The sequence below is a fragment of the Ensifer sp. ENS03 genome, assembly GCF_014852035.1.
Classification (GTDB): Bacteria; Pseudomonadota; Alphaproteobacteria; order Rhizobiales; family Rhizobiaceae; genus Ensifer; species Ensifer adhaerens.
Genome location: NZ_JACVAV010000001.1, coordinates 1,068,594 through 1,297,938, shown reverse-complemented (window position 1 = coordinate 1,297,938; position 229,345 = coordinate 1,068,594). Strand labels below are relative to the sequence as shown.

Below are 229,345 nucleotides of genomic sequence, written 5' to 3'. Positions count from 1 at the left end.
GGCATGATCGCCGCCAAGCTGAAGCAGGGCTATCTGCGCGATCCAGACGTCACGATCGAGGTCGATCGCTACCGTTCCGTCTTCATCATGGGCGAAGTCGGCCAGGCTGGCCAATATGCCTATGTGCCCGGCATGACCGTGCAGAACGCGATCGCGGTCGCCGGCGGCTTCTCTCCGCGCGCCAATCAGTCGAACGCCGACATCACGCGCAAGATCAATGGCCGCATCATCACCGGCCGGGTTCCGATCACCGACGCGGTTCTTGCCGGCGACACGATCTATGTTCGCGAACGCCTGTTCTGATCTCGATGCAACAAGAGCGGCCTTTGCGCATCATCCACTGCTTCAGGTCGCCTGTCGGCGGGATATTCCGCCACGTGCGCGACCTGGCCGAGGCGCATGCCAAGGCCGGCCATGAGGTCGGGATCCTCTGCGACAGCACGACAGGCGGCAGTCACGAGGATCGGTTGTTCGACGAAATCCGCCCCTATCTGGCGCTCGGCCTGATACGGATGCCGATCCATCGCTCGGTCGGGCCGTCGGATTTTGCCGCGTTGTGGCGCGGCTATAAGGAAATCAGAAGTTTGCGACCGGATGTGTTGCATGGGCACGGCGCCAAAGGCGGCGTCATTGCCCGGCTCATCGGTTCAGCCTTGCGGGTCAACAGGTATCGCGTAGCCCGCCTCTATTCGCCGCATGGCGGCAGCCTGCACTACCGTCCAGGCTCTATGACAGGCCGGCTGGTCTTCCCGGCGGAGCGGATCCAGCAGCGGATTACCGACGCCCTCGTCTTCGTCTGCGATTTCGAGCGGCAGACCTATTTCGCAAAGGTCGGCGCGCCGCGTGAGCGCAACGAACTGATCTACAACGGCATAGACGACCGGGAGTTCGAGACCGTCCCGCCTGGGCCGGATGCGGTCGACTTTCTCTATATCGGCATGATGCGGGACCTGAAGGGTCCCGATCTGTTTGTGGAAGCTTTCGCCCAGACCGAAAGGCTTGTCGGCAGGCCGCTGTCGGCGCTGATGATCGGCGACGGCCCGCAGCAGCAGGAATACAGCGATCTGGTGCTGCAGCAGGGCCTCGCCCGCCGCATCCGCATGCAGCCGGCGATGAAGACGCGCGAGGCCTTCGCGCTGACGCGCAACATCGTCGTTCCCTCGCGCGCCGAGTCCATGCCCTATATCGTGCTCGAGGCGCTTGCCGCGCGGAAGCCGGTCATCGCCAGCCGTGTCGGCGGCATCCCGGAAATTCTCGGACGCGACAGCACCGCACTTGCCGAACCCGCCAATGCCCGGTCGCTCGCCGACATCATGGCCCGCGCAATCACCGAGAAGGACTGGGCGGCACGTGTGATGCCCGATCCGAGCACGTTCAAGTCGCAATTTGCAGCTTCGGTAATGTCGGCGGATATGCTAAGCCTCTATCGGGAATTGTGCCGTTACCAGCCGCCCGCCGATAGCGTGTTGCCCACAACGTAAGCGTTTCTTAGTGGCTTTCTGCTATCCCGGCTGAGGGACTTCAGCGCCGGAAGACAGCCATGAACAAGTTTGACCGCCCGGGTTCGTTCGATCCCGAAGCGCTTCGCAAGAAGATTTCGGAAATCCGCGCCCGCGCGCCCGGCGAAATGCCGGGCGAAACAACGACCACGGATCTCAATCCGCTGGCGCGGCAGATCGCCGAGCAGTTCAGCGCCGATACCTATTCGCCTGCGATGATCATGGGGCTGATGCGCCTGTTCGAATTCAGCGCGCTCTTTACGATCGGCTATGCCATCAACGCGCTCTATGTCCAGCCGGGCTTCGAACAACTGCCGCTGTACCTGGCAATTCTCGTCGGTGGTTCCGCATTGGCGGTCGCCGCCATGCAGATCGCCGACACCTATCAGATCCCGGCGCTGCGCGCCTGGCTGCGGGTGATGCCGCGCATCCTCGCCTCCTGGGCCATCGCGTTTGGCGGCATTGCCATCGCGCTGTTCTTTCTGAAATCCGGTCACCAGTATTCGCGCGTCTGGTTCGGCGGCTGGTTCATCGGCGGCGCAATCTTTCTAATCGCGGAGCGCGCCTTCATCGCCTATTCCATCCGCCATTGGGCCCGAAACGGCACGATGGAACGCCGCGCGGTCGTCGTCGGCGGCGGCCAGCCGGCCAAGGACCTGATCCGCACGCTCGAGGACCAGCCCGACAACGACATCCGCATCTGCGGCATTTTCGACGACCGCGACGAGCGCCGCTCGCCCAATGTGATCGCCGGCTACCCGAAGCTTGGAACGGTCGACGAACTGGTGGAATTCGCCCGCCTGGCGCGCATCGACATGCTGATCATCTCGTTGCCGCTGACGGCGGAGAAGCGCATTCTCCAGCTTCTGAAGAAGCTCTGGATCCTGCCGGTCGACATCCGGCTCGCCGCCCACGCCAACAACCTGCGGTTCCGCCCGCGCAGCTACTCCCATGTCGGCGATGTCCCCATGCTCGACATCTTCGACAAGCCGATCGCCGATTGGGACTCGGTCGCCAAGCGCGGCTTCGACATCTTCTTCAGCCTGGTCGCCCTCGTGCTTCTGTGGCCGATCATGCTCGGCGCGGCGATCGCCGTCAAAGCGACGTCCCCGGGCCCGATCATCTTCAAGCAGAAGCGGCACGGCTTCAACAACGAGACCATCGAGGTCTACAAGTTCCGCTCGATGTATACGCATATGAGCGACCCGACGGCCCGCAACGCCGTGACCAAGCGCGACCCGCGCGTCACCCCCGTCGGCCGTTTCATCCGCAAGTCCTCGATCGACGAGCTGCCGCAGATCTTCAACGTGCTGAAGGGCGAGCTGTCGCTCGTTGGGCCGCGGCCGCACGCCGTGCTCGCCCAGACCCAGAACCGAACCTATTCCGACGTCGTCGAAGGCTATTTCGCCCGCCACCGCGTCAAGCCCGGCGTCACCGGCTGGGCGCAGATCAACGGCTGGCGCGGCGAGATCGACAATGACGACAAGATCCGCCTGCGCACCGCCTTCGACCTGCACTACATCGAAAACTGGTCGTTGCTCTTCGATCTCAAGATCCTGTTCCTGACGCCGTTCCGGCTTCTCAATACCGAGAACGCCTATTGAGCACCGTCGATTCAGGTCGGCTCCCGATCGCTCGCCCCCAGCTCGCGGCGCTCTCGCTGCTCGGCTCCGGGCTCGTCGCCTTTGCCGTGTTTCTCTCCGGCTTCGTCATTTTCGAGCCGGCGCCCTATGAGCTGTTCCTGGTCGCGCTCATCGGCCTTTGGGCGCTCGTGGGCCTCAAGATCTCGCGCAGCGTCGCACCGCTGCTGACGCTTCTGACCCTGTTCATGGTCGGCGGCATCCTGTCCCTGACGGTCATGACAGACCTGACGAAGGGGCCGATGTACATGGCGGTCTCCGGCTTCCTCGCGCTCTCCTCGGTCTTCTTCGCAGCCATCATCGAGGACCGCCACGAACGCCTGCGGCTGATCTTCAATGCCTGGACGGCGGCGGCCATCATCACCGCCCTGCTCGGCATCCTCGGCTATTTCGGCGCCGTGCCGGGCGCGGAAAGCTTCACGCTCTATGGCCGCGCCAAGGGCGCGTTCCAGGATCCGAACGTCTTTGGCCCGTTCCTCTCGGTGCCGGCCATGTACCTCATCCACGGCATCCTCACGCAGCCCATCCAGAAGGCCCCCCCGAAGATCGCCGCGCTGATGGTGCTGGCGCTTGGCGTCTTTCTTTCGTTCTCCCGCGCGGCCTGGGCCCTCAACCTCTTCTGTGTCGTCGCCTTCGTCTTCGTCATGCTGCTCAAGGAGCGAAACGGCCTCTTCCGCCTGCGGATTCTGGTGTTGGCTCTCGTCGGCGGGATCATGATCGTCGGCGCCCTCCTCGTCGCGCTGCAGTCCGAGCAGGTCGCAACACTCTTTTCCAGCCGCTCGCAGCTGGTGCAGGATTATGACGGCGGCCACCTCGGCCGCTTCGATCGCCATCGCCTCGGCTTCCTGATGTCGATGGAAAAGCCGCTCGGCATCGGCCCGATGGTCTTCAGCACGATCTTCCCGGAGGATGAGCACAACGTCTGGCTGAAGTCGCTGACGTCCTACGGCTGGCTCGGCTTTGTCAGTTACGTGACGCTGATCGTCTGGACGCTCTCGCTCGGCTTTCGCTTTCTGCTGCTCAACCGCCCATGGCAGACCTATCTGATGATCGCCTGGGTCGCCGTCCTCGGCCATGTCGGGGTCGGCAATGTCATCGACACGGACCATTGGCGCCACTTCTATCTGCTCATCGGAATCATCTGGGGATGCGCCGCCCTTGAATATCGCCATCGCCGGCAGGCGCGCGCCGGCCGGAGCTCCTGACCATGGAACATCTGGTTCCGCGCCGGTCGCCGGCCCCTCCCCTGAAGCTCCTGCAGGTGCTGGAGCCGAGCGGCGGCGGCTCGGGCCGGCACTTCCTCGATCTGTGCCGCGGCATGCACAAGCGCGGGCATCACGTCGAGGCCGTCTATTCGCCGGTGCGCGCCGAGGAAGGTTTCGTTCGTGAACTGAAGGCAATCGGCCTGCCTGCCGTACACGCCGTCAACATGAAGCGCGCACCCGGACCGTCTGACGTCGGCTGCTTTCTCGAACTCCGCCGCATCATGCGGGCCAACAGTTTCGACATCATCCATGGCCACAGTTCCAAGGCCGGTGCGCTGACACGCCTGCGGCTGCCTGGCTCTCATGTTCCGCGGATCTACACGCCCCACGCCTTTCGCACACTGGACCCGACGCTCGGCCGTGGTGGACGGTTGATCTACGGCACGATCGAATGGGCACTGGCCCGTTTCTTTACCGATCACCTGATCTGCGTTTCCGACGACGAGTTCCACCATGCGCTCTCGCTGCATATGCCCGAGAAGCGCATGTCGGTGATCGTCAACGGCGTGGCACCGCCCTCATGCGAAATGGCGCAGACGCTGCGCGCGAGCTTCGGGATCGCGCCGGACGCTTTCGTCTTCGGCTTCGTTGGACGACTTTCCGCACAGAAGGCGCCGGAACGGCTGATCGCAGCGTTCAAGAGTGTCGCAGCTTCCGTCAGAAACAGCCACCTGGTCATGGTCGGCAGCGGCGAGCTCGAAGGTGACCTTCGCAAGGCGATCGCCGAAAGCGGACTGCAGAACCGCATGCATTTGACCTCCGCCTTCACCGGCCCGCAAGCCGTTCCCGCCTTCGACCTCCTGGTGATGCCAAGCCGCTACGAGGCCATGTCCTATGTGATGCTCGAAGGGGCCGCCGCCGGCAAGGCGATCATCGCAACCGACATCGGTGGCGCGCGCACGGTGATCGAGGACGGGCGGAACGGTTATATCCTGCCCAATAGCGACGACACGTCCGCGCTCGCCAAGACCATGATCCAGGCGGCGGAGCCCGAAACCTTCAAGGCCCTGTCGGCTAGCGCCGAAAACCTGAAAGACCGCTTTACGCTCGCCGTCATGCTCGATCACACAGAGGCCCTCTACCAGAAGGCGGCCTCAAAGCGGCAGACGGTCGACCTGCTCCAGTCAACCAGGTAGCGCAGAAAGAACGACGTGATTGCCGCGCTGTATTATCGGGAAACAGAAAAAGAGGCCCTGCTGAAGGACCTCTTTTGCTGCGGTTGCAGGATCGCCTAAGGCGTCGACCCTTCTGCGCCCGAACCGCCACCGGTATCGGGATTTGAACTCGGCGCCCCGGTATCACCGTTGGCGTTTGCGGTGCCGGTATCAGGGTTCGAGCTCGGAGCACCGGTGTCCGGGTTGGAACTCGCTGTACCCGTATCGCCCGGCGAGCCGGTGGGCTGGCCCGGAACGAGGATGACGGCGTCGTCTGCACGGGCAGTGCCGGACGCCGAGATGAGCGGCATTGCCGTCAGGGCCGAAAGCCCGAGCAACGACGCGGCAAAAATCTTCGAAAACGTCTTCATTGCATTTCCTCCTTTGGCAGACAGACGCCCGCCATGAGGCCATTCCATCACTTTCGCGAGGACGGCGATCGACCCCAGCCGCGTGGACCATCGCACCGGAACGAGGCATTTTAGCGATTTCCGATGGGCGATAAATTTTGTCAGGCGCAAGCGACAAAACCGCATCCGATCTCGGAGCAGACACGGTGGACCAAAGCGAAACAAATCAGCAGGCGTTTGAGATTTTTGCCCGGGCAATAGGTTCCCGAATGCGCGATTTTACGCGTGGAATTGCTGGCTACCGCCAGCCGCCAATTGCGGTAGCGCTGCTGTATGACTGAAATCAAAGAGGAAAATGGTCGGAGCGGCGGGATTCGAACCCACGACCCCTTGACCCCCAGTCAAGTGCGCTACCGGGCTGCGCTACGCTCCGAACCGAGGAAATCCCTATATAACCAACGCTTAGAGCGCAAGCGGGAAAATGCGGCCTGGATCGAAAAAGGAACAAACGGCGTGGAAAAGTATGTTTGGGAACCGAAGGTCCAACGGGACTTTCCGGAAACTCACAGCATGGCGTCGCACCTGTGATGCGACCGTGGAGCGCCACTGGGTGTCTGCAAGTTCCGATGCTGCTTGACGAGAAACTCACCGCCCGGCCGTCCGTCTACCGAACCTTCACCAAAACGAGATCCCGTCGCTCGAAACTTGCTGCCTAACGCAACGTGAGCTTGCCATCATGGATGAATTGAGGGACAGTTTGATACTGGCCCTTGAGGCCTGGAGCGTCTCCCCTTCTAGGAGAAAACCATGCCTCTTAAGTCCCTTATGGCCCTCACCGCGCTTGCGCTTCTCACGCTCTCCGGCTGTGCGACCTCCGGTTCGACCAACACGACCTATGCGCAGTGGACCGGCCCCTACCCGGAGCCCGACGTCTCCGCGGCGAGCCCCGGCGGCTTCCGGATCTCCTACTGACGCTTTCAATCCTTGCTGGGATAATCGCGCGGGCGCCCTGCGGACGGATGCGTATATGCCCCTCTTCGGCGGGAAGCCCGCAGACGGCACCATCTTGGCAATCGTGTAAAAGGTGTCTGTGAGGCAACCGTATTCGGCAGACGTTCGGCCGTGCGGAACCGGTCTTGATAATCGCCTGAAATGGCTTTCTCAGCGCACCTGGTCGAGAAGCCGCTTGCATTCCAGGAGGTCGTAGAGCGCCTCCTGAAGCAGGGCGCGATCTTCCTTGCCCACGGACGAGGATTTTCCGAGCGAGATCTCCGGCACGTCGTCGCTGTTGCCGCCGAAGGAGAAGAAACGGCGGCTCGCCGGCGCCTTGGCGCGGCCGACGATCTGATCCTCCTCGGAAAGACCAGCCTTCGGCGGTGCCGGCTCCTCGTTGCTGGAGGCTGCCAGCGCCTCGACGGTCGCGAGATCCCCGCTTGCAATCGCCGCGACGAACTTGTTCCCGTTGGTCTTCAGGAGCTTCTGCACGCCCTTGATCGTATACCCGTGATCATAGAGCAGATGCCGGATACCCTTCAGAAGGTCGACATCCTCCGGCCGGTAGTACCGCCGGCCGCCGCCGCGCTTCATCGGCTTGATTTGCTGGAAGCGGGTTTCCCAGAAACGCAGGACATGCTGCGGCAGATCGAGATCGTCAGCGACCTCGCTGATGGTGCGAAAAGCGTCCGGGCTCTTTTCCATATCGTTCCCAATCCATGCCGTGCGACTCAGGCTCGAAAGCCGTAGTGAAGCCGATACCGCGCCAATGATGGCACGAATCGGCTCCATTTCAACGGCTTATGGATGGGTTTTCAACCACATTTGTGGCTGTCGTCAGGCGTTCACGAAACGGGAGATACCGGTTTCTGCTTGGCCCTGCGGCCCAGATGCGCCTTCAGGACGCGCTGCTTCAAGACATTCGACGCCTTGAAGGTCATCACGCGCCGGGGCGAAATCGGCACTTCCTCGCCGGTTTTCGGGTTTCGCCCGATGCGTTCGTTCTTGTCGCGGACCTGGAAGGTCGCGAAAGAGGACAGCTTCACACTCTCGCCACGCACGATTGCGTTGCATATTTCGTCAATGACGGTTTCCACCAATTCGGCAGACTCTGTCCTCGACAGACCCACCTTGCGAAAAACCGACTCAGCCAAGTCCGCCCGTGTTACTGTTTTTCCGCTCATCTTCCCCCACCAACGTCTGGTACGCCGATCAGCGTCCGAAGACTATTGCCCTTGCCTTTTGCGGTCAAGCGTCTGTTGCTTAAGCAATTTCTTTACCAGCGGAGAAGCACGGAGCCCCAGGTGAAGCCGCCGCCCATGGCCTCGAGCAGGACGAGGTCGCCCTTCTTGATCCGGCCGTCGCCCGCCGCCGCATTCAACGCCAGCGGAATGGAGGCTGCGGAGGTGTTGCCATGGAGATCGACCGTGACCACAACCTTATCGAGAGGGATGCCGAGCTTCTTGGCGGAGCCGTCGATGATGCGCCGGTTGGCCTGGTGCGGCACCAGCCAATCCAGATCTTCGGCCGTCGTCCCGGTCGCCTCGAAGGCAGCCTCGATCACATCGGTGATCATGCCGACCGCGTGCTTGAAGACTTCGCGGCCTTCCATCTTCAGATGGCCGACCGTCCCAGTGGTCGAAGGGCCGCCATCCACATAGAGCTTGTCGCGATGTGCGCCGTCGGAGCGAAGCTTCGCCGTCAGCACGCCCCGGTCGGCAATGGTGCCCTCGCCTTCCTGGGCTTCCAGGATGATGGCGCCGGCGCCGTCACCGAAGAGCACGCAGGTCGTGCGGTCGTTCCAGTCGAGGATACGCGAGAAGGTCTCCGAGCCGATCACCAGCACGCGCTTGGCAAGCCCACCGCGGATATAGGCATCCGCCGTGGTAACCGCGTAGACGAAGCCCGAGCAGACCGCCTGCATGTCGAAGGCCGCGCCATGGCGCATACCGAGGCGGTCCTGGATGTTGACAGCTGTTGCCGGAAACGTGTTGTCGGGAGTGGAGGTCGCCAGGATGATCAGGTCGATATCATCAGGGGTAAGCCCAGCATTGGCGAGCGCAGCACGCGCGGCACCTTCGCCGAGCGACGCTGTGGTTTCGCCCTCGCCGGCGATGTAGCGCTGCCGGATGCCGGTGCGCTGCACGATCCACTCATCGGACGTATCGACCTTGGATTCCAGCTCCTGATTGGTGACCACGCGCTTCGGCAAAGCTGCGCCGAAACCGCGAACGACGGAACGGATCATCTATTCAAACCTCATCATTCATGCCGGCGGAAAGGGCCTTGGGCGGTTCGCCGCCATGGTACTTCGCCAGATCGAGCTCGATCTTCGACTTCAGGCCATTCTTCACCATGTCGTAGCCGACATCGATCGCGGCTGCAAAACCCTCGGCATCTGCACCACCATGGCTCTTGATCACGACGCCATTGAGGCCGAGGAACACGCCGCCATTGACCTTCCTCGGGTCCATCTTCTCCCGCAGGCGGTCGAATGCGCCCTTGGCCAGGATGTAGCCTATCTTGGCAAGAAGCGTGCGCGACATCGCCGCGCGCAGATATTCGGCGATCTGGCGCGCGGTGCCTTCGGCGGCCTTGAGTGCGATGTTGCCGGAAAAACCTTCCGTGACGACAACGTCGACGGTCCCGCGACCGATGTCGTCGCCCTCGACGAAGCCGTAATAGTCGAAGCCGTCGATGTTGGCCTCACGGATCAGGCGGCCGGCTTCCTTGACCTCTTCCTGTCCCTTGATTTCCTCGACGCCGACATTCAGCAGCCCGACCATCGGCCGCTCGATCTCGAACAGCGCCCGTGCCATGGCGCCGCCCATCAGCGCGAAATCCATCAATTGCTGCGCGTCCGCGCCGATCGTCGCGCCGACATCGAGCACGATGCTCTCGCCTTTCAGCGTCGGCCAGATGGCGGCGATCGCCGGCCGTTGAATTCCCTGCATGGTGCGCAGACAGAAGACCGACATGGCCATCAGCGCGCCGGTATTGCCGGCGGAAACGACGACATCTGCCTCGCCGGCATTGATCGCGTCGATCGCTTTCCACATGCTTGACTTGCCGCGGCCGCGGCGAAGCGCCTGGCTCGGCTTCTCGTCCATGGCGACTGCAATCTCGCAGTCGTAAAAGGTGCTGTTGGCCTTCAGCTTCGGATGTTTTTCAAGGAGGCCCGCGCACTGCGCTTCGATGCCGAACAAAACGAACTTGATGTCCGGATGACGTTCAAGCGCCCTTGCGGCGCCGGGGATGACGACTTCAGGACCATAGTCGCCCCCCATCACGTCAAGTGAAATTCTGACCACGCGTGTCTTATCCTTCATTTCTGCCACACAACACGTGCCGCCGCGGCGTACTCAACGGAAACGCATTGACGAAACATATTGCTTCTGACGCTTGAGCCAAGCACGCGGCAGATCGCTTTAGCGGCTCTTCTGGCCGGTTTGGGGCCAAAATACTGCTTTTCCTTTGCGTGACAACCGAATTGTAGATGACGCTTTCGCGACCTCAGTCCTTTTTCCAGTCCTTCAGGACCGCAAAGGGGTTCGGCTTCTTGTCATCGGCAGATGTGCTCTCGATGCGCTCGCCGAACGTCACGCCGGGCTTACGGGGATAAGGCTCGATCGCGAGTGCAACCTGCTCGCTCACGACGACGCCGGCGTCGATGGTGTCGCCGATAAAGGTATCGGGAATATCGGGGCCGTCAGGGTCGAGAATCATCTCGCCACCGTCATTGCTCGCCTGGCGGGCAAGCCGCGAGCCCTCGGGCACGAAGATCGCTTCGACCGGTTCGTCGATATCGGCTTCGACCGGCTCAAGAGTGACGACACAGCTCTGCACGACGCGGGCCCTGACGTCGCCCTTGATCTTCACGCCATCCTTCTTCCAGCGCGCGATCTGCAGGTCGGCTTCGAGCGACAGAACCTCGTTGATGTTCCAAAGCGCGGCAAGCGCCTTGCGCTCGCGCTCGTTGGCGGAGAGATGCACGCTGACCGCGTTCGCCGAAATGTGCCCTACTTTCACCGGATAAGAAAAGGCCGCCTGACTTTCGTCTTTCATGATTGGATCCTTCCTCGCGCGGGCTACCTGGTACCCATCGCGAACGCAGCCGCCAACCGGCTGCCGGTGGCGACGCTCTTGTTTTCTATTACGCCCCAGCCGGCGGAATGTGCAACTGGCCGATTTCGACGGCGTCTTCCGCGACATCGACGAGCTGGGCCTCAACCGCCAGCAGATAGCCAGCAAGCGCAACCATCGAAGGCGCCGCGTCGCCGCCATCAGGATGGAAGTTGCGCCTGAGCGCTGCCGCCAGGGCCTCGACGTCCCTTGCTTCCAGCGCCGCCGCATAGGATTCGAGTCGACCGTAATACATGCCGGCCAACTTCTTCATCTTCTTCGGCACGCCGGCATCGCCGACGCCGAGCTCGCGGATCGAGTGATCCACATCCTCGAAGAAGGCATCGATGATCTCCTGGGCGATTTCCTGGCCAGGCCTTGCCGACGCACGTGTGCGGCGGAAATAGAGGATCAGCGTCGCCGACAGCATCTCGAACCGGCCCATGACCGTGTCCGGAACATCGAGGTCGGTGTAAAGGTAGGGCTGGCGTGCCGCCGCCGTCAGCAATGCATATTGCCGCTCGACAATCGCGGTGTTGCCACTTTTTCTTTTAAACAGTCCAAAAATCATCACAAAGCTCGGGCTTGGCTTTCTCGAAATGCGCGCAAGCGCCCATGACGTTGTTGCATGACAGCCGAAGCTGGTTTACCGAAGCAGGCACGAATTGCAATGGCGGATCTGCCATCGTTTCTCCAAGGGGAGCTGTCGTTGACGAAGCGGTATTTGAGAAAAAAATTTAAGACCCTCGGCCGCGTGGCGGTCGTAGCCACCATCGCCGGTTTTACCCTTTCCGCCTGCCAGTCCGCCAATGTCGGTGAAGTTCTCCATCAGGGCTATGTGGTTGATCAGGAAACGCTAAACCTCGTTCCGGTCGGTTCCAGCCGCGAGCAGGTGCTGCTCTCGCTCGGCACGCCGTCGACGACCGCGACCTTCGACAACGAAGTGTTCTACTACATCTCGCAGACGCGCAAGCGCCCTGTCGCCTTCATGAAGCCCAAGCTGATCGACCAATCGATCCTGGCCGTCTATTTCGACAAGGAAGGCACCGTCAGCCAGCTGGCTCACTATACGCTGAAGGACGGCAAGGTCTTCGACATGCTGACACGCACGACGCCGACAGGTGGCAAGGAAACGAGCTTCCTCGGCCAGCTGCTGACGGGCCCCGGCGCCGGTCAGGCCGCGGCGCGCAGCCTGTTCAAGGACTTCGGCAACTAAGCCTCCCCATTCCAAACAAAGGCCCGCGGAACGATGTTCCGCGGGCCTTTGTTTGCGCATCGATGCGATCAGGCGAGGACGGCCAGAAGCAAGAGCGCCACGATGTTGGTGATCTTGATCGCCGGGTTCACAGCCGGCCCGGCCGTGTCCTTATAGGGGTCGCCGACGGTGTCGCCGGTTACCGACGCCTTGTGGGCGTCGGAGCCCTTCAGATGGCGTTCGCCATTCTTGTCGACAAACCCGTCCTCGAAGCTCTTCTTGGCGTTGTCCCAGGCACCGCCGCCCGAGGTCATCGAGATCGCCACGAAGAGGCCGTTGACGATGACACCGAGCAGAGAGGCACCGAGAGCCGCGAAAGCCGAAGCCTTCGAGCCCGAGAGCAGCAGCACGCCGAAATATACGACAATCGGCGCCAACACCGGGAGCAGCGAAGGAATGACCATTTCGCGGATCGCCGCTTTTGTCAGAAGGTCGACGGCGCGGCCATAATCCGGCCGTTCGGTCCCCTGCATGATGCCGGGCTTCTCGCGGAACTGGCGGCGAACCTCTTCGACGATCGACCCGGCCGCACGGCCGACCGCAGTCATCGCGATACCGCCGAAGAGGTAGGGAATGAGGCCGCCGAAGATCAAACCCGCGACTACATAGGGGTTGGAGAGATCGAAGGAGATCTGCCCGACATCGGCGAAGTACGGATACTTGTCGCCGTTGGCGGCAAAGTAGCTGAGGTCGTTCGAGTAGGCGGCGAAGAGCACCAGCGCGCCGAGACCGGCCGAGCCGATCGCGTAGCCCTTGGTGACGGCCTTGGTGGTGTTGCCGACGGCGTCGAGCGCGTCGGTGGATTTACGCACTTCCGGCGGCAGATGCGACATTTCCGCGATGCCGCCGGCATTGTCGGTGACCGGACCGAAGGCGTCGAGCGCCACGATCATGCCGGCAAGGCCAAGCATGGCGGTGACGGCGATGCCAGTGCCGAAGAGGCCGGCAAGCTGGTAGGTCGCGATGATGCCGCCGACGATGACTATCGCCGGCAAAGCCGTCGATTCCAGCGAGACGGCCAGGCCCTGGATCACGTTGGTGCCGTGACCGGTCACCGACGCCTGGGCTATCGAGTTGACCGGCCGCTTGTTGGTGCCGGTATAGTATTCCGTGATCACCACGATCAGGGCCGTTACGATCAGGCCGAGAATACCGCAGAGGAACAGATTCCAGCCGGTGATCTCCTTGCCGGCGACGGTGCCGATCGTGCCCCAGCCGATGGTGAAGGACGTGGCGGCGCCGAGACCGAGGATCGACAGGACACCGGTCACGATCAGGCCCCTGTAGAGCGCACCCATGATCGAGTTGTTGGACCCGAGCTTCACGAAGAAGGTGCCGACGATCGAGGTGATGATGCAAGCCGCGCAGATGGCGAGCGGATAGACCATGACGGTTGCAAGCACAGGCGTGCCGGCAAAGAAGATCGCCGCCAGAACCATGGTCGCCACGACCGAGACCGCATAGGTCTCGAAGAGGTCGGCTGCCATGCCGGCGCAGTCGCCGACATTGTCGCCGACGTTGTCGGCGATGGTTGCCGGGTTCCGCGGATCATCCTCGGGAATGCCTGCTTCGACCTTGCCGACGAGGTCGCCGCCGACGTCGGCACCCTTGGTAAAGATGCCACCGCCGAGACGGGCGAAGATCGAAATCAGCGATGCGCCGAAGCCGAGCGACACCAGTGCGTCGATGACTTCGCGCGAGGCGGGCTCATGACCCAGGCCGGCCGTGAGGACGACGTAGTAGACCGAGACGCCAAGGAGCGCGAGGCCGGCCACAAGAAGGCCGGTGATCGCGCCGGATTTGAATGCGATATCGAGGCCGGAGGCGAGGCTCACGGACGCCGCCTGGGCAGTGCGGACGTTTGCCCGGACCGAAACATGCATGCCGATGAAACCCGCGGCACCCGAAAGGATCGCACCGATCAGAAAGCCGAAAGCGGCGGCGGGAGAAAGAAGAACCCAAGCGGCGATGAATACGACGACGCCGACAATGGCAATGGTCTTGTATTGACGCGTGAGATAGGCCTGCGCCCCTTCACGAATGTAGCCTGCGATTTCTTGCATGCGGGCGTTCCCCTGGTCGGCGGCAAGCACCGACTGTGTTGCCCAGATGGCATAAGCCACCGCGAGCAACCCGCATGCGATAACGCCCAATAAAATGGTCATTTCGCATTACCCTCCGTTACAACCCGCGGACTCACTCCCGGCCGCAGGCCCCTCAAAACCGCGAATCACGCACCACCTCCTCAAGCAGCACCCCTCACGGCGCGGCCAGAGTGCGGTTGCAACAGGAGATCGTCAAGCCCCGAGAAACGCCACTGGCGGCGCCTCGTTCGCTTTAGATTTCAGGGGAATGGAGCGTTAGGCGGCGGCCTTGCGCGGCGCCCGCTTCAGGAGCAGCAGGAGGATAAGGCAGACGATCGTTACCGGCCACACGACCGCGTTCAGCATGTCCCAGCCATAGGCGGTGAGCACCTTGCCCGAGGCAAACGACGACAGCGCCACCGTGGTGAACAGGATGATGTCGTGGAAGGCCTGAACCTTGTCGGCCTCCTGTGGGCGATAGCTGCTGGCAACGATCGCCGTCGAGCCGATGAAGCCGAAATTCCAGCCAAGGCCGAGCAATACGAGCGCGCTCCAGAAGTTCCAGAGCTCGATACCCATATGCGCAACCGCCGCGCACGCCATCAGCAGAAGGAGGCCGCAGCCGACGATGCGCTCGGCGCCAAAGCGGCTGATGAGCATGCCGGTGACGAAGCTTGGCGCGAACATCGCCAGCACGTGCCACTGGATGCCGAGCGTGGCGAGTTCGGTCGAGAAGCCGCAGCCGATCACCATGGCGACCGGCGCCCCGGTCATCATGAAGGTCATCAGCGCGTAGCTGGAAATGCCGCAGATCATGCCGGTGGCGAAGCGTTGGCTGCGGACAATCTCGCCGAGGGGACGCACAGACTGATCGTGGTGGGCACTCACCATTGCGCCCGGCTCGGGCAGCCGCAGCGGCGCGAAAAACAGGGCTGCAACCAGGCAAATCGGCATCAGGACGACGAAAGCCCCGGCAAAGGAAACCGGCGCGAACAGGTCGCCAGCAAAAATGACGATCTGCGGACCGAGAACGGCCGAAACGATGCCGCCGCCAAGGATCAGCGAGATTGCCTTGGGCTTGTAGAACGACGGCGAGGCGTCGGCGGCAGCGAACCGCAGCTTCTGCGTAAAGCCGTTCGACGAGCCGAGCATCGCAAGGGCGAAGGCGAAAAGCCAGAAATTCTCGCGGAAGAGCGCGACGGCGGCGAGTGCTGCCCCGGCGGCCGCGATTGCGGTCCCGCTCATGAAGGCGAAGCGGCGGCCGATCACGCGCGACAACACCGCAACCAGCACGACGCCGAGCGCCATGCCGACGTTAAAGGCGGTGAGCGGCGCGGTGGCCAGCGACTTGTCCTCCGCCAGCATCTGGTAGCCGGCGACACCGCCGACCGAAAAGCAGATGGGGCCGACGACGCCAAGAACGGCCTGTGCGGCTGTCAGGAGGTAAACGTTGCGGCGTGTTTCGCGAAGGGTGTTCCCCATGTCCTCAGCAGCAGCCGCAACCATCGACCTTACTTCCTCGGTTCGCCGCGGACCTGCTTGGCAATTCGGTCGAGAACGGCATTGACCAGCTTGGGCTCATCATCCGAGAAGAAAGCCTTGGCGATCTCGACATACTCCGTGACGATCACCGGAACCGGCACGTCCTTGCGCTCGAGCATCTCGAATGTGCCCGCGCGCAAGATGGCACGCACGGTGGAATCGAGGCGCGACAGAGCCCAGTCGTCCTGGAGGGCCGAGCCGATCAGCGGATCAAGCTTGCGCTGGTCGCGCACGACACCGGCGACAATCGACCGGAACCAGGAGGCGTCAGCCTTCAGGTAGGTGTCGCCGTCGACATCCTGTCCGAGGCGATGCGCTTCGTATTCAGCAACCACTTCCAGGACACCGGTGCCGCCGATGTCCATCTGATAGAGCGCCTGCACCGCAGCGAGGCGTGCTGCACCGCGCTGGTTGACCTGCTTCAGCGGTTGATCCGAGGGGGTTTTCGTCACTTTTCCGTGCCCAATTTCTTCTTAAGTTCAATCATGGTCAGTGCCGCACGCGCAGCAAAGCCACCCTTGTCGCCTTCCGACCGGCGGGCGCGCGCCCAGGCCTGGTCGTCGTTCTCCACCGTCAGGATACCATTGCCGATCGCAAGGCTCTCGCTGACGGCGAGGTCCATGATCGCGCGCGAAGACTCGTTCGCGACGATGTCAAAATGGTAGGTTTCGCCGCGAATGACCATGCCAAGGGCCACGAAACCATCATATTCGGTGCCGCCCTCGTCGGCGCCGTCGAGTGCCATGGCAATCGCCGGCGGGATTTCGAGCGCACCCGGAACCGTCACGATATCATAGGTGGCCCCGGCTGCGTCCAGCGCATGCTTGGCGCCGTCGAGCAATGCATCGGCCATATCGTCATAGAAACGCGCTTCCACAATCAGGATGTGGGCTGCCGTGGTCTCTGCCATGGATCACCTGTCTTTGAGAGTTCCGCGCCGGATGCGACCGGCTGAGGCGGCGGTAAAACCACGCCCGGCGCCGAATGGCAAGCAAATTCCGCCGCAGACGGCCTTTTGCCGCGTTTACAGGGCCGTAACATGCGGCCGTTGCCGCTGCAAAATGCCAGTGCCGTGCGTCTTGTGCGGCCGCGTTGCTGGTTCCAAGTTCGAAGCCGTCGATATCAAGCTGGATTTTTCGTATGCCCGAAATCGGTTCGACCAACATCGTCCTGCCCATGAAACCTCTTGGCGTCGTCTTCGACATGGACGGATTGCTCTTCGACACCGAAGCGCTCTACCGCGACGCGATGATCCAGACAGCGGCAGCGCTCGGTCACAACATGCCTGTCTCCCTTTATCTCGATACGATCGGGCTTTCGGCCGAGGCGACGCGCATGTTGCTTCGCGGTCGCTTCGGCGATGCCTTCGACCTCGCTCAGTTCTGGGAGCGTGCCTCGGCGCAATTTGCGACAATGGCGACGACCGAGCTGCGGCTGAAGCCTGGCGTCGTCGATCTCCTCGACCTGCTTGACGGCATGGGCCTGCCGTTTGCGATTGCCACCTCGTCACAACATCACGACGTCCAGCGCAATCTCGACCGGCACGGATTGCGCGACCGCTTCCCGACGGTCGTTGCCTATGGCGACTACGATCATGGCAAGCCGCACCCGGCCCCCTTCCTGACGGCTGCAAGTCGGCTCGGTATCGCGCCGCAGTATTGCCTCGCTCTCGAAGACAGCCACAACGGCGTGCGTTCGGCTTCGTCTGCCGGCATGATGACGGTCATGGTGCCCGATCTCCTGCCACCGACCGAAGAAATGAAAACCCTTTGCGTTGGGATCGCCAGGTGTCTTCACGAGGTCGCCACGGCGCTGATCGGCAGACGAACGTGACCGCGCAGCTCGGCGTTAAACCAACGCGCGATAGCGCCCATATGCTTTCGCCAATGGATTGCAACACTAGGATGTATTCCTGTAACCATCGTCGCTAATTTTAGCGATCGCAGGTTGACGACGGGACGAACGCGCGACACGGATAGAACGTATTAGCGTTGCCGCGACAACGGTACGCGAGGGAGGAACATGTGACCGATACGAAAAAGCCGATCGTTAATCCCAAAAACCTAGAACTCGACCACTGGACGCAAGGCACCTTTTTCGAATCCCGCGACGCCGCCTTCGGCGCGCTACTCGGCCTCAAGGATCTGGGCATCGGCTACGGTGAAGTACCGCCGGGCAAGTCCGGCTGCCCGTTCCACAATCATCACGTCGAAGAAGAACTTTTCATCATCATCGAAGGCGAAGGCACGTATCGCTTCGGCAGCGAGCGATATCCGGTCGGCCCCGGCGACATTCTGGGCGCCCCTGCGGGTGGACCGGAAACGGCCCACCACCTGATCAACACCGGCTCGGTGCCGCTCAAGTACCTTTCCATCTCGACCAAGGCGGCCACGGAAATCTGCGAGTATCCGGACTCCGGCAAATTCCTTGCCAGGACGCGTGGTTCCGATGGCCAAAGACGCTTCCTTTTCACCGGCCGTCCGGAAAGCGATGTCGACTACTGGGACGGCGAGCCCGGCGCCTGATTTCATCACAGCTTAGGATCGAATATGCATAGCGTTCCCATTATCGAGACCGACCGCCTCATCCTGCGCCCCTACCGCCGTGACGATTTCCCCGCCTATTCCGCGCTGTTCGGCGATGCCCAGGTGATCCGCTATGTCGGCGGGGTGCCGTTTACGCGCGAACAGTCCTGGACGCGATTCCTGCGCCAGGTCGGCATGTGGCACTATTTCGGCTTCGGCTTCTTTGCCATCCAGGACCGGGAGACCGGGGGCTTTCTCGGCGAGGCCGGCTTCCACGACGTGCACCGCGCCATCACGCCTTCGCTCGAAGGCACGATGGAAACCGGATGGGCGTTGTCACCGAAAGCGCACGGCAAGGGGCTGGCGACGGAAGCCGTCAGTGCGGCGCTCAAGTGGGCCGACCACCAGTTTCCGAAGCTACGCAAGACCTGCATCATCGACGTCGGAAACCGCGCTTCGATCCGGGTCGCGGAGAAGCACGGCTTCAAGGAATTCTGGCGAACGACCTATCACGGCAACCACGTGATCATGTTCGAGCGCCACCAGAAGGCAGCAGCCGCGACAGGCGACCGAAGGGCTCGCGCGCACGCCGAAACATGAACAATTTTTAATTGTTTTCCCGACGCAAGCGCCATGGAAAGGGCCACATTCCGGCCCAGTTTCCTAGTCGTTGGCACGACGCGCCCTCCCCAAGAAGGGAGCAAACGCCGACCAATCAGTCGAAACAGTCCAGCGCCTTGCTTGCGGGTGACAACGCCCGCAAACGAACCTTGCTGGCCGCCGCAATGGGCGATCCTCACCGGCCCGGAAACCCGCAAGGTTCCGCGTTCCCGTAACGGGTCGGCTTGCGCCTTGTTGCCGGTAAACAAAGGAGCATGACCATGAACCGCATAGCCAAGCTTTCCGTCATCGCTGCTCTCTCCGCCCTTTCCTTCGGCGGCGTCTCCTATGCTGCGAGCGCAGCCATGAACTGGCCGGCCGAAATCGACCACACCGTTCGCGATTTCAAGGGCGATCATTTCAACGTCGTCGACGTGGATACGTTGAAGGAATCGAGCCAGACGCGCATGTGGATCAACGAAGCGACGCCGCAACAGATTTCGTCCCTGCACGCGGCCGTCGAAGGCAACAAGCCGCTTGCAGCCAAGCTCAAGGCGCAGAATGTCGAGATGAACAACATTGCCGGCGCCGAACAGGCAGCCGATGGCAGCCTGACCCTCTACGTGCGTTGAGTGTCAACACCTCCCGAAACCAGAACCGCCCCCGATTGGGGGCGGTTTGCATTCGGCAAAAGAGGAAGTCGGCTTACTCCGGCTTTGGTGCCGGGAATTCGGCGAGGCGCGCCGCATAACGCGCCATGGTGTCCACCTCGAAGTTGACGAAATCGCCGGCCTTGCGCTCACCCCAGGTCGTGACCTCCAGCGAATGGCGGATCAGGAGCACGTCGAACTCGGCGCCGGCGACCTTGTTGACCGTCAGCGACGTGCCGTCGAGCGCGACCGATCCCTTCGGCGCGACGAATTTCGCCAGATGCTCAGGCGCCCGCAGACGAAAGCGCACAGCGTCGCCTTCCGCTTCCACCGACAGAATTTCCGCCTTGTCGTCGACATGGCCGGAAACCAGGTGGCCGCCGAGCTCGTCGCCGATCTTCAGCGAGCGCTCGAGATTGATGCGCGTTCCCTTGGTCCAGCCGGCGATCGTCGTCAGGCGGAGCGCCTCTTCCCAGGCCTCGACCTCGAACCAGCGCTCGTTGCTGCCGGCTTCAGGCAAAGCCGTCACCGTCAGGCAGACGCCGGAATGGGCGATCGAGGCACCCATGTCGATGGTCTTCGGGTCGTAGCTCGTGGCGACACGCAGCTTGATGCCTTCTTTCAGCGGGGTGACGGCGTCGACGGTGCCGATATCGGTAACAATGCCTGTGAACATCAGTTTTCTCTTTCGTATTCCTCGAACAGATCGCCGCCATACCGTGCCTCGGCGACGCGCCGGAAGCCTGCCGGCACGGACTTACGGTCAAATGGGGATGCAATGCCGTTTTCGCCAATGGTCCCCGGTCCGGTGTAGAGCTGGATACGGTCGACCAGATCAGCATCGAGAAAGGCGCGTGCAGCCACAGCACCGCCTTCGACCATCAGCGAGGAGATACCGCGGGAAGCGAGTGCCGCAAGAAGGTCGGCGATCGAGCCGGCTTCGAGCACCTCGACACCGGCGGCCTCCAGGGCCGCCTTGCGTGCTGCTCGGCCGTCATCAACGTCCGCATCCGCATCGCCGGATCCGTCGCTGGAGACCACGATGACGGGGACCTCCCGCGCCGTTAACACCAGTTTGGAGGAAAGCGGCAGGTCGAGCCGGCGGTCGAGAACGATGCGCAACGGCGAGCGATGTTCGAGCCCCGGCAAGCGCACAGTCAGTTCCGGATCGTCAGCCGCAGCCGTGCCGATCCCGACCAGGATCGCGTCGGTCTCCGCGCGCAGCATCTGTACCTGCCCGCGCGAAATCGGACCGGTGATGCGCACTTGCCCCTCGCCCTTGCGGCCGATCATGCCATCGGCCGAAACCGCAAGCTTGAGAGTCACATAAGGTCTCTTGCTGACCTGGCGCATGAGGTAGGCTTCAAGCGCGTGATGCCCTTCCTCGGGGAGCACACCGATATCGACGGTGATGCCAGCATCGCGCAGGCGCACGACGCCACGCCCGGCAACCCGCACGTCCGGATCGAGGATCGAAATCACCACGCGGGATATGCCGGAGGCGACAAGCGCATCGGCGCAAGGCGGCGTCTTGCCGTGATGGGAGCAAGGCTCCAGCGTCACATAGGCCGTAGCACCCCTCGCCTTCGCACCGGCCTCCGTCAGTGCCTGGGTTTCGGCATGCGGGCGGCCGCTCCGCGCGGTTACGGCCCGGCCGACGATAACGCCGTCCTTGACGATCAGGCAGGCGACGGAGGGATTGGTGGATGTCTGTCCGAGATGGTGGCGAGCCAGCCTCAGCGCCGCGGCCATGAACCTCTCGTCTTCACGGTTGGGCGCTGTCATGGCTCTATCCAGCGTAATCTACTCGCCGGGATCGCGCGCGATCTTGGCGCTGATCTCGGTGATGACCTTCTCGAAATCCTCCGCATGGGAGAAATCGCGATAGACCGAAGCGTAGCGCACGAAGGCCACGTCATCGAGGCTCTTCAGCGCTTCGAGCACCTGCAGGCCGATTTCTTCCGAAGGGATCTCGGTCTCGCCGGAGCTTTCAAGGCGACGGACGATACCGGAAACCGCCCGCTCGATGCGGTCGCGATCGACCGGACGCTTGCGCAGCGCAATCTCGAAGGACCGCAGAAGCTTGTCCCGGTCGAAAGGAACCTTCCGACCGGTTTTCTTGATGATCATCAGTTCACGCAACTGCACCCGTTCGAAGGTCGTGAAACGACCTCCGCAATCCGGACAAATCCGGCGGCGGCGAATGGCATTCCCGTCCTCTGCCGGACGGGAATCCTTCACCTGACTGTCTTCAGAACCGCAATAGGGGCAGCGCATGGGCGACCGATCACATGTAGCCGTACATCGGGAAGCGGTCGGTCAGCTTGATGACCTTGTCGCGAACGCCGGCTTCGACGGCGGCATTGCCCTCGTCGGAGTTGGCGACCTTCAGGCCGTCAAGAACCTCGACGATCCGCTCGCCGATTTCCTTGAACTCGGCTTCCTTGAAGCCACGGGTCGTGCCGGCCGGCGTGCCGAGACGGACACCCGAGGTGACGAAGGGCTTTTCAGGATCGAAAGGAATGCCGTTCTTGTTGCAGGTGATGAAGGCACGGCCAAGGGCGGCTTCCGCGCGCTTGCCGGTTGCGTTCTTCTTGCGCAGGTCGACGAGCATCAGGTGGTTGTCCGTGCCGCCCGATACGATGTCGAGGCCATTGGCCTTTAGCGTTTCGGCGAGCGTGCGGGCGTTCTTGACGACCTGAGCCGCATAGTCCTTGAACGACGGCTGCAGCGCTTCGCCGAGTGCCACGGCCTTGGCGGCGATGACGTGCATCAGCGGACCGCCCTGGAGACCCGGGAAGACGGCCGAGTTGATCTTCTTGGCGATATCTTCGTCGTTGGTCAGAATCATGCCGCCGCGCGGGCCGCGGAGCGACTTGTGCGTCGTCGTCGTTGCAACGTGGCAATGCGGGAACGGCGACGGATGCTGGCCACCGGCAACGAGACCGGCGATGTGCGCCATGTCGACCATCAGCCAGGCGCCGACTTCGTCTGCGATCTCGCGGAAGCGCTTCCAGTCCCAGATGCGCGAGTAAGCGGTGCCGCCGGCGATGATCAGCTTCGGCTTGTGCTTGCGCGCCTGCTCGGCGACGTTGTCCATGTCGAGCAGGTGATCGTCTTCACGCACGCCGTAAGAGACGACGTTGAACCACTTGCCGGACATGTTGACCGGCGAACCGTGCGTCAGGTGGCCGCCCGAGTTGAGGTCGAGGCCCATGAAGGTGTCACCCGGCTGCAGGAGCGCCAGGAACACGGCCTGGTTCATCTGCGAACCGGAGTTCGGCTGAACGTTGGCGAAGTTGACGCCGAAGAGCTTCTTGGCGCGCTCGATCGCCAACTCCTCGGCGATGTCGACGAACTGGCAGCCGCCGTAGTAGCGCTTGCCCGGGTAGCCCTCGGCATATTTGTTGGTCATGATCGAGCCCTGGGCTTCGAGCACGGCGCGGGAAACGATGTTCTCGGAGGCGATCAGCTCGATCTCGTGGCGCTGGCGACCCAGCTCCTTTTCGATCGCACCGAAGATGTCCGGATCGCTGTCGGCCAGAGAGCGGGTGAAGAAGGCGTCATTCGTCTGTGCAGTCATCGGCGCGAGGCTCCTCTCAAGGGTGGCAGTTCTTTAGCTTCCTCGCACGGCGAGAGCAATATCCGCTGTGCGGTTTGCGTCATTTCCCCCATCTGCCGCGCCGAAATATCGCGGCGCTCAACCCATGAAAAAGCCGCGCTCCCAAGGGAAGCGCGGCTCGAAGAATTCCGTGTCGCAAATTCGCTTATTGCGGCAAGGCGTCCTGGTCGACCGAGCCGGGCGACTGCTCGACGCCATAGGGGGTCTGCAGCGCCAGTTCGGTGGCACCGTCGCGCTGATAGATATCGTCGCGGAACTGCACGACGCCGTCCTTGGCAGACCAGGCGGTGATGTAGGTGAAGAAAACAGGGACTTCCTCGGCGAGCGTGATCGGCGTGTTGACGCCGGTCTTGATGGTCGCCTCGATCTGCTGGCGCGACCAGCCGGGCGTTTCCTTCAGAAGCCAGGTCGAAAGGTCGCGCACGTTCTGTACGCGCACGCAGCCCGACGATTCGAAGCGCATCAGCTTGTTGAACAGGCCCTGCTGCGGCGTGTCGTGCATGTAGACCTGATGCTCGTTGTGGAAGTTGATCTTCGTCGACGACATCGCGTTGATCTTGCCCGGGTCCTGGCGGAACATCAGGTTCGGTGCCTTCTCGGCGTTCCAGTCGACGGTTTCCGGCGACACTTCGCCGCCGCTGCCATCAAACAGGCGGATCGAGTTGCGCGCCAGATAGGTCGGATCCTTACGCATCAGCGGCATGATATCCTTCTGGATGATCGAGCGCGGCGCGGTCCAGTAGGGGTTGAGGATGACCTCGTAAATCTTCGAGTTCAGGATCGGCGACTGGCGGTCGATCTTGCCGACGATCGCCGTGTGGCGCAGCGCCACGCGGCCGTTCTCGACCGCTTCGATGTAGGCCGCAGGGATGTTGACCATCACGTAGCGGCGGCCGAGGTCGCCCGACATCGACTGCAGGCGCACGAGGTTGGTCTGGAGCTGGCCGAGGCGGGTGTTGGCGTCGACATTGATCGCCTTCAGCGTGTATTCGCCGATGACGCCGTCCGCCGGCAGGCCGTGGCGGGCCTGGAAGCGCTTGACCGCGCCTTCGACGTAGCTGTCGAAGGACGAGGAGATGCCGGCCGAACGCGGCAGGTCGCCGGAAACCATCAGGCGCTGGCGGAGCTGCTGCACGGACGGATCGGTGACGCCGAGTTCAAGCTTGACGCTGGTCTGGACCGACGGCCAGCCGCCCTGGGACACGATGTTCTGATAGTCGAAGATCGCTTGCTGCACATGGGCGATCGTTTCCGGGCCGAAAACCGGCGTGTTCGAAACGACCGTCGTCGCGGTTCGCGATGCCCCTTTCGCGTCGAACTGGTCGTCCCAGGAGCCGCGGCGAGGCGAATTGATGATCTCGTTCAGGGCGTCCTGTGCGCTTGCCGCGCCGGCGACTGCCACGGCGCCGAAGGTCGCTGCCGAGCGCAAGAAGGCGCGGCGCGAGAATGCATCAATTCCATTCTTTTTCGACATAATCCTACCATCCCAATGCGTCGGCACGCGCCCTATGCGCTGACACGCACGTTGCCGGAGCCCTAACACGATCGTGGTTAACAAAGGTCAACCAACGAGCCACCCTGCCCTCACATGTCTTCACGATGCCGCGAGTGAGGACCCTCATCCGGCAGGCGAAACGCGAAACGAATCCACACGCAAGAAAACACGTGGGCGCACCTACCGCATGCCGTCGTCGCTGTCATAGCAATATGGCCAATTCGTGTCTCGGCGCGAGCGAACGGCGACATGGCATGCCTTTTGCTTTTCGCTGGACGCGACTGGGTTGCAGCCGAACCGGAAACGGCAACATTCTGATTTACTAATGTTTTTGGTTTGAAAAATCACGCGAACGCGAGGAAAGCGTGCCGCAGCGGTGCAGCTTTTCGGCAACAGAACGGGGTGCCGCAAATGGCAAAGGTCGGACACGCAGGGATTGCGCCCGACCCTTGAACTGGAGGTTTTGGCCTGATTACAGGCGATACATGATCGAGTCGTTCCAGAAGCGATCGAGGCGCTGCAAGAGCTTGTTCATCTGGGTGAACTCGTCCGAGCCGATGCCGCCGACCTTCTGGATCGAGCCGACGTGGCGCTCGTAGAGTTTGGCAACGGTTTCGGCGATTTCCTGGCCGTCTTCCGTCAGGCTGATGCGGACCGAGCGGCGGTCGACGCGGGAGCGCTGGTGGTTGATCAGGCCGAGATCGACGAGCTTCTTGACGTTGTAGGAGACGTTCGAGCCGAGGTAGTAGCCGCGGGAGCGAAGTTCGCCGGCGGTCAGTTCCGAGTTGCCGATGTTGAAGAGCAACAGGGCCTGAACGGCGTTGACGTCGCTGCGACCTTCGCGGTCGAACTCGTCCTTGATGACGTCGAGCAGGCGGCGGTGCAGACGCTCGACGAGGTGAAGGGATTCCATATAGAGACCGCGGATGGTTTCTTCCTGGGGGTCTCGGGGCTGAACTGCCTGCGGCTTCATCTTGGTGTTCATTTGACTGCCTCACTGTTTTGTTTGGCGGTGTCTGTTTGTCTTCCCGCCTTGAGTGAGACCCTATCGAATACGTCTAAAATTCTACTTAAACCGCAGCCTTAACAAGAGCTTGCCATTTGGCGACCCTGTCTCAGGGTGAATCAACCCTTACCTGCCTGGCGAGCCGCCAGCGCTGGTAGAAGATCGCCGCGCGGAAAAGAACAAAGGTAACGGCAACCGCCGCATGCAGCATGACCAGCAGCGGACGGCCGCCGAAACCGGCCGGATAGAACTCGTACATCACGATCTCGATGGCTGCCGCAACCACCCAGACGACCGGCCCCCAGGAGACCAGCAGCCACAGGCCGAGGGCGGCGACCGGATAGATGACTGCAAGTGCGGTTGCGGCCGCCCGCCACTCCGGCGTCAGGAGATCGAAGCGTCCGGCGCCGCCATGGGAAAACCCGATCAGCATGGCCCAGTAGTTCAGCGCGAACCAGATGCATGAAGCGGAGACCAGACGCAGAAACAGACCGAAGAGGATCTCGGTCAGCGACGGTTTCGGCACATGGGCAGAATCATGAAGCATGGCCGGCAAGATAGGGCGGGTCTTTGCCATCCGCCAGCGGCATCGCGCCGTCCCCTCCCCCATGGCTCCTCTTAAAGAGAAGAAATGCCGCAGCCCGTTCGCCGGCCGCGCGGTTCCCAATGGCGGCCAGCCCATGATAAAGCGCTTGGCTATCGACGATTTTCACGGGAAAGGCGCGGCGCGATGAACGACAGGACAAATCTTGTGGACAGGGTCACCGGCCATCGCCGCATGCGCCGCAACCGCAAGGCCGACTGGACGCGCCGGCTGGTGCAGGAGAACCGCCTGACCGTCGACGACCTGATCTGGCCGATCTTCATCGTGCCGGGCGAGAACATCATCCAGCCGATCGACGCGATGCCGGGCGTCAACCGCATGAGCATCGACAAGGCGGTCGAAGCGGTGAAGGAAGCGGCCGATCTCGGCATCCCGGCGATCGCCACCTTCCCCAACATCGACCTGTCGCTGCGCGACGATACCGGCTCCAACAGTCTTGCCGCCGACAACCTGATCAACCAGGCGACGCGCGCCTTCAAGAAAGCCGTGCCTGAGATCGGCATCATCACCGACGTCGCGCTCGACCCCTTCACCAGCCACGGCCATGACGGCATCCTGCGCAATGGCGAGATCGTCAACGACGAGACGGTCGAGACGATCGCAAGGGCGGCCGTCGCCCAGGCGGACGCCGGCTCCGATATCATCGCCCCCTCCGACATGATGGACGGACGCATCGGCGCCATCCGCCAGGCGCTCGACGCTCACGGCCACCAGAATGTCGGCATCATGTCCTACGCGACGAAGTTCGCCTCCGGCTTCTACGGTCCCTATCGCGAGGCGATCGGCACCGGCGGCCTTTTGAAGGGCGACAAGAAGACCTATTACATCGACCCGGCCAACGGCACCGAAGCGATCCGCGACGCAGCCCTCGACGTCGAGGAAGGCGCCGACATGCTGATGGTGAAGCCAGGCCTTCCCTATCTCGACATCTGCTGGCGGATGAAGGAAGCCTTCGGCCTGCCGGTCTTTGCCTACCAGGTGTCCGGCGAGTATTCGCAGGTGAAGGCGGCGGCTGCCAACGGCTGGATCGATGGCGAGAAGGTGATGCTCGAAACGCTGCTCGCCTTCAAGCGCGCCGGCTGCGACGGCATCCTCAGCTACTTCGCGGTCGAAGTGGCCCGCATTCTCGCCAAGGGCCGCTGAAACGCACCGCTTGATCCCGGCTCCGATCCTTGTTTTGCAGGGAATGCCATCCCATATCCTTGCTGTAACCAAACGAGGCTTTTGACCGATGACCATGCACAACGAAGAACTGAGGCTGCCGAGCAATGACTGGCGCGCCTATCAGGGCGTGCTGTCGCGACGCGTCTTTGCCTTTCTGCTCGATTACGCGATCATCGCGCTCCTCTGGATCCCCGCGGCGGTCGTCGTCTTCTTCCTCGGCATCTTGACGCTCGGCCTCGGCTTCATGCTTTATCCGGCGCTCTTTGCAATCGTCGCCATGCTCTATTTCGGCCTGACGGTCGGTGGCCGCGAACAGGCCTCTCCCGGTATGCGCTTGATGGGCCTGGCGATCGCTCGAACTGATGGACGCCCGATGGACTTCCTGACGGCGATCGTCCACCTCGTCATCTTCTGGATCGCCAACGCGCTGCTGACGCCGCTGATCCTGCTGATCGGCCTTTTCACCGACCGCAGCCGCCTGCTGCACGACCTGCTGATCGGTACCGTCACGGTGCGCCGCGACATGTATTGAAACCGGCGCAGGCATAGAGCTGAAAGCGTAAGGCGGTGTTTTCCGCCTCACCGCCGCCACCTATTGTGGTCACCACTAAAATATCGGCCGGCGCAGGCGGAAGCGGCAAACGAGTGAGTTGACGTTTTCCATTCTTGCGCCATGCTACTGTCATGAACCACAGCGCGAAGAGTGACCTCCGCACTCGATGAACACACAGACCGCACCGTCTCCGCAATTTTATCTGACTGCGCCGGCAGCCTGCCCTTATCTGCCGAACGAGATGGAGCGGAAGGTTTTCACCCACATGGTGGGCGAGCGCGCGCCCGAGCTCAATGATCTCCTGACGCAAGGCGGCTTCCGACGCTCGCAGAACATCGCCTATCGCCCGGCTTGCGAGACCTGCCGCGCCTGTATTTCGGTGCGCATCCTCGCCAACGAGTTCAAGCCCACCCGTTCCATGCGCCGGGTGCTTGCCGCCAATCACGACGTGATCTCGGCGGAATATCCGGCCGAGCCGTCGAGCGAACAGTACAACCTCTTCCGCCGATACCTCGACCGACGCCACCAGAAGGGCGGCATGTCGGACATGTCGGTGCTCGACTATGCGATGATGGTCGAGGACACCCATGTGCACACCAAGATCATCGAGTATCGCCTGAGGGTGGAAGGCGACGGCGTCAGCGAGAAGGCACGCGGGCCGCTGATCGCTGCGGCGCTCACCGACCGCATGGGCGACGGACTGTCGATGGTCTACTCCTTCTTCGACCCGACGCAGGAAGAGCGGTCGCTCGGCACCTTCATGATTCTCGATCACATTCGCCGCGCCCGGGAGCGCGGCCTTCCCCACGTCTATCTCGGCTACTGGGTGAAAGGCTCGCGCAAGATGGGGTATAAAACAAAGTTTTTGCCGCAAGAGCACCTCATGGCCCGTGGCTGGGAGCGCTATGAAGGCGGAGACACCACCCTGGAAGCCGCTCCTACGAAAACGGGTTAGAAATTGAGTTCATCTTCCGATGCCGCGATGCACCGGCGCGGCCTTGCCATCACCGGCCTCGGCGGCCTTGCCCTCTCCTTCGACATTCCGCTCATCCGATCCGCCGGCGGCGACGTCTGGTCGCTGCTCGCCGTGCGCAGCCTGTCGACTTTCGTGATCGCGCTCGGCGCCTGGTTCGTACTCAACCGGGTGCTCGGCCGGAAGATTTCGCTGCTGCCGGGCAAGACCGGCCTTTTGGTCGGCGTCTTCTACGGAATCAATTCCTGCACGTTCCTGCTCGCCGTCTTCAACACCTCGACGGCGAATGTGGTCTTCATCCTCGCCTTCACCTCGATGTTTGCCGCCATCCTCTCCTGGATCTTTCTGAAGGAGAGACCATCGAACGCGACGCTCGTGACCATGCTGGTCATGGTGCTCGGCGTCGGGCTGATCGTCCAGGACGGACTGGAAAGCGGTCACCTCTTCGGCGACGCCATGGCGGCATCCTCCGCCTTTCTGCTGGCAAGCGCGATTACGATCAGCCGTGCGAGCAAGCGCGACATGGCGCTGGTGCCACTGGTGACGGCGATCTTCCCGGCGGCCGTCGCTCTCCTGATGCTGCCGGCCGGCGGCTTCACGATCGCCGCCCCCGGCTACATCCTCTTCAACGGCCTGGTGATGATCCCGCTCGCCTTCTTCTGCCTTGCGACCGGGCCGCGTTATCTCTCAGCCCCGGAAGTGGGCATGTTCTATCTGCTAGAGACTATTCTCGCGCCGATCTGGGTCTGGATGGTCTTCGCTGAAACGCCGACAACGCAGACGCTGATCGGTGGCTCGATTCTCGTCTTCGCGCTGATCGGCCATTCGCTTTGGCAGTTGCGCAGCCGGTCGCTGAGAGCGGCCGTTGCCTGCGCCGAGTAACGCTGTTCAAGACTTGTCGTCGCGCTGACCGCTGGGCCGCGGACGACGCTGCTTGTGGTCGACGCCCCGATCGCGCACCGGCAGCGGCTCCTGCGGCTGTCCCAGCGAAGCCGGGCGGACGCCGGGCATCTCTACGCGCATGACCCACAGTTCGCGGTTGGTGTTGATCCAGGTGGCCGCGACGCTCAACGGCGCCGGATTGCCGATCAAGGCGTCGCCGTCGCGCCGTTTGAGGCGGGTGACGAGGCCTGCAGCCTCCAGGAGCGCGATGTGCGTCTCCAGCTCTTCGCGGGTTGCCGCGACGGCTACGGCAATATCGGCGACGCGCGCCTCACCGGCAAAAAGGATCTCGAACACCCGGCGGCGGACCGGGTGGGCAAGGGCCAGCAGGACGTCGTCAAGGGCTGTGGCATTCGGCATCGCTGTCATCCCTGTTGGACGCGCAGTGATCCATTATAGCCTTCCGGCTTACAAGCGCCAGTTGCGCCTGCGTTTCATTTGGATTTCCAATGATTTAAGAGATCGCGCCAAACTGCGCCAAAACGAAACAGGAGCCACGCGACCTCTCGACCGCATGGCTCTCCTTATCCCGGTCAGCCGCTGAACTTGCCGCTGCGCGGGAAGCCCTTCGGAACGACGCGGCCGGCAGAAGCGCGGTCGCCCTGCCATTCGATCAGTTCGTCCTTGGTCTTGGTAAAGACCCGGCCGGCGCTGTCTTCCCAGACGAGACCGTCGGCGATCGTGAAGCAGCGAATGTCGGAGATGCCGCCATCCTTGTAACGCTGCAGCCGCACGCCCTTGCCGCGCGCCATCTCGGGGATCTGGACGAGCGGGAAGACGACCAGCTTGCGGTTTTCGCCTACGACGGCCACGTGATCGCCCTTGACCGGAACGACCAGCTTCGCTTCGTCGCTGGCCGAGACGTTCATCACCTGCTTGCCCTTGCGGGTATTGGCGACGATATCGCTTTCGGTGACGACGAAGCCGTTGCCGGCAACCGAGGCGACGATGAGCTTGCGCGCCGGGTCATGAACGAAGGCCGTCAGGACGTCCTGGTCGGTCTCCATGTCGACGATGATGCGCAGCGGCTCGCCATGGCCGCGACCGCCGGGCAGCTTGTCGCCGCCGAGCGTGTAGACCTTGCCGCCTGTCGTGAAGACGAGGATCTTGTCGGTCGTCTGCGCCGGGAACGCCACCTTCAGCGCGTCACCCTCCTTGAACTGGAGCGACGACGTGTCGGAGATGTGGCCCTTCAGCGCGCGGATCCAGCCCTTCTCCGAGATGACGACGGTGATCGGTTCCTTCTCGATCATCGCCTGCTGGATCGCTTCTACGTCGGCGTCCGGCGCATCGGCAAAGGTGCTGCGGCGCTTGCCGATCTCGGTCGCCTTGGCAAACTTCTTTTTGACTTCGCCGATTTCCCAGGCGACGGTCTGCCATTGCTTTTCGTCGGAGGCGAGCAACGCCTCGATCTCGGCCTTCTCCTTCGAGAGCGCATCGAACTCGGTGCGGATCTCGAATTCCTCGAGCTTGCGCAAGGAGCGCAGGCGCATGTTGAGGATCGACTCGGCCTGGAGATCGGTGAGCGAGAACCGCTCCATCATCACCGTCTTCGGCTCATCCTCTTCGCGGATGATGCGAATGACTTCGTCGATGTTCAGATAGGCGACGAGGTAGCCGCCGAGGATTTCGAGCCGGCGGTCGATCGCGGCCAGCCGGTGGCGCGATCGGCGCTGCAGCACTTCGCGGCGATGCGCCAGCCATTCCGACAGCACTTCGTTCAGCGCCATGACGCGCGGCACGCGTCCGAGCGACAGCACGTTCATGTTGAGTGGGATGCGGCTTTCGAGCTCGGTCAGCTTGAACAGCGATTCCATCAGGATGCCGGCATCAACCGAACGGGTCTTCGGCACGAGGACGATGCGGATGTCTTCGGCCGATTCGTCGCGGATGTCTTCGAGCAGCGGCAGTTTGCGGGCGACCAGGAGCTCGGCAATCTTTTCGATCAGGCGGGACTTCTGCACCTGATAGGGGATTTCGGTGACGACGATCTGGTAGCCGCCGCGCCCAAGGTCTTCCTGCGCCCAGCGGGCACGAACACGGAAACCGCCACGGCCGGTGCGGTAGGATTCGGCCATGCTTTCCCGGCCCTCGACGATCACGCCGCCGGTCGGGAAGTCGGGCCCTTCGATGCCGCCCTTTTGCGGGTTGGCCGGATCGTAAAGCAGATCCTCGACGGTCGCGTCGGGATGGCGGATGAGATGCAGCGCCGCGTCGCAGAGTTCATGCGCGTTGTGCGGCGGGATCGAGGTGGCCATGCCGACGGCGATGCCGGTCGCGCCGTTTGCGAGCAGGTTCGGGAAAGCGCCGGGGAGCACGGTCGGCTCCTGGTCTTCCTCGTTGTAGGTCGGGCGGAAATCCACCGCGTCCTGGTCGATGCCTTCCAGGAGCAGCGAGCAGACGTCCGTCATCTTCGCTTCGGTGTAACGCATCGCCGCGGCGTTATCGCCGTCGATGTTGCCGAAGTTGCCCTGGCCGTCGACCAGCGGATAGCGGATCGCGAATTCCTGCGACAGGCGCACCAGCGCGTCATAGATCGACGCGTCGCCGTGCGGATGGAACTTACCCATCACGTCGCCGACGATACGCGCGCATTTCTTGAACGACGAGTTGGGCCTCAGCCCCATCTCGCTCATCGCATGCACGATACGACGATGCACGGGCTTCAACCCGTCGCGAACGTCCGGAAGCGCGCGGTGCATGATGGTCGACAAGGCATAGGCGAGGTAACGCTCTTCCAGCGCCGCCTTGAGGTCAACCGGCTGAATGTGATCGTCCCCGCCTGACGGGGGATTGAGGCTTTGTCCCATAGGTTCTTGCTAGCGCAACAAACCCGGAACGGCAAGGTTTTCAGGGCTTGCGCTTGTGGAGAACCACCTCGCCCCAAATAACCGGCTCTCGCACCGATCCGCTTGCCCCGGCGCAATGTTCGTGCAACGGTCGCGCCGCTATGCGTCGGAGGCTGCCGCCAGGTAACGTCCCGGAAAGCATGCCCGAGCAGGAACATGTGCGGTTCGCCCAAGCGAATATAATTTCGCCCTGTTTCGTAATAGCTTCGGCTGGAGTTGATTTGGACGATTTGCAAGGGGGATCGCAGGACGCGCATTGGCAGACGGAACTGGCGGCAGCGCGCCGCCGACAAAGACGAATGCTGCCATGTGCCTACAGTTGACGCCCTCGCCAAGGGAACCAGATCAGCGACGCCTTATCTTCTTAAACAGCTACACAATCAAACATTTTCACGAAGGAACTCGAAATGATGCACACGCGCAAGATCCGCCTGATGATGGCGAGCGCCGCGCTTCTCACGCTGACCGGCCCGGCCTTCGCGCTCGATGGCGCCGATTTGATGAAGAAGCTCGACGCAGCGACGAACGCGAACGGCACCTCGATCACCTATGACAAGGCCGAAGTCGACGGCGACAAGGTGACGGTGACCGGCGTGAAGCTGAAGGTCGCGAGCCAGCCGGGCGACGCTGTGGACCTGAATATCGGGGACCTGACCTTTGAGGGCGTCGAGGAGACCGAAGGCGGCGGCTATTACGCCGAAACCGTTTCGTTCCCCGACGTCAATGTCAGCCAGGACGAAGGCGCCATTTCCGTCAAGGACATCCTGCTCTCCGGCCTGACGATCCCGGCCAATGCGACCGGCGGAACGATCAACGACATCATTCTCTATGAAAGCGCCAGCACCGGCCCGATCGCCGTCAGCTCCAAGGGCAAGGAAGTCTTCTCGCTCGAAAGCACCGAAGCCAACCTCGCGCGCCAGGAAAATGACGCCGGCTTCGACTTCGACGCGACCGCTTCCGGCATCAAGGCCGACCTGTCGTCGGTCGAGGACGCCAAGACCAAGGAGGCGATCGAAAAGCTCGGCCTCACCACCATCGACGGCGCCCTGACCATGAAGGGCAGCTGGGAAGTCGAAAGCGGCAATGTCGCGCTCGAAGAATATGCGCTCGACTTCAAGAATGTCGGCCGGCTGAACTTCGCTCTCGACATCTCCGGCTACACGCTTGCCTTCGTCAAATCGATGCAGGAAGCGATGAAGGCTGCCGAAGCCAATCCGAACAAGGAAGAGGCCAACCAGGCCATGGGTCTCGCCATGATGGGCCTCATGCAGCAGCTGACCTTCAACAGCGCCGAAATCCGCTTCGACGACGCCTCGATCACCAAGAAGGCGCTCGACTATGCCGGCTCGCAGCAGGGCGTGACCGGTGAGCAGATGGCACAGTCGCTGAAGGGCCTGGTGCCGATCATGATGGCGCAGCTCAACGTGCCGGAACTGCAGAACCAGGTGTCGGCTGCCGTCAACGCCTATCTCGATGGCCCGAAGAGCCTGACGATCAGCGCGGCACCGGAAAAGCCGGTTCCGTTCCCGATGATCATGGGTGCCGCCATGGGCGCGCCGAACACCATCCCGTCGGTGCTCGGCGTCAAGGTAACGGCGAACGACTAATCGTTCAGGTCTCTCCCGGCCTCAGCCGAGCCCGGGAGAAGCCGACATGACGACCAGCCTTGCGCGCCGAGACAGGCGCGCAAGGTTTGATGGCGCCGCACCGGCCTCCCATGTGGCCCACGGCATTCACTCGACGGACTTCGCCGGCCGAAAACTGCGCCGCCGCCCTCCCGTGAAAGAACAAGCATCGCCCTTACTTGCGAACCGCATAGTCGGATCACGTTGCAAGCCCTTGTGGAGCACGCATCGGCTGCGGGGCTCTTTTCTTCCCGGTGAGCTATTGCTTGCACCAAGAAATTTTCACCGTAAGGCGATAGCGTTTTTCATCGAAATCGTGCATGCCACCCTCAGGCAATTCAGAATCCGACTTCCAACGAACTTGAGAGCATTTAAGCCTCGAAGAGGACGTCTCGGACTTTGTGCAAATATACAAATACATGCCCGAATATCGTCTCCACGTTACGGCAGATCGGACGTAAATGCTCGCCTGGCTCCAGCAGTCTGTAAATTTCACTGAAGAATTGTTGGAGGGGAAATTCGCCCCTGTCCGAGCTGACTACTATACGGGCCCGCCCGGTAAGCCGTTGCGGCTGCTGCTCCAGGCGCGAACGGATTTCCTGTCGATCTGGCGGGCGAGCGACTATACTGAAACGATCTCGCAGACCCGGATCCTTGGGCGGCAGATCATCGTCGTCAACTCGCCCGACCTGATCCGGCAGGTCGTCGTCAAGCGTCATGAAAACTTCGAGCGCAAGAGCCCGCAGATGCGCCGGGCACTCGAATTCCTGCTGGGCGACGGGCTGTTTATTTCGGACGGGGACACCTGGAAGCAACGCCGGCCGCTGGTGGCGGACATCGTCCACGCCAAGCGGGTCCCCTCTTTCGGGCCCGTCATGGAAAATACGACCAGCGAACTGGTCGAGCGCTGGAACCGCATGCCCGATGGCGCCGAGGTCAACGCGTTGCACGAAATGGCGGGGCTGACCGCCGAAATCATCGCGCGCAGCGTCTTCGGCAACCAGCTCGGCGACGGTAGCGCGGCGGCGGTGACCGAGGGCTTCACCAGCTACCAGTCGCTGGTCGATTCCATCAACATCGGTTACTTCCTCGGCTTTGACGACGGCCTGCCGGTGCTGCGCACGCCGAGCCTGCGTCGTTCGGTCAAGCGCATCCACGCAACTATCGACAAGGTTGTTGAGGATCACCTTGCCGGACGCGGCGACCACAATTCGATGGTCGAGCTGCTGATCCGCCGCCAGCAACGAAACCCGGAACTGAAACTCGACCTCGTCGCCTTGCGCAACGAGGCCGCGACCATCTTCATGGCCGGGCACGAGACGACGGCGGCGACGCTGACCTGGACCTGGTATCTGCTTTCGAAGGCAGGCTGGGTCGAGAAGGCCGTTCACGACGAAATCGCCAGGGTCTGCGGCGACCGGACACCGACGATCGACGACGTGCCTCAGCTCGAATGGTGCCGGGCAGTTATCGAGGAGACGCTTCGCCTCTATCCACCGGTTCCGATCCTGGCGCGGCAGACCCGCGAGGCGGATATGATCGGCGACGTTGCCGCAGAGCCGGGCTCGCTTGTGCTGATCGTGCCGTGGCTCCTTCACCGGACTGAAAGCCTCTTCCAGGATCCACACCACTTCCATCCGGAACGGTTTACCGAAGGCCGGCGCCCGACGCCCTACAGCTTCATCCCCTTTGCCAGCGGACCGCGCGTCTGCCCCGGCCTGCATTTCGGACTGACCGAAGCGATCCTGTGCCTGGCGATCATCGCGCAGCGCTACCGGGTTCGTGTGAGCCAGCGCCACGCGGTCGAACCGATCTGCCGCCTGACCCTCAGGCCGAAGAATGGCCTGCCGGTCACCTTGCACAAGCGAGAGGCCCCGTCGCATGGCGCCGGATGATCCGCACGCGGCGCAGCCGATCGGCAAGCGCAGGGCCTGGATCTTCGCCGAGGAAAGCGCCCCGCGGCTCGCCGATGCACTGGCGGGTGGCGACAGGGCGCGGGCCTTCCGGCGCTATTGGATCACCGACAACATTTGGAACGTCGCCAACATCGCCGCCCATTTCGGCATGAAGCTTCTGCCGATGGACGCCTGCTCCAGGCTCGGGGCGGCGCTCGGTCTCTTCATGGTTTCGCGCTTCCACAAGGTGGCAACCCGCCGCGCCCGTGAAACCATCGAACAGTTGCGGCCGGACCTTGACGCCCCGCAACGCGAGGCACTGTTTCTCGAAAACTGTCGCGCTCAGGGACGGTTGATGACGGAGTTCTCCGTCGTCAACCGATTGCAGCAGCGGCCGGAGCGGCTGAAGACCGAGGGCCTTGCACCCATCCGTGAGGCGGCAAACCGCGGCCCAGTCATTCTCGTCGGCCTGCATCTCGGCAACTGGGAAGTGGGCACGATCGCATTCCGCAAGCTCGGCCTCCAGCCGCATGCCTTCTATGTGCCGCCCAAGGGCCGGGCCAAGGCGTGGATCGCCGGTCGGGTGCGCAGCAAGGCTGGCTTGCAGTTTCTGCCTCCGGGAATGGACGGGATCCGGCCGGCACTGAAGGTTCTGAAAGGCGGCGGCGTTGTCAGCATCTTCTGCGACGAGGGGTTCGGCGGCATGATCCGCGGGCCGTTCTTCGGCCGCCGGCCGCATCAGGAAGGCAACATCGCCATCGCCATACGGCTGGCGCGCATGACGGGCGCTACGATCTGCCCCTGGTACGGCCTTCGCACCGACGACTTCCGCTTCGAATGCACGGCCTTGCCGCCGATACGTTTGCCGGCGGAAGAGCGCCCCAATGCCCGGCTGCTGGATGACATGCAGTTGCTGAACGACACGATCGAGCCGGTCGTCCGCGCCCATCTCGACCAATGGTATTTCCTCGATAACGCGCTACGGCCGCAGTGAGCTTACTCGCGCCTTTTTTAACGCCTGCACGTCGCGGCTTTGCGATCGGCGCTTGATGCCGGCCGGGTCTGGCCTATTTATTCCGCCAAGGACCGAAATCCCTGTTCCTGACCGATAAAACGGAAGGAGAAACCCATGGGACTGAAGCAGGCGGACATTACAGCCATCCTTGGCCCGGTTGACGAGACGCTGATGGCCGAACTGCTTGCGACCGGCGCGACGGCCGGCGAGCTTGCGGAGGCGATCGCCTGGGTCAACAACGATGAAGCGCTGATCGGGGAAGGCCGCCATCTGCCGGCCGGCCGCGTTGCGGCGCTGATCGATATCTTGACCCCGGACAACGAAGAAGAGCGGAATTTGGGACTGTAGTCGCGAAAGCCGGTTGCCGGTACGTCCGATTGCAAGCCGCCTTCCGGGCGGCTGGGTGCGTGAGGCCATATGTTCGTGTTGAGGGAGGTCCACAATGGCTGCCAAGGAAGTCAGGTTCAGTAGCGATGCCCGCGATCGGATGTTGCGCGGCGTCGACATTCTCGCCGATGCGGTCAAGGTCACGCTCGGCCCGAAGGGACGCAACGTCGTCATCGAACGCGCCTTCGGCGCGCCGCGCATCACCAAGGACGGCGTGTCGGTCGCCAAGGAAATCGAGCTCGACGACAAGTTCGAGAACATGGGCGCGCAGATGCTGCGGGAGGTCGCGTCGCGCACCAGCGACGTGGCCGGCGACGGCACAACGACGGCCACCGTGCTCGCACAGGCCATCGTCAAGGAGGGCGTCAAGGCGATCGCGTCCGGCATGAACCCGATGGATCTGAAACGCGGCATCGATCTCGCCGTCGATGCGATCGTCGCGAAACTGAAGACCCACGCGCGCAAGATTTCCAACAATGAGGAGATCGCGCAGGTCGGCACGATCTCGGCCAACGGCGACGCCGAAATCGGAAGCTATCTGGCAAAGGCCATGGAGCGTGTCGGCAACGAAGGCGTGATTACGGTCGAGGAGGCGAAGACGGCCGAAATCGAGCTGGAGATCGTCGAAGGCATGCAATTCGACCGCGGCTATCTCTCCCCCTATTTCGTCACCGACCAGGAGAAGATGCGGGTTGAATTCGAAGACCCCTACATCCTCATTCACGAAAAGAAGCTTTCCAACCTGCAGGCGATGATCCCGATTCTCGAAGCAGTGATCCAGGCAAGCCGGCCGCTGTTGATCATCGCCGAGGATGTGGAAGGCGAAGCGCTGGCGACGCTGGTCGTCAACAAGCTGCGCGGCGGGCTGAAGATCGCCGCCGTCAAGGCGCCGGGCTTCGGCGACCGGCGCAAGGCGATGCTCGAGGACATCGCCATCCTGACGGGCGGGACCGTCATCTCCGAAGATCTCGGCATCAAGCTTGAAACCGTGACGCTCGCCAATCTCGGGCGGGCCAAGCGGGTGATGGTCGAGAAGGAAGACACCACCATCGTCGATGGCGCCGGCACCAAGGCGGACATCGACGGGCGTGTCGGCCAGATCAAGGCGCAGATCGAGGAAACGACCTCCGACTACGATCGCGAGAAGCTGCAGGAACGGCTGGCCAAGCTTGCCGGCGGCGTCGCGGTGATCCGGGTGGGCGGCTCGACGGAAGTGGAAGTGAAGGAAAAGAAGGACCGGGTCGACGATGCGCTGCATGCGACGCGGGCCGCGGTGGAGGAAGGCATTCTGCCTGGCGGCGGCGTCGCGCTGCTCCGCGTCGTCCACGCGCTCGATGGGCTCAAGCCCGAAAATGACGACCAACGCGTCGGCGTCGAGATCGTCCGGCGGGCGCTGGAGGCGCCGGTGCGCCAGATCGCCGAAAACGCCGGCGCCGAAGGCTCGGTCATCGTCGGCAAACTTCGGGAGATGAGCGACTTCGCCCAGGGTTGGAACGCGCAGACCGGTGAATATGGCGATCTCTACCGCATGGGCGTCATCGATCCGGCGAAAGTCGTGCGGGCGGCGCTGCAGGATGCGGCGTCGGTCGCCGGCCTGCTTGTGACCACCGAAGCGATGGTCGCCGAAAAACCGAAGAAGAACGTACCCACGCCACCGCCCGGCCCGGGCATGGATTTCTGACCCGCGCCAGGCGGTCGGTCGCCTAGCCGGACGGCTGCCGGTGGCGCCCGACCTCGGCGATCGCAAGTTCAGCGATCGGCAAGAGGTCCGCTTCGCCGGCACCGTCCTGCGCCTGGACGGTCATGCCCTGGAGAATGGCGCCGACGAAGCGCGCGAGGCCGCCGGCCTCGGTATCCGCACGTAGTTCTCCGTCCGCTATGCCCTGCCGGAAGCGCGCCTCCAGCAAGGCCAGCGCTCAGTGCGCAGGGCCGAGACGTGATTTGCGATTGCCTGATTTTCGACGGCGCAGGTCAGCACCGCGGTTGAGATCATGCAGCCCCTCGGTCGGCCGGGGCGGGTAAATTCATGGGCCGAGGCGCGCAGCAATTTGCCGATCACCTCAACCACGTGCCCTCCGCCAGCAAGATTGCGGCCGGCCGCCGCCCCCTCCTCGCGTCGATATTGTTCGAGCGCCTCGCGATAGAGGTCCGCCTTCGAAGTGAAGGCGGCACAGAGGCTTTGCGGTGTGATCCCCATGGCGGCGGTGAGATCGGCGATCGACGCGCCCTCGTAGCCGAGCCGCCAGAAGGTTTCGCCGGCGGCACCAATCGGCGAAGGCAAGCTGACGTTCTCGCCGGACCGCATCCTCGACGCCCAGCAATTCCCCTCAGGTGGGGCCGGCATGGCCGGGACGGCCAAGGATATGCTGACCTTCCTCGAAGCCATCCGCAAGGGCGGCAGCCCCATCCTGTCAGTAGAGACGGTGAAAACGATGATGCAGGACCAGACCGGGCCCGAAGCTCAGACGCAGGGTCCGGGCTGGGGCTTCGGCTATGGCTGGGCCGTGCTCGTCGATCCCAAGGCTGGCGCCACGCCGCAATCGAAGGGCACGATCCAATGGGGCGGCGCCTACGGTCACAACTGGTTCGTAGATCCCGTCGAGAAGATCACCGTCGTCGCCATGACGAACACGACCTTCGAGGGCATGTGGGGTCCGTTCACCCGCGAGGTTCGCGACGCCGTCTACGGCAGGCACTGAACAGACATGGCGCAGACAAAGAAAAAGCCCGACGAGACGATCGCCGGGCTTTCCTTTTGGGGTCAGGCCCGTTCGACCTCAGTCCTTCTTCTGCGGAATCGGGCGGATCGCCAGTTCGCGCAACTGGGCCGGCGTCGCTTCGGACGGTGCGCCCATCAGGAGGTCGACGGCCTGCTGGTTCATCGGGAAGATCGAAATCTCGCGCAGGTTCTTGGCGCCGACGAGCAGCATGACGATACGGTCGATGCCGAATGCCATGCCGCCATGCGGCGGTGCACCGTACTGGAAGGCGCGGTAGAGGCCGCCGAACTGATCTTCGACTTCCTGCTGCGACTTGCCGGTCAGCTCGAACGCCTTGACCATGACTTCCGGAAGCTGGTTACGGATCGAGCCCGAGGCGATTTCGAAGCCGTTGCAGACCATGTCGTACTGGTAGGCCTTGATCGACAGCGGATCTTCGCCGTTCAGCGCTTCCAGACCACCCTGCGGCATCGAGAAGGGGTTGTGGGCGAAGTCGATCTTCTTTTCGTCTTCCAGCCATTCGTAGAACGGGAAGTCGACGATCCAGCAGAATTCGTAGCGGTCGCGGTCGACGAGGTTCAGTTCCTCGCCGGCGCGGGTGCGGGCTTCGCCAGCAAACTTGTAGAACTTGGCGGGGTCACCGGCGACGAAGAAGCAGGCGTCGCCGTCGTCGAGGCCGAGCTGGGTGCGGATCGCATCCGTGCGCTCTTCGCCGATGTTCTTGGCGAGCGGGCCGGCGCCTTCGAGCTTTTCGCCCTCCTTGCGCCAGAAGATGTAGCCGAGGCCGGGCTGACCCTGGCTCTGCGCCCAGGCGTTCATGCGGTCGCAGAAGGCGCGCGAGCCACCGGTCTTGGCCGGGATCGCCCAGACTTCGACCTTCGGGTTAGACGCGATCATGTTCGCGAAGACCTTGAAGCCGGAACCGGCGAAGTGTTCGGTAACCGCCTGCATCTCGATCGGGTTGCGCAGGTCCGGCTTGTCGGAGCCGTATTTGCGGATCGCCGTGTCGTAAGGAATGCGCGGGAACTTTTCCGTCACCGGCTTGCCGTCGGCAAACTCCACGAAGATGTCGCGGATCACCGGTTCCATCGTCGACCAGACGTCTTCCTGCTCGACGAAGCTCATTTCCAGGTCGAGCTGGTAGAACTCGCCCGGCAGGCGGTCGGCGCGCGGGTCTTCGTCGCGGAAGCACGGGGCGATCTGGAAGTAGCGGTCGAAGCCGGCGACCATCAGCAACTGCTTGTACTGCTGCGGCGCCTGCGGCAGGGCATAGAAGCTGCCGGGATGAATGCGCGAAGGCACGAGGAAGTCGCGCGCGCCTTCCGGCGACGAGGCCGTCAGGATCGGGGTCGTGTATTCGGTGAAACCGACGTCGCCCATGTGGCGGCGCATCGACGAGATGATCTGGGTGCGCTTGACGATGTTCTTGTGCAGCGTGTCGCGACGCAGGTCGAGGAAGCGGTACTTCAGGCGCACGTCTTCCGGATAGTCCGGCTCGCCGAAGACCGGCAACGGCAGTTCCTTGGCGGCCGAGAGAACCTCGATCTCCTGCGCATAGAGTTCGATTTCGCCGGTTGGCATGCCCTTGTTGACGGTGTCGTCCATGCGCGCCTTGACGAGGCCGTCAATGCGCACGACCCATTCGCCGCGAACGGTCTCGGCCGCCTTGAAGGCGGGGCTGTCGGGATCGGCAACGACCTGGGTGATGCCGTAGTGGTCGCGCAGGTCGATGAAGAGCAGGCCGCCATGGTCGCGGACGCGGTGGACCCAGCCCGAAAGGCGAACGGTGGAACCGACGTCCGACTTGCGGAGGGCGGCACAGGTGTGGCTGCGGTAACGGTGCATCGTCTTATCCCGGAATTGCAAAGAGCCGCGCAAGCTCGTGGGACACAGCGCGCGGCAACATGGTCAAAATCGGGCGGAAAAGCGCATGATGCGCAGCCTTTGTCAAGCTGCAGCGCCCGCTGCCGCCCCCGATGGAGGTGCGTTGTAAACGAAGGCAAGAGCCAGTCCAAGACCGCTTGTGACAGAAGGCGGCCGAAATGCCGCGAAAAGAACGGCAATCGTCACAATTCGGGACTGTCCGGCGGCAGAATGCGGGGCTACACATGAGCAAGGCCCGATAGTGATCCCACCCGAGTCGTGGCCGCCTGCCCGGATGTCGCCTGCCCCATGTCCCAGATTCGCCCGCTTATCCCCCTCCTCGTCACCGCAGGCATCCTCATCGGCGGCAACGGCCTGCAGGGCACTTTCATCTCGCTGCGTGCACTCGAAGAAGGTTTCTCGACATCGCTGATCGGCGTTATCGGCGCCGGCTACAATATCGGCTTCGCGCTTGGCTGCGTCTACGTCACCCGCATCCTGCGCTCGATCGGTCACATCCGCACCTTCTCGGCGATGGCGGCGATCGCTTCGGCCGCAGCCATCTCGATGGTGCTCGTCATCAATCCGCTGATGTGGTTCCTGATGCGGCTTCTTGCCGGCATCTGTTTCGCCTGCCTGTTTGCGACAGTCGAGAGCTGGCTCAATGCCAGCGTCACCAATAAAAACCGGGCCCGCACGCTTTCGGTCTATCGCCTCGTCGACCTCGGCTCGGTCACGGCCGCACAATATGTCATTCCTGGCATCGGGCTTGGCGGCTTCGAGCTTTTTGCCATCATCTCCATGGCGCTGACGCTGTCGCTGGTGCCGATCTCCTTTGCCGACCGCTCGAGCCCTGTGGCCCCGGAGGCGATCCGCTTCGACGTCAAAGCGCTCTGGAACATCTCGCCGCTTGCGACCGTCGGCTGCATCGTCGTCGGTCTGACCAACGCCGCCTTCCGCTCGCTCGGGCCGATCTATGCGCAGGGCATCGGCCTGTCGGTGACGGCAATCGCCACCTTCATGAGCGCCGGCATCATCGGCGGCGTCGTGCTGCAGTATCCGCTCGGCCACTATTCCGATCGGTTCGACCGCCGCCTGATCATCCTGATCGCCACCTTCGGCTCGCTGCTCGCAGGCTTGTTTCTCGCCTTCGGCGCCGGCAACGACGAATGGCTGAACTTTGCCGGTATCTTCCTGTTCGGCGCCTTTGCCATGCCGCTCTATTCGCTCTGTTCGGCCCATGCGAACGACCACGCGGCCGAGGGGCAGCATGCGCTCGTCTCCGCCGGCATGCTGTTCTTCTGGTCGCTGGGCGCGATCATCGGGCCGCTGTTTGCCTCCTTCCTGCTCGAGATCTTCGGGCCGCAGGCGCTGTTCATCTACACGGCAGCGATCCTCTTCCTGTTCATGCTCTACACCCTGCAGCGCATGACGGCGCGCGGGCCGGTGCCCGCCGGGGAGCGCGCCTTGCCGTTCCGCAATCTCCTGCGCACCTCGTCCTTTTTCAACAAGCTCGCCGCCGGCAACAACCACAAGCGCAAGGATCGCTGACCTGCGGCAAGATGCGCGCGATCCGGATAATTGCTGAACACAATAATCAGGTTTAGAACCGGGGCACCTCAAACAGCAGCCGAGATTGCCGAAATGCCCGTCATCAGCCGCCGCACCTTCCTCCAAGGCTCCGCTGCTCTCGGAGGCGCCTTCGCGCTCGGCGCCGGCATGGCGGCGCGCGCCGGCGCCGCACCCGATCCGCAGATCCTGATGGCACAGCTTGCCGAAACCCAGATCGCCAAGGATGGGCTTACGCCCAAGGTCATGACCTACGGCTTGGGTGAGGCTCCAAGCAGCGGCATGCCGCCCGTCCTGCGCATGCGCAAGGGCGAGCCCTATGCGGCCCGCCTCTTCAACCGGCTGGACGAGCCGACGACGGTACATTGGCACGGACTGCGCATTGCCAACGCCATGGATGGCGTGCCGGAACTGACGCAGCCCTATGTCTATCCGGGCGACCGTTTCGACTATGTGTTCACCCCGCCGGATGCCGGCACCTTCTGGTATCATCCACATTGCAACACGCTGACCCAGATGGGTGCCGGCCTGACCGGCATGATCGTCGTCGAAAACCCGGACGATCCGACGTTCGATGCCGAGATCGTGCTCAACCTGCGCGATTGGCGGCTCGGCACCGGCGGCGCGTTCATCGACGCATTCAAGCCGCGGGATGCGGCCCGCGGCGGCACTTACGGCACGGTGCGCACCGCCAACTGGCAGCAGGAGCCAACTTACGACGCACCGGCCGGCGGCCTGGTGCGCGTGCGCATCGCCGCAACCGACGTCACCCGCATCTATACGATCGGCCTTGAGGGCGCTGAGGCGAAGGTCATCGCGCTCGACGGCAATCCGGTCGACAAGCCCTTTGCACTTGATCGCTACGATTTTGGGCCCGGCCAGCGCGTCGATCTTGTCGTGCGCATGCCCGACGGCGAGGGTCAGACGGTTGCGCTCGGCAACCTGCGTGGATCGCATCCCTGGACGATCGCGCGCTTCCGGTCAGCCGGAGCGTCGCTCAAGCGCGACCTTCGGGGTGTCGGCCCCCTGCCTGCCAACCCGATCGCGGAAGCCGACCTCTCCACCGCCACCCGCGTGCCGCTCGAACTGACGGCGACGGCCGAGCACAAGGCGACGCCTTCGATCTGCGGTTCGCTTGGCTACACCTTCTGGGCGATCAACAAGGTTCCGTGGCCGGGCGACACGCCCGATCCGATCGCGCCGATCGAGGAGATGAAGCTCGGCAAGAGCTATGTGCTGGAGGTCGCCAACCGGACGCCGCATGCGCACCCTATCCATCTGCACGGCCTGAGCTTCCGCATTCTCAATTCCAACAAGCGGACGTTCCTGCCGCCGCCGACCGATACGATCCTGCTTTTGCCCGATGAACAGGCGGAAGTGGCGCTTGTGGCGGACAATCCGGGCGATTGGGTCGTGCATTGCCATATCATCGAGCACCAGAAGACCGGCATGACGGGTTATTTCAAAGTCGTCTGAGATTTCGATTGTGACAGATGCCGCGAAGAGTTACACGAAATTCCAAGCCGCATTTTCGCCACAGTGATTTAAATCTGATGATTGAAACAACAGCAGACCTTGAGGCCGCCTGCCAGCAGCTGGCCCTATCAAATTATATTACGATTGATACCGAATTTCTTCGCGAGACGACTTTCTGGCCGGAGCTTTGCCTGATCCAGATGGCGAGCCCGGACCTTGCCGTCATCGTCGACCCGATGGCGAAGGGCATCGATCTTGCGCCCTTCTTCGCGCTGATGGCAAACCCTGAGGTCATCAAGGTGTTCCATGCCGCGCGTCAGGACATCGAGATCATCTTCCATCTCGGAAACCTTATTCCGCATCCGATCTTCGATACGCAGGTCGCAGCGATGGTTTGCGGCTTTGGCGACAGCGTTTCCTATGACCAGCTGGTCAACCGCGTCACCGGCACGCAGATCGACAAGTCCTCGCGCTTTACCGACTGGAGCCGCCGTCCGCTGACCGAAAAGCAGCTCGACTATGCGCTGGCCGACGTGACGCATCTGCGCGACATCTACAAATACCTGGCGGCAGAACTCGAGCGCGAAGGCCGTTCGCTCTGGCTGACCGAAGAGATGGCCATTCTCGAAGCCCGCGACACCTACGACCTGCACCCTGACGACGCCTGGCAGCGGCTGAAGATGCGGGTAAAGAAGCCGATCGAACTCGCCGCGCTGAAGACGGTCGCCGCCTGGCGCGAGCGCGAGGCACGCGCCCGCAACGTGCCGCGCGGCCGCATCCTCAAGGATGACGCCATTTACGAGATCGCCCAGCAGCAGCCGAAGGATGCGGAAGCACTGGCACGGCTCCGGACCATTCCCAAGGGCTGGGAACGCTCCACCGCCGGAACGGCGGTCGTCGAGGCCGTCAACGAGGCGCTGGCGATCCCGAAGGCCGATCTGCCGAAGCTTCCGCGCCAAAGCCATGCGCCGGAAGGTGCTGCGGCCGCTGGCGAGATGCTGAAGGTGCTTTTGAAGCTGATCGCCGAGAAGCAGGGTGTCGCCGCGAAGATCATCGCCAACAGCGAAGATCTCGACAAAATAGCTGCCGAGGGCGAGAAGGCGGATGTCGCCGCGCTCAAGGGCTGGCGGCGCGAACTCTTCGGCGAAACGGCACTGAAGCTGATCAACGGCGACGTTGCCCTGCGCTTCGTCGACAAGAAGATCGAAGCAGTGGAAATCAGCGCCGAGATCACGTCCGCGTCAGCTTGAAAAAGGGATTGGGCGGAGACAAGTTTCCGCCTGAATCCAGCTCTAGCGAAGGGCCGGGCGGAACAGAATCACCATCGTATCAAACGATGTGACGTGAGCCGGCGCCTTGGGCAACGCCGACCGACACGGATGCCGCCTCTTCCGGTACCGGAGCTTTCTGCATGCGTTGGCGCTTTTCGACTTTCGAAGGACTTCTCTTGCTGCTGGTCGTTGCAGGCGCCGGCGCGGTCTACGCATGGGTTTTCTACGGCAAGGGCGCCCTGATCGGCGCGACCTATGCGCTCTTCATGTGCCTGCCGATCATCGCCTTCGAGCGACGCATCATTTTCCGGCGCCTGCATCGACGGATCCACGCCTTTTCCACGCCGGTCTTTTTCGTCGCGTCGCTGGTGATCTACTTCGTGCTTCTCGACATCGGATATGCCGCCGCTGGCCTGCTCATGCAGTCGGGCGGCGTCATGGAGGACCATTGGATGGACGCGATGATGCCGTCCAAGACGGTCCTAATCTTCGCGCTCGGCGTATCAGGTTCGCTCGTCTTCATCCTCAGGGTTCGCGAACTCCTCGGGCGCGACGTCTTTTTGAGCCTGCTCACCGGCCGCTATCGCAGACCGGTCGAGGAAGAACGCGTCTTCCTCTTCATCGACCTGGCCGGCTCGACCGCCTATGCCGAGAAACACGGCGACCTGCGGATGCAGGAGTATCTCGGCAGGCTGTTTGCGACGATCGCCGACCCGGTCATGCGCTACCGCGGCTCGATCGACGACTATATCGGTGACGCCGCCGTCATTACCTGGCCTTTCGATCGCGCAACCAACAATGCGGCCTGCATTCATTGCGTCTTCGACATTCTGGAAATGATCGATGCGGATGCGCGCCGTTGGCAAAAGGAGTTCGGCGAGGTTCCGCGGCTGCGCGCGGCGCTTCATGGCGGCACCATCGTTGCGGCGGAAATCGGGCTCGACCGGCACAAGATCACCTATTTCGGCGATACGGTGAACACCACCGCCCGGCTCGAAGGTTTCTGCAAGACGCTCGGCCACCAGGTACTGATCTCCACCGATCTCGCCCGCAAGATGCGTCTGCCGCATTATGTGCGGGTCGAGGATCTCGGCGAGCACGCCGTCAGAGGACGCGGGCAGAAGCTTGGCGTTCTGTCGTTGCGCGCAGGCAGCGCGGCTCCTCAGCTGGCATCGACCGCGGCCGAGTGATCCCGGCCGGCGCGCAGGGCATCGATCGGCCGGATCGCGATCGCCGTCAGCCGTGCAGCTTGGCACCCTTGGTGATCTTGTCGACCAGCTTCCTGTCCGCATGAATGGCAATGCCGGCGACTGCCGCGTCGTCCGGCCTGGTCTCGGCGAAAACCGCACGGTTGGCGTGGTCGTGACCGGTGGCAAACATGCCGTCGACATAGATCGAAGCTTTGACCTCTCTTTCGATCGCGCGCCGTTGAATGTTGCCGAGCGTCTTCCCATCTGCGGCAAGGACGATGATCGGCTGGATGCTCAAGGCGTTGTAGACGTTGCCGGCGCCATCGCGATAATCTTCGCCGATGATCCCGGGCTTCTGTCCGGCGATCCCGGTGGCGAGGAAGGCGGTGACGTTGAGCTTCTGCCAGGTTGCCAGGTCCTCGCGCAAGACGATTGCAAATTTGGTATCGAACATGACGGCCATCTCCATTTCAGCCCGACAGGGCGTGCCGGAAGACGCATTATCGGACGGCGCTGCGATCGATCTTGAACGATTGTGCGGCGCGCCTGGCGACGGCATTCGGGTTGCGCCTGCCGTCGATGGCATCGAGCGCATCGAGGCGCGCCTGCATGGAAAATTTTTCGAGCCGCACCGCCACGACACCTATGCCATCGGCGTAACGCTCGGCGGCGTCCAGACGTTTCAGTATCGCGGCGAAAGCCGCTTCAGCAATCCTGGAAGCATCATCATCCTCCACCCGGACGAGATCCATGATGGCGGCGCGGGAACGGAGATCGGGCTGCGCTACCGGATGATGTATCTGCAGCCGGAACGGCTACTCGCAGCCCTTGATGAAACCGACCGCTCCCTGCCCTTCGTCGCAGCCCCTGTCGTGGGCGACGAGGCGCTGCGGCAGGCGGTCGGCGAAGCCGTGATGGATCTCGACAATGGCATCGACGAACTGGCGCTCGACGACATTCTCGTGCGGATCGCCGAGGGGCTCTACCGTCACGCCGGCACCAAGGACGCCAAGCCCGCAAAGGCCGACAAGCGTGCCGTTCTACAGGCGAGCGAATTCCTTCGCGCCAATCTCGAACGGCCCGTCGGCTCGCAGGAACTTGAGGCGGTGAGCGGGCTCGATCGCTTCACGCTCGCCCGGCAATTCCGCCGGGTTCTCGGCACCAGCCCCCATCGCTACCTGCTGATGCGCCGGCTGGAGCGGGCACGGCAGATGATCGCCCGGGGCGAAAGCCTTGCCGGTGCTGCGCTCGAAACCGGCTTTGCCGACCAGGCGCATTTCACCCGTCATTTCAAGCGCGCCTACGGCCTGACGCCCGGCCGCTGGGCAAGCCTCGCCGTCGCCGGCTAATCCTGTCACCAAAGCTTCATCGGGTTGTAAAGCAAGCATCACCCAACCGTCATCATAGCCGCCTATCGGGTTGCGGACTGCAGCGCCGCGCGTCCTGGGACGCGCAAGGGTCGCTGCAGCACGTCGAATTTGCTGCACGTCTGCCTCCTTGGATCTAGGGCGATCCAAGGAGACATGCAGAAGGCTCCAACCCAAGGTGAACCTCATGACGAAAACGCTTCTCGCCACCGCGGCTCTTTCTCTTTTGATGACGATGGCCGCCTCGGCCGAGGAAAAGTCCTTTACCGCGACGCTGAAGGGCCACGCGATCCTGCCGGCCAACACGATCATCGCCGCCCCCTCGGACGCACCGGAATACCTCAAGACCTCCGGCAAGTTCACCACCGCGGACCGCAAGCGTGCCGAAGCGCTCGGCACCGTTCCGGGCAAGGACGGCGTTCGCCTGACCGGCCTGTCGCTGCCCTTCGACGGCCAGCCGATGCAGGGCTTTTCCGGCATCAAGGCGATGGAAGACGGCACCTTCTGGAGCCTCTCCGACAACGGTTTCGGCAGCAAGATGAACTCCAGCGACGCCATGCTGATGCTGCACCACGTGAAGATGGACTGGGACGCCGGCAAGGTCGAAGCACTGAAGACGTTGTTCCTGACCGACCCGGACAAGAAGGCCCCCTTCCCGATCGTCATGGAAGGCTCGGACAAGCGTTATCTCACCGGCGCCGACTTCGACGTCGAATCGATCCAGCCGGTTGCGGACGGCTTCTGGGTCGGTGAAGAGTTCGGCCCCTACATCCTCAAGTTCGATCTCGACGGCAAGCTGACCGACGTGATCGCGACCACGGTCGACGGCAAGCCGGTGCTTTCGCCCGACAATCCGACGCTGACGCTGCAGGGCGATCCCTCGAAGAAGACGCCCGCCTTCAACCTGAAGCGCTCCGGCGGCTATGAAGGCATGGCGCTTTCCAAGGACGGCAGCAAGCTTTACGGCCTGCTCGAAGGCCCGCTCTGGACCGACAGCGAAACGGTTGAGCAGGCCGATGGCCGCCCGGCGCTGCGCATCATCGAACTCGATGTTGCGAGCAAAGCCTGGACCGGCCGCAGCTGGCTCTATCCGCTGGCTGAAGGCGGCGAGGCGATCGGCGACTTCAACATGCTCGACGACAAGACCGCGCTGGTGATCGAGCGCGACAATGGCGCCGGCACGGTGGACAAGGCCTGCGCCGATCCGAAGGACCCGAAGCCGGACTGCTTCGCAACGGGCTCCAAGGTCAAGCGCATCTACAAGATCGCCTTTGACGACAGCAATGCCGGCAAGGCCGTGCGCAAGATCGGCTACATCGACCTCTTGAAGATCGCCGATCCGGACAACAAGAAGCGTCAGGGCGGCGGCGAAGGCTTCTACGATATGCCCTTCGTCACCATCGAGAACGTCGACCGCGTCGATGAGACCCACATCATCGTCGGCAACGACAACAACCTGCCGTTCTCGGCCGGCCGCGCACTCGACAAGGCCGACGACAACGAGTTCGTGCTGCTCGAAGTCGGCGACTTCCTCAAGGCCGAATAATCAAAAGGGCGCGCGAACATCGGTTCGCGCGCCCTTCCCGTTTGACCGGTGACTTTTCGGCGTCAGCTTTCGAAGTGGAAAGCGAGACGCTTGCCAGTGAGCTTTCCAAGCTGCTGCAGGCGTCCATCCAGGCGCTCGCCCTGGAATTCCGAATAGTCCGCAGGCACGACGATTTCGAGGTCCACGTCCGGCAGAGACGACTTGCGGAACGTCAGGTTCCGGGCAATCCCCGGCATCGATGCGGAGAAAAGATAGGCGACACGCAAGAGGCCGCCGAGCAGCTTTGCCAGTTCCAGCAGGCGCGGCGTGGTGATGCCGGCAAGTGCGTTCGTGGCGCCGTCGTCGTTGAGCCCCTCGAAGCGGTAATAATTGGAAAGCGCAATATAGGCGCGGCCGGCATGGGTAATGCCGGAGAAGGTCGAGTGGGCGATGATGTTCAGCGCCTGGAGACCGCGATAGTCGGGGTGCGCCCGCCAGCTGATATCCGCGAGCAGGCAGGCCGCCTGGCGATACCGGCCTTCCTCTTCCGTCTCCTCGATCCCGAAGAACGGCACCATGCGACCGGTCCAGTCAGCCAGTTCGCGGGCGTGCTCGGGCGAGCGGGCACGCAGGATGGCGATCTCGTTGGCCGCCGTCAGCAGCGGATCCTGAGCACGTTCCTCGTCCCTCAAGAGCGAGAAAAGATAACCTTCGCGAACGCCGAGCGCCGAGAAGGAAATCCGCTCCGGCTTCATGATCTCCAGCGCTTCCTGCATGGCGATCGCGCCGAAGGGCAGAAGGCTGCGGCGGCTCTTCGAGATCGTCGAATAGGCGGACGGCTTGATGTTCTTCGGCTCGATCACTTCCGGCAAAAGCGCCATCGCCTCGTCAAAGGAAATCTCGTAGCCCTGCATCATGTGCAGCGGATAGTCGCGGATCTCCATGTGCAGCTTGGCGATCGAACGCCAAGTGCCGCCGACCGCATAGAACGTCCGTCCCGTGCCGGTCTTCAGCACCGCCGAGTTCTTCATGAACTTGCGCACCCAGGTGCGCGCCTTGGTGAGTGAGCCGTTGCTGTGCTCGAACAAACGGATACCGCCGAGCGGGAGGGTGATGCCCTTGCCGATTTTCGTGCCGGAGACCTCGACGAGTTCCAGCGAGCCACCGCCAAGGTCGCCGACGACACCGTCGGGATCATGATAGCCGCTGACGATGCCCATCGCGGAATAATAGGCCTCTTCCTCGCCGGTAAGGATGCGGACCTTGTGACCGAGGATCGCCTCTGCCTTCTCGATGAAGGCGGGCCCATTGCTCGCCTCGCGTGCGGCGGCCGTCGCCAGCACATACATCGAGGTCGCACGCGCCTGCTTGGAGAGCGCGTGAAAGCGATGCAGCGCTTTCAGCGCGCGCTCGACGCTGTCTTCATCCATGCGTCCGGTCGCATCGATGCCCTTGCCGAGACCGCACATCACCTTTTCGTTGAACAGCATGGCCGGCGAGCGGCTCAGGCCTTCATAGACGACAAGGCGGATGGAGTTCGAACCGATATCGATAACGGAAACCGGGCGGATGCCGGGCAGACGCCCCTGCGCTTCAGATTCGACCATGCAATTCCAGTTTATTTGTGCCAGCCGCTCTTCCAGCCGGCTATGAGCTTCGGTGCGCTGGACTTCAGGGCCTCGCCCCGGCCGGAGAGGCTGGGATTGGTCATGAAATAGTGCTGTGCGTTGAAAGGCTCGGCATCCTTGCCGACTTCCATCCGGCGAGAGGTGCCATCGGGAAGAATTTCGTAGCTCTGCTGGTTGTCGATGAGATTACCCAGCATGATCTGCGACAGAACCTGTTCGTGCACAGTCCGGTTGATGAGAGGCACGAGCGTCTCGACCCGCCGATCCAGATTGCGCGGCATCATATCCGCCGAGCCGATATAGACAAGGGCATTCTCCGATGGAAGCCCGTGACCGTTGCCGAAGCAGAATATGCGGGAATGTTCGAGGAATCGACCTACGATAGACTTGACACGGATATTGTCAGATAGCCCCGGGACCTGCGGGCGCAGGCAGCAGATGCCGCGCACCACCAGGTCGATTTCGACGCCGGCACGGCTCGCCTTATAAAGCGCGTCGATGATCTCCGGATCGACAAGCGAGTTCATCTTCATCCAGATCGCCGCCGGGCGCCCGGCCTTGGCATGCTCGATTTCTTCGTCGACGTGCCTGAGAATGCGCGGGCGCAGCGTGTGCGGCGAGACGGCCAGCTTCATGCCCGCCTCCGGCTCGCCGTAGCCGGTGATGAAGTTGAAGATGTTCGCCATGTCGTGGGCGATGACCGGGTTGCAGGTGAAGAACGACAGGTCGGTGTAGATCTTCGCGGTGACCGGGTGATAGTTGCCGGTGCCGAGATGGCAGTAGGTCCGAAGCTTGCCCTCTTCGCGCCGCACCACCATCGACATTTTGGCATGGGTCTTCAGTTCGATGAAGCCGAAGACGACCTGGACGCCGGCGCGTTCGAGGTCGCGCGCCCAGCGGATATTGGCTTCCTCGTCGAAGCGGGCCTTGAGCTCGACCAGCGCCGTCACGGACTTGCCGGCCTCGGCGGCGTCGATCAGGGCGCGCACGATCGGGCTGTCGTTCGACGTGCGGTAAAGCGTCTGCTTGATGGCGACGACTTCAGGATCGCGCGCCGCCTGCAACAGGAACTGCACGACCACGTCAAAGGACTCGTAGGGGTGATGCACCACCATGTCCTTCTCGCGGATCGCCGCCAGGCAGTCGCCGGCATGCTCGCGCACGCGCTCGGGGAAACGCGGATTGTACGGCTCGAAGCGCAGATCGTCGCGTGGAGCCTTGGTGATTTCGGACAAAGTGTTGAGTGCCAGCAGTCCCGGCAGGACGGCGATCCGGTTTTCCGGGACGCCCAGTTCCTGCACGACGAACTGGCGCAGCGACGCCGGCATCTCCGAATCGGTCTCGATGCGGATCACCGAACCGCGGCGACGGCGCTTCAGCGCGGTCTCGAAAAAGCGAACGAGGTCTTCCGCCTCTTCTTCCACCTCGATATCGCTGTCGCGAATGATGCGGAAGGTACCGGAGCCTTTGACCTCATAGCCCGGAAACAGCCGGTCGATGAACTGGCTGACCATGTCTTCGAGGGTGATGTAGCGGATGACGTTCTTGACGTCGGGCAGCCGGATGAAGCGGTCGAGTGCCACCGGCAGACGCAGTAGCGCCGTCATTGGCTCGCGGCCGGTCTTGCTGACGAGCTGCAGGCCCATCGAAAAGCCGAGGTTCGGAATGAAGGGGAACGGATGCGCCGGGTCGATGGAGAGCGGTGTCAGCACTGGGAAGATCGACTGATCGAACTCGTTGGCAAGCCAGCTCCTGTCCTGCACCGAAAGCGAGGCCGGGCGAACGATCAGGATGTCTTCCTTGGCGAGATACTGCTGAAGCACGGCGAGCGAGGCCTGCTGCTCCATCTGCAGATTGTCGATTTCCTTCAGGATGTCTTCGAGCTGCTCGACCGGGGTCTTGCCGTCGGGCGAACGCATCGAGAGGCCCTGGCGCACCTGGCCTTCGAGGCCGGCGACGCGCACCATGAAGAACTCGTCGAGGTTGGCGGCAGAGATCGACAGAAAGCGAACACGCTCCAGCAGAGGATGCGCCGTGTTCAGCGTTTCCTCGAGCACGCGGCGATTGAACTGCAGCCAGGAAAATTCGCGGTTGATGAAGCGCTGCGGGCTCGTCAGCAGGTCGACGTCCTCCGCCGATGCCTGGTTTTCGTTCACCGCAGATAGCGCGTTATCCATGCTTTTCAGATCCCATTGCTCCGGCTGCACCGGCTATCTCAGTTTGACGACGGTTCTGTGACAGTCAATCGGACCGACGCTGATTTCCCAGTTCTTCGAGAACTTCAGAAGCGAGCGCGCGTGAAAGCTTCGTGCCGCGGGCCAGCGCCAGATGGTCGATGCGCTCGACGATCGTCTGCGCCGCCTCCAACGAGCGCTCCATGCGCTGGACGATGTAGCCCACCAGCCGCTCGTCGACGAAAAGCTGGCGATCGGCAAAGAGCTTGATCAGCACCTGCGTCAGCAATTCGTCGTCCGGCTCACCGATCTCGACCACGGTCGCCGCCTTCAGGCGCGAGCGCAGGTCCGGCAGCGTCACTGGCCAGGACATCGGCCAGAGCCGCGTCGTCATCAGCAGGCTGGTGCCGTGCTGGCGCACGTTGTTGATGACGTGGAACAGCGTCGTGTCGTCGAAGCCGCTGCGGTCGGCATCCTCGAAGAGAACAGGTCGTTCGGCCGCGATCAACGCGGCATCGGAGCCGGCGAGCGGGTGGATCACTTCCGCTCCTGCCCGCTCCTTCCAGATGCTGGCGAGATGCGATTTTCCCGAGCCGACCGGGCCGGCGATGATGACCACGGGCGCCGGCCAGTCCGGCCAGTGGTCGACGATGGCGATGGCCGCGCTCAGCCTGTCGGAGACGAGCAGGTCCTCACGACCCGTCGCCGGGTCGTGGCCGAAAGCCAGGGGGATTTGTTCGAATGGGCGTTTTGTCATGCTGTACTCGGGACAATCGTCGGAAATCAGGCGGCCTTGTCGCTCTTCGCCTTCTTTTCCACGGCCTTGCCGTGCCCGTGATAGAGGTCGCTATCAAGGTAGCGCTGGATGCCGAAGCGGACAAGCACGCCGATGGCGGCTGCTGCGGGCACCGCGACCAGAAGACCGACGAAGCCGAACAGTGCACCGAAGGCAAGCAGCGCAAACATCAGCCAGACCGGATGCAGGCCGACGCTTTTGCCCACCAGCTTCGGCTGGAGGATATTGCCCTCCATGAACTGACCGCTGAAAAAGACGGCAAGCACGAGGCCGATCCACAGATAGTCCGGCCAGAACTGGACCAGTGCGACGCCAACGGCGAGCACCAGGCCGACCATGGATCCGACATAGGGAATGAAACTGATCATGCCAGCGAATAGACCGATCAGCAGACCGAAATTGAGACCGACCAGCGACAGGCCGATCCCGTAATAAAGACCAAGGATGAGGCAGAGCGAGCCCTGCCCGCGCACAAAGCCGGCGATCGTCGCGTTCATGTCGCGGGCGATCTGGCGCACATCCGAGACGTAGTCGCGCGGAACCCAGCTATCGACCTTCTCGACCATCCGGTCCCAATCGAGCAGGATATAGAAGGCGACGACAGGGGTGACGACCAGCAGCGAGATGACGTCGAGCAACGCCACGCCGGAGTTCCAGATCTGCTGGAAGAGCGTGCCGACGAAGGCCGCACCCTGTTCGAGCAGTTTGCCGGAGCTTTGCTTCAGCGACGGCATCTGGCTCGCGAGCCAATCGGGAATCAGCCGCGTCTGCGCTTCGTTGACGAGCACCTGCAGCTTGGCGGCATAGCCGGGGATGTTCGCAATGAAATCGACCGCCTGGCTAACGACGACAGGAATGATGACCATGAGGGCCAGCACGAAGACGACGACGAAGCCGATCAGGATCACGACCGTCGCCATCAACCGGCTCAAGCCGAACCGCTCCAGGCGGTCTGCGACCGGGTCGAGGAAATAGGCAAGCGCCATGCCGGCCAGGAATGGCAGCAGGATCGAGCTGAAAACCATGAGGAAGGCAATGAAGGCGGCAAGCACCAGTAGCCAGAAAATGACCTGGCGCTGCAATCCGGAACCGCTGACCTTGATATCCATGACACTCCTCGTGAGGCGCTGCTCGCCACTGTTGCGTATCACAACCCTGTCAAGGAGATAGGGGGCGGTGCGCGTAACGGTCAAGTCCGACCGGTGCAGTCATCCAGTTTATAGCCAAGCTGACTGGCTTGCGCCGTGGGATATGGGCAAAATGGTGAAAAAACGCCGCCAAGGCCTGCTCTCGGCTTGCACTCCCTTGCCTGCCGTGCCAATCGCATCCGCAAAATACCTGTCGCACGACGAGCCTTGGAGAACGAGCATGAGCCAGTCGGGAAAGAACGGTCTCACCTATAGCGACGCGGGCGTTGATATCGACGCCGGGAACCTGATGGTCGAGAAGATCAAGCCGCATGTGCGCTCGACCCGGCGGCCCGGCGCCGACGGCGAAATCGGCGGCTTCGGCGGTCTCTTCGATCTCAAGGCCGCGGGCTTCACCGACCCGGTTCTGGTGGCCGCCAATGACGGCGTCGGCACCAAGCTGAAGATCGCCATCGACGCCAACAAGCACGACACCGTCGGCATCGACCTCGTCGCCATGTGCGTCAACGACCTCGTCGTCCAGGGCGCCGAACCGCTCTTCTTCCTCGACTATTTCGCGACCGGCAAGCTTGACCCGGACCAGGGTGCCGCGATCGTCGCCGGCATCGCTGCGGGCTGCCGCGAATCCGGTTGCGCGCTGATCGGCGGCGAGACCGCCGAAATGCCCGGCATGTATTCGGGCGGCGACTACGATCTCGCGGGCTTTGCCGTCGGCGCTGCCGAACGCGGTCAGTTGCTGCCGGCCGGTGACATCTCCGAGGGCGACGTCATCCTCGGCCTCGCCTCCTCCGGCGTGCATTCCAACGGCTATTCGCTGGTGCGCAAGATCGTCACGCTCTCGGGCCTTGCCTGGGATGCTCCTGCTCCGTTCGGCGAAGGTACGCTTGCCGATCTCCTGATGACGCCGACGCGCATCTATGTGAAGCCGCTCCTGAAGGCGATCCGCGAGACCGGTTCGATCAAGGCGCTCGCCCACATCACCGGCGGCGGTTTCCCTGAGAACATTCCGCGCGTGCTGCCAAAGCACCTCGCTGCCGAGATCGACCTCGACGCGATCAAGGCGCCGAAGGTGTTCTCCTGGCTTGCCCAGACCGGCGGCGTTGCCGCCAATGAAATGTTGCGCACCTTCAACTGCGGCGTCGGCATGATCGCCGTCGTTCCGGCCGACAAGGCCGCAGAGGTTTCCGCCGTGCTCACCGGCGAAGGCGAAACCGTCTTTACGCTGGGCCGCATGGTCGCCCGCGACGAAGGTGCAGCCGGCACGATCTACAAGGGCAACCTGGCCCTATGACGACGGAAGTCTCGACGGGCAAGAAGCGGGTCGTCGTCTTCATCTCTGGTGGCGGCTCCAACATGCTGGCGCTCGCAAAGGCAACGGCCGAGCCGGATTTCCCGGCCGAGATCGTCGCCGTCATCGCCGACAAGGCGGATGCCGGCGGCCTCGCCAAAGCCGAGGCGCTTGGCATCCCCACGCGCGCTTTCCTGCGCAAGGACTACGACAGCAAGGACGCCCACGAGGCGGCAATTCTTGCCGAGCTCGACCGGCTGTCGCCGGACATCATCTGCCTCGCCGGCTATATGCGTCTGCTGTCGGCGACGTTCATCCAGCGCCACGAGGGACGCATCCTCAACATCCATCCGTCCTTGCTGCCGCTTTTCCCCGGCCTGCACACCCATCAGCGGGCTATCGACGCCGGCATGAAGGTCGCCGGTTGCACCGTGCACTTCGTCACCGAAGGCATGGACGAAGGCCCGATCCTGGCGCAGGCGGTGGTTCCGGTCGTGCCCGGAGACACGTCCGACAGCCTTGCTGCCCGAGTGCTGACCGTCGAGCACCGCACCTATCCGATGGCGCTTCGGCTGATGGCCGAGGGCAAGATACGCATGGAAGGCGGTCGCGCTGTGAGCAAGAGCCTTGGCGAGGCGACGGGTACGCTGATTTCGCCGGCTGCGTAATCACGCCGGGTTGCTTTGTCCCGACTACGGCGCATCACACGCGGTTAACGCCCCTCTGTCATGCCGGGCATCTCCCCCGCAAGGGGGGATATCAGCAGATGGCGACCGCTCGGCGGTCATTACCGGTTCGCCGGTGGCAACTCTATCTGGGGCAGAAGGATACCCCCATCGTCAACATCGAGCCAGCGGGCAATCTCGTTCAGTTGTAGCCGGTGGGCGCGTCTAGCCGATCTCCCCTTTGTGGGGGGAGATCCCCGGCGGGGCAGAGGGGGGTAAGCCTCACGCCCCCACACACCGACCGTTCACTTCGCCGAAGCCAGCCGGCGATCGAGGGCATCAAGCACGCGCCGTGTCAGCGCCGGATAATCCTCGTCGAAGTGGTGGCCGCCGTCGATGCCGATGACGTCGACGCCGGTGCCCTTCAGCTCGGGGCAGGCATCGTCCTCTTCGTCGGTGCCGTAGATGCATTGCACCAGCGCCGGATCGATGCGCTTGATATCGTCGAGCGGATCACCACCCTTGCCGTCGCCCGAAGCCCCTAGCCAACCCAGCACAGAGACCTTGTAATCGACCATGTGCGAGAGGGCCATCAAGGTCACCTGACGAACATGGGCCTTTTCGCCGGCCGGCAGCAGGTTGAAGGTTCGCGGCAGCACGTCGGCACCGAAGGAATAGCCGATGAGGAGCACGTTTCGCACGTTCCAGTGCTTGCGGTAGTAGCTCATCACCTTGGCAAGGTCGTCCGCCGTCACCTGCGGATCGCGCTCGGACCAGAAGTAGTGCAGGGAATCGAAGCCGACGACCGGTACGCCCTGCTGCTGCAGCACGTCGCCGACTTCCTTGTCGATGTCGCGCCAGCCACCGTCGCCCGAATAGATCACCGCCATCGTGTCACGGGTCGGCTTTGCGTCAAGGATGGTCAGGGGCAAGCCGAACGGATTGCCGGCGTCGCGCTCGCTGTCGATGATATCGGTGAGGTGATCGGACAGCGTCGTATAGGCGTCGTCGTCACTGTCCTCTTGCTCGACGTCCGGATGCTTGGCGATCAATGCCGCCACATGGGAGCGCCCGTCGGCCGATGCCGCGGGTGAAAAGACGACGGAAACCGGATCCGGCAATGCCCCGTCGGTCAGGCCATAGACCATGCGGTCGCCCTTCTTCACCTTTTCGGCCGGGGTGCAGAGTTGCTTTTCAAGCGCGATCCCCTCTTCCGGATCAATCGCAAGTGTTTGGCCGATGGTGGCAGGCGGTGTCTGGGCAGCGATGGCGAGTGCCAGCGCACCACCGGCACCGACGCCTGCGACGACGGGCAATTGGTAAGCGTCGGTGCCGACGGCACGCTGCACCTGCTGGCTCAGCGATTCGATGTCGGAGACCATGTAGATGCAGTCGCCATCATCCTTGGCGAGCGAAGCGAGATAGGCCTTGAGGTCGATGCCGACAACGACTGTCTTGTCATCGGTGAGCGTGTCGGCGATCGCCTGCTCCTTGTCCGTCCAGCCGGCGGCGTCCGACAGCAGCACGACAAGTGCGGCCGCCTTTTCCTTCGGCAGCATGATGCGCGGCGACGGGATCATCCCGGTATCGTAGCTCTTCGGCGTGTCTTCTGCGAGAGCGGGGAACATCGATGCGGAGAGCAGCAGCGCCGCCGAAGTCAGGCATTTCCAGGCGTTCGCGACAGGGATCATTTCTTCACCACTCCCTTGAGACCGCCGCCGATCAGGAATGTCGCATCCATCAGGGCGAGGATCGGATTGATGCCGCCACTGGCGACAAGATAGCGCGGTTGCCACTGCGGATGAAACTTCGACTTGAAGGCGCGCAAGCCCTTGAAGTTGTAGAAACGTTCGCCGTGTTCGAAGAAGGTGCGCCCGGCCCGGTCCCAGACCGGCGCGATCTGGCGCGTGGACATGCCCGACAGGGGCGCCATGCCAAGGTTGAAGGCACGGTATCCCTCGGCCTTCAGATACTCCATCACCTGGGCGAAGAGAAAATCCATCGCGCCCTTCGGCGCATCCGGCGAAAAGCGCATGAGGTCAACGGTCCCCTCCTCCTTGGTCGCCGTCACCAGAATATTGGCAAATGCGACCGTACGCCCACCACAGGTGAGGATCGCCACCGGCTGCTCGCGAAGATACTCGGGATCGAAGGCACCGAGCGAGAAGCCTTTCTCCTTGGCATTGTGATGCGCGAGCCAGGCATCGGAGACCGCGGTCAGGTCAGGCATGACGTCCGGAACATTTTCGGGCGCTACGACACGGAACTCGAGCCCGTCGCGCTGGGCGCGGCTCACCTGCTGGCGCAGGTTCGCCCATTTGCCCCCCTTCAGCTCGAAGCGGGCGAGGTCGACGCGCGCGAGTTCGCCGAGCCGGAAGGCGCGCAGCCCGGCATCGGCATAGTATGCAAGCCCCAGGGGCGAGACCTGGTAGAAAACCGCCCGGCAGCCGGCCGCGCGCGCCTTTTCGATGAAGTGCCAGATCAGCTCCGGCCAGGCATCGATCGGGCCGACGGGATCGAAAAGCGCGATCCAGGAACGAGCACGCTGGCCATACATGATGAATGCTCGGCCGTCGGCGGAAAACAACAGGCTCTTGTCGCCCATGCGCACCAGATTGGCATCGGACATGTCCTGCGCCTCGACGATCGAAAGCGCCCGCTCCATCGCGTCGTCGGAGGCAGGCTCGGCGGCTCCGGTTGCCGGGCGCATCAGGCTCCAGATCGCAAGCATGCTCGCGCCGATCGTCACGCCGAGAAGCGCGCGCAGGCCGCGGGGGGCTTCGGCGGAGAATTCGAACTGCCACCAGAGCTCATGGCTGTATTCGACATCGCGATAGACGAAGAGGAGCACGACCAGCGCGCCCAGGCAGATGACGCCGAGCGCCGTCAGCCATGGCACCGTCAGCGCCTGCCCGAACAGCGAGGCCGGCCGCACGAACAGGCGGCGGCTGACGATGAGCCCCACCAGGAAGAAGGCCAGCATGCCCGCTTCCACCACGGCGATCGCCTTGATCAGCGACAGCAGCAGCGCGGCGATCGCGATCACGATCGAGGCCCACCAGGCGCCGTCAAGCCTCAGCGCCAGTCCGCGCGAGACGACCACGAGGGCAAGGCCGAGCAGGCTGGCGAGGAAGTGTGCTCCCTCGACGATCGGCAAGGGCAGCAGTCCTTCGAGGAATGCCAGGTTCTCGTCGGGCGTCGGGGTCACGCTGGAAAGAACCAGCATGATCGCCAGCACGATGCCGAGCGTTGCCAGAAGCAGCGGCGTCATGCGGCCGCCGATGCGCCGCACGCTGGAGGCAACCGGATGACCGGACAACTGGCGGAGTTCGATGCCGATGACGACGGCGATCGCGATCACCAGCGGCAGCACGTGATAGATCACGCGGTAGAGCACCAGCGCGCCGAGAATGGTGTCGACATCGGCATTGTGGCCGAGCGTCGCGATGATGATCGTCTCGAAGACGCCAAGACCGGCCGGCACATGGCTCAAGACGCCGACGCCGACGGCCAGCGAATAGACCGCAAGGAAGGCCGGCCAGCCGATCGTGCCGGCGGGTAGAAGAACATAGAGAACGGTCGCCGAGGCGGCGAGATCGAGCGCCGTCACCAGGAACTGGCGCGAAACGGTGCGCGAATCCGGGAGCCGAAGCGTCAGACGCCCGATGCTGACCTCGCGCCCGTCACGGGCAAGAAAGAACACTGTGAACAGACCGCCGAGGATCACGGCCGCGATTACGCGCAATACCAGAGGATCCATCCCGGTCATCGGCGCCACATACTCGCCGACGGCAAGCAGGCTGAGGCAAGTCACCGCCAGCAGCCCGAGCCCGAAGGCGAGCGTCACGAAGGCGATGATGCGGGCGATGTTCTCAGGCTCGATGCCGAGGCGCGAATAGGAGCGGTAGCGGATGGCGCCGCCACTGAGCGCCCCGAACCCCGCAGTATTGCCGACCGCGTAGGCCGAGGCCGCCGTCAGCGCCACGTCGGCATAGGGCAGCTTTCGCTTGACGTAATCAAGCGCGCTGACGTCATAGAAGGTGAGCGCGAGGAAACTCAATGCGGTGAAGAACACCGCCGCCGCGACGGAGATCCAACTGGTATCCGCCAATGCCTGGACGACCTCGTCGTACTGGACTTCGGACGTCAGGTGAAAGATCGCAAAGCCGAAAAGTGCGATTACGAAGAGCGTACCGGCAGCCGATAGATAACGGCGATTGCGACGCAGGAAGGAGAACCAGTCTCCCTCCGCCTGCTGCTCGTCGTCGGTTGCACGTTCCGGTAGGGAGGATGTCATGAAGCGCCCATGTCGATAATGAGGACATCAGCGCTTTAGCTTACCCGATACGGATCAAAAAGTGAAATATCGGTAATAAATTATACTCTTATAAAACAATCCCTTAGGCAAACAGCTGCTGTCGGTTGAGCTGCGCCCACTGCAGGAGCATGATCGTCTTGGCATCGCAGATCTCTCCGGTCGGGATCATTGCGACGGCTTCGTCGAATGGGATTTCCAGCACTTCTATGTCCTCGCCCTCATGCGCAAGCCCGCCGCCGTCGCCGCGTTTCTCGGTGGCATCGATGTGGCCGGCAAAGAAGCTCGTGCGCTCGGTCAGCGCCCCCGGGCTCATATAGACATCGAAGAGGTGGATGACGTCCTGGACGTGGTAGCCGGTCTCCTCCAGCGCCTCGCGGCAGATCGCCTCTTCCGGAGTGTCGCCGTCGAGGAGCCCGGCGGCCGCCTCGATCAGATAGGCCGGGTCGCCCTGGAGCAGAACGGGAACGCGAAGCTGCCGCACCAGGATGACGCTCTGGCGCCTGGCATCGACGAGCAGGATGGTCGCCGCATTGCCATGGTCGTGGATCTCCCGCTTCAGCGTCACGGTCGCGCCATCGGACATCTGCTGTTCGAACGTCACCTCTTCCAGGTGCGCAAAGCCCTTCCACAGCGTGCGGCGGCCGACGATCCTGACGCGTGGGTCATGCTGGGTGCTCATGCAACTTCCTTCTCCGGCGAGTGCAATCCCGCCCTTTCAGCCATCAGTGGATATGTTCCGCTGCCGCGCGATCTTCCCGCTCCATCTGCAGCGTCGTGTGGTGCAGGTCGAACGTCGCGCGCAACTGCTCCTCGATTGCGCGGCGCACGGTCTCGGCATCGGCACCGTCGGCAAGTACGGCATGGGCGGTCAGCGACGGCTGGCTCTGGGTGATTGCCCAGAGATGCAGGTCATGCACGGAGGCAACACCGGGAACGGCGGCAATCGTCGCGTGGACATCGGCGAGGCGCATGCCCGGCGGCACGCCTTCGAGCAGGATGTTGACGCACTCCTTCAGCAGCACCCAGGTGCGCGGAAAGACCATGAAGCCGATGCCGACAGCGAGCAGCGAATCCACCCACTGCCAGCTGGTCAGCCAGATGACCACCGCGCCGACGATGACGGCGAGCGAGCCCAGCATGTCCGACCAGACTTCGAGATAGGCGCCCTTGACGTTGAGGCTTTCGTCCTTGTGGCTGGTGAGCAGCCGCATCGAGGCGAGATTGACGAGAAGGCCGACGACGGCAATCACCAGCATGCCGCCGGACTGGATCTCCTGCGGCTCGGACAGCCGCTTCCAGGCCTCATAGAGGATGTAGAAGGCAACACCGAGCAGGAGCAGCGCGTTGAAGGCGGCAGCCAGGATCTCGAAGCGGGCGTAGCCATAGGTGCGCAAGAGGTCTGACGGGCGACGGCCGACATGGATCGCGACGAGCGCGATCGCAAGGGCCGCCGTGTCGGTCAGCATGTGCATGGCGTCGGATATCAGCGCCAGGCTGCCGGTCAGGATGCCGCCGACGACTTCGGCCAGCATGAAGCCGCCGGTCAGGCCAAGCGAGGCCCAGAGCCTTGAAACCGGCGTGCTCGTGACATCTGCGTGGTGGTGGTCGCCGCTCATGGGAGGTTCCGTCTGCCGTTCTAACCTGACTTAGCGCGCCAACCTTACCCAGACCCTGTTGTCGTGAAAGGCGGCACCACCATAGGGCGCCACCGCATCGGCGCCGGTGAGCACGTTGATGCCCTCCCCGTCGAGATGCGCGCCATTCGGCCACAGGCCCTCGGCGATGACCACGCCGCGACGGGCGCCGCCACCGATCTTCGCATGCAGACGCACCTCGCCGCGGACGTTGCCGAGTTGGACGACATCGCCATCGGCAATGCCGAGTTCTGCAGCATCTTCCGCATGAACCATCACTTCCGGGCGCACTTCCTTCTGGATCGAGGACGGTGTCTCGGCAAAGGTCGAATTCAGGAAGGATCGAGCCGGAGAGGTCGCCAGCCGGAACGGGTGCTCGGCGTCGGCAAGCTCGATGAGGTCGACATGATCAGGAAACTCCGGCAGCGCCTGGTGCGGCCCCTGAATGCCCATCGACTTCGGCGGCCGGTTCGGCGCCGGCGTCCCCGTCCAATCCGCCTTGAAGCGGAACTTGCCGTCCGGGTGGCCAAAGCCGTTGAGATAGTGCGCCTCCTCGAAGGCGGGCTGACAGTCGAGCCACTTCTCCCGTTTCATCTCTTCGTAGCCGATGCCGTAGTTGGCGAACAGCCGATCAATGTGCTCACGCTCGGTCAGGCCGAAGCCGGCATGATCGGCAACGCCAAGGCGCTTGGCCAGTTCCTCGATGACGAACAGATTGGTGCGCACGGTCGAGGGTGGTTCTACCACCTTAGGACCGATCAGGATGTGCTGATGGCCGCCGCCGCGATAGAGATCGTCATGCTCCAGGAACATGGTGGCCGGAAGCACGATATCGGCAACAGCAGCCGTATCGGTCATGAACTGCTCGTGCACGGCAACAAAGAGGTCGTCGCGCAGGAAGCCGCGCTTCACCAGCCGCTGCTCCGGCGCGACGTTCACGGGATTGGTGTTCTGGATCAGCATCGCCGTCACCGGCCCGCGGTGGCGCAGCGCCTCGGCGTCGCCGGTCAGCACCCGGCCGATCTGCGACTGGTCGAGCATGCGCACATCCGGATCGTGAAAGGCCGAGCCGATCAACTCGCGCTTGTCGAGCTTGAAGATATCGTTGTTGGAATGGAAGGCACCGCCGCCTTCGTGTTTCCAGGAACCGAGCACGGTCGCCACGGATGCCGCCGCGTGGATGGCGACGGCACCGTTGCGCTGGCGCGTGAAACCGTAGCCGAGCCGGAAATAGGTCCGCGGCGTCGTGCCGACCAATTTTGCAAAGGCCTCGATTTCCTCGACCGAAAGGCCGGTGATCGCCGACGCCCATTCCGGCCCGCGCGACTTCAGATGCGCTTCAAGGCCGGCCGGATCGTCGGCGAATTTCGCCATGTAGGACCGGTCGGCGTAGCCGTCGCGAAACGCGATGTGCATCACGGCGCAGGCAAGTGCTGCGTCGGTGCCCGGCTTCAGCACCAGGCCCATGTCCGCTTGCTTGACCGTCGGATTGTCGTAGATGTCGATGACGACGATCTTCGCGCCGCGATCCTTGCGGGCTTTCACCGCATGGGTCATCACGTTGACCTGGGTCGCAACCGCATTCGTGCCCCAGATCACCACGCAATCGGCCCTGGCCATTTCGCGCGGGTCGGGGCCGCGCAAGGCGCCGGTCGCCATGCTCAAACCGGTCCAGGCCATGTTGGTGCAGATCGAGCCGAAGAAGCCGGAATAGCGCTTGGCGTGACGCAGCCGGTCGATCGAGTCGCGCTGCACCTGGCCCATGGTGCCCGCGTAGAAGTATGGCCACACGGTCTCGGCGCCATATTTCTGCTCGGCGCGAATGAACTGATCGGCGATCTCGTCGAGCGCGGCCTCCCAGCTCACTTCCTGCCAACCCCCCTCGCCCTTGGCGCCCTTGCGGCGCTTCGGCACCATCAGACGGTCGGGATGATAGATGCGCTCGGGATACCGCGCCACCTTGGCGCAGATCACGCCGGCGGTGTAGGTATTGGCGGCTGCACCGCGCACACGGCCGATCCGCCCTTCGGCGGTCAGGTCGACTTCCAGGGCACAGGCCGAGGGACAGTCGTGCGGACAGACCGAGTGGCCGATGGTTTTTTCTGCTTTGATGGGGGTCGCAACGTTCATGGCTTTTCTATATGGCATCGGCATTTCGGCTCAAAGAGCCAATCGCCCACCCATCGCAACTATTGATCACAGCCATCGGCGGCGCTCATGAACTATCGGCACATCTATCACGCAGGCAATTTTGCCGACGTCCTGAAGCACGCAGTGCTGGCACGGCTCGTCACCTATCTCCAGCAGAAGGAGAAAGCGTTCCGTGTTCTCGATACCCATGCGGGCACCGGGCTCTACGACCTCTCCAGCGAGGAAGCGCAGAAGACCGGCGAATGGCGCGACGGCGTCGGCCGTCTGCTCGAGGGCGAACTGCCACCGGAGATCGCGGTGATCCTCGCCCCCTACCTGTCCTCCATCCGCGCGCTGAACCCCGGCTCCGAGCTGACGCTCTACCCCGGCTCGCCGAAGCTCGCCCGCATGCTCTTCCGACCCCAGGACCGGCTTTCGGCGATGGAGCTGCATCCGGACGACTACGAAACGCTGCACCGGCTGTTCGACGCCGATTTCCAGAGCCGCGTCACCGAGCTCGACGGCTGGCTGGCGCTGGGCGCGCACCTGCCGCCGAAGGAAAAGCGCGGATTGATTCTCGTCGACCCACCCTTCGAAAAGGAGGGCGAATACGAACGGCTGGTGGATGGCCTTGCGCGCGGCTACCGCCGCTTTACCGGCGGCGTCTATTGCCTGTGGTATCCCCTGAAGCAGGGGGCGCCGATCAAAGCGTTTCATGAGGCGCTGAAGGCGCTGGACATCCCGAAGATGCTCTGCGCCGAACTGTCCGTCAGAAGCGACCGGGAAACCACAGGGCTTTCCGGTTCCGGCCTCATCATCGTAAACCCGCCCTTCACGCTGAAGAGCGAGCTCGACCTGCTGCTGCCGTTCCTGAAAACCCGGTTGGGGCAGGATCGTTTCGCGTCCAGTCGCTGCTTCTGGCTGCGCGGGGAAGAACAGACAACCCGAGGGGCTTGACGGACGGGCGCGACGCACCGCAATCTCATGCGACGACATAGGGAGACGCCCATGACTCGCACGCTCGCCGCCACGCTTCTCATTTCGCTTTCCCTCGCCGGCGCTACGGCGCCGGGCGCCATTGCCGCCGACTATATCGGCAGCAGCCAGGCGCAATCCTACAACGCCGGGGTCTGCAGCGAATCCTCGGTTCTCGGCTTCATCACATCCCGTTTCGAGTATCGGGATGCAAACTACCTGCACACCAATCTCTCGATCGCCGAGATCCGCGACATGGGGCAGAATCGGCAGGAGTTCCGCGACGAGACGCATCTCGTCGAGCGTGAATATTGCTACGGAACCGCTGTGATGACCAACGGCGAACAGCGTGCGCTCTATTACCTCATCGAACGCCCGTGGGGCTTTGCCGGCGTCGGCAGAAGCATCGAGTTCTGCGTCGGCGGCCTCGATCCCTGGTATGTCTACGGCGCCTTTTGCGCCTCGCTCCGTTAATCATGAGATCATTCCGGAAAACGCGCCGGCTTCTGCCGGCGCTTTTCGTTGCAGCAGCCCTCGTTGGCTGCAGCGATCAGAACACTGAAAAGGCACCGACGGCGACGGGAACGCAAGCCACGAAGGCGGCCGTTACGGTGCCGGTCGGCAACGGCTTCGATTTCTATGTGCTCTCGCTTTCCTGGTCGCCGACCTGGTGCGGCGACAATGACCCCAAGGGAAAATCCAGCCAGTGCGAAGTCGGCGGCAATCGCGGCCTGATCGTGCATGGCCTGTGGCCGCAGAACGAACGGGGCTATCCGGACTTCTGCCCGACACGACAGTCCGATCGCGTGCCGTCGTCGCTCGGCAAGCAATATCTCGACCTCATTCCATCGATGGGCCTGATCGGCCACCAATGGCGCAAGCACGGGACCTGCTCCGGCCTCAGTCAGGAGGAATACTTCGCCGTCACGCGCGCGGCCTGGGACCGGCTGACGCTGCCATCGGAGCTCGCACCTCCCCCGCAAGAAAAGGGCCTGCGCGTCGCCGCCATCGAAGATGCGCTCGTTGCCAAGAATCCCGGCATGACGAAGGACACGGTCGCCGTGACCTGCGAGGGCGGTCGGCTCGAGGAAATCCGGATCTGCTTCGACAAGTCGCTCAATTTCCGCGCCTGCCCGGCGGTCGATCGCCAGGCCTGCCGAAAGGAAAGCGTGTCGCTGCCCCCGGCGCTTTGACCAGCCGCAGAAGGCGCCTGTCAGAAACCCATCTCGCAATCCCTGGAAGGAAAGACGCCCGATGAAGATCTTGTACTCGCCCGCCTCGCCCTATTCGAACAAGGTGCGCATGGCGGCGCATTATGCGGGCTATGCGGCCGAAAGTGTCTTGACCGACACCAATGCCAACCCGCCGGAGCTGATCGACAACAATCCGCTCGGCAAGATCCCGACGCTGATTCTCGACGACGGACGGGCGCTCTACGACAGCCGCACCATCATGCATTTCATCGACCGGGAGACCAAGGGCAAGCTCTATCCCAGGAACGCCGAAAAGCGCACCGACGTCGAGTTGCTGGAAGCGCTATGCGACGGCGTCTGTGACAGCCTGCTGTCGATCGTCTACGAGAAACGCTCCCATCCGCCGGAAAAGGTGCACCAGCCCTGGATCGACCGGCAATGGGAAAAGGTCGAGCGCAGCCTCGACCATCTGAATGCCAACCTGCCGAAGACCGGGGCCAAGCTCAATGCAGGCCATTTCGCACTCGCGGCGATGCTGCGCTACATCGAGCTGCGGTTTGCCGGCGAATGGCAGAAGGGGCGCGCCAAGCTGAAGAACTGGCCGGCGAAGTTCGAAAAGCACTTCCCGGATTACCCCAAGTTCAAGGCCTAACGTGCAGACACAAAAAAGGCCGGGTCTCCCCGGCCTTTTCTATGATCCGGCAGAAGCCGATCAGAACTTCACGCCCATACCGACTTTAACAGCGTGCTCGTCGTAGCCGGACGAGACCTTGGTGCTGCCCATACGGAAGTCCTTCGAACCGTAGTCCGTGTAACGGTACTCGACGCGTGCGGTGATGTTGTCCGTGACGAAGGTTTCAGCACCGACGCCTGCGGTCCAGCCGACCATGGTGTTCTTGTCGGAAGCGCCGCCGACGGTGCCCTTGGTCTGGCCGACGGCAAGACCTGCGGTACCGTAGACGAGGACCGGGTTCAGATCGACACCGACGCGGCCGCGGAGCGAGCCGTTGACGCCCTGCTTCATGCGCAGGTTGCCCTTGGTCGAATCCTGGCCGGAGTAACCGATATCGGCTTCGCCGCCGTATACCATCTGGCCATCCTGAACGTTGTAGCCACCATAGAGGCCGCCGCCGAAGCCGGCTGCGGTGTTGCTGCCGGTCGCATCGTGCTGGCCATGCTTCCAATCGGCGGTACCGCCGACATAGGCGCCCGACCAGTTCTTGACTGCCGGCTCGCTGTATTCGGCCTGCGGAGCTGCCGGAACTTCGTCGATCGCGTCTGCAGCCTGGGCGGCCTGGAAGGCGATGAGGGACACAGCCGAAGCCATGAGGGTGGTGGTGAGCGTACGCATAAACATTCTCCTTTTCGTCCCGATGCGCCGAGGGCTTGGGGTCCCACAGTGAAACATCAGGCAACTCTTAATTTAACCCGCCCGGTTGAGCTGAAATTGGCCAGCAAATGCGGATTCACAAGAGCCAAAATGTGAAATTTTGGTGGCACAAACGCGCCCGAAGTTTGATGTTGCTTTGGCGCCACAGGAGATTTGTTAACCATAAATCAAGATTAACGAAAGCTATACTATGAATACGCAAAATAATACAATTTACGCCAATTCCATTAATTTTTGGGCAAGGAATCGTCAGGGAGTGTTTCAGCCCCGCGTTTCTTCCCTATATCTTCGTCCGCTGACGCGAAGATTCGAAAAAGCGGGATGAAACGTTGAAGAAAGCACTGAAGGCGGCTCTCGTAACCGGGGGCGCCAAGAGGATCGGTAAAGCTATAGTGGAGGACCTGGCCGCCCACGGCTTTGCGGTCGCCATTCATGCCGATGCCTCGTTTGACGAAGCGCGGGCCCTGGCCGAAACCCTGAAGAAGACCGGAACGAATGCCGTCGCGATTCGAGCCGACCTTACGGATACGGGCGCGACATCGACACTGATCGAGCGCGCGACAGCAGCACTCGGGCCGATCGATCTGCTCGTCAACAATGCGTCGCTGTTCAAGAAGGATAGCCTCGATGCCTTCGACGAAGGGGTCTGGGACCAGCATTTCGCGCTGCATGTGAAAGCCCCTTCCCTGTTGGCGCGCGATTTCGCCGCGCAACTACCGGCCAACGCCAGCGGGCTTATCATCAATGTCATCGACCAGCGCGTCTGGGCTCCCAATCCGCGCTTTTATTCCTATATGTTGTCCAAGTCGGCGCTTTGGACGGCCACCCGGACGATGGCGCAGGCACTCGCCCCGCGCATCCGCGTCAACGGCATCGGCCCCGGACCGACGCTGCCGAACGAACGGCAGGACCCGAAGGATTTTGAGGCGCAGGTCGATGCGCTGATCTTGAAGCGCGGGCCGACGCTCGACGAATTCGGACGGACGATCCGCTTCCTGTTCGACACGCCGTCGATTACCGGACAGATGATCGCACTGGATGGGGGCCAACACCTCGCCTGGGAAACGCCCGACATCAGGGAGATAGTGGAATGAATGGACGCGTGCCGGCCGACGGCGGCATCCTTTATGATGGCAGCGAAGCGGAAGACGACGACGACCTGATCGAAGTGTCTGACGTAAGCGGCGTTGCGCCCGTCGTCGAGTGGCACGAGAACCATTCGGAGACCGAAGGGCTGAAGGGCGCGGAGCTGATCCAGGCTTTCGTCAAGCTGCTGCCGAACGGCCCCGGCGTCTATCGCATGTTCAACGAGGCCGGCGACGTTCTCTATGTCGGCAAGGCGCGCAGCCTGAAGAAGCGCGTCAGCAATTATGCCCAGGGGCGCGGTCATTCCAACCGCATCGCCCGCATGGTGCGCGAGACCGCGAACATGGAGTTCGTGACGACGCGCACCGAGATCGAGGCGCTGCTGCTCGAAGCGAACCTGATCAAGCGCCTGAGGCCCCGCTTCAACGTGCTTTTGCGCGACGACAAGTCGTTTCCCTATATTCTGGTGACCGGCGACAGCCGTGCGCCGGCACTCTACAAGCATCGCGGCGCACGCAGCCGCAAGGGCGACTTTTTCGGTCCCTTCGCGTCCGCCGGCGCGGTCGGCCGCACGATCAATTCGTTGCAGCGCGCCTTTTTGCTTCGGACCTGCACCGACAGCGTCTTCGAAACGCGCACGCGCCCCTGCCTGCTCTACCAGATCAAGCGCTGTTCGGCGCCCTGCACCGGCGAAATCAGCGATCAAGGCTATGCGGAACTCGTTCAGGAGGCCAAGGACTTCCTCTCGGGCAAGAGCCAAGCGGTGAAGGCGACGATCGCTGCCGCCATGGGCGAGGCAGCCGAGAACCTCGACTTCGAAAGGGCAGCGCTTTACCGCGACCGCCTCGCCGCACTCAGCCACGTCCAGAGCCACCAGGGCATCAACCCCTCTGGCGTCGAGGAAGCCGACGTCTTTGCGATCCACCACGAGGGTGGCATCTCCTGCATCCAGGTGTTCTTCTTCCGCACCGGGCAGAACTGGGGCAACCGCGCCTATTTCCCGAAGGCCGACCCGTCGCTGCCGACGGCCGAGGTGCTCTCGCAATTCCTCGCACAGTTCTACGACGACAAGCCCTGTCCGCGGCAGATCCTGCTTTGCGAAGCGGTGGAAGAGCAGGAACTGCTCGGCCAGGCGCTCAGCGAAAAATCCGGATACAAGGTCGCGATCCAGGTGCCGCAGCGCGGCGAAAAGAAGGATCTCGTCGATCACGCGCTCGCCAATGCGCGCGAGGCGCACGGCCGCAAGTTGGCAGAAACGGCCTCGCAGTCACGCCTGCTCGAAGGCTTCTCGGAAACCTTCAAGCTGGAGCGCACGCCGCGCCGCATCGAGATCTACGACAACTCGCACATCATGGGCACCAATGCCGTCGGCGGCATGGTGGTGGCGGGGCCGGAAGGCTTCGTCAAAGGCCAGTACCGCAAGTTCAACATCAAATCGACCGACATCACCCCGGGCGACGACTTCGGTATGATGCGCGAAGTGATGACTCGGCGGTTCTCGCGGCTGCTGAAGGAAGAGGGCAAACCGGACCGGAGCGTGGAGGTCGGTGACGATGCCGCTTTCCCCGCCTGGCCCGACGTCATTCTCATCGACGGCGGTCAGGGACAGATGACCGCGGTGCGCGCCATCCTCAAGGAGCTCGATGTCGAGGACTGCGTGACGGCGATCGGCGTCGCCAAGGGCGTCGATCGCGACGCCGGCCGCGAACGCTTCTTCGCGTTCGGTCGCGACAGCTTCACGCTGCCGCCGCGCGATCCGGTGCTCTATTTCATCCAGCGGCTGCGCGACGAGGCGCACCGTTTCGCGATCGGCTCGCATCGGGCTCGCCGCAAAAAGGAGATGGTCAAGAACCCGCTCGACGAGATCGCCGGCATCGGGCCGACGCGCAAGCGCGCGCTGCTCACGCATTTCGGCACCGCCAAAGCCGTCTCGCGCGCCGGCATCAACGACCTGATGGCCGTCGCCGGGATTTCCGAAACGGTGGCGCGGCTGGTCTACGAACATTTCCACGACGATGCCGGGAAATGAAAACCTGATGTCACAATTCACCCGGCGTTCACATGCGATAGGGCAAATATGACAGTTGACGACGATGACCTGTTGACCTCCGGCCAGCAAAGTCATTTCTGTACCTGACGAACCAGAGAACACGAATCCATGCCCACGCCCGTCGCCTACAGCATCCCGAACCTGCTCACCTATTTCCGCATCCTGATCGTGCCGCTGATCGTCCTTTGCTTCTTCGTCGAAGGACGGCTGCACAGTTCGGACTTCGCGCGCTGGACGGCAGTGGCGCTTTTTGCCGTTGCCTCAATCACCGATTTCTTCGACGGCTATCTCGCACGCATCTGGAAGCAGACATCGAACATCGGCAAGATGCTCGATCCGATCGCCGACAAGCTGCTGGTCGCCTCCATCCTGCTGCTGGTCGCCGCCGACGGCACGATCGCCGGCTGGTCGATCTGGGCTGCGATCATCATTCTGTGCCGTGAAATCCTGGTCTCCGGCCTGCGCGAATATCTGGCGGCGCTGAAGGTCAGCGTTCCCGTTACCCGCATCGCCAAGTGGAAGACGACGATCCAGATGGTCGCCATCGCCTTCCTGCTTGCCGGCCCGGCCGGCGACAAGATTTTGCCCTATACGACGGAAGCCGGTATCGTGCTCCTGTGGATTGCCGCCGCGATCACGCTCTATTCGGGCTACGATTACTTCCGCGCCGGCCTCAAGCACGTGGTCAACGAATGAGCACCGTCAACCTGGTCTATTTCTCATGGGTGCGCGAGCGTATCGGCAAGGGCGAGGAAACCCTCGACCTTCCCGCCGGTGTCGTCACCATTGCCGATCTGCTTCAGCACCTGAAGACGCTCGGCGAGGAATACGAGGCGGCGCTCGAACATGAAAACGTCATCCGCGCGGCCATCAACCAGGAACATGTCGACCACAAGGAGCCGATCGCCGGCGCCCGGGAGATCGCCCTGTTTCCGCCGATGACGGGTGGCTGAGGCCATGCGCGCGCCGGTGACCGTGCGCGTCCAGCGCGAGGATTTCGACCTCAATAGCGAGGTCGCCAAGCTTTCGGCCGGGCGTGCCGACATCGGCGCCATCACCACCTTTTCCGGGCTTTGCCGCGACGAGGCAGGCACGCTTGCCGCCCTCGAACTGGAACACTACCCCGGCATGGCCGAGGCGGAGATCGAACGCATCTGCCAGGAGGCGGTCGAGCGCTTCTCGCTCCAGGCGGCCACTGCCATCCACCGCTACGGCAAGATCCTTCCCGGCGAGAACATCGTGCTTGTCGTTGCCGCCTCGCGGCACCGGCAGGCCGCCTTCGACGGCGCCAACTTCATCATGGATTTCCTGAAGACATCGGCTCCCTTCTGGAAGAAGGAACATTTGGGCGACGGCACGACCGGCGGCTGGGTCAGCGCCAAGGATGCCGACGACACCGCACGGGACCGCTGGTCGAAGTAGCCGCCGTTCCTTGAGGTCAGGGAATGAGCTTCTCCTTGCGCGTCACCGCCAGCACGATCACCAGAAATCCGAAGATCGCAAAGTCGCGCCAGAGGATCGGCCCATAGGCGCTCCATAGTGTTTCGAGCAGGCCGACCGCGGCAGCGCCGAGGGCTGCATAGAGCGGCGAGGCCTGGCCGCCGATGGCGGCGATGAACAGTACCTTGACGCCGAAAGTAAGCCCTGTGCCGAAATCCATGTTGCCGTAGTAGGACGCGGCGAGGATGCCGCAAAAGGCGGCAATCAGGGACGCCGCGCCATAGGCGGCGATGTAGACAGTGGCCGCGTCGACCCCGCAAAGCGCTGCAGCCCCCCGGTCTTCGGAGACGGCCCGCCAGAACCGCCCTGCCCGCGAATGGGTCAGGAACCAGTGCCCGGCCGCCACCAACGCCGCCATCAGCGCGGTATTGCCGAGTTGGATGACGGTCAACGTGACCGGGAAACGCGGATCATCCCAGAAGACGATGTTGGCATTGAGGAACGGCGGCAGCCACAGGCTGCGGGTCTCCGAGGCAAGCCGTGCCGTCTCCATCAGCACCAGCAGGCAGCCGAGCGAGGCGACGACGACGGTGTTGGCCGACGAGAAGGCCAACGGCCGCATGACATACCGCCCGGCGACGAGCCCGGCACCAACACTGAAAGTCAGGGCAGCCGCCGTACCGAGACCAAGGGCGGCCGGAAGCACCAGCCACAGCCGGTCCCAGCCGAAAGCAGCAAACAGCACAAAGATCTGGCCCGAGAAGGCAAAGAGCGCACCATAGGTGAGATCGGCCCGGCGGGTCACGGCAAAGGCGATCGCGTAGCCAAAGGCCAGCGCCGCGTAGAGCGCTGCGACGGGAACGGCATTGGCGAGCTGCTGCAGAAAATAGAGCATGGCGCATCCGGAGCGTGACAAGATCAATATAACTGGTAAAATCGATTTTGCCAGTTAGGATTTTTGCATGACCTTCACCTGGACAGCCCATCGATTTGCCGGCGGCGCCCTGGCACTGGATGTCGCCAATTCCATCGTCCTGCGTTTCGATCCCGAACGCCGGATCGACCGCTTCGCCGATGTCGTCGCACTCCATTCCTTTGCAGAAGCCGCCAACCGCTACAGCGCGGAGAGTGTACGCTTCGGCGCGCTTGCGCCTGTCGCCGCGGAGAACCGTGACCGGCTCTTGCAGTTGCGCGAAGCGAGCGACCGGCATTTTCGCGCAGAGATCTCGGACACGGGCCGGCCGGAACTTTTGGCGGATCTGCTGGAAGCCATCGCCGGCGTCTTGCGCGGCTCGACGCACCAGGGCGGCCTGCTTTCGCTCGACACTGCAACGGCGCAATCGGCGCTCACGCTTGCCGCCAACCCCGAGCCCGATCGGCTGAAGATCTGCCCGAATTGCGGCTGGCTGTTTCTCGACCGCAGCCGCAACCGCAGCCGCACTTGGTGCGACATGGCCGTCTGCGGCAACCGCACCAAAGCCAAGCGCCACTATCACCGCAACAGGGAAGAAGCAGGCCCATGACAAGGACATTCGGGATCTTGGCCACACTTGCCATCGCACTTGCCGCTGCGGCATGTCAGCGCGAGAGCGGCCCGGATCCGCTGAAGCTGACGGGCAAGATGTTCGTCTTCAACTACCGCCTCGCCTATGCGACCTACATGGTCACGCTGACCAAGGCCGAGGCGGTGCCCGACGGCAGCATCGTGGTGGCGCGCTTCGAAAATCCGGCCGGCGGCGACGCGCTGACACTGGAGCGCAAGCTCTTTCCGAAGTTGGAGAAGGTGGTGCTGGAAAGCCCCGATGTCACCTGCGTGAAGAAGGATCGCCCCTATACGGTGTCGATCGAGGTCAAAGGCCCCGAAGGCCAGTCACTGCAGAAGCTTGAGACCACCGTCGTCTCCGATGTCGATCAGGACATCATGCCGGCCAAACCGCTGGTCGAGGGCCCGGCCTACGACAAGAACCCGGCGGTCTTCAGCGGCGGCAAGGCACCAGCCCATTTCGAGACCGCGAAGTGCCCCGTCTGAGAGACCGGGCAACAAAAAACCGGAGCGTTTCCGCTCCGGCTCAAATCCTGAGTCAATTCAAGCCGCTATGGCTCGAACCGAAGATTTTGAATCAGCCAACGATCTCGGTGCCCGAGAACCAGTAGGCGATTTCTTCAGCAGCGGTTTCCGGAGCATCCGAACCGTGAACCGAGTTTTCGCCGATCGAGAGAGCGTGAACCTTGCGGATCGTGCCTTCGTCAGCGTTTGCCGGGTTGGTGGCGCCCATGACTTCGCGGTTCTTGGCGATTGCGTTTTCGCCTTCGAGAACCTGAACGATGGTCGGGCCGGAGGACATGAACTCGACCAGTTCGCCGAAGAACGGACGCTCCTTGTGAACGGCGTAGAAGCCTTCGGCTTCGCGACGGCTCATCCAGACGCGCTTGGAAGCGACGACGCGCAGGCCGGCATCTTCGAGCATCTTGGTGATGGCGCCGGTCAGATTGCGCTTGGTCGCGTCCGGCTTGATCATCGAGAAGGTACGTTCAATAGCCATTGGCTCAAATCCCTTGTTTCTTGAGAAGTGGCGGTTCATTAGCCGCCAATTCCGCGCAAAACAAGGGGGTTCACCGATGATTCGGCTTAGGCCAGGCGGGTTTCACGCAGCCGTCACACTGCGCCCGAGCCCGCCATGCAGATCGAGGCAGCGCTCAAACCAAGCGGTGACGGGATCACCCGGCTGAAGCAGGCGCTGCGGCGAGACGATGCGCGCCCATTGAAACGCGCCGAAGACGATGTAGTCGGCGAAAAGCGGCGTTGCACCACCCAGAAAATCCTGAATCTTCAGCAGATGGCGCAAAGGCTCGAGCTTTTCCGAGAAGGTTGCGAGAGAGGATCCGCCACTTTCGGCCACGGCCTCGAGCGACGTGCCGAAGCGCTTTTCCCGGCTCTCGCGGAAATAGGCCTGATCGACGGGGTCCAGCCGGTCGTGAATGTCCCGGATAATGATGCGGGTGACGGCCGGGTGCAGCGTCGTCTGCGACCAACCCTCGACGAAGCGGGAGATCGCCATCGCCCCCTCGCCGGCAAAGAGCGCCGGACGGTCCGGATAGGTCCGTTCGAGATAAAGGGCGATCTCGAAGCTGTCCTTCACGAGCTTTTCTCCATCCCGCAGCAACGGCACCAGGTTCGTCGCCCCGTCCTCGATCGCTCGGATTTCGGTGAAACCGATCGGCACGGTGTCAAAGTCGAGCCCCATGTGGGCCAGCGACATCGCGGTCTTCCACACATGCGGCGAGAAGGGACGCGCCCTGTCGGATCCACACAGCGAATAGAGCTTTCTAGTCATGCAAACTCTCCGGGACGATTGGCGTCCTCTTGAACGACATATCCGCCGCGTCATCAAATCAGTAAATTTCATGAATGATATCAGACACAGGAATGCGGTTCCGGGTTAGCGTCGCCATCCGCAACCGCAGCCATCAGGAAGGTAGCCGATGCTCGATCATTTTCGCATGTTCGCCGATTATAACCGCTGGGCGAACCGCCTCGTCTATGCTGCTGCTGCGGAGCTGACCGATGCCGAATTGCGGGAAAACCGCGGCGCCTTTTTCGGCTCACTGCTTTCAACCCTCAATCATATCCTCGTTGCCGACCGCATCTGGATGAAGCGCTTCACAGGCGAGGGCAATACCCCTGCTTCACTCGACACGATCCTGCACGAGGACCTCGCCGGGCTTACCGCCGCGCGGGCGGCCGAGGACGAACGCATCATCGCCTGGATCGACAACCTCAGCGACGAGCGCCTTGGCGCTTTGCTTAGCTACAGAACGCTCACCAATCCGGCGGCCGTCACGCAGAGGCTGGCGCCGACGCTCGGCCACTTCTTCAACCACCAGACCCACCATCGCGGTCAGGCGCACGCGACGCTCACCGGGCTCGGGCGCCCGTCCCTGATACTGGACCTGGCCCAGTTTCTGAGGACCCAAGGATCACAGTGGGCGTAACGGCGAGCGCAACGCCTCGAAGCCGAACAGCCGCAGTGGCCGGATCTCACGCCCGCGCCATGCGGTAAGCTTCTTCAAGAGTTGACGCTGGCCGAGCCATGCGACGAGGCCGAGCGCCACGCCGCCGACGATCGACAGCAGCGAAAAAGCCGCCGGCGGCAAGGCCGGCTGCATCGGCACCATCAGCAGTTCCGGCACGAAGCGGTGCAGGATGTAGATGTGGAAACCCGCCGCCGACAGGGGCAGGATGAGCTGAGCCGACCAGCGCGGCAGACTGACGCGTGGAAGGTAAAGCAGCGCTGCCAGGACGGCGATCTGCAGCAGATATTTGATCTTCGTGCCAATCCAGACTCCTTCGTAGAGGCCGAAGAACAGGAAGGCCGCCGTGCCGGCCAGCATCAACAGCAGCCGCTGCCTGGCCGTTTCCGCAACGGCGGCGCACCAGCCAATGACGGCGAGATAGAAGATCCATGGCAGCGTGAAGATCTGGCGATTGCCGATCGGCCAGACGAGTGGCAGCGCCAGACGGGTAACAAGCGCGGCCAGAAGCAAGGCCATCCCGGCGGCGAAGGGTTTTGCCGACACGAAACGGCGAAACTGCGGGACGGCAAAGAGCCCGACGAAGACCACCATCATCTGGCAATAGGCCTCGATGAACCAGTAGAGATAGGGCACCATGCCGTGCGTTTCCGGCAGGGCCACGCCGAAGTTGCCGACGAGAAAGACCGAGGCCCAGGGCACCTCACCCCAGGCGACCGCATAGGCCGCAACGATCAGATAATAGGGGATCAGCACCTGCGCGAGCGGCCGCAGGATCGCCCAGCCGTCGCCTGCAAGCAGCGGTCCCATCTGAAAGCGCGCAAGGCTGAAGCCGGCGAGAACGACCATGGCCGCCGACCCGCCGGGGATCGGCCACAGGACCTCGTGGTGCAGGACGACCAAAAGAATAGCAAGCGCACGGATCAAGAGGTCGGTGCCGATGCGCCGCGTGGCAGTCTCGCGCCGTTCCTGGAGCGATAGCTCGGCGATCGGCAAGGTCTCCCAGGCATCCGGAACTTGCCCCAGCGCTTTTTCCAGCCCGATCGACAGCTGAACGAAGCGCAACGAATCGCCGCCGAGCGAGACAAAGCTGTCGGACCGCTTCACCCGCTTTGGATAGAAGACCTGGGCAAAGAGCCCTTCGATACCGCCGTTATCATCATCGCCACTGGCCGCCGCCTGGCGGGCTGCCATGTTCAGTGCGTTGTAATCGATCTTGCCGCTGGCAAGCCGCGGCATCTCGGCAAGGGGCGTCGCCTTCAGGTGGGCCAATGTCAGCCCGCTTGCCTGCGCCAAGAGCCGCCTGATCTCTTCGGCATCGCGGCTGCCGGCGTAAAAGGCGTGAAGGCCGGCATCGTCGCCGACAACGGCAGCGGTGATGCCGCGCGCCTCGAGCCCCGCTTCCAGCACATCGTGCGCGATCCTGAGCCCGGCGATCTTGGAGATCCGCTTCATGCGGCCGACGATCTGGAACAGGCCGTCGGCATGGCGCATGGCGAGGTCGCCGGTCCGCAATTCGGCAAGGTCGGCGCCGCGGCAGAGGTCATCCCGTGAAATGGCATAGCCCATCATGACGTTCGGGCCGCGATAGACGAGTTCGCCAGCCACGCCGTCGCTTTCGATCGGCACGCCGCTCTCGCTCACGATCAGAAGGCGTCCACCTGGAATGGCGACGCCGATCCTGTCCTCGTTGCCGGAAAGCTGAGCCGGCGGCACATAGGCGATGCGGGCGGTGGCCTCGGTCTGGCCGTACATGGCGAAGAAAGCCACACCCTGGGTGCCGAGATGGTCGTTGTAGGCTCGGATGACATCAGCGCTCAAGCGGCCACCGGCGACAGTCATGAAACGCAGCTTGGCGAAGCGACGGTCGCGGAAGCCCACTTTTTCCAGCAGCTCGTAGGAGTAGGGCACGCCCGAGAGGTTCGTGCTTCCGCTTTCCGCGAGACCATCGAGAAAACCGGCATCGAGGATGGAGCCGCCGGGAATATAGAGGCTGGCGCCGACGGCCAGGTGAGAATTCAGCACCGACAGGCCGTAGGAATAATGGAGCGGCAGGATCAGGCAGCCGCGATCTTCCGCCGTCAGGCCGAGATAGTCCGCGATCGCCACAGCGTTGGCCGAAATGTTTTCCCGCGAGAGGCGCACAGCCTTGCCGCAACCGGTGCTGCCCGAAGTCGAGAGCATGACGGCCAGTTCATCATGGGGCGTCCGATCGCCCTGTCGCAGATGCTCCGTGCGCCAGCGGCCATCGATGCGACGGAAGCCGAAGTCTGGCTCGAAGGCATCGACCCATGAGCCGGCAGCGCCGTTCTTCGGGGCTTGCATGGCGACGGCGTGCCGGGCGGCGAGCGCTGCCAGATAGGCGACGATCGCATGCTCGCAAAGCTCGGCCTCGATCGTTACCAGCCCGCGCGGACCGCGAAAGGCAAGTGCCTGGCGGGTGACCCGCTCATGGAGTTCGCGATAGGTGACGATCCGTTGCCCGGAAAAGACCAGCGCCGGCCGGTCGCCCCATTTCGCCAGATCCGCAATGAACGAGAGGGACATGCTTGACCGTCGCTGTTTGCCCGGGCTCGATGCCCGATTTAGCAGCGCCGAATATAATTGGTGACTAAAGGCGTCAAGTATAAAGATGGCGACAGTTGACGACCGTCCATTCCCCGCGACATGCGGTTGCAGTGGACGGAGGGCCGATGGAATTTAGCAACCATACCGGGCGGGAATCGCCCAGAGCCCGAAATCTTCAGACTCCCTTAAATGCAGCCTTCTCATAGTGGCGGCTTATCAAGCTAGAGATCGAGAAGCGACCGGGGGCCACGACAGAATGAACAGGCAAGTTCCAGCGGATGCCAGCCGATCGCAGGCGAGGCAGGCGGCGATCATTCTGAAGGTGGCGCATGCGATGTCGGCGCACGGGATCGCGGCCCTGCCCCGCAATTACGAGCTTGTCTACGAGGCGCTATCCGGTCGCCTGCCGGAGCTTTCCCGCGAACTCGCCGCACTCGGGCACAACCCGCAGCAGGATGCGCTGGATGCCTTGGGTCTCAGGCATCACCTCATCTCCCATGCAGCACTTGCCGCGGACCGCGCGAGAGCCGCCGGCCAGGAAGCGCTTGCCGAGATTGCCGGAAAGCTCAGGCTCGCCTTGCTGCAGAAACAGAGCTTCAAGGATGAACTGGACCATTTCGCCGGCCGCCTGGCCACGGACCCCGTTGCAGGCATGTCCGAATTCGCCGACGACGCCGCGCGACTGCGGGAAGCGGCTGGCCGTTTGACGAATGAAGAAGGCGCTCTCCAGCAGGCGCTGGAAACCAGCATGACACGTCTCGCCGAACTCGAAGGCGAGCTTGCCGAAAGCCGGCGATCCCTGACCCGCGACCCGGCCACGGGCCTGCCGAACCGCCTGGCGCTGACGGCAAAACTCGACTCGATCCTCGAAGCGGAACGGGCAGACCAGCCGGTTGCCCTGCTTCTTGCCTCGGTGGAAGGGCTGCGCGAAATGGCGGAGCACCACGGCGGCACGGTCGCCGCGAAGGCGCTTTCCAAGCTCTCGACGCTGTTTCGCAAGTCGATCAAGAAGGACGATTTCGTCGCCCGCGTGGGCCAGCAGGAGTTTGCCTTCGTGTGCCGGGATGTCAGCACCGAAAATGCCGAGGCCATTGCCCGGCGTCTGCGGCAGTCGGTGAAGGAACTGACGGTCACCCTCCCCGGACGGGCGCACACAGCCGAGACGCTTTCGCTTGCGGCCGGCATCACCCTTGCGCAACCGGCATCGACGAGCGCCGATCTGCTGACCCAGGCGGAGCAGGCCCTCGCCGGCGCACGCGATGGCACCGGCATCCTGTGCTATTCGGCGGCCCTCGGCCGCGGCAGGGGCTACGGCCAGAGCGCCGCTTGACGCTTGCAAATCAGGCGGCGTCCGGGTGACGGCTTTCGTCGATTTCCGACGCCCTTTCACGCAGACAGCCGAGCAGCCGGAAGAATTCGGTGCGTTCACAATCGTCGAGCGCTGAGAACAGCTCATCGATCGTGCGATGGCGCGGCTGCAGTGCCGCCTCCAGCGCCAGCCGACCGCGGTCGGTGATCGAGATGATCTTCGCGCGGCGGTCTTCCGGATCCGGTTCGCGCAGGACCATGCCGTCCCGCTCCAGGCCATCGATCGCTTCGGTGACGGTTCTGGCCGCAAAGCCGAGCGCCGAGGCGATATCCGCGCAGCGACAGGGGCCGAGCGTGTTCAGATAAAACAGGAATTTGCTGCGCGCGAGCGAAACGCCTTCCTCCGACATCGATGCGTTCACCAGGCGATGAACGCAGTGGTAGAGCTCGAAGAGCCGCTCGGCGACTTCGACTTTTTCTGTCATGGCAATGTACCTCATTTGGCAACGCCAAAACGAAACAACCCGGCCCCGCGTGGGCGGGACCGGGTTGTTCGGTCAACCGTCTGGCGTGACTTACTGCTTGTTTTGGTCGGCCTCGCCGAAAGCCCTGGCGCCGCCATTGGCGATCGCGCCGGTTGCCGTCTTGTCGACGGATCTGTCTTCGATGCCCGCATAGTAGTCGCCGCGGCTTGCGGTCGCGGACACGCCGGTGCCGGCGGAGGCTTCGGCGCGGCCGGTAAAGAGCGGCGTGGAGCTAACACCCTCGTAGTAGCTTCCGCCTGCGACAGCGGCGGACGCGCCGCCGAGCATGGCCGCCGCAACGAGGATTGCGGCAAAGGACTTCTTCATCAATCTGTTCCTTGGTGGAGGTAGAAGGTCGGGGACTAGGCCCGCATAGGCGCTTGGGGTCGCCTCATAGGATCATCACGGTGATCCATCAAATCCCTTGAAATGGGGTGCGGGCCAAAACCCGCGCCCCCTCATTCATCGCCGTTAGCGCGAAATGCCCTGGTAGTATTCGCCTTCGCCGCCGATCACGCTCTTCGGCGCGACACTAAAGTTTGCGACCGAGCCGGTGTTGGTGCGATCGACATAGCCGGCTTCGGAGCTGCCGATGGTGAAGGACGACTTGCCGGTGACGGCCGGCGTGCGCTCGGTATAGAGCGGCGTCGGGCTGACGCCTTCATAGTAGCTGCCGCCGGCAAAGGCAGCGGAAGCGCCACCGAGGATAGCGGTTGCAACGAGAGCGGCGGAAAGAGCGGTCTGGATTGCGGTTTTCATGGTCTTTGCTCCTGGGAGGCTCGTTCGGCTGAACGAGGTTTCATCAAAAATGTCCTTGGCCGGATCAGTCGTCCCTCGGAACGCGGGGCCTCTGCCACTGGCGTTCGGTCGATCGAGGCGGTCAGAAGAGCGTTCCCCGCCCTTCCGTTATTGAGATGGTCCCTCACGATCAGGATGTGTAGTATCGATTGTCGGAACGCCTTGTTCAAAAATCGATAACAATGACCTCTTGAATTCCCGACCCGCCACAGCGGTGGCAACAGCACGCCGACGCCTCTTGCCTTCCCGGCCAAGTCCGGGCAAAAGGCCGCAATGATCCAGATTTCCGGCCTTTCCGCCCGCATCGCGGGACGTCTCCTCATCGAAAACGCATCCGTGACGCTTCCGGCGGGCACGAAGGCGGGGCTCGTGGGCCGAAACGGCGCTGGCAAGTCCACGCTGTTTCGCATCATAACCGGCGAATTCGCGTCGGAAGCCGGCACGATCGCGCTACCCAAAAACGCGCGCATCGGCCAGGTCGCGCAGGAAGCGCCCGGCACAGAAGAACCGCTGATCGAGATCGTGCTCAAGGCGGACAAGGAGCGCGCGGCGCTGGTCGCCGAAGCCGAGACCGCGACCGATCCGCACCGGATTGCCGAGATCCAGACGCGGCTTGCCGACATCGGCGCCCATTCGGCCGAAGCGCGTGCTGCAAGCATTCTCGCCGGCCTCGGCTTCGACCATGAAGCACAGCTGCGTCCCGCCTCGTCGTTTTCCGGTGGCTGGCGGATGCGGGTGGCGCTTGCGGGCGTACTCTTTTCCGAGCCGGATTTGCTGCTGCTCGACGAGCCGACCAACTATCTCGACCTTGAAGGCACGCTGTGGCTCGAGGATTACATCCGCCGTTATCCGCACACGGTCATCATCATCAGCCACGACCGGGACCTCTTGAACACCGCGGTCAATGCCATCGTGCATCTCGACCAGAAGAAGCTCACCTTCTATCGTGGGCCCTACGACCAGTTCGAGCGGCAGAAGGCGGAAGCCGACGAGCTGCAGATGAAGGCGAAAGCCAAGAACGACGCAGCGCGAAAGCACCTCCAGAGCTTCATCGACCGCTTCAAGGCCAAGGCCACCAAGGCGCGCCAGGCGCAAAGCCGCGTCAAGGCACTGGAGCGGATGGGCACGATTGCGGCCGTGATCGAAGATCATGTCCAGGGCTTCTCCTTCCCGGATCCGGAGAAGGAAGCGGCTTCGCCGATCATCGCCGTCACCGGAGGTACCGTCGGCTACGAGCCCGGCAAGCCCATCCTCAAGCGCTTGAACCTCCGGATCGACACGGACGACCGGATCGCGCTGCTCGGCTCGAACGGCAACGGCAAGTCCACTTTCGCCAAGTTCATCTCGGGTCGCCTCGCGCCAGAGGCGGGCGAACTGAAGATCGCTCCCAATCTCAAGGTCGGCTTCTTTGCCCAGCATCAACTCGACGACCTGATCCCGACGCAAAGTGCTGTCGAGCACGTGCGCCGGCGCATGCCGGAAGCGCCTGAAGCCAAGGTGCGCTCACGCGTGGCGCAGATGGGGCTTGCGACGGAAAAGATGGAAACGCCCGCCAAGGATCTTTCCGGCGGCGAAAAGGCGCGGTTGCTGATGGGCCTTGCCGCCTTCGACGCGCCGAACCTTCTGATCCTCGACGAGCCGACCAACCACCTCGACATCGACAGCCGCAACGCGCTGATCACCGCGCTCAACGACTATTCCGGCGCCGTGATCCTGATTTCACACGACCGGCACCTGATCGAAGCGACGGCCGACCGGCTGTGGCTGGTGCGCGACGGTACCGTGACGAGCTATGACGGCGACCTCGAAGATTACCGCAGCCTGATCGTCGGTGGCCCCAAGGCGAAGGACGAGAAACCGAGGCCGACCGGCGTCGACGACAGCCTTTCGAAGGCGGACCAGCGCAAGGTCAATGCCGACAAGCGCGCCTCGCTGGCGCCGCTCCGCAAGAAGATCAACGAAATCGAATCCTTGACCGGAAAGCTGGAGAAACTGATTCAGGCACTTGATGTGGAACTTGCCGATCCGGCGCTCTACGAAAAGTCGCCGGCCAAGGCTGCACAAAAGGCCAAGGAACGCTCCGACGCGGCAGCGAAACTCACGCAAGCCGAAGAGCAATGGCTCGAACTTTCCGCCGAATATGAAGACGCGATGGCCGGCTGACAGAAGCCGGCCCCGCCGTCGCCTCCCCTCCGTCAGCCCAGCTCGAAAGTGGTAATTCCGTAGATTCGCGCCAGCGGCAGCCCCGGATCCGGCCCACGATACATGCGCGCGGTCTCAAACACGGGCTTGAGATTGTAGCGATCGCAAAGTGCCTTGGCCGAGGCGTTCGGTTCAGGGATGTCGAGGTATACTTCGCTGCCGTTGACGCCGGCGGCAAGCTTGCGAAAGACCAGATCGGCGCCGGTCTCGGTGTCGGAAAAGAGCGGCCCGATTTTGAAGCCGTTGCGGCAGGCCCGGATCGTCCCATAGGCCGCCACCGCGCCATCGCGCAGCAGCAAGATGCTGCGCCGCCCGTCGCTCGCCTTCAGCCACTCGCGCAGAAACACCTCGCGACGCGTCGGGACGAAGCGGCGATCATAGTCGATGAGGAGCGGCATATGCACCGGCGCGACCTCCAGCAGACCCGCGCCCGGCGGCTCGACCACGTCGATGATGCCGCCGTAGCGGATGTTCGCGTGGGCGTAGGCGAAGCCGGACCGGCTATAGTTCTCCTGCTGCGCGACCACGCCGTCCAGACCGACGATGCGCCGATCGGCAACCGACATCGCCTGTTGCCACAGCTGTCGGCCAATGCCCCTGCCACGATGATCCGGCCGGGTGATGAAGAAGCCGAGAAAGCCGAAGCTTTCGTTGTACCGCACCAGTGAGATCGCGGCGACCGGCCCCCCCTCTCCATCCGCCACCCAATAGCCCTCGGGGTCGGCTGCCCAGAAGGGCCCCGCGTCGCCGAGGCCGGGGTTCCACCCCTCTTCCGCGGCCCACTCGATCATGATGTCGAGGTCGGCTCGGCTTGCCCGACGGATCTGCTGCTGCATCGTTCACTCCTCGTTCGGGTGGTCAGACCGCCCATGTCAGTCCAGTTGACGGCACGGCACCGCACGTCCACCGGTAGAGTTAGTGCGGCGACGTTGAGAGGGAATGACAATCTGTCGATTCCATCGACATCGATGTCATAGCCGTGGGCGGAGCGGCGGCTTGCTCCCGGTGTGCAATCTGCTACAAGAGCCGACAATAAGTCATACAAATCGAGCGGAACACCATGGCCCCCATCAAAATTGCGCTTGTCGGCATCGGCAAGATCGTTCGCGACCAGCACCTTCCGGCGATCGCCAAGAACAGCGACTATCAGCTGATTGCCGCCGCGAGCCGACATGGGACGGTCGACGGCATCGACAATTTCAAATCGATCGAGGCGATGCTCGACGCGGTTCCTGCGATTGAAGCCGTGTCGCTCTGCATGCCGCCGCAGTATCGCTACGAGGCAGCTCGCGTCGCGCTCGACGCCGGCAAGCACGTGTTTCTGGAAAAGCCGCCGGGCGCGACGCTCAGCGAGGTCGCGGACCTCGAGGCGCTGGCAGCATCGAAGGGGCTGTCGCTGTTTGCAAGCTGGCACTCCCGCTACGCGCCGGCCGTGGAAGCTGCAAAGTCCTTCCTGGCAACGACGACGATCAAGGATGTCCAGGTCATCTGGAAGGAAGACGTGCGGCACTGGCACCCGAACCAGGAATGGATCTGGGCGGCCGGGGGCCTCGGGATCTTCGATCCGGGCATCAACGCGTTGTCGATCGTCACCCACATCCTGCCACGCCCGCTGTTCGTAACGTCGGCCGTGCTCGAATTCCCGGAAAATCGTGACGCGCCGATCGCCGCCAACATCACCTTCACCGACGGCCAAAAATTGCCGGTCGCGGCGGAATTCGACTGGCGCCAGACAGGCAAGCAGAGCTGGGACATCGTTGCCCGCACGGCGGCGGGCGAGATGGTGCTGTCGGAAGGCGGCGCCAAGCTCTCCATCGATGGCAAGCTCGTGCACGAGGAGCCGGAGCAGGAATATCCGATGCTCTACCGGCGCTTCGCCGAAATCGTCAAAGCCGGGAAGTCGGACGTCGATCTGGCGCCGTTGCGCCACGTCGCAGATGCCTTCATGCTCGGCAAGCGCAAGTTCGTCGAAGCCTTCCACGACTGATCTTCCGGACATGCCGGAAACAAAAAGCCCGCGGTCTCGTCCGCGGGCTTTTTTGTCGTAACGCTTGTAAACTCAGGCCTTCTTTTCCCAGCGGCCGTCGCGGTTCTGCTGCCAGTAGGTCAAGGCGTGGCCCTCGCCCTTCAGCCGCTTCCAATGGCCGCGCGCGCCTTCCAGCTGTTCCTGGTCATAGCCATCGAACATGAAGACGATGCGCTCATAGGCCGAAACGTCAGGCGGGCTCGCGCCATCGATGACGAAACGCACCGTCGCCGCATTGGCATTGCCGTCGTCGGCGACGAGCAACACCGGCTGATCCGCCGCAAAGTCCCCGGCATCCGTGCCATGCGGCAGGAAACTCTCGTCGCGATAGACCCAGAGATGCGTATCGAGCGCATCGCGGCGCTCGGCATCGACCGTCTGCACAACCACCCGCCAGCCGCGCTCGACACTCTTGTCGAGCAGCGGCGGTAGCGCGTCTTCCAGCTTCGATTCCGTCAGGTGGTAGAACAGGATCTCGGTCATGCCGATTGCCTCCCGCCTTTCATCACGTCCGGCATTGTCGATCAGGCCTCGTAGCTCGCCCGCACCAGCTCATCGAGCAGCCGCACGCCGAAGCCCGAACCCCAGGACTGGTTGACCTCGTCGGTCGGCGCGCCCATGGCGGTGCCGGCGATGTCGAGATGCGCCCAGGGGGTATCCTTGACGAAGCGCTTGAGGAACTGCGCCGCGGTCACCGCGCCACCGTGGCGGCCGCCGGTGTTCTTCATGTCGGCGAACTTGCTGTCGATCATCTTGTCGTATTCCCGGCCGAGCGGCATGCGCCACAGGGGCTCGTGCGTCGCGATGCCAGCGGCAAGAAGCTGGCCCGCCAGACGGTCGTCGTTGGAGAACAGACCGGCATGATGCGTTGCAAGTGCGACCATGATCGCGCCGGTCAGGGTCGCGAGATCGATGATCGCCTGCGGCTTGAAGCGATCGTTGCAGTACCAGAGCGCATCACAAAGCACGAGACGGCCTTCGGCGTCGGTGTTGATCACCTCGATCGTCTGGCCGGACATGGAGGTCACGATATCACCCGGGCGCTGCGCACTGCCGTCGGGCATGTTTTCCACAAGGCCGATGATGCCGATGGCGTTGACCTTGGCTTCGCGGGCAGCGAGCACGTGCATGAGGCCGGTGACGGCGGCCGCACCACCCATGTCGCCCTTCATTTCCTCCATGCCGGCAGCCGGCTTGATCGAGATGCCGCCGCTGTCGAAGACGACGCCCTTGCCGACGAAGGCAAGCGGACGGTCCTTGGACTTGCCGCCCTTCCACTGCATGATGACGAGGCGCGGTGGACGGCTCGACCCTTGCGCGACGCCGAGCAGCGCGCCCATGCCGAGCTTCTTCATTTCCTTTTCGGTGAGGATCTCCACCTCGACGCCGAGCTTTTCCAGCTCCTTCGCCTTGGCGGCAAACTCGACCGGGCCCAGCACGTTGGCCGGTTCGTTCACCAGATCGCGGGCGAGGAACACGCCTTCGGCAACGGCCTGCGCCGCCGTGAACGCCTTTTTCGCCGCGATGACCGTGCCGGTGACGATCGTCACCTTGGTCGGCTTGCCGGATGGCTTCGCGTCGTCGTCGGCCTTCTTGGTCTTGTAGCTGTCGAAGGCGTAGGCATTCATCTCCATGCCGAGTGCAAAGTCCGCTGCCGCCTTTCCGGTCACGTTGGCGTCGGGCGCGTCGATGAAGACCGTCACCTTGTCGACCGAACCAAGCTTCGCAGCGACGGCTCCGCCCGCCTTCAGCCAGTCATGGTCCGTCAGCGCATCCGCGTCTCCAAGACCGAGCACGACGATTCGATCGGCGGGCGAGCCATGCGGCGCGACGATGTCGAGGGAGGAGAACGCCTTGCCGGTAAACTTCTTGATCTTCGCCGCCCTTGCGACGACGTTCTCGGGGTCGGCGACATCGGCGCCGGCAGCCGCCGACGCGCCCGCGCTCTTCAGCAGAACGGCGACGCCACCGCTCGGCTTATGGGACTTGGCAAAGGTGAACTCAAACTTCATCGACATTGAAAACTCCGGGTATTTCCTGTCTGGACGCAACCCTTTGGATCGAATGGATCTTTCCGGGAGATCGAGCGCCAGCCCAAGGGGATCTAGGCCGCACAACGCAACCGGACGACACGGCAAGGCTTATGGCAAGCCGGCCTGTTACCGGGCGGTTACAGTGGCAAATATTCGCATCATTCGCCACCGTCAAAGCTGTGGCCGGCACCCTTCTCGCTTTTCAACCGCTTGGCAAGATGCCCGCAGATGTTTACATGCGGTTAACCGAGGTTCTTCGCCTTAAATTATCCCTGTTGCTGCACAATTCGAGCAGCACGGGTGGCTGGCAAAGAACCGGGCTTCGGTTTACGGACATGGGCGAAATCCGGTTCGATAACCGCCGCCGGAACAGAAACATGAGCAGGATTTTGGACCGGACACGGGCATGAAGCTGATCGAACGCTACATATTCCGGCGTGCCGTGATCATGTTCCTCGCGACGCTCCTGCCGTTGCTTGGCATCACGTGGACGACTCAGGCGCTGACCAACGTCAACCTCGTCACCGACAACGGCCAATCCGTGCTCGCCTTCGCCAAGGTGGCGACCCTCATACTGCCTTCCGTCATCACGATCATCCTGCCGTTTGCGCTGGTGATCGGCGTCACGCAGACGCTGACGACGATGAACACCGATTCGGAGCTGACGGTCCTCAACGCCGCCGGCAGCTCGCGCATGGCGATCATCCGACCGGTGGTCTACCTGGCATTGGGCCTCAGCGTGCTTTCCTTCGTGGTCGACAATTTCGTCGAGCCCTATTCGCGTATGGCCTTGCGCAAGATGCTGGCAACCGCCAACGCCGATCTGCTGTCGTCCGTCGTGCAGGAGAACACCTTCCGCAAGGTCGCAGACAATCTTTATGTCCAGGTTGGCGCGCGGCGGGGCGGCGGCGTGCTGCAGGGCATCTTCGTCGCCGATTCGCGCAATCCGAGCTTCGAGCTCGTCTATTATGCCCGCGAAGGCGCCATCGACGACAAGAGCTCGGCCCTGGTGATGAAAGACGGGGAAGTGCAGCGCAAGCTCCCCGACGGCAGCGTGTCGATCATCAAATTCGACTCCTATGCCTTCGATCTCGCCGACATGACCAAGACGACGCGCGAGGCGACCATTCGAGCGAAGGACCGCGACCTTCCCGGCCTGATCAATCCGGACCCGGAAGATCACGTCTACAAGAACAATCCGCTCGCCTTTACCGCCGAACTCAACCGTCGCTTCACGGAATGGACCTTCCCCCTGCTCTTCGGCCTGATTGCGCTGGTCTTCAGCAGTGACGCACGCTCCCACCGCGAAGCTCGGCTTCATCCGATGGTCAGCGCGCTCGGCACGGCCCTGCTCATCCGCTGGATGACGTTCTATGCCGGCAACAGCGCCGAGGACTCCGTGTGGTTCGTGCCGTTGATGTATGCCGTGCCGCTGATGGCGGGCGCCCTCTGCATTCACCAGCTCGTCAGCAACAGGCGACTGGACATTCCGATGACCGGGCAGGAAAAGCTGCAGGAACTCCTGGTTCGCCTGCGCCTGATGCGGCCTGACGCCCAGAAAGGGCAGCCGTCATGATGGGCACGCTCGGCCGCTACTTCTTCATGCGCTACGTGATCACGACGTTCTGGTTCCTCGTCGGGATCTTCTCGCTGGTCTTCATCATCGACTTCAGCGAGCAGGCAAGCCGGCTGGCAAACCTGCCGCGCTACAGCATCTCCGGCGCCCTGTTGATGACCGCGCTCCGGATCCCGCTGATCCTGCAGCAGACGATACCCTTCGTCGCGCTGTTTTCGGCCATGGCGGCGCTGATTTCGCTCAACCGCCGCTACGAGCTGGTCGTGACCCGCGCAGCCGGCATCTCCGTCTGGCAGTTCCTGCGGCCCTTCATCCTCGGCTCCTTCCTCTTCGGCGTGCTGGCGGTCGTGGCGCTCAACCCGCTTGCTGCCTGGGGAACGAAGCGCGGCGAGGCGCTTTTGGCCGAATGGGGCTCCACGCGGAACGCCGATGCTGGCTCGATCCCGTGGCTGCGGCAGATCTATAACGGCACGGACACGATCATCGGCGCGCGCTCGGTTCAGGACAACGGCACCACGCTTCTCAACGTCACCGTCATCCACTTTGATCCACAGGGCACGATCATTCTGAGACAGGATGCGGCGTCGGCGAAACTCGAAGATGGTTACTGGCTTCTTAACGACGTCACGGAAACGCGCAATGGGCAGCTTCCGCAACGTTTGAAAACAGCACAGCTGGCCACCAATCTTAAGCCGGAGTTTGTTCAGGAACGTCTTGCAAAGGCTGATTCCATTCAGTTTTTCGACCTGCCGCGCAAGATCGAAGTGGCCCGCTCCTTCGGTTTTTCGACCAACGGCATGGAAACTCAATTCCACTCAATGTTGTCGTTGCCGCTGCTGCTCGTCGCCATGACGCTGATCGCCGCTTGCGTGTCGCTGAAATTTAGCCGGTTTAACCAATCGCGCTCCGTAATTCTCGGTGGCATCCTTTCAGGCTTCGTGCTTTATGTCGTCACCGTGCTTGTCAAAGCATTCGGGAGCAGCGGCATTGTGCCTCCTTTCGTTGCAGCCTGGTTGCCAGTTGTTGTAGCGATGGCGCTGGGCTCGACGATTCTTTTAAATCAGGAGGATGGCTAGTGGCGGTAGTGAACCGCAAACGTATAAGGCTGATCAACGCTGCCCTGCTTGCAGGCGTGGCGCTGCAGACACTTGCCATGGGAATGAGTGCGCCTGCAATGGCGCAGCAGACTTCGGACCGCCTCGATTCGTTGCGCCCGAACATGCCGGAAGACGCCAAGCTGCTTCTGTCCGCCAATGAGCTCGTCTACAACAAGGACGCCGAAAAAGTGATCGTGCGCGGCAACGTGCAGATCGATTACGGCGGCTACAAGATGGTGGCCCGTCAGGTCGAGTACGACCAGAAGAATGGCCGCATCTATGCATCCGGGGAAATCCAGTTCATTGAGCCGGGCGGCAATGTCGTCTATGCCGACAAGATGGATGTCACCGACGATTTCGGGGACGGTTTCCTCGAGCAGATGCGCATCGAAACCACCGATCTGACGCGGCTTGCTGCCACGAGCGGCGAGCGCCGGAACGGCGAAGAATTCATCCTGAACGAGGCCGTCTATACGGCTTGCACGCCGTGCTCGACCAAGCCGGAACATCGCTCGCTGTGGCACATCAAGGCGCAGCGCGTCATCCAGAACGGCCGCACGCGGACCATCCGTCTGGAGAACGCCCGCTTTGAGCTGTTCGGCAAGCCGATCGCCTATATTCCGGTCATGGAGCTGCCGGACCATACCGTCAAGCGCAAGAGCGGTTTCCTGTTCCCGACGTTCCGCTCGGCCCAAAAGCTTGGTGTTGGTGTCGGCGTCCCCTACTACTGGGCGATCTCGCCCTATATGGACGCGACGGCCACGCTTACCGGCCTGACGCGGCAGGGCTTCCTGCTGGAGGGAGAATTCCGCCAGCGGTTCCACAACGGCTTCCATACGCTGAACTTCGCCGGCATCAGCCAGCTCGATAAGGGCAAGTTCACGCCCGGCACCGTCGACGCGATGCATACCAATCGCGGCATGATCGCGTCGAAGGCTGAGTTCGAGATCAATCCGCGCTGGACCTTCGGCTGGAACGTACTCGTCCAGTCCGACGCCAACTTCGCCAAAACCTACGAGCTGTCGACGTTCGACGGCACCACCTATACCAACCAGGCCTACCTGACGGGGCTCGGCAAGCGGAACTACTTCGATCTGCGCGCCTTCTACTTCGACATTCAGGACGCCGACGCCAACAGCATCGAGGAAAACCAGCAGCCGGCGGCGCAGGTCCTCGACTATTCCTACAAGGCGCCTGATCCCGTGCTGGGCGGCGAGCTTTCCGCGACGTTCAACTTCACGAACGTGAAGCGCAACCGGCTCGACGCGTTTACCCAACCGGGCGTGGTCCGCTTCCGCGGCCTAGAAGGCACCTCGCACCGCCTGACCGGCGAGCTCGAGTGGAAGCGCACCTTCATCGCCCCGGGCGGCCTGGTCCTCACGCCGCTGCTGGCAGCGCGCGGCGATGCCATCGGGCTGAACATGGACAATCCGGGTCCGGCCTACACCGGCGACTTCAACACGAGCGATGCGGCAACGCGGCGCATGTTGACCGCAGGCCTCGAAGCCCGCTACCCGATCCTGTTCGTCGGCGAGGACAGCAGTCACGTCGTCGAGCCGATCGCACAGCTCTACGCGCGCCCGAACGAGCAATATGCCGGCGGCCTGCCGAACGAAGACGCGCAGAGCTTCGTGTTCGACGCAACGAACCTCTTTGACCGCGACAAGTTCTCCGGTTTCGACCGGATCGAGGGCGGCACCCGCGCCAATGTCGGCTTCCGCTACACGGGGACCTTCGACAGCGGCTACGGCCTGCGTGGCATCGTCGGCCAGTCGTTCCATCTGGGTGGCCTGAACTCGTTTGCGACGGACGACCTGGTCAAGGCCGGGGCGAATTCCGGTCTTGAGACCAAGAGCTCTGACTACGTTGCCATGTTGGGCATCGACGCACCGTCCGGTCTGATGGCGAGCGTTTCCGGCCGCCTCGACGAAAAGGACCTGTCGCTGCGCCGCGCCGATACCACCGTCGGCTATCTCGGCACGACCTGGCAGGCCGCGATGACCTATACGCGCATCGAAGCGCAGCCGCTCTACGGATCTCTGTCCAACCAGGACGAAATCCAGACCGCCGCCGCCTACCGGTTCCACGACTATTGGTCGGTGTTCGGCGCGATCACCTATGACATCAACAAGGATGTCATCTCACGCAACGGCTTCGGCATCACCTACGACGATCAGGACACGCTGTTCTCGATCGTCTACAAGCAGGAACGCGATACCGATGCCAATGTCGCGAACGACTGGTCGATCGGCGCGAGAATCAGCTTCCGTACGCTCGGCGACGTGAACGTCGGCGACACCAAGTTCGAAGAGCTCGACTATTATTGATATCGTCAAGCGAGTGGGCGAGCCAAAAGTTCGCCCATTCGTCGATATCGGCACCGTCAAACGGTCTTGTCATCGTTTGGCCGCATGTATTATGCATTCCCTCCGACAAGATAAGGCAACGGCGCAAGGCCGGCAGGCGGACAAAGCCTGTCGACGGTGATAGTCCGGGATATAGGAAAAGAGAATGGGCGGGAAAATGTCGATCTTGAGGACACTGTCGGTACTGGCTTTGGCCGGCACCTTGAGCGTTGCAATATGCTCCGGAGCTCAGGCAGCAGCGAGCACGGTCAAGGTAACGGTCAACAACACGGTGATTACCTCCGGCGACATCGCCAAGCGCGTGGCCTTCCTTCGCCTGCAGCGCCAGAAGGGCGGCAACGACGAAGCCAAGAAGCAACTCGTCGACGAAGTTCTCAAGCGTGCCGAGATCGCGCGCATCGGCCAGTCCGTCAGCACGCAGGAAGTCGATGCCGCCTATGCGCGCTTCGCCTCGGGCAACAAGCTTTCGACCGAGCAGCTCGGCAAGATTCTCGATCAGGCCGGCGTCGGCTCCGAACATTTCAAGCAATTCATCGCCGTGCAGATGAGCTGGCCGCGCGCGGTCAACTTCCGTTACGGCAGCTCTAACCGCCTCCAGGGCGCCGACCTCGTCAAGCGCATGATGGAAGGCGGCGGACAGAAGCCGGTGACCACCGAGTATTTCCTGCAGCAGGTGATCTTCGTCATTCCCGAGAAGAAGCGCGGCGCGATCACCGCGAAGCGGCAGGCGGAAGCCAACGCCTCGCGCGCTCAGTTCCCGGGCTGCGAAACCTCGAAGGTGTTTGCCGCCAACTATCGCGACGTGTCGATCCGCAGCCTCGGCCGCATGCTTGCCCAGCAGCTGCCTGACGAATGGAAGCCGCTGATCGAGAAGGCCGGCGAGAATGGCACCACCGGAACCCGCGTGACAGAAAAGGGCGTCGAGTACCTGGCGATCTGCAAGAAGCGTGAGGTCAACGACGACACCGCCGCCGAAATCGTCTTCCGCGCCGAGGATATCGGCAAGAAGAAGGCCGGTGGCGAAGACCCGAACAGCGAAAAGTACCTCGAGGAGCTGCGCAAGAAGGCGCAAATCGTCAACAAGTAATCACGACGGAAACATGCGCGAAACTACCGGCGGGCCCCTCGCCCTGACCATGGGCGACCCGGCCGGTATCGGGCCGGACATCAGCCTCTCGACCTGGCTCGGCCGCCGCGACCATGCGACGGCCCCCTTCCTTTTCATCGGCGATCCCGCAGTCCTTGCCGCGCGCGCATCGATGCTCGGCTACACGGTGTCCATCCGCGAGACGGATTGCGCCGGCGCCCTCTCCCTCTTCGACACGGCGCTGCCGGTGCTGCCGCTTGCCTGCCCTGCCCCGGTCAAGGAGGGCGAGCCGGACACCGTCAATGCCAGCGCCGTGATCGGGGCGATCGACACGGCCGTGCGACTGGTGACCGCCGGACAGGCCTCGGCCGTGGTCACGAACCCGATCGCCAAGGCGGTTCTCTATGACGCCGGCTTCCGCTTCCCGGGCCATACCGAATATCTCGCCGATCTTGCCGAAAAGGCGACGGGACAGCCGGTGCTGCCGGTGATGATGCTGGCCGGACCGAAGCTGCGCGCCGTTCCCGTCACCATCCATATCCCCTTGAAGGACGTGCCGGAGCAACTGACGCCGGACCTCATCTACCGCACCTGCGCGATTACTGCGGCCGACCTTCGCAATCGTTTCGGACTTCGACAGCCACGGCTCGCGATCGCCGGGCTGAACCCGCATGCGGGCGAAAACGGTGCGCTCGGTCTCGAGGACGACGCCGTCATCCGGCCCGTCATCGACAGGCTGCGTGCCGAGGGTATCGATGCGGTCGGCCCGCTGCCGGCAGATACGATGTTCCATGATCGCGCACGCGCCACCTACGACGTGGCCATCTGCATGTATCACGACCAGGCACTGATCCCGGCCAAGGCGCTCGGCTTCGACGATAGCGTCAACGTCACGCTCGGTCTTCCCTTCATCCGCACGTCGCCCGACCACGGCACGGCCTTCGGCCTTGCCGGCAAGGGCGTCGCCCGCGACGACAGCCTTCGGGCCGCGCTCGACCTTGCCGCATCGCTTGCGGCCAATATGCCAGGAGATACCCGCTGATGGCCGCCCTTGACGGTCTTCCTCCGCTACGCGATGTCATCCAGCGTCACGGCCTCGATGCCAAGAAGGCGCTCGGCCAGAACTTCCTGCTCGATCTCAACCTGACGCAGAAGATCGCGCGGACCGCCGGTTCGCTCGAAGGGGTAACGGTCATCGAGGTCGGCCCCGGACCGGGAGGCCTCACCCGCGCCATCCTCGCGCTCGGTGCCAAGAAGGTCATTGCGATTGAGCGGGACTCGCGCTGCCTGCCGGCACTTGCCGAAATCGGCGCGCATTATCCCGATCGGCTACAGGTCATCGAAGGCGATGCTTTGAAGACGTCGTTCGAGACGCTTGCCGACGATGGGCCGGTCAAGATCATCGCCAACCTGCCCTACAATGTCGGCACTCAGTTGCTCGTTAACTGGCTGCTGCCCGAGCGCTGGCCGCCCTTCTGGCAGTCGCTGACGCTGATGTTCCAGCGCGAAGTGGGCCTGAGGATCGTCGCCGACGCGGATGACGACCACTATGGCCGCCTCGGTGTGCTCTGTGGTTGGCGCACAAAGGCGCGGATGGCGTTCGACGTGCCACCGCAGGCCTTTACGCCACCACCGAAGGTGACGTCGTCCGTGGTCCATCTGGAGCCGGTCGAAAACCCGATCCCCTGCTCGGTCGCGGCGCTCGAGAAAGTGACGCATGCAGCCTTCGGCCAGCGCCGCAAGATGCTGCGGCAGAGCCTGAAGCCACTCGGCGGCGAGGCGCTGCTTGCCAAGGCCGATATCGACCCGCAGCGACGCGCCGAAACACTTTCGGTGGAAGAGTTCTGCCGGCTGGCCAACTGCCTTTGAGGGGGCAGGTGGATCGCAAGGCGCGCGCTACAAATAGCGTGAATCAAAAATGGCTCCTCACGGAGCCATTTCTTTTGAAGCCTTAGAACGGGTTTTCGGTCAGCAGCCCGTTGACGAAATCGAACAGGCCGGGGCGCCGGTCGCGGCGCAGGCGTTCGGCCTCGACGATCGCACGCACGGACGCAAAGGCGCGGTCGAGGTCGTCGTTGAGCACGATGTAATCATACTCCCGCCAGTGCTCGATCTCGGCGCGCGAGTTGGCAAGGCGCGTGGCGATCACCTCTTCGCTGTCTTCGGCGCGACGATGCAGGCGTGACTGCAGTTCAGCCATTGACGGCGGCAGGATGAAGATCGAGACGACGTCGCCCGCCATCTTCTCCTGGAGCTGCTGCGCGCCCTGCCAGTCGATATCGAACAGCATGTCGCGGCCCGCTGCCATGGCCGCCTCGACCGCGTCGCGCGGTGTGCCGTAGAAATTGCCGTGCACTTCCGCCCATTCGAGCAGCGAGTCGGTGGACCTCAGCGCCTCGAACTCGCGGATTGACTTGAAGTGATAGTGCCGTCCATCGATCTCGCTTGGGCGCCGCTGACGTGTCGTCACGCTGACCGAGATGCTCATCTCCGGATCGGCTTCCAGGAGATTGCGCGCTATGGTCGACTTGCCTGCGCCCGACGGCGAGGAAATGACGAGCATCAGCCCACGACGGGCGATCTTGATGGGCGAAGGGGTCGCCGGGTTCATACCTTACTCCAGATTCTGGACCTGTTCGCGGAACTGGTCGATGACGACCTTCAGCTCGATGCCGGCGGCAGACACAGCGGCCGCGTTGGACTTGGAACAGATCGTATTCGATTCTCGGTTAAATTCCTGTGCGAGGAAATCGAGCTTGCGCCCGACGGGACCGCCCTTCGACAGAAGCTCCCGGGCGGCAACGATGTGGGAACCAAGCCGGTCGATCTCCTCGCGAAGATCCGCCTTGGTGGCGAGCAAAGCGACTTCGGCGTGGAGCCGGTCCCGGTCGAGCGACGAGCCGTTGTCCATCACCAGAGCTACCTGTTGCGCCAGCCGATCGGCAATCGCAGCGGCGCTACGTGACGGGTCGGACTCGACCGTCGCCGTCAGCCGCTCGATCGTCTCGACCTGTCCCAGCAGGATCTGACAGAGTGCCGCGCCCTCGTCTGCTCGCATCGCGCGCAAATCGGCGAGCGCACCCGCCAGACCTGCCAGGATACCGGCATCGAGCGCCGCACGCTCTTCTTCGCTTTCTTCCGGCTCGCGGAAGTCGACGATGCCGCGGATCGAGAGAAGCGTGTCGAACCGGAGCGGCGCGGGATCGACGAGATCACCGAGCTGGCCGCGCAGGTTCAGCACCGCCGTCAAGGCTGCCTGGTTGACCACGGCCTCGACGGCCGCCTCGCCGCCGCTGACGGAGAGGCCGATCTGAAGATTGCCGCGGGAAAAATACTCCGCTGCGAGCTTGCGCACCTCGGGCTCGAAGCGCTCGAGCCCCTGCGGCAGGCGCAGCCTGAGGTCCAGGCCCTTGCCGTTGACGGAGCGCAGCTCCCAGGCCCAACGACGGCGGCCGCTGCTGCCTTCTCTCCGGGCAAAGCCGGTCATCGATTGGAGCGGCATCATCACCTCCGTTGCGGTTTCAGCAGAAGCAATAAGGCGACGGCGCGGCATCCCGCAAGGGATATCCGCGCCGTGATTCGTCCGTCCACAATGCAAGCACCGCTGCGCGGCTATGCGCCGCCAGCAGCCGGCGTTATTGCGGCTGCGTGGCTGCCGGCTCGGCGGTGCCCGCGTCAGCCGCAGCCTTCGCTGCTTCTGCCGCCCGCTCTGCCTCGACCTTGCGCCAGCGGCGGACATTGGCATTGTGCTCGTCGAGCGTCTCGGCAAAGACGTGGCCGCCCGTGCCATCGGCAACGAAGTAAAGCTCAGGCGTGCGCGACGGATTGGCGACCGCTTCCAGCGCTGCACGACCAGGATTGGCGATCGGCGTCGGCGGCAGCCCCTTGATGATATAGGTGTTGTAAGGCGTCTGCTTGTCGATGTCCGACTTCAGGATCGGCCGGTCGGCCGGCTTACCGTCACCGCCGAAGATGCCATAGATGATCGTCGGGTCGGATTGCAGCCGCATGCCCTTGTCGAGCCGGTTGATGAAGACGGAGGCGACGCGCGGACGCTCGTCGGCGCGACCGGTTTCCTTCTCCACGATCGAGGCAAGCGTCACGAGCTCCTCAACCGTCGACACCGGCAGGTTGGGATCGCGCTTTTCCCATATCTGGCCGACCAGCACCTTCTGGGCTGCGGCCATCTGCTGAACGATCTCGCCGCGCTTGGTGCCGCGCGTGAACTTGTAGGTGTCCGGCATCAGCGTGCCTTCCGGCGGCAGCTCCGTCGGCAGGTCGCCGACGAGCACCGGATCGTCGGCCAGCCTGTGGAACATCTGCTTGACGGTCAGGCCTTCCGGCAGGGAGACGGAGTAGAGGATCGACTTGCCCGACTTCAGGAGCTGCATGACCTCCTGCATCGACGAGCCGGCCTTGATCTCATATTCGCCGGCCTTCAGCGTCTCGTTGTCGAGGTAGGCTTCGGAAACGAAACGGAAAACGCGCGCATCGGTGATGATGTTGCCGCGCTCGAGCCCGCTGGCGATCTCGCTCATGCCGGCGCCGCCCCGGACGATGAAGTTCTGGTTCGCCTGCAGCGGACCCGGCTTTTCGTACTGGTGCATCGCATAATAGACCGTGCCGGCGGCGGCGAGCGCGGCAAAGACAATGACGGTCATGACAAAGTTCAGGAAGATCACGACCTGGCTGCGGGCCTTGCGCGATCGTTTCGGCGGTTGCGGCACTTTTTCCGGACGCAGGGCCTCGTTTGCCGATTTCGGAATGATCGGTCCGTTGCTCGCGTTTTCACTGCGGCCAAATTGCGCCGCGCCGTTATCGTTTGAGTCGCTCACGATTATCCCGAACCCGAAATTCGCGGCCTCATTCTCTTCCTGCTTCCGGTGCGAATTTCGGACTGGACCGTGGCAGGCATAGGTCAAATTTATAAAACGGTGCCGCCCAGAAGGCCGACGTCCGCAGTTACTCAAAAATCCGCAGTCGGTGCAATCTCACCGAAGAACCACAGAAATGTGTCGAATCACCGTCCGTTCAAGAGAACGCGGCGGACGACCGACACTTTAATCCGGAACCACGGCCCGCGGCAAAAACCCGGCAAACCGCAATTCCAGGCAATGACTGAAGGGCAATCTGACAGATATGCCTTGCGCGAACATCGCGGTCGGCGAGCGCCGTCTTCCGCGACGACGCCTCCTCCCACCACATGCTTGTAGCGAGCAATACGGCAAAAGCTGGATCATCGCGCCGCCTTTGACGGTCGGCGCGACAATTGGCTCAAGCGACGCTCCGGGCGCGCGATCAGGCGCCGGTGTAGCGGCGCAGGACCAACGAGGCGTTGGTGCCGCCGAAGCCGAAGGAATTCGAGAGCGCCACGTTGATTTCGCGCTTGCGCGCGACATGCGGCACGAGGTCGATCTTCGTCTCGATCGACGGATTGTCGAGGTTCAGCGTCGGCGGCGCAATGTTGTCGCGGATCGCCAGCGCCGAGAAGATCGCTTCCACCGCGCCGGCAGCGCCGAGCAGATGGCCGATGGCCGACTTGGTCGAGGACATCGAGATCTTCGACGCGTGTTCGCCGACCAGGCGCTCGACGGCGCCAAGCTCGATCGTGTCGGCCATGGTGGAGGTGCCGTGGGCGTTGATGTAGTCGATATCGGCAGCCGTCAGGCCGGCTCGCTTCAGCGCCATCTGCATGCAGCGATAGGCACCGTCGCCATCTTCCGACGGAGCGGTGATGTGGAACGCATCGCCCGAGAGGCCGTAGCCGACGACTTCCGCATAGATCTTGGCGCCACGGGCCTTGGCATGCTCGAGCTCTTCGAGGATGACGACGCCGGCGCCCTCGCCCATGACGAAACCGTCACGGTCGATATCGTAGGGGCGCGAGGCCTTCTGCGGATCGTCATTGTGCTGGGTCGATAGCGCCTTGCAGGCGGCAAAGCCGGCGAGCGAGATCCGGCAGATCGGCGATTCCGCACCACCGGCCACCATGACGTCGGCATCGCCGAGCGCGATCAGGCGGCTCGCATCGCCGATCGCATGCGCGCCGGTCGAACAGGCGGTGACGACAGAGTGGTTCGGACCGCGCAGCTTGTGGCGGATCGACACCTGGCCCGAGGCAAGGTTGATGAGCCGGCCGGGAATGAAGAACGGTGAGATGCGGCGGGGGCCCTTGTCGCGCAGCGTGTAGCCGCCTTCGACGATGCCTTCGAGACCGCCGATGCCCGAACCGATCAGCACGCCGGTCGCGATCTGGTCTTCATCGTTCTCCGGCTTCCAGCCGGCATCGGCCAGCGCCATGTCGGCCGCTGCCATCGCGTAGACGATGAACGGATCGACCTTGCGCTGCTCCTTCGGCTCCATCCAGTCGTCGGCATTGAAGGTAGCATCGGTGCCGTCGCCGAAGGGAATGCGGCAGGCAATCTTGGCAGGAAGGTCCTCGACCTCGAATTCGGTCACCTTGCGCGCGGCATTGTGCCCGGCAAGCAGGCGCGCCCACGTCGCCTCAGTTCCGCAACCCAAGGGAGATACCATGCCGGTACCGGTGATAACGACACGTCTCATAGTCCGCGACCCACCCTGACTTTTCCATTTCAGAGCCGGATCGGACCACGTGTAACGAACCCGATCCGGGCATCCATTTTAAGGTTCTTATTCACGATCAGAGGGATATGCGGGAAACGCTTGCTGATCGAAATCCCCGCTCAGCGCGGGATAGCCCACTTCCCTGGGCTGAAACGGGCCGCTTTAGGCGGCCCGTCCACGGCCGAAGCCGCTTTAAGGTATTAGGCCTGAGCCTTTTCGATGAACTTGACGGCGTCGCCGACAGTCAGGATCGAGTCAGCAGCGTCGTCCGGGATTTCAACGCCGAATTCTTCTTCGAAAGCCATGACCAGTTCGACGGTGTCGAGCGAGTCCGCGCCGAGGTCGTCGATGAAGCTTGCGCCTTCGCTGACCTTTTCGGCGTCGACGCCAAGATGATCAATAACAATTTTCTTTACGCGTTCTGCGATATCGCTCATGTCGGAGTTCCTCGACCTTCGTTTCTGTAGGCGCCTATTCCGGCACCGGTACTCTTCTGTAAGCCTGATAGACCAAGACGGCCCACCCGGCAATCCATCCAACCGGAACTGCGGCAAACCCAAGGCAGCCAAGGCTGCCGGGCACCTGGCGGGACCGGTCGACTGCTAACAGTCATGGCCCGATTAACACGGTTTAACGCTGTCGCAAAGTCCGAAAATGCCTGTCATTCGCTTGCTCAACATTGAATTTCAGGCATTTGGCAGGCGGCGTCCCGGGACGTTGAAGATCGCCCACCGCACAATCTCGGCGGGCGGCCCATCCCGGAAACCGGATCAGATCATGGCCATGCCGCCATTGACGTGAATCGTCTGGCCGGTGACGTAGCCCGCTTCGTTGGAAGCGAGGTAAACGACCGCCGAAGCGATTTCAGCGCCGGTGCCCATCCGCTTCATCGGGATCGCGCCCATGATCGCGTCCTTCTGCTTGTCGTTGAGCTTGCCGGTCATCGCGCTTTCGATGAAGCCCGGAGCCACGCAGTTGACCGTGACGTTGCGCGTCGCGATTTCCTGGGCCAGCGACTTGGAGAAGCCGATCATGCCGGCCTTGGAGGCGCAGTAGTTCGCCTGGCCGGGGTTGCCGGTGACGCCGACGATGGAGGTGATGTTGACGATGCGGCCGAAACGGCGACGCATCATCGGATGGGTGAGTTCGCGCGTCAGGCGGAACACGGCCGTCAGGTTCACTTCGAGAACGGCATCCCAGTCCTCGTCGCTCATGCGCACGAAGAGACCGTCCTTGGTGATGCCGGCATTGTTGACGAGGATGTCGACGCCGCCAAGCTCGGCTTCGGCCTTCTCGCCCAGCGCCTTGACTTCGGCGCGGTCGGAAAGGTTTGCCGGGAAGAGTTGCACGCGATCGCCAAGTTCGTTGGCAAGCGCTTCCAGCTTTTCGACGCGGGTGCCGTGCAGACCGACGGTCGCGCCCTGGGCGTGCAGCATGCGGGCGATTTCTTCGCCGATACCACCGGATGCACCGGTAACGAGAGCCTTGCGGCCGGAAAGATCAAACATCTCTTTGATTCCTTATAACTGGAGCGCCTAGGCGTTCGCTCAGGCGAGCAAGGCGGCGAGTGCTGCGTCGATATCGGCGGGCGTATTGACGGCGATACCGTTGACGGTCTTGTCGATGCGGCGGGCAAGCCCGGTCAGGACCTTGCCGGAGCCGAGTTCATAAAGCGTCGTGACATTGTTGGCGGCAAACCATTCGACCGTCTCGCGCCAGCGGACCTGGCCGGTGACCTGCTCGACCAGCAGCCGGGCGATCTCGTCGGAATCGCTGACCGGGGCGGCGAGCACGTTGGCGATGACAGGCACCACCGGATTACGCTTCTCGACCTTGGCCAGCGCCTCGCGCATCGCGTCGGCAGCCGGCGCCATCAGCGCGGAATGGAAGGGGGCAGAGACCGGCAGCATCAGAGCGCGCTTGGCGCCCTTTTCGGAAGCGAGTGCTGCGGCCTTCTCGACGGCAGCCTTCTCGCCGGAGATCACCAGCTGGCCGCCACCATTGTCGTTGGCGATCTGGCAGGAACCGAGCGCGGAGGCTTCGCGGCAGACGGCTTCGACATCCGCATGTTCAAGGCCGATGATCGCCGCCATTGCGCCCTTGCCGACGGGAACCGCCGCCTGCATGGCGTTGCCGCGGATGCGCAGGAGACGCGCCGTGTCGGCAATGGAGAAGGTACCGGCGGCACAGAGCGCCGAGTATTCGCCGAGCGAATGGCCGGCGACGAAGGAAACCTTGGACTTTAGGTCGAGGCCCTTGGCTTCGAGCACGCGAATGACGGCCATAGATACGGCCATCAGCGCCGGCTGGGCGTTCGCAGTCAGCGTCAGTGTTTCCTCGGGGCCGTTCCACATGATCTCGGACAGCTTCTGGCCGAGTGCTTCATCGACTTCGGCAAAGACGGCTGCCGCTTCCGGAAAAGCGTCGGCCAGATCCTTGCCCATGCCGACAGCCTGGCTGCCCTGGCCTGGAAACGTGAATGCAATGCTCATGGGATCGTCCCTTCCCTAGATCACTAGGATTTCGGGTCGGCGCGACACGAAATCCTAGTGATCGGTTCTTATGAGTTAGAGCGGGATGCAGGCAGAAACCATACATCTCCGGCTTCCTCTCCATTCACATTCCTTACCGACGAGTCAAGCTTGGAGGCCGGCACGGACACGGCCGACGAGGCCTTTTGCCCTTGATCTTCGACAATCAAGGCGTAAGTTTGCCGCCCGATGTCGCTCTGCCCTACCCGATCACCAGGGTCGAGGCGACCGCTCCATTCCCGGTGCCAGCGCCCCTTCCCTCCCAGGTCGGCGCCGCCCTTCACAAGGATACTTATCTAGATGCGCTACAACACGCTTGGCCGCACCGGCATCAAGGTCTCGGAAATCTGCCTGGGCACCATGACCTGGGGTTCACAGAACTCCATCGCCGAGGCGCACGAGCAACTGGATTACGCCTTCGAAAAGGGCGTCAACCTCATCGACACGGCCGAACTCTACCCCACGACCCCGCTTTCGCCGGAGACCTATGGCGACACGGAACGCTTCATCGGCGAATGGCTGGCCAGGCGCGGCCGGCGCGATGAGGTCGTCGTTGCGACCAAGGTCGCCGGCCCCGGCCGCCCCTATATCCGCAACGGCAACCCGACGACACCCGAGGGCATCGACCAGGCGATCGACGCCAGCCTCAAGCGGCTGAAGACCGATTATGTGGACCTTTATCAGCTTCATTGGCCGAACCGCGGCCACTACCATTTCCGCAATGCCTGGTCCTATGACCCGTCCAGGCAGGACAAGGATCATGTCGCGAGTGACCTCCGGGCAATCCTCGACAAGCTCGGCGACCTCGTGAAAGCCGGCAAGGTCCGCGCCATCGGCCTCTCCAACGAAACGGCCTGGGGCACGATGAAGTTCATCGACATGGCGGAGCGTCATGGCCTGCCGCGCGTCGCCTCGATCCAGAACGAATACAACCTGCTTTACCGCGCCTACGACCTCGACCTGTCGGAGCTGTCGCACCACGAAGACGTGGGCCTGCTCGCCTATTCGCCGCTCGCCGCCGGCCTCTTAAGCGGCAAGTACCTCGATGGCGCGAAGCCGAAGGGCTCGCGACTTTCGATCAACGGCGATCTCGGCGGCCGCTTCACGCCGCACCAGGAACCGGCCGTCGAAGGCTATGTCAAACTGGCACGCGAGCACGGCCTCGATCCGGCGCAGATGGCCATCGCCTTCTGCCTGGCGCGGCCGTTCATGGCTTCCGTCATCATCGGCGCAACCTCGATGGAGCAGTTGAAGACCAACCTTGGCGCCGTCGACCTTACGCTGTCGCAGGACATCGTGAACGGGATCCGGCGGCTGCACCGGATCTACCCGATGCCGATCTGAGCGTGAGACCAGATCGTCGATGCCGGTACCCCAGACGAAAGCGGAACTGCTTGCGGCGATCGACGTCCAGTTCGCCAGGCTGATGCGCGAGCTGGAACGGGTTCCTGACGAGCGCTACCGCGAACCGTCGCTCGAAGGCCACGCCAAGGGCACGATGATGAGCGTCGGCGACCTCGTCGCCTACCTCATCGGCTGGGGCGAACTCGTGATCAAATGGATCGATCGCGATCAGCGCGGCGAGCTGGTCGACTTCCCCGAGACGGGCTATCAATGGAACGAACTCGGACGGCTTGCGCAGAAATTCTATGCGGACTTCCACGCTCTTTCGCCGGGCGAGCTTGTCGCCAGACTGAGGCGCAGCAAGGAGACGCTCGAGGTACTCATCAGGGATCGCGACGAGCGGACGCTTTACGGGCGGCCATGGTACGGAAAATTCACGCTCGGACGCATGATCCAGTTCAATACTTCCTCTCCCTATGCCAACGCCCACGGCCGCCTGCGCAAATGGAAAAAGGTGAACGGGCTGGCGTAGAAAGCGGAAAAGACGCGGCAAGCCTTGCCTTCCGCGGAAAAATGCGTATAAGCGCGCTGTTCGAAATGCCCGGTCTTCTGGCTGGTGGCTGAACGGAGGGCCGGCTTCCTCGAGGGGAGCCGTTAGGATTGCACGTCTTTCCGGCCTCCCGTGTCTCCGCTCTCGACCGTCTCGATACAACACTTTCTTGCCGGCTGCCTGCAGCCACTAAGAACAGTCGTTGAGGCTTAGCCGCCGAGGTCCGGGCTGATTAACGCAAGAAAGGCAAGCCACAATGGCTCTTTATGAACACGTATTCCTGGCCCGCCAGGACATCACGCCGCAGCAGGTCGACGGTCTCGTCGAGCAGTACAAGGGCGTGCTCGAAGCAAACGGCGGCAAGGTCGGTCGCGTCGAGAACTGGGGCCTGAAGTCCCTCACCTACCGCATCAAGAAGAACCGCAAGGCTCACTACGTTCTCATGGACATCGATGCTCCGGCAGCGGCTGTTCACGAAATCGAGCGCCAGATGCGCATCAACGAAGACATCCTGCGCTACATGACGATCGCCGTCGAGAAGCACGAGGAAGGCGCGTCTGCCATGATGCAGAAGCGCGACCGCGACGACCGTCCGCGCCGCGATGGCGACCGTCCGGAGCGTGGCTTCGGCGACCGTGGTCCGCGTCCGGACCGTGGCGACCGCGAAGACCGCCCGCGCCGTCCGCGCGAAGACCGCGCGTAATCAAGAAGCTTTAGGAGATTAAGACAATGGCTGAAGTTTCTTCCGCTCCGGTTCGTCGCCCGTTCCACCGCCGCCGCAAGACCTGCCCCTTCTCGGGCGCAAACGCTCCGCGGATCGACTACAAGGACATCCGTCTTCTGCAGCGCTACATTTCCGAGCGCGGCAAGATCGTTCCTTCCCGCATCACGGCCGTTTCCCAGAAGAAGCAGCGCGAACTCGCCCAGGCGATCAAGCGTGCACGCTTCCTCGGCCTGCTGCCCTACGTCGTTTCCTAAGAACGGCTGACTCTCCGTCAGTCTTCTGACTCGACGGAACCCGACTTGTTGGGAGAGGCGCTCCCCTAAGGTGAGCGCCTCTTTCTCTCCCTTCCGCGATGGGCGCGGATCGGAACCGGCGCGATGCGCCAAAATCCCATGCTGGGGCTGCGCTTTGGCCATCCCCTAACTGCACGAAGCAGGACAGCGAACGTGACGAATGTGAACAGGACATCGCTGCTGACCGGCGTTCTCGCCGGCTTTACCGCCGCCCTCTTGTCGATGGGCGCGAATACGCAGTCGTCTCTTGCGATCGTCCTTTATGCCGCTTCGGCACTTCCAATCCTGATTGCCGGCCTCGGCTGGGGCAATGCCGCAGCGATCACCGCGATCGTCACGGCCGGTGCCACCGGTGCCGTTCTCGTTTCGCCCTACTTCGCGCTGCTGATCCTCGTTGTCACGCTGATCCCGGCCGGTTGGCTGAGCCATCTCGCCAATCTCGCCCGCCCGGCGTCCGAACTCGGCGGCCCGGACGAGGCGCTTGCCTGGTATCCGCTCTCCGATATCCTCAGCCATCTCGCCGGTCTGGTGACTGTCGGCATGATCATCGTCGGCGTGATCGTCGGTTATGGAGCCGATATCTCCGATCGCATGGTCGATATCGTCATTCAGGCCGTGAAGGCGCAGGACAGCGCCTACAACCCGGATGCGGCTGCCATCGCCCAGATCAAGTCGCTTTTCACCCTCGCTTTGCCGCTCGTCCAGGGCGCGATCTGGGTGCTGATGCTGTTTACCGCCTACTACCTCGCCACCCGCATCGTGCAGATGTCCGGCCGGTCGTTGCGCCCGCGCGAGGACATTCCGTCGACGCTGCGCATGCACCGCAACGCGATCTTCATCTTTCTCGGCGGCCTGGTCCTCACCTTCCTCGGCGGCGCACCCGCAACGATCGGCGCGCTGATCTGCGGAACCTTCGGCGCGGGCTTCCTGCTTGCCGGTTTCGCCTCCTTCCATTTCCGCACACGCGGCAAGTCCTGGCGGCTTCCCGTGCTGTGGATTGCATACCTGTCGGTGCTCGTGTTCACGATCCCGGCATTCTTCTTCCTCCTGTCCGGCCTGATCGATACGCGACGCACCATCGCGGTCACGCCGGTTGGAAAAAACTGACCAACGAACTGGAACTCTGAAAGGAAACCAACATGGAAGTCATTCTTCTCGAACGTATCGCCAAGCTCGGCCAGATGGGCGAAACCGTAAAGGTTCGCGACGGCTTTGCCCGTAACTACCTCCTGCCGCTCGGCAAGGCGCTGCGCGCCAACGCTGCCAACAAGGCCCGTTTCGAAGCTGAGCGTTCGACGCTCGAAGCCCGCAACCTCGAGCGCAAGTCGGAAGCCCAGGCTGTTGCCGAGAAGCTCGACGGCAAGTCGTTCATCATCGTCCGCTCGGCTGGCGAAACCGGCCAGCTCTACGGTTCGGTTGCTGCCCGCGACATCATCGAAGTGCTCGCTGCCGAAGGCTTCAACGTCGGCCGCAACCAGGTCGACCTCAACCAGCCGATCAAGTCGATCGGCCTGCACAAGGTCACGCTGCACCTGCACTCGGAAGTCGAGATCTCGGTTGAAGTCAACGTTGCCCGTTCGGCCGAAGAAGCCGGTCGCCAGGCAAAGGGCGAAAGCCTGACCTCGGCCGACGCCATCTACGGCGTTGACGAAGACGCCCTCAAGCCGGAAGACTTCTTCAACCCGGAAGCCGAATTCGAAGGCGAAGAAGAATAAGCCTTAAAGGCCATTCGACACGCGAAAGCCCGGATCATCGATCCGGGCTTTTTTCTTGGTTGCGCGGCCGTTTCTGGCAATGGCTCTGTGGGCCTCGGCCGTCTTATCCGTGGGCGGCAACAGGCGCGACACCGATGTTCGCCTGGTCCGGTGCAACGCGCACCGGCGCGTCCTTGTCGACGCGCACGACGACCGAAAGGCCGGGCGACAGCATTTCCGCCAGCGGCTGGCCGGGATCGACGACGATGCGCACGCCGACGCGCTGGGCCACCTTGGTGAAGTTGCCGGTGGCGTTGTCCGGACGGATGATGCTGAACTCCGAACCGGCGGCGGGCGAGAACCGCTCGATATGCCCCGTCAGCTCGTTCCGCTGCAGCGCGTCGACCGCGATGGCGACGGGTTGGCCCGCCTTCATGCCGTCGAGCTGCGTTTCCTTGAAATTGGCGACGACCCAGACGTCGTTCGGCACCAGCGCCAGGAGTTGCGAGCCGGCCGTCACATATTGACCGATCCGCGCGCCGATCTCACCGAGACGGCCGTCCCGCGGCGCGACGATGCGGGTGTTGTCGAGATCGATTCGCGCGAGTTCGACGGCCGCTTCCGCCCCGCTCACCGCGGCTTGCAATCCGGCACGCGCGCCAAGCGTCGTCGCCAGCGCCTGCTTCGACACTTCCAGCCCGGCCTCTGCCTGGCTCACGGCAGCGTCGGCCTGCTCAAAGCCTGCACGCGCCTGGTCGGCATCACTGCGGGTCGAAACACCCTTTTCCGCGAGCGGGCGGATGCGGTCCCAGGTCGCCCGGGCCCGATTGAAGGCAGCCTTGGCACTATCGAGCTGCGCCTGGCTGGCGGCGATGCCCGCCTTGGCGGAAAGCTCCTGCTGAAAGGAATTGGCAAGTGCGGCTTTCTGCCCGGCAAGCGTGGCTTCCGCCTGCGCCACCTTCTGCGCATAGATGCGGTCGTCGATCTTGACCAGCAGTTGCCCGGCCTTGACCGTCTCGTAGTCGTGCACCGGAACGTCGGCGACATAGCCCGCAAGCTGCGGGCTCATGATCGTTACAAAGCCGCGCACATAGGCATTCTCCGTCGATTCCACCGAACTGTGGAACGGCGGCAGCCGCCAGGCGTAGAGCACAAGGGCGATACCGGCGATGCCGGCGAGAAGAACGATGATGCTCGTGGGAGAGCGCAAGGATTTCAACATGGTCGTCAACTCTGTCAATCAGGTGGCCGGCATCGGCGCAGGAGCGGACAATCTCTGCCTGAGCCAGTTGTAGAAGATGTGCAGCAGCAGCCCGGCGAGCGCGAAAAGCGCGACCGCCGAGGCAAGCAGGAAGGCGTCGTTGTAGGCGAGGATGTAAGCTTCGCGGGTCACCTGTTGTGACAACAACACGGTGCCCTCGCCGCCGAGCAGGGTCTTGTCGCCCATCACCTTGGCGTAGGCGGCGGAAAGCTGGTTGACGCGCTGGGCAACCAGAGGGTTCGAGAGCACGATCTGTTCCGCGAGAAGGTTGGAATGAAACTTTTCTCGGATCGTGACGAAGGTACCGAAGGCGGCGGAGCCGATCAGGCTGCCGATGCTCTGGGTAAAGAGGAAGATCACGATGAAGCTGAGGATATAGCTCGGCCCCTTGGCGAGCGCCGCCTTGAAGCCGCGCGCCATGGCCGGCGGCAGGAAGAGCGCCGTTCCGGACGCGATCATCGCCTGGCTCAGATACATCTGCTCCGGCCGTGTCAGGCTGGTTGCCTGGCTGTCCATGTAGGCGCCGGCCGCCAGGAGGCCGAGTGCCAGAATATGCACGCGCTCCGCATGTTCAGGATTCATCAGCGCGGCGCAAAGCAGACCGCCGCCGATGGCCGCAGCAAGGATGATCCAATAGAGGGTTGCGACCTGCTCGAACTGGAGACCGAGCTGCTGGTAGAAGTTCGCAGCAACAGTCGATTGTTCGGAGGCGACCAGCCGGAAAATCAAGAGAACGGCGGCAAAGTGCACGATCTCCTTCGAAGCGATCCAGCGCACGTCGATCAACGGCACCGGGCGATAAAGCTCGATCAGCACCGCGGTCGTCAGCGTCGCTATCGAGACGACCAGCAGGACGCCGAGCCAAGGAGCCTCGAACCACCAGTAGAGGCGCCCCATGGTCAGGACCACGGCGAGGCAGCCGAAGGCGACGGCGACGAGGAGGTAACTCAGGATATCCATGCGCTGGATAACCTTGGCATGCGGGACCGGCGTCAGCGGCAGCAGGTAGATGATCGGCAGCGCGATCAGCGCCAGCGCCATTTCCAGCGTGTAGAGCGCATGCCACTGGCCATATTCGATCAAGGTCGGTGAGATCAGGCGGGTGATCGGCGCGGAAATCGTCGTGCAGGTGAGCGCCAGCGCCAGCCCGACGGTCAGCTTGCGCGCCGGCGGAAAGGCTTCGAGCATGTAGAGGAAGCCGAGCGTCGACATCGGTGCGGCGGCAATGCCGCTGATGAAGCGCACGACGATCGCCGAATGCAGATCGGAAACGAAGACGTTCATCAGCGAGACGACGACGAAACCGGCGATGCTGATTTCGGCAAAACGGCGCAGCCCGTATTGGGCGCGGATCTTCACCAGCGCGATCGACAGGCTGACATTCGGCGCCATGTAGGCCGCCGAGAGCCAGCCGGCTTCGATGGAGGTCGCCGAAAGCGAGCCCTGGACCTGCGTAAGGTTGGCGAGCGCCAGGTTCATGCCGAGCCCCTGCGTCAGGAACAGGAGCACGGAGCCCAGGACATAGACCGCCGAAAGCAACAGACCTTTCTCGACGGGGGCCGGCACGGGGGTTGGCGCCGGTTCCGGCGCAATAACGGTTTCTCCGTGTTGGTCCTCGTCGACGGCCTCCGCGACCTCAAGCTCGGAGGCAAGGCGATTGTCGTTTGCGGCGGCCGTCGCGACTGCGCCCATCGCCGTCACTCCCGCGCCAGCGACTGAACATTGTCGGCGATCGCACGAACCACCCGCTTTGTCACGGCAAGCTCGGCTGCGTCGATGCCTTGCAGCACTTCGGCCCGGATTTCGTCGGCAAGCCTGAGGATCTCGTCGGCAACGGTGCGGCCGAGTTCGGTCATATGGATCTGCTTGGCGCGTCGGTCGGAGACCTCGACCCGCCGCTCGATGAAGCCCTGCTTCTCCATGCCGTCGAGCAGGCGCACCAGTGTCGGGGTCTCGATGTCGAGTTCGTCGGCGAGCTCCCGCTGGTTCAGGCCATCCTTCTTCGTCAAGGCGAAGAGCGCGCGGGCGCGCGACAGCGTCAGTCCCTTCTCCTTCACCCGCGCATCGAACACGGCGCGCAGCTTGCGATTGAGCAGCGACAGGGCATCGAACAGTTCGCGGTTCACGGTGGGCTGATACATTGATATCTTTTCCATATTACTAGCATGCTAATTATTCTGCCTCTATCTAATCCAAATGCGGTGGATTTTCAAGATGCGGATTTGAGGCAGAGGAGGACGGCGCTACACTTCGTTTCGTCGGGAAGGTTCGGGTGATTCGCGGCGTCAACGACCAAATTTGTGACGACGGCATAATCCGCACATTTGCGAGCCCCCGCCTGTGGATCAGTCGAACAACGGGAACAGCGCCGGGCGCGGTGACGTCGCTTCGCGACTGTGTCCCTCGTGCACTTGACCCGGCCCGCGCTAAAACGCAAACCGGTGCCACACCAGACAGAGGCAGAGATAAACGAATGAACGAAGCGTCGCGAAAGCTATCCCCTATCGGCAAGGATCAGGCGGACCAGCACTACCGCGAGGCCCCGAACAACCTCGAGGCCGAGCAGGCGCTGCTTGGCGCGATCCTCGTCAACAACGACGCGTACTACCGCGTGTCGGACTTCCTGAAGCCGGTGCATCTGCACGAGCCGCTGCACCGCAAGATCTACGAAGTCGCCGGCGACATCATCCGCATGGGCAAGATGGCGAACCCGGTCACCATCAAGACCTTCCTCAAGGCCGACGAGAAGGTCGGCGACGTGACCGTCGCGACCTATCTTGCGCGCCTTGCCGGCGCTGCCGTCTCGATCATCAACGCCGAAGACTATGGTCGGGCTATCTATGACCTGGCGCTGCGCCGTTCGCTGATCACCATCGGCGAGGACATGGTCAACATCGCCTATGACGCGCCGCTCGACATGCCTCCGCAGGGCCAGATCGAAGACGCCGAGCGCCGTCTGTTCGAACTTGCCGAGACCGGTCGATACGACGGCGGCTTCCAGTCGTTTAACGACGCCGTGGCGCTCGCCATCGACATGGCCGGCCAGGCCTTCGAGCGCGACGGCAGCCTTTCGGGCATTTCAACCGGCATCCTGTCGCTTGATGGCCGGATGGGCGGCCTGCAGCGTTCCGACTTGATCGTGCTTGCCGGACGCCCCGGCATGGGCAAGACCTCGCTTGCCACCAACATCGCCTACAACATTGCTGCGGCCTACGAGCCGGAAGTCCAGGCGGACGGCTCGTTCAAGGCCAAGAACGGCGGCGTCGTCGGCTTCTACTCGCTCGAAATGTCGTCCGAACAGCTCGCCACCCGTATCATCTCCGAGCAGACCGAAGTCTCCTCCTCGAAGATCCGCCGCGGTGACATCTCCGAGGCCGACTTCGAAAAGCTCGTCGCCTGCTCGCAGATGATGCAGAAGGTGCCGCTCTACATCGACCAGACCGGTGGTATCTCGATCGCCCAGCTTTCCGCCCGCGCCCGGCGCTTGAAGCGCCAGCGCGGCCTCGACTGCCTGGTGGTGGACTACATCCAGCTCATGACCGGCTCGGGCAAATCCAGCGACAACCGCGTGCAGGAAATCACCCAGATCACCACCGGCCTCAAGGCGCTCGGCAAGGAGCTGAACGTTCCGATCATCGCGCTCTCGCAGCTCTCCCGTGGCGTCGAAAGCCGCGAAGACAAGCGGCCGCAGCTGTCCGACCTTCGTGAATCGGGCTCGATCGAGCAGGACGCCGACGTCGTGCTCTTCGTGTTCCGTGAGGAATACTACGTGAAGAACCTGGAGCCGCGCGACGAGTTCGACCCGAAGTACGAAGAATGGAAGATGAAGATGGAGCAGGTGAAGGGCACGGCCGACGTGATCATCGCCAAGCAGCGTCACGGACCGACCGGTACCGTGAAACTCGCCTTCCAGTCGGAATTCACGCGCTTCACCGATCTCGCCGATCCATCCTTCACCCAGTACGAAGAACACTAGGGTTCCGTGGGGGCGGCCGGAGCGGGCTGGGAAAAATGTTTGCGGTTTCCCAGCCCGCTCTCAATTTCAAATGGCACGTGCCTTTTCGCTGAAGCGCGCCGCGCCAGCACAAACCTCTCAGAACACGAGGCGCAGCAGCGCTACCGAGACGACACCGACGGCGACCGATACCAGGAGCGGCAGCCGCATGGCGGCCACGGCCGTCGCGGCAGCGGCGATCGTTTCCGCCGGGCCAGTCACGAAAGCCGTCGGCGCGATAACCGCCATCAGCACGGCCGGCGGTATCGCCTCCAGTGCGCGCTTCTGGCTTTCCCCGATCGTCACATACCGGATCAGCACGAGGCCGCCGATGCGGGTCGCGATCGTCGCAACCGCCATGGCGACGATGGCAAGCAGTGTATTTGGATCGACGGTCATGCATGGGCCTCCTTGCGTGCACCGGAGAGAAGCGCGACCACGACCCCGGCCGCAGCCCCGGCAGCGATGTACCAGACACCTGGCAGCAACTGATGCGTGAGCACGGCAGCACAAGCGCTAGCCGCCAGAACGGCACCCGTCTCCCGTCCTTTCCAGAACCCCATGACCAGCACGATGAAGACGGCGGGGAACGCAAAGTCGAGGCCGGTAACCTTCGGATCGCCCAGGAAGGCCCCAAGCAACGCGCCCGCAAGGCTCGTCAGCACCCAAAGGCAGTAGAAAGGCACCGCAAGGCCCGCATACCAGGCAGGCGTCAGCTTGCCGTTGCTCGCCCGCATCTCGGCCATGGCCCAGATCTCGTCGGCCAGAAGCAGCATCGAGGCATAGCGCGCCGGGCCGGAGAAACTATCGAGCTTGCCGCCGATCGAAGCGCTCATCAGCACATGGCGGATGTTGACGAGCAGCGCCGAAAAGCCAAGCGCTGCCCAGGACGCCGGATGCGTCCAGATATCCATCGCGACGAACTGGGACCCGCCGGCAAAGACCAGCGCGCTCATCAGCGCCACCTCGGCCGGCGCAAGTCCCTTGCTCGCCGCCACCGCACCAAACACGAGGCCGACCGGCATGACCGCGACGATCAGCGGCGTCATAGCAACCGCCGCGGCCCGAAATTCCTGGAAAGCACTTCTTTCCTGCAACGTCCACGTCTCCATTCGCGCGATGCGCCGCCTATCCACACAGGCGCGCGATCGCAATTGCCCGAGTGTTCTAGGACTCGGGCTGCGGATCGTCTTGAACGAAAGTGATCAGCCGGCGCGGAAGGCCCCAGGGGTGACGCCGGTGCGCGCCTTGAAATGACGGCTGAAATGCGCCTGGTCGGCGAAGCCGCATTGATAGGCCGCGTCCACCGCCGACCAGCCGTGCCGCAGCAGCGTCTTTGCCGCCCGCACGCGCTTGTCGGTCAGGAACGCATGCGGGGTGATGTGGAACTCCTTGCGGAACGCGCGGATGAGGTGGGCGCGGCTGAGGCCGGCGACCTTCGCCAGTTCCTCGAGCCCGACGTCCTCCGCATAGTTTTCCGCCAGGAAGTCGCGCGCCCGGTGCACGGCCGATTGCTCGCGCGTTTCGATCGGCGTGATGATCGTGCTGCCGTGGCGCTCGAACATCGCGGCAAGCACCGCGAACATTTTTTCCTCCGCCTCGAGCGTCGCCCCCGACACTTCGAGCGTGCGGTGGGCCTGATGGAAGGAAAGAGCCAGGTCCGGCGCCTGCAAAACACGCTTGGAGAAGGATGGCGTGCCCTTGAAAGCGCGTCCGGTGACATCCTCGATGATGCTCACCAGCAGTTCGGCGCTCGGATAGACCATGCGATAGCGATAGCCGCTGCCGCCCGGATGACCGTCGTGAATTTCGTCGGGATTGATCAGATAAAAGTATCCGGGGCCGGCCTCCGAACGCTCGCCCTTGATCTTGCTGATCTGCGAGCCGGCCTCGATGGCGCCGATGCTGAAGGTTTCGTGCGCGTGCGGCGCAAATTCATGGGTGATGAAGGTCGCCGTCAGACATTCCATGCCCATGAAGCGGGAATCCCGCCAGAAGCGCGTGCGCTCGGCGCCCTCTATCGGCATGACATCGATGGCTTCTTCCTGCGAAATTGTCTGCATGGCAAAACCATAGTGCGCCTGCGCGGCTGCGTCTTGCACAAAAGTGCTCGTTTGCCTGGTCCATCCGCGAGGGCGCCGCGACAGGGGAATATTTGCGACGCTCTGCGCTTGGCTGTATTGATCCTGGATCATCCACGCAGAGTGCCCGGCATGCTTCCTCCAGACTTCCTTTCCGCTTCCAACCGGCTCACGATCGATCTTGGCGCGCTTGTCGACAACTGGCGGGCCATGAACAAGCGCTCCGGCAAGGCGCGTGCCGCAGCCGTGCTCAAGGCGGATGCCTATGGCATCGGCATCGCGCAGGCGGCCCCTGCCCTCTATGCGGCCGGCGCCCGCGATTTCTTTGTCGCCAATGCCGAGGAAGGCGCAGCACTCCGTCCGCTTGCACCGGACGGCCGGATCTACATTCTCGCCGGGATGTGGCCGGGCAACGAGGCGCTGTTCTTCGACAACGATCTGGTGCCGGTCATCAACTCGGACGAGCAGCTGGCGGTGTTCATGGCCGCCCTTTCCGAGCGTGGCGACCACCCTTGCGTGCTGCATGTGGATACCGGCATGAACCGGCTCGGCCTTACGGTCGAGCAGGCCGTTGCGCTTGCGACAGACCCGGCGCGACCGGCAAGCTTTTCGCCGGTGCTGATCATGAGCCATCTCGTCAGCGCCGACGATCCGGACCATCGGCTGAATGGCCTTCAACTCCGTCGCTTCCATGAGGTGTCGACTGCCTATGAAGGGGTCGATGCGAGCCTTGCCAACTCCGGCGGCGTCTTCCTCGGGCCCGACTATCATTTCGACCTGACCCGGCCGGGCATCGCCGTCTATGGCGGCGAGGCGGTGAACGACATCCCCAACCCGATGAAGCCGGTCGTGACCGCCGAAGCACGGATCATCCAGGTGCGAGACGTGGCCGCCGGCGGCACCGCGAGCTATGGCGCCTCTGCCCGCTTCGACCGCGACAGTCGCATCGCCACGGTGGCTGTGGGATATGCCGATGGCTATCACCGTTCCGTCTCCGGCGGCGGCGTCACGCTCAGGCAGGCAACGCCATCAGGGGCCTTCGGTTTCCTGCACGGCCAGAAGGTCCCGCATGTCGGGCGCGTCACCATGGACCTCAGTCTCTTCGACGTCACGGACCTTCCTGAAAGCGCGGTACGACCGGGTGATTACATCGAGCTCTTCGGCCGGCACATCGCCATCGACGATGTCGCGCGCGCCGGAGGGACGATCGGCTACGAGATGCTGACCAGCCTCGGCCGCCGCTATATCAGGCACTATATCGACAGCGTCTGACGCGCTCCTTCACCTCATTTTTCGGTCATTCTTGCAGAAATTCACCTTTTGTTCCGCACTTTGCGGCATTATGTGACGATACAGGTGATTCTTTGCCGCCGACGTCCCCTCGCGACGTCGGCGGTCTCACATTCCGAAAGTCGATGCCGATGGCGAAAGCGCGTACCCAATTCATCTGCCAGAACTGCGGCACGATCCACACTCGCTGGGTGGGAAAATGCGAAGGCTGCGGCGAGTGGAACACGATCATCGAGGATGACCCGACGGCGGGCATCGGCGGCGGTCCGTCGCGCGCGCCGAAGAAGGGACGCCCGGTGGCACTCACCACCCTCTCGGGCGAGATCGAAGACGCGCCACGCATCCAGACAGGCATCTCGGAACTCGACCGGGTGACCGGAGGCGGCTTCGTGCGCGGATCGGCGCTGCTCGTCGGCGGCGATCCCGGTATCGGCAAGTCGACGGTGCTGATGCAGGCAGCGGCCGCGCTCTCGCGCCGCAAGCATCGCGTCATCTATGTCTCGGGCGAAGAGGCTGTGGCGCAGGTGCGTCTTCGCGCCCAGCGGCTGGGGGCTGCCGACAGCGATGTGCTGCTCGCTGCTGAGACCAACGTCGAGGACATTCTGGCGACGCTGTCGGAAGGCAAGCGCCCGGATCTCGTGATCATCGATTCGATCCAGACGCTCTGGAGCGACATCGTCGATTCCGCGCCGGGCACGGTGACCCAGGTTCGCACCGGCGTGCAGGCGATGATCCGCTTTGCCAAGCAGACGGGAACCGCCGTCGTGCTCGTCGGCCATGTGACCAAGGAGGGCCAGATCGCCGGTCCGCGCGTCGTCGAGCATATGGTCGACGCCGTGCTCTATTTCGAAGGCGACCGCGGCCATCACTATCGTATCCTGCGCACCGTCAAGAACCGCTTCGGCCCGACCGACGAGATCGGCGTGTTCGAAATGTCGGACAAGGGCCTGCGCGAGGTCGCCAACCCGTCGGAACTGTTTCTCGGCGAACGCAACGAGAAATCGCCGGGCGCCGCCGTCTTTGCCGGCATGGAAGGCACCCGCCCGGTTCTCGTCGAAGTGCAGGCGCTGGTCGCCCCGACCTCGCTCGGCACGCCGAGACGCGCCATCGTCGGCTGGGATTCCGCACGGCTCTCGATGATCCTTGCCGTGCTGGAAGCCCATTGCGGCGTGCGGCTCGGCCAGCACGACGTCTATCTCAACATCGCCGGTGGCTACCGCATTTCCGAGCCGGCGGCCGATCTAGCTGTGGCTTCCGCACTGGTTTCATCGCTTGCCGGGCTTGCCCTTCCGGCGGATTGCGTCTATTTCGGCGAAGTCAGCTTGTCGGGTGCCATCCGGCCGGTTGCGCATACCGCACAACGCCTTAAGGAAGCCGAGAAGCTCGGGTTCTCCCAGGCGGTCCTGCCGTCCGCTTCGACCGAACTGCCGAAAAACGGCAATGGCCGCTGGAGCGAGATGGAAAGCCTGCCCGATCTGGTGGCGCGCATCGCGGGGTCGCGAAACGCGCTGAGACCGGTGGAGGACGAAGACTGAAAGATGCGGATGCCGCAGGCCGCTCTTTAAGGGCCGCAAACAGGCTGCAAATGCCCTGAACTCAGGGCCGATGGCGGATAGGCTTGAGGAGACCCGGACGAACCGGGTCCGGAGTAAGGACAAAATGCCCATTACAATTCTCGACGGTATCGTTCTCGGCGTCGCCCTGTTTTCCGCAATCCTGGCCATGGTTCGAGGCTTCTCGCGCGAGGTGCTTTCGGTCGCGAGCTGGGTGGGTGCGGCGGCTGCCGCCTACTTCCTCTACCCGCATCTCCTGCCCTATGCGAAGCAGTATACCAACAGCGACACGGTCGCGATGATCGGATCGGCGGCGGTGATCTTCCTGATCGCGCTGATCATCATCTCCTTCATCACCATGCGGATCGCCGATTTCATCATCGACAGCCGCATCGGCGCGCTCGACCGCACGCTCGGCTTCCTGTTCGGCGCTGCCCGCGGCATCCTTTTGGTCGTCGTCGCCATGCTGTTCTTCAACTGGCTCGTCGCTCCGCAGCAGCAGCCGACCTGGGTCACCCAGGCCAAGTCGAAGCCGCTGCTCGACAATCTCGGCAACAAGCTGATCGCGCTTTTGCCCGAAGAAGCTGACGCCACCATTCTCGATCGCCTGCGCGGCAAGGACACGACCGGCGAAGGCGAAGGCGAAGCGCCGGCAACGACGCCCGGCCAGGCACCTGCGACGACGCCGGACCAGGCGCCCGCCGACGACGCCCCGGCCACCAACGGCTGAGACAGGAACGATTTGCCGACAAAGCCCGCCCCGCGGGCTTTGTCCTTTTGGGGAATAACGCTTGCAGCCGTTTTCAGCTAAGATTGCTTGAAGACGGCGGGCCTGATCACGATATGCGCACCGGTACGGAGCAAAGGCGACTGTGATGACCGATAGATCCATCGAAATCCACGATGAACTCGAAGGCGACGAGCTGCACGAAGAGTGCGGCGTCTTCGGCATACTGGGGCACTCGGACGCGGCGGCGCTGACGGCGCTGGGCCTGCATGCGCTCCAGCATCGCGGCCAGGAAGCAGCCGGCATCGTCACCTTTGACGGCAAGCAGTTCTGCACCGAGAAGCGCATGGGCCTCGTCGGCGACCACTACACGGATCCGGCGACGCTGGCGAAACTGCCGGGCTTCATGTCGATCGGCCACACCCGCTACTCGACGACGGGCGAAGTGGCGCTGCGCAACGTGCAGCCGCTCTTTGCCGAACTCGAAGTCGGTGGCATTGCGGTCGCCCATAACGGTAACTTCACCAACGGCCTCACGCTTCGCCGGCAGCTGATCGCCGACGGCGCCATCTGTCAGTCGACCTCGGATACCGAAGTCGTGCTGCACCTGATTGCCCGCTCGAAGCAGTCCTCCTCTTCCGACCGCTTCATCGATGCCATCCGCCAGATGGAAGGCGGCTATTCGATGCTGGCGATGACGCGCACGAAGCTGATCGCCGCACGTGATCCGATCGGCATCCGTCCGCTCGTGATGGGCGAACTCGACGGCAAACCGATCTTCTGCTCCGAGACCTGCGCACTCGACATCATCGGCGCGACCTATGTCCGCGACGTCGAGAACGGCGAAGTCATCATCTGCGAGATCCAGCCCGACGGTTCGATCACCATCGACGCGCGCAAGCCGGAGGTTTCGCAGCCCGAGCGTCTTTGCCTGTTCGAATATGTCTACTTCGCCCGGCCGGACTCGGTCGTCGGCGGCCGCAGCATCTATGTGTCGCGCAAGAACATGGGCATCAACCTCGCCAAGGAAGCGCCGGTCGAGGCCGACGTCGTGGTTCCCGTGCCGGACGGCGGCACGCCGGCCGCCCTCGGCTATGCCCAGCAGAGTGGCATCCCCTTCGAATACGGTATCATCCGCAACCATTATGTCGGCCGCACCTTCATCGAGCCGACGCAGCAGATCCGCGCCTTCGGCGTCAAGCTCAAGCATTCCGCCAATCGCGCGATGATCGAGGGCAAACGCATCATCCTCGTCGACGATTCGATCGTGCGCGGCACGACATCGGTAAAGATCGTGCAGATGATGCGCGAGGCCGGTGCGCGCGAGGTGCATGTGCGCGTCGCGAGCCCGATGATCTTCCATCCGGACTTCTACGGCATCGACACGCCGGATCGTGACAAGCTGCTCGCCAACCAGCATGCGGACCTCGCCTCCATGTGCCGCTACATCGGCGCGGACTCGCTCGAGTTCCTGTCGATCGACGGTCTTTATGAGGCGGTCGGCGGCGAAAAGCGCGATCCGAAGTCGCCGCAGTTCACCGACCACTATTTCACCGGGGACTATCCGACCCGCCTTCTCGACCAGGAAGGCGCCAGCAATGTCCGCAAACTCTCGGTTCTCGCCAGCAACGGATAATCAGACAGAAAAATGACGATCGATCTCAAAGGCCGGGTGGCCGTGGTCACCGGCGCATCGCGCGGTATCGGCTATTTCACCGCTCTCGAATTGGCCAAGGCCGGAGCCCATGTGGTTGCCTGCGCCCGCACCGTCGGCGGTCTCGAAGAACTCGACGACGCGATCAAGGCGGTGGGCGGCTCGGCGACGCTGGTGCCCTTCGACCTTGCCGACATGCCGGCGATCGACAAGCTCGGTGGCGCGATCAACGAACGCTGGGGTAAACTCGACATCCTCGTTGCCAATGCCGGCGTGCTTGGCACGATCTCGCCGATCGGGCATGTCGAGGCGAAGGTGTTCGACAAGGTGATGAACATCAACGTCAACGCCACCTGGCGGCTGATCCGTTCGCTCGAGCCGCTGCTGATCAAGTCGGATGCCGGCCGTGCGCTGATCCTGTCGTCGAGCGCTGCACACAAGTGCAAGCCCTTCTGGGGGCCCTACTCCGCTTCGAAGGCTGCCGTCGAGGCTCTGGCCCGTACCTGGGCCGGCGAGACGCAGCGCCTGCCGCTGCGCATCCTCTCGGTCGACCCCGGCGCCACCCGTACGGCGATGCGCGCTCAGGCGATGCCGGGCGAGGATCCGGAAACCGTGCCGCATCCTTCGGAAGTCGCAGCCAAGCTGCTGCCGCTGGTTGGCCCCAACCAGACCGAGACCGGCAAGCTCTACATCGCGCGCGAAGACAAGATTGTCGACTACCGGCTGCCGGAATAAGCTTCGTCACACCGCTCAAATGAGAAAGGCCACCGTGTCGTCACGGTGGCCTTTTCATTTTGGGCATTGCCGGTCGGAAAGCCATTCACGCCTCTCGCGGACTTGCGTTAGTCCTTGTCGCCCGGCAGGCCGTCGCCGCCGGTCGAAGGATGGGCAGGCCAATCGCCGCCATATTTGCGCTGCCAGGATCGCGCGCCGAAGGGCAGCGTGATCAGGTAGCCAAGCGCCGTCACCGCCATCGTTTCCCATGTGTAGGTCATCAGCGTCGCGACGTAAAAGACGACGCCGAGGATGGCCGGCAGAACGAGGTCGCGGCGCACGCGGCTGTTTTCCGACTTGCCGGACCAGACCGGCAGACGGCTGACGAGCAGGAAGGCGATCAGCACCGTGTAGGCGGATGCGATGAGCGCGAAGGTGCGTTCTGGCGCCAGGCCCAGGAGGCCGAGATAGACCGGCAACAGCACCAGCATGGCGCCCGCGGGCGCCGGCACGCCGACGAAATATTCCGACTGCCAGGACGCCTTGACCTGGCGCTCCGCCATCACGTTGAAGCGGGCGAGCCTCAGGCCCATCGCGATCGCGTAGATCAGTGCCGCGATCCAGCCGATCGAACGCGCCTGGTCGAGGATGAAGACATAGAGCACGAGGGCCGGCGCGACACCGAAGTTGATGATATCGGCGAGCGAATCCATCTGGCCGCCAAAGTTCGACGTCGCCTTCAGGGCGCGCGCGACACGGCCGTCGATGCCGTCGAGAAAGGCGGCGAGCAACACCATGGCAACGGCAAGCTCGATGCGGTTTTCAAAGGCGAGCCGGATACCCGAGAGGCCGGCGCAGATCGCGAGCACGGTGATCAGATTGGGGATCATCAACCGTAGCGGGATTTCGCGCAGCCGTGGGCCGCGTGCGGTATCGCTCGAGCCGCTGGCGTCCTCGGACGCCTGCCGCGTGTCGATCGGTTTTTCCTGTTCAGAGCCTTCCATAGACACTCCTTATGCGCGGCGGCTGATGACCGGGCCCTTGGCCGAGCCAAACTCGGCGAGCACGGTTTCGCCCGCAACGGCAGTCTGCCCGACGCTGACGCGCGGCTCGGAGCCGGCCGGCAGGAACACGTCGAGACGCGAGCCGAAGCGGATCAGGCCGAAGCGTTCACCGGCCTCCAGCGAGCCGTTCTCGTACTTCCAGCACAGGATGCGGCGGGCAACGAGACCGGCGATCTGAACGACGCCGATGGCGCCGTGTTTTGTATCGATCACCAGACCGTTGCGCTCGTTCTCCTGGCTCGCCTTGTCGAGCTCGGCATTGACGAACTTGCCGGCGCGATAGGCGACGCGGGTGATGGTGCCGGCCATCGGCGCGCGGTTCACGTGGCAGTTGAACACATTCATGAAAACGGAGATGCGCAGCATCGGTTCCGAACCGAGGTTCAGTTCTTCCGGTGGCAGGACCGTCGCGATCGACGAGACGCGGCCGTCGGCCGGGCTGATCACCAGATCGTCGTCGAGCGGCGTCATGCGCTCGGGGTCGCGGAAGAAGTAAGCGCACCACGCGGTCAGCACGAAGCCGATCCACATCAACGGCTCCCACAGGAAGCCAAGCACCAGCGACACGACGAAGAAGATCGCAACAAAGCGGTAGCCTTCCTTGTGCACCGGGACGAGCGTGTTGCGGATCGTATTGACCAGGCTCATGAACTCTACTCCAGATTTTCCGTGGAACGTGATCGTTTTCTATAAGTTAGCGCGGGATGCGGACGGAAAACCGCAAACGCTTTTCCTGCCCCCCGCTCTAGCGCGAAATGTCCCGGCGGGCAACGTTGCCCGCCCGGTAGCGACAAAACGCGTCGCGCTCAGCAAAGAAAAAGACGCCATCAAACCGCCGGCTCGCCGCGGGTGACGATGCCGAGATCGTCGCTCTCGCGCACGCGCTTCAGTTGCTCTTCGGCCTGCGTCGCTTCGCGCTGGCGGCTCCACATCGAGGCATAGAGGCCGTCGCGATCGATCAGCTCGCCATGGGTGCCGCGCTCGGCGATGACGCCGTCCTTCAGCACGATGATCTCGTCGGCGTTGATGACGGTCGAGAGCCGGTGCGCGATGACAAGCGTCGTGCGGTTTCGCGAAACGACGTCGAGTGCCGACTGAATCTCCTGCTCCGTGCGCGTGTCCAGTGCCGAGGTCGCCTCGTCGAGGATCAGGATCGGCGGCGCCTTGAGAATGGTGCGGGCGATCGCAACGCGCTGCTTCTCGCCGCCCGAAAGCTTTAGGCCCCGTTCGCCGACCATGGCCTGGAAGCCCTCCGGCAGGGTGCGGATGAACTCGGCGATCTGCGCGGCTTCGGCCGCCGCCTCGACTTCGGCTTCGCTCGCCGAAACGCGGCCATAGCGGATGTTGTAGGCGATGGTGTCGTTGAAGAGCACCGTGTCCTGCGGCACCATTCCTATCACCGAGCGCAGGCTCTTCTGCGTCACTGTGCGCACGTCCTGGCCATCGATGGTGATCGCCCCTTCCTGCACGTCGTAGAAGCGATAGAGCAGCCGCGAGAGCGTAGACTTGCCGGCACCGGAGGGGCCAACGACGGCGACCGTCTTGCCGGCGGGCACTTCGAAAGTGATGCCCTTCAGGATCGGACGCGCCGCGTCATAGGCGAAATGCACATCCTTGAAGGCGATGGCGCCCTTGCCGATGACAAGTTCGCTCGCATTCGGGCGATCCACCACTTCGGCGCGCACGTCGAGCAGGTCGAACATATGCTCGATGTCGGTGAGCCCCTGACGGATTTCGCGGTAGACGAAGCCGATGAAATTGAGCGGGATCGCAAGCTGGATCAGCATGGCGTTGATGAAGACGAAGTCACCCAGCGTCTGCTCGCCACGCTGCACGGCAAGCGCTGACATGATCATCATCACGGCCGTACCGGCGCCGAAGATCAACGCCTGGCCGAAGTTGAGCCAGCCGAGCGACGTCCAGACCTGGGTCGCCGCCGCCTCGTAGCGTTCCATCGACTTGTCGAAGCGACGGGCTTCCATCTCCTCGTTGCCGAAATACTTGACCGTCTCGAAGTTCAGCAGCGAGTCGATCGCCTTGGTGTTGGCGTCGGTGTCGCTGTCGTTCATCGAACGGCGGATGGCGATGCGCCAGTCGCTCGCGCGCACGGTGAACCAGATGTAGAGCCAGACGGTGACGGCGGTGACGAGGAGATAGCTGAAGCCGTAGCCCCACCAGAAGATCACTGCCGTCAGCAGGAATTCGATCAGGGTCGGAACGCTGTTGAGGATGGTGAATCGGACGATCGTTTCGATGCCCTTGGTGCCGCGCTCGATGACGCGAGAAAGCCCACCGGTGCGCCGCTCCAGATGGAAGCGCAGCGACAGCTGGTGCATGTGCACAAAGGTCTTGTAGGCCAGTTGCCGGACCGCGTGCTGACCGACGCTTGCAAACAGCGCATCGCGCAGCTGGTTCAAGCCGGCCTGCAAAAGACGCGCAAGGTTGTAGGCAAGCACCAGCATGACCGCGCCGGTCATGAACACGGGCAGAAAGCCCAGGACATCCGGCTTGCCGTTCAGCGCATCGGTTGCCCATTTGAAGGAATAGGGAACGAGGATCAGGACGACCTTGGCGATGATCAGAATGACCGTCGCCCAGATCACCCGAAGCTTGAGATCGGCTCTGTCCGATGGCCACATGTAGGGCCAGAGATTGGCGATCGTATGCAAGGGATTGCTGGTATCGGCCGAAACGGTTTTCTTCTGGGGTGCCACGTTCTGATCCGCTCTTACGTTTGCGCGCTTGGAGGCAGATTGTTGCGCATCCAAGCTCTGCGCCGAGCCTTCCCTGTAAACGAAGACCTGCGGCGCCGTCATCACCGTTCAATGAAAAGCGGCGCCCTGTCGAAGGCGCCGCCCTTGGTCTGGAGATAAGCATCCGTCGCAGCCGCCGCAATGTCGGCGGCCGCCGATCGGCTGCTTATTGCTCTTGTTTCATGTGCTTCTTGTGAATTTCCCGCGATTCGTCGTCCGGCAGCGCCTTGTCCGGCACGCCGAAGACCTGCCCCGGGCGAATGCGGTCCGGATCCTCGATCTGATCCTGGTTGGCGAGATAGATCGTGGTGTAGCGCAGGCCCGCGCCGTAGACGCGACGCGAGATCTGCCACAGCGTATCGCCGCGACGGATGATCACCGAACTCTTGCTCTCCTTGAGCGGAGCCTGCTCGAGCGTCTGGGGCTGGTCGGGCGAGGCTGCAACGGCCGCGGTTTCGGTCGCCGGCTGCGCCGGTGCAGCGTCGTTTACAACTGCGCTTCCGGCACCCATTGCCTTTGCCAGTTCGCCCGGAGCCGGGGAATTGTCCTTCGGCTGGGCCTTCTCGGGCGACGCCGGCGTGGCGCTGCCCTGCTCGGCAAGGACCGCACCAACCGTTTCATCAACCTTGGCAAGTGCCGTCGCCACGCTCGATGCGTCCTGAGGTGCAGCCTTCAGCGCCGCGAGCGCACTTGCGGAGGCCTTTGCGGCCCGCGTCGCGGAAGCGACGAGCGTCTGGTCGGAACTATCGGCGAGGCGGAAATCGGCAAGCGACTTCAACGCGATCTCGGTCGCCGAACGGGCGGCGGCCAGTTGCTCGCCGTTCGGCACCTTGCCATTGGCATAGAGACCCTTCAGCAGCGCGAGCGCCTTTCCAGCTTCCGCACGCAGGCCATCGAGACCCGCGGTTGCGGACGGCGTGCCCGAAGGTGCCACGGCCGCGACCTGCGACCCGGCGGGCCGGTCGAAGGGAACCGAAGCGCGCATCACGACCTTGGTGCCATCCTCGTTCAGCATGTCGGCCCGAATGATGTGGCTGCCCACCGTCAACTCGATCTGGCCGTCGACGACGAAGTGGCCCTTGTCGTCGGCTTTCATTTCGCCGACGAGCCTGTCGTCGGCATAGACGCGGACCAAGGCGCCTGCCTTGGCGCTGCCGGCAACGAACATCTTGCTGCCTTCGATCTCGACGGCGCTCACCTGCAGGCCCGGCACGCCAGAAAGCTTGGCCGGCGCAGTAGCGGTATCGACCGCCTGTGGCGTTGCGGAAGCAACCTCGGCCGGCTTGGCGTCCACAGCCGCTGTCCCCTCCACCGTATCCGGCGTCGTGATCAGCCGGCTCGCCATGCCGGGCTTCGAGACCATGGCAAGCAGTTGACCGGACGGATCCTTGGGAACAGAAACGGTCGCGACCTCCTCGGAGCTCTTCACCGCACCGTTTTCGCCGGTGCTGCGCAGCGTGAGCTGATGGTCACCCGCCGGAAGCGGATCGTCGAAGACCGCGGCAAAGTCGCCGGTCGCGCCGACATCAGCGGTGCCGACCACCGTATCGCCGCTCAGGATCTCAAGCTTCGAATTCGGCTGGGCATGGCCGGCGATCACCGTCGAGCCATCGGGCTCCACGCGCAACACATCGAAACCGGGAATGGCGGGATCGGTTGCAGGCGCATTGGCGGCAGTCGCCGCGTCGGCCTTCGACTGTTCCTGCTGCGGCGCAGCATCCGTCTTTGCTGTCTCGGCAGAGGCGCCAGCCGCCTGCGGGCCACCGGTCGCAGGCGTCGCCTCGGTCGACTGTGTCGCGGTGCCTGCCGCCTGCTCCGCCGCCGGCTTCTGGCCGTCGTCGCGCAAGTTCGGTTGAATTACGAATACCATCAACGCTGTTGCTGCCACGAGGACAGAAATGGCCACCCAGCCGGCCTTATTTTTGATCATGCCACTCTCCACACGGAGCGGAGCAACGCTCCGCGCATGCCCTCTCATCGGCCTGCGGTGCGGGCTTGCGCCGTCATTATAGCGCAACTGCAAGCAACTCGTCCGATTTCTTCAATCAATCACTGAAATTGCTAGCGATTCGCGATTCGGCATACAAGCAGCCGAAGGCACGGCAACCCACAGAAAGCCGGGTTTCCCCTCATTTTTCTTGACCCATGCTGCGCTGCAATGTTTTTTGGGGGGCATGAGCACCGAGAACAGCACGATTCGATCCATCTGCGTCTATTGCGGTTCACAGCCGGGACGCGACAATGCCTACATGGAGGCCGGCCGCGCGCTCGGCCGCTCCATCGCCGATCACGGGCTTCGTCTGGTCTATGGCGGCGGCACACGCGGCATCATGGGAGCGGTTGCCAGCGGCGTGCTTTCCAACGGCGGCGAAGTCACCGGGATCATCCCTGAATTCCTGATGGACAAGGAAGCGACCCGCCATTCGCTCGGCCAACTGAACGAACTGATCGTCACGGCCGACATGCACGAGCGCAAGCACACGATGTTCGAACGCGCCGACGCCTTCGTGGCTCTGCCGGGCGGCATCGGCACGCTTGAAGAGATCGTCGAGATCATGACCTGGGCGCAGCTCGGCCGTCACCGCAAGCCGATGGTCTTCGGCAACATCAACAATTTCTGGAGGCCGATGATGGACCTCCTGCAGCACATGCGCGAAGAGGGCTTCGTCCACACGGCGCATCTGGTGCAGCCGCTCGTCGTCAATGACGCCGCCGACATCGTGCCGACCATCCTGGCGGCCGCCAACGGCGGCAACGGCCGCGACGGCGAAGCCGAGATCATCTCCAAGCTTTGAGAAACCTGTTCAGCCAACAAAAAAGGCGCGCCCCCGGCGCGCCTTTTTTGTTTCTATTGCAACCGACCTTATTCGGCGGGGCTTGCCTGCAGGGCGCGGCGCGCCCTGCTTTCAGCCAGCATCGCGCCGGTATAGATCACCAGCGCCGCCCAGATCAGGCCGAAGGCGATGAGCTTTGCCGTACCGAAGGGCTCATGGAAGACGAAGACGGCGATCACGAAAATCATCGTCGGCGCGATGTACTGCATGATGCCGATGGTCGAGAGGCGCAGGAGCTTGGCGCCATTGGCATAGATCATCAGCGGCACGGCCGTGACGATGCCGCAGGACAGCAGCCACAGGACGTCGGCCATGCCGGTGTCGCCGAAATGGCCCTGCCCCGTCGTCTCCAGCCAGATGATGTAGCCGATGGCCGGAACGCTCAGCAGCAGGACTTCCAGGAAGAAGCCCTGGTTGGGGCCAACCGGCAGGGTCTTGCGGAAGAAGGCGTAGAAACCCCAGGACAGGCAGAGGCCGATCGACACCCACGGCAGACCGCCGGCATCAAAGGCGAGCACGGCGACGGCGGAGGCAGCGAGCGCGATTGCGACCATCTGCGCCGGGTTCGGCCTCTCCTTCAAAAGCACGGCGCCGAGGAAGATCGAGAAGAGCGGATTGATGTAGTAGCCGAGCGCGGTTTCGATGGCGCGGCCCGCCCCGATTGCCCAGACATAGATGCCCCAGTTGATGGTGATGAGCACGGCGGTCAGTGCGGCCATGCACAGCATGCGCGGCGAGCGCAGTGCCGTCTTGATATCGTCGGTGCGCCCGAGCCAGAGCAGCACGAGACCCGCGAGCGGCACCGACCACACGATCCGGTGCGCCACCACTTCCGGCGCCGGGATATGGGCGACAGCCTTCATGAAGAACGGCAGGAAGCCCCAAAGCAGATAGGCGGTCAGCGCGAAGGCAAAGCCTTGTGCGGAATCGGTATTTTCGGCGGGTGCTTTCGGCTCGGCCATATCATCTTTTCCTGGTGTTTTGCCGGAGAGCCCTGGCGGCAATGGCCGCTCACCGGTCAGAAGGGAGGGCACAGCCAGTCGGCCGGCACGATCTCCCATTGGTGCGTCCTACCCCAATGGCCGGTGATGCACCAATTCATTTCCGTGAAGGGAGAATGAGTTTTGCTCACCCTCCCCCGGCCAGTTCATCAGCGTTACCGGGTCGATCGCCGAAATTACTCGGCGGCGATCAGCCCGACGTGGTCGCGGTTCTTGAGCAGCTTGAAGACGATACTGTCCATCAGCGCCTGGAAAGACGCATCGATGATGTTGTCGGAGACCCCCACGGTCCACCAGCGTGCGCCCGTGCCATCGGTCGATTCGATCAGAACGCGGGTGATCGCCTCGGTCCCGCCATTGAGGATACGGACCTTGTAGTCCGCGAGCTCCAGGTCTTCGATTTCCGACTGGTACTTGCCGAGATCCTTGCGCAGCGCCAGGTCGAGCGCGTTGACCGGGCCGTGTCCTTCGGCGACCGACATCATCGTCTCGCCGTCGACGACCACCTTCACCACCGCTTCCGACACCGTCTTCAAATGGCCGTTGGCGTCGAAGCGGCGCTCGACCATCACCCGGAAGCTTTCCACGTGGAAGAAATCCGGCACCGTGCCGAGAATGCGGCTGGCGAGCAGCGCGAAGCTCGCATCCGCCCCTTCATAGGCATAGCCGGTCGCTTCGCGTTCCTTGACGATGGCGATCAGCTTGTCGAGCTTCGGGTCGTCCTTGCTGACGACGATGCCGCGGCGCTTCAGCGCGTTGATGAAATTGGCCTTGCCGCCCTGGTCGGACACCATGACCTTGCGCAGGTTGCCGATGCTTTCCGGCGCCACGTGCTCATAGGTGCGCGGATCCTTGAGCAATGCCGAAGCGTGGATGCCGGCCTTGGTTGCAAAGGCCGACGCGCCCACGTAAGGCGCCTGCTGATCTGGCGAGCGGTTCAACAGCTCGTCGAAGGAATGAGCGAGCTTCGTCAGCTCCAGCAAGCGGTCGGCATCGATCGCCGTTTCGAAGCGGCTGGAATAGGTCTCTTTCAAAGCAAGCGTCGGGATCAGCGTGACGAGATTGGCGTTTCCGCAGCGTTCGCCAATGCCGTTCAGCGTGCCCTGGATCTGGCGTACGCCGGCCTCGACCGCCGCAAGCGAATTGGCGACCGCCTGGCCGGTATCGTTATGGGCGTGGATGCCGAGATTGGCGCCGGGCACGCCGGCAGCGATCACGGCCGCAACGATCTCGCGCACCTCCGGAGGCTGCGTGCCGCCATTGGTGTCGCAGAGGACCACCCAGCGCGCGCCGGCGTCAAAGGCCGTCTTCGCGCAGGCGAGCGCATAGGCGGGGTTGGCCTTGTAGCCATCGAAGAAATGCTCGCAATCGACCATCGCCTCGCGACCGGAGGCGACCACCGCCTCGACCGAGGCCCGGATGTTGTCGAGGTTTTCCTCGTTGGTGCAGCCGAGCGCTACTTCGACGTGATAGTCCCAGCTCTTGGCGACAAGACAGATGGCGTCGCTCTTGGCCGCGAGCAGCGCCGCGAGGCCCGGATCGTTCGACGCGGAAACCCCGGCGCGCTTGGTCATGCCGAAGGCGACGAAGGAGGCCTTCTGGGTACGCTTGCGCCCGAAGAACTCCGTGTCGGTCGGGTTCGCGCCGGGATAGCCGCCTTCGATATAGTCCATGCCGAACTGATCGAGCAGGCCGGCAATCGCAATCTTGTCCTCGACGGAAAAGTCGATGCCGGGCGTCTGTTGCCCGTCTCTCAGCGTCGTGTCGAAGAGGTAGATGCGTTCCCTGGTCATGGTTCTCGTCCAAATATGCTCGGTTTACTTTTGCTCGGTCTTGCCTGCGAACTGGTCCGTGGCGCGGATCAGCCGGTCGAGGATGCCCGGCTCGGAATAGGCATGGCCTGCTCCCTCGACCAGATGCAGCTCTGATCCCGGCCAGGCCTTGTGCAGCTGCCAGGCGTACTTCGCCGGGCACGGCATGTCGTACCGCCCGTGGATGATGACGCCGGGAATGCCGTGCAGCCGGTGGGCGTCGCGCAGCAATTGGCCCTCTTCCATCCAGCCGGCATTGACGAAGAAGTGGTTCTCGATCCGCGCGAAGGCGTCAGCATAATCGTCGTCGGCGAAGGGCTCGCTGGTTGCGAGCTCCGGCAACAGCGTGATCGTCTCACCCTCCCAGATGCTCCAGGCCTTGGCGGCCGCAAGGCGTGTCGCCTTGTCCTCGCTCATCAGGCGGCGATGATAGGCGTGCATCATCTCGTGGCGCTCGTTCTCGGGAATGGGCGCGATGAAACGCTCCCACTTGTCCGGGAACATCTCCGAGACGCCGAACTGGTAGTACCAGTCGAGCTCGGCCTTGGTCAGCGTGTAGATGCCACGCAGCACCAGTTCGGAAACCCGTTCCGGGTGCTTCTCGGCATAGGCAAGCCCCAGCGTCGATCCCCAGGAACCGCCGAAGACCAGCCACTTGTCGGCGCCGGCCATCTCGCGCAGCCGCTCGATATCGGCGACGAGATGCCAGGTGGTGTTGGCTTCGATCCTGGCATTCGGCGTCGACTTACCGCAGCCGCGCTGGTCGAACAGCGTTACGTCGTAGAGCGTCGGATCGAACAGGCGGCGGTGGTTCGGCGAGATCGTGCCGCCTGGCCCGCCATGCAGGAAGACGGCAGGCTTAGCGCCCGGCGTGCCGGCCTTTTCCCAATAGATGGTGTGACCGTCGCCGACCTCGAGGTGGCCCGACGCATAGGGTTCGATTTCCGGATAAAGCGTACGCAGAACAGTCGTCATTTTCAGTCTTTCGTGAGCGGCCAGTGCACGGTGTCGTAGTCGGGATGCTGGCGGTTGGTTTCGAGAACGATCAGATGGCGGGTCGCCGAGACCTCGCTACCGTCATCCGTCTCCCTTGGTGGCAAGCCCGCGAGCCGTGAGAACCATATGACGCGGGATTCGACGCCGGACTGGTAAACGGGCTGTACGTCATCGGGGTCGTCGAGCGAGCCGAGCGCGATGTTGATGAAGTTCTCGTCGGGCATATCGTAGAACAGCGGCGTGCCGCAATCGCTGCAAAAACCGCGGCGCACCAGATGCGACGAGCGGAACCAGGACGGCTGGCCCCGGGTAATGTCGAACGTGTCTCGGGACGCATTGGCGAGCGGCATGAAATAGTTCCCGGTCGCCTTCTGGCACATGCGGCAATGACAGATATGCGGGTCCGCAAGCACGCCCTCGGCGCGGTAGCGCACGGCGCCGCATTGGCATCCGCCCGTATAGATGCGCGCGATGGTCACCGGAATGCTCCCGAGGGATGCCATTGATCGGTCTCGTGGTCGGGATGCTGGAACGAGATGATGCTTTCCTGCCTGGCGTAAAAATCCTGATCCTCAAGCACCGGCTGCTCGAAGATCGTATCGACCCAGGGCAGCCGCGAGGCGTGATTGACCTGGATTTTCGGCGCCAGATCGGTGCGATCGTCAAAGGTGCCGATGGCGATCTCAAGGCCACCCGGATGCCGATACGTCATCGGCGTTCCGCATTTCGGGCAGAAGCCACGGTCGATGTTGACCGAGGACTGGAAATAGCTCGGTTCGTCCCGCACCCATTCGACGCCATCCTTCGGCGCCGTCACCAGCGCCGAGAAGAACGAGCCGAACTGTTTCTGGCACATGCGGCAATGACAGATCGACGCGCGTCCGAGTTCACCCTTGATCCGGAAGCGGACCGCGCCGCATTGGCATCCACCTGTTCGAACGTTTTCGGTCATCGCTTCTCCTCCGGGGGCCAGGTCTCGGTGTCGTGGTCGGGATGCTGATAGGAAACGAGATTGGTCAGGAACTCGATTGCGTCCGGATCTTCCAGCGTATGAACGCCAGGCAGATCGGCAACGTGATCGACATAGGGCAGCTTACCCTCGACTCCCCATTGGATGGTCGGCACGATGCCTTGCGGCTCGTCGAAGGCAGCGATCGCCAGCGCCATGCCATCCGGTGCCTCATAGGTCAGCGGCGTGCCGCAATCGGCGCAGAAGCCGCGGCGCGCGGCGTTTGACGACTGGAAGCGCTTGGGCTCTCCGCGGGTCCAGGTCACATGCGCGCCGCGAACCGAAACCAAGGGCATGTAGAAGTTGCCGCTCGCCTTCTGGCACATGCGGCAATGACAGACGGATGCGTCACCGAGCTTGCCCTCGACGCGGAAACGGACCGCGCCGCATTGGCAGCCGCCGGCATAATAGGGCCTGTTGTCGAGACTCATCGCAACTCCTCCTTAGCCCGGCGCGTGGCAGACGGCTTCGATATTGTTGCCGTCGGGATCGAATACGAAGGCCCCGTAATAGTCCGGGTGGTAGTGCGGTCTCAGCCCCGGCTTGCCGTTGTCACGTCCGCCGACGGCAATCGCCGCTTCATAGAAGGCATCGACCTCGGCGCGGCTGCGCGCCGAAAAGGCGTAGTGGCGGCCCGGGCCTGCCGCGGCCGTCTCATGCAGCCAGAAAACCGGCCGCTCGCGGCCATAACCGCCGACCTTCACGCCGCCGGTGTGCTCCAACGGCACCATCATCAGCAAGGAGGCGCCAAGCGGAGCAAAGGCCTTGTCGTAGAACGACTGCGCCCGGTCGAAATCCGCGACGGGAATGCCCGTATGGTCGATCATCGCACGAACTCCTCTTTCATGCATGCGCTCCGCTTTTCGCTGCCCTTTCAGATGTCCTGTCCGAACCGATCAGAGCGATCGGACAGGGCTCTGGGAGCGGCCCACCGTCACCGTTTGATATCCCAGGTCGTCACCCGCTCGCCGGTTGCCAGATCCTTGCCGTCCTTCAGCTGAACACCCCGCGCCAGCAGATCTTCGCGGATCTTGTCGGCTTCCGCGAAGTTCTTCGCCTTCAGCAGTTCCAGACGGGCCCGCACGCGGCTGTCGATGTCGCGGACCAGCCCCTCGTCGAGTTCGACCGCCTGCGGCACCACGCCGATCAGCGCAGCACTTGCGGCGAAGGTGCCGAGCAGTTTCGGATCGGTCGCCGCCTTCTGGGCGAGCGCATGGACCGCCTGGACGGCCGCGACCGTGTTGAGGTCGTCGGCAAGTGCGGCGACCACAGCCGGGTCGGCCTCACCCGTGGCGTCACCCGGCACCGGCCACTTGGAGAGCAGATGCTCTGCCTCTTCCAGCCGCTTCACCGAAAAATCGATCGGCTCGCGATAGTGCGTCATCAGCATCGCGAGCCTCAGCACGTCGCCCGGCCACTGGCGGCCGGCGAACTTTTCCGTGTGCAGCAGTTCGTAGATGGTGACGAAGTTGCCTTCGGACTTCGACATCTTGCGGCCTTCGACCTGCAGGAAGCCGTTGTGCATCCAGACATTCGCCATCACCTCGGTGCCATGGGCGCAACGGGATTGGGCAATCTCGTTTTCGTGGTGCGGGAAGATGAGATCCAGCCCGCCGCCGTGGATGTCGAAAACCTCGCCGAGATAGCGGCTGCTCATGGCCGAGCACTCGATGTGCCAGCCGGGACGGCCCCTGCCCCACGGGCTTTCCCAGCCCGGTTCGTTGTCGCCGGAGAGCTTCCACAGCACGAAATCGCCGGGGCTTTTCTTATGCGCCTCGACGGCGACGCGGGCGCCGGCCTGCTGTTCGTCGAGGTTGCGCTTCGAGAGCTGACCGTAATCGGCCATCGACTTGGTATCGAACAGCACCTCGCCGCCCGCCTGGTAGGCGTGGCCCTTGGCGATGAGCTTTTCGATGATGTCGATCATCTGGGCGATGTTGTCGGTCGCCCGCGGCTGGACATCAGGATCGAGGCAGCCGAGCGCCCTGGCATCGTCGAGAAACTGCGTTTCGGTCTTCTCCGTCACCCGGCGGATCGCGTCGTTGAGCGGCAGGGTCGGATAGTCCCGCAGCGCCCGCGCGTTGATCTTGTCGTCGACGTCGGTGATGTTGCGCGCATAGGTGACGTGATCCGCGCCATAGACATGGCGCAGCAGCCGGAACAGGACGTCGAAGACGATGACCGGCCGGGCATTGCCGATATGGGCATAGTCATAGACCGTCGGGCCGCAGACATACATGCGAACGTTGTCGGGATCGATCGGCTTGAACTCGATCTTCTCCCGCGTCAGCGTGTTGTACAGCTTCAGTGTCGGCGTTCCGCCCATTGCCATTCTCCAAGATGCATACGACCGTAAAATACCGCGCCCGGGAGGCCCGCGCGTTTGTCATCTTGGATTTTAGGAGACGAAAACGGCCAGGCCAGCGGAGCGCTAGCGAATAATGTTCCGGCAGATAATGCAGATAACCGTTTTCATGGCCTCACTTATCGCGCGTCACCCGATTTCGGTCAAGAGGTCAGCCGCGTGCAAGCACAGCCGACTATCGAAAGGATTCCGCGGTCATGGATTTGTCATGATTGGGCTTATCTGAGATCGCCATGCGGAAAACAGATTCGCGGTGTAGTTGGTAGCACACCACGAAATCCTGTCTCCGGAGAGCGAGGAGGAGCGTCGCTTTCGTGAAGACGTACGAAAGCGGCAGTGTATCCGGTTCGGGAAAGCATCAAGGAGTGAGTGCAAGTGAAAGCCGCAAAGACCAAAGACATCACCAAATCCGCCAACCTCGTCGAACAGTATCGCCCGCTCGGCCTGAAGGCCGTACTTGCCGCAGCGTTGCAGGTGAAGGCGAAGCCGGCTGGCAAGCCGACCAAGCGGCCAGCCTGACGGTTCCGACGCTCTTTTCCTTAAAAGAGAGACATCTGCCCGCCATCGGGCTCGGTCGGCTTGCCCTTGCCCTTTAGCTTGGCATTCGCAACCGACCTGGGTGTGATGGCATCCTGGATTTCGGGACCGGTGTTGACGACCTTGTTGACCTTGTCCGAGACGGGGATCGCCTCGAAGTAGTCCTCCGCGACGGGGCCGAAGAGATCGGCAACCTCGCGCGGCTCCTGCGTCTTGCAATCCAGCCAGCGGGCAAAATCCTCGGGCTGGATAACGACCGGCATACGGTCATGGATCTGCCGGATCGAGGCGTTGGCGGCCGTCGTCAGGATGGCCGCTGTGTCGACCTCGGAGCCGTCGGCCGAGGACCAGGTTTCCATCAGCCCGGCGAAAGCGACGATGCCGCCCTTCCGCGGGCGCACCCAATAGGCCTGCGACGGCTCGCGGCTGCCTTTCGGCGGCCGACGCCATTCGTAAAAACCGGAGGCCGGCACGAGAACGCGCCGGTGCCGCATGGCGGCGCGAAACGAGGCCTTGTCGATTGCCGATTCGGCCCGCGCATTGATCAGCAGCGGAAAGTCACGCGGGTCTTTCACCCAGCCCGGCATAAAGCCCCAACGCACGAGCACCGCCTTGCGCTCCGGCAGGTTGCTGCCGGGTGCCGCGCGCTCGCCGGCCACGACAACCATGATCGGCTGGGTTGGCGCGATATTGAAGCGCGCCGGAAAGTCGTCGCTTTCCAGCAGGCTGAACAATTCCATCATTTCGTCGGGGGTCGCCGTCAGCGCAAAACGTCCGCACATGACATCGATGTGGCACTTCACGTAGGATGGGTCAACGCCACCGAGACGATTTGATTCCCTGATGCCGACCAAGCCCGAACTTGCTTCCTCCGTCATTCTAGAACGCGACGGTCGCTATCTGCTCGTTCGCCGGGCCAACCCACCGTCGGCCGACATGTACGCCTTTCCGGGCGGCCGTGCCGAGCCCGGCGAGACGCCGGCGGAGACAGCGCTTCGCGAATTGTTCGAAGAAACCGGCATCAAGGCGCGCGATCCGGTGCTGTTTGAAATCTACGATCTGCCGGGCAAGGAGTCCGAAGGGCGACACTTCCTGCTTTCGGTGTTCAGGGCCGAGGCGGATGCCGACGCGGTGGCCGTCGCCAGCGACGACGCGGCAGGGCTCGGCTGGTTCACCCCTGAGGAGATCTTCACCCTGCCGATCCCCGACAGCGTGCGCGAATGTGTGGAAAGGCTCTCCGGCACCGGCGCGAACGCCGCGACATCAGGCGACGGCCTTGAAACCGCCGACAATTCGGGCTTGATGAAATCATGATCCCTGTCCCGATCCTCGCAAGGCTTACGCTCGCCGGCATCGCCCTGACGGTCGCCACTGGTGCGGCGGCGCAAAAAACACCGACGAAAGAGCCGGCCAAGACCGAGACCGCAGCCCCTGCCCCGGCCGCTGTGGAAGAAAAGCCGACGCCCTATGACCAGCGGCTGATTCGACTCTCGGAGATCCTCGGCTCCGTGCACTACCTCAGGAATCTCTGCGTCAAGGAACCGGAAGACGTCTGGCGCCGCTCGATGCAGGATCTGATCGACAAGGAAACCGCCACCGAAGTCAAACGACGCGAGCGGATGACTGCCGCCTTCAACCGCGGGTACCGCACCTTCGCATCGGTCTATACGAACTGCACAGGCCCTGCGATCGTCGCCGAACAGCGATATCGTGCCGAAGGGGCAACACTTGCGTCAGAAATCGTCGCCCGCTTTGGAAATTAGCAATAAATTAACCTCTTTTCTCACGACCCCGTGTCGTTTCGGGAAAAGGCTGCTAAGTTCGTTAAGAGAGTGGTAAGAAGTGGCGAGTCCGTCACGGTCGTTCAGTCGGAGTTCAGCCGAACGGCCATAAATTGAACCGCTTGCACAATGGAAGTCGCATGGAACGAATGATGGAACCAAGCCTGACCGACATCGATGACATGATCGTCCACGAGAAGATGCAGGCTGCGCTGGAACACCAGAGCGAGGCCTGGGCGGACGGAATGGCCGACGGTATCGAGCCGGAAATCATCGCCGATGCGGCCATTGCTCTTGCCATGCGGGAAACCGTTCGGCTTCATGGCGAAGACGGCGCCGAAGCAATGCTCAATTCGCTTCGCGAGCGCGTGCTCGCCGGCGAATTCTCGCCCCAGCGCACGATTCAGTAATATCAGGACTGCCCGATGCATCGGAATCTTGCAAACCGGACCCTTCCGGTTCGCCTCGCCACACTGCTGTTGGCCGGTGTCGCCTTGACCACCCCGGCAGCGGTTTCCCCCGCCTTCGCTCTCAGCGAATTGCAGGGCGCGCCGCAACCCGTTCCGGCCGAGCAACAGCCTGCCGCCGGCGATCAGAAGGCGACGCCGCCTGCCGCCGAACCCGTTGCCGAAGAGCCGGATGAGGAAGAGACGCTTCCGCTCGAAATCCCGATGCCCGACCCGCTGATCAACAAGTCGGCGACAGCCACGAAGGAAGACGCTCCCGAAGCCGAAGAACCGGAGCCGACCGGGCCTGTCGAAGTCCTGACCGACGTTTCCAAGATTCCGGCGCCGGTCGCCCGCATGCGCGAGCTGATCGTCGAGGCGGCGGCTTCCGGCGACATCGAGCGGTTGCGCCCGTTGCTCGGCAAGGGCCCGAACCAGACCCAGGTCACCGGCGTCACCGGCGATGAAGACCCGGTGTCGATCCTGAAGAGCCTTTCGGGCGACCAGGAAGGCGTCGAAATTCTCGCGATCCTGCTCGACGTGCTGTCGACCGGCTTCGTGCTGGTCGACAAGGGCACGCCGCAGGAGGCCTATGTCTGGCCCTATTTTGCGGAAAAGAAGCTTTCGACGCTGACGGCACCGGAAAAGGTCGACCTGTTCCGCCTGGTCACCGCCGGCGACTTTGCCGACATGGAAGAATTCGGCAGTTACAACTTCTATCGCGTCGGCATCATGCCGGATGGCAAGTGGAAATTCTTCATCGCCGGCGACTGAGCGCCGGCGACCTGCTTGCCGATGACAGCCGAACATCCTACCTCTTCGCCAAGAGATCGCCGGTGAGACCGGGGCCTGAGTCGGCCACGGCTACCAGGTGATCGTTTGCTAGGTTAGCGCGGGATTCTCCCCTCCCGTCGAACAGGATTCGAACGATGCCCAGAGTTCGCCTCGACGATCGTGCGATCGTCTCCATTTCCGGCAAGGAGGCCGAAGATCTTCTTCAGGGACTGATCACCACCGACCTCGACGCGCTTGCGCCCGACGAGGCGCGTCCTGGCGCGCTTCTGACGCCACAGGGCAAGATCCTGTTCGAGTTCCTGATCTCCCGCGATGGCGACGGCCTACGGCTGGAAACGGCACGCGACCAGGCCGAAGCGCTGCTGAAGCGCATGACGATGTACAAGCTTCGCTCGGCAGTCGAGCTTTCGATCAGGGCTTCCGACGCCGTCACCGTGATATTCGACGAAGCAGCACCGACGGGTGCCTATCGGGACCACCGTTTCGAGAAGGCGGGCGTTGCGCTCTTTCGCGCCTATGGGGAAGCCACCGGCGACACGGCCGGCGCAGAAGACCTCGAACGGCTGCGGATCGCGGCGGGCATTGCGAATGCCGGTGCCGATTATGCGGTGCAGGACGCATTCCCCCATGACGTGCTCCTGGACAAAAACGGCGGCCTCTCCTTCAAGAAGGGCTGCTACGTCGGTCAGGAAGTGGTGTCGCGCATGCAGCACCGCAGCACGCCGCGCCGCCGGGTCGTGATCGTTTCGGCGGACGCCGCCCTTCCTCTCACGGGAACGACGATTACGGCGAACGACAAGGCGATCGGCGCGCTGGGCACGGTGCAGGGCAAGTCGGCGCTCGCGATCGTGCGCATCGACAAGGCCGGCGAAGCCATGGCGAATGGGATCCCGCTGCTCGCCGGCGACGTGCCGGTGACAATGGTTCTGCCCGAATGGACCGGCCTCACCTTCCCGACCAGCACGGACGAGGCAAGCGCGTGACGGCGGCCCGCGCCTGGCAGCGCATGCTTTCCGGCCGAAGGCTGGACCTGCTCGATCCCTCGCCGCTCGATGTCGAGATCGGCGACATCGCCCATGGCCTCGCCCGTGTTGCCCGGTGGAACGGCCAGACCGCCGGCGATCATGCCTTCTCCGTCGCCCAGCACAGCCTGATGGTCGAAGATATTTTTCGCCGCAGCAACAAGTGCAGCACCGACGATTGCCTGCTGGCGCTTTTGCACGACGCGCCGGAATATGTGATCGGCGACATGATCTCGCCGTTCAAGGCGGTGGTCGGCGGCGGCTACAAATCGGTCGAGAAGCGGCTGGAAAGCGCCATCCACCTTCGTTTCGGCCTGCCGCCGCATTGCTCCAAGGAATTGAAGGACCGCATCAAGAAGGCCGATCATGTCGCGGCCTATTTCGAAGCAACGGTGCTTGCCGGCTTCTCCGTCGAAGAGGCGCGCAAGTTCTTCGGCCAGCCGCGCGGCATCACCCGCGAGACGCTGCTGATCGATCCCTTGCCGGCGGTCGAGGCGCAGCGCCTGTTCACCGAACGGTTCCTCACGCTGGAAGCGCAGCGCGTGCCCGCGCGCGCGGAAATCTGACATGCCCGGCATTATCGTTTCTCCGCTTTCCCGCATCGCCGAAATGGCCGTCCGCCATGGCTGCACCGAGATGATCAGCCTCGTCGCCAAGGGCCAGGATTTCCATCGCCCCGGCGTCATCGCCAAGGCGCGACATCTGACGCTCGGCATGAACGACATCACCTTTGCCGGCACCGGCGACCTCATTGCGCCGCAGGAAGACCATGTCCGGCAGATCGTAGCCTTTGCGCGCGAATGGGACCGTGCACGGCCGCTCCTCGTTCATTGCTGGATGGGTGTTTCGCGATCGCCCGCGGCCGCCCTCATCGCCGCGCTCGCGGCCGAGCCGGACCAGGACGACGCGGAGCTGGTGCAGCGGCTGCGCCGCGCCTCGCCCTATGCGACCCCCAACAGCCGGCTCGTCGAAATTGGCGACGGCGTGCTCGCGCGCAATGGAAGGCTGATCGCCGCCGTTCGCGCGATCGGTCGCGGCGCGGATGCAGACGGCAATGCGCCGTTCCTTCTGCCGCTTGCTTCCGAAGGAGCAGCCGTTGCCGATTGAGACGCAGCCGACAACGGTCGAGATCGGCCTCAATGCGGCGATCGTCGCCGTCGTCAACCGCAGCCCGCGCATCCTCGCCGTCAGCGAAAGTGACGGCGATGCGCGTGACAGCCTGCCCTTCGGTCCCTTCGATCCGGCGCTCCACCGGACCTTTGAGACGAGCCTGCGCGATCGCGTCGAAAAGCGTACGGCGCTGAAGCTCGGCTATATCGAACAGCTTTACACCTTCGGCGATCGCGGCCGGCAGCGGCTGCCGGGCGAAGAAGGCAAGCACATGGTCTCGGTCGGCTATCTGGCCCTGACGAGAACCGATGCCGAAAACACCGAACGGCTGGCCGAAGCCGGCGCGCATTGGCGCGACTGGTACGGCTACCTGCCCTGGGAGGACTGGCGGCAGGGTCGCCCGGCGGTGCTGGACCAGGCGCTCCTGCCGGCACTTGCCCGCTGGGAAACAGGTGTGTCCGGTGACGACCGAGCCGCCCGGATTGCCGGGCGCCGGGCGCGCATTCGCCTGGCCTTCGGCCTCGGCGATTTTCCCTGGGACGAGGAACGCGTGCTAGAGCGCTATGAGCTCCTTTACGAGGCAGGGCTCGTGCCCGAGGCGACCATCGACGGCCACGGTAATGGCAACGACGTTCTGACCGCCGGGCTGGCGATGCGCCACGACCACCGCCGTATCGTCGCGACCGCGATGGCGAGGCTGCGCGGCAAGATCAAGTACCGGCCGGTCGTCTTCGAACTGATGCCGCCCGAATTCACGCTGACCGATCTGCAGGCAACCGTCGAGGCGATCTCCGGGCGCCACCTGCACAAGCAGAACTTCCGCCGCCTGGTCGAAGGGGCCGAACTGGTGGAGCCGACGGGGATGACGCTGTCTTCCACCGGTGGGCGGCCGGCCGCCCTCTTCCGCTTCCGCCGCCAGATCCTCGACGAGCGCCCTGCCCCGGGGCTCAAGGTCGGTGGGCGATGAGGGCAGTACCGCCCACCAAACGGTGGATCGGCACCTAAAAACATCCGACAGAACGCCCTACATGTGCGGGGATGATGCTATAATCGGTGCAGTGGGACGCGACCGAACTTTCGCTGCCCGCAAACCATGCGGCGTTTACGACCGAGGTGACAACCATGCTGCTCGTCCTGACCCTGCTTACGTCGCTGCTCGGCACCTCGCCCCAATCGGGAACCGACGAAAAGCCGAAGATGCCCGACTACTTCAAGAACCAACAGGGCGGCGGCATGCAGCCGCAGACAACCATCTGCAATCTCAACAGCCAGGACCTGAACGGGCAGTTCCGGACCTGCCGCTACGACTGCGGCACGCAGATCACCGTCGGCGAACGTTTCTCCTGCCCGTTCATCATGCAGCGTTGACGTTCAAAACCTCGGTTAGCTTCTGAGAAGACGCAACTCCGGACGGAAAACCGCTTCGCACTTTTCCTGGAGTTGGCCTCCTTTTGGCGCAACTCCGGACAGAAAACCGCTTCGCACTTTTCCTGGAGTTGGCCTCCTTTTGGCGCAACTCCGGACAGAAAACCGCTTCGCACTTTTCCTGGAGTTGGCCTCTTTTGGGCGCAACTCCGGACGGAAAACCGCTTCGCACTTTTCCTGGAGTTGCTTACCTTTCGATCACCACATCAAGGCCGATGTCGAGCGTCGGGGCGGCCATGGTGATCTTCGAGGTCGAGATGTAATCGACGCCGCTCTCGGCGATTGCCCGCACCGTATCGATCTTGACGTTGCCTGAAGCCTCCAACCGCGTCCGGCGGGCATCGACCGCATAGGCGTCGGCGGAGAGCTGCCAAAACGCGCGGTTCACCGCAACGGCCTCGCGGAGCAAGTCCGGCCCCATGTTGTCGAGCAGGATGACGTCGGGTTGAGCCGTCAGCGCCTCGCGCATCTGATCGAGGCCATCGACCTCGATCTCGATCTTGACGAGATGGCCGCAATAGGCGCGCGCCGCATGGACGGCGCTGGCGACGCCGCCGGATACGGCAATGTGGTTGTCCTTGATCAGCACGGCATCGTCGAGGCCGTAGCGATGATTGGAGCCACCGCCCAGACGCACCGCGTATTTTTCCAGCGCCCGCAGCCCAGGAATGGTCTTGCGGGTGCAACAGACCTTCGCACGCGTGTGGGCGATCTCGTCGGCGAATTTCGCCGTATAGCTGGCGATGCCCGAAAGGTGCATCAGGAAGTTCAGGCCGACACGTTCGGCCGACAGCAGCCCGCGGGCGCGACCGGAGATCCGGGCGATCGCCGTGCCCGGCGTGACCCGGTCACCATCCGCCACCAATGCCTCGAAGCGGATCGACGGATCGACCAGGCGGAAAGCGGCACGCGCAAGCTCCAGCCCGGCAACGATACCAGCATCGCGCACGTTCATGCCGGCCCTTGCGGTCAGCTCCGGCCCGATGGTCGAGAGCGTGGTAATGTCGCCGGCGCGGCCGAGATCCTCGTTAAGTGCGGCACGCACCTGGTCCTCGATCATCAGTGCGGGAAGTTCGGGGCGGAGGGCTGCGGTCATCTGCTTTTTCGTCCTTGAGTGTCGGTCCATGCAAGCGGCGCGCGTGAAATCACGCCGCTTCCGTCTCCGCCAGTTCGCTCGCCAGGCGGTTGGCGTCGGCGAGCGTCAGATAGGTGCGGCGGCGCCATTCCGGCTGTTCCCGTGGGCAATCGGCGCGGAAGTGACCGCCGCGACTTTCCGTGCGCCGCAGCGCGCCGACGGCGATCAGCTTGGCCGTGGTAATAATGTTGGTGAAGCGCATGCGGGTGTTGTCGCGCTCGAGCTGTGCGATCTCGCGGATCGCCTTTACCAGGCTCTCGCGGGTTCGGATCACGCCAACGCAATCGCTCATCACCTGACGCAAGATCTTGAGTTGCGGGCTGTCCTCGACCGTCACCGGATCGTCATTCTCGCCGGCATTGTCGCCCCATTCGGTAAGCTGCGGCGTCGGCAGCGTGCCCTTGATGTTTTCGGCGATGCGGGCCGCAAAGACGACGGCTTCGAGCAGCGAGTTGGAGGCGAGCCGGTTTGCGCCGTGCACGCCGGTGGAGGTCACTTCTCCAGCAGCCCAGAGACCGTCGATCGAGGTGCGACCTTCAGCATCGGTGAGCACGCCGCCCATGTGATAGTGAACCGCCGGCACGACCGGGATGGCTTGCGTCACTGGATCGATGCCGGCCGCCATGCAAGAGGCATAGACCGTCGGGAACATCTCGGGGAAATGCTCGCCCACAGCCTTGGTGCAATCGAGGAAGGCGCCGCGGCCGGCCTGGACCTCAGCAAAGACACCACGCGAAACGATGTCGCGCGGCGCAAGCTCGCCGTCCGGGTGGATATCGAGCATGAAGCGATGGCCGGCGGCGTTCAGAAGCTGGGCGCCATCACCGCGCAGCGCCTCGGTCGCGAGCGGCGCCGGATCCTTGCCGATGTTGATCGCCGTCGGGTGGAACTGCACGAATTCCGGATCGGCGATGATCGCGCCGGCGCGGGCGGCCATGCCGAGCCCCTGCCCGCACGCTTCCCACGGGTTGGTCGTGACAGCATAGAGATGACCGATTCCACCGGAGCAGAGCACGACAGCACGGGCCGGGAAAGCCACGCGCTTCTTCGACTGGCCGGCATCGGGCCGGGCGATGACGCCGGAGATGAACCGGCCTTCGCGCACAAGTTCCTCGACCACATAGCCTTCGATCACGCGGATCGAAGGCGTCCTGCGGACGGCGGCAATCAGCGCTTCCATGATCGCCTTGCCGGCCATGTCGCCCTTGACGCGGACGATGCGTCGCTCGGAATGGGCCGCCTCACGCGAGAGCAGCAGCTTGCCTTCGAGATCGCGATCGAAGGGCACGCCATATTCGAGCAGATCGTGAATGCGCGCCGGGCCTTCGGCCACCATCATGCGCGTCATCTTCTCGTCGACGATGCCGGCACCGGCGGCCAACGTGTCAGCGACATGTTTCTCGAAGGTGTCGCCGGGGCTCATGGCGGCGGCGATGCCGCCTTGAGCCCAGGCCGACGAGGCGCCGTGGCCGATCGGGGCTGCGGCAAGGATCGTCACCGGTCTCGGGCTCAGTTTCAGCGCGCAGAAGAGGCCGGCCAAGCCGCCACCGACGATGACGATATCGTCAATCCCGTTGAAGGATTGCGGGCGGAAATGGTCGGTCAGCATGATTCATTCTCCTCCAATGCGCATGCCTGCATCCGGTATGACCCGGCGGAAATTGTTACTGCTTGAGGTTCACCATGCGCTCGACCGCAAGGCGGGCGCGATCGGCGATATCAGGATCGACGAGAACCTCCTCCGTCATGGTCAGCAGGCTGTCGAGGATCTTCGGCAGCGTGATGCGTTTCATGTGCGGACAGAGGTTGCACGGCTTGACGAACTCGACGCCTTCGATCTCGGCCTGGATGTTCGACGCCATCGAGCACTCGGTAACGAGCAGCACCTTCGACGGGCGATTGTCCTTGACGTAGTTGATCATGCCGGAGGTCGAGCCGGCGAAGTCGCAGACGGCGATCACGTCCGGGTGGCATTCCGGATGTCCGATGATCTCGATGCCCGGATTGGCTTCCTTGTAGGCGAGCAACTCGGCGGCGGTGAAGCGCTCGTGCACCTCGCAGTGGCCCTTCCAGGTCAGGATCTTCTTGTTGGTCTGGCGCGCGACGTTCATCGCCAGGTATTCGTCGGGAATGCAGAGAACCGTGTCGGATTCCAGGCTCTCGACGACATCGAGCACGTTCGACGAGGTGCAGCAGATGTCGGTCTCGGCTTTCACGTCGGCAGACGTGTTGACGTAGGTGACGACGGGAACGCCGGGGTAGCGCTGCTTCAGCAGGCGGACATCGGCGCCGGTGATCGATTCCGACAGCGAGCAGCCTGCCTTGGCGTCGGGGATCAGCACGGTCTTTTCCGGACTCAGCAACTTCGACGTTTCGGCCATGAAGTGCACGCCGCACTGGATGATGATTTCCGCATCGACTTTGGCAGCATCGCGCGCGAGTTGCAGCGAGTCGCCGACGATGTCGGCGACACAGTGGAAGATGTCCGGCGTCTGATAGTTATGCGCGAGGATGACCGCGTTACGCTCCTTCTTCAGCCGGTTGATGGCGTGCACATAGGGCGCGTAGACCGGCCACTCGATCGCCGGGATGAAATCCTTGACCTTCTCGTAGAGATGCTCGGTTTCGCGCGCGATCGCCGGCGTAAAGGCAAGCTCGGGCCTTTCGATGATGCCGAAGCGCTCAGCGGCGCTGACAAAAACCGGTTTCGCCACGGCCGCGGTGCGGGGTGCAAGGCGCGTCATCGACATCTCCTCTCCGCCCCTCTTCCTGGGCGGGTTTTCAATTATGCTCAATCTGAGCATAATTGAACCAAAACAAAAGCGGCAAAGCCGCATGGGTTGATTTAGAAAGTTTTGTGACAGAATTCAAGAATAGAAGCGCCGCTTTTCGCGGCGCTTCTGATTTTGGTTCGCGATCAGGCCATCGCCGGCCGCGCCACGCCCTTCTCCTCGATCGGCCAGTGGACGATTGCGGCGAAGACGCCGAGGGCTACACCGAGCCACCACACCGGATCGTAGGAACCGAAGTGGTCGTAGAGGTAGCCGCCCATCCACACACCCAGGAATGAGCCGACCTGGTGCGACAGGAAGACGATGCCGCCGAGCAGGCCGAGGTGGCGCGTACCGAACATGATCGCGACCAGCGCATTGGTCGGCGGCACGGTCGAAAGCCAGAGCAGGCCCATAACGATGGCAAAGACGATGACCGAGGTCGGCGTCTGCGGCAGCAGCAGGAAGGCCGTCACCGCCACCGAGCGCGCGATATAGATCAGCGCCAGGAAATAGGGTTTCGAGTAGCGCTGGGCGATGAAGCCCGCCGACAGAGAACCGATGATGTTGAAGAAGCCGATGAGTGCCAGCGCGATCACCGCATAGCGCGCGTCGATGCCGATATCGCCGATGTAAGCCGGGAAGTGCGCGGTGATGAAGGCAACCTGGTAGCCGCAGACGAAGAAGCCGGAAACCAGCAGCAGGTAGCTCTTGTGGCCAAGTGCCTCCTTCAGCGCCTCGCCGATCGACTGCTTGAATTGCGCCTCGCTCTGGCGGCCGGAGGACGCGTTGCCGCGCAGCGGGATCGCGAAGAACGGCACCACCAGCATGAGGACACCGAGATAGACCAGGCTGTCCGACCAGCCATAGGCCGAGATCAGCCCCTGGCTCAGGGGCGCGAACAGGAACATGCCGGCCGAGCCCGCCGCCGTGCAGATGCCGAAGGCGAGCGACCGCTGATGCGGCGTGACGTTGCGGGCAAAGGCGGAGAGCAGGATGCCGAAGGAGCCGGAGCCCACCGCCATGCCGACGAGCACGCCGCCGCCGATGTGCAGCCAGATCGGCGCGTTGGCGAAGGCCATGGTGAAGAGCCCTGCAGCGTAGAGAAGGCCCGACATGGCGAGCACGCGCCACGTTCCGAACTTGTCCGCGATCGCGCCGAAGAAGGGCTGACTCAGGCCCCAGCAGAGGTTCTGCAATGCCATGGCAAGGCCGAAGGTCGTCCTGTCCCAGCCCGTATCGGCGAGCATCGGCAGCTGGAAGAAGCCCATCGCCGAGCGCGGGCCGAAGGTGAGCATCGCGACGACCGAGCCGGCCGCAATGATCAGCCAGGGCATCTCCTGACGGGCACTGGACGGCGCGGATGCTCCGGAAACAGCGGACATGGAATCTCTCCGATTGATGGAGCGCGATCCTAGGCGGCTGCTAAAACAGATAAAAGCCAATTAAATTGACGCCGCAATCACCGGAATTGATGCCTTGATCAAGCGGCGCTGCGGAACCGGTCGCGAAACGCTCTCGGCGTCATGCCCTTGGCCGCCTTGAACTGGCGATTGAAGTTGGCAAGCGAACGATAGCCGACGGCATCGGCGACATGAGCGATCGAACGCGCCGAACCACTGAGCAGCGCGCAGGCCTCGCCGATCCGCAGGCGCATCAGATATTCCGAGACCGGCATGTTGAGGTGGCGCAGGAACAGGCGATGCAGGCCGGAAAGGCTGAGCGCGGCCAGATCGGCAAGTTCGTCCATCGACGGGTTTTCGGCGTAATGCAGGTGGATATGGTCGAGCACCCGGTCGAGGCGGCCACGGTCGACCGATCGGCCTGATGGCGTGACGACCCGGCTCGACAGTGGTGTTACCGCCTGCTCGCGCGCCAGGATCGTCAGCATCGACAGGACGTCCGGCAGGCGCTCCTCCGGCGCCAACCGGCGCAACCCTTCGAACAGCGGCCGCACGCGGGTGGCCACTTCCGGCGTGAACTGCAACCCTGGAGCCGAACGCTCGAACATCGCCTTGACGCCGGCGAGTTCGACGAAGCCTTCCTCCAGGCGCTCCACCCATTCCGGATGGAACCAGAGCACCAGCGCCACGTGCGGTTCGGCCTCGTCGACCTTGCCGGCGGAGTGCCAGGTGTGCGGCAAGTTGGAGCCGACCAGCACGAGATCGCCGTCCTCATAGGCACCGATATGGTCTCCGATGAAGCGCTGGCCGCGCGAGTTGAGCGTCAGCGTCAGTTCGAACTCGGGATGATGGTGCCATTGGAACGGGATGGCATCGTCGAGCCGGCGGTCTAGCAAGATTGATGAGGCATTGGTCGGCCTCGAGATCTTCTGCAAAACAGCCTTCATGTTGCACCATTCGCTCCTCGGAAGCCAGAATAGTATCAATGTTGGCAGGCTGCGTGCAACAGCGGCACCGTTGAAAGGGCTAGGTTTTCTCCATCACCAATCAAACCTGCCAGGCGAGGAGATCCCCATGCAGCCACTCAGAGACAGTCACCCGACGGCGGCCCATCTCGATATTCAACTGAAGGACATCCGGAAGCAGTTGCCTCTGCGCGTGCTTTCGGAAGCGGACTGGCAGCACTGGATCACCAAGGGCTACGTCATCGTCCGTCAGGCGGTACCGGCGACCAATGTCGAGCGGCTCGTCGAGTTGCTCTGGCGCTTCGACGAAAAGGATCCGGCCGACCCTTCGACCTGGTATGCGCCGCAGCGACGCGAGCACAAGATGAAGGAACTCAACAACACCGGCATGCTGGAGATCTACAACCACCAGTATCTCTGGGACAACCGCCAGGAGCCGCGCATCTACGGCGCCTTCGTCGACATCTGGGACCGCGAAGACCTGTGGGTGACGATCGACCGCGCCAACCTCAACCCACCGAAGAAGGTCAAGGGCAATCCCAACGGCTTCATACATTGGGACGTCGACACCTCAATCCGGCCGCTGCCGATCGGCGTTCAGGGCGTGCTCAGCCTCAAGAAGCAGGACGGCGACGTCGGCGGCTTCCAATGCGTGCCGGAACTGTTCGAAAACTTCGAAAGCTGGGAGAAGACTCAAAGCGCCGACCGCGACCCGATGCACCCCGACATGACCGGTCTTTCGACCGTCAACATCGAGATGGAGGCCGGCGACCTGATGATCTTCAACAGCCTGCTGGCCCACGGCGTGCGGCCCAATCATTCCGATGGCCGCGTGCGCATGGCGCAGTACATTTCGATGCATCCGGCGGAATGGGGCAATGTCGCCGAGCGCGAGGAACGGGTGCGCCTGTGGCGCGAGCTCGACCATCCGAAGCGCGACGCCTTTCCCGGCGACCCGCGCGAATGGGAAAAGCACAACGCCTCCCCCGCCAGCCTTTCGGATCTGGGCGCCAAGCTTCTCGGTATCACGCCCTGGGCTTGATACCGAGAAACGCGTGAGATCGTTTCCGTCCGGAATTGCTTCTGAACTAAGCCGAAGCACGCACCTTCATCGGCCAGCGCTCGCCGCGTCGGCCGATGATCTTGACCTCATCGCCGAGCTTCACGGTGCCTTCGCTGCGCGGCACCGCATTCCAGCCGAAGAGCACGCCGGTCACGCGGCGGTCGGCCGACATGCGCTTCTCCGCCAACCCCTGGATCGGATTGCCGCCGATGCGCTCGCCGGTGATCTGGTCCTGGGTCGTCATGATGCAGCGCGAGCAGGGTTTGACGAGATCGAAGCGGATGCCGCCGATCTCGACGCTCTCCCAGAAATCCTCCTCCCAGGCTTCATCGCAGTCGACGAGGATGTTGGTGCGGAACCGTTCCATGCCGACCGGTTCCTGGCCCTTTTCGGCGAGCGTCCGGTTGAGATCGGCAAGCGAACCCGTGGTCGTGATCAGGATCGGAAAGCCATCGGCAAAGCCGACGGGTGCGGCCGCTCCTGCCCATTCGGCGCCGACGAGCCGTTCGGCCGAGGCGTCCATATGGGCGAGCCTGACCGGGCGGCCGAACCATGAAGAGAGAACCTCGTCCGTCGTTTCATCCGACACGGCGGCATCGACCTCGCTGCCCCAAACGACGACGTTCAGACGACGGTCCGGATCGAAGCGGACGGAGATCTCCCGCTCACCCATCCTCAGGTGCACGCCGCCATCGATGTGGCTCGCCTCAACCTGCGCCAATGTCTGCAGTTCGCGCTGGGTGATAAAGCGCCCATCCGGCTGGATCAGCATGAAACGCCGGTCACCCTCGACGCCGTCGAGATTGACCGAGACCGTCTCGCGGGCAATCGCGCGACCGCTCTTCAGCGGATGAATGTTGAGGCCGGTCACCTTCATGGACAGTTCCTTCCATCTTCAAAAACTGATTCAAGCGCCTGACGATCCGATTCACCGGGCGGCTGCAATCCGTTGAAAGGCCTAGATCATTTCTCGGTTTGATGGAAACGGAGAAATGTTCCGGTGCAATCGGCGCGGCACAATCGCTCGCAGAAAAGCGCCCCACGCCCTTCCCGGCAACTAGATTTCATCCAGCATCATGGCGAGCACGTCGCGTAGCCGCTGCTCACGCTCGTGAGCCAGACGGCGGCCGGCCTCGGTCTTGAACCCGTCAGCGAGCCGGAAGAGCTTGGTCTCGAAATGATCGATGGCGAAGGCCTTGTCATCGAGCGCCCGCGCCTCAGCCAACGGATCGAGCGGGTCGTAAAGGCCGCTGCCCATGCGCCCGGCGATGTAGAAGCAGCGGGCAGCGCCGACCATGCCGATCGCATCCAGCCGATCGGCATCCTGAAGGATCTTCGCCTCCAGGGTTTCCGGCGGGATGTTCGCCGAGAAGCTGTGCGTCAGGATGGCGTGCGCCACCGCGGCAATCTCATCCGTGCCCCAACCGAGATCTTTCAGAATGCCCGTCGCCTTTTCGGCCGCCAGTCGTGATGCCTGCGTGCGCAGGGGCGAGTTCTTCTCGACCGAGACGCAGTCATGCAGCAGCACCGCGGCGGCGAGCAAACGCGCCTCACTGCCCTCCTCCGCCTGGATGCGGGCGGCATTCTTCCAGACACGGATCAGATGTGCGGCATCGTGCGAGCCGTCATCGGCGGCGAAGGCATGCGGCAGCAACGCCGCCGCAAGTTCCTCATGCGGCGCGAAGGCGGCCGCGAGTTTCGAAATCTCTGTCATGATGTCCTATTGCTGTTCGGCAGGCTTTGCCGGCGCCGTCGGTGCAGCGCCAACGCCGGACAAGATCTTCTGGTAGAAGAGCCCTATCCCGATCAATACCCCGCCAAGGCCGATGAAGGACAGAGCCCGCAGGAAACCTTCGAGGTTGGACATGTCGATCAGGAACACCTTCAGCACGGCAACGAAGACCAGAACGGCCGACGCGATGCGGATGCTCTTGGCATGGAAGCGCGAGCCGAGCACCAGCAGCAGCACGCCGAGCAGCAGCCAGACGACCGAATAGGTGTAGGTCTCGCCCTGCAGAAAGCCCTTCCAGTCCGCGATGTTTTCCCCCTGCCAGACACGGCGGACCGTGAGGCTCGCCCAGGCGAAAGCAAGCACCGCGCCGCTGACCGCAAGTGCCATGACATAGGGCAAGGGCCGCTTGTCGCGTGCATACCAGGCGAGCCCCGCATAGCCGAGCCCCGGTAACAGGTAACCGATCAACAGCAGGTCGAAGAACGGGATGCGCCCCAGCAGTTCGCCGCTGAAATAGGGGTTGAGGCCGAGGAGATGCGCCGAAAGCACCGACAGCATCGAGAGCACGCCGAGGCCCATGCCGCCGTAGCGGAAGACCGGGCTCGGTGATTTCATGTCGAGGCTCATGAAGATCGCCGAGGCGCCGATTGCCAGCAGCGTGTAGATCGACTGCTCGCCGAGGGTCGGCACCGCGCTGTCGAGCACGCCGCCGTTCATCGCATGACGCACCAGGATCGCGAGCGTCAACAGCACGAAAAGGCTGGCAAGCGCCTGCAGCAGGTTGCGCACGCGCGTGCCTGGCCAGGATCTCAGGAAATAGGCGGAGCCTGCAAGCAGCACGGCGGGAATGCCGTAGCCCGGCAGCAGCGCATTGAAGACGGGCGTAGTGCCGAGATTGCCGGCACCGACGATCGTCGGCTCCCAGGCGATGCGCCCGAGTACGACGACGGCCGCTGCACCAGTCATCCACGGAAGAATCGGCCAGGTGCGGATCCGCGTGGCGAGCGCATAGGCCGTGCCGAGCACGGCGATCGCAAGCGTCGTGACCAGCCCGTCCGTCCGGGCGTGGAGGGCAAGCACGAGAAAGGTGAAGGAGCCGGCCACCAGCAAGCCGGCCGCCGTATCGCGCGCCATCGCCTCGCTTTCGCGGCGGTAGAGCCAGTCCGCAAGCGCCAACAGCGCCGCCCCGGCGACGAGCGAGAACAGGCCGTGCGGCAGGTCGAAGGAATAGTTGCCGGTCATCAAGAACGACATCGCGACGAGCGCGACCGGAACGACCGCGGCGATGCCCGCCCAGAGTGTCGAATATTGCGGATGGGCGACGAGCCGGCGCGACAGCACGAAACCGCCGAGTGCGACGAACAGCGCCGCAAGCAGCATTGCGGTGATCATCGCGGTGCGCCCGGGCAGGACGACTGCCGGAAGAGCGTCGGCCAGCGAGGGATCGAGATAGGCGAGCACGCCGCTCAGCGCCGTCAGGCTCCAGACGCCAGCAACAGCGCCGACCGCTGAAAGCACGGCGGGATAGACTGCCGTTGTCCGCCAGGCGCCCAACGCCGCCAGCGCCGCAACGACAACTGCAAACTCCGCCACCGGAAAGCGGACCGCATAGACTGCCGGGCTGATGAGGAGGAGCGCAAGCATGGTGACGACGATCGCGGCCGAAATGGAGATTGCCGCGTGCGGTGGAACGAACAGGCGTTCCCATGGCCCGACGACGGCCCGGGGTCGGGTTGTCGCTTCGGTCGGCTCCAGCATTTCGGACCCTTCAGTCGCATCACGCACTTCGCGCGCTTCTGCCACTGGCTCCCGTTCGATGGCGGCAGGCCAGATAAGTCCGATGCCGGCGATCATCACAAGTAGGACGAAAGCGACCGGCCGTGCTTCGAAGGGCGATGCCGCAGCGACATAGGCAAGGCCCCAGAGCCCTATGCCAACATTGGCAAGCGTCGGCACTACGGTCCATCGGCGCAGCCGCGATGCAAGCAGGGTCGCGAGCCAAACGATCGCGAGGAAGCCGAAAAGAACCCAGGGGCGCGGTTCGTTGCTCGAAACCAGCGCCGGCGTGATCAGCGAGGCAAGCAGGCCGAGGCCAGCGAGCGCCTGCCCATGCAGCAGCGACAGACCAACCGTGGCGAGCGAAATCGCCGCCAGGAGAACGAAGGCCGTGCCCGTGCCGATATAGTCGTAGATGCCATAGGCGGCATAGGCGACCCCGAAGAGGGTGACGGCACCGGCCGCCGTCAGGATGCCGGGGATCATGGCGTTCTGGAATTCGTTGGCGATCACGGGCACCGCGCGCCGACGGATGACCTCGCCTGCCGCCATCAGCAGGAGGCCGAACAAGGCAGCAAGCGTCAGGCGAACCGCCGGGCTCAACAGCCCGGCATCGATTGAATACTTGACCATGAAGACGCCGCCGAGCGCCAACGCGATGCCGCCAACCCAGACGGCCCAACGGGCGCCGAGGCGACTTTCCAGGCTTTCGGTCTGACGGGGTACGGTTGCGACCGGCTGCGGTGCTTCCGTGCTGGCAGCGATCGTCTCCTCGCCCTCGATTTTGGCCGCGGCTCCTTCCGCATCGCCGAAAATCCGCGCGCCCTCGCGCGCACTGGCCGAGAAGGCGGCAGCGGCATCGTCCAGCGTCTCTGGCTCCGGCGTCTCCGACATGGCCGACAACTCGTCCGCAGCCGCAAACGCCTCGGTCGCCGTTTCAGCCGGGGCGCCTCCCCCCGGAGCGGCCTTCAGCGCCACGACCTCCGCCTTGAGGGCGGCGAGTTCGGCACCAAGACGCTCGGTCGTCCTTCGGTTGCCGAGATAGGCGGACAGGGCCAGAATAAAGGCAGCTAAAGCAATAAGTTCGAACATACTTTCCCCTGGCAGTCGCAATCGCCGGCGCGCGCAACCATACAGACTTTTATGCAAGCGCCAAATCTATAGACGGCCGAGCGCTGTAATCTCTTCACGGAAATGTCGCAGAACTGTCATGGGGCAGCTGGTACAGGCGGATGAACACCGCTGCCTTGCGCGGTGGTTTCCATCGTTCAACCAGGAGACCCGATCATGGACAAGCATCTCGCCCAGACGGAAGAGACCGAATTCAAGACGCTGACGGAACGCAGGGAAGAGCTGGAAGATGTCGGCCACAACTGTTCCGCCAATCCGACGATGGGCGACATCATCCACCGCCGCTTCTCGCGCCGGTCGTTCATCGGCGGCTCGCTGGCAGTTGCCGCGATCTCGACCACCGTCAGCCCGCTCGCTCTCCTGACCGCCGAAGAGGCACGCGCCGAGGAGGGTTCGCGCTTCGACTTTACCGAGATCGAAGCCGGCGTCGACGAAAAGCACCATGTGGCCGAAGGTTACGATGCCGACGTCCTGCTTCGCTGGGGCGACAAGATCTTCGCCGACAGCCCGGAGTTCGACCCGAAGAACCAGACGGCCGCTGCCCAGGAAAAGCTGTTCGGCTACAACAACGACTATGTTGGCTTCATCCCGCTCGACGGCAGCGCCGACCACGGCCTGCTCGTCGTCAACCACGAATACACCAATGCCGAACTGATGTTCCCGGCCTTCGCCAGCGTCGTGAAGGAAAAGGTGACGAAGGACGGCAAGGAAGTCGAGGAAGAGAAGGTCGTTCTCGGCGAATACAGCAAGGAGCTGGTCGACATCGAGATGGCCGCACATGGCGGCACGATCATCGAGATCCGCAAGGTCGACGGCAAGTGGCAGCCGGTTCTCGACGGCAAGAACAACCGTCGCATCACCGTCAACACCGAGATGCAGATCACCGGCCCGGCCGCCGGTCACGACCGCCTGAAGACGCCGTCCGACCCGACCGGCAAAAAGGTGTTCGGCACGCTCAACAACTGTGCCGGCGGCGTCACCGCCTGGGGCACCTACATGATGGCCGAAGAAAACTTCAACGGCTATTTCGGCGGCGAGATTGCCGAGGACCATCCGGAATACAAGCAGCTGAAGCGGCTGGGCGCACCGGGCGGCCAGTATGAATGGGCGTCCTTCTACGACCGTTTCGACGTCTCCAAAGAGCCGAACGAAGCCAATCGCTTCGGCTGGATCGTCGAGGTCGACGCGCTTGATCCGACGTCGGTGCCGAAGAAGCGCACAGCCCTCGGCCGCTTCAAGCACGAAGGCTGCGAATCGATCGTCAACAAGGACGGCCGCGTCGTGCTCTATTCCGGCGACGACGAGCGCTACGACTATGTCTACAAGTTCGTGACCAAGGGTACTTTCAACCCTGGCGATCGCGCCGCCAACATGGACCTCTTCGACGAGGGCACGCTCTATGTCGCCAGGTTCGACGAAGACGGCTCCGTCACCTGGATGCCGCTGACGCACGGCGAAGGCCCGCTGACCGAAGCCAACGGCTTTGCCTCGCAGGCGGACGTGCTGATCAACACCCGTCTTGCCTCCGACGCGCTCGGTGCCACCAAGATGGACCGTCCGGAAGACGTTCAGCCGAACCCGAAGACGGGCAAGGTCTACGTGATGCTGACCAACAACACCAAGCGCAAGGCCGAAGAAGTCGACGCGGCCAACCCGCGCGCCAAGAACGCCTTCGGCCACATCGTCGAGATCACCGAGACCGACGGCGACTTCGCGTCGCTGAAGAGCCGCTGGGACGTTCTCTTGAAGTGCGGCGATCCGAGCGTTGCCGAGGTCGGCGCTTCGTTCTCGACCGCCACCACCAAGAACGGCTGGTTCGGCATGCCCGACAATTGCGCCATCGACACCGATGGCCGCCTCTGGGTATCGACCGACGGCAACAACGAGAAGGACACCGGCCGCACCGACGGCATCTGGGCGATCGACACGGACGGCGCCGCCCGTGGCACGTCGAAGCTCTTCTTCCGCGTGCCGGTCGGCGCCGAAATGTGCGGCCCCTGCTTCAACCCGACCTCGGACACATTCTTCCTCGCCGTCCAGCACCCGGGCGACGCCGGCCTTGCAACTTACGAGACGCCGGCCACCCGCTGGCCGGACTTCCAGGACGACATGCCGGTACGTCCGGCTGTCGTCGCCGTAACGAAGCAGGGCGGCGGCCGCATCGGCTGATCAGGACTGCGATTACAAAGAGGAACGCCGCGCCATTCTGCGCGGCGTTTCTTGCTTCCGACATTGCTTGAGCGACGCAATTCCGGGCAGAAAACCGCTTCGCACTTTTCCTGGAATTGCTCAGCTTGAAGTGACGCAATTCCGGGCAGAAAACCGCTTCGCACTTTTCCTGGAATTGCTCAGCTTGAAGTGACGCAATTCCGGGCGGAAAACCGCTTCGCACTTTTCCTGGAATTGCTTTAACGCCTGAGATTGTCGATCGGGAAGATGGCGCAGGTTTCGGTGCCGTGGGCGAGCAACTTGCCGTTACGGTCGCGCAGCCAGGCTTCGGAGGTCGCGATGGTGCGGCCACGATGCACGATGCGCCCCTCGCAGAAGACCTCGCCCATATCGGGCAGCAGCGGCCGCACGAGGTTCACCTTGAACTCGACCGTCGTATAGGCCTCCCCAGGTTTGACGGTGGTGAAGACAGCGCAGCCGAGGGCCGAATCCATGATCGTTGCCGTCCATCCGCCATGCACTGTGCCAAGCGGATTGAGGTGTTCCTCGGTCGGCAGCCCCTTGAAGACCACCCGACCCTCCTCGACTTCGCTCAACCCGAACTTCAGCGTCTTCGACATCGGCGGCGCCGGCAGCTCGCCGCTCAAAAGATCCTGCATTGCCTTGAGACCGCCATCGCGGGCGACGCGGTCGAGCGACAGCACGCCGACGCCGGATACGGACATGCCGGGATAAAGCTCTTGGTACATCGATAACTCCTGGGAATCAGGCGGCTGAGGATTGCGCTTTCAGCGCCTTCAGCGCCGCATGGACGAAACCGTCGCGGGCGGAAGAAACGTCGAGGCCGCGCGGCTCATAGACATGGCGGTGGAGGAAGAAGGCGGTCAGGCGGAAGGCGGCGGCGAGGCTGTCGTGATCCGCAGCCCTTCGCGCTTCGGCCGAAAGGAAGTCCGGCAACGCCAACATGCGGTCGGCATAACGCTCTCCGGCCTCCCGGCAGACCGCCCTGCCCGATTTCGGCGAGACATAGACGAGTTCGGTACGAGCACCGGTTGCAACGCATTCGGTGAGATCGAGCCCGAAGCCGAGGTCGTTGAGGACTGCGAGTTCGAAACGGACGAACAATTCGCCGGCGTCGGCGGGATCGGCCAGATGGTCGACGATGACGGCTAGCGCCTCATAGAGATGCGGATGCGGGTCGCGCTCGGGAAGCAGCCTAAGGAGAGCGCCGATCGCCTGGATACCATAGACCGAGGTTGCCGTTTCCATCAGCCGGGCGGCCCGCAGCTCCACCGGTTCAATCCGGAATTCGCCCATATGCTCGTCGAGCCGGGCGCGCCAGGTGACCTCCACCGAGTTGCCCGGCTGCAGCACCGGCTGCATCGAACGCGAGCGGCCGGAGCGCACCATGCCGAGATGCCGGCCGTGGGTAGCGCTCATGACCTCGACAATGGCCGAGCTTTCGCCGTGCCGCCGGATCCCGAGAATGATGGCCTGATCGCTCCATTGCATGGCTATGGCATACACCCGCGGTCGAAAGCGGATCAAGCTGTCTTGCGGAAGCAAAACGCCATTGCCGACTGTAGCCTTTCGGCCACACCTAATGGTTGCCTCATTTGCGACATGCTGTCGCCGCCCCGACGCCGTCTTTGACATTAGAACGGAAGGGCGGCAAAAGCCGTGTCTCCCGCCCGAAAATGACAATCAGCAGGATCAAAACTTTATTATGTGTGTGTCCCGGAACAGCGCCGGCCGCCTGGCGCAGCTCTTCGCCCTTCTTCTCGCCACCTCGACGCTCGCAAGCTGCGTCACCACGTCGGGGCCAGCCAAGCCGAAGGGACCGGATCCATACTACGTGGCGATGTACGGCCCGCTGCCGAACGAGAAATTCCCACTGGATGCCATCGACATCAGCAAGGTCGACAAGCGCTATCTGCGCCAGCAGGTCGCCTACCAGACGCATGAGCCGCCGGGCACGATCGTGATCGATACCCAGAACCGCTTCCTCTACCTCGTGCAGGATGGCGGCATGGCGATGCGCTACGGCATCGGCGTCGGCAAGGCCGGCCTTGAGTTCGAAGGTGAAGCGCGGATCGCGCGCAAGGCCGAATGGCCGCGCTGGACGCCTACGCAAGAGATGGTGGCGCGCGAGCCGGAACGTTACGGCCCGCTTGCCGGCGGCATGGAGCCGGGCGTGCGCAACCCGCTTGGCCCCCGCGCGCTCTATCTATTCCAGGGCAACCGCGACACGCTGTTCCGCATCCACGGCACGACCGAGGCCTGGTCGATCGGCAAGGCCGTGTCCAGCGGCTGCATCCGTCTCTTCAATCCCGATATCATCGACCTCTACAGCCGCGTACCGGTCGATTCGCGCGTCGTCGTGCTGCAGGCCGAACCGCCGATGACGGAGCCGGCCGGCGGCATTCCCATGGCGAGCGCCGCCAATGGCGGCCTTCCTCCGATGTATTGAGGCGCCGAATGCTCAGCCGGGCGCGCCTCAGTGACGCCCGGCGCATTCAGGCACATTAACGCCCGTTGCTTAAGTCGGCGCCGCACTGCAGACGACCGGCCGGCTAGGCCTGTGGCTCGAGCGCCGGCTTGCCTGAGAGTTCGCTGAGGTAATAGCCGTCGCGCAGGTTAATGCCGTATTCGAGCCAGGCCTTCATACAGGCGAGCATCTGCGACCAGCCCTCGCAGTTGATGTAGGAACTCTTCTGCCCCTGCGCGTTCTCGCGCCAGCCGGTTTCGGCGATCGTCACCATCGTGGCGCCATCCTCCAGCGGCTGGAAGCGCATCTCCACACGGGTCTGGTAGGCATCCTCGCCCTCGGCGACCATGGCGCCCCAGCAAAAGACGATACGCTCGTTGGGCTCGACCACCTCCACCTGGATCGGCACCTCGCCCCACCAGGTCACGGTTGCGCCGGCCACCAGCGGCCCGCTGATGCCGCCGAGCGTCACGAAGTAGCGGCTGAGCTGGTCCGGATTGACGACCGCATCAAATACCTGGGCGACAGGGCGGCCGATCCGTCCGTTCACACGAAATTCAAAGGGCATGGCGTATTCCTCCTGTCGGGGCCAACAAGAGTATGTTATAGAAACATAACATGTCAACCGATTCGAAAGACGACCTGGTATTCAAGGCGCTCGCCAACGGGCTGCGCCGGCAGATGCTCGACGCCATGCGCCAGGAGCCGCAGACCACCGGCATGCTCTGCGAGCGCTTCAGCAATCTCGACCGCTGTACGGTCATGCAGCACCTGAAAGTCCTTGAGCAGGCCGAGCTCGTACTCGTCCGCCGCGAGGGGCGTGAACGCTGGAACCATCTGAACGCATTGCCGATCCAGGCGATCCATGATCGCTGGATCAGCCAGTATGCCGGCCATGCGATGTCGGTGCTGTCCGCCCTGCTACAGGACCTCGACCGGTAACCAGACCGATGGTTTCGGCTTTCAATCGATCGGCTTTCTTCGTATGAACGGCCGATACGTAAATTGGGGACATCGTCGTGCGCTACCTCATCACCGGCACCGCAGGCTTCATCGGCTTTCACCTCGCCAAGCGGCTGATCGACGAAGGGCATTTCGTTGTCGGCTTCGACGGGATGACCCCCTATTACGACGTTACGCTGAAAGAGAATCGGCACGCGATCCTCGCTCGCTCGAACGGCTTCAAGCCCGTCGTCGGCATGCTTGAGGACAGAGACGCGCTGCGCCGGGCGGCCGAGCTCGCCGAACCCGAAGTCATCATCCACCTCGCCGCCCAGGCGGGTGTGCGCTACAGCCTCGAAAACCCGAAGGCCTATGTGGATTCCAACCTGGTCGGCTCCTGGAACATGCTGGAACTGGCGCGGGAGCTTAACCCTAAGCACCTGATGCTGGCCTCGACCTCCTCGATCTACGGCGCCAACGAAAAAATCCCGTTTGCCGAAACCGACCGTGCCGACGAGCCGATGACGCTCTATGCCGCCACCAAGAAGTCGATGGAGCTGATGGCGCACAGCTATGCCCATCTCTACAAGGTGCCGACCACTGCCTTCCGCTTCTTCACGGTCTACGGCCCCTGGGGGCGGCCCGACATGGCCCTGTTCAAGTTCGTCGATGCCATCCACAAGGGACAGCCGATCGATATCTATGGCGAAGGCCGCATGAGCCGCGACTTCACCTATATCGACGACCTGGTCGAGGGCATTCTCCGGCTTTCCCATGTGGCGCCGGCGGAAGAAAACCGCGTGCCGGAGGAAAAGGCCGAGGACACGCTCTCGCGCCAGGGGCCTTTCCGCGTGGTCAATATCGGCGGCGGGCAGCCGGTCGAACTGATGACCTTCGTCGAAACGGTCGAGAAGGCGGTCGGCAAGCCGGCGGTGCGCAACATGCTGCCGATGCAGCAGGGCGATGTGCCCCGCACCTACGCCTCCCCCGACCTTCTCGAAGCGCTGACCAATTTCAAACCCTCGCTTTCTGTCGAAGAGGGCGTGGCGCGCTTCGCTGCCTGGTACAAGGATTACTACAACGCGAACCGGTGAGCCGCTCACCAGCTACTCCCCACGGATTATTCTGCTGGCGGGACGGCTTGCTTTAAGCGCAATCGAGCATAAATGGGTGTGAACCTGAGCGCATAAGCAATTGCAAAAATACGCAATTGCACGTTCTATGAACTGAGTTCGCTGTGGAACACAACAAGGGAAAGAGCCTATGAAAATCACGATGATCGGCGCCGGCTATGTTGGCCTTGTTTCCGGCGTGTGTTTTGCGGACTTCGGTCACGACGTCGTTTGTCTCGACAAGGATGAGAGCAAGATCGACGCCTTGATGCAGGGGCGCATTCCGATCTTCGAACCCGGCCTGGACCAGTTGGTGGCCAGCAACGTCGCTTCGGGCCGCCTTACCTTCACGACTGATCTCGTTGCCGCCGTCGCCGACAGCGATGTCATCTTCATTGCGGTCGGCACGCCGTCACGGCGCGGTGACGGCCATGCCGACCTTTCCTATGTGCATGCGGCTGCGCGCGAGATTGCCGAGAACCTCAAGGGGTTCACCGTGATCGTGACGAAATCGACCGTTCCGGTCGGCACCGGCGACGAGGTCGAGCGCATCATCCGCGAAACCAATCCGGACGCCGATTTCGCCGTCGTTTCCAACCCGGAATTCCTGCGCGAGGGTGCCGCGATCGAGGACTTCAAGCGGCCCGACCGCATCGTCATCGGCCTTTCGGGCGACGACGCGCGGGCGCGGGACGTGATGACCGAGGTCTATCGTCCGCTCTATCTCAACCAGTCGCCGCTGGTCTTCACCTCGCGCCGCACGTCCGAGCTGATCAAATATGCCGGCAATGCGTTCCTCGCGATGAAGATCACCTTCATCAACGAGATGGCGGATCTCTGCGAGCGGGTCGGTGCCAATGTGCAGGATGTCGCCCGCGGCATCGGCCTCGATGGCCGAATCGGCTCGAAATTCCTGCATGCCGGTCCAGGTTACGGCGGATCGTGCTTCCCGAAGGACACCCTGGCGCTGGTGAAGACCGCGCAGGATTATGACAGCCCGGTGCGACTGGTCGAGACGACGGTGGCCGTCAACGACAACCGCAAGCGGGCCATGGGCCGCAAGGTCATCGCAGCGGCCGGCGGGGACGTGCGCGGCCGCAAGATCGCGATCCTCGGCCTCACTTTCAAGCCCAACACCGACGACATGCGCGACAGCCCGGCGATCGTGGTCGTCCAGACGCTGCAGGACGCTGGCGCCCATGTCATCGGCTATGACCCGGAGGGCATGGAAAACGCGAAGAAGGTGATCGACGGGATCGACTACGCCAGCGACCCCTACGAGGCCGCCAACGAAGCCGATGCGCTGGTGATCGTTACCGAATGGAACGAGTTCCGGGCGCTTGATTTCCGCCGGCTCAAGACCGTGATGAAGACGCCCATTCTCGTCGACCTCAGGAACATTTACCGCGAGGACGAGGTGGTAAAGCACGGCTTCAGCTATTCGAGCGTCGGCCGGTCGCTCTGACAGGAGCGGCTGCGCCCGCTCAGCCCCAAGAAGCTAGGCTTTCGGTATCGGCAAGGGTGGCAGGGTTTCCCAGCTCTTGCCGGCGAGGATGACGCAGCTTCGCCCATTGACGTCGGTGACGATCAGCGTCCAGCTGCCGTTGTCGGCAGCGTAAATCTCCATGATCGCCTGCTGGTTGATCAGCGCGGTTGCCGCCTGCTTCTCTTGATATTGCCGCGTCAGAAACGCGATCACTTCGGACCGGTCGGCACAATTGACCGGAGCCTGGGAGATCGCGGGAACGGGACGCGCCGCCACGCCCGCCGCCAAGAGGGCGACCAATGCCAGGCCGCGGATCGCACTGCCCACCATCACCGAACTCCTTTCACCGGACGCCCGGCGAAGGAGTTTGCGTTGACCTTTCCGTCGCCGGCCGGCTGCGGCATGGGCACAATATGTCCGCGCCGCCCTGCAGTCAGTATGGTGGAAAGGCCAGATTATTACAATTAGCTAATTTATAGAGCATGCGGCCGGGGACGCCGGATGCGCCCGCGGCGAAGGCCTGCCCTATTTGCGCTTCATCGCTTCCATCAGCGCCGCACCGAAGGCGCCCTGAGCCGGTTGCTGCGGCTTCTGCTGGCGCGGCACGGGACCACGATTGTTGTTGCCGCCCGCCGCGCCCGACCGCGGCTCGCGGCCCGTCTCGGCGCCACCATCCTTGCGCATGGTGAGGCCGATCCGCTTGCGCGGAACATCGACCTCCGTGACACGAACGGTCACCACATCGCCGGCCTTTACCACCTCATGCGGATCCTTGACGAAGCGATCCGCGAGCTGGGACACATGCACGAGGCCGTCCTGGTGCACGCCGATGTCGACGAAGGCGCCGAAGGCGGCGACATTGGTCACGGTGCCCTCGAGCTGCATGCCGACCTTCAGGTCCTTGATGTCGTCGATACCGTCGGCGAAGGTTGCGGTCTTGAAGCTCGGGCGCGGGTCGCGACCGGGCTTTTCCAGTTCCGCAAGGATGTCCTTGACCGTTGGCAAGCCGAAGCGCTCGTCGACGAAAACCTTCGGATCGAGGCTCTTCAGCGCGACGCTGTCGCCCATCAGCGCACGTACGTCGCGACCACAGGCAGCAACAATTTTCTTGGCGACACCATAGGCCTCCGGGTGGACCGAGGAGGCGTCGAGCGGCTCTTTGCCGTTGGGAATGCGCAGGAAGCCCGCGCACTGCTCGAAGGTGCGCGCGCCGAGCCGTGGCACGTTCAACAGTTCCTTGCGGCTCGCAAACGGGCCGGTCGCATCGCGATGAGCGACGATCGCCTCGGCGGAGGATTTTCCGAGGCCTGAAACGCGCGCCAGCAGCGGCGCAGAAGCCGTGTTGACGTCGACACCGACGGCATTCACCGCGTCTTCCACCACCGCATCCAGCGAACGGCTGAGCTTCGACTGGTCGACATCGTGCTGGTACTGGCCGACGCCGATTGACTTCGGCTCGATCTTCACGAGTTCAGCCAACGGATCCTGCAGGCGGCGGGCGATCGAGACCGCACCGCGCAGCGAAACGTCGAGGCCCGGGAATTCCAGGGCGGCGGTTTCGGAAGCCGAGTAAACCGAGGCGCCGGCTTCGGAAACGATGACCTTGGTCGGCTTCGGCGCCGGGAGCTGCGAGAGCATGTCGGCCACGAGCTTTTCGGTTTCGCGGCTGCCGGTGCCGTTGCCGATGGCGATCAGCTCCACCTTGTGCTTGCGAATGAGCGAAGCGAGTTCCGCCTGGGTGCCGCGGACATCGTTCTTCGGCGGAAACGGGTAGACGGTTGTGGTTTCGAGCAACTTGCCGGTGCCGTCGACGATGGCGACCTTGACGCCGGTGCGGATGCCCGGATCAAGCCCCATGGTCGCCCGCGATCCCGCAGGTGCGGCCAGCAGCAGATCCTTGAGGTTGCGGGCAAAGACGTGGATCGCCTCTTCCTCGGCGCGCTCACGCAGTTCGCGCATGAGATCGAGCGACAGCGACATGGAGAGCTTCACGCGCCAGGTCCAGCCGATCATCTCGGCAAGCCACTTGTCGCCCGGCAGGTGGCCACCGACATTGTAGGCGGCGGCGATCATGCGCTCGACCGGCTTGACCGGCGAGGTATCGTCCTGGTCGACGACGATATCGACGGACAGCACCTCTTCGTTCCAGCCGCGCAGCATGGCCAGGGCGCGATGGCCTGGCGTCGTCGCCCAGCGCTCGGAATGATCGAAGTAGTCGGAGAACTTGGCACCGGCCTCCTGCTTGCCGTCGACGACCTTGGCGCGCAGGAAGGCGGCCCCCTTCATGTGGTTGCGCAGGCGGCCGAGCAGATCGGCATTCTCCGTCATGCCTTCGGCGATGATATCGCGCGCACCATCGAGCGCCGTCTTCACATCGGCCACCTCTGCAGTCAGGAAGGCCGCGGCGCGGTCGGCAGGTGCTATGGAGCGATCAGCAAGGATCGCTTCTGCCAGAGGCCCGAGGCCACGCTCGCGGGCGATTTCCGCCTTGGTGCGGCGCTTTGGCTTATAGGGCAGATAGATGTCCTCGAGTTCGGCCTTGGTTTCGACGGCGGCGATCTTGGCTTCGAGTTCGGCGGTCAGCTTGTCCTGGCCGCGGATCGATTCGAGGATCGATGCACGGCGCGCCTCGAGTTCGCGCAGATAGGTCAGCCGTTCCGAAAGCATACGCAGCTGCGTATCGTCGAGCCCGCCCGTCACTTCCTTGCGGTAACGCGCGATGAACGGCACCGTGGCGCCCTCGTCGAGCAGCTCGACCGCCGCAACGACCTGCGAAGGTGTCGCCTTGATTTCGCTGGCGATGATGGCGGCGATGGGTTTTGCAGGGCTGGCCATATGGGAATTCCGTCTTTGCTGTTTGATCGGCGACCATAAAGGCGCAGACCTTGAAGGCCAAGTGAAGGCCTTCGGCAGAAAACCGGAACTCCACAGAAGATGGATCGACCGCCCCGCTTTCAGGCGGGACGGCCGATGGTTCAGCACGCCATGGCGGCAGGCTCGACATGCTCCTGCTCGGGCACGACGTCCCAGGTATTGACTGGCTCGAGCGGCGGCCGGCGCTTTTCGAACTCGATCAATTGCCGCTCCCTCTCCTCGATATAGCCGCGCGAGGCCGGGACGGCACCGAGAGACGGTGAGATCTGCAGCTGGAAGATGAAGTGCTTGTCGTAGAGGAAGGCCGTCTCAGACGCAGCCAGATAGAACTCCCACATGCGGAAGAACCGCTCGTCATAGAGCTTGATCGCCTCTTCGCGCCGGGCGACGAAACGCTCGCGCCAGGCTTTCAACGTCCAGGCATAGTGCATCGGCAGGATTTCGACATCCTTCACCAGCAGCCGCGTGCGCTCGACGGAAGGCAGGACCTCCGAAATCGCCGGGATATAGCCGCCGGGGAAGATGTACTTCTCGATCCACGGGTTGGTGGCCCAGGGCTTGTAGATCTGGCCGATCGAATGCAGCAGCATGACGCCGTCGGGCTTCAACAGCGCGTTCATCTTGTCGAAAAAGTTGCCGTAGTTGCCGATGCCGACATGCTCGAACATGCCGACCGAGACGATGCGGTCGAACTGCCGGCCCTGCAAAGTGCGGTAGTCCTGCAGTTCGAAGCGGACCCGATCGGAGAGCCCACGCCTGGCGGCACGATCACGCGAGACCTTCAGCTGCTCTTCGCTGAGCGTGATGCCGGTGACCTCAACGCCCGAGGATTCGGCCAGATACATGGCCATGCCGCCCCAGCCAGAGCCGACCTCCAGCACCTTCTGGCCCGGCTCCAGCAGGAGCTTTGCCGCGATATGCCGTTTTTTGGCGAGCTGCGCGGCATCGAGCGATATGCCCTGCGGTTGAAAATAGGCGCAGGAATATTGCCAGTCCTCGTCGAGAAACAGGTCGAAAAGCTTGCGATCAAGGTCGTAGTGATGGGCGACGTTGTGCCGGTTACGATTGACCGGGATTCGGCTCAGCAATTGCTGACGCAACACATGCCACAGGCCGGTCATCGTGTTGGTGGCATTGGCCGCGTTCTCGATGCCGTTTTCCTTGACGATCGAGAGCACATCAAAGATGTCGCCCTTCTCGATGACGACACGCCCGTCCATATACATTTCACCGAAACGAAGACCGGGATCACGAACGATCGCCGCCTCCGCATCCGCATCGATGATACGGATTGATGCCGGCTTTCCGCTGCCGTCACCCAGGATCACTTTTTCACCGGAAGAAAATACAACCGTCAGGTTACCGTTGCGCACCAGACGGCGAAGCAATGTCAACAATGCTGCATTCATATCCCACCCCTACCAGAGCTTCCGAACGTGTCCTGGTGCATGAGAGATGCGAAGGGTCGGCTCTTTCGGGGCTTCAGGAGTGGTTGCGCGGGGCGCATCGGGAACAGGCGCCAGCGCGTCCGGAAGCGGCGAGAACCGGCACGGGCGTAGCCTCACGGGTATCCGGCGGGCACATCGCCGCGAATTCGTCAGGCAGCCGCCATCGGGCTCCTATCCATCAGAACTCAAATTAAGGTAGGAAGCTTCGATCGATTGACAATGGGTTCTTTATGGCCCCTCATAAATTTGTTTCCTTAGCAAATGCTGCGAAACAAACCTAGATTTCAGCGACACCTAGACCCGGCAGACGCGCGCGGTCATGGGGCCGGTCGAAATCGAGCAGCGGGCCTGCCGGAACGATGCGCGTCGGGTTGATGTGGACGATGCCATAGTAGCCGCGCTTGATATGGTCGATGCGTACGCTCTCGCGGATGCCTGGCCACTGGTAGATCTCGCGGAGGTAATTCGACAGCGCCGGATAATCCTCGATCCGGCGGATGTTGCATTTGAACGCTCCGTGATAGGCCGCGTCGAAGCGAACGAGGGTGACGAAGAGGCGGATGTCGGCCTCGGTCAGGTGCTCGCCGGCGAGGTAACGATTGTCCGCAAGGTGGGCCTCCAGTTCGTCGAGCATGCCAAAGAGGCTTGCCACCGCCTCGTCATAGGCGCCCTGGGTCTTGGCGAAGCCGGAGCGATAGACGCCGTTGTTGACACGCTCGTAAATCGGGCCGTTCCAGCGGTCGATCTCGGCACGCAGCGCCTCGGGGTAGAAGTCGAGCCGGTTGCCGGTGAGCCCATCGAAGGCCGAGTTCAAGATGCGGATGATATCGGCGGACTCGTTGTTGACGATCCGCCCTTCGCGCATGTCCCAGAGCACGGGAACAGAGACCTTACCGGTGTAGGTCGGATCGCTCGCCACATAGAGTTCGTGATGGAAGCGGATCTTGCCGACGCGCGCGCCGGCATCGACCGGCTCGTCATAGACCCAGCCATCTTCGCCCAGTTCCGGATTGGAAACGGTCAAGCCGACAATGTCCTGCAAACCCTTGAGATTGCGGAAGGCGATCGTACGCGAGGCCCAAGGGCAGAGATAGGAAACGAACAGGCGGAAGCGCCCGGCCTCGGCTGGCAGGGCCTCCTGCCCTTCCGGGCCCGGCCTGCCATCGGGCGTGATCCAGCGGTGAAACCGCGTCGGCTCGCGATGGAACGCGCCGCCCTTCATCTCGCTCGCCGCAACGTCGCCCTTGACCCATTTTCCCTCGACGAGCTGCGGCATCTCTTTCTCCTGGATCGCAAGTCTGTGACGGCTACCTCTCACGGGGCCCGGACCACGGTCAACCGCGCGCGCGGGTGACACATTGTTCGCAATCCGCGACACGCACGCACGCGATACGTGCAAAACAACATCGTCGCGCCACAATGTCGGGCAATCCCGATTCCCAGAGGAGAATCAGGATGAAGAAAGCGCTTGCCATTTTCGTGCTGTTTGTCGCGGTCGTGTGGTTGATGAACACATCGTTGTTCGTCGCGCCGCCGGCGGGCATCGCAAAACTGCTTGCCCACCGGGGCATGCATCAAACCTATCCGAAGGACAACGTCGGCAGGGACACGTGTACGGCAACGATCATCAGGACGCCGGAGCATCCCTATCTCGAAAACACGATCGCCTCGATGCAGGCCGCCTTTGACGCCGGCGCAGATGTCGTCGAACTCGACGTGCATCTGACGCCCGACAGACAGTTCGCCGTCTTCCACGACTGGACGCTCGATTGCCGGACCGAGGCCAAGGGCGTGACCGAGGAAACGCCGATGACGGCGCTGAAGTCTCTCGACATCGGCTATGGCTACACGGCCGACGGCGGCAAGACCTTCCCGTTCCGCGGCAAGGGCGTCGGCCAGATGCCGACGCTCGAGGAGGTGCTGGCCGCCCTGCCCGACCGCAAGTTCCTGATCAACTTCAAGAGCCGGCGCGCCAAGGAAGGCGCTGAACTCGCAACGCGTATCGACGCGCAACCGCAATGGCGGGAGGCCGTGTTCGGCGTCTATGGCGGCGAGGAGCCGACCCGCGAGACGCTGAAACGCCTGCAAGGGATGCGAGGCTACGACCGGACGTCGACGATGGCGTGCCTGACCCGTTATCTCGGCTACGGCTGGAGCGGCCTGATGCCGGACGCGTGCAAGAACACGTTTGTGATCGTGCCCGGCAATTATGCGCCGCTTCTCTGGGGCTGGCCCGACCGTTTCGCTGCACGGATGAAGGCGGCCGGAAGCGAGATCATCCTGCTCGGTCCGTATGGCGGCGGCGATTTCACCACCGGCATCGACACGATGCAGGATCTGGAAATGGTACCGCCAGGGTTCTCCGGCTACATCTGGACCAACCGGATCGAGATGATCGGCCCGGCGCTCGCAAAGCGGCAGGTCGCTGACGCCGGCACGAACTGACACGGGCGGCCGACTTGCCTGCGGCAAGCTTCGACCCTATGGCTTTGAGCAACTGTCGAAGCTGGCCGCAACGGCGGTCTCAACACCGCGGAAGGCAAGCGCATGAACGTCACGATCTACCACAACCCCGCCTGCGGCACCTCGCGCAACACGCTGGCGATGATCCGCAACGCCGGTATCGAGCCGACGGTGGTCGAGTATCTGCAGGCGCCGCCGTCGCGGCAGGCGCTGGAAAAGATGATTGCCGATGCCGGCCTGACGGTGCGGGACGCACTCCGGGAGAAAGGCACGCCCTATGCGGAACTCGGGCTTGGCGAGCCCACGGTCAGCGACGAACGGCTGGTCGACGCAATGATGGCCCACCCGATCCTCATCAACCGCCCCTTCGTGGTGACGCCGATCGGAACGCGGCTCTGCCGTCCATCCGAACGGGTGCTCGACATCCTGCCGGACACGCACAAGGGCCCGTTCTCGAAGGAGGACGGCGAACCAGTTCTCGATGCAAAAGGAAAGCTGATAGCGGGCGCCTGAGGCCGCCTGCGTTTGATACGGCACCCGCTTCAACGGGTGCCGTAAAACATCACACCAAACGGTGTGCGTGCGGCCTTATCGCGGAAATTCCAGACCCATTTCGCGGAAGCGCTCGGGGTCGTCGCCCCAGTTTTCGCGTACCTTGACGAACAGGAACAGGTGCACCGGCTGCTCAAGGATCTCGGAGATCTCCTTGCGCGATGCGGTCGAGATCGCCTTGATCGCATCGCCGCCCTTGCCAAGCGCGATCTTCTTCTGGCTCTCGCGCTCGACATAGATCACCTGCTCGATGCGCACCGAGCCGTCCTTGCGCTCTTCCCACTTCTCGGTTTCGACATGCGAGGCATAGGGAAGTTCCTGGTGCAGCCGCAGGAAGAGCTTTTCGCGGGTGATTTCAGCGGCAAGCTGGCGCATCGGCAGATCGGAGATCTGGTCTTCCGGATAGTACCAGGGACCTTCCGGCAACGTCTCGGCCAGGTAATCCATCAAATCCGTACAGCCCGAGCCGTTCAGCGCCGAGATCATGAAGGTGCGCTCGAACTTGATCGTCTCGTTGGCGGCAGCCGCCAGCTTCAAGAGGTCTTCGGGACGCACCTGGTCGATCTTGTTCAGCACCAGGATCTTCGGCTGGTGCACTTCCTTCAGCCCCTCGAGGATCGCTTCCGCATCGCCCTTCAGGCCGCGTTCGCTGTCGATCAGGAACATGATCACGTCCGCATCCTTGGCGCCGCCCCAGGCGGTCGTGACCATGGCGCGGTCGAGCCGGCGGCGCGGCTTGAAGATGCCGGGCGTGTCCATGAAAACGATCTGGGCGTTGTCATGAATGGCAATGCCACGCACGATCGCGCGCGTCGTCTGCACCTTGTGGCTGACGATCGAAACCTTGGCACCGACGAGGCGGTTGACCAGGGTCGACTTGCCTGCGTTGGTCGCTCCGATCATCGCCACGAAGCCCGAGTGGGTCGGCGCGCCTTCGGCGGCCGTATCTTTTTCCATGTCCGTCATGTTTTCCGTCAATTTCCGGCGGAACTCTTCCGCCACACGCCTTCGCGTTCCAACAATTTCGTCGCGGCCACCTGCTCGGCTCCGCGCTTGGATCTGTCCGTTCCGGTCTCCGGCGCGACACCCGTAACTTCGACGGTTACCGTGAAGCGGGGGTCGTGGTCGGGGCCGGAGCGCTCATCCGTCCGGTAGGCCGGCGCGATGCCGAACTTGGCATGCGCCCATTCCTGCAATTCGGTCTTTGCATCGCGGCGCGCCCCATCGGCACGCACCGCGCGATCTTTCCAATGGCGCAGCACGAAGCCGCGGGCAGCTTCGAGACCGCCGTCGAGATAGATGGCGGCGATCAGCGACTCTACCACATCCGCCCGCACATTCATCATCGCCTTGCCGGTTATCTTCTTGACGTCCGAGCCTGTGCGGATGAATTGGTGCAGCTCCAGGTCGTCGGCGACCTTGGCGCAGCTTTCGGCGCTGACGAGCTGGTTCAGCCGGACCGAAAGCTCGCCCTCATTGGCATCGCGAAAGGTCTGGAACAGAAGCTCCGCCACGCAAAGCCCGAGCACCCGGTCACCCAGGAATTCGAGGCGCTGATAGTTGGAACCCTTGGCGCTTCGCGCGCTGGAATGGGTGAGCGCCCGATCAAGGCGCTCCTTCTCCGTGAACTGATAACCGATCACGGCCTCAAGCTTTACCCGATCCTCCGCGCCCAGCGACCGCGACTTCATCATTCGACCGCCTTGAACAGACGGTCGTAGCGCAGGTTCGTCGGCCACTTCCACACTTCGCGGAACGAGGTGTCGTGACCGAGTGAGAAGAAGATCATGCTGGCGCGGCCGACGAGGTTTTCGGCAGGCACGAAGCCGACGTCGAAGCGGCTGTCAGCCGAGTTATCGCGGTTGTCGCCCATCATGAAGTAATGGCCGGCGGGCACGATGAATTCGCGGGTATTGTCGCCGCGCGCATCCGGGAACTGGTCAAGCGTGTCATAGGAGACGCCATTGTCCATCGTTTCGCGGAAAACCGGAACGTCGCCGCCGGTGTCGTACTGGTCGTCGGCGCGGAAGCCGCCATCCGGCGTGCGCTCGACCGGCTTGTCGTTGATGTAGAGGATGCTGTTGCGCACCTGGATGCGGTCGCCCGGCAGGCCGACGAGGCGCTTGATGTAGTCGATATCCGGGTTCGGCGGGAAGCGGAAGACGACGATATCGCCGCGCTTCGGCTCACTTGCGAAGATGCGGCCGGAGAACAGATCGGGCGAAAGCGGCAGCGAGTACTTGGAGAAGCCGTAGGCGAACTTGTTGACGAAGATGTAGTCGCCAACCAGCAGCGTCGGCATCATCGAGCCGGACGGAATGGTGAAGGGCTGAAAGAGAACCGTACGGATGACCAAGGCCAGGAGCAATGCCTGGATGACGACCTTCACGTTCTCCCAGAGGCCGCTCTGCTTCGCTTCTGTCTTTTCTGCCACGCTACTGTGTTCCTTTATCATCGCAACGCCCGCGCGGGGCCTGCTCTCAACTTTTGTCCGTACTCTCGGTCCGGCTTTGGACTGCGCGCAATCCCGGTCTCATATGCTGCAAACCGCCGCCCCTTCAATCGGTCAGGGCCGGTTTTTCCAGCGGAATGCTCTAAACCGTTCCCTCAATCGGGGCAACGGGCAGCGCCTCGATAATCACGAAGGCCTGGGCCAGTGGGAAATCATCGGTAATCGTCAGATGAATGGCGGCGCGATGATGCGGCGGCAACATCTGCTCCAGACGCGCGGCGGCACCGCCGGTCAGGTTCATTGTCGGCTTGCCGCCCGGCAAATTGATGACGCCCATGTCCTTCCAGAAGACGCCCTGCGCGAGGCCTGTACCGAGCGCCTTGGAACAGGCTTCCTTGGCGGCGAAGCGCTTGGCGTAGGATGCCGCGCGGTTCTTCCGCCCTTCGGACTTGGTGATCTCGATTTCGGTGAAACAGCGCTGAACGAAGCGCTCGCCGAAGCGGGAAAGCGAGTTTTCGATCCGCCTGATATCGATCAGATCGCTGCCTATGCCTATGATCATGAAGAGGATCCGAGCTCTTTGGTGCGTGCCCCGCGGCGCTTTTGGAAGAGCCGGGCCGCCTGGTAGGCCGCAATATAGGAAAGGACGGCGCCGCCTGCCGCGAGCGGCAATGAGCCGACCAGCATCGGCTTGAACACCGGACCCCAAAGGGCCGGAAGGTCGAGGTGCTCGACCATGCGCATGACGTCGGCCGAGCTCGCAGCGTGTGCGCTCTCGACGCCGAGGATTGCCGTCCCGAGTTCGTAGGACGCCGTCAGGATCATCGGGATCGTGACGGGATTGGCGAGCGCGGTCGTGATCGCCGCCGCCACGAGATTGCCCGAGAACAGGAAAGCGAGCGCAACCGCTATAAGGATGTGCAGACCGAAAAATGGCGTGAAGGACGAAGCGGCACCCGCCGCCACGCCGACGGCAATCGAATGCGGTGTCGATGAAAGGCGCAACACACGCAGCGTCACATAACGCAGGCCGCGTGCAAAACCCTTGCGCGGCCAAACGATGGACCGCAGCCTTTCGGAAATCGTAACCGGTTTTCTGCGCCTGAATAACATATGCCGTCATGACCGCGTCTTGAAGCCGTCAGCCGGCACAAGACCGCGCGTCCGCCTGTTTTCTGGCCGCAAGATAGGCGTCCTGCCTGTCGCTTGCAACCCGCACAGGCGCCGCGCGCATGTCGCAGGCGAGCCATCCACCGAACGCATGGCTCGGCATCCCGCCAGAAGACGGGACGCAGCGGGCTTAGTAGTTACGGAACAGGCCGCGATCGATCTGGCGCTGGCGGTACTCGAGGTCGATACGGTCGACCGAGTTATTGAGATAGGCGAGCTCGCGCTCTTCCTGAGTGGGGACGCGCAGAGCGCGGGTGATCTTCTTCAACTGATTAAACATGGCAAACCTCTTTGTTTACCTCCCGACCGAGAAGATAGTTTAGAGGTCCCTGTTCCACCAGACACAGGAAATAGCGGCAGCCATGCGCTGATGGCATGGCTTGCCATTTCGCCCCGCGCAGGCTGCCTGTTTTGCAGGCATTTGCGCAAGGCGCGGCCAGTCGGCTCATTCGAACAGGCGCTTCACCATGGACACGCTCGGCAATTCCTTGAGCTGCGTGATCAGGTGGTTGAGCTGGCGCAGGTCCCAGACTTCGAGGTCGAACTGCAGTTCGCTGAAGTCCGCAGCCACGCGCCCCATCGACAAAGTCCGGATGTTGACGTCGCTGGTGGCGATCGCCTGGGCCACCTCGGCCAGCGTCCCCGGCTCGTTCAGGGCGCTGATCGCGATGCGGGCGATGAAGCGGCTGCTGTTGGCCTCGTCCAGATCCCAGCGCACGTCGATCCAGCGCTCCGGCTCGTCATCGAACTTCTGCAGGATCGGCGACTGGATCGGGTAGATGGTGATCCCCTTGTCCTTCTCCATGATGCCGACGATGCGGTCGCCCGGGATGGCCCCGGCCGGGCTGAAATGAACCTCGGCATTGCCCGAGAGACCGCGGATCGGCAGGGCCTCCGGCCCCTCGACCTGGGCGACACCGTTGGCATCCTTGCCGCGGCCCGGCAACTTGAACACCATGCCGGCGGCACTGCGCATGTTGAACCAGCCGTCGTCGGCACTGGGCTTCACCGTGACCCGCTCGTCCTGATGATCCGGGAAGACCGCACGCAGCACGTCGAGCGAGGAAAGCTCGCCACGGCCGACGGAGGCGATGGCGTCCTCGACTTCCTTCTGACCGAGCCGATGCAGCGCCGGCTTCAGCGCCTCGCGCGAAAAGCTCTTGCCGGCGCGCTCGAAGGTGCGCTCAAGAATGCGATAGCCGAGGCCGGCATATTGCTTGCGGATGGCCGCACGCGTCGCGCGGCGGATCGCCGAGCGGGCCTTGCCGGTAACGACGATTTCTTCCCAGGCCGGCGGCGGCACCTGGATGCCCGAGCGGATGATCTCCACTTCGTCGCCATTATTGAGGCGGGTGACCAGCGGCATGATACGGCCGTTGATCTTGGCGCCGACGCAGGTGTCACCAATATTTGTGTGAACGGCATAGGCAAAGTCGATTGGCGTCGCGCCGCGCGGCAGTGCGATCAACTGGCCCTTGGGCGTGAAGCAGAATACCTGATCCTGGAAAAGTTCGAGCTTGGTGTGCTCCAGGAACTCTTCCGGGTTGTCGCCTTCCGCGAGCGATTCGATCGTGCGCCGGAGCCAGGAATAGGCGTTCGACGTCGGCGACAGGGCCGCATCTGCCGACGCACCCTCCTTGCCCTCCCTGTCCTTGTAGAGCGAGTGCGCCGCGATACCGTATTCGGCGATGTCGTTCATGCGTCGGGTGCGGATCTGTAGCTCGATGCGCTGGCGGGACGGGCCGACGATGGTGGTGTGGATCGACTGGTAGTCGTTCTGCTTCGGTGTCGAGATGTAATCCTTGAAGCGGCCCGGGACGACGCGCCAGCGCGTATGGACGATGCCGAGCGCCCGGTAGCAGGACGGGATATCGTCGACGATGATGCGGAAGCCCCAGACGTCGGACAGCTGCTCGAAGGACAGCGACTTCGACTGCATCTTGCGGAAGACCGAATAGGGCTTCTTCTGCCGACCCTTCACCTGCGCCGCCTTCAGGCCCTCGGCCTGAAGCAGCTCGCGAAGCTCGTCCTCGATCTTCTTGATCAGGCCCTCGTTGCGCTCGGACAATTCTTCCAGCCGCCGGGTGACCGTTTCGAAGGCCTCGGGATTGATATGGCGGAACGAGAGGTTTTCAAGCTCCTCACGCATGTCTTGCATACCCATGCGGCCGGCGAGCGGCGCGTAGATATCCATGGTCTCTTCGGAGATGCGGGCGCGCTTTTCCGCCGACATGTGGTCGAGCGTGCGCATGTTGTGCAGCCGGTCGGCGAGCTTCACGAGCAAAACCCGCACATCGTCCGAAATGGCGAGCAGCAGCTTGCGCAGGTTCTCCGCCTGCTTGGCCTTCTTGGTGACGAGATCGAGCTTCTTGATCTTCGTCAGTCCTTCGACGAGCGCGCCGATATCCTCGCCGAAGAGATCGTCGATTTCCTGCCGTGTGGCCGTCGTGTCCTCGATCGTGTCGTGCAGAAGAGCAACGGCGATGGTCGACTCGTCGAGACGCATCTCGGTCAGGATCGCCGCCACCTCCAGAGGATGGGATATGTAGGGATCGCCGCTTGCCCGCTTCTGCTGGCCATGCTTCTGCATCGCATAGACGTAAGCCTTGTTGAGCAAGGCTTCATTGACGTCGGGCTTGTACTTCTGCACGCGCTCAACGAGCTCGTATTGGCGCATCATTCGCTGGCGATCCTCTAGATCATGATGATTTCAAGTCCCATCGACCTAAAATCATAAACGTGATCGTTCTCCTAATTTAGAGCGGGATGCGGGCGGAAAACCGCAAACAGTTTCCTTTTCTCGCTCTAGAAGAAATCAATAAAAAAGTGCGCCAATCATACGAGTGGCGCACTGCTTTGAAAACACGTGGGAACGGACGTTCCGCGACGGATCTCAGTAGTCGTCGCTCTTTTCCGGCGGCACCAGACCTTCGATACCGGCAAGCAGCTCTTCTTCCGACATGCGGTCGAAGGTGATGGCTTCCGGCTGATCTTCGTCTTCGGCGACTTCGGTAAACGTCGTCTCGGCATCGGTCTGAAGCAGCGAAGCCGGATCGGGCTCGGGCTCGTCCACTTCGACATGCTTCTGCAGCGAGTGGATCAGGTCTTCCTTGAGGTCGCCGGGAGACAGGGTCTCGTCTGCAATCTCGCGGAGCGCGACGACGGGGTTTTTGTCGTTGTCGCGATCGATGGTGATGGCGGCGCCCTGAGAAATCAGGCGCGCGCGGTGGCTGGCAAGCAGAACGAGTTCGAAACGGTTATCGACCTTGTCGATGCAATCTTCGACGGTGACGCGGGCCATTGCCTGTCCTTTTGGGCTCGAAGCGCGGCGGCATCGCCGCTGCACGGATTGACAACACGAAACCGGAGCAGTCGCCTGACGGCGCCTCATCGGGTCCGATTTCTGGAATTAAGCGCCCGGATACAATCAAAACAAGGCAAGTTCAAGTTTTTCCTTCAAGGGACGCTCACGTAACGTCACACTTCGTGATAAAATGCGATGCGAATGAGTTGGAGACGTCGCTCACACATTACGGTTGTATTTTCTGGCCATAAATAAAGCCCCTGATGGAAAAAGCGACCCAGAGATGTGGACGATCTATAGCAACTGCTAAAACTAGCTATATTCGCGAGCGCGCGGCTGGAATAATGCAATACATAAGCTACATTATTTGCCATATCAGCAATTATTAATGTAATCGACTTACTTTTGCGCACCCGCCGGCAGGCGGCCTTTGATGCGCCGCGATTGAAAAAGGAAAGACGATGTTCGACCCCCGCGAAAAAATCGCACTCTTTATCGACGGCGCGAATCTTTATGCGGCATCGAAAAGCCTCGGCTTCGACATCGACTATCGTAAGCTCCTGAAAGCATTCCAGAAGCGCGGCTATCTGCTGCGCGCCTACTACTACACGGCCCTCATCGAGGATCAGGAATACTCTTCAATCCGCCCGCTCATCGATTGGCTAGACTATAACGGTTACAAGGTCGTGACGAAGCCGGCCAAGGAATTCACCGACTCGCTCGGCCGCCGCAAGATCAAGGGCAATATGGATATCGAACTGGCGATCGATGCCATGGAACAGTCCGAAACCGTCGATCACCTCGTCATCTTCTCCGGCGATGGCGATTTCACCACGCTGGTTGAAGCCCTGCAGCGCAGGGGGCGCAAGGTTTCTGTCGTTTCGACCATGTCGACGCAGCCGCCCATGATTGCCGACGACCTGCGCCGCCAGGCCGACCACTTTATCGATCTTGCGACGCTGCGTGCCGAAATCGGCCGCGAACCGTCCGAACGTACCCCGCGACACAACACCGAGCCGGTGGCCGATCCGGTCGAGATCTGAGGCGTTCATTCGAACGCAAGGCGCGTGATCGCGATTGCGCGAGCGCCGCTTGAACCACTCCGCGTCAACGGCGTCGATCGTTGAGTTCTCTCAATAAATATCAAGAATTGCAGGCAGGGCTTTCAGCGCGCCGTGGCCGACAGCTGCGTTGCATCGGCCGTCTTTGTCGGATGCAACGCAAAGCGATTTTTCTTAGCCGCGGTCCTTCAGCAGGCGGCTTTTCTGCCGGTTCCAGTCGCGTTCTTTCGAGCTCTCCCGCTTGTCGTGCAGCTTCTTGCCCTTGCCGAGCGCCAGCTCCAACTTGGCGCGGCCGCGATCGTTGAAGTAGATCTTCAGCGGGATCAGCGACATGCCTTCGCGGTTGACGGCGCCCTGCAACCGGTTGACCTCGCGCTTCGACAGGAGCAGTTTCCGCCGCCGCCGCGTTTCATGATTGAAACGGTTCGCCTGCAGATATTCCGGCAGATAGGAGTTGATCAGCCAGATCTCGCCGCCCTCGTCCGTCGCATAGGATTCGGCAATGTTGGCCTTGCCTTCGCGCAACGACTTGACCTCGGTGCCGGTCAAAACCAGACCGGCCTCGTAGGTGTCGACGATCTCGTAGTTGAAGCGGGCCTTACGGTTTTCCGCCACAACCTTGTTGACCGTGCGCTGGCTTCCTTTGGGTGCCATCAGTTCATCAATCCTGCATGTCTGAGTGCTGCATCGATCGCAGCCTCGGTTGCCGGCTCGAGCGTCGGCAACAGCGGCGAGCGCACGGTGCGGCTCATACGGCCGAGGCGGTTCAGCGCATACTTGGCGCCGCAGAGACCCGGCTCCATGAAGATTGCCTTGTGCAACGGCATCAACTTGTCCTGATAGGCAAGCGCCTTGGCATAATCGCCGGCAAGCGTCGCTTGCTGGAACTCGGCGCAAAGGCGTGGCGCAACGTTTGCCGTGACCGAAATGCAACCAACGCCGCCATGGGCGTTGAAGCCGAGCGCGGTTGCGTCTTCGCCCGAAAGCTGGACGAACTCCGGACCACAGGCCATGCGCTGCTCGGAGACGCGCTCGATCTTGCCGGTGGCATCCTTGACGGCGATGATGTTGGCGTAAGCCTTGCTGAGCGCCGCCATGGTCTCGACACTCATATCCACGACCGAGCGGCCGGGGATGTTGTAGATGACGATCGGCAGCTTCACGCTCTCGGCGATCGCGGCATAGTGCGCGAAGAGGCCCTTCTGCGTCGGCTTGTTGTAGTAGGGCGTAACCACGAGGATCGCATCGGCGCCAGCCTTTTCGGCGTGCTGTGCAAGCTCGATCGCTTCCGTCGTGTTGTTGGAGCCGGCGCCGGCGATAACAGGCACGCGCTTGGCAGCCGCTTCGATGCAGAGCTCGACCACCTTCTTGTGCTCATCATGTGAAAGGGTCGGAGACTCGCCGGTGGTGCCAACGGGCACCAAGCCATGGCTGCCTTCTTTTATCTGCCATTCCACATGCGCGACGAAACCATCCGCATCCACCGCGCCGGTGGCGGTGAACGGTGTTACGAGAGCGGGAATGGAACCCTTGAACATGCACAACTCCTGACGGCGTAAAAGCGAAGTCTGCACTCATGCTTTGGCCGTAATCGACGGTTAAAAAACTGCCGCACCATAATCATGTGAGGTGGCTGCGGCAAGCGTTGTAACACGGCATTTCACGCCGGTTTTCATGCAAAAGCTTGATGTTTGGCCTGCATAATCACGACCGCCCAACCAGGGCGAGAGCGGGTTTGGCGCAATTGTTACGATCGATACTGGCCGCCCGTCTTGTCATCGGGCAATCTGGCGGCGGATGAATGTTGGACACGGGGAACACGGGGTTCTTGATGCGCGGGTCAATATATCTGCCTGTCGCCGCCATCATCGGCGCGGTGCTTCTGGCAGCGCCAACGGGCAACGCAGAAACCCTTGATCGCATACCGGTTCCGACACGCAAGCCCGCGCTCTTGGACAAGGCAGCCCCCATTGCCGCGAACGAAACCACGAATGCCATCGCGACGGCTGCCGGACCCGTCAGCAGCGATCTCAAGGCGGGGCTCGATGCTCTGTCCAACAAGCAGCCGGCCGCAGCGATTGCCGTACGCGACGCGATGCTCGAAGGCACGCTCGACCGGCACATATTGACCTGGGCGATCGCCGTTTCTGGCCAGCGGGGCGTACCTTCCTTTGAAATCGCCGATGCCCAACGGGAATTGCAGGGATGGCCGGGGCTGAAATCGCTGCGCGCCAACTCCGAACGAGCGCTCTATCGAGAGAACCCGCCGGCGGCCGATGTGCTCGCCGCTTTCGGCAACACGCAGCCGGAAACGACGGAAGGCGCCCTCATTCTTGCGCGTGCTCTCGTCGCCACCGGAAAAGCCGACACAGCCGCCAAGAACCTGCGTGCGATCTGGCAACGCGACATGCTCGACAAGGACATCGAGACCAAGATCCTTGACGAGTTTTCCGGCCTCTTGACCACAGACAATCATCAGCGCCGCATGGTGCTACTTCTCTATCGCAACCGCGTCGAGCAGGCCGAACGCTTCGGCGACCTTGGAAAAGCTCAATCGCTTTATCGCGCCTGGGCGGCGGTCAGCCGTGGCAGCGACAAGGCGCCGACCCTCATCGCAGCGGTCGATCCTGCCTGGCGCAAGGACGCAGCCTATCTCTTCATTCAGATCGAGCACCTGCGCAAACAAAAGAAATACGAGGAAGCAGCAAAGCTCCTTGCGCGCATGCCCAAGGACAAGAGCGCCCTGGTCAACCCTGGCGAATGGTGGGTCGAGCAACGGGTCGTCAGCCGCGGGCTGCTCGACAGCGGCGATTTTCGAGGCGCCTATCGGATCGCCGCCGGCCATCTCGCGACCGAGGCGACCGATATTATCGACGCCGAGTTTCATGCCGGGTGGTATGCCCTGCGCGGCATGGAGGACCCGGCGACCGCAGCGCGTCACTTCCGCCGCATTCTGGATGTGTCGAGCCGTCCCCTCTCCGCTTCGCGCGCTTGGTACTGGCTCGGGCGCTCGGCCGAGGCCGGCGGACCGGGTGACGCCAACGGGTATTTCGCGAACGCAGCCCGCTATCCCGGAACGTTCTACGGGCAACTCGCAGCCGCCCGGCTGGGTCGCAAGACGCTGAACGTCGCCTATCCGGCCCCGGCGGCGGACGACCGATCGCGGTTCGAAAGCCGCGAGGCGGTGCGCGCCATCGCGCGGCTTGAAGGCACAGGCCACACCTGGCGCGCCGACAGCATCTACCGGGCGCTTGCCGACGAACTGACGAGCCCCGGCGAGCTGGCGCTGCTTTCAGCCCGAGCGGAAAGAACCGGCAACCACCAGCTTTCCCTACAGGTCGGCAAGATTGCCTTTGGGCGCGGAATCGATGTTGCAGCGCTCGCGTTTCCCGTGGGCGTGATCCCGTCAAGCGCCAATATCGACGGCTCCGGCAAGGCACTCGCCTATGCGATCGCGCGCCAGGAAAGCGCCTTCAACCCGGGCGCCATCTCCACCGCCAACGCCCGCGGTCTGTTGCAGTTGATGCCGGGAACGGCCAAGGGCGTTGCCAGCCGCTACGGCCTTGCCTACTCGCAGGACCGGCTGACGAGCGACGCCGGCTACAACGCCACGCTCGGCGCCCACTATCTCGGCGAACAGATCAGCAGTTTCGGCGGCTCCTACATCCTCACCTTTGTCGCCTACAATGCCGGCCCGCGCCGCGTTCCGGAATGGCTCGACCGCTACGGCGACCCGCGCGGCAAGCCGATCGACGAAGTCGTCGATTGGATCGAACGCATTCCGTTTCAGGAAACGCGAAACTATGTCCAACGGGTGATGGAGAACTATCAGGTCTACAAATCGAGGCTCGGGCAAAAAGCCGATATCGTCGAAGACCTGAGAATGGGACGGCAATAGCCGGCCTCAGCCGCGATCAAATAATTGTGATCAGCGTCAACGGCACAAACCGCGCCTTCAACCATTTCCTTTCTAAGGCCAGACTTTTCCGAAGGAAATGGTGAACGTTATGAAGACCTTGACAATCGTCGCCCTTTCGCTGGCGACCGCCTTGAGCAGCGTGCCGCCCGCCGGCGCGTTCACGAGCGCTCCGCCAATCGTCTCCGGGACGACCAATGTCCAACAGGTTCAATTCTCCTACGAGCGCGGCGAAGAACGCAAGAGCCGATCCAGTTGCGCCGTTCCCTATTGCGAACTTCGCGGGCGACATGGCTATTATCGGGATCGCGACTACCGCGACTATAATCGCAGCGGGTACTACCGCGACAGATACTACCGGGATCGATATCGCCGCCACTATGACCACGACGACAACGACGTCGGGGCGGTGATCGGCGGACTGGCCGCAGGCGCGATCATCGGCGGTTTGTTGAGCCAACCGAGATACTACAACGGACCAAGAGCCGTCAGCGGCAATGCACACCAGCGCTGGTGTTATGCGCGCTATCGTTCCTATAGGGCCTGGGACAACAGCTACCAGCCCTATGGCGGCCCGCGACGCCAATGTAGCTCGCACTATTGAGCTAAAAAGTTGTTGAGCAGAACGCTGCCAACGCAAGGGGAAAAGTCACATCTGTTGGATATCGCCAGCTACGCTCGGGCCGCCGAACAGCTATGTCGGCCCGAACAACTTGCCCCTCACCTTCAAACGGATAGATTTTAGCTGTCCGAGAGGGAGCAGCATGGGCCAAGGCATATTCCACGAGCATAACTTCCGTAGTTCCGATGGGCTACTGCTCTACGCAAGAAGCTACGGCCCTCCCCCTTCGCCATCCGCGGCAACACCGATCATTTGCCTGCCAGGCCTCACCCGCAACAGCCGGGACTTTCACGAACTCGCAAGCTTTCTTTCGACGTCACGGGGCATTCCCGTCATCGCACTGGATTATCGGGGGCGCGGCAACTCGGAACGCGACGCCGATAAGAGCCGCTACACTGTGGCCGTCGAAACGACCGATGTGATAACGGCCTGTGCTCACTTTGCGGTCGAAAAGGCAATCTTTATCGGCACATCGCGAGGTGGCCTGATCCTCCACAACCTCGTCGATCGCGCCCCTTCGTTGATTGCAGCCGCAGTGCTCAACGATATCGGGCCTGTGATCGAAATTGGAGGTCTGCTTGCGATCCGGGATTATCTCAACTCCAGCGCCGCTCCGGCAAGCTGGGCGAAAGCACCCGGCTACCTGAGGACACTGCACGGCGGCGACTTTCCAGTCTTAACCGACCGCGACTGGTCGGACATGGCCAAAGCGATTTTTCGCGACGAGGACGGCATCCCGGTTCCCGATTTCGATCCAGCAATCGCGCAGTCCCTGCGCGGATTGACACTCGAAACACCATTGCCCGATCTGTGGACACCCTTTGACGCCATGAACCAGGTCCCCCTGATGGTCGTCAGGGGCGAGCATTCGCGGCTTCTTTCAGAGACGACAGTGCGCGAAATGCGCCGGCGACACAATGCGATGACTGCCTTTATCGCGCCTGGCCAGGGCCATGCGCCGCTACTTCATCTGGACGGTCCGCGCGACGCCATCGCTGCATTTCTAAACGATCTCGCGCGCTCGCGCTGACCGAAGGAAGCCGCACCGACGCGGTCTTTATTCCCAAGTGCAGGACCAAAATTCATGGTGCCATACCAGAACGAAAAAGCCCGGCTCGAAAGCCGGGCTTCTCTCTTCTGACCGAGGTCAGACGATCTTAGAAGTCGCGCTGCAGGCGGACGAAGCCGAATACCTGATCCTGTTCGCCGTCAGCATCTTCGTACTGGACCGACACGCGGGTCGCGAGACCTTCGGTGATCTTGTAGTCGAGGGTGACGCCAGCGCGCCAAGCATCGTCACCGCTGAAGTCGGTGAGCGAGCCGTGGCTCAGGTTGTCGAAGTACTGAACGCCGGGGGTAATGGCCAGCTTGTCGGTCGCGTTGAAGCGGTACGACGCAGCAACGGTCCACTCAGACTTTTCCCAGTAAGCGTTCGGGTTCGAAGCCCAGATACCAGCAACCTGGAAGACGCCCGGGCCGAGGTCAGCCGAGAGCAGAGCGCGGATTGCGCCTTCTTCGAGTTCAGAGTCGTAGCCGCCGAGCAGGTCGAAGGAAACGCCACCGAGCGAAGCCGATACGATACCGGAAACGCCAACACCGTTTGGCTTCGTGGAGGTGCCTTCGAGTTCGTCAACCGAGAGACCGGCCTGGAACGAACCGCCGTCATAGAGGTAGGCGATCGAGTTGAATTCGGTGAAGTTGCCGAGCGAGTCGGTTTCGCCGTTCAGGCCCTTATCCCACCAGTTGTAGAAGAAGCCGGCCTTGAGGCCACCGAGCTGGATGTAGGCTTCGTCAACGTCGATCAGGCTGTCGCCGACGTCGGTGTCGTTGTCAGCGTTGAACTCAGCAGCGAAGAAGCCAGTGAGCGTGCCGTACTCGGTGTCGCTCTTGGCGTCGAACGAGATGTAAGCGCGCGAGAAGGCATCCCAGTCGGACGTGCCAGCATTGCCCCAGCCCTGACGCTTGTTAACGGCGTTCTCACCGTAGTCAACCTGGAAACGGATGAAGCCGCCGATCTTGAGGCAGGTTTCGGTGCCCGGGATGTAGAAGTAGCCAGTGCCGAAAGCGTCGCAAACGCGAACGTATTCCATGGGCTCCGGCTCTGCTGCGACGATTGCGTCGGCTGCCTGAGCGCCGGAAACTGCTGCGAGAGCTGCAGCGGAGCCGAGAAGAAGGCTCTTGATGTTCATTTCTGACCTCCAGTCAAAAGTTTCAAACGGGTCTGGGTATTTTGCTGAAGGACAGCTTTCCCTGCCCCATCCCCAACGTTCAAGAAGTCGGACGATCAACCGCCCTTGCTTCCGGAGTTGAAAATACAAGACCGGATCACCGGCGCAACGTCCAACTAGCGAGTTCACGTCCTTTGCATCGCCCTTCGCCGAGGCCTGTTGCTGAAACGACACAAAATCGCCGCAGACCCCCGCAGAAAATTAACAAAGCATTAAGAAAACCCTTTAGCGACGGGGGGTTAGCATAAGGAAGGTGGGGGGCGCCTGTTTCAGAAAGAGGCAGAAACCCGCCCAAAACAGGGGAAAAGCTGGACGCGAACCCCGTTTCAGATGTCCAGTGAATGCCTAAAACAGCATTCGCTCCAAGAAAGCGCTTGGTGGAGAAAGGATGGCGGCCTGGGGAATCAGCAGAATCAACGCAGAGATTCGGCAAACGCCCCGGCTAGGTGATTCTGGACGCTGCAAAGATCAGCACCGCGCAGCACCAAGAATGCACGGGCGCCCTGGCGACGACTGCCGCCACGGCCAACGAACCACAACAAATGAAATTCAGTCGCGAGATAGCCGAGACCAGATGCTCGCTCGAAGGGCGGGGCGCAAAGGACATGGGGCTATTTGGGATAATGGCGGAGAAGAAGGGATTCGAACCCTCGATACCGTTTCCGGTATACTCCCTTAGCAGGGGAGCGCCTTCGACCACTCGGCCACCTCTCCGTTAGCGCCTGACTAGTGTCACTCAGCGGCCAATGCAAGATTTTTTTGTCGGTTTCCGGGAAATCCTCGCATTTTCATGTGGGCCGATCGGCAACCGCCGTCGTGCCGCGTCGTGTTCTCCCTCATCTCCGCAGGCAAGACCAGCGTACGCAGCGATGTGATTCCGCATCGGCGCACGCCTGTTGCCTACGATTTGCGCGCGAGGCGCTCGATTGCCTGTTGGGTCGCCGCGCCGAACTCGCCGTCTACCGGACCACCATAATACCCGCGGTCCTTCAGCAGGTTCTGCATTTCCTTGCGGAATGCGGGCGTGAAATTGTTGGGCTGGCTCTTCAGTTCATCGAGTTTCGCCGGATCGCCGCCCTCGACGCTGGCTGCAGCCCAGCGAACCGCCTCCTTCGCGTCCGCCTTGGTGCCGAGACCGTAATCATAGAGGCGACTGAGGTTGCCCATCGCATAGGCGCTGCCGGCGTTGGCCGCCATCTCATACCAGGTGCGCGCCTGCACATAGTCCTGCGCGACACCATTGCCGATATCGTAGAACCAGCCGAGCAGCGCCATGGAATAGGAATCACCCACGTTGGCCGCCTTCTCGTACCAGACCTTGGCTTCCGGGTAGCTCTGCTCAGTCCCCAGCCCGTTCTGATAGGCCCAACCGAGCGACGACATCGCGTTGGCGTCGCCGCTTTCGGCTGCCTTCTTATACCAGGCGAGCGATTGTTGGAGGTCTTTCGGCAGGCCAAGACCTTCGCGATGGAACCAGCCCATCGTCGCCATGGCATTGGCATAGCCCTGATTGGCCGCCAGTTCATACCACCGGGCGGCTTCCGCATAGTCCTGCGCGATGCCGTCATAGCCCTCGCGATAGAGCCAGCCGAGCGAGGCCTGCCCGTAGGCATTGCCGGCGCGGGCCGCCTGGTCGAACATGCGCTTGCCCTCGTCGACGTCCACCGGCCCATCGGTCCCGTAGACCGAGAACCAGGCGAGATTGGTCAACGCATACATGTTGCCGCCGTCGGCCGCCTTTCGGTAGTTGCGCCGCGCCTCGACATAGTTCCGCCCGGCGTCCTGCGCGCGCCCCAACATATTGACGAGCATCATATCGTCAGGGTTTTCGTTGACGGCCTGGGCACAGGCGGTGAGCGCCCTTTCGGCGTCGAGCTTCAGGAAATTGACCCCGAGGAAACCGGGCATCGACTGCGGCTCGCCGGCAAGCAAATAGCAATCGCGCGAAGCCTGTGTGTCCTTGCCGGTCGGCGAGACGTTGAGGCCCTTCCGTGGCTCGAGGGCCGCAATTTGCTGCTCGGCCTCCGCCTTGTGCTTGCTGTCAGGGTAGCGCTCGATGAAGCGCGTCAGCGCCGCCGCATCGGTCGACTGCTTCAAGGCGTCCCAGGCAATCTCGTCCGGCGTCACGCTCGCTGTCTGCTCGGCTTCGCTCAAGAGCTTCAGTTTCTTTTCTGCGAGCATCTTATAGACCGGGTCCGAACCATGCTTTGCCAGGAAGGCGGTCAACAGGTCCTTGTCCGCGAGATCGCGGATGTTCTGCCAGTCGGCAGCCGCCTCGGATTGGCTGTTGGGCGACAGCTGTCCGCCACTATTGGTGACGGTGATGTTCACCTCTTTGATGTTGAGAAAGATCTGGGCGCCGCCGAGCGAGCCGTAGACGAAAGGCTCCTGGCCGCGATTGGTCACCGACACCACCTCGTCGCGAACCTTTCCAAGCGCGATACGGACATCGACGCCCGGTTCCGTCAGATACTTGGCGAGTGCCGTGGCGAAGGGGCTGTTCTTGCCCTCCCCGTCGAGCGCGACCGTGCCGGCCTTCGAGGCGAAGGCGACGAGCAGATCGGCCGATTCGGGCTCGACGCGCGCCAGTCCGCGCGAAACGGCCCTGGTCGAGATCGAACGCGTCATGCTCTGCTCGAAAGGATTGTTGCGACAGGCGTCGAGAATCACCAGCTTGAGCTTGGTCGCGCCTTCCAGCGAACGCTGAACTCGATCGAGGCCGATCGCCTCGTCCTCGATATCCTTGTCGGTCTTCAGTTGCGCGTCGACGGGAAGCAGGAAGTTCTCGCCATTCATCTCCATGCCATGGCCGGAGTAATAGACGATCGCAACTTCGGCACCGGTCGCGAGATCCTCGAAGTCGCGCAGCGCCTTGACCATCTCCTGGCGACCGACGTCGTGCACCGTCGTCACCGATTCGAACCCGGCATCCTCGAACGAAGCCTTCATCAGTTCGACGTCGTTGGCGGGGTTGTTGAGCGGCGACGTCGCTTCATATTTCTCATTGCCGATCAGCAGCGCGACGCGTTTTGCCGCCCATGCCCCTGATGGCATCGACACAAGCAGCGCCACACAGACGATCGAAAGCGGCAGCCACCGCCGCGCAAGCCCCAAGGCCATGTTATTCCCTCCAGCACCCATCATCGTCTTCCGCCTTGCCCAGCGTGAACGACAGACGATGCCTCGCCCGATTACCCCTCGGGGGCGGCCATCGGCGCCCCGGTCATGTCTAATGAAAGTATTACGTATGAGGTTGGGGCTTTCAATGTGCGCGCATGCCAAATTTAGCGACGACGCCTGCCGATGGCACAAGGTCTAAGCAAGGCGGCGTGCTTAGCTCAATCACGGGGGGCGCGGCGAGTCCGCCAAGAACACCACAGATCCGCCGAGGGCTGCGCTGATACGGAGCTTGCCATGTCGATGAAAATGCATGTCGCCGAGGGAAAGCCAGGCCAGCTCGCCACGACCCACCAGCATTATTTCATCGAGCGACCGTGCAGGATCCTCGTCATTGGCCAGCACCTGAAAGCGAAGACAAAGTATCGGTGCCTGCTGCGCCATATCTCTATTGCCGGCGCGATGCTCGACTTCAATGCGACGATCCCGCTGCCGAAGCACTTCTTCCTCGAGATCGAGGGCTTCAAGGAAGAAATCGGTTGCTCCGAGGTTTACCGTGAGAGAGCGGAACTCGGGGTGCGTTTCAACATGCTGCTTTCGGCAGATTTCCTGAGACGCCTCATCCGCATGCAGTTTTCCAGCGGCGGACTTTGATCTCCTCAAATCAAGCGAGCCCCGACATTAGATTTTTAGTGATCGATTTCAGGGGATTGCAAGTTTCTTCTGCAAGACTGATTCTAGCATCGGTAGAAATCGTCCACCGATATGATGTGGGACAAATGAATTGTCCGGGGTCCACGAATGCGGTCAAAGGTTGACCGTGCCGTGCGACCCGGCACTGGCGGAGAAAGACGCATGCAGAACCAGACCATGTATTCCTGCGTCCCCTCGCCATTTTACGAGCGGCGCTACGAGCGTTTCAACATCGGCCATGCGGGCACGCTGACCGCCGTGCAGCCGGGGCTCGGAAGCGTCTCGGTCCGGTCCTGCCGGATGATCGACATATCGCGCGGCGGCGCGAGCTTTGCCGTCGACACCAATATCGGTCTGCCGCAACATTATTATCTGCACATTGTCGGCACTTCGCTTCGGATCGGCTGTGCAGAGGTCTATCGCAACGGCGAGCGCATCGGCGTCCAGTTCATCAAGCCGATCGAGCAGACCTTGCTGCGCGAAATCATCCGGCAGGAGTTCTTCACCGGGCAAGTCAAAAACGCAAAGCCGCGGCGATAGGCCAGCCACAAGACGAAAGGCGGCGGATTCCCGCAGCTTTTCTTTCGGGAACGATTCCGAATTGCCACAGCATGCGATAAGTTCCCCCGTACGTCATCCGAACGGGGCCTTATCTTCAGCATGTCCGCATTCTCTCGCTTCACGCCGCTCATCCAATCCCTACCGTCCACCATCCCGTTTGTCGGGCCGGAGGCGATCGAACGCCAGCGCGCGCGCGCGATCGCGGCGCGCATCGGCGCCAATGAAAGCGGATTCGGTCCGGCGCAGAGCGTGCTTTCAGCAATGAGGGAGGCAGCCAGCGGAACCTGGAAATATGCTGACCCGGAAAATCACGATCTGAAACAGGCGCTTGCAGCCCATCTCGGAACCAGCCCGGCCAATCTCGCGATCGGCGAAGGCATCGACGGCTTGCTCGGCCAGATCGTCCGCATGGTGATCGAGCCGGGCATGCCGGTCGTCACCTCGCTCGGGGCTTACCCCACCTTCAACTACCACGTCGTCGGCCATGGCGGCCGGCTCGTCACAGTGCCCTATGCGGGGGACCGGGAAGACCTCGACGGGTTACTGGCAGCCGTGAAGCAGGAAAATGCGCCGCTCGTCTATTTCGCCAATCCCGACAATCCGATGGGAAGCTGGTGGTCGGCCGAACGCGTTGTCGAGTTCGCGAGGGCCCTGCCCGAAACGACGCTGTTCATTCTGGATGAAGCCTACTGTGAAACCGCACCGGCCGATGCGCTACCGCCGATCAACGCCCTGATCGACATGCCGAACGTGGTGCGTACGCGCACGTTCTCGAAGGCTTACGGGCTTGCGGGTTCGCGTGTCGGCTATGTGGTCACCACGCCGGGCACGGCCCAGGCTTTCGACAAGATCCGCAACCATTTCGGCATGAACAGGATCGGCGTCGCCGCGGCAATCGCAGCACTTGCGGACGAGGTGTATCTGAAGGAAGTGACGGCCAAGATTGCGGCGTCGCGGCAGCGCATTGCTGCTATCGCCACGCAAAATGGCCTTGCGCCGCTCGTCTCGGCCACCAACTTCGTGGCCGTCGATTGCGGCCGGGATGCGGTCTATGCCCGCGCGATCGTCGATACCTTGATGAGCGACCACGGCATCTTCATAAGAATGCCGGGAGTGGCGCCGCTCAATCGCTGCATCCGGGTCAGCACCGGACCGGAGACGGAGATGGCCCTGCTCGAAGCGGCCATGCCCGCGGTCCTGAAGAAACTCGCCTGACCCCTTTTCTCAAGGCCCAGCTTGCGGCGCCGTCGGGCGCCGCCCGTCCGATCAGTGAACCGTCATCCATTCGCGAGCTGCGCGCAGCGCCGCTGCGAGGTCCGGCTTGCTCATCGTCATCGCCAGGTCGGCGCGCAGATCGACGGCGCGGTCGCAACCCTTGATCGCCGCGATGTTCAGCCACTTGTGGGCGGCGACGAGATCGACCGGGCGACCGTGGCCGGTCGCATAGGCCAGACCCATGTCGCAAAAGACTTCCGCCTGGTTGTCACCACCCATCGCGGCATCCGAAGCAATCTGCATATCAAAGCGTGCCATTGTCGTGTCCCTGTCTTGCCTGGTTGGTTTTTCCGAAGCGGCCCGCCCGTTTGGGGCGGACCATGCTCCAGATCAGCACTTGTTTTGGTCCCTGTTCGACCTTGCCTCTTTGCGGGCCTTTCCGAAGCGCGCCGTCTTTTTGCGGTGTCGTCCTCGGTGGTTTTTCGGAGCGTTTCGTTCCGCTCGTCTTATGGCTTCACTATGCCTGACGGGCTTCAATGGGCGCTTAAAATGCATGCTTAATTTGCGACAAACAAAGTTCAAACGCTTGGTAAACTTGAGTTTTTGTTAAACATCGGAAGGCCTGAAATCCCGCGCATTCGCCTCAAAATTTACGAAAAATTCAATCGACGATTTCAACCAAACGCTAACCACGAAAAGATCGGCGCCAGCAAAGTCCGCGCAATTCCTTGCGCAAGAAGCGCTCAAAACCGCCCAGGAAAAAGCGCCAAAGGCCGCGATTCGGCTGGTTTACCTTTACGTGCGCGTAAGCTATCTTGCCCGCGGCGGTGAGGAGACTGCCTTTTCATACGAGGACATCTTGAGCTGCCGGCGGAGCGGACGACGCCGGCAGCCTCAATCTGGAGGACACGAATGCTACGTACATTGCTCATCACCGCGACGCTGGCTCTTGGCATTGCCGGGACCGCCGCGGCGGCGGAACCGATTTTAGGCAACTGGAAGACGGCGAGCGGCGCCACGGCGGAAATCGCCCCCTGCGGCGGTGCCTTTTGCATCACGCTGAAGACCGGCAAGCATGCCGGCAAGCGCATCGGCAATCTTTCGGGCACCGATGGCAGCTACTCGGGCGAGATTACCGATCCGGACACCGACAAGACCTACAGCGGCTCGGGCGCTGTCAACGGCAATTCGCTGAAGATGAAGGGGTGCGTGCTGAAGGTGCTGTGCAAGTCGCAGACATGGACCCGTCTCTAACAGAGCCGGCGCGGCAGAAATCGCCGCTTCGATTACGACGATGAAAGGGCAGCCGATGGCTGCCCTTTTTTATGCGCGCGAAGGATCTGCGGAGCGGCCTTTCGCCGGCGCCCTCAACCGGCCTTTTGCAATGGCCCGAGCATACGCCTTCCGTTTCGACGGACAGTGCCACCGGGGTCGGCCGGCTCTCGGCTCCGTGGGCGTACAACCGAAGATGAACGCCAGATGAACGGACATCTCAGCATCAATTCAGTTTGGGTATGCGAAAACACACTCAATCGATTTGAACCTGCCTCCAAACAACGGACAGAACCATGGATATCCTCGCTCGGCGCCTCACCATCATCAGCCTTCTGATGGTCGTTTTCGCTGTCACTCTTGCAGCTGCAGTCAGCGCTGACACCGAACGTCGCCGCAGCAACACCTATCTCGGTTCGCTGACCGATTGCACCGCCCACACGGCACAGTACTGCCAGGCCAAGCTCTAACGCAGCCAGGCAGGCTAAGTTCCAGAGCCTCAACTGAAGCCGATCACTTCGTGGTCTGATGGAGAGACGAACATGCTGGCAGCACTTTCGACTTCGGCCTTTCTGTCGCTGCGCGTCCTGGCGCTCGCCAGCCTGCTGATGGCGCCGGTCGGGGCGCTCGCCTACTCCAAGGCCAGCGGCACGGGCATCGGCAAGCAGGGCGCGGGCCTTGTCCTCTTCGTCACCCTGCAGCGCCAGGCCATGACCTGACGGATCGTTGCGGATCGGAACTACGAGCTGAAAGGGGCGCACATTGCGCCCTTTTGTTTTAACCGGCTTGCGCATCGGCGAGCCGCTTTCCTATCCTTGGTTTTCCAGAGGATTCGTCTCAGCCAAGGCCACCAGACCCGAACCGATGCCCGCCTATCTCATCTATGCCCTCGCCGCCCTTGCAGAAATTGCCGGCTGCTTTGCCTTCTGGGCCTGGCTGAAGCTCGACAAGTCTGCGCTCTGGCTTGTTCCCGGAATCCTCTCGCTGGCGCTCTTTGCCTGGCTGCTGACCTTGATCGACAGCCCCGCGGCCGGCCGCGCCTATGCGGCCTATGGCGGCGTCTATATCGCCGCATCGCTCATCTGGCTCTGGCTGGCGGAAGGCGTCAGACCGGACCGCTGGGATCTTGCCGGCATGACGGTTGCGCTGATCGGCAGTGCGATCATCCTCGCCGGCCCGCGTTGAGCAACGGGCCTCAAATCGCCCCGCGGTTGTGCGTGCCGCCATCTTGTCGTTTGCTTGTCAGAAGCCGCAGCCTATAATGCGACATGAACAAGCGAATCTCTTCACACTCCGTCCTTTCCACAGCAACGCCCGAGCCTTTCGAGCCGCAGTATTTCGATGATCCTGCGGCCGCAGTCGATTGCCTCGAGGCGCTTTACGAGCGCAATACCCGGTTCCTCTGCGACGCGTTCGAGGGGCTGGGCAAGGGCGGCAAGCCGTTGACCCGTTATCGCGCCTGCTACCCGCAGGTCAGCATCGAGACGAGCAGCTTCGGCCATGTCGATTCCCGTCTTTCCTATGGTTATGTCAGCGCGCCCGGCGTCTATACGACGACGATCACGCGGCCAAAACTCTTCCGGCATTATCTGAAGGAACAGCTCGGGTTGTTGACGCGCAACCACGGTCTCGGCATCACGGTCTCGGAATCGGCCACCCCAATCCCGTTGCATTTCGCCTTCGGCGAAAGCGCCTATGTCGAGGCATCGGCCGCCAATGCCATCGACATCCCCTTGCGCGACCTGTTCGACGCGCCTGATCTGACGACCACGGACGATGAGATCGCCAACGGTTCCTACGAACCAGGTCCGGGCGAACCGTCGCCGCTTGCCCCGTTCACGGCGCAGCGCATCGACTATTCGCTGGCGCGCCTCAGCCACTACACGGCGACGAGCGCCAATCATTTCCAGAACTTCGTGCTCTTCACCAACTACCAGTTCTATATAGACGAATTCTGCGCTTGGGCCCGCCAGCAGATGGCGGAAGGCGGCAACGGCTACACGGCCTTCGTCGAGCCCGGAAACATCATTACGCCCGCCGGGGCCGACAAGCCGGAGACGGACTTTACCCTTCCGCGGTTGCCGCAGATGCCGGCCTATCACCTGAAGAAGAAGGGCCACGGCGGCATCACCATGGTCAACATCGGTGTCGGCCCGTCCAACGCCAAGACGATCACCGACCATATCGCCGTGTTGCGCCCGCACGTCTGGCTGATGCTCGGCCACTGCGCCGGCTTGCGCAACAGCCAGCGGCTCGGCGACTACGTGCTTGCCCATGCCTATATGCGCGAGGATCACGTGCTCGACGACGACCTGCCGGTCTGGATCCCGCTGCCGGCGCTCGCCGAAGTGCAGGTGGCGCTGCAGGATGCCGTGGCCGAAGTGACCGGTTATCGGGACTACGATCTCAAGCAGATCATGCGCACCGGGACCGTCGCCACCATCGACAACCGCAACTGGGAGCTTCGCGACCAGCGCGGCCCGGTCAAGCGCCTGTCGCAGGCGCGCGCCATCGCGCTCGACATGGAATCGGCAACGATCGCCGCCAACGGCTTCCGTTTCCGCGTGCCCTATGGAACGCTGTTGTGCGTCTCCGACAAGCCGCTGCATGGCGAACTGAAGCTGCCGGGCATGGCAACGGCCTTCTACAAGACGCAGGTCAGCCAGCATCTGAAGATCGGCATCCTGGCGCTGCAGAAGCTCGCGGCGATGCCGCCGGAAAAGCTGCATTCGCGCAAGCTCAGAAGCTTCTACGAGACCTCGTTCCAGTAGAGGTCAAAACGTCGCTAGGACATTGCCCCACGGCACGGCGCTCTAGCGACGTTTCCCCAAAACCATCGACAACAGCGTGCCCGCGACTGCGGACACGATGATCAGGAGATGCGCGTTGACGCCGGCGGTCGCCAGCAGTTCGAGGCCCGCCCGGCCGGCGGGGGCGCCGAAGGAAACGGCACCGGCCGCAATCGCTGCCGGATAGGTCCCGACGCCAGCCGGCGCATGCATCGGCAGCACCGAAGAAAGCTCGCCTCCGAGCGCGCCGCCAAAACAGGCCGCAAGCGGCGCAACTCCCATGAACGCCAGCACCCAGGCGAGCACGATTACCTTGACGGCCCAGTTGAGGATGGTCATGCCCCAGGCGCGCAGGAACGCAGCCACGGTGCCCGGCAGGCCCGCCTCCAATTCCTCGACGACCGGCTCGAACTTTGCCGGCAGGAGCCTGCGCGCCAGCGCGATTGCGTGGTCCTTCAAGAGAAAGAAGAGAAGCGGTGAGGCAAGCGCCGCAAACCAGACGAGCCAGAGCCCGATCGACCCTCTGCCGAAGACCAATCCGACGACGGCCACGACGAGGAGCGCATGCAGGTCGAGCAGGCGCATGACCAGAAGAGCGGCCGCCCCCCTGGCGAGCGGGACAGAAAACTCCGAACGCATCAGGAGAGGAAAGCTGGTCTCGCCGGCCCGAAACGGCAGCATGATGTTCAGGAGATTGTGGACCTGGGTGACCCGAAAGAGTGGCAGGAAACGCCCCGACGTTTCGCTCGGGAAGTAATCGTAGATGCGATAGCAGCGAATGAAGTAGGTCGCGATGAGCAGCAAGAGGGCCACAGATGCGGCACCAACGCCGATTTCGGACCACTGGCGCAAGAGCGCCGACCAGCCCCAGAACCACTCAACGAAGGCCGCGTAGGCCGCAATGGCGCCCGCTGACAGCAATGTCATCCGGTTGCGGACGAGCCAGGATCGCCGGTCAGGCTCGCAATCCGATGTCATCAGGCCTCGATTTCCCGTGTTGAAGGGCAAGATTGAACGTTGGTTATCACCGATAACTGTGCAAGAAAACGATTATGTAAGCAGTCCAATTCTTGCGGCAGCGTGAGCGCCGTATGTATGAGCGGTTCCCATGCATCCCATAGAGCTATCCGTCGTCATTCCCGTGTTCAACGAAGAAGACAGCATTCAGCCGCTGATTACGCGGGTCCGCGATGCGCTGGCGAATTTTCCGTCCCCTTGGGAACTGATCCTCGTCGACGACGGCAGCACCGATCGAACGCTTGTGAATGCAAGAAAGGCCCTTTCCGATCCCGGCATCGACCTCAAGATCGTTGAACTGCAAAAGAACTTCGGACAGACGGCCGCGATGCAGGCGGGCATCGATGCCGCCACCGGCCGCCTGATCGCCACGCTCGACGGCGACCTGCAGAACGACCCGGCCGATATTCCCGAGATGGTCACGGCGATCGAGGAGCGTCAGCTCGACCTGCTCGTCGGCTGGCGAAAGAACCGGCAGGATGGCCTGCTCCTTCGGAAAATCCCGTCCTGGTGCGCCAATCGCCTGATCGGCAAGATCACCGGCGTCCGGCTTCACGACTATGGCTGCAGCCTGAAGGTCTATCGCGCGTCCGTCATCAAGCAGGTGAAGCTGATGGGCGAAATGCATCGCTTCATCCCCGCCTGGGTCGCAGGCGTCGTGCCGAGCAGCCGCATCGGCGAAATGCCGGTCACCCACCACGCACGGCAGCATGGCCAATCCAAGTACGGGATCTCCAGAACCTTCCGGGTGATTCTCGATCTTTTGTCGGTGCTGTTCTTCATGCGTTACAAGGCGCGCCCGGGACACTTCTTCGGTTCGATCGGCCTTGCGACGGGGGCGCTCAGCGCCCTGATCCTGCTCTATCTCGGCTTCGACAAGTTCGTGCTCGGCAACGATATCGGAACCCGCCCGATGCTGATCGTCGGTGTGATGTTGTTCCTGTCGTCGGTTCAGCTCATCACCACGGGCATTCTCGCGGAAATGATGGCGCGCACCTATTTCAGCGACGACGGCACGACGAACTATATCGTCCGGCAGGTCTTCGTGCGGGACCAGACAGATGCTTGAGGCCGTCAACCGCCGGCCAAACCTGATCCTTGCGCTGATTGCGGGCTACTTCCTGCTTTGCATCGCACTGAGGCTTTCCGCTTCGACTTCGCTCGAGATCGACGAATCCGAGCAGGCCTATGTCTCGCAGTTCCTGATGCTCGGCTACGGCTCGCAACCGCCTTTCTACAATTGGCTGCAATACGGGCTGACCTCGCTGTTCGGCCCGTCAGTGGCGACGATGACCGTACTCAAGAACGGCCTATTGTTCCTCTGTTGTCTCTTCTTCGGCCTTGCATCCCGCGAGGTTCTCGGCGACCGGCGCCTTGCAGCCATCACGACAATGGGCGTCCTCGCTCTGCCGCCGATCTTCCTGCTTGCCCAGCGCGACCTCTCGCACACGGTCGCCGCGCTATTTGCCGTTTCGCTCTTCTTGTACGCATTCCTGCGGACGATGAGCCGACCGACCTTCTTTGCCTACGCTCTTACAGGCGTCGCCGTCGGGATCGGCGTCATCTCAAAGTACAACTTCGTGATCGTTCCGGTCGCGGCGATCGTCGCGATCCTGCCCGAACCGAAACTTCGCGCCCGGCTCTTCGACTGGCGCATCCTTGTCGCAATCGCAGTCTGCGCGCTGATTGCCCTGCCGCACGGCACCTGGGTCCTGCAAAATATCGGCGCCGCGTCGAGCAATACCTTCAAGGAAATGGGAACGGGGCAGGAAGCCGGTTTCGTGTCGAAGGCGTTGAAGGCGATCGTCGCGCTCTTTGCCTCGACGCTTCGCGGCTCAGCGATCATCCTCGTCGTCTTCGCCCTCGTGTTTCGCAAGGACCTGCCGGCGATCTGGCGCGCCGACAGCCTCTGGGCTCGGGTCGTCGGGCGCATGCTGGTCCTCTGTCTCGGCGCCGTTCTCGTCATCATGCTGGTCACCGGCGCCACCCATATGCGGGAAAAGTGGCTGGTTCTCTTCCTCGTCCTGCTGCCGCTCTATCTGGCCCTCAAGGTCGAGGCGTCCGGCGTTGACACCACACGTAGCGTCCGGCCCGTCGCCCTCTTTATCGGCTTCGTCATCGTGACCACGCTGGTGGTGGTGTCTACCCGCGCAGTCGTGCGGCCTTGGTTCGGCAAGGTTTCGAGACTGAGCATCCCCTACAGCAGCCTCGTCGACACCATCGTAGAGCAGCAGGGACGCGAACCGGCGATGGTTCTGGCCACCAACAAGCAGGTGGCCGGCAATCTGCGAACGCGCCTGCACGGCGCCAAGGTCTACGTGCCCGCCAACAACAGCAGCCCGGCGATCGGTCAGCTGGCCGGGCCGCTTCTCGTTGTCTGGACCAACGACGGCAAGGCTGGTGCAGCGCCACCGGCGCCACTCGTCGATGTCCTCAAATCCTTTGGCGTGCCGGAAACGCGCTTGCAGCCGCAGCAACTCGCCCTGCCCTATCTCCACGGCACGCTCGAGGATCGCTACAGTTTCGGCTACTTCTGGATCGACGATCCGTCGCGATCCGCGCCGACGAGCAGCTTGAGCTCGCCAGGGTGAATGCGCAGCGCGACGTCGCGGCCCATGGGCAGAAGTTCGCCGTCGATGACGCAGTTGATCTTTCGTTCGACCTTCGGAAAATGCAGATCGAGGGCATGACCGCTCATGGCGGTAATCAGCGGACTGTCGCGAAACTTGCCGCGCATTACATCGAGCGCGAGCTTGGCGACACCTGGCGGGCTCAGCGGCGGCGCCGTGTAAAAGCCGAGATGGCCGGCGGTCACGTCGTCCGCATACATCAGCGTGTCGCGGCCGAACGGATTGTTGGAAACCGAGACCGCCGAGACATGACGGCTCTCCTTGTGGCCATCGACATCGAACTCAATCTCGAAATCCGGAGGATTGAGAATCACTCCGACTGCGGCGCGGGTGCTGGCGGCGATCTTTCCCGCTCTTGAGCGAAAGCTGTAGGATTCGCGGTAGCGCACCATGCGCGCATGCAGCCCCATGGAGAATTGATGCACGAACGCACGGCCATCGGCGCTGCCGATGTCACCGTCGATGATCACGCCATTCGCCAGCACTTCCGGCACTTTCCAGATGTCGAGCGGCAGCTTCAGCGTGCGGGCAAAAAGATTCATCGTTCCGGCGGGAACGACGCCGAGCGGCATGCGGTTCTTCCAGGCGACGCCGGCGGCGGCCGAAATCGTGCCGTCACCTCCGCCGGCAAGAATGGCGTCAAGGTCGTCGCGACGGCAGGTCCGCTCCAACGCCTCTTGCATCTCGTTTCCGGAAACCGCTGCAATCTCGATCTGGTGGCCTGCGGCCTGGAAGACGTCTTCGACCTTCTGGCCATAGGCGGCCATGTCTGTCGTGCGGAACGTGCCGCCGTCGCGATTGAAGATTGCCTTGATTTTCATGAACGGGTCATCGGCTCCATTGCCGCGGCAATGCGGCTCACCGCGGTCAGATAAGCGCGATTGCGGCCAATTCCAGAACCTTACCGAAACTTAACGGGAGCGCCGGTCGTTCGTCCGCTCCATCACGACCAGCACAACAGAAGCCGAGTGTCACAGCAATACAGCGATCAGCGCGGTTCGGGCAACTTCAGCGGCCCGCCTGTCTTGATCGAGCGGATCGCGAAATTGGACCGGATGTCGGTGACGCCGGGCAAGGCCAACAGCGTCTCGGTCAAGAGTTTCTCATAGGCAGGCAGATCCTCGACGACGACCTCGGCGAGGAAATCGGCATTGCCGGAGATCAGGAAGCAGGAGACCACCTCGGGGATGGCGAGCAGCGCCTCCTGCTGCTGCTGTGCGTTCTCGCGGCTATGGCGCCCAACCTTGATTTCGACGAAGACCGTCAGCCCGAGACCGGCTTCCTTACGATCGATGTCGGCCCTGTAGCCGCGCAGGATGCCGGATTTTTCCAGGTTGCGGATGCGCCGCAGGCAGGGCGACGGCGAAAGATTGACCTTTTCGGCAATCTCGACGTTCGTTGCGCGCGCGTCCTCCTGAAGGATTCTAAGGATGGCGAGATCGAATTTATCGAGGCTTGGCATTTTTATGAACTTCAGCTGTTGTTATTGGCACATTGTTGCTGACGATAGTCTATTTCGGGCACAAATCGCAAGGACATGCCCCGCTATCAGGGCGTAATCTTCCTTCCAGACCCAAAAGCCTCTCAGGTATCCAATTCGGGAAGGAAATTCAAATGGTTGCGCTCGCTCTCGATCGCGGCAATACGACGCCTGTCGCCGCCGGCTATGCCGGCGCATTCGTAACCGTCCTCATCTGGGCGGGCTGGATACTGGCGACCCGCCACTCGGCCGGCACCGCGCTTGGCACGATCGACCTCGGGCTGATCCGCTACGGCGTGCCGGCGGTCCTTCTTGCCCCGGTCTGGCTGAAGACCGGGCTTCTGCCGCGCAAGCTGCCGCTGCTGTTGCTCGTCCTGATGGTCGCCGGTTCGGGCGCCCTGTTCTTCCAGGTCTCCGCCTTTGCGATCCACTCCGTTCCAGCTTCCTCGGTCGGCGTTCTCCTCGGTGGCTCGATGCCGCTTGCCACCGCGCTCATCGGCATCACGGTCTTCGGCGAGCGGCCGGACCGGATGCGCGTGCTCGGCTTTGCCGCAATCCTTGCCGGCGTCGCCATCCTCCTGGCGCGCAGCCTCGGAAGTGCGGCCTCGACCGGCTGGAGCGGCTATGCGCTGCTGCCGACTGCGGCGACCCTCTGGGCGATCTATACCCATGCCTTCCGCCGCTCCGGCCTCAGCCCGCTGCAGGGAAGCGCCCTGATCGCCATCTGGTCGTTCCTGATCCATCTCGGACTTGCCACCTGCTTTGGAACCACCCTTGGCAGCGTTCCGGCCCAGGAGATCGCCTTGCAGGTCACCAGCCAGGGCCTCCTGTCCGGCCTTGTCGCCATGGTAGCCTACGGCTTTGCCGTGAAGAGCCTTGGCGGTACCCAGGCGGCCGCCTTCACGGCGCTGACACCGGTTCTCGCGATGATCGGCGGCGCCGTCCTGCTCGGCGAGCAGATCGGCCCCTTCGAGATCCTCGCCGCGGTCGTCACCGCTACCGGCGTCGCGCTTTCGACCGGCATTCTTTCGTCCAGGCCCTGAACGCAAAGCTCGTTAAAATGCGAAGGCCCCGGAGGTGTTCGCTCCGGGGCCTTTTTCTGTCTCGACGACAAGCTCAGCCGTGAATGATTTCACGGTGTTTCTGCAGCCGGTGACCGTAGGCCTGGCTGACGCGATCGAAGATGATGGCAATGCCGACGATCGCAAGGCCGTTGAAGATGCCGAGCGTGAAGTACTGGTTGGCAATCGCCTTCAGCACCGGCTGGCCGAGCCCCTGAACACCGATCATCGAGGCGATGACCACCATGGCGAGCGCCATCATGATCGTCTGGTTGATGCCGGCCATGATCGTCGGCAAGGCGAGCGGCATCTGGACGTTCTTGAGCTTCTGCCACGCCGACGAACCGAAGGCATCGGCCGCCTCCAGCACGTCCTTGTCGACGAGGCGAATGCCAAGGTTCGTCAGGCGAATCATCGGCGGGATCGCGTAGATGACAACGGCGATCAGCCCCGGCACTTTGCCGATGCCAAGCAGCATGACGACCGGGATCAGATAGACGAAGCTCGGCATGGTCTGCATCACGTCGAGAATCGGATTGACGATGTTCTGAAACCGGTCCGAACGGGACATGACGATGCCGATCGGAATGCCGATGGCGATCGACAGCACGGTACAGACGAAGATCATCGAGACCGTCTTCATCGTGTCGTCCCACATGTCGAAGTAGCCGATCAGCAGCAGCGTGCCGATGCAGCCGGCGACGATCTTCCAGTTGCGGCTTGCCACCCAGGCGATGAAAGCGATCAAGATCAGGATGATTGGCCAGGGCGTCTTCGTCATGAAGCGCTCCGACTGGATGAGAAAGAATTGCAAGGGCTCGAAGAAGCCTTCGATCGCGTCGCCATAGGCGCGCGTGAAGCCGCGAAATCCCTCGTCGATCGCCTTTTTCAAGGCTCTCAGGCTCTCGTCATCCATGTGTGGAAACTGGGTCAACCAGTCCATTCCATTTCCCCTTCAGATTTCGCCGGCCGCGATTGTTGTTTTGCCTTTGCCGGACCTCGAACGAAGAGGCGGCGCACATGACTGCGCCGCCCGCTGGTTATGACCATCGCGATCAGAGCGCAGCCTTGACCTTTTCGGCGACCTCGGGCGAAACCCACGGGGTCCAGATATCGGGGTTTTCCTGCAGGAAGTGCTTCGCGCCCTCCTCCCCGCTGGCCTGGTTGTCGGTCATCCAGGCCATCAGCTTGTTGACCGTGTCGTTGGTCCAGGCGCGCTTGTTGAGATAGTCCATGGCCGGGCCGGCGCGATCGGCGAAGGCCTTGGTCACCAGCGTCTGGACCTTGTCCTTCGGCCAGTCGTTCTTCTTGGGATCCGGGCAATCGGCAACCGTGTTGCAGCGCTTCCATTCGGCCGGATCGGCGGCCACACCATGCTCGAGCTTCACCATCTCGTACTTGCCGAGAAGGGCCGTCGGCGCCCAGTAGTAGCCGACCCAGCCCTGCTTGCGCTCATATGCCTTGGCGATCGAGCCATCGAGGCCGGCGGCCGAACCGGTATCGACCAGCGTGAAGCCAGCCGTTTCGCCGCCATAGGCTTTATAGAGCTGCGTCGTCACGACCGTGCCGCCCCAACCCTGCGGGCCGTTGAAGACGGCGCCCTTGCTTGCGTCTTCCGGATCCGGGAACAGTTCCTTGTGCTTCAAGGCGTCATCGATCGTCTTGATGTCGGGATTGGCATCGACGATGTATTTCGGCACCCACCAGCCCTGGACGGCGCCATCGGAGAGCGCCACGGCGGCGCCGACGAGCTTGCCCTCCTCGAGGCCGCGATTGACGACATCCGGAAGCAGGTCGACCCAGCCTTCGGGTGCGACATCCGGCTGGCCCTTTTCGATCATCGAGGTGATCGTCGGCACGGTGTCTCCGACCACCAATTCGGCATTGCAGCCGTAGCCTTCCGTCAGGATGATCTTGTCGACACTCGCCAGCACCTCGGCGCTCTGCCAGTTCATGTTGGCGATCGTCACGTCGCCGCATTCGGCGGCCGAAGCTGCGCCGGCGAGGCCAAAGAGGCCCGCGGCCAGGCAAGTCGTTGCAAGAAGCTTCTTCATTTCCGTTCCCTTGTTTTGGCGGTGCATCCCGTCGCACTGCCGATCTCACCGCGGGGATCGACAGCGTCACAGGGCTCGGTCCAACTCAAGACAACAGGGACCGAACGGCCTGCAGATCCGTCGGCTTCAAGCCGATGACATCATGAAAGCTAACGGGCTTTTCCGGCAAGGACTTTCCCATTTGCGTCAACGGGTGCCTTTCCTAATATTTGCGCATCGTTGAAGTGGTCGTCAGGACGTTTTGCTGCGCTGGTAATAGCGCGACACGCGCACCCGGTTTCCGCAGCGCGCCGCCGAGCACCAACGCCGCCGGGCATTGCTGCCGACGAAGAGCATGACACAATCCTCCGCCTCGCATTTGCGGATCAGCCTGGCGTCGCCGCCGGCAAGCAACGCCGCAGCGTCCTCGGCGAGGAAACCGGCTAGCTGGACCATGGGCTCCGCCGTTCTTTCGCTGACGAGCCGCGGCGGATCGGTCCAATCGAGACGGCGGACGACCGGTGCTGCCTCCATTGCCGCGTTAAGGCCCTCGATATCCGCGGCCGGAACAGGTTGCCTGTCCATCACATGTGCGATGGCCGACGCCACATGCGAGCGGACGGCAAGGACTGGCGCGAGATCGTCGGCGTCGGCCGCACCGATGCTGGCAAACGCGACATCCGACATGCGAGGCCCCTCCAATGCCAGCCAATGCGCGAGCCCGCCATCGGCCGCGAAGAGATCAACACGGCCGCTCGCGGTCAAAGGGCGAGTGTTGACGAGATCAAGAGCAAGGGACTCTCCGACGAAAGGAACCAGATCCATACAGGCCTCACATAATGCATAATTTCGATATTGACGCATTAGTTTTTCCGGCGCAATTCTAATGCATAAATATTGCCAATAGGAGTGTTAAATGAGCAGGCATAGCATTCCATCGATCCGGCACCGGTTCATCGAGGCCGGAGGCGTCCGGGTCTTCTACCGCGAGAGCGTGCCGACCGGAGCGCCGGCCGATTTCCCGACAGTCCTGCTTCTGCACGGCTTCCCCTCGTCTTCCCACCAGTACCGGCGGCTAATGGACGCGCTTGGCAGCGACTACCGTCTGATCGCGCCTGACTATCCGGGCTTCGGGCATAGCGACGCGCCGACCTCGACGAACGAAGGCGGCAGTTTCGTCTACAGTTTCGACAAGCTGGCGGATGTCATGGAAGCTTTCGTGGATGCGCTCGCGCTGAAACGCTTCGTCCTCTACGCCTTCGATTTCGGCGCGCCCGTCGGGTTTCGTCTTGCAAGCAGAAAGCCCGAGCGCATTGCCGGGCTGATCGTCCAGAACGGCAATGCCTATCTGGAGGGGCTTTCCGACATTGCCCGCGACTTCATTGCGCTCAAATCCGAGGACGAAGGCGCTGAAGAGCAGGTGCGGCAGCTACTGACCTTGGAGATGACCCGTGCGCAATATGTCGGCGGGACGAAGGATCCGGACCTAGTCGCACCTGACGGCTGGACCATGGATCAGCACTTCCTCGATCGCCAGGACCGCCGCCAGCCGCAGATCGATCTTGCCTTCGACTACAAGAGCAACCTTGCCCGCTATGGCGAATGGCAAGAGTGGCTGCGCCGCGAACGGCCGCCGACCCTGATCACCTGGGGCCGTAACGATCCCTTCTTCACAGAGAAGGGCGCCCGCGCCTTCCTCACCGACCTTCCTGAGGCCGAGTTCCACCTGTTCGATACCGGCCACTTCGCGCTGGAAGAAAACCTGCCGGAGATCGCACCGCTGATTGCCGATTTCGTTGATCGCATCTGGGCGAAGGCATGAAACGACAAAGGCGCCGCGGCCAATGGCCGCCGGCGCCCTTGTAATCCTTTACGGGTCGAGATTCTGAGACCCGACTTCGAACATTACATATTCGGATAGACCGGGCCTTCGCCGCCTTGTGGCGGCACCCAGTTGATGTTCTGGTTCGGGTCCTTGATGTCGCAGGTCTTGCAGTGCACGCAGTTCTGCGCGTTGATTACGAAGACGTCCTTGCCGTCCTTCTCCACCCATTCGTAGACCCCGGCCGGACAGTAGCGCGTCGACGGACCGGCATAGACGTCGTGCTCGGAGCGCTTCTGCAGATCCATGTCCTTCACCTGGAGATGGACCGGCTGATCTTCCTCATGGTTGGTGTTCGACAGGAACACCGAGGACAGCCGGTCGAAGGTCAGAACCCCATCCGGCTTTGGATAGTCGATCTTCTTGTGCTGCGCTGCGGGTTCGAGCGACTGCGCGTCGGTCTTTCCGTGCTTCAGCGTGCCGAAGAAGGAGAAGCCGAACAGCTGGTTGGTCCACATGTCGAGACCTCCGAGCCCGACGCCGATCGCGGTGCCGAACTTCGACCACAGCGGCTTGACGTTTCTCACCCGCTTCAGGTCCTGGCCGATGGCGCTGTCGCGCCAGCCGCGTTCGATCTCGATCGGCTCGTCATTGGCGCGGCCGGAGGCAATCGCCGCTGCCAGCTTCTCGGCTGCGAGAATGCCTGAAAGCACCGCATTGTGGCTGCCCTTGATGCGCGGCACGTTGACGAGACCGGCCGAACAGCCGATCAGCGCGCCACCGGGGAAGGACAGTTTCGGTACCGACTGGTAGCCGCCCTCGGTGATGGCGCGCGCGCCATAGGAAAGCCGCTTGCCGCCCTCGAAGGTGCCGCGGATCGCCGGATGCGTCTTGAAGCGCTGGAACTCCTCGAACGGGAAGAGATAGGGGTTCTTGTAATTGAGGTGCACGACGAAGCCGACGGCGACCATGTTGTCTTCGAGATGATAGAGGAAGGAGCCGCCACCAGTCTTCATGCCGAGCGGCCAGCCGAAGGAGTGCTGCACCAGGCCCGGACGATGGTTCTCGGGCTTGACCTGCCAGAGCTCTTTCAGGCCGATGCCGAACTTCTGGACGTCGCTGTCCCTGGAGAGATCGAACTTGGCGATCAGCTGCTTGGCAAGCGAACCGCGCACGCCCTCGCCGATCAGGGTGTATTTGCCCAAGAGCGCCATGCCGCGGGCAAAGTTCGGGCCCGGCTCGCCGTTCCGCTCGATGCCCATGTCGCCGGTGGCAACCCCGATGACGGCACCCTCGTCGTTGTAGAGCACTTCGGTGGCGGCAAAGCCCGGATAGATCTCGACGCCGAGTTCCTCCGCCTTTGTCGCCAGCCAGCGACAGACGAGCCCAAGCGATACGATGTAGTTGCCGTGATTGTTCATCAGCGGCGGCATCAGGAAGTTCGGCAGGCGGATCGAGCCGGCGGGTCCCAACAACAGGAAGTGGTCGTCCTTCACCTCGGTCTTGAACGGATGGTCGGTCTCGTCGCGCCAGTCCGGCAGCAGCCGGTCGATGCCGATGGGATCGACGACGGCACCCGAGAGAATATGCGCACCGACTTCGGCGCCCTTTTCGAGCACGACAACCGAAAGCTCCGGATTGACCTGCTTCAACCGGATCGCCGCGGCAAGACCGGCCGGCCCCGCACCCACGATCACAACGTCGAACTCCATGCTCTCGCGTTCGGGCAGGTCTTGTTCGGTCATACCGTCTCTCCAGTCTCACCGGTCTTCTGCCGGCTCCGTTCCCAGGGCATATCATTCCGTCATGGCAAATGCAGTTTGGCTTGTCGAGCCGGGATGCGACAGACGATGCCCGCTTTTGCGCATGAGGTCATGAGTATAGGCAAATATCTATATGACGTGTACGTAAACGTAAATACATCAATTTGTCGCGCAGCGAAGCTATGACCCATGCGGCCTTGCTTTTGCCGAAGAGCCGTGCGACGAGGCCGCCGCACCCTTCCAGCGGTACGCGCTGGCACACCCCATTCGCAATCGGCACGCGGCAAGGCGCCTCTCGGCGTCCGGACGGCGTGTCTTTCGGCTTTGAAGCCGGCCGCCCATCGATCCCCGAAAGCGGCCCACGGAATTCATGTTGCGTCGCGCGCCACCGGCCCCACTCCGGGCGGCGAAGCGACGCCAGATGCAAGGAGACACTCATGGTCAAGGCACTCGGCTTTGATTTCGGCACCACCAATTCCGTTCTGGCGGTTGCCGCGGGCGAAACGACCCACTCGATGCGCTTCGACAGCCTCGCCGGCTCGACCGATGCCATGCGTACTGCCCTCTCCTTCATGAAGGATGCCAAGCTTGGCGCCCAGGCGCTGAAGGTCGAGGCGGGCCAGGCCGCAATCCGCGCCTTCATCGACAATCCCGGTGACTGTCGTTTCCTGCAGTCGATCAAGACCTTTGCCGCAAGCCCCCTCTTCCAGGGCACGCAGGTCTTTGCCAAGCGCCACAGCTTCGAAGACCTGATGCGCGTGTTCCTGACCAAGCTGCGCGACTATGCCGGTGACGGCTGGGCGGACCAGTACAGCCGCATCGTCGTCGGCCGTCCGGTGCACTTTGCCGGCTCCAGCCCCGACCCTGCGCTCGCGCTCGAGCGCTATGGCGCAGCCCTCTCCGAATTCGGCTTTCCGGAGGTGCACTACGTCTACGAACCGGTGGCAGCGGCCTTCTACTTCGCCCAGAACCTGAAGCAGGACGCAACTGTGCTCGTCGCCGACTTCGGCGGCGGCACCACCGACTATTCGCTGATCCGCTTCGAGACCAAGGCCGGGCGCCTGACGGCAACCCCGATCGGCCATTCGGGCGTGGGCATCGCCGGCGACCATTTCGACTTCCGCATCATCGACAACGTCGTCTCGCCACTGATCGGAAAGGGGAGTCTGTTCAAGAGCTTCGACAAGCTGCTTGAAGTGCCGTCGAACTACTACGCGAATTTCGGCCGCTGGAATCAGCTTTCGATCTTCAAGACACTGAAAGATTTCACCGATCTGAAGAAGCTCGTGCGCCAGAGCCTGGAGCCGGAAAAGCTCGAGGCCTTCGTTGACCTGATCGAGCATGACGAGGGCTATCCGCTCTACAACGCGATCTCGGCCACGAAGATGCAACTGTCGAAGGAGGACGAGACTGAGTTCTATTTCGCCCCGCTCGGCGAAATGTCGCGCCGCACCGTTCGCCGCAGCGATTTCGAAGGCTGGATCGCGCCGGAGCTCGCCCGCATCGAGGGCGCGCTGGATGATGTGCTGCAGTCGACGGCAACGGCACCCGAGACGATCGACAAGGTGTTCTTGACCGGCGGCACCTCCTTCGTTCCGGCCGTACGCGGCATCTTCGAGCGGCGTTTCGATGCCGACCGGATCGAGAGCGGCGGCGAACTGCTGTCGATCGCCCATGGCCTGGCGCTGATCGGCGAGCACGAGGACATCGCCCACTGGACCGCGAATGCGGCCTGAGCCGACGCGCGAACCGGATGTGCATGACCTTGGATAGGAGGGTCGAGCGCCGGAAAAGCGGTTCCGGTCCGGCCGCTTATGGGCTAGGTTGGCGGCCATGATTTCCGCCAACGACCTTTCTCCGGCGCAGCTTGCCGCCCTTCTCGCCTTCCACGGCGATGCGGGCGTCGAATGGCTGCTGGAAGAGGAACCGGTCGACCGTTTCGCCGAGTTCGAGGCGATGAAGGCAGCACGCGGCAACGCCCGCGTGGCGGCAACCAGCAACTGGGCGGAGGCACCCGCTTCGCAACCGACGGCGCGCCAGACAGCGGCGGCCGCTGCTCCCACCCCTTCCCGCGCACCTGCCCCAGTCGCGAACGCCCCTGCGGTCGCCATCCCCGATGCGCAGGCGATCGAAGAGGCGCGCTTTGCCGCCGAATCGGCCCGGTCGCTCGCCGAGCTCCGCGTTGCGATGGAAGGTTTTGCCGGCTGCAATCTCAGGAACAGCGCCCGCAATCTGGTCTTTGCCGAGGGTGATCCGGCAAGCGGCATCATGATCGTCGGCCCGATGCCCTATGCCGACGACGATCGCGACGGCCAGCCTTTTGCGGGCCGCCTCGGCGAGATGCTGACCCGGATGATGGCGGGCATCGGCCTTACGCGCGAGAGCGTGCTTTTGAGCAATGTCGTGCCCTGGCGCCCGCCGGGTAACCGCGTGCCGACGGCGCGCGAGGCCGATATCTGCCGACCCTTCATCGAACGCCAGATCGCGCTGGCAGAGCCTAAGCATCTGCTGCTGCTCGGCAATTTCACCGCCCGTTTCTTCTTCGGCGGCAACGACACGATCCACCAGCTTCGCGGCGAATGGCGCGAGCTTGCGATCGGCGGCATTAACGTGCCGACCCTTGCCACCCTGCATCCGCAGGACCTGGTGACGGCGCCGATCAACAAGCGCTTCGCCTGGCAGGACCTGCTTGCCTTCAAGGCCCGCATTCACGGCTGATCCTAAGGAAAGCGCCCTGCCCGGATCGTGGTCTCGCCCGCTTGCCCGTTTCATGAACAAAGAATGAAGAAAGCCATGCGGTTTGCGCATATCAGCGGCGCATTTTGACGCATTGCAAAACGTCATGTTGCAGCGCAATATACTGGCACGGGAGGAATGGAATTTAAGGAATTGAACCATGACTGCCCGCTTTCGTCCGATCCACAGCAGCTTTGAGACGCTCCGCCACACCGGCGCTGCTTACCGGACGCCGTTCAACCGCTTTGGCACGGCAGCCAACGAGCAGATGACCGCGATCGGCCTCGCCCGGACCACCCGTCCGGCGCAGATTTTCGCCGACTTCATCCAGCGCTGATCCCCACGCGATACGCGGCTTTTGCGTATCGCGTGACGCATCGTTTGACCCGACACGAAGAAAGGAACGAACCCATGACCAAGCCGATTGCCAGCCTCAAGGTCCTGCTCGATTCGATCTCCGACATCGGTACGGCCGTGCGCGCCTCGCGCGAATACACCGTTCTCAGCACCAAGAAGGATGCACGCCGCGCCCATCGCACGGCCGTGAGCCCGTTGCTGCCGAACTGACTGCTGCCCGCAGGTATAAGCACCGCCTTTTTGCCATCGCCTGTCGCAATCGACAGGGCGTAAAAAACTGGATAGAGCCACACTCGTCCCGACTAAGGAGTGTCAGGCTCATCCGGCCCTGCCAGACCGTTCCTCGCTCCATCTGCGTTTGCTTGTCATCGGACAAATGACGAAGCGCCACGTTTCCAGGAGCGCCGATGCTGGCCAGCCTCGCTTCCGTCTTCAGCCTGATGGTGTCGACCCTGCTCATGATGGTCGGCTTCGGCCTGCAGAGCTATGTGATCCCCGTGCGTTCCGTCGCCGAGAACTGGTCGACGCTGACGGTCTCGGTGATCGCCACCGGCTATACGGTCGGCTTCACCCTTTCCTGCGTCGTCACGCCGAAATTCGTGCTGCGTGTCGGCCATGTGCGCGTCTTCACCGCGCTGATCACGCTGCTCTCCATCGCTATCCTGCTCTGCGGCCTGATCGTCGATTGGCGCCTCTGGATTGTGTTCCGTGCCATTGCCGGCTTTGCCATCTCCGGCAGCTATCTCGTCATCGAGAGCTGGCTCAATGAGCGCGTCACCAACGAGAACCGCGGCCTGCTCTTTTCGCTCTACCTGATCACGACGATGGTCGGCACGATCGGCGGGCAGTACATGGTGCCGCTCGGCGACCCGACCAACACGTCGCTGTTCATGCTCTGCAGCGTGCTGTTCTCGCTGGCGCTATTGCCGACGGCGCTCTCCTCCTCCCCGATGCCGGCGCCACCGGCACAGGCGAAGTTCGATATCCCCACCCTCTTCCGCCGCTCGCCTGTCGCCGTCGTCGGCGGTTTTCTCGCCGGCGCGCTCTCCGGCGCCTGGCTGAACCTCGGCGGTGTCTTCACCCAGAAGATCGGACTTTCGACGGCGGAAGGCGCGACACTGCTCGCCTCGCTATTGACCGGCAGCGCCCTCTCGCAAATCCCGATCGGACGTCTCTCCGACAAGATCGACCGGCGCATCGTCATGGTTGGCTGCGGCATCGTCGGCGTCATCTCGTGCCTGGTGATGTCGGCATCGATCGGCAGCCAGCCCGCCGTTCTCTACATCATCGCCGCTTTCGTCGGATCGGTGCTCTTCCCGATCTACGCACTGAACGTCGCCCATGCCAACGATCTCGCCAAACCCAACGAGTATGTCGAAACATCCTCGGGCCTGATGATCACCTACGGGCTCGGCACGATTTCCGGCCCGCTGATGGTCGGTCCGGTCATGGATCGTTTCGGCCCGGCGGCGCTGTTTCTCGTCCTTGCCGTCTACTTCGCGCTCTATGGCGGCTATGCAGCCTGGCGCATTCTGCGGCGCGAGCAGCACAAGGGGCTCGTCGTCAAGACCGACTTCCAGGCAACGAGCGTCATGCCGACGCCCGGCCCTGACGTGACGAGCCCGGCTGCCCAGCAGGCGGCACAGGAACCGCTGATCGACGACGATACGGTTCCGGCCTGGGAAAACCCGCGGCCGTAGGCCGTGGCTCAGCCCTGCGGCGTCACATGCTTGCGAGCGCCCCGGCGCTCGAGGCCAAGCCGATGCTCACGGAAAATGATGAAGATGCCTGCACCGACGACGATGGCCGTGCCGACGAGCATGGCGGCCGTCGGGATATCGTTGAACAGGAAGTAGCCGATGATCAGGCCGAGCACGATCGAGGTATACTCAAATGGTGCGATCGTCGACATGTCGGCGTGGCGATAGCTCTCGGTCAAAAGGATCTGGGCGACACCGCCACAGAAACCGGCGACCATCAGCAACAGGAAGGCCTCGCGCGAGATCGACGGCCAGCCGAAGGGCAAGGTCGCCAGCGAGAAGACCGAGGCTGACAGCGAGAAATAGAGCACGATCGTGTGGGTGCGCTCATTCTTGACGAGTTTTCGTACCAGCACCATGGCAACTGCGCCCAGGGCCGCCGAAACCAGCACAGCAGCAGCGCCCAGCGCCTCCAGCGAACCGAAGCCGCCTTCGCGAAAAAGGGTCAGCCGTGGCCAGGTGATGATCATCACGCCGACCAGCCCGACGACAACGGCCGACCAACGGTAGAGCCGCACCGACTCGCCTAGAAAAATCGCGGCGAAGGCGACGGCGATCAGCGGCATGGCATAGCCGATGGCGATGGCTTCAGGCAGCGGCAGGTGCACGAGGCCGTAAAAACCGAAGCTCATTGCGAGAATGCCGACGAAGCCGCGAGCGATATGGCCGGTAAAATCTTCGGTCTTGAAGGCGTCGCGCAGCTGTCCGCGGAAGGCGAGATAGCCGAGGATCGGCACCATGGCGAAGGCCGAGCGGTAGAAGGTGATCTGGCCGGTGGCGATCTCGTTTCCGGCCGCCTTGATCAGCGTCGACATGCAAACGAAAATGACGACGGAAAGGACCTTGAGCAGGATCCCCTTCATCGGGCTTTCGACTTCCGCATCCATTGAGGGCACTTTTCGAACAGCCTTGACCGGCGATCAGCTGGCACGCGGGCTGGTTTGGAGATTTTTCAGCGGAGAGCACCGCTGCAGGACCGGGCCACCTTAGCGACGCTTTTCTCGAAAGTCGGATCAAACTTCGTGATGAATGACGTTTTTTCTTGATCGATTAACCTTCGACAGTAGGGCGGCCGGCTTTTCTTTAGCTGCGCCGAAAAAAACCTTCCCAATTCATGTCTTGTTAGTCCCACTTCGATACACATCGGTCCTATAAGGGAGCGGGAAGAATAACGGGCGCCATGTCTTTTCTGTCGGAAGTGCGGTCGCCGGCATCACAATCGTGTGGCACAGCCCAGCTTTTCGCCCCTTGGCCTTTTCACCATCACAGGCACCCTCTACAAATTCTCCAGTAGAACGGTGCAAGCGGGACTGACCATGCGGACAAATACTGGCCAGATCATTCATCTGGAAGACTACCGGCCGACCGACTTCGTTCTGGAGAGAGTGGATCTGACCTTCGAGCTCGATCCGAAGGAGACCAAGGTCGAGGCCCGGCTGATCTTCCATCGCCGCGAAGGTGTCGACAGTGCCGCGCCGCTCGTGCTTGATGGCGACGAGTTGACCATGACCGGCCTATTGCTGGACCAGGAAGAACTCGCCGCAACGCTCTACGATGTCGCCGACGATACGCTGACGATCCGCGGCCTGCCCGAAACCGCCCCGTTCGAAATCACCATCACCACCCTGCTTTCGCCCGAGACCAATACGCAGCTGATGGGGCTCTACCGCACCAACGGCGTCTACAGCACCCAGTGCGAGGCCGAAGGCTTCCGCCGCATCACCTATTTCCCCGATCGTCCCGATGTACTCGCCGTCTACACGGTCAACATCATCGCCGACAAGGCGTCCTCTCCCCTCCTGCTTTCGAACGGCAACTATCTCGGCGGCGCCGACATGGGCGACGGGCGTCACTTCGCCGCCTGGTTCGATCCGCATCCGAAGCCGAGCTATCTCTTTGCGCTGGTCGCCGGCGACCTCGGCGTGGTCGAGGATACGTTCACAACGATGTCCGGCCGCGACGTTGCGCTGAAGATCTATGTCGAACACGGCAAGGAGCCTCGCGCCTCCTATGCCATGGATGCGCTCAAGCGCTCGATGAAGTGGGACGAAGAGGCCTTTGGTCGCGAATACGACCTCGACATCTTCATGATCGTCGCCGTCTCCGACTTCAACATGGGCGCCATGGAGAACAAGGGCCTCAACATCTTCAACGACAAATACGTGCTTGCGGACCCGGAAACGGCGACCGATGCGGACTACGCCAACATCGAGGCGATCATCGCGCACGAATACTTCCACAACTGGACCGGCAACCGCATCACCTGCCGCGACTGGTTCCAGCTCTGCCTGAAGGAAGGCCTGACGGTCTACCGCGACCACGAGTTCTCCGCCGACATGCGCTCGCGCGCGGTCAAGCGCATCGCCGAAGTGCGGCATCTGAAGTCGGAACAGTTCCCGGAGGATGCAGGTCCCCTCGCCCATCCGGTGCGCCCGACGAAATACCGCGAAATCAACAACTTCTACACGACGACCGTCTACGAAAAGGGATCGGAAGTCACCCGCATGATTGCGACCATCCTCGGCCGCGATCTGTTCAAGAAGGGTATGGATCTCTATTTCGACCGGCACGACGGCCAGGCGGTGACGATCGAGGATTTCGTCGCCTGCTTCGAGGCGGCAAGCGGTCGGGATCTGCGCCAGTTCGCGCTCTGGTATCACCAGGCCGGAACGCCGCTGGTCACCGCTTCGGGCGCCTATGACGCGACCAAGCAGACCTTCACCCTGTCGCTCGAACAGACCGTGCCGCCCACGCCCGGACAGAGCGCCAAGGAAGCGATGCACATTCCGCTGAAGATGGGTCTGCTGCTCGAAGACGGCAGCGAAGCCGCCCTTGCCGCTGTTTCCGGCGCCGACATGACCGACGATGTCCTGCATCTGACGGAGCGCAATCAGACGGTGGTCTTCTCGGGCATCCCGTCGCGCCCGGTTCCGTCGTTCAACCGCAGCTTCTCCGCGCCGATCAACCTGCATATCGAGCAGAATGCCGACGATCTGGCGCTGATCGCGCATCACGAAAGCGACCTCTTTGCCCGCTGGCAGGCGCTCAACGCCATCGCGCTTGGCAATCTCGTCGAGGCGACGGCGAATGTCCGCGCCGGCAAGCCGGTCACCTCGGACAAGGCCCTGATCGACGGCCTGATCCGGGCCGCCGCCGACAACAGCCTGGAGCCGGCCTTCCGTTCGCAGGCGCTGGCCTTGCCGAGCGAATCCGATATCGCACGCGAGATCGGCACCAACAACGATCCGGACGCGATCCACGCGGCCCGCCAGCAGATCCTGACAGCGGTTGCGGCCGCCGGGCGCGACACGTTCCTCAAACTCTCCGACGAACTCGTCTCCAGCGGCGGGTTCAGCCCGGATGCGGCAAGCGCCGGCAGGCGGGCACTGCGCAACAGCGCGCTCACCTACCTCGTTCAGGCCGATGAAGGGCCCGAGCGTGCCGCGAAGGCCTTTGCGGCCGCCAACAACATGACCGATCTCAGCCATGCGCTGGCGCTGCTGGCGCACCGCTTCCCGGATTCGGCCGAGGCGACAGACGCGCTTGCAACATTCCGCAAGCGTTTCGCCGACAACGCGCTCGTCATCGACAAGTGGTTCGCCGTGCAGGCGACGATCCCGGGCGCTGGAACGCTCGATCGCATCAAGGCGCTGATGAACGAGCCACTGTTCAACGGCAACAATCCGAACCGCGTACGCTCGCTGGTGGGCACCTATGCCTTCGCCAACCCAACCGGGTTCAACCGCGCCGACGGAGAAGGCTACCGCTTCCTCGCGCGCCAGATCCTCGACATCGACCCGCGCAATCCGCAGCTTGCGGCCCGCATCCTGACCTCCATGCGCTCCTGGCGTTCGCTGGAGGACAAGCGTGCCGGGCATGCCCGCAAGGCGCTGAAAGAGATCGCCGGCGCGTCGAAACTTTCGGCCGATGTCGGCGACATCGTCGAGCGCATGCTTAAGGCCTGAGCATCGCCAACGCCTGATTTTCCTGGGGCCGGGCCACCAAGGTGGCCCGGCCTATTATTTTCCAACGATAAGAAATGGTTAACAAATCTTTACCAGTGCCTCTGGACAAGGCGAATCGCCCTGTGATTCATTGAGTCAGATTCGGGCGAGCGGCGCGCCGAATCATCAGAGGGTTTAGACAATTGGGAAAGATGGCGGACGCGCGACCAGCGAGCGCAGCCGACGGGCGGTTGCGACTCACGCTTCCAGGCGTTACCGGCCTGGAGCAGGAGTTTATCTCGCAGGCGAAGATCTTTGCCGGGCCGGCTTCACGCCGCCTGGCAAACGCGGAGCCCGTTCTCAAGCGCTCCATCCCGATCCTGATCATTGCATTCCTGATCATCGTTGCGGTTTCGCGCATGTCCAGCATCATGGGCGAGCATGCCCGCATGGAGGAAAGTTCGCGCCAGACCGTTGGCCTTGCGGCGGCGATCGCCGTCGCCGCCTTCCAGACGGACGGCGGCGCGCTGTTCGATGAGGGCCGTCGTGCCGAGGCGGAGCAACGCTTCAGCCAGTTTCTGCCGACCGGCATGCTCGATCCAGGCACATTCATCCTCGCGGTGCGCAAGGACGGGCGGATCTTTGCAAGCACGGAAGGCGGTGGACCGCTCATCGGCCGCACGCTCGCTGCGGCCGCGCCCGACATCGCGACGCTGCAATATTTCGGCGAACATTCGAGCGTCATGAAGACGGCGATCGCAGGCGCCGACCACATCGTGGCGCTGGCGCAGCTGCCCGATGCGGCTGGCGTCGTGCTGGCGGCAACGCCGGTCACCCAGCTCGAAACGACCTGGCGAGACGAGGTTTCGCTGAACGTCACGCTGTTTGCCGGCATCTCGGCGATCCTGCTGATGGTGCTTTACGCCTACTACATCCAGGCCAAGCGCGCCCGCGATGCCGATTCGGTCTTTGCGGAATCGAACCTGCGGGTCGAGACGGCGCTCTCGCGCGGGCGTTGCGGCCTCTGGGATTTCGACCTTGCCAACCGTCGGCTGTTCTGGTCGCGCTCGATGTACGAGATGCTCGGCATGCCCGGTGAAAGCAGCGTGCTCTCCTTCGGCGACGCCGCAAGACTGATGCATCCGGATGATCACGGCATCTACAGCGTGGCCCGCACGATCGCGCGCGGCGACGCGCGCCAGATCGACCAGGTGTTCCGCATGCGGCATGCGGACGGTCACTATGTGTGGCTACGGGCCCGCGCCGAGATCATCCGCACGGCCTCGGGCCGGGCGCATCTGATCGGCATCGCCATGGATGTGACCGAACAGCATCGTCTTGCGCAGCGCTATGCAGAGGCCGACCAGCGGCTCGCCGACGCCATCGAATGTACCTCCGAAGCCTTCGTACTCTGGGACAAGCACGACCGCCTCGTCATGTGCAACACCCACTTCCAGGAGGCCTACAAGCTTCCGGATCACGTCCTGGTGCCCGGCACCGAACGCATAGCCGTGCATACGGCGGCAGCACGGCCGGTGGTCGAGCGGCGGATCGCCGACCCGGATCACAGCAACCAATCGCAGACGAGCGAAGTCCAGCTTGCGGACGAGCGCTGGCTGCAGATCAACGAGCGGCGCACACGCGACGGCGGCCTTGTCTCCGTCGGCACCGACATCACGCTTCTGAAGCGGCACCAGGTGCGCCTGCGCGAATCCGAGCGGCGGCTGATGGCGACGATCGGCGACCTCTCGGCCTCGCGCATGACGCTGGAGCGGCAGAAGACCGAGCTCTCGGTCGCCAATTCGAACTATCAGGCGGAGAAGGACCGTGCGGAGGCGGCCAACCGCGCTAAGTCCGAGTTCCTGGCAAACATGTCACATGAGCTGCGCACGCCGCTCAACGCCATCCTCGGCTTCTCGGAAATCCTGCAGAACCAGATGTTCGGGCCCCTCGGCTCCGAGAAGTACAACGAGTATTCACGCGACATCCATGAGAGCGGCAAGCATCTCTTGAACGTCATCAACGACATCCTGGACATGTCGAAGATCGAGGCCGGGCACATGCGCATCAGCCGGGAGACGATCGACCTTGCGCCATTGATCGAGGAGACGCTGCGCTTCACCACCATACCGGCGGAGCAGAAGAACATTCACGTCGTGCAGCAGATCTCGTCGGGCCTCACCATGGTCGCCGATCGCCGCGCCATGAAGCAGGTGCTGCTCAACCTGCTTTCGAACGCGGTCAAGTTCACCAATGAGGGCGGGCGGATTTCGCTTCGGGCACGCAAGGTGACGGGCGCGGTGACGCTCACGATCGCCGATTCCGGCATCGGCATTCCGCGCGACGCATTGCAGAAGATCGGTCAGCCCTTCGAACAGGTGCAGAGCCAGTACGCCAAGAGCAAGGGCGGATCCGGCCTCGGGCTCGCGATCTCGCGCTCACTCACCCGCCTGCACGGCGGCAGCATGAGAATACACTCGACCGAGAATGTCGGGACCATCATCTCGGTCAGGATTCCGGACCGCACCTAAAGCAGCGACCCAAGCAGCGCGCGGACGTGCGCGCGCCTCCGGCTTTCCCCGCTACCCTCCCTCACCCTGAAACGACCGATTGGAAGACACGGCGCACGGCTTTGGAGAGCCTGCGAACGTCCCCCTCCAAGGTTTTCAGGTCCGGATAATCCCCTGCCCGGCAGACGAGATCGATCAGGCCCGCCGGCGCTTCCTTCGGCTCGAACTCGCCCTCGATGCAGAGCCGCACGATCTGGGACAATTCAGTGAAAAGATGCAGCGCTTCCAGCGCAACATCGAGATCGTTCGGGTTCATCAGCGCATCACCAAGCAGCTTCAACGCGTCGGCGGTGTTGGTGCCTGATGTCAGCGGCTGAACGCCCTTGGCCGGCGCTACGAGCGCCAGATACTGGGTGATGAACTCGATATCGACGAGACCGCCCGGGATCAGCTTGAAGTCCCAGATGTCGCTCGGCGGTTTCTCGCTATCGATCATCTCGCGCATGGAGATCACGTCGGCGCTGACTTTGGAAACATCGCGCTTGCGCTCGAGGATCTCGGCGAAGATCCCGTTGGCCTCGGCCATCAGCCGGTCATCGCCGCAGATGCAGCGCGCCCGGGTCAGAGCCAGATGCTCCCACGTCCAGGCCTCTTCGCGCTGATACTTAGCAAAGGCGTTGATCCTGGTTGCGACCGGCCCCTTGTTGCCGGAGGGACGAAGCCGCATATCGACCTCGTAGAGAATGCCTTCCGCCGTCGGCGCGGAAAGTGCGGCGATCAGGCGCTGCGTCACCCGCGTAAAGTATCGCGTCGGATCAAGCGGCTTGGCGCCGTCGGACTCGGTTGCCGTCTCGTCGTAATCGTAGAGCAGGATCAGATCGACGTCGGATCCCGCGGTCAGCTCGTGGCTGCCGAGCTTGCCCATGCCGACAACGGCGATACGGCCTCCAGGGAAATCGCCGTGAACGGAGCGAACTTCATCCTCAACCGCCTTTACCGCCGCGGCGATGATGAGGTCGGCAAGATCGGTAAAGGCGCGGCCGGCTTGTGCGCCCGAGATCGCGCCGGTCAGGAGCCGAATGCCGATCAGGAAACGCTGCTCGGCGGCTATGATCCTCAGGCGATCGAGCACCTCCTCATAATGGCGAGCACCGCCGACGAAGTTGGCGATGCGTGGCGCCAGATACTCCCGCGTCGGCAGTTCGGCGAGCAGGCCGGGATCGAGCATGCCGTCGAAGACATGCGGGCGCGCGGCAATGATTTCGGCAAGCCTTGGGGCCGACGACATGACATTGACGATCAGCGACAGGAGGCCCGGATTGTTGCCGAGCAGAGAAAACAGCTGAATGCCGGCAGGCAGGCCGGAGATGAAATTGTCGAAACGCAGCAGCGCTTCGTCGGCGCGGCGGCTTTCGCCAAAAACCCGCAGCAGCTCCGGCGTCAGCTCTGTCAGCCGCTCGCGCGCCTCCACCGACTGTGTCGCGCGGTAGCGGCCATAGTGCCAGGTGCGGATCGTGTGGGAGATGTCCGACGGCCGCTGGAAGCCGAGTTTCTTCAGCGTCTCCAGCGTGTCCGGGTCGTCGCGCTGGCCAGTGAAGACGAGGTTGCCGGTCTCGGTCGAGAGCTTAGCTTCCTGTTCGAAAAGCTGAGCGTAGCGACGCTCGACGGTCTTCAGCACGCGCGAGAGGGCCTTGGAAAAGGCGGCTGTATCCTCGAAGCCGAGCATATAGGCGATGCGCTTCAGTTCCGCTTCGGTCTCGGGCAGGACATGCGTCTGCTCGTCGCGCACCATCTGGATCCGGTGCTCGACATCGCGCAGGAACCAATAGGCTTCGACGAGTTCGTCAGCCGTCTCTTCGTCGATCCAGCCGGCCTTGACGAGCGCCCGCAGCATAGGCTCCGTCGCGCGCTGGCGCAGGTCCGGCATGCGGCCACCAGCAATCAGCTGCTGGGTCTGGACGAAGAACTCGATCTCGCGGATGCCGCCGCGGCCGAGCTTGATGTTGTGGCCCTTGACCGCGATCTCGCCGTGCCCCTTGTGGGCATGGATCTGGCGCTTGATCGAATGAATGTCGGCGATCGCCGCATAGTCGAGATACTTGCGGAAGACGAAGGGGACCAGGTCCTTGAGGAAGTGCTCGCCAGCCTCGATGTCGCCGGCGACCGGCCGCGCCTTGATGAAGGCGGCGCGCTCCCAGTTCTGCCCCCTGCCCTCGTAGTAGAGCATCGCCGCTTCGACCGGGATCGCCAGCGGCGTCGAGCCCGGATCCGGGCGCAGGCGCAGGTCGGTTCGGAAGACGTATCCGTCGCCGCTGCGCTCCTGCAGGATGCGGATCAGGCGGCGCAACAGCCGGCCGAAAGTTTCCGAGGCATCGTCGCGATCGACGATGATGCCGGATTGCGGATCGTAGAAGACAACGAGGTCAATATCGGAGGAATAGTTGAGCTCGAAGGCGCCGAGCTTGCCCATGCCGAGCACGACGACGCCGGAACCGGCGCTCGGGTTTGCGGCATCCTTGACCTTCAACTTGCCGCTCTCATGCGCGCTCAGGAGCAGGTGATCGATCGTCGCCGACACGGCCGCACCGGCGAATTCGCTGAGCCAACGGGTGGTCTCGCGCCCGTCGAAATGGCGGGAGAGATCGGCGAGAGCGACGGCGAAGGCAAGTTCGCGCTTGGCCCTTCTGAGCCGCGCCATGATCTCGGCATCCGGCAACGCCGCGCCGCCTTCATTCGGCTTCCAGGCCTCGCGGGCGCCGCGCACGCGCTCGCTCAGGAAAGTCGTGAGATCGGTCGAGAGAAGCTCTTCGAGAATGGCGGGGCGACTGTCGCCGGTGTCACGAAGAAAAGGCGAAAGGGCAAAGGCCGAGACGATGAAGGTCTTGAACTGCGTTTCGGACGCAAGCAGGCTTGCGACCTTTTCATGGCCCTTGGCCATATCCTTCAAGACCGAAAGCGCTGTCTTGGCATCGGCTTGTGTCGCCGGACGGATCGGCGTCGTCTCGATCGCCCAGCACTGCTGCACCTGTTCCTGCATGCCGTCTCCCTCTGGCCGGAGCGGACGGCGCGGAACAACTGCGCGCTGCCTCACTCCACCTCGTTCTCCCAAAACCGGTCTATCAGGTTGCAGTCATCGGGAAAACCATCTGAACCGTCAGCCCCTTGGCGCCATCTTCGGCGGAAGGAACCGTGTCGGCGAGATGCAGCGCGCCGTGATGCATTTCCATGACGGCCTCGACCAGCGACAGGCCAAGGCCGGTGCCAGGCTTGGACCGGCTCTCATCCAGGCGAACGAAACGCTTGATCACCTCGTCGCGCATCGCTGCGGGGATGCCCGATCCATGATCGGCAACCGACAGCAACACATTCCCCTCGCGCTTTTCGAGCGAGACTTTGATCAGAGGGTTCCCGGCGCCATCAGCATACTTGACCGCGTTGTCGATGAGGTTGCCGAGGGCCTGGCCGACCAGTTCGCGGTTGCCTGAAATCACGAGATCCTGGGCGATCTCGGCTTCAAGTTTCAGACCGCCATCTTCGGCCACCGGTTCGTAGAGCTCGACGCAATCGGCGACGATCTGCGAAAGGTCGATGTCGCTCATCTCGGCGACGGACGAGCCGGCCTCGACGCGCGAAATCATCAGAAGCGCATTGAAGGTGCGGATCAACTGATCGGATTCGCCGATGATCTCCTCGAGCGCACCGCGCTGGCTCGTGCCCTTGCGGGAAAGTGCGGCTTCCGCCTTGTTGCGCAGCCGCGTCAGCGGCGTCTTCAGATCGTGAGCGATGTTGTCGGAGACCTGCCGCAGCCCTTCGTTCAGCTTCTCGATGCGGCTGAGCATGGCGTTCAGTGATTCCGACAGCCGGTCGAACTCGTCGCCGGAGCCGCTCATCGGCAGACGCTGCGACAGATCGCCGGCCATGATCTTGGTGCTGGCCTCCGACATGCGGTCGATGCGCTTCAAGGCGTTGCGGCCGATGCCGAACCAGATGACGAGGGCGCCAAGCCCCATGACGCCGAGCGCCACCATCAGCGCCTGGCGCACAAGGGCGCGGAACTTCTGCGGCTCCTGCAGGTCGCGGCCAACAAGAATGCGCAGACCATTGTCGAGCACCAGCACATGGGCAAGCGCCACGTGGGTGTCCTTCTTGCTCTCGTCCGTATAGCGCTGATAGGCGAAGGGACGTTCGGTCCAGCCTTCGCTGTCGAGCAGGCCCGGCTCCAGGCTCGCGACGTTGCCGGCGAGGATTTCGCCGCTCGGTCCCGCAATCACGTAGAGATTGGCTCCCGGCTGGCGTGCCCGCCGCTCGAGCGAGCGCAACAGGCCGTTCATGCCGGCGCGGCTATAGACCTGCTCGATCTGCGCCACCTCGGCGGTGACCGCGTCACGGGTCTGCTGCTGCAGCAGCCGCTCCGACATGCCGGTGACGTAGAAGACGAGAAAGGCAGCACAGAGAGAAAAAAGAATGAGGTAGAGGGCGGAAAGCCGGACTGCGGTCGTTCTGAAGAGAACGCGAAGCTTGCTCATGCGGACGCCCGGTCATCCTTGATCATGTAGCCGGCACCGCGCACCGTGCGCAGCAGCGGCACATCGAAATCCTTCTCGATCTTCGAGCGCAACCGCGAGACATGCACGTCGATGACGTTGGTCTGCGGGTCGAAGTGGTAGTCCCAGACGTTTTCCAGCAGCATGGTGCGGGTGACGACCTGGCCGGCGTTCTTCATGAGATATTCGAGCAGGCGGAATTCGCGCGGCTGCAGGGGAATTTCCTTTCCCTGCCGGCGCACGGAATGCGAAAGGCGGTCGAGTTCCAGATCGCCGACGCGGTAAACCATGTCCTGATCCGGCGTGCCCTTGCGGCGCCCAAGCACCTCGACACGGGCGAGCAACTCATTGAAGGCGTAGGGTTTCGGCAGATAATCGTCGCCGCCGGCGCGTAAACCCGTGACCCGGTCATCCACCTGGCCGAGCGCCGACAGGATCAGCACCGGCGTGTGGATGTCCTTGCGCCGAAGCTCGGTGATGACAGAGAGACCGTCTCGACGCGGCAGCATGCGGTCCACCACGAGAACGTCGTAATTGTTCTCGCTGGCCATGAACAGGCCGCTCTCGCCATCGCTGGCGTGATCGGACACGATGCCCGCCTCGCGGAAGGCTTTCGCCAGATAGGCTGCCGCCTCGAGATCGTCTTCAATGATGAGAATCTTCATACGCGCGACCATAGTCCCGGACCCCTGTCTGTCTCAACCGGTTTCGACTTTCGACAACCGGGTTGGCGAGTGCTCTCGTGAGGGAAAGCGGGATGGGGGCGGAGAACCGCACACACCTTTTCACATCCCGCTCCAAACGGCGAGCGCCGCGACATCACTTGGAAATCGCGGCGCTCCGGTCAATCATCTGACTGCCGCGATCAGCCCTTGTCGATCGGAAGGGCCACGAAGCGGCTGCCGTTGTCGGCCTCGATCTGGAAGAGCGCCTTGCTACGGCCGTCCTTCTTGGCAGTGTTGATGACCTTCAGGATGTCGTCGGCGGACTTCACCTCCTGATTGTTCACCGAGACGATCTTTTCGCCCTGCTTCAGGCCGCGATCGCTCGCATCAGAGTCTTCGTCGACCGAGGCGATGGTGACGCCCTTGCCATCATCAGACGGCACGACAGAGACGCCAAGGTCGGCCAGTGCCTGCTCGCTCGACGGCTGGGCTTCTTCGGACTGGTCGTCCTGGCTCTTGGCAGCGTCCTTGTCGTCCTTGGGCAGCGTGCCGATTTCGAGCTTGACGGTTTCCGCCTTGCCGTCGCGCCACAGGGCCAGATCGACCGTGGTGCCCGGGCGGATTGCGGCAACCTTGCGGGCAAGGTCACGCGGATCCTTGACCGTGTCGCCGTTCAACGCGGTTACGACGTCACCCTTCTTGATGCCGGCCTTTTCACCCGGCGAGCCGGTCTGCGGTTCGACGACGAGCGCGCCGCTTGCTTCCGAAAGGCCGAGCGATTCGGCGATGTCCTTGGTAACGGGCTGGATCTGCACGCCGAGCCAGCCGCGGGAAACCGAGCCGTCCTTGATCAGGTCGGCGACGACATCCTTGGCAACGGTCGACGGGATGGCAAAGGCGATACCGACGTTGCCGCCGCCCCTCGGCGAGAATATCGCGGTATTGATGCCGACGACTTCACCGGAGAGGTTGAAGGTCGGGCCGCCCGAGTTGCCGCGGTTCACCGCCGCATCAACCTGCAGGTAATCGTCATAGGGGCCGGAGCCGATATCGCGGCCACGCGCCGAAACGATGCCGGAGGTCACTGTGCCGCCGAGACCGAACGGGTTGCCGACGGCAACGACCCAGTCACCGACGCGGACCTTGCTGTCATCGGCCCAGCCGACATAGGTGAACTTGCGCTTGTCATCGACCTTGAGCACGGCGAGATCCGTGCGGCTATCCTTGCCGACCAGCTTGGCATCGAGTTCGGTGCCGTCGTTGAGGATGACCGTGAAGGCCGAACCGTCGGAAACGACGTGGTTGTTGGTGACGAGGTAGCCGTCTTCGGAGATGAAGAAGCCGGAGCCCTGAGCGGTCGGACGCAGGCGGCCCTCGCCATGCGGACCACGGCGGTTGGGGCCGCGGTCGGCACGGTCATCGCCGCGCGGACCGAATTCCTTGAAGAAGCGCTTCAGCGGGTGATCGTCGGGCAGATCGTCGAAGCCGCGACCGTTGAAATCGAAGCTGAAGTCGCCGCCATCTTCGGCCACCGGGTTGACGCGCGACTGGACGCGCACCGAAACGACGGCCGGCGAAACGGCATCAACGACATTGGCAAAGCTCGGCACCGACGGCGCTTCCACCTTCACCGGATCGGCAAAGGATTGCGAGATGCTTGCCGGCAGACCCGAGGTCAGCATGACGGCGGCAAGGCCGGCGATGGTCGAGGTCTTCAGAACGGTCTTGAGGGAGGGACGCAGGGATTTGGTCGTAAACATCCGTTTTGCCTTTTCTCTTCCTAGATGCCATCGGAGACGGCACCGAAACCTGGTTGCGAAGCCGCCTCAGGGAAGGCGGAATTCGTTTTGGCTGACTGGAGGAACAGCCGATGACGAAAGATGTAACGGATGGGACCTTACTGAGTTCTGTCCGGAAAATGAATTTTTGGTAATGTTGTGAAGAGCTGACCCGGGCTCGGCCAAAGGCCTGCCGGGAACTGCGCGTTGGCGCGAACGGCATTGCCCGCCACCGGCAGGGATCTCAAGCAATATCAAGAGATTAGTGCTGAAGCCGGTCCAACGAATGCGCGTTCGGCGAGCGCTGCATTAAGGCTGAAGCAGCTTCTTCAGCTTTTCCTTCTCGTCCTCGGAAAGCGGCGTCCCTTTTGGCTGGGTGCCGCGACGGCGAGAGGCGATGACGAGGGTAATCGTCCCGACGAGAAGCAGGGTCGCCGGCATGCCCCAGAGGATCAGGGTCTTCGTCTCGAAGCGCGGCTTCAGCAGTACGAATTCGCCATAGCGGGACACGACGTAATCGATGACGGCCTTGTCGCTGTCGCCGTTCGCCAGCCGCTCGCGTACAAGCACGCGCAGGTCCTTGGCAAGCTCGGCGTTGGAATCGTCGATCGACTGGTTCTGGCAGACCATGCAGCGCAGCTCCGCCGAGATCGCCCGCGCCCGCGCTTCGAGCGCGGGATCGGCAAGCACTTCATCCGGGTTGACGGCAAAGGCCGAGCCGACAGGCGCGAGCAACAGCAGGAGTGCCAGGAGCAGACGGTTCATTCCGCAGCTCCCACCGGCACCGCCTTCGGTCGCTTGGCCTTGGCCGGCGCGCCGACGCGCAGGCGGCGGTCGCTCAAGGAGACGAAACCACCCGCCATCATGAACAGGGTACCGCCCCAGATGCACAGGATCATCGGCTTCCACCAGATGCGCACGACGATGCCGCCTTCGCTGATCTGATCGCCGAGCGAGACGTAGAGTTGGCTCAAGCCGAAGGTGCGAATGCCCGCCTCGGTCGTCGGCATGCGGCGCGCCTGGTAGAGACGCTTCGAAGACCAGACGTCGTCAATCGCAACGCCACCGCGGCTGATGGTGAAGTGGCCGGACTCCTCGGAATAGTTCGGGCCGCTGCCATTGCGCATGCCGTCGAAGCGCAGGGTGTAGCCACCGGCATCCACCGTCATGCCGGGCTTCATCTCGACCACGGTTTCGGTCTCGAAGGCCGTGACGGCGACGATGCCGATCAGGGTGACGCCGAGGCCGATATGCGCAAGCGCCGTGCCGAAAGCCGAACGCGGCAGGCCGGAGAAGCGCCGCCAGACGACGTTGCCTGCGACCTTGCCGAGGCCGGAGCGCAGCGCCAGGTCCGTCAACGAACCGACAATCACGTAGACGCCAAGGGCAATGCCGAAGAGCGCCAGAACCGGGCCGCCATTCATGAAGTAATAATAGGTGACGCCGAAGAGCAGGCCGATGGCAACCGCTGCGAAGAGCCGCTGCGAAACGCCAGCAAGGTCGCCGCGCTTCCAGGCAAGCAGCGGGCCGAAAGGCACCGCAAAGAGCAGCGGCAGCATCAACAGGCCGAAGGTCATGTTGAAGAAGGGCGGCCCGACGGAGATCTTGTCGCCGGTCAGCGCTTCGAGCACCAACGGATAGAGCGTGCCGGTCAGGACCGTCGCGGTCGCCGTCGTCAGGATGAGATTGTTGAAGACCAGCGCACCCTCACGCGAGATCGGCGCGAAGATGCCGCCGGCTTTCAGGTGCGAGGCGCGCAGGGCGAAGAGCGTGAACGCACCGCCGATGAAGAAGACGAGAATGGCGAGGATGAAGATGCCGCGCGTCGGGTCGGTAGCGAAGGCGTGGACCGAAGTCAGGACACCCGAACGCACGAGGAAGGTGCCGAGCAGCGACAGCGAGAAGGTCATGATCGCAAGCAGCACGGTCCAGATCTTCAGCGCCTCGCGCTTTTCCATGACGAGCGCCGAGTGCAAAAGCGCCGTCCCCGCGAGCCACGGCATGAAGGAGGCGTTTTCGACCGGGTCCCAGAACCACCAGCCACCCCAGCCGAGCTCGTAATAGGCCCAGTACGAACCCATGGAGATCCCGGCGGTGAGGAAGGTCCAGGCGGCAAGCGTCCAGGGACGGACCCAGCGAGCCCAGGCGGCGTCGATGCGGCCCTCGATCAAGGCCGCGATGGCAAAGGAGAAGCAGACCGAAAAACCGACATAGCCGAGGTAGAGCAACGGCGGATGAATGGCGAGGCCGACGTCCTGCAGGATCGGGTTCAGGTCCTTGCCCTCGCCCGGCGCGGGCATCAGCCGAGCGAACGGATTGGACGTCAGCAGGATGAAGAGCGCGAAGGCCATCGCGATCCAGGCCTGCACTGCGAGCACGTTGGCTTTCAGGGTTTCCGGCAGGTTGCGCCCGAAAGCGGCAACCAGCGCCGAGAAAAACGTCAGGATCAACAGCCACAGCAGCATCGAGCCTTCATGGTTCCCCCAGACGCCCGAGATCTTGTAGATTAGCGGCTTCAGCGAATGGGAGTTTTCCCAGACGTTGCGGACCGAGAAATCCGAGGTCACATAGGCGAAGGTGAGGACGGCAAAAGCGAAAGCGACGAGCAGAAAGCAGGCGACGGCGGCGCTGGATGCGAGTTCCATCAGGCCGCGATCGTTCAATCGTGCGCCAAGGATCGGTAAGGCGGCCTGAATGACCGCCGTCGCCAACGCCAGAACCAGAGCGTAGTGTCCGAGCTCGATGATCACTTGATGGTTTCCTTCCCGCTGAGCTCGACGCCCTGCGCCTTCAAACGGTCGGCGACATCCTTGGGCATATAGGTCTCGTCATGCTTGGCGAGAACGGAATCGGCCACGAAGACCGAGCTTCCGGCAACGAAGGTTCCCTCCGTCACCACGCCCTGCCCTTCGCGGAACAGGTCAGGCAGGATGCCGGTATAGGTGACCGGCACGCCGCTCAGCGTATCGGTGACGGTGAAGGTCACCGTCTTGCCGTCGCCGCGCTTGACGGAGCCGGTTTCGACGACACCGCCGAGGCGGATGCGGGTTCCCGGCGGTACGTTGGCCT

Annotated in this window: 215 protein-coding genes, 2 tRNA genes and 2 pseudogenes (2 of these 219 only partly in view); 105 read left to right on the top strand and 114 right to left on the bottom strand. The window is 62.8% G+C overall.

The features are described 5' to 3' along the window. The 5 genes in view from IB263_RS06365 to IB263_RS06345 are tightly spaced (at most 59 nt apart) and all read left to right on the top strand, a layout consistent with a single transcriptional unit that may run on beyond the window. Positions 1–303, top strand: partial view of a polysaccharide biosynthesis/export family protein gene (locus IB263_RS06365; RefSeq protein WP_034804249.1) — the 3' portion only. Its footprint begins 273 nt before the window's first position; the window shows 303 of its 576 coding nt (coding positions 274–576); the start codon falls outside the window, past its left edge; the stop codon is at positions 301–303. 5 nt (positions 304–308) lie between these two features. After that, on the top strand, positions 309–1,481 hold the full coding sequence (locus tag IB263_RS06360) for a glycosyltransferase family 4 protein (protein ID WP_060522174.1): 1,173 nt from the start codon (positions 309–311) through the stop codon (positions 1,479–1,481). A 59-nt stretch (positions 1,482–1,540) separates the two neighbouring features. Further along, on the top strand, positions 1,541–3,103 hold the full coding sequence (locus IB263_RS06355; RefSeq protein ID WP_034803694.1) for an undecaprenyl-phosphate glucose phosphotransferase: 1,563 nt from the start codon (positions 1,541–1,543) through the stop codon (positions 3,101–3,103). After that, complete coding sequence (locus tag IB263_RS06350) at positions 3,100–4,344, top strand: O-antigen ligase (protein WP_089044026.1); 1,245 nt, start codon at positions 3,100–3,102, stop codon at positions 4,342–4,344. The genes IB263_RS06355 and IB263_RS06350 overlap by 4 nt, the downstream gene beginning before the upstream one ends. A gap of 2 nt (positions 4,345–4,346) precedes the next feature. Next, complete coding sequence (locus IB263_RS06345) at positions 4,347–5,540, top strand: glycosyltransferase (RefSeq protein ID WP_192437956.1); 1,194 nt, start codon at positions 4,347–4,349, stop codon at positions 5,538–5,540. 95 nt (positions 5,541–5,635) lie between these two features. On the opposite strand, the gene IB263_RS06340 is transcribed toward IB263_RS06345, so the two are convergent. After that, a complete protein-coding gene (locus IB263_RS06340) occupies positions 5,636–5,929 on the bottom strand; it encodes a hypothetical protein (protein ID WP_034803714.1) in 294 nt (97 codons plus the stop codon). A 335-nt stretch (positions 5,930–6,264) separates the two neighbouring features. Next, positions 6,265–6,341, bottom strand: a tRNA-Pro gene (locus IB263_RS06335). 374 nt (positions 6,342–6,715) lie between these two features. Between IB263_RS06335 and IB263_RS06330 the strand changes: the two genes are divergently transcribed. Beyond that, the gene (locus IB263_RS06330; protein ID WP_089043959.1) at positions 6,716–6,880 is read left to right on the top strand and encodes a hypothetical protein; all 165 of its coding nucleotides are present in this window, start codon (positions 6,716–6,718) and stop codon (positions 6,878–6,880) included. Between the two features lie 189 nt (positions 6,881–7,069). Here IB263_RS06330 and IB263_RS06325 read toward each other — a convergent pair whose 3' ends face one another. The 6 genes from IB263_RS06325 to IB263_RS06300 form a co-directional block, all read right to left on the bottom strand. Then, positions 7,070–7,606 (bottom strand): MerR family transcriptional regulator, encoded by a 537-nt coding sequence (locus IB263_RS06325; protein WP_060580887.1) that lies wholly within the window; start codon positions 7,604–7,606, stop codon positions 7,070–7,072. A 140-nt stretch (positions 7,607–7,746) separates the two neighbouring features. Continuing rightward, positions 7,747–8,085 (bottom strand): integration host factor subunit alpha, encoded by a 339-nt coding sequence (locus IB263_RS06320; protein ID WP_034803721.1) that lies wholly within the window; start codon positions 8,083–8,085, stop codon positions 7,747–7,749. A 92-nt stretch (positions 8,086–8,177) separates the two neighbouring features. Beyond that, positions 8,178–9,149 (bottom strand): beta-ketoacyl-ACP synthase III, encoded by a 972-nt coding sequence (locus tag IB263_RS06315; protein WP_034803724.1) that lies wholly within the window; start codon positions 9,147–9,149, stop codon positions 8,178–8,180. 4 nt (positions 9,150–9,153) lie between these two features. Continuing rightward, positions 9,154–10,212, bottom strand: coding sequence for a phosphate acyltransferase PlsX (gene plsX / locus IB263_RS06310; RefSeq protein WP_034804255.1), 1,059 nt, complete (start codon positions 10,210–10,212; stop codon positions 9,154–9,156). 202 nt (positions 10,213–10,414) lie between these two features. Beyond that, positions 10,415–10,966 (bottom strand): DUF177 domain-containing protein, encoded by a 552-nt coding sequence (locus IB263_RS06305; RefSeq protein ID WP_034803727.1) that lies wholly within the window; start codon positions 10,964–10,966, stop codon positions 10,415–10,417. Positions 10,967–11,054: 88 nt separating this feature from the next. Further along, positions 11,055–11,594, bottom strand: coding sequence for a ubiquinol-cytochrome C chaperone family protein (locus IB263_RS06300; RefSeq protein ID WP_034803730.1), 540 nt, complete (start codon positions 11,592–11,594; stop codon positions 11,055–11,057). Positions 11,595–11,732: 138 nt separating this feature from the next. Between IB263_RS06300 and IB263_RS06295 the strand changes: the two genes are divergently transcribed. After that, positions 11,733–12,239 carry an outer membrane protein assembly factor BamE gene (locus IB263_RS06295; RefSeq protein ID WP_192437954.1) on the top strand — a complete coding sequence of 169 codons (507 nt, stop codon included), beginning with the start codon at positions 11,733–11,735 and terminating at the stop codon, positions 12,237–12,239. Positions 12,240–12,307: 68 nt separating this feature from the next. On the opposite strand, the gene IB263_RS06290 is transcribed toward IB263_RS06295, so the two are convergent. The 4 genes from IB263_RS06290 to ribH all read right to left on the bottom strand — a co-directional run bounded on the left by IB263_RS06290 (position 12,308) and on the right by ribH (position 16,814). Continuing rightward, the gene (locus IB263_RS06290; protein WP_060522169.1) at positions 12,308–14,443 is read right to left on the bottom strand and encodes a sodium-translocating pyrophosphatase; all 2,136 of its coding nucleotides are present in this window, start codon (positions 14,441–14,443) and stop codon (positions 12,308–12,310) included. Between the two features lie 195 nt (positions 14,444–14,638). Then, entirely contained in the window at positions 14,639–15,868 is a 1,230-nt protein-coding gene (locus tag IB263_RS06285; protein ID WP_371814040.1) for an MFS transporter, read from the bottom strand. Between the two features lie 5 nt (positions 15,869–15,873). Further along, complete coding sequence (gene nusB / locus IB263_RS06280; RefSeq protein ID WP_034803740.1) at positions 15,874–16,356, bottom strand: transcription antitermination factor NusB; 483 nt, start codon at positions 16,354–16,356, stop codon at positions 15,874–15,876. Continuing rightward, the gene (gene ribH / locus IB263_RS06275) at positions 16,353–16,814 is read right to left on the bottom strand and encodes a 6,7-dimethyl-8-ribityllumazine synthase (RefSeq protein WP_034803742.1); all 462 of its coding nucleotides are present in this window, start codon (positions 16,812–16,814) and stop codon (positions 16,353–16,355) included. Before ribH ends, nusB begins: the two co-directional genes overlap by 4 nt. A gap of 230 nt (positions 16,815–17,044) precedes the next feature. Between ribH and IB263_RS06270 the strand changes: the two genes are divergently transcribed. The 4 genes from IB263_RS06270 to IB263_RS06255 all read left to right on the top strand — a co-directional run bounded on the left by IB263_RS06270 (position 17,045) and on the right by IB263_RS06255 (position 19,661). Continuing rightward, on the top strand, positions 17,045–17,737 hold the full coding sequence (locus IB263_RS06270; RefSeq protein ID WP_060522167.1) for an HAD family phosphatase: 693 nt from the start codon (positions 17,045–17,047) through the stop codon (positions 17,735–17,737). A gap of 191 nt (positions 17,738–17,928) precedes the next feature. Beyond that, a complete protein-coding gene (locus IB263_RS06265; protein WP_034803747.1) occupies positions 17,929–18,429 on the top strand; it encodes a cupin domain-containing protein in 501 nt (166 codons plus the stop codon). Between the two features lie 24 nt (positions 18,430–18,453). Further along, a complete protein-coding gene (locus tag IB263_RS06260) occupies positions 18,454–19,029 on the top strand; it encodes a GNAT family N-acetyltransferase (RefSeq protein WP_192437952.1) in 576 nt (191 codons plus the stop codon). 281 nt (positions 19,030–19,310) lie between these two features. After that, on the top strand, positions 19,311–19,661 hold the full coding sequence (locus IB263_RS06255; RefSeq protein WP_034803749.1) for a hypothetical protein: 351 nt from the start codon (positions 19,311–19,313) through the stop codon (positions 19,659–19,661). Positions 19,662–19,734: 73 nt separating this feature from the next. Here the strand turns inward: IB263_RS06255 and IB263_RS06250 are convergent, their stop codons facing one another. From IB263_RS06250 to IB263_RS06220, 7 genes are all read right to left on the bottom strand, one after another. Next, positions 19,735–20,355, bottom strand: coding sequence for a riboflavin synthase (locus IB263_RS06250; protein WP_060522164.1), 621 nt, complete (start codon positions 20,353–20,355; stop codon positions 19,735–19,737). Next, on the bottom strand, positions 20,355–21,464 hold the full coding sequence (gene ribD, locus IB263_RS06245; protein WP_113293499.1) for a bifunctional diaminohydroxyphosphoribosylaminopyrimidine deaminase/5-amino-6-(5-phosphoribosylamino)uracil reductase RibD: 1,110 nt from the start codon (positions 21,462–21,464) through the stop codon (positions 20,355–20,357). The genes IB263_RS06250 and ribD overlap by 1 nt, the downstream gene beginning before the upstream one ends. A gap of 18 nt (positions 21,465–21,482) precedes the next feature. Continuing rightward, positions 21,483–21,956 carry a transcriptional regulator NrdR gene (gene nrdR, locus IB263_RS06240; RefSeq protein ID WP_034803756.1) on the bottom strand — a complete coding sequence of 158 codons (474 nt, stop codon included), beginning with the start codon at positions 21,954–21,956 and terminating at the stop codon, positions 21,483–21,485. A 10-nt stretch (positions 21,957–21,966) separates the two neighbouring features. Continuing rightward, positions 21,967–23,262, bottom strand: a complete 1,296-nt coding sequence (glyA, locus tag IB263_RS06235; protein ID WP_034803759.1) for a serine hydroxymethyltransferase — start codon at positions 23,260–23,262, stop codon at positions 21,967–21,969. Between the two features lie 184 nt (positions 23,263–23,446). Then, entirely contained in the window at positions 23,447–24,775 is a 1,329-nt protein-coding gene (locus IB263_RS06230; protein ID WP_034803761.1) for a murein L,D-transpeptidase, read from the bottom strand. Positions 24,776–25,268: 493 nt separating this feature from the next. Beyond that, a complete protein-coding gene (ldtR, locus tag IB263_RS06225; protein WP_034803764.1) occupies positions 25,269–25,781 on the bottom strand; it encodes a transcriptional regulator LdtR in 513 nt (170 codons plus the stop codon). Between the two features lie 130 nt (positions 25,782–25,911). Beyond that, positions 25,912–26,349 (bottom strand): DUF6163 family protein, encoded by a 438-nt coding sequence (locus IB263_RS06220; RefSeq protein WP_112975700.1) that lies wholly within the window; start codon positions 26,347–26,349, stop codon positions 25,912–25,914. Between IB263_RS06220 and IB263_RS06215 the strand changes: the two genes are divergently transcribed. From IB263_RS06215 to IB263_RS06195, 5 genes are all read left to right on the top strand, one after another. Then, complete coding sequence (locus tag IB263_RS06215) at positions 26,348–26,536, top strand: hypothetical protein (protein WP_060522162.1); 189 nt, start codon at positions 26,348–26,350, stop codon at positions 26,534–26,536. The two genes, IB263_RS06220 and IB263_RS06215, sit on opposite strands and share 2 nt — an antisense overlap. Next, positions 26,533–27,549: a porphobilinogen synthase gene (gene hemB, locus IB263_RS06210; RefSeq protein ID WP_090294563.1), complete on the top strand. Its 1,017-nt coding sequence runs from the start codon at positions 26,533–26,535 to the stop codon at positions 27,547–27,549. The genes IB263_RS06215 and hemB overlap by 4 nt, the downstream gene beginning before the upstream one ends. Before the next feature lie 88 nt (positions 27,550–27,637). Beyond that, positions 27,638–28,102, top strand: coding sequence for an RDD family protein (locus IB263_RS06205; protein WP_034803777.1), 465 nt, complete (start codon positions 27,638–27,640; stop codon positions 28,100–28,102). 187 nt (positions 28,103–28,289) lie between these two features. Next, positions 28,290–29,078 (top strand): arginyltransferase, encoded by a 789-nt coding sequence (locus IB263_RS06200; protein ID WP_034803779.1) that lies wholly within the window; start codon positions 28,290–28,292, stop codon positions 29,076–29,078. Between the two features lie 3 nt (positions 29,079–29,081). Beyond that, positions 29,082–29,978, top strand: a complete 897-nt coding sequence (locus IB263_RS06195) for a DMT family transporter (protein WP_060522160.1) — start codon at positions 29,082–29,084, stop codon at positions 29,976–29,978. A gap of 126 nt (positions 29,979–30,104) precedes the next feature. On the opposite strand, the pseudogene IB263_RS06190 reads toward IB263_RS06195, so the two are convergent. After that, a pseudogene (locus tag IB263_RS06190) lies at positions 30,105–30,407 on the bottom strand (transcriptional regulator); the annotation flags it as partial. Positions 30,408–30,571: 164 nt separating this feature from the next. Continuing rightward, positions 30,572–32,848: a DNA topoisomerase IV subunit A gene (gene parC / locus IB263_RS06185; protein WP_112771269.1), complete on the bottom strand. Its 2,277-nt coding sequence runs from the start codon at positions 32,846–32,848 to the stop codon at positions 30,572–30,574. Between the two features lie 446 nt (positions 32,849–33,294). Here parC and IB263_RS06180 point away from each other — a divergent pair, with 446 nt between their 5' ends. The 5 genes from IB263_RS06180 to groL all read left to right on the top strand — a co-directional run bounded on the left by IB263_RS06180 (position 33,295) and on the right by groL (position 39,490). Then, positions 33,295–34,494: a hypothetical protein gene (locus IB263_RS06180; RefSeq protein ID WP_034803785.1), complete on the top strand. Its 1,200-nt coding sequence runs from the start codon at positions 33,295–33,297 to the stop codon at positions 34,492–34,494. Positions 34,495–35,078: 584 nt separating this feature from the next. After that, a complete protein-coding gene (locus tag IB263_RS06175) occupies positions 35,079–36,407 on the top strand; it encodes a cytochrome P450 (RefSeq protein WP_226020675.1) in 1,329 nt (442 codons plus the stop codon). After that, positions 36,394–37,401: a lysophospholipid acyltransferase family protein gene (locus tag IB263_RS06170; RefSeq protein WP_192437950.1), complete on the top strand. Its 1,008-nt coding sequence runs from the start codon at positions 36,394–36,396 to the stop codon at positions 37,399–37,401. The genes IB263_RS06175 and IB263_RS06170 overlap by 14 nt, the downstream gene beginning before the upstream one ends. 135 nt (positions 37,402–37,536) lie before the next feature. After that, complete coding sequence (locus tag IB263_RS06165) at positions 37,537–37,770, top strand: hypothetical protein (protein WP_034803790.1); 234 nt, start codon at positions 37,537–37,539, stop codon at positions 37,768–37,770. Between the two features lie 94 nt (positions 37,771–37,864). Continuing rightward, positions 37,865–39,490, top strand: coding sequence for a chaperonin GroEL (gene groL, locus IB263_RS06160; protein ID WP_192437948.1), 1,626 nt, complete (start codon positions 37,865–37,867; stop codon positions 39,488–39,490). A gap of 22 nt (positions 39,491–39,512) precedes the next feature. On the opposite strand, the pseudogene IB263_RS34030 reads toward groL, so the two are convergent. Then, positions 39,513–40,114 (bottom strand): annotated as a pseudogene (locus IB263_RS34030) (TetR/AcrR family transcriptional regulator). Between IB263_RS34030 and IB263_RS06150 the strand changes: the two are divergent. Beyond that, positions 40,077–40,508, top strand: a complete 432-nt coding sequence (locus IB263_RS06150) for a serine hydrolase (protein WP_371814048.1) — start codon at positions 40,077–40,079, stop codon at positions 40,506–40,508. The pseudogene IB263_RS34030 and the gene IB263_RS06150 sit on opposite strands and share 38 nt — an antisense overlap. Positions 40,509–40,586: 78 nt before the next feature. Here the strand turns inward: IB263_RS06150 and aspS are convergent, their stop codons facing one another. After that, a complete protein-coding gene (gene aspS / locus IB263_RS06145; protein ID WP_060580900.1) occupies positions 40,587–42,374 on the bottom strand; it encodes an aspartate--tRNA ligase in 1,788 nt (595 codons plus the stop codon). Positions 42,375–42,701: 327 nt separating this feature from the next. On the opposite strand from aspS, the gene IB263_RS06140 reads away from it, so the two are divergent. From IB263_RS06140 to IB263_RS06125, 4 genes are all read left to right on the top strand, one after another. Beyond that, positions 42,702–43,943 (top strand): MFS transporter, encoded by a 1,242-nt coding sequence (locus tag IB263_RS06140; protein WP_089043952.1) that lies wholly within the window; start codon positions 42,702–42,704, stop codon positions 43,941–43,943. A 93-nt stretch (positions 43,944–44,036) separates the two neighbouring features. Further along, positions 44,037–45,437: a multicopper oxidase family protein gene (locus IB263_RS06135; protein ID WP_192437944.1), complete on the top strand. Its 1,401-nt coding sequence runs from the start codon at positions 44,037–44,039 to the stop codon at positions 45,435–45,437. Between the two features lie 77 nt (positions 45,438–45,514). Further along, entirely contained in the window at positions 45,515–46,687 is a 1,173-nt protein-coding gene (rnd, locus tag IB263_RS06130; protein WP_034803806.1) for a ribonuclease D, read from the top strand. A gap of 161 nt (positions 46,688–46,848) precedes the next feature. Continuing rightward, positions 46,849–47,898: an adenylate/guanylate cyclase domain-containing protein gene (locus IB263_RS06125; RefSeq protein ID WP_034803810.1), complete on the top strand. Its 1,050-nt coding sequence runs from the start codon at positions 46,849–46,851 to the stop codon at positions 47,896–47,898. Between the two features lie 46 nt (positions 47,899–47,944). On the opposite strand, the gene IB263_RS06120 is transcribed toward IB263_RS06125, so the two are convergent. Beyond that, positions 47,945–48,352, bottom strand: a complete 408-nt coding sequence (locus tag IB263_RS06120) for a DUF2000 family protein (RefSeq protein WP_034803813.1) — start codon at positions 48,350–48,352, stop codon at positions 47,945–47,947. Between IB263_RS06120 and IB263_RS06115 the strand changes: the two genes are divergently transcribed. Both IB263_RS06115 and IB263_RS06110 read left to right on the top strand, forming a co-directional pair. Continuing rightward, entirely contained in the window at positions 48,351–49,247 is an 897-nt protein-coding gene (locus IB263_RS06115) for an AraC family transcriptional regulator (protein WP_082572949.1), read from the top strand. The two genes, IB263_RS06120 and IB263_RS06115, sit on opposite strands and share 2 nt — an antisense overlap. A gap of 205 nt (positions 49,248–49,452) precedes the next feature. Continuing rightward, complete coding sequence (locus tag IB263_RS06110) at positions 49,453–50,811, top strand: esterase-like activity of phytase family protein (protein WP_192437941.1); 1,359 nt, start codon at positions 49,453–49,455, stop codon at positions 50,809–50,811. A gap of 62 nt (positions 50,812–50,873) precedes the next feature. Here IB263_RS06110 and ppx read toward each other — a convergent pair whose 3' ends face one another. The 4 genes from ppx to IB263_RS06090 all read right to left on the bottom strand — a co-directional run bounded on the left by ppx (position 50,874) and on the right by IB263_RS06090 (position 56,497). Beyond that, the gene (gene ppx / locus IB263_RS06105) at positions 50,874–52,397 is read right to left on the bottom strand and encodes an exopolyphosphatase (RefSeq protein ID WP_034803818.1); all 1,524 of its coding nucleotides are present in this window, start codon (positions 52,395–52,397) and stop codon (positions 50,874–50,876) included. Positions 52,398–52,408: 11 nt separating this feature from the next. Next, on the bottom strand, positions 52,409–54,595 hold the full coding sequence (locus IB263_RS06100; RefSeq protein WP_034803821.1) for an RNA degradosome polyphosphate kinase: 2,187 nt from the start codon (positions 54,593–54,595) through the stop codon (positions 52,409–52,411). A 64-nt stretch (positions 54,596–54,659) separates the two neighbouring features. Further along, on the bottom strand, positions 54,660–55,349 hold the full coding sequence (hdaA, locus tag IB263_RS06095) for a DnaA regulatory inactivator HdaA (RefSeq protein WP_034803824.1): 690 nt from the start codon (positions 55,347–55,349) through the stop codon (positions 54,660–54,662). Between the two features lie 26 nt (positions 55,350–55,375). After that, positions 55,376–56,497 (bottom strand): AI-2E family transporter, encoded by a 1,122-nt coding sequence (locus IB263_RS06090; protein WP_192437939.1) that lies wholly within the window; start codon positions 56,495–56,497, stop codon positions 55,376–55,378. Positions 56,498–56,756: 259 nt separating this feature from the next. Here IB263_RS06090 and purM point away from each other — a divergent pair, with 259 nt between their 5' ends. Together purM and purN are read left to right on the top strand one after the other, a co-directional pair. After that, entirely contained in the window at positions 56,757–57,827 is a 1,071-nt protein-coding gene (gene purM / locus IB263_RS06085) for a phosphoribosylformylglycinamidine cyclo-ligase (protein WP_034803829.1), read from the top strand. Continuing rightward, positions 57,824–58,492, top strand: coding sequence for a phosphoribosylglycinamide formyltransferase (gene purN / locus IB263_RS06080; RefSeq protein WP_034803831.1), 669 nt, complete (start codon positions 57,824–57,826; stop codon positions 58,490–58,492). Before purM ends, purN begins: the two co-directional genes overlap by 4 nt. 302 nt (positions 58,493–58,794) lie before the next feature. Here the strand turns inward: purN and IB263_RS06075 are convergent, their stop codons facing one another. The 5 genes from IB263_RS06075 to IB263_RS06055 form a co-directional block, all read right to left on the bottom strand. Then, complete coding sequence (locus IB263_RS06075; protein WP_246810977.1) at positions 58,795–60,117, bottom strand: virulence factor family protein; 1,323 nt, start codon at positions 60,115–60,117, stop codon at positions 58,795–58,797. Positions 60,118–60,176: 59 nt separating this feature from the next. Beyond that, the gene (gene mprF / locus IB263_RS06070) at positions 60,177–62,786 is read right to left on the bottom strand and encodes a bifunctional lysylphosphatidylglycerol flippase/synthetase MprF (RefSeq protein ID WP_192437935.1); all 2,610 of its coding nucleotides are present in this window, start codon (positions 62,784–62,786) and stop codon (positions 60,177–60,179) included. A 103-nt stretch (positions 62,787–62,889) separates the two neighbouring features. Beyond that, positions 62,890–63,486, bottom strand: a complete 597-nt coding sequence (locus IB263_RS06065; RefSeq protein WP_192437932.1) for an NUDIX domain-containing protein — start codon at positions 63,484–63,486, stop codon at positions 62,890–62,892. 43 nt (positions 63,487–63,529) lie between these two features. Beyond that, positions 63,530–64,423 (bottom strand): cation diffusion facilitator family transporter, encoded by an 894-nt coding sequence (locus IB263_RS06060; protein ID WP_192437930.1) that lies wholly within the window; start codon positions 64,421–64,423, stop codon positions 63,530–63,532. 30 nt (positions 64,424–64,453) lie between these two features. Next, positions 64,454–66,589 carry a molybdopterin-dependent oxidoreductase gene (locus tag IB263_RS06055; protein ID WP_192437928.1) on the bottom strand — a complete coding sequence of 712 codons (2,136 nt, stop codon included), beginning with the start codon at positions 66,587–66,589 and terminating at the stop codon, positions 64,454–64,456. A gap of 69 nt (positions 66,590–66,658) precedes the next feature. Between IB263_RS06055 and IB263_RS06050 the strand changes: the two genes are divergently transcribed. The 4 genes from IB263_RS06050 to IB263_RS06035 all read left to right on the top strand — a co-directional run bounded on the left by IB263_RS06050 (position 66,659) and on the right by IB263_RS06035 (position 69,391). Then, positions 66,659–67,528, top strand: coding sequence for a 23S rRNA (adenine(2030)-N(6))-methyltransferase RlmJ (locus tag IB263_RS06050; RefSeq protein WP_192437926.1), 870 nt, complete (start codon positions 66,659–66,661; stop codon positions 67,526–67,528). A gap of 51 nt (positions 67,529–67,579) precedes the next feature. Further along, complete coding sequence (locus IB263_RS06045; protein ID WP_192437924.1) at positions 67,580–68,020, top strand: hypothetical protein; 441 nt, start codon at positions 67,580–67,582, stop codon at positions 68,018–68,020. Positions 68,021–68,022: 2 nt separating this feature from the next. Continuing rightward, positions 68,023–68,739 carry a ribonuclease T(2) gene (locus IB263_RS06040; RefSeq protein WP_192437922.1) on the top strand — a complete coding sequence of 239 codons (717 nt, stop codon included), beginning with the start codon at positions 68,023–68,025 and terminating at the stop codon, positions 68,737–68,739. Positions 68,740–68,800: 61 nt separating this feature from the next. Then, positions 68,801–69,391, top strand: coding sequence for a glutathione S-transferase (locus tag IB263_RS06035; protein ID WP_034803852.1), 591 nt, complete (start codon positions 68,801–68,803; stop codon positions 69,389–69,391). Between the two features lie 60 nt (positions 69,392–69,451). Here IB263_RS06035 and IB263_RS06030 read toward each other — a convergent pair whose 3' ends face one another. After that, entirely contained in the window at positions 69,452–70,090 is a 639-nt protein-coding gene (locus IB263_RS06030) for an outer membrane protein (RefSeq protein ID WP_060522140.1), read from the bottom strand. Positions 70,091–70,458: 368 nt separating this feature from the next. Between IB263_RS06030 and IB263_RS06025 the strand changes: the two genes are divergently transcribed. The 5 genes from IB263_RS06025 to IB263_RS06005 all read left to right on the top strand — a co-directional run bounded on the left by IB263_RS06025 (position 70,459) and on the right by IB263_RS06005 (position 74,687). Continuing rightward, positions 70,459–71,223, top strand: a complete 765-nt coding sequence (locus IB263_RS06025) for an SDR family oxidoreductase (protein ID WP_060522139.1) — start codon at positions 70,459–70,461, stop codon at positions 71,221–71,223. Beyond that, positions 71,220–73,244: an excinuclease ABC subunit UvrC gene (gene uvrC / locus IB263_RS06020; RefSeq protein WP_192437920.1), complete on the top strand. Its 2,025-nt coding sequence runs from the start codon at positions 71,220–71,222 to the stop codon at positions 73,242–73,244. The genes IB263_RS06025 and uvrC overlap by 4 nt, the downstream gene beginning before the upstream one ends. A gap of 129 nt (positions 73,245–73,373) precedes the next feature. Then, complete coding sequence (gene pgsA, locus IB263_RS06015) at positions 73,374–73,961, top strand: CDP-diacylglycerol--glycerol-3-phosphate 3-phosphatidyltransferase (RefSeq protein WP_034803862.1); 588 nt, start codon at positions 73,374–73,376, stop codon at positions 73,959–73,961. Further along, positions 73,958–74,218: a molybdopterin converting factor subunit 1 gene (moaD, locus tag IB263_RS06010; protein ID WP_034803865.1), complete on the top strand. Its 261-nt coding sequence runs from the start codon at positions 73,958–73,960 to the stop codon at positions 74,216–74,218. Before pgsA ends, moaD begins: the two co-directional genes overlap by 4 nt. 4 nt (positions 74,219–74,222) lie before the next feature. Further along, positions 74,223–74,687, top strand: a complete 465-nt coding sequence (locus IB263_RS06005) for a molybdenum cofactor biosynthesis protein MoaE (protein ID WP_034804281.1) — start codon at positions 74,223–74,225, stop codon at positions 74,685–74,687. A gap of 16 nt (positions 74,688–74,703) precedes the next feature. Here IB263_RS06005 and IB263_RS06000 read toward each other — a convergent pair whose 3' ends face one another. Then, a complete protein-coding gene (locus IB263_RS06000) occupies positions 74,704–75,600 on the bottom strand; it encodes a branched-chain amino acid ABC transporter permease (RefSeq protein WP_192437918.1) in 897 nt (298 codons plus the stop codon). 67 nt (positions 75,601–75,667) lie between these two features. Here IB263_RS06000 and IB263_RS05995 point away from each other — a divergent pair, with 67 nt between their 5' ends. Then, positions 75,668–76,228 (top strand): CGNR zinc finger domain-containing protein, encoded by a 561-nt coding sequence (locus IB263_RS05995; protein ID WP_192437916.1) that lies wholly within the window; start codon positions 75,668–75,670, stop codon positions 76,226–76,228. Then, on the top strand, positions 76,225–76,734 hold the full coding sequence (locus IB263_RS05990; protein WP_034803874.1) for a hypothetical protein: 510 nt from the start codon (positions 76,225–76,227) through the stop codon (positions 76,732–76,734). Before IB263_RS05995 ends, IB263_RS05990 begins: the two co-directional genes overlap by 4 nt. 91 nt (positions 76,735–76,825) lie before the next feature. Here the strand turns inward: IB263_RS05990 and ndk are convergent, their stop codons facing one another. Continuing rightward, on the bottom strand, positions 76,826–77,248 hold the full coding sequence (gene ndk, locus IB263_RS05985; RefSeq protein ID WP_034803877.1) for a nucleoside-diphosphate kinase: 423 nt from the start codon (positions 77,246–77,248) through the stop codon (positions 76,826–76,828). A gap of 102 nt (positions 77,249–77,350) precedes the next feature. After that, entirely contained in the window at positions 77,351–78,040 is a 690-nt protein-coding gene (locus IB263_RS05980; protein WP_192437913.1) for a glutathione S-transferase family protein, read from the bottom strand. 148 nt (positions 78,041–78,188) lie between these two features. Here IB263_RS05980 and IB263_RS05975 point away from each other — a divergent pair, with 148 nt between their 5' ends. Then, positions 78,189–78,698, top strand: coding sequence for a DinB family protein (locus IB263_RS05975; protein WP_192437911.1), 510 nt, complete (start codon positions 78,189–78,191; stop codon positions 78,696–78,698). Here IB263_RS05975 and IB263_RS05970 read toward each other — a convergent pair. Then, positions 78,684–81,284 (bottom strand): AMP-binding protein, encoded by a 2,601-nt coding sequence (locus tag IB263_RS05970; RefSeq protein ID WP_192437909.1) that lies wholly within the window; start codon positions 81,282–81,284, stop codon positions 78,684–78,686. The two genes, IB263_RS05975 and IB263_RS05970, sit on opposite strands and share 15 nt — an antisense overlap. A gap of 277 nt (positions 81,285–81,561) precedes the next feature. Between IB263_RS05970 and IB263_RS05965 the strand changes: the two genes are divergently transcribed. Beyond that, positions 81,562–82,635, top strand: a complete 1,074-nt coding sequence (locus IB263_RS05965) for a GGDEF domain-containing protein (RefSeq protein WP_113505672.1) — start codon at positions 81,562–81,564, stop codon at positions 82,633–82,635. A 10-nt stretch (positions 82,636–82,645) separates the two neighbouring features. Here the strand turns inward: IB263_RS05965 and IB263_RS05960 are convergent, their stop codons facing one another. The 3 genes from IB263_RS05960 to IB263_RS05950 form a co-directional block, all read right to left on the bottom strand. Next, on the bottom strand, positions 82,646–83,098 hold the full coding sequence (locus IB263_RS05960; protein WP_060522130.1) for a MarR family winged helix-turn-helix transcriptional regulator: 453 nt from the start codon (positions 83,096–83,098) through the stop codon (positions 82,646–82,648). A gap of 90 nt (positions 83,099–83,188) precedes the next feature. Then, positions 83,189–83,464 (bottom strand): hypothetical protein, encoded by a 276-nt coding sequence (locus IB263_RS05955; RefSeq protein ID WP_060522129.1) that lies wholly within the window; start codon positions 83,462–83,464, stop codon positions 83,189–83,191. A 144-nt stretch (positions 83,465–83,608) separates the two neighbouring features. Then, entirely contained in the window at positions 83,609–83,896 is a 288-nt protein-coding gene (locus tag IB263_RS05950; RefSeq protein ID WP_034803904.1) for a hypothetical protein, read from the bottom strand. Positions 83,897–84,208: 312 nt separating this feature from the next. On the opposite strand from IB263_RS05950, the gene IB263_RS05945 reads away from it, so the two are divergent. Continuing rightward, a complete protein-coding gene (locus IB263_RS05945; protein ID WP_192437907.1) occupies positions 84,209–86,098 on the top strand; it encodes an ABC-F family ATP-binding cassette domain-containing protein in 1,890 nt (629 codons plus the stop codon). A gap of 32 nt (positions 86,099–86,130) precedes the next feature. On the opposite strand, the gene IB263_RS05940 is transcribed toward IB263_RS05945, so the two are convergent. Next, positions 86,131–86,973, bottom strand: coding sequence for a GNAT family N-acetyltransferase (locus IB263_RS05940; RefSeq protein ID WP_192437904.1), 843 nt, complete (start codon positions 86,971–86,973; stop codon positions 86,131–86,133). A 224-nt stretch (positions 86,974–87,197) separates the two neighbouring features. On the opposite strand from IB263_RS05940, the gene IB263_RS05935 reads away from it, so the two are divergent. Next, positions 87,198–88,124: a Gfo/Idh/MocA family protein gene (locus IB263_RS05935; protein WP_034803912.1), complete on the top strand. Its 927-nt coding sequence runs from the start codon at positions 87,198–87,200 to the stop codon at positions 88,122–88,124. A 72-nt stretch (positions 88,125–88,196) separates the two neighbouring features. Here IB263_RS05935 and IB263_RS05930 read toward each other — a convergent pair whose 3' ends face one another. Then, positions 88,197–88,646: a DNA polymerase III subunit chi gene (locus IB263_RS05930; RefSeq protein WP_113505673.1), complete on the bottom strand. Its 450-nt coding sequence runs from the start codon at positions 88,644–88,646 to the stop codon at positions 88,197–88,199. A gap of 41 nt (positions 88,647–88,687) precedes the next feature. After that, a complete protein-coding gene (locus IB263_RS05925) occupies positions 88,688–90,181 on the bottom strand; it encodes a leucyl aminopeptidase (protein WP_110818459.1) in 1,494 nt (497 codons plus the stop codon). Positions 90,182–90,602: 421 nt separating this feature from the next. On the opposite strand from IB263_RS05925, the gene lptF reads away from it, so the two are divergent. The 6 genes from lptF (at position 90,603) to rsmA (ending at position 98,191) form a co-directional block, all read left to right on the top strand. After that, a complete protein-coding gene (gene lptF / locus IB263_RS05920; protein WP_192437902.1) occupies positions 90,603–91,772 on the top strand; it encodes an LPS export ABC transporter permease LptF in 1,170 nt (389 codons plus the stop codon). Then, positions 91,769–92,848 carry an LPS export ABC transporter permease LptG gene (lptG, locus tag IB263_RS05915; RefSeq protein WP_034803924.1) on the top strand — a complete coding sequence of 360 codons (1,080 nt, stop codon included), beginning with the start codon at positions 91,769–91,771 and terminating at the stop codon, positions 92,846–92,848. The genes lptF and lptG overlap by 4 nt, the downstream gene beginning before the upstream one ends. Then, positions 92,848–95,196, top strand: a complete 2,349-nt coding sequence (locus tag IB263_RS05910; protein WP_192437900.1) for an LPS-assembly protein LptD — start codon at positions 92,848–92,850, stop codon at positions 95,194–95,196. The genes lptG and IB263_RS05910 overlap by 1 nt, the downstream gene beginning before the upstream one ends. A gap of 184 nt (positions 95,197–95,380) precedes the next feature. Further along, entirely contained in the window at positions 95,381–96,322 is a 942-nt protein-coding gene (locus IB263_RS05905; protein WP_034803927.1) for a peptidylprolyl isomerase, read from the top strand. 13 nt (positions 96,323–96,335) lie between these two features. Continuing rightward, positions 96,336–97,364: a 4-hydroxythreonine-4-phosphate dehydrogenase PdxA gene (gene pdxA, locus IB263_RS05900; protein WP_113553283.1), complete on the top strand. Its 1,029-nt coding sequence runs from the start codon at positions 96,336–96,338 to the stop codon at positions 97,362–97,364. Continuing rightward, complete coding sequence (gene rsmA / locus IB263_RS05895; protein WP_113188268.1) at positions 97,364–98,191, top strand: 16S rRNA (adenine(1518)-N(6)/adenine(1519)-N(6))-dimethyltransferase RsmA; 828 nt, start codon at positions 97,364–97,366, stop codon at positions 98,189–98,191. The genes pdxA and rsmA overlap by 1 nt, the downstream gene beginning before the upstream one ends. 82 nt (positions 98,192–98,273) lie before the next feature. Here rsmA and gmk read toward each other — a convergent pair whose 3' ends face one another. From gmk to fabD, 7 genes are all read right to left on the bottom strand, one after another. Continuing rightward, positions 98,274–98,933, bottom strand: coding sequence for a guanylate kinase (gene gmk, locus IB263_RS05890; protein ID WP_034803935.1), 660 nt, complete (start codon positions 98,931–98,933; stop codon positions 98,274–98,276). 3 nt (positions 98,934–98,936) lie between these two features. After that, positions 98,937–99,824, bottom strand: a complete 888-nt coding sequence (locus tag IB263_RS05885; RefSeq protein WP_090294799.1) for a YicC/YloC family endoribonuclease — start codon at positions 99,822–99,824, stop codon at positions 98,937–98,939. A gap of 133 nt (positions 99,825–99,957) precedes the next feature. Then, positions 99,958–101,157 (bottom strand): endolytic transglycosylase MltG, encoded by a 1,200-nt coding sequence (gene mltG / locus IB263_RS05880; RefSeq protein ID WP_034803938.1) that lies wholly within the window; start codon positions 101,155–101,157, stop codon positions 99,958–99,960. 463 nt (positions 101,158–101,620) lie between these two features. Beyond that, positions 101,621–102,886 carry a beta-ketoacyl-ACP synthase II gene (gene fabF / locus IB263_RS05875; RefSeq protein ID WP_034803942.1) on the bottom strand — a complete coding sequence of 422 codons (1,266 nt, stop codon included), beginning with the start codon at positions 102,884–102,886 and terminating at the stop codon, positions 101,621–101,623. 221 nt (positions 102,887–103,107) lie between these two features. Further along, positions 103,108–103,344 (bottom strand): acyl carrier protein, encoded by a 237-nt coding sequence (locus IB263_RS05870; protein ID WP_003531676.1) that lies wholly within the window; start codon positions 103,342–103,344, stop codon positions 103,108–103,110. A gap of 333 nt (positions 103,345–103,677) precedes the next feature. Then, complete coding sequence (gene fabG / locus IB263_RS05865) at positions 103,678–104,415, bottom strand: 3-oxoacyl-[acyl-carrier-protein] reductase (protein WP_034803959.1); 738 nt, start codon at positions 104,413–104,415, stop codon at positions 103,678–103,680. A gap of 39 nt (positions 104,416–104,454) precedes the next feature. Continuing rightward, positions 104,455–105,399: an ACP S-malonyltransferase gene (fabD, locus tag IB263_RS05860; RefSeq protein WP_089043928.1), complete on the bottom strand. Its 945-nt coding sequence runs from the start codon at positions 105,397–105,399 to the stop codon at positions 104,455–104,457. Positions 105,400–105,738: 339 nt separating this feature from the next. On the opposite strand from fabD, the gene IB263_RS05855 reads away from it, so the two are divergent. The 6 genes from IB263_RS05855 to rplI all read left to right on the top strand — a co-directional run bounded on the left by IB263_RS05855 (position 105,739) and on the right by rplI (position 110,064). After that, positions 105,739–106,782, top strand: a complete 1,044-nt coding sequence (locus IB263_RS05855) for an aldo/keto reductase (RefSeq protein WP_060580931.1) — start codon at positions 105,739–105,741, stop codon at positions 106,780–106,782. A gap of 19 nt (positions 106,783–106,801) precedes the next feature. Further along, entirely contained in the window at positions 106,802–107,314 is a 513-nt protein-coding gene (locus IB263_RS05850; RefSeq protein ID WP_060580932.1) for a ClbS/DfsB family four-helix bundle protein, read from the top strand. 274 nt (positions 107,315–107,588) lie between these two features. Beyond that, entirely contained in the window at positions 107,589–108,035 is a 447-nt protein-coding gene (gene rpsF, locus IB263_RS05845) for a 30S ribosomal protein S6 (RefSeq protein ID WP_034803973.1), read from the top strand. Positions 108,036–108,061: 26 nt separating this feature from the next. After that, positions 108,062–108,310, top strand: coding sequence for a 30S ribosomal protein S18 (gene rpsR / locus IB263_RS05840; protein ID WP_025426448.1), 249 nt, complete (start codon positions 108,062–108,064; stop codon positions 108,308–108,310). 192 nt (positions 108,311–108,502) lie between these two features. Continuing rightward, positions 108,503–109,456, top strand: a complete 954-nt coding sequence (locus IB263_RS05835) for a membrane protein (protein WP_034803975.1) — start codon at positions 108,503–108,505, stop codon at positions 109,454–109,456. 32 nt (positions 109,457–109,488) lie between these two features. Continuing rightward, positions 109,489–110,064 (top strand): 50S ribosomal protein L9, encoded by a 576-nt coding sequence (gene rplI, locus IB263_RS05830; RefSeq protein ID WP_034803982.1) that lies wholly within the window; start codon positions 109,489–109,491, stop codon positions 110,062–110,064. Between the two features lie 103 nt (positions 110,065–110,167). Here the strand turns inward: rplI and IB263_RS05825 are convergent, their stop codons facing one another. The 3 genes from IB263_RS05825 to IB263_RS05815 are packed head-to-tail and all read right to left on the bottom strand — an operon-like array spanning position 110,168 to position 113,445. Next, positions 110,168–111,265: an HlyD family secretion protein gene (locus IB263_RS05825; protein WP_060522120.1), complete on the bottom strand. Its 1,098-nt coding sequence runs from the start codon at positions 111,263–111,265 to the stop codon at positions 110,168–110,170. Between the two features lie 18 nt (positions 111,266–111,283). Further along, positions 111,284–112,996, bottom strand: a complete 1,713-nt coding sequence (locus tag IB263_RS05820) for an MFS transporter (protein WP_192437898.1) — start codon at positions 112,994–112,996, stop codon at positions 111,284–111,286. Positions 112,997–113,001: 5 nt separating this feature from the next. Further along, positions 113,002–113,445: a MarR family winged helix-turn-helix transcriptional regulator gene (locus tag IB263_RS05815; protein WP_034803983.1), complete on the bottom strand. Its 444-nt coding sequence runs from the start codon at positions 113,443–113,445 to the stop codon at positions 113,002–113,004. Between the two features lie 332 nt (positions 113,446–113,777). Between IB263_RS05815 and IB263_RS05810 the strand changes: the two genes are divergently transcribed. Continuing rightward, entirely contained in the window at positions 113,778–115,280 is a 1,503-nt protein-coding gene (locus IB263_RS05810) for a replicative DNA helicase (RefSeq protein WP_043611355.1), read from the top strand. Between the two features lie 117 nt (positions 115,281–115,397). Here the strand turns inward: IB263_RS05810 and IB263_RS05805 are convergent, their stop codons facing one another. From IB263_RS05805 to IB263_RS05795, 3 genes are all read right to left on the bottom strand, one after another. Further along, a complete protein-coding gene (locus IB263_RS05805; RefSeq protein WP_034803985.1) occupies positions 115,398–115,697 on the bottom strand; it encodes an AzlD family protein in 300 nt (99 codons plus the stop codon). Next, positions 115,694–116,347 carry an AzlC family ABC transporter permease gene (locus IB263_RS05800; RefSeq protein WP_060580970.1) on the bottom strand — a complete coding sequence of 218 codons (654 nt, stop codon included), beginning with the start codon at positions 116,345–116,347 and terminating at the stop codon, positions 115,694–115,696. Before IB263_RS05800 ends, IB263_RS05805 begins: the two co-directional genes overlap by 4 nt. Before the next feature lie 156 nt (positions 116,348–116,503). Continuing rightward, complete coding sequence (locus tag IB263_RS05795; protein WP_060604336.1) at positions 116,504–117,361, bottom strand: AraC family transcriptional regulator; 858 nt, start codon at positions 117,359–117,361, stop codon at positions 116,504–116,506. 150 nt (positions 117,362–117,511) lie between these two features. Between IB263_RS05795 and alr the strand changes: the two genes are divergently transcribed. The 5 genes from alr (at position 117,512) to IB263_RS05770 (ending at position 123,338) form a co-directional block, all read left to right on the top strand. Continuing rightward, the gene (alr, locus tag IB263_RS05790; RefSeq protein WP_034803986.1) at positions 117,512–118,651 is read left to right on the top strand and encodes an alanine racemase; all 1,140 of its coding nucleotides are present in this window, start codon (positions 117,512–117,514) and stop codon (positions 118,649–118,651) included. 149 nt (positions 118,652–118,800) lie between these two features. Continuing rightward, positions 118,801–120,204: a DNA repair protein RadA gene (gene radA / locus IB263_RS05785; RefSeq protein WP_034804296.1), complete on the top strand. Its 1,404-nt coding sequence runs from the start codon at positions 118,801–118,803 to the stop codon at positions 120,202–120,204. Positions 120,205–120,328: 124 nt separating this feature from the next. After that, a complete protein-coding gene (locus tag IB263_RS05780; RefSeq protein WP_034803987.1) occupies positions 120,329–120,952 on the top strand; it encodes a CvpA family protein in 624 nt (207 codons plus the stop codon). 145 nt (positions 120,953–121,097) lie between these two features. Next, positions 121,098–122,585, top strand: coding sequence for an amidophosphoribosyltransferase (purF, locus tag IB263_RS05775; protein ID WP_060522118.1), 1,488 nt, complete (start codon positions 121,098–121,100; stop codon positions 122,583–122,585). Between the two features lie 12 nt (positions 122,586–122,597). Next, positions 122,598–123,338, top strand: a complete 741-nt coding sequence (locus IB263_RS05770) for an SDR family NAD(P)-dependent oxidoreductase (RefSeq protein ID WP_134886530.1) — start codon at positions 122,598–122,600, stop codon at positions 123,336–123,338. 107 nt (positions 123,339–123,445) lie between these two features. Here the strand turns inward: IB263_RS05770 and pssA are convergent, their stop codons facing one another. The 4 genes from pssA to IB263_RS05750 all read right to left on the bottom strand — a co-directional run bounded on the left by pssA (position 123,446) and on the right by IB263_RS05750 (position 129,064). Then, the gene (pssA, locus tag IB263_RS05765; RefSeq protein ID WP_051659665.1) at positions 123,446–124,321 is read right to left on the bottom strand and encodes a CDP-diacylglycerol--serine O-phosphatidyltransferase; all 876 of its coding nucleotides are present in this window, start codon (positions 124,319–124,321) and stop codon (positions 123,446–123,448) included. Positions 124,322–124,330: 9 nt separating this feature from the next. Further along, positions 124,331–125,029, bottom strand: a complete 699-nt coding sequence (locus IB263_RS05760) for a phosphatidylserine decarboxylase (RefSeq protein WP_034803995.1) — start codon at positions 125,027–125,029, stop codon at positions 124,331–124,333. Positions 125,030–125,208: 179 nt separating this feature from the next. After that, positions 125,209–127,095: an ABC transporter ATP-binding protein/permease gene (locus IB263_RS05755; protein WP_034804301.1), complete on the bottom strand. Its 1,887-nt coding sequence runs from the start codon at positions 127,093–127,095 to the stop codon at positions 125,209–125,211. 205 nt (positions 127,096–127,300) lie between these two features. Beyond that, complete coding sequence (locus IB263_RS05750) at positions 127,301–129,064, bottom strand: LysM peptidoglycan-binding domain-containing protein (protein ID WP_192437896.1); 1,764 nt, start codon at positions 129,062–129,064, stop codon at positions 127,301–127,303. Positions 129,065–129,308: 244 nt separating this feature from the next. Here IB263_RS05750 and IB263_RS05745 point away from each other — a divergent pair, with 244 nt between their 5' ends. Further along, the gene (locus IB263_RS05745) at positions 129,309–129,929 is read left to right on the top strand and encodes a TIGR00730 family Rossman fold protein (RefSeq protein WP_034804006.1); all 621 of its coding nucleotides are present in this window, start codon (positions 129,309–129,311) and stop codon (positions 129,927–129,929) included. A gap of 68 nt (positions 129,930–129,997) precedes the next feature. Here the strand turns inward: IB263_RS05745 and rarD are convergent, their stop codons facing one another. The 8 genes from rarD to cysS form a co-directional block, all read right to left on the bottom strand. Beyond that, on the bottom strand, positions 129,998–130,930 hold the full coding sequence (rarD, locus tag IB263_RS05740) for an EamA family transporter RarD (protein ID WP_034804008.1): 933 nt from the start codon (positions 130,928–130,930) through the stop codon (positions 129,998–130,000). A gap of 215 nt (positions 130,931–131,145) precedes the next feature. After that, entirely contained in the window at positions 131,146–132,762 is a 1,617-nt protein-coding gene (gene cimA, locus IB263_RS05735) for a citramalate synthase (protein WP_060522115.1), read from the bottom strand. A gap of 24 nt (positions 132,763–132,786) precedes the next feature. Continuing rightward, positions 132,787–133,755, bottom strand: coding sequence for a prolyl aminopeptidase (gene pip, locus IB263_RS05730; RefSeq protein ID WP_034804012.1), 969 nt, complete (start codon positions 133,753–133,755; stop codon positions 132,787–132,789). Between the two features lie 2 nt (positions 133,756–133,757). After that, positions 133,758–134,279 carry a GFA family protein gene (locus tag IB263_RS05725; RefSeq protein WP_034804013.1) on the bottom strand — a complete coding sequence of 174 codons (522 nt, stop codon included), beginning with the start codon at positions 134,277–134,279 and terminating at the stop codon, positions 133,758–133,760. Next, positions 134,252–134,728, bottom strand: coding sequence for a GFA family protein (locus tag IB263_RS05720; RefSeq protein ID WP_034804014.1), 477 nt, complete (start codon positions 134,726–134,728; stop codon positions 134,252–134,254). The genes IB263_RS05725 and IB263_RS05720 overlap by 28 nt, the downstream gene beginning before the upstream one ends. Beyond that, positions 134,725–135,216, bottom strand: a complete 492-nt coding sequence (locus IB263_RS05715) for a GFA family protein (RefSeq protein ID WP_060580938.1) — start codon at positions 135,214–135,216, stop codon at positions 134,725–134,727. Before IB263_RS05715 ends, IB263_RS05720 begins: the two co-directional genes overlap by 4 nt. 12 nt (positions 135,217–135,228) lie before the next feature. Next, positions 135,229–135,612 carry a VOC family protein gene (locus IB263_RS05710; protein ID WP_060580939.1) on the bottom strand — a complete coding sequence of 128 codons (384 nt, stop codon included), beginning with the start codon at positions 135,610–135,612 and terminating at the stop codon, positions 135,229–135,231. A 107-nt stretch (positions 135,613–135,719) separates the two neighbouring features. Further along, complete coding sequence (gene cysS / locus IB263_RS05705) at positions 135,720–137,111, bottom strand: cysteine--tRNA ligase (RefSeq protein WP_192437894.1); 1,392 nt, start codon at positions 137,109–137,111, stop codon at positions 135,720–135,722. A gap of 414 nt (positions 137,112–137,525) precedes the next feature. Here cysS and IB263_RS05700 point away from each other — a divergent pair, with 414 nt between their 5' ends. Next, the gene (locus IB263_RS05700; RefSeq protein WP_192437892.1) at positions 137,526–137,669 is read left to right on the top strand and encodes a hypothetical protein; all 144 of its coding nucleotides are present in this window, start codon (positions 137,526–137,528) and stop codon (positions 137,667–137,669) included. Positions 137,670–137,689: 20 nt separating this feature from the next. Here the strand turns inward: IB263_RS05700 and IB263_RS05695 are convergent, their stop codons facing one another. After that, positions 137,690–138,469, bottom strand: a complete 780-nt coding sequence (locus IB263_RS05695; protein WP_192438024.1) for an SOS response-associated peptidase — start codon at positions 138,467–138,469, stop codon at positions 137,690–137,692. Between the two features lie 58 nt (positions 138,470–138,527). Here IB263_RS05695 and IB263_RS05690 point away from each other — a divergent pair, with 58 nt between their 5' ends. The 9 genes from IB263_RS05690 (at position 138,528) to IB263_RS05650 (ending at position 144,209) form a co-directional block, all read left to right on the top strand. Continuing rightward, positions 138,528–139,001, top strand: a complete 474-nt coding sequence (locus IB263_RS05690; RefSeq protein ID WP_089043916.1) for an NUDIX hydrolase — start codon at positions 138,528–138,530, stop codon at positions 138,999–139,001. Continuing rightward, entirely contained in the window at positions 138,998–139,450 is a 453-nt protein-coding gene (locus IB263_RS05685) for a TIGR02301 family protein (RefSeq protein ID WP_192437890.1), read from the top strand. Before IB263_RS05690 ends, IB263_RS05685 begins: the two co-directional genes overlap by 4 nt. A gap of 158 nt (positions 139,451–139,608) precedes the next feature. Further along, positions 139,609–139,878 carry a hypothetical protein gene (locus IB263_RS05680; RefSeq protein WP_089043914.1) on the top strand — a complete coding sequence of 90 codons (270 nt, stop codon included), beginning with the start codon at positions 139,609–139,611 and terminating at the stop codon, positions 139,876–139,878. 15 nt (positions 139,879–139,893) lie between these two features. Then, entirely contained in the window at positions 139,894–140,688 is a 795-nt protein-coding gene (locus IB263_RS05675) for a hypothetical protein (RefSeq protein WP_034804030.1), read from the top strand. A 155-nt stretch (positions 140,689–140,843) separates the two neighbouring features. Beyond that, positions 140,844–141,692, top strand: a complete 849-nt coding sequence (locus IB263_RS05670; RefSeq protein ID WP_192437888.1) for a folate-binding protein YgfZ — start codon at positions 140,844–140,846, stop codon at positions 141,690–141,692. Next, the gene (locus tag IB263_RS05665; RefSeq protein WP_034804032.1) at positions 141,689–142,297 is read left to right on the top strand and encodes a YfbR-like 5'-deoxynucleotidase; all 609 of its coding nucleotides are present in this window, start codon (positions 141,689–141,691) and stop codon (positions 142,295–142,297) included. Before IB263_RS05670 ends, IB263_RS05665 begins: the two co-directional genes overlap by 4 nt. A gap of 1 nt (position 142,298) precedes the next feature. Beyond that, positions 142,299–142,838 carry a tyrosine phosphatase family protein gene (locus IB263_RS05660; RefSeq protein WP_034804033.1) on the top strand — a complete coding sequence of 180 codons (540 nt, stop codon included), beginning with the start codon at positions 142,299–142,301 and terminating at the stop codon, positions 142,836–142,838. Beyond that, positions 142,828–143,808, top strand: a complete 981-nt coding sequence (locus IB263_RS05655) for an NAD regulator (RefSeq protein WP_226020671.1) — start codon at positions 142,828–142,830, stop codon at positions 143,806–143,808. Before IB263_RS05660 ends, IB263_RS05655 begins: the two co-directional genes overlap by 11 nt. Before the next feature lie 155 nt (positions 143,809–143,963). Further along, complete coding sequence (locus IB263_RS05650) at positions 143,964–144,209, top strand: hypothetical protein (RefSeq protein ID WP_077961811.1); 246 nt, start codon at positions 143,964–143,966, stop codon at positions 144,207–144,209. Between the two features lie 244 nt (positions 144,210–144,453). On the opposite strand, the gene nadC is transcribed toward IB263_RS05650, so the two are convergent. From nadC to IB263_RS05625, 5 genes are all read right to left on the bottom strand, one after another. Then, positions 144,454–145,362 (bottom strand): carboxylating nicotinate-nucleotide diphosphorylase, encoded by a 909-nt coding sequence (nadC, locus tag IB263_RS05645; RefSeq protein WP_192437884.1) that lies wholly within the window; start codon positions 145,360–145,362, stop codon positions 144,454–144,456. A gap of 49 nt (positions 145,363–145,411) precedes the next feature. Further along, positions 145,412–147,010, bottom strand: a complete 1,599-nt coding sequence (locus tag IB263_RS05640; protein ID WP_192437882.1) for an L-aspartate oxidase — start codon at positions 147,008–147,010, stop codon at positions 145,412–145,414. A 55-nt stretch (positions 147,011–147,065) separates the two neighbouring features. Then, positions 147,066–148,145 (bottom strand): quinolinate synthase NadA, encoded by a 1,080-nt coding sequence (gene nadA / locus IB263_RS05635; RefSeq protein WP_034804309.1) that lies wholly within the window; start codon positions 148,143–148,145, stop codon positions 147,066–147,068. A 173-nt stretch (positions 148,146–148,318) separates the two neighbouring features. Continuing rightward, entirely contained in the window at positions 148,319–149,557 is a 1,239-nt protein-coding gene (locus tag IB263_RS05630) for an MFS transporter (RefSeq protein WP_192437880.1), read from the bottom strand. 98 nt (positions 149,558–149,655) lie between these two features. Next, positions 149,656–150,522 (bottom strand): AraC family transcriptional regulator, encoded by an 867-nt coding sequence (locus tag IB263_RS05625; RefSeq protein WP_034804048.1) that lies wholly within the window; start codon positions 150,520–150,522, stop codon positions 149,656–149,658. 127 nt (positions 150,523–150,649) lie between these two features. Between IB263_RS05625 and IB263_RS05620 the strand changes: the two genes are divergently transcribed. Next, positions 150,650–151,582, top strand: a complete 933-nt coding sequence (locus IB263_RS05620; RefSeq protein WP_060604174.1) for a phytanoyl-CoA dioxygenase family protein — start codon at positions 150,650–150,652, stop codon at positions 151,580–151,582. A gap of 46 nt (positions 151,583–151,628) precedes the next feature. On the opposite strand, the gene IB263_RS05615 is transcribed toward IB263_RS05620, so the two are convergent. The 3 genes from IB263_RS05615 to IB263_RS05605 form a co-directional block, all read right to left on the bottom strand. Continuing rightward, positions 151,629–152,480 carry an MOSC domain-containing protein gene (locus IB263_RS05615; RefSeq protein ID WP_034804054.1) on the bottom strand — a complete coding sequence of 284 codons (852 nt, stop codon included), beginning with the start codon at positions 152,478–152,480 and terminating at the stop codon, positions 151,629–151,631. Between the two features lie 180 nt (positions 152,481–152,660). Then, positions 152,661–153,317 carry an HD domain-containing protein gene (locus IB263_RS05610; protein ID WP_034804057.1) on the bottom strand — a complete coding sequence of 219 codons (657 nt, stop codon included), beginning with the start codon at positions 153,315–153,317 and terminating at the stop codon, positions 152,661–152,663. Between the two features lie 6 nt (positions 153,318–153,323). Next, entirely contained in the window at positions 153,324–156,203 is a 2,880-nt protein-coding gene (locus IB263_RS05605) for a DUF2339 domain-containing protein (RefSeq protein ID WP_192437878.1), read from the bottom strand. A 195-nt stretch (positions 156,204–156,398) separates the two neighbouring features. Here IB263_RS05605 and IB263_RS05600 point away from each other — a divergent pair, with 195 nt between their 5' ends. Then, the gene (locus IB263_RS05600; RefSeq protein ID WP_192437876.1) at positions 156,399–158,411 is read left to right on the top strand and encodes a PhoX family phosphatase; all 2,013 of its coding nucleotides are present in this window, start codon (positions 156,399–156,401) and stop codon (positions 158,409–158,411) included. Between the two features lie 239 nt (positions 158,412–158,650). Here IB263_RS05600 and IB263_RS05595 read toward each other — a convergent pair whose 3' ends face one another. Both IB263_RS05595 and recO read right to left on the bottom strand, forming a co-directional pair. Then, positions 158,651–159,160: a PaaI family thioesterase gene (locus IB263_RS05595; protein ID WP_034804064.1), complete on the bottom strand. Its 510-nt coding sequence runs from the start codon at positions 159,158–159,160 to the stop codon at positions 158,651–158,653. A gap of 16 nt (positions 159,161–159,176) precedes the next feature. Next, a complete protein-coding gene (gene recO / locus IB263_RS05590; RefSeq protein ID WP_192437873.1) occupies positions 159,177–159,923 on the bottom strand; it encodes a DNA repair protein RecO in 747 nt (248 codons plus the stop codon). 214 nt (positions 159,924–160,137) lie between these two features. Between recO and IB263_RS05585 the strand changes: the two genes are divergently transcribed. After that, entirely contained in the window at positions 160,138–160,881 is a 744-nt protein-coding gene (locus tag IB263_RS05585) for a L,D-transpeptidase (RefSeq protein ID WP_034804083.1), read from the top strand. Positions 160,882–160,984: 103 nt separating this feature from the next. On the opposite strand, the gene IB263_RS05580 is transcribed toward IB263_RS05585, so the two are convergent. Continuing rightward, positions 160,985–161,467, bottom strand: a complete 483-nt coding sequence (locus IB263_RS05580; RefSeq protein ID WP_060604160.1) for an SRPBCC domain-containing protein — start codon at positions 161,465–161,467, stop codon at positions 160,985–160,987. Between the two features lie 50 nt (positions 161,468–161,517). On the opposite strand from IB263_RS05580, the gene IB263_RS05575 reads away from it, so the two are divergent. From IB263_RS05575 to rkpK, 3 genes are all read left to right on the top strand, one after another. Continuing rightward, positions 161,518–161,841, top strand: a complete 324-nt coding sequence (locus IB263_RS05575; protein ID WP_192437871.1) for a helix-turn-helix transcriptional regulator — start codon at positions 161,518–161,520, stop codon at positions 161,839–161,841. Positions 161,842–161,918: 77 nt separating this feature from the next. Continuing rightward, positions 161,919–162,935 (top strand): NAD-dependent epimerase, encoded by a 1,017-nt coding sequence (locus tag IB263_RS05570; RefSeq protein WP_060522104.1) that lies wholly within the window; start codon positions 161,919–161,921, stop codon positions 162,933–162,935. Positions 162,936–163,104: 169 nt separating this feature from the next. Next, on the top strand, positions 163,105–164,418 hold the full coding sequence (gene rkpK / locus IB263_RS05565; protein WP_060522103.1) for a UDP-glucose 6-dehydrogenase: 1,314 nt from the start codon (positions 163,105–163,107) through the stop codon (positions 164,416–164,418). A 33-nt stretch (positions 164,419–164,451) separates the two neighbouring features. On the opposite strand, the gene IB263_RS05560 is transcribed toward rkpK, so the two are convergent. The 4 genes from IB263_RS05560 to IB263_RS05545 all read right to left on the bottom strand — a co-directional run bounded on the left by IB263_RS05560 (position 164,452) and on the right by IB263_RS05545 (position 170,037). Next, complete coding sequence (locus IB263_RS05560; protein WP_034804097.1) at positions 164,452–164,769, bottom strand: hypothetical protein; 318 nt, start codon at positions 164,767–164,769, stop codon at positions 164,452–164,454. Between the two features lie 195 nt (positions 164,770–164,964). Next, the gene (locus tag IB263_RS05555) at positions 164,965–167,274 is read right to left on the bottom strand and encodes a Tex family protein (protein ID WP_113189662.1); all 2,310 of its coding nucleotides are present in this window, start codon (positions 167,272–167,274) and stop codon (positions 164,965–164,967) included. Positions 167,275–167,414: 140 nt separating this feature from the next. Beyond that, a complete protein-coding gene (locus IB263_RS05550) occupies positions 167,415–168,722 on the bottom strand; it encodes a cyclopropane-fatty-acyl-phospholipid synthase family protein (RefSeq protein WP_112975740.1) in 1,308 nt (435 codons plus the stop codon). Between the two features lie 316 nt (positions 168,723–169,038). After that, positions 169,039–170,037, bottom strand: coding sequence for a glutathione S-transferase family protein (locus IB263_RS05545; protein WP_034804100.1), 999 nt, complete (start codon positions 170,035–170,037; stop codon positions 169,039–169,041). A 179-nt stretch (positions 170,038–170,216) separates the two neighbouring features. Between IB263_RS05545 and IB263_RS05540 the strand changes: the two genes are divergently transcribed. Beyond that, positions 170,217–171,206, top strand: a complete 990-nt coding sequence (locus IB263_RS05540; RefSeq protein ID WP_192437869.1) for a glycerophosphodiester phosphodiesterase family protein — start codon at positions 170,217–170,219, stop codon at positions 171,204–171,206. Between the two features lie 102 nt (positions 171,207–171,308). Continuing rightward, on the top strand, positions 171,309–171,737 hold the full coding sequence (gene arsC, locus IB263_RS05535; protein WP_113505700.1) for an arsenate reductase (glutaredoxin): 429 nt from the start codon (positions 171,309–171,311) through the stop codon (positions 171,735–171,737). A 75-nt stretch (positions 171,738–171,812) separates the two neighbouring features. Here arsC and era read toward each other — a convergent pair whose 3' ends face one another. The 8 genes from era to rpoZ form a co-directional block, all read right to left on the bottom strand. After that, entirely contained in the window at positions 171,813–172,742 is a 930-nt protein-coding gene (era, locus tag IB263_RS05530; RefSeq protein ID WP_034804323.1) for a GTPase Era, read from the bottom strand. Between the two features lie 8 nt (positions 172,743–172,750). Next, entirely contained in the window at positions 172,751–173,467 is a 717-nt protein-coding gene (rnc, locus tag IB263_RS05525; RefSeq protein ID WP_090294803.1) for a ribonuclease III, read from the bottom strand. Continuing rightward, complete coding sequence (gene lepB, locus IB263_RS05520; protein WP_060522099.1) at positions 173,467–174,210, bottom strand: signal peptidase I; 744 nt, start codon at positions 174,208–174,210, stop codon at positions 173,467–173,469. Before lepB ends, rnc begins: the two co-directional genes overlap by 1 nt. Before the next feature lie 160 nt (positions 174,211–174,370). Beyond that, entirely contained in the window at positions 174,371–174,790 is a 420-nt protein-coding gene (acpS, locus tag IB263_RS05515) for a holo-ACP synthase (RefSeq protein WP_060580956.1), read from the bottom strand. Further along, entirely contained in the window at positions 174,787–175,341 is a 555-nt protein-coding gene (locus tag IB263_RS05510; RefSeq protein ID WP_192437867.1) for a DUF2062 domain-containing protein, read from the bottom strand. The genes acpS and IB263_RS05510 overlap by 4 nt, the downstream gene beginning before the upstream one ends. Before the next feature lie 187 nt (positions 175,342–175,528). After that, the gene (locus IB263_RS05505) at positions 175,529–175,678 is read right to left on the bottom strand and encodes a DUF3563 family protein (protein ID WP_112975742.1); all 150 of its coding nucleotides are present in this window, start codon (positions 175,676–175,678) and stop codon (positions 175,529–175,531) included. A gap of 165 nt (positions 175,679–175,843) precedes the next feature. After that, positions 175,844–178,078: a bifunctional (p)ppGpp synthetase/guanosine-3',5'-bis(diphosphate) 3'-pyrophosphohydrolase gene (locus IB263_RS05500; protein ID WP_034804141.1), complete on the bottom strand. Its 2,235-nt coding sequence runs from the start codon at positions 178,076–178,078 to the stop codon at positions 175,844–175,846. Between the two features lie 213 nt (positions 178,079–178,291). Next, complete coding sequence (gene rpoZ, locus IB263_RS05495) at positions 178,292–178,699, bottom strand: DNA-directed RNA polymerase subunit omega (RefSeq protein WP_034804144.1); 408 nt, start codon at positions 178,697–178,699, stop codon at positions 178,292–178,294. 464 nt (positions 178,700–179,163) lie between these two features. Here rpoZ and IB263_RS05490 point away from each other — a divergent pair, with 464 nt between their 5' ends. Continuing rightward, positions 179,164–179,745, top strand: a complete 582-nt coding sequence (locus IB263_RS05490) for an NYN domain-containing protein (RefSeq protein WP_034804147.1) — start codon at positions 179,164–179,166, stop codon at positions 179,743–179,745. A gap of 192 nt (positions 179,746–179,937) precedes the next feature. On the opposite strand, the gene smpB is transcribed toward IB263_RS05490, so the two are convergent. Together smpB and dapA are read right to left on the bottom strand one after the other, a co-directional pair. Continuing rightward, positions 179,938–180,417, bottom strand: coding sequence for an SsrA-binding protein SmpB (gene smpB, locus IB263_RS05485; protein ID WP_034804150.1), 480 nt, complete (start codon positions 180,415–180,417; stop codon positions 179,938–179,940). Then, positions 180,417–181,301 carry a 4-hydroxy-tetrahydrodipicolinate synthase gene (gene dapA, locus IB263_RS05480; RefSeq protein WP_192437865.1) on the bottom strand — a complete coding sequence of 295 codons (885 nt, stop codon included), beginning with the start codon at positions 181,299–181,301 and terminating at the stop codon, positions 180,417–180,419. The genes smpB and dapA overlap by 1 nt, the downstream gene beginning before the upstream one ends. 293 nt (positions 181,302–181,594) lie before the next feature. On the opposite strand from dapA, the gene IB263_RS05475 reads away from it, so the two are divergent. From IB263_RS05475 to IB263_RS05465, 3 genes are all read left to right on the top strand, one after another. Beyond that, entirely contained in the window at positions 181,595–183,661 is a 2,067-nt protein-coding gene (locus tag IB263_RS05475) for a lytic transglycosylase domain-containing protein (protein ID WP_192437863.1), read from the top strand. A gap of 109 nt (positions 183,662–183,770) precedes the next feature. Further along, positions 183,771–184,283 carry a BA14K family protein gene (locus IB263_RS05470; protein WP_192437861.1) on the top strand — a complete coding sequence of 171 codons (513 nt, stop codon included), beginning with the start codon at positions 183,771–183,773 and terminating at the stop codon, positions 184,281–184,283. A 160-nt stretch (positions 184,284–184,443) separates the two neighbouring features. Then, complete coding sequence (locus tag IB263_RS05465) at positions 184,444–185,331, top strand: alpha/beta fold hydrolase (RefSeq protein WP_192438023.1); 888 nt, start codon at positions 184,444–184,446, stop codon at positions 185,329–185,331. Between the two features lie 127 nt (positions 185,332–185,458). Here the strand turns inward: IB263_RS05465 and IB263_RS05460 are convergent, their stop codons facing one another. The 3 genes from IB263_RS05460 to IB263_RS05450 form a co-directional block, all read right to left on the bottom strand. Beyond that, the gene (locus tag IB263_RS05460; protein WP_060604138.1) at positions 185,459–186,490 is read right to left on the bottom strand and encodes a porin; all 1,032 of its coding nucleotides are present in this window, start codon (positions 186,488–186,490) and stop codon (positions 185,459–185,461) included. A gap of 663 nt (positions 186,491–187,153) precedes the next feature. Continuing rightward, positions 187,154–187,243 (bottom strand) — tRNA-Ser (locus tag IB263_RS05455). 186 nt (positions 187,244–187,429) lie between these two features. Then, on the bottom strand, positions 187,430–189,649 hold the full coding sequence (locus tag IB263_RS05450) for a caspase family protein (protein WP_192437859.1): 2,220 nt from the start codon (positions 189,647–189,649) through the stop codon (positions 187,430–187,432). Positions 189,650–189,943: 294 nt separating this feature from the next. On the opposite strand from IB263_RS05450, the gene IB263_RS05445 reads away from it, so the two are divergent. The 3 genes from IB263_RS05445 to IB263_RS05435 all read left to right on the top strand — a co-directional run bounded on the left by IB263_RS05445 (position 189,944) and on the right by IB263_RS05435 (position 192,115). Then, on the top strand, positions 189,944–190,300 hold the full coding sequence (locus IB263_RS05445; RefSeq protein WP_192437857.1) for a hypothetical protein: 357 nt from the start codon (positions 189,944–189,946) through the stop codon (positions 190,298–190,300). 201 nt (positions 190,301–190,501) lie between these two features. Further along, complete coding sequence (locus IB263_RS05440; protein ID WP_034804171.1) at positions 190,502–190,879, top strand: PilZ domain-containing protein; 378 nt, start codon at positions 190,502–190,504, stop codon at positions 190,877–190,879. 120 nt (positions 190,880–190,999) lie between these two features. Beyond that, positions 191,000–192,115, top strand: a complete 1,116-nt coding sequence (locus IB263_RS05435; protein WP_192437855.1) for a pyridoxal phosphate-dependent aminotransferase — start codon at positions 191,000–191,002, stop codon at positions 192,113–192,115. Positions 192,116–192,166: 51 nt separating this feature from the next. On the opposite strand, the gene IB263_RS05430 is transcribed toward IB263_RS05435, so the two are convergent. Then, positions 192,167–192,433 (bottom strand): sel1 repeat family protein, encoded by a 267-nt coding sequence (locus IB263_RS05430; RefSeq protein ID WP_034804178.1) that lies wholly within the window; start codon positions 192,431–192,433, stop codon positions 192,167–192,169. A gap of 594 nt (positions 192,434–193,027) precedes the next feature. On the opposite strand from IB263_RS05430, the gene IB263_RS05425 reads away from it, so the two are divergent. From IB263_RS05425 to IB263_RS05405, 5 genes are all read left to right on the top strand, one after another. After that, positions 193,028–193,369: a DUF2147 domain-containing protein gene (locus tag IB263_RS05425; RefSeq protein ID WP_034804181.1), complete on the top strand. Its 342-nt coding sequence runs from the start codon at positions 193,028–193,030 to the stop codon at positions 193,367–193,369. 314 nt (positions 193,370–193,683) lie between these two features. Further along, positions 193,684–193,857 (top strand): hypothetical protein, encoded by a 174-nt coding sequence (locus tag IB263_RS05420; RefSeq protein WP_034804185.1) that lies wholly within the window; start codon positions 193,684–193,686, stop codon positions 193,855–193,857. A 72-nt stretch (positions 193,858–193,929) separates the two neighbouring features. After that, positions 193,930–194,106 (top strand): hypothetical protein, encoded by a 177-nt coding sequence (locus tag IB263_RS05415; RefSeq protein WP_162251053.1) that lies wholly within the window; start codon positions 193,930–193,932, stop codon positions 194,104–194,106. A 145-nt stretch (positions 194,107–194,251) separates the two neighbouring features. Then, a complete protein-coding gene (locus IB263_RS05410) occupies positions 194,252–194,572 on the top strand; it encodes a YnfA family protein (RefSeq protein WP_112771218.1) in 321 nt (106 codons plus the stop codon). A gap of 83 nt (positions 194,573–194,655) precedes the next feature. After that, a complete protein-coding gene (locus tag IB263_RS05405; protein WP_112985627.1) occupies positions 194,656–196,158 on the top strand; it encodes an AMP nucleosidase in 1,503 nt (500 codons plus the stop codon). A 42-nt stretch (positions 196,159–196,200) separates the two neighbouring features. On the opposite strand, the gene IB263_RS05400 is transcribed toward IB263_RS05405, so the two are convergent. Continuing rightward, complete coding sequence (locus tag IB263_RS05400; protein ID WP_192437853.1) at positions 196,201–197,154, bottom strand: lysylphosphatidylglycerol synthase domain-containing protein; 954 nt, start codon at positions 197,152–197,154, stop codon at positions 196,201–196,203. Between the two features lie 130 nt (positions 197,155–197,284). Here IB263_RS05400 and IB263_RS05395 point away from each other — a divergent pair, with 130 nt between their 5' ends. Beyond that, the gene (locus tag IB263_RS05395) at positions 197,285–198,262 is read left to right on the top strand and encodes a glycosyltransferase family 2 protein (RefSeq protein ID WP_034804195.1); all 978 of its coding nucleotides are present in this window, start codon (positions 197,285–197,287) and stop codon (positions 198,260–198,262) included. Beyond that, positions 198,255–199,784 (top strand): glycosyltransferase family 39 protein, encoded by a 1,530-nt coding sequence (locus IB263_RS05390; RefSeq protein WP_060522091.1) that lies wholly within the window; start codon positions 198,255–198,257, stop codon positions 199,782–199,784. Before IB263_RS05395 ends, IB263_RS05390 begins: the two co-directional genes overlap by 8 nt. Here IB263_RS05390 and IB263_RS05385 read toward each other — a convergent pair. Both IB263_RS05385 and IB263_RS05380 read right to left on the bottom strand, forming a co-directional pair. Further along, on the bottom strand, positions 199,721–200,644 hold the full coding sequence (locus IB263_RS05385) for a diacylglycerol kinase family protein (RefSeq protein ID WP_060522090.1): 924 nt from the start codon (positions 200,642–200,644) through the stop codon (positions 199,721–199,723). The two genes, IB263_RS05390 and IB263_RS05385, sit on opposite strands and share 64 nt — an antisense overlap. Positions 200,645–200,811: 167 nt before the next feature. Then, positions 200,812–201,285: an Lrp/AsnC family transcriptional regulator gene (locus IB263_RS05380; protein WP_060522089.1), complete on the bottom strand. Its 474-nt coding sequence runs from the start codon at positions 201,283–201,285 to the stop codon at positions 200,812–200,814. Between the two features lie 152 nt (positions 201,286–201,437). Here IB263_RS05380 and IB263_RS05375 point away from each other — a divergent pair, with 152 nt between their 5' ends. Next, entirely contained in the window at positions 201,438–202,346 is a 909-nt protein-coding gene (locus IB263_RS05375; protein ID WP_192437851.1) for a DMT family transporter, read from the top strand. A 73-nt stretch (positions 202,347–202,419) separates the two neighbouring features. Here IB263_RS05375 and IB263_RS05370 read toward each other — a convergent pair whose 3' ends face one another. The 3 genes from IB263_RS05370 to IB263_RS05360 all read right to left on the bottom strand — a co-directional run bounded on the left by IB263_RS05370 (position 202,420) and on the right by IB263_RS05360 (position 205,222). After that, positions 202,420–203,307, bottom strand: coding sequence for a proline/glycine betaine ABC transporter permease (locus tag IB263_RS05370; protein ID WP_060522087.1), 888 nt, complete (start codon positions 203,305–203,307; stop codon positions 202,420–202,422). 112 nt (positions 203,308–203,419) lie between these two features. Continuing rightward, positions 203,420–204,418 (bottom strand): ABC transporter substrate-binding protein, encoded by a 999-nt coding sequence (locus IB263_RS05365; RefSeq protein WP_034804335.1) that lies wholly within the window; start codon positions 204,416–204,418, stop codon positions 203,420–203,422. A gap of 231 nt (positions 204,419–204,649) precedes the next feature. Next, the gene (locus IB263_RS05360) at positions 204,650–205,222 is read right to left on the bottom strand and encodes an ABATE domain-containing protein (RefSeq protein WP_060604122.1); all 573 of its coding nucleotides are present in this window, start codon (positions 205,220–205,222) and stop codon (positions 204,650–204,652) included. 91 nt (positions 205,223–205,313) lie between these two features. Here IB263_RS05360 and IB263_RS05355 point away from each other — a divergent pair, with 91 nt between their 5' ends. Further along, on the top strand, positions 205,314–206,219 hold the full coding sequence (locus IB263_RS05355; protein ID WP_060604120.1) for an alpha/beta fold hydrolase: 906 nt from the start codon (positions 205,314–205,316) through the stop codon (positions 206,217–206,219). 83 nt (positions 206,220–206,302) lie between these two features. Here the strand turns inward: IB263_RS05355 and IB263_RS05350 are convergent, their stop codons facing one another. Further along, positions 206,303–207,964 carry an electron transfer flavoprotein-ubiquinone oxidoreductase gene (locus tag IB263_RS05350; protein WP_192437849.1) on the bottom strand — a complete coding sequence of 554 codons (1,662 nt, stop codon included), beginning with the start codon at positions 207,962–207,964 and terminating at the stop codon, positions 206,303–206,305. Positions 207,965–208,419: 455 nt separating this feature from the next. Between IB263_RS05350 and IB263_RS05345 the strand changes: the two genes are divergently transcribed. The 5 genes from IB263_RS05345 (at position 208,420) to IB263_RS05325 (ending at position 212,775) form a co-directional block, all read left to right on the top strand. Next, complete coding sequence (locus IB263_RS05345) at positions 208,420–209,718, top strand: Hsp70 family protein (RefSeq protein WP_034789413.1); 1,299 nt, start codon at positions 208,420–208,422, stop codon at positions 209,716–209,718. Positions 209,719–209,815: 97 nt separating this feature from the next. Further along, positions 209,816–210,700 (top strand): uracil-DNA glycosylase family protein, encoded by an 885-nt coding sequence (locus IB263_RS05340; RefSeq protein ID WP_192437847.1) that lies wholly within the window; start codon positions 209,816–209,818, stop codon positions 210,698–210,700. Between the two features lie 178 nt (positions 210,701–210,878). Further along, positions 210,879–211,055, top strand: a complete 177-nt coding sequence (locus IB263_RS05335; protein WP_089043882.1) for a hypothetical protein — start codon at positions 210,879–210,881, stop codon at positions 211,053–211,055. Between the two features lie 74 nt (positions 211,056–211,129). Further along, a complete protein-coding gene (locus tag IB263_RS05330) occupies positions 211,130–211,285 on the top strand; it encodes a hypothetical protein (RefSeq protein WP_089043881.1) in 156 nt (51 codons plus the stop codon). 197 nt (positions 211,286–211,482) lie between these two features. Then, complete coding sequence (locus tag IB263_RS05325) at positions 211,483–212,775, top strand: MFS transporter (RefSeq protein WP_192437845.1); 1,293 nt, start codon at positions 211,483–211,485, stop codon at positions 212,773–212,775. Positions 212,776–212,783: 8 nt separating this feature from the next. Here the strand turns inward: IB263_RS05325 and IB263_RS05320 are convergent, their stop codons facing one another. Then, entirely contained in the window at positions 212,784–213,722 is a 939-nt protein-coding gene (locus IB263_RS05320; RefSeq protein ID WP_192437843.1) for a DMT family transporter, read from the bottom strand. 429 nt (positions 213,723–214,151) lie between these two features. On the opposite strand from IB263_RS05320, the gene pepN reads away from it, so the two are divergent. Next, positions 214,152–216,800 (top strand): aminopeptidase N, encoded by a 2,649-nt coding sequence (gene pepN / locus IB263_RS05315; RefSeq protein ID WP_060516201.1) that lies wholly within the window; start codon positions 214,152–214,154, stop codon positions 216,798–216,800. 182 nt (positions 216,801–216,982) lie between these two features. Beyond that, positions 216,983–219,310: a PAS domain-containing sensor histidine kinase gene (locus IB263_RS05310; protein WP_192339122.1), complete on the top strand. Its 2,328-nt coding sequence runs from the start codon at positions 216,983–216,985 to the stop codon at positions 219,308–219,310. Between the two features lie 61 nt (positions 219,311–219,371). Here IB263_RS05310 and IB263_RS05305 read toward each other — a convergent pair whose 3' ends face one another. The 7 genes from IB263_RS05305 to ccmE form a co-directional block, all read right to left on the bottom strand. Then, on the bottom strand, positions 219,372–222,326 hold the full coding sequence (locus tag IB263_RS05305; protein WP_192437841.1) for a bifunctional [glutamine synthetase] adenylyltransferase/[glutamine synthetase]-adenylyl-L-tyrosine phosphorylase: 2,955 nt from the start codon (positions 222,324–222,326) through the stop codon (positions 219,372–219,374). An 82-nt stretch (positions 222,327–222,408) separates the two neighbouring features. After that, positions 222,409–223,815 carry a HAMP domain-containing sensor histidine kinase gene (locus IB263_RS05300; RefSeq protein WP_034789387.1) on the bottom strand — a complete coding sequence of 469 codons (1,407 nt, stop codon included), beginning with the start codon at positions 223,813–223,815 and terminating at the stop codon, positions 222,409–222,411. Continuing rightward, entirely contained in the window at positions 223,812–224,510 is a 699-nt protein-coding gene (locus IB263_RS05295; RefSeq protein ID WP_034789385.1) for a response regulator transcription factor, read from the bottom strand. The genes IB263_RS05300 and IB263_RS05295 overlap by 4 nt, the downstream gene beginning before the upstream one ends. Before the next feature lie 188 nt (positions 224,511–224,698). Beyond that, the gene (locus IB263_RS05290) at positions 224,699–226,258 is read right to left on the bottom strand and encodes a Do family serine endopeptidase (RefSeq protein WP_060604088.1); all 1,560 of its coding nucleotides are present in this window, start codon (positions 226,256–226,258) and stop codon (positions 224,699–224,701) included. A 327-nt stretch (positions 226,259–226,585) separates the two neighbouring features. Further along, complete coding sequence (locus tag IB263_RS05285; protein WP_192437839.1) at positions 226,586–227,041, bottom strand: cytochrome c-type biogenesis protein; 456 nt, start codon at positions 227,039–227,041, stop codon at positions 226,586–226,588. After that, a complete protein-coding gene (locus IB263_RS05280; protein WP_112770397.1) occupies positions 227,038–229,026 on the bottom strand; it encodes a heme lyase CcmF/NrfE family subunit in 1,989 nt (662 codons plus the stop codon). The genes IB263_RS05285 and IB263_RS05280 overlap by 4 nt, the downstream gene beginning before the upstream one ends. Continuing rightward, positions 229,023–229,345 carry the 3' portion of a cytochrome c maturation protein CcmE gene (gene ccmE / locus IB263_RS05275; protein WP_034789366.1) on the bottom strand. Its footprint extends 130 nt past the window's final position, so only the last 323 of its 453 coding nucleotides appear in the window; the start codon falls outside the window, past its right edge; its stop codon occupies positions 229,023–229,025. The genes IB263_RS05280 and ccmE overlap by 4 nt, the downstream gene beginning before the upstream one ends.

Coding starts and splice junctions, on each gene's coding strand:
- IB263_RS06360 (WP_060522174.1), top strand. CDS start 309: ATGCAACAAGAGCGGCCTTTGCGCATCATCCACTGCTTCAGGTCGCCT.
- IB263_RS06355 (WP_034803694.1), top strand. CDS start 1,541: ATGAACAAGTTTGACCGCCCGGGTTCGTTCGATCCCGAAGCGCTTCGC.
- IB263_RS06345 (WP_192437956.1), top strand. CDS start 4,347: ATGGAACATCTGGTTCCGCGCCGGTCGCCGGCCCCTCCCCTGAAGCTC.
- IB263_RS06340 (WP_034803714.1), bottom strand. CDS start 5,929: ATGAAGACGTTTTCGAAGATTTTTGCCGCGTCGTTGCTCGGGCTTTCG.
- IB263_RS06330 (WP_089043959.1), top strand. CDS start 6,716: ATGCCTCTTAAGTCCCTTATGGCCCTCACCGCGCTTGCGCTTCTCACG.
- IB263_RS06325 (WP_060580887.1), bottom strand. CDS start 7,606: ATGGAAAAGAGCCCGGACGCTTTTCGCACCATCAGCGAGGTCGCTGAC.
- IB263_RS06320 (WP_034803721.1), bottom strand. CDS start 8,085: ATGAGCGGAAAAACAGTAACACGGGCGGACTTGGCTGAGTCGGTTTTT.
- IB263_RS06315 (WP_034803724.1), bottom strand. CDS start 9,149: ATGATCCGTTCCGTCGTTCGCGGTTTCGGCGCAGCTTTGCCGAAGCGC.
- IB263_RS06305 (WP_034803727.1), bottom strand. CDS start 10,966: ATGAAAGACGAAAGTCAGGCGGCCTTTTCTTATCCGGTGAAAGTAGGG.
- IB263_RS06300 (WP_034803730.1), bottom strand. CDS start 11,594: ATGATTTTTGGACTGTTTAAAAGAAAAAGTGGCAACACCGCGATTGTC.
- IB263_RS06290 (WP_060522169.1), bottom strand. CDS start 14,443: ATGACCATTTTATTGGGCGTTATCGCATGCGGGTTGCTCGCGGTGGCT.
- IB263_RS06285 (WP_371814040.1), bottom strand. CDS start 15,868: ATGGTTGCGGCTGCTGCTGAGGACATGGGGAACACCCTTCGCGAAACA.
- ribH (WP_034803742.1), bottom strand. CDS start 16,814: ATGGCAGAGACCACGGCAGCCCACATCCTGATTGTGGAAGCGCGTTTC.
- IB263_RS06270 (WP_060522167.1), top strand. CDS start 17,045: ATGCCCGAAATCGGTTCGACCAACATCGTCCTGCCCATGAAACCTCTT.
- IB263_RS06260 (WP_192437952.1), top strand. CDS start 18,454: ATGCATAGCGTTCCCATTATCGAGACCGACCGCCTCATCCTGCGCCCC.
- IB263_RS06255 (WP_034803749.1), top strand. CDS start 19,311: ATGAACCGCATAGCCAAGCTTTCCGTCATCGCTGCTCTCTCCGCCCTT.
- IB263_RS06250 (WP_060522164.1), bottom strand. CDS start 20,355: ATGTTCACAGGCATTGTTACCGATATCGGCACCGTCGACGCCGTCACC.
- ribD (WP_113293499.1), bottom strand. CDS start 21,464: ATGACAGCGCCCAACCGTGAAGACGAGAGGTTCATGGCCGCGGCGCTG.
- nrdR (WP_034803756.1), bottom strand. CDS start 21,956: ATGCGCTGCCCCTATTGCGGTTCTGAAGACAGTCAGGTGAAGGATTCC.
- glyA (WP_034803759.1), bottom strand. CDS start 23,262: ATGACTGCACAGACGAATGACGCCTTCTTCACCCGCTCTCTGGCCGAC.
- IB263_RS06230 (WP_034803761.1), bottom strand. CDS start 24,775: ATGTCGAAAAAGAATGGAATTGATGCATTCTCGCGCCGCGCCTTCTTG.
- ldtR (WP_034803764.1), bottom strand. CDS start 25,781: ATGAACACCAAGATGAAGCCGCAGGCAGTTCAGCCCCGAGACCCCCAG.
- IB263_RS06215 (WP_060522162.1), top strand. CDS start 26,348: ATGGCCGGCAAGATAGGGCGGGTCTTTGCCATCCGCCAGCGGCATCGC.
- IB263_RS06220 (WP_112975700.1), bottom strand. CDS start 26,349: ATGCTTCATGATTCTGCCCATGTGCCGAAACCGTCGCTGACCGAGATC.
- hemB (WP_090294563.1), top strand. CDS start 26,533: ATGAACGACAGGACAAATCTTGTGGACAGGGTCACCGGCCATCGCCGC.
- IB263_RS06205 (WP_034803777.1), top strand. CDS start 27,638: ATGACCATGCACAACGAAGAACTGAGGCTGCCGAGCAATGACTGGCGC.
- IB263_RS06200 (WP_034803779.1), top strand. CDS start 28,290: ATGAACACACAGACCGCACCGTCTCCGCAATTTTATCTGACTGCGCCG.
- parC (WP_112771269.1), bottom strand. CDS start 32,848: ATGGGACAAAGCCTCAATCCCCCGTCAGGCGGGGACGATCACATTCAG.
- IB263_RS06180 (WP_034803785.1), top strand. CDS start 33,295: ATGATGCACACGCGCAAGATCCGCCTGATGATGGCGAGCGCCGCGCTT.
- IB263_RS06170 (WP_192437950.1), top strand. CDS start 36,394: ATGGCGCCGGATGATCCGCACGCGGCGCAGCCGATCGGCAAGCGCAGG.
- IB263_RS06165 (WP_034803790.1), top strand. CDS start 37,537: ATGGGACTGAAGCAGGCGGACATTACAGCCATCCTTGGCCCGGTTGAC.
- groL (WP_192437948.1), top strand. CDS start 37,865: ATGGCTGCCAAGGAAGTCAGGTTCAGTAGCGATGCCCGCGATCGGATG.
- aspS (WP_060580900.1), bottom strand. CDS start 42,374: ATGCACCGTTACCGCAGCCACACCTGTGCCGCCCTCCGCAAGTCGGAC.
- IB263_RS06140 (WP_089043952.1), top strand. CDS start 42,702: ATGTCCCAGATTCGCCCGCTTATCCCCCTCCTCGTCACCGCAGGCATC.
- IB263_RS06135 (WP_192437944.1), top strand. CDS start 44,037: ATGCCCGTCATCAGCCGCCGCACCTTCCTCCAAGGCTCCGCTGCTCTC.
- rnd (WP_034803806.1), top strand. CDS start 45,515: ATGATTGAAACAACAGCAGACCTTGAGGCCGCCTGCCAGCAGCTGGCC.
- IB263_RS06125 (WP_034803810.1), top strand. CDS start 46,849: ATGCGTTGGCGCTTTTCGACTTTCGAAGGACTTCTCTTGCTGCTGGTC.
- IB263_RS06115 (WP_082572949.1), top strand. CDS start 48,351: ATGACGGCCATCTCCATTTCAGCCCGACAGGGCGTGCCGGAAGACGCA.
- IB263_RS06120 (WP_034803813.1), bottom strand. CDS start 48,352: ATGTTCGATACCAAATTTGCAATCGTCTTGCGCGAGGACCTGGCAACC.
- IB263_RS06110 (WP_192437941.1), top strand. CDS start 49,453: ATGACGAAAACGCTTCTCGCCACCGCGGCTCTTTCTCTTTTGATGACG.
- ppx (WP_034803818.1), bottom strand. CDS start 52,397: ATGGTCGAATCTGAAGCGCAGGGGCGTCTGCCCGGCATCCGCCCGGTT.
- IB263_RS06100 (WP_034803821.1), bottom strand. CDS start 54,595: ATGGATAACGCGCTATCTGCGGTGAACGAAAACCAGGCATCGGCGGAG.
- hdaA (WP_034803824.1), bottom strand. CDS start 55,349: ATGACAAAACGCCCATTCGAACAAATCCCCCTGGCTTTCGGCCACGAC.
- IB263_RS06090 (WP_192437939.1), bottom strand. CDS start 56,497: ATGGATATCAAGGTCAGCGGTTCCGGATTGCAGCGCCAGGTCATTTTC.
- purM (WP_034803829.1), top strand. CDS start 56,757: ATGAGCCAGTCGGGAAAGAACGGTCTCACCTATAGCGACGCGGGCGTT.
- purN (WP_034803831.1), top strand. CDS start 57,824: ATGACGACGGAAGTCTCGACGGGCAAGAAGCGGGTCGTCGTCTTCATC.
- IB263_RS06075 (WP_246810977.1), bottom strand. CDS start 60,117: ATGTTCCCCGCTCTCGCAGAAGACACGCCGAAGAGCTACGATACCGGG.
- mprF (WP_192437935.1), bottom strand. CDS start 62,786: ATGACATCCTCCCTACCGGAACGTGCAACCGACGACGAGCAGCAGGCG.
- IB263_RS06065 (WP_192437932.1), bottom strand. CDS start 63,486: ATGAGCACCCAGCATGACCCACGCGTCAGGATCGTCGGCCGCCGCACG.
- IB263_RS06060 (WP_192437930.1), bottom strand. CDS start 64,423: ATGAGCGGCGACCACCACCACGCAGATGTCACGAGCACGCCGGTTTCA.
- IB263_RS06055 (WP_192437928.1), bottom strand. CDS start 66,589: ATGCCATATAGAAAAGCCATGAACGTTGCGACCCCCATCAAAGCAGAA.
- IB263_RS06050 (WP_192437926.1), top strand. CDS start 66,659: ATGAACTATCGGCACATCTATCACGCAGGCAATTTTGCCGACGTCCTG.
- IB263_RS06045 (WP_192437924.1), top strand. CDS start 67,580: ATGACTCGCACGCTCGCCGCCACGCTTCTCATTTCGCTTTCCCTCGCC.
- IB263_RS06040 (WP_192437922.1), top strand. CDS start 68,023: ATGAGATCATTCCGGAAAACGCGCCGGCTTCTGCCGGCGCTTTTCGTT.
- IB263_RS06035 (WP_034803852.1), top strand. CDS start 68,801: ATGAAGATCTTGTACTCGCCCGCCTCGCCCTATTCGAACAAGGTGCGC.
- IB263_RS06030 (WP_060522140.1), bottom strand. CDS start 70,090: ATGCGTACGCTCACCACCACCCTCATGGCTTCGGCTGTGTCCCTCATC.
- uvrC (WP_192437920.1), top strand. CDS start 71,220: ATGAATGGACGCGTGCCGGCCGACGGCGGCATCCTTTATGATGGCAGC.
- pgsA (WP_034803862.1), top strand. CDS start 73,374: ATGCCCACGCCCGTCGCCTACAGCATCCCGAACCTGCTCACCTATTTC.
- moaD (WP_034803865.1), top strand. CDS start 73,958: ATGAGCACCGTCAACCTGGTCTATTTCTCATGGGTGCGCGAGCGTATC.
- IB263_RS06005 (WP_034804281.1), top strand. CDS start 74,223: ATGCGCGCGCCGGTGACCGTGCGCGTCCAGCGCGAGGATTTCGACCTC.
- IB263_RS06000 (WP_192437918.1), bottom strand. CDS start 75,600: ATGCTCTATTTTCTGCAGCAGCTCGCCAATGCCGTTCCCGTCGCAGCG.
- IB263_RS05995 (WP_192437916.1), top strand. CDS start 75,668: ATGACCTTCACCTGGACAGCCCATCGATTTGCCGGCGGCGCCCTGGCA.
- IB263_RS05990 (WP_034803874.1), top strand. CDS start 76,225: ATGACAAGGACATTCGGGATCTTGGCCACACTTGCCATCGCACTTGCC.
- ndk (WP_034803877.1), bottom strand. CDS start 77,248: ATGGCTATTGAACGTACCTTCTCGATGATCAAGCCGGACGCGACCAAG.
- IB263_RS05980 (WP_192437913.1), bottom strand. CDS start 78,040: ATGACTAGAAAGCTCTATTCGCTGTGTGGATCCGACAGGGCGCGTCCC.
- IB263_RS05975 (WP_192437911.1), top strand. CDS start 78,189: ATGCTCGATCATTTTCGCATGTTCGCCGATTATAACCGCTGGGCGAAC.
- IB263_RS05970 (WP_192437909.1), bottom strand. CDS start 81,284: ATGTCCCTCTCGTTCATTGCGGATCTGGCGAAATGGGGCGACCGGCCG.
- IB263_RS05965 (WP_113505672.1), top strand. CDS start 81,562: ATGAACAGGCAAGTTCCAGCGGATGCCAGCCGATCGCAGGCGAGGCAG.
- IB263_RS05960 (WP_060522130.1), bottom strand. CDS start 83,098: ATGACAGAAAAAGTCGAAGTCGCCGAGCGGCTCTTCGAGCTCTACCAC.
- IB263_RS05955 (WP_060522129.1), bottom strand. CDS start 83,464: ATGAAGAAGTCCTTTGCCGCAATCCTCGTTGCGGCGGCCATGCTCGGC.
- IB263_RS05950 (WP_034803904.1), bottom strand. CDS start 83,896: ATGAAAACCGCAATCCAGACCGCTCTTTCCGCCGCTCTCGTTGCAACC.
- IB263_RS05945 (WP_192437907.1), top strand. CDS start 84,209: ATGATCCAGATTTCCGGCCTTTCCGCCCGCATCGCGGGACGTCTCCTC.
- IB263_RS05940 (WP_192437904.1), bottom strand. CDS start 86,973: ATGCAGCAGCAGATCCGTCGGGCAAGCCGAGCCGACCTCGACATCATG.
- IB263_RS05935 (WP_034803912.1), top strand. CDS start 87,198: ATGGCCCCCATCAAAATTGCGCTTGTCGGCATCGGCAAGATCGTTCGC.
- IB263_RS05930 (WP_113505673.1), bottom strand. CDS start 88,646: ATGACCGAGATCCTGTTCTACCACCTGACGGAATCGAAGCTGGAAGAC.
- IB263_RS05925 (WP_110818459.1), bottom strand. CDS start 90,181: ATGTCGATGAAGTTTGAGTTCACCTTTGCCAAGTCCCATAAGCCGAGC.
- lptF (WP_192437902.1), top strand. CDS start 90,603: ATGAAGCTGATCGAACGCTACATATTCCGGCGTGCCGTGATCATGTTC.
- lptG (WP_034803924.1), top strand. CDS start 91,769: ATGATGGGCACGCTCGGCCGCTACTTCTTCATGCGCTACGTGATCACG.
- IB263_RS05905 (WP_034803927.1), top strand. CDS start 95,381: ATGGGCGGGAAAATGTCGATCTTGAGGACACTGTCGGTACTGGCTTTG.
- pdxA (WP_113553283.1), top strand. CDS start 96,336: ATGCGCGAAACTACCGGCGGGCCCCTCGCCCTGACCATGGGCGACCCG.
- rsmA (WP_113188268.1), top strand. CDS start 97,364: ATGGCCGCCCTTGACGGTCTTCCTCCGCTACGCGATGTCATCCAGCGT.
- gmk (WP_034803935.1), bottom strand. CDS start 98,933: ATGAACCCGGCGACCCCTTCGCCCATCAAGATCGCCCGTCGTGGGCTG.
- IB263_RS05885 (WP_090294799.1), bottom strand. CDS start 99,824: ATGCCGCTCCAATCGATGACCGGCTTTGCCCGGAGAGAAGGCAGCAGC.
- fabF (WP_034803942.1), bottom strand. CDS start 102,886: ATGAGACGTGTCGTTATCACCGGTACCGGCATGGTATCTCCCTTGGGT.
- IB263_RS05870 (WP_003531676.1), bottom strand. CDS start 103,344: ATGAGCGATATCGCAGAACGCGTAAAGAAAATTGTTATTGATCATCTT.
- fabG (WP_034803959.1), bottom strand. CDS start 104,415: ATGTTTGATCTTTCCGGCCGCAAGGCTCTCGTTACCGGTGCATCCGGT.
- fabD (WP_089043928.1), bottom strand. CDS start 105,399: ATGAGCATTGCATTCACGTTTCCAGGCCAGGGCAGCCAGGCTGTCGGC.
- IB263_RS05855 (WP_060580931.1), top strand. CDS start 105,739: ATGCGCTACAACACGCTTGGCCGCACCGGCATCAAGGTCTCGGAAATC.
- IB263_RS05850 (WP_060580932.1), top strand. CDS start 106,802: ATGCCGGTACCCCAGACGAAAGCGGAACTGCTTGCGGCGATCGACGTC.
- rpsF (WP_034803973.1), top strand. CDS start 107,589: ATGGCTCTTTATGAACACGTATTCCTGGCCCGCCAGGACATCACGCCG.
- rpsR (WP_025426448.1), top strand. CDS start 108,062: ATGGCTGAAGTTTCTTCCGCTCCGGTTCGTCGCCCGTTCCACCGCCGC.
- rplI (WP_034803982.1), top strand. CDS start 109,489: ATGGAAGTCATTCTTCTCGAACGTATCGCCAAGCTCGGCCAGATGGGC.
- IB263_RS05825 (WP_060522120.1), bottom strand. CDS start 111,265: ATGTTGAAATCCTTGCGCTCTCCCACGAGCATCATCGTTCTTCTCGCC.
- IB263_RS05820 (WP_192437898.1), bottom strand. CDS start 112,996: ATGGGCGCAGTCGCGACGGCCGCCGCAAACGACAATCGCCTTGCCTCC.
- IB263_RS05815 (WP_034803983.1), bottom strand. CDS start 113,445: ATGTATCAGCCCACCGTGAACCGCGAACTGTTCGATGCCCTGTCGCTG.
- IB263_RS05810 (WP_043611355.1), top strand. CDS start 113,778: ATGAACGAAGCGTCGCGAAAGCTATCCCCTATCGGCAAGGATCAGGCG.
- IB263_RS05805 (WP_034803985.1), bottom strand. CDS start 115,697: ATGACCGTCGATCCAAATACACTGCTTGCCATCGTCGCCATGGCGGTT.
- IB263_RS05800 (WP_060580970.1), bottom strand. CDS start 116,347: ATGACGCCGCTGATCGTCGCGGTCATGCCGGTCGGCCTCGTGTTTGGT.
- IB263_RS05795 (WP_060604336.1), bottom strand. CDS start 117,361: ATGCAGACAATTTCGCAGGAAGAAGCCATCGATGTCATGCCGATAGAG.
- alr (WP_034803986.1), top strand. CDS start 117,512: ATGCTTCCTCCAGACTTCCTTTCCGCTTCCAACCGGCTCACGATCGAT.
- radA (WP_034804296.1), top strand. CDS start 118,801: ATGGCGAAAGCGCGTACCCAATTCATCTGCCAGAACTGCGGCACGATC.
- IB263_RS05780 (WP_034803987.1), top strand. CDS start 120,329: ATGCCCATTACAATTCTCGACGGTATCGTTCTCGGCGTCGCCCTGTTT.
- purF (WP_060522118.1), top strand. CDS start 121,098: ATGACCGATAGATCCATCGAAATCCACGATGAACTCGAAGGCGACGAG.
- IB263_RS05770 (WP_134886530.1), top strand. CDS start 122,598: ATGACGATCGATCTCAAAGGCCGGGTGGCCGTGGTCACCGGCGCATCG.
- pssA (WP_051659665.1), bottom strand. CDS start 124,321: ATGGAAGGCTCTGAACAGGAAAAACCGATCGACACGCGGCAGGCGTCC.
- IB263_RS05760 (WP_034803995.1), bottom strand. CDS start 125,029: ATGAGCCTGGTCAATACGATCCGCAACACGCTCGTCCCGGTGCACAAG.
- IB263_RS05750 (WP_192437896.1), bottom strand. CDS start 129,064: ATGATCAAAAATAAGGCCGGCTGGGTGGCCATTTCTGTCCTCGTGGCA.
- IB263_RS05745 (WP_034804006.1), top strand. CDS start 129,309: ATGAGCACCGAGAACAGCACGATTCGATCCATCTGCGTCTATTGCGGT.
- rarD (WP_034804008.1), bottom strand. CDS start 130,930: ATGGCCGAGCCGAAAGCACCCGCCGAAAATACCGATTCCGCACAAGGC.
- cimA (WP_060522115.1), bottom strand. CDS start 132,762: ATGACCAGGGAACGCATCTACCTCTTCGACACGACGCTGAGAGACGGG.
- pip (WP_034804012.1), bottom strand. CDS start 133,755: ATGACGACTGTTCTGCGTACGCTTTATCCGGAAATCGAACCCTATGCG.
- IB263_RS05725 (WP_034804013.1), bottom strand. CDS start 134,279: ATGGCATCCCTCGGGAGCATTCCGGTGACCATCGCGCGCATCTATACG.
- IB263_RS05720 (WP_034804014.1), bottom strand. CDS start 134,728: ATGACCGAAAACGTTCGAACAGGTGGATGCCAATGCGGCGCGGTCCGC.
- IB263_RS05715 (WP_060580938.1), bottom strand. CDS start 135,216: ATGAGTCTCGACAACAGGCCCTATTATGCCGGCGGCTGCCAATGCGGC.
- IB263_RS05710 (WP_060580939.1), bottom strand. CDS start 135,612: ATGATCGACCATACGGGCATTCCCGTCGCGGATTTCGACCGGGCGCAG.
- cysS (WP_192437894.1), bottom strand. CDS start 137,111: ATGGGCGGAACGCCGACACTGAAGCTGTACAACACGCTGACGCGGGAG.
- IB263_RS05695 (WP_192438024.1), bottom strand. CDS start 138,469: ATGTGCGGACGTTTTGCGCTGACGGCGACCCCCGACGAAATGATGGAA.
- IB263_RS05685 (WP_192437890.1), top strand. CDS start 138,998: ATGATCCCTGTCCCGATCCTCGCAAGGCTTACGCTCGCCGGCATCGCC.
- IB263_RS05680 (WP_089043914.1), top strand. CDS start 139,609: ATGGAACGAATGATGGAACCAAGCCTGACCGACATCGATGACATGATC.
- IB263_RS05675 (WP_034804030.1), top strand. CDS start 139,894: ATGCATCGGAATCTTGCAAACCGGACCCTTCCGGTTCGCCTCGCCACA.
- IB263_RS05670 (WP_192437888.1), top strand. CDS start 140,844: ATGCCCAGAGTTCGCCTCGACGATCGTGCGATCGTCTCCATTTCCGGC.
- IB263_RS05660 (WP_034804033.1), top strand. CDS start 142,299: ATGCCCGGCATTATCGTTTCTCCGCTTTCCCGCATCGCCGAAATGGCC.
- IB263_RS05650 (WP_077961811.1), top strand. CDS start 143,964: ATGCTGCTCGTCCTGACCCTGCTTACGTCGCTGCTCGGCACCTCGCCC.
- nadC (WP_192437884.1), bottom strand. CDS start 145,362: ATGACCGCAGCCCTCCGCCCCGAACTTCCCGCACTGATGATCGAGGAC.
- IB263_RS05640 (WP_192437882.1), bottom strand. CDS start 147,010: ATGCTGACCGACCATTTCCGCCCGCAATCCTTCAACGGGATTGACGAT.
- nadA (WP_034804309.1), bottom strand. CDS start 148,145: ATGACGCGCCTTGCACCCCGCACCGCGGCCGTGGCGAAACCGGTTTTT.
- IB263_RS05630 (WP_192437880.1), bottom strand. CDS start 149,557: ATGTCCGCTGTTTCCGGAGCATCCGCGCCGTCCAGTGCCCGTCAGGAG.
- IB263_RS05625 (WP_034804048.1), bottom strand. CDS start 150,522: ATGAAGGCTGTTTTGCAGAAGATCTCGAGGCCGACCAATGCCTCATCA.
- IB263_RS05620 (WP_060604174.1), top strand. CDS start 150,650: ATGCAGCCACTCAGAGACAGTCACCCGACGGCGGCCCATCTCGATATT.
- IB263_RS05615 (WP_034804054.1), bottom strand. CDS start 152,480: ATGAAGGTGACCGGCCTCAACATTCATCCGCTGAAGAGCGGTCGCGCG.
- IB263_RS05610 (WP_034804057.1), bottom strand. CDS start 153,317: ATGACAGAGATTTCGAAACTCGCGGCCGCCTTCGCGCCGCATGAGGAA.
- IB263_RS05605 (WP_192437878.1), bottom strand. CDS start 156,203: ATGTTCGAACTTATTGCTTTAGCTGCCTTTATTCTGGCCCTGTCCGCC.
- IB263_RS05600 (WP_192437876.1), top strand. CDS start 156,399: ATGGACAAGCATCTCGCCCAGACGGAAGAGACCGAATTCAAGACGCTG.
- IB263_RS05595 (WP_034804064.1), bottom strand. CDS start 159,160: ATGTACCAAGAGCTTTATCCCGGCATGTCCGTATCCGGCGTCGGCGTG.
- recO (WP_192437873.1), bottom strand. CDS start 159,923: ATGCAATGGAGCGATCAGGCCATCATTCTCGGGATCCGGCGGCACGGC.
- IB263_RS05585 (WP_034804083.1), top strand. CDS start 160,138: ATGTGTGTGTCCCGGAACAGCGCCGGCCGCCTGGCGCAGCTCTTCGCC.
- IB263_RS05580 (WP_060604160.1), bottom strand. CDS start 161,467: ATGCCCTTTGAATTTCGTGTGAACGGACGGATCGGCCGCCCTGTCGCC.
- IB263_RS05575 (WP_192437871.1), top strand. CDS start 161,518: ATGTCAACCGATTCGAAAGACGACCTGGTATTCAAGGCGCTCGCCAAC.
- rkpK (WP_060522103.1), top strand. CDS start 163,105: ATGAAAATCACGATGATCGGCGCCGGCTATGTTGGCCTTGTTTCCGGC.
- IB263_RS05560 (WP_034804097.1), bottom strand. CDS start 164,769: ATGGTGGGCAGTGCGATCCGCGGCCTGGCATTGGTCGCCCTCTTGGCG.
- IB263_RS05555 (WP_113189662.1), bottom strand. CDS start 167,274: ATGGCCAGCCCTGCAAAACCCATCGCCGCCATCATCGCCAGCGAAATC.
- IB263_RS05550 (WP_112975740.1), bottom strand. CDS start 168,722: ATGAATGCAGCATTGTTGACATTGCTTCGCCGTCTGGTGCGCAACGGT.
- IB263_RS05545 (WP_034804100.1), bottom strand. CDS start 170,037: ATGCCGCAGCTCGTCGAGGGAAAATGGGTCAAGGGCGACGTTGCGGCG.
- IB263_RS05540 (WP_192437869.1), top strand. CDS start 170,217: ATGAAGAAAGCGCTTGCCATTTTCGTGCTGTTTGTCGCGGTCGTGTGG.
- arsC (WP_113505700.1), top strand. CDS start 171,309: ATGAACGTCACGATCTACCACAACCCCGCCTGCGGCACCTCGCGCAAC.
- era (WP_034804323.1), bottom strand. CDS start 172,742: ATGACGGACATGGAAAAAGATACGGCCGCCGAAGGCGCGCCGACCCAC.
- rnc (WP_090294803.1), bottom strand. CDS start 173,467: ATGAAGTCGCGGTCGCTGGGCGCGGAGGATCGGGTAAAGCTTGAGGCC.
- acpS (WP_060580956.1), bottom strand. CDS start 174,790: ATGATCATAGGCATAGGCAGCGATCTGATCGATATCAGGCGGATCGAA.
- IB263_RS05510 (WP_192437867.1), bottom strand. CDS start 175,341: ATGTTATTCAGGCGCAGAAAACCGGTTACGATTTCCGAAAGGCTGCGG.
- IB263_RS05505 (WP_112975742.1), bottom strand. CDS start 175,678: ATGTTTAATCAGTTGAAGAAGATCACCCGCGCTCTGCGCGTCCCCACT.
- IB263_RS05500 (WP_034804141.1), bottom strand. CDS start 178,078: ATGATGCGCCAATACGAGCTCGTTGAGCGCGTGCAGAAGTACAAGCCC.
- rpoZ (WP_034804144.1), bottom strand. CDS start 178,699: ATGGCCCGCGTCACCGTCGAAGATTGCATCGACAAGGTCGATAACCGT.
- IB263_RS05490 (WP_034804147.1), top strand. CDS start 179,164: ATGTTCGACCCCCGCGAAAAAATCGCACTCTTTATCGACGGCGCGAAT.
- smpB (WP_034804150.1), bottom strand. CDS start 180,417: ATGGCACCCAAAGGAAGCCAGCGCACGGTCAACAAGGTTGTGGCGGAA.
- dapA (WP_192437865.1), bottom strand. CDS start 181,301: ATGTTCAAGGGTTCCATTCCCGCTCTCGTAACACCGTTCACCGCCACC.
- IB263_RS05475 (WP_192437863.1), top strand. CDS start 181,595: ATGCGCGGGTCAATATATCTGCCTGTCGCCGCCATCATCGGCGCGGTG.
- IB263_RS05470 (WP_192437861.1), top strand. CDS start 183,771: ATGAAGACCTTGACAATCGTCGCCCTTTCGCTGGCGACCGCCTTGAGC.
- IB263_RS05465 (WP_192438023.1), top strand. CDS start 184,444: ATGGGCCAAGGCATATTCCACGAGCATAACTTCCGTAGTTCCGATGGG.
- IB263_RS05460 (WP_060604138.1), bottom strand. CDS start 186,490: ATGAACATCAAGAGCCTTCTTCTCGGCTCCGCTGCAGCTCTCGCAGCA.
- IB263_RS05450 (WP_192437859.1), bottom strand. CDS start 189,649: ATGGCCTTGGGGCTTGCGCGGCGGTGGCTGCCGCTTTCGATCGTCTGT.
- IB263_RS05445 (WP_192437857.1), top strand. CDS start 189,944: ATGTCGATGAAAATGCATGTCGCCGAGGGAAAGCCAGGCCAGCTCGCC.
- IB263_RS05440 (WP_034804171.1), top strand. CDS start 190,502: ATGCAGAACCAGACCATGTATTCCTGCGTCCCCTCGCCATTTTACGAG.
- IB263_RS05435 (WP_192437855.1), top strand. CDS start 191,000: ATGTCCGCATTCTCTCGCTTCACGCCGCTCATCCAATCCCTACCGTCC.
- IB263_RS05430 (WP_034804178.1), bottom strand. CDS start 192,433: ATGGCACGCTTTGATATGCAGATTGCTTCGGATGCCGCGATGGGTGGT.
- IB263_RS05425 (WP_034804181.1), top strand. CDS start 193,028: ATGCTACGTACATTGCTCATCACCGCGACGCTGGCTCTTGGCATTGCC.
- IB263_RS05420 (WP_034804185.1), top strand. CDS start 193,684: ATGGATATCCTCGCTCGGCGCCTCACCATCATCAGCCTTCTGATGGTC.
- IB263_RS05415 (WP_162251053.1), top strand. CDS start 193,930: ATGCTGGCAGCACTTTCGACTTCGGCCTTTCTGTCGCTGCGCGTCCTG.
- IB263_RS05410 (WP_112771218.1), top strand. CDS start 194,252: ATGCCCGCCTATCTCATCTATGCCCTCGCCGCCCTTGCAGAAATTGCC.
- IB263_RS05405 (WP_112985627.1), top strand. CDS start 194,656: ATGAACAAGCGAATCTCTTCACACTCCGTCCTTTCCACAGCAACGCCC.
- IB263_RS05400 (WP_192437853.1), bottom strand. CDS start 197,154: ATGACATCGGATTGCGAGCCTGACCGGCGATCCTGGCTCGTCCGCAAC.
- IB263_RS05395 (WP_034804195.1), top strand. CDS start 197,285: ATGCATCCCATAGAGCTATCCGTCGTCATTCCCGTGTTCAACGAAGAA.
- IB263_RS05390 (WP_060522091.1), top strand. CDS start 198,255: ATGCTTGAGGCCGTCAACCGCCGGCCAAACCTGATCCTTGCGCTGATT.
- IB263_RS05385 (WP_060522090.1), bottom strand. CDS start 200,644: ATGAAAATCAAGGCAATCTTCAATCGCGACGGCGGCACGTTCCGCACG.
- IB263_RS05380 (WP_060522089.1), bottom strand. CDS start 201,285: ATGCCAAGCCTCGATAAATTCGATCTCGCCATCCTTAGAATCCTTCAG.
- IB263_RS05375 (WP_192437851.1), top strand. CDS start 201,438: ATGGTTGCGCTCGCTCTCGATCGCGGCAATACGACGCCTGTCGCCGCC.
- IB263_RS05370 (WP_060522087.1), bottom strand. CDS start 203,307: ATGGACTGGTTGACCCAGTTTCCACACATGGATGACGAGAGCCTGAGA.
- IB263_RS05365 (WP_034804335.1), bottom strand. CDS start 204,418: ATGAAGAAGCTTCTTGCAACGACTTGCCTGGCCGCGGGCCTCTTTGGC.
- IB263_RS05360 (WP_060604122.1), bottom strand. CDS start 205,222: ATGGATCTGGTTCCTTTCGTCGGAGAGTCCCTTGCTCTTGATCTCGTC.
- IB263_RS05355 (WP_060604120.1), top strand. CDS start 205,314: ATGAGCAGGCATAGCATTCCATCGATCCGGCACCGGTTCATCGAGGCC.
- IB263_RS05350 (WP_192437849.1), bottom strand. CDS start 207,964: ATGACCGAACAAGACCTGCCCGAACGCGAGAGCATGGAGTTCGACGTT.
- IB263_RS05345 (WP_034789413.1), top strand. CDS start 208,420: ATGGTCAAGGCACTCGGCTTTGATTTCGGCACCACCAATTCCGTTCTG.
- IB263_RS05340 (WP_192437847.1), top strand. CDS start 209,816: ATGATTTCCGCCAACGACCTTTCTCCGGCGCAGCTTGCCGCCCTTCTC.
- IB263_RS05335 (WP_089043882.1), top strand. CDS start 210,879: ATGACTGCCCGCTTTCGTCCGATCCACAGCAGCTTTGAGACGCTCCGC.
- IB263_RS05330 (WP_089043881.1), top strand. CDS start 211,130: ATGACCAAGCCGATTGCCAGCCTCAAGGTCCTGCTCGATTCGATCTCC.
- IB263_RS05325 (WP_192437845.1), top strand. CDS start 211,483: ATGCTGGCCAGCCTCGCTTCCGTCTTCAGCCTGATGGTGTCGACCCTG.
- IB263_RS05320 (WP_192437843.1), bottom strand. CDS start 213,722: ATGGATGCGGAAGTCGAAAGCCCGATGAAGGGGATCCTGCTCAAGGTC.
- pepN (WP_060516201.1), top strand. CDS start 214,152: ATGCGGACAAATACTGGCCAGATCATTCATCTGGAAGACTACCGGCCG.
- IB263_RS05305 (WP_192437841.1), bottom strand. CDS start 222,326: ATGCAGGAACAGGTGCAGCAGTGCTGGGCGATCGAGACGACGCCGATC.
- IB263_RS05300 (WP_034789387.1), bottom strand. CDS start 223,815: ATGAGCAAGCTTCGCGTTCTCTTCAGAACGACCGCAGTCCGGCTTTCC.
- IB263_RS05295 (WP_034789385.1), bottom strand. CDS start 224,510: ATGGTCGCGCGTATGAAGATTCTCATCATTGAAGACGATCTCGAGGCG.
- IB263_RS05290 (WP_060604088.1), bottom strand. CDS start 226,258: ATGTTTACGACCAAATCCCTGCGTCCCTCCCTCAAGACCGTTCTGAAG.
- IB263_RS05285 (WP_192437839.1), bottom strand. CDS start 227,041: ATGAACCGTCTGCTCCTGGCACTCCTGCTGTTGCTCGCGCCTGTCGGC.